Source organism: Halorubrum sp. ASP1 (genome assembly GCF_005435135.1).
GTDB lineage: Archaea > Halobacteriota > Halobacteria > Halobacteriales > Haloferacaceae > Halorubrum > Halorubrum tropicale.
The window spans coordinates 54,731-272,604 of the sequence record NZ_SGUA01000001.1 but is presented as its reverse complement, the minus strand read 5'-3'; the positions used below and the strand labels follow the sequence as shown (position 1 = coordinate 272,604).

Genomic DNA, 217,874 nt, shown 5'->3' with positions numbered 1-217,874 from the left:
CCGTGACGACCGCGGCGTCGCCCGCGGGGTGCGCGCCGAAGTCGTACGTCGCGCCGACCGCGACGCGCGTCGCCACGGCCTCGGCCGGGACCGACCCGTCCGCGACGGCGACGACGCCGTCGGCGCCGGCGGCGAGGTTCGGCGTCCCGCAGCGCTGCCCCGCCGCGACCGTCGCCGCGGAGCCGGCCGCGACGACGAGGTCGGCGCGCTCGAACAGCGCGTCCGTCTCGGGCTTCGCGGCGGGCGCCGGCAGCATCGAGACCGCGCCGGTCGGCGCCCCCGCGTCGGCGAGCGCGCGGCGGACGGTCTCGACGACCACGTCGCACGTCTCGACGGTCGACGGCGAGGGCGCGAAGACGACCGCGTTCCGGGCGGCGAGCGCGTACAGCGAGAGGACCGCGGGGATCACGACCGGGTGGGTCGCGGGGACCGCCGCGCCGACGACGCCGACCGGCCCGGCGACGGTCACGGTCCCGCGCGCGCCGTCGCGGTCGACCACGCCGGCGGTCGGCGCGTCCCGCAGCGTCCGCCGAGCGGCGTCGAGCGCGGTCGCTATCTTCTCGGCCTTCGTCCCCGGGTGGCCGCGCCCGGTCTCGTTGGCCGCCGACCGCGCGAGCCGGCTGACCGTCTCCCTGTCGGCCAAGCGCTCGCCGACCGACCGCACGAGCGCGTCGACGTCGCCGGGGTCCCACGCCGCCAGATCGTCGGCGGCCGCCCGCGACGCCGCGACGGTCCGCGACGCGCGGGTCGGCAGGTCCGCGGCGCCCGTCCCGGACCCGCCTGACGTCGAGCCGCCGTCGCCCGCCGCGTCGGAGTCGGTGTCGGCGTCGTCGTCGGGCGCGTCGGCCCCGTCCGGCGCCGCCCCGGCGGACTCGACCGGCTTGGCGTCGTCCCGGCCGCTCGGTTCCGCCTCGTCGAGCCGGGCCGACGCCTCCGCCTCGTCGCCCCCGCTCCCACGGTCCTCGTTCATGGGAGCGAGTGTGACGGTGACGCCCTTATTCTCACCCAGTGAAACACTGTGCCACCGCGCGCGAGAGTCGTCACCGAAGAAACAGTTATACCGGTGGGTGTGGTGCGGAAGCACGTATGACGGAGGCGTCGGAGCTCGTTGGCGCCGTCGAGCGCCGGCTCGACTTCCTCGAACGGCTCGCCGCGGAGCCGCTGCGTAAACACGAGCTCGTCGACGCGCTCGGCCACTCCCGGTCGACGGTGAACCGGGCGATAGACGAGCTCGAGGCGGCCGGGCTCGTCGCGAGCGAGACCGACGGCTATCGGACGACGCTGTCCGGCCGCCTCCTCGCCACCGAGTACCGCGAGTTCCTGACGGCCGCCGACGACCTCGCGGCCGCGGGCGACGTGCTGGACCCGCTCGGCGCGGACGTCGACGTCGACCCCGCGGTCCTCCGCGAGGCGGAGACGTACCGGGCCGCGGCCCCGGACCCCTACCGGCCGCTGGAGGTGCTCGACGGAGCGCTCGCCGACGCGGACGCGGTCGCGGCCGCGCTGCCCGCGTTCCCCTACCCGCGGGTCGCGGAGCGGCTCCGGCGCACGGCCGCGGGCGGCGGGACCGTCGACCTGGCGCTCGCGGACCGGGCGTACCGACACGCCGCCGAGCGCTTCGCGGACGACCTCGGCGCCGTCGCGCGGCGGGAGGGGTCCCGCGTCGCCGCGGTCGACGCCGTCGACGCGGGGGTGGTCGCGGCCGACGGGACCGCGCTGCTTCTCACCTTCGACGACGGCGGGACGCTCCACGGGGCGGCGGCGTCGACCGAGCCGGAGGCCGTCGAGTGGGCGGAACGGAAGGTGCGGGGACTGATCGACCGCGGGCACGACACGGGCGACGCGCTCGCGGCGATGGACGACGCCGAGACGGGCGAGACCGGGCGCGACGCGCGCGGTAGCGACCGATCCGAGGGGGAGGCCGGCGACTCGTCGGCGGGCGGCGACCCCGACGCGACCGACGGCCGGGAGCGATCCGCCGGGGCGGACGAGAAGACAGGGCACACCGGCGGTCGGCTCTTCGGGGGGACCGGGTCCGACGACACCGGGCGGAGCCCGCTCTCGGCGCAGGGGTTCCACGCGGTCGACGAGGACCGGCTCTCCGGCGAGCCGGACCCGTACGGACCGCTCCGCGCGACGGCGTCGTTCCCGGAGGTCGACGCGGGGTACGTCCTCGACAGGACCGCGGTGCGCGACGGCGAGCGGCGGTCGATCGCCGGGCTGCTCGTCGACGGGCTCACTGAGGGCACCGACCACGCGCTCGTCGGCCCGCCGGGCAGCGGCAAGAGCACGGTGTGCCGGAGCGTCGCGGTCGAGTGGTACCGGTCGGGACGCGGTCCGGTGACGTACCGGCCGAGCGACGGCGGCGACCCGTTCGCCGCGACGGAGCGGCTCCGCGAGCGCGTGACCGCGGGGGACGGCCACCACCTCGTGGTCGTCGAGGACGCGGTCGACCCCGGGGCCGCGGAGGCGGTCGGTCTCGCCCGCGAACTGGCCGACCGCGACGACGTGTCCTTCCTGTTCGACGCCCGCGAGGAGCCGTACGACGACCCCGACGGGCTCCCGCTGTCCCCGGCCGACCTGCGCTACCGCCGGGAGATGGCGACCGTGCGGATGCCCCGGCTCGACGCGCGCGAGGTGGAGCGGTTCGTCGCCCACGTCGCCGACCCGGGGGAGAGCGCGGCCGGCGCCTCGGGAGAACGCGAGACAAGCGACGGGACGGCCGGACGCAGCGGAGACGCCGGCCCCGAGTCCGGACTGGAGGCGGCGGTCGCGGAGGCGGTCCGGGAGGTCCGGAACCGGCCGCCGCCGACGGCGGACGTGGCGGCGCTCGTGAACCTCCTCAACGTCGCCGGCGTGGGCGACGTCGGGACCCTGGCGTACGCGCTCGTCGACGGGCCGGCGGGGAGTTCGGGAGGCGACCCCGAGGGGGGCGACGGCGACCCGTCGCCGACCGTCGACGGGGTGCGGCGCGCGCTCGACCGCCTCGTCGGGACCGCCCTCGTCTGCTCCGGGGACGAGGGGTACCGCGCGGTCCACGACGAGTGGTCGGTGCTGTTCCTGGAGCGGCTCGTCGAGCGGGAGCCGGCGCCGATCGTCGCCAGGCGCGTGGGGCGGGCCGTCTCGCGGGTGCTCGCGCTCGCGGACGACCCGACGCGGCGCGCCCGCGTCCGGCGCGCCGTTGGCGGCGACGCGCCGACGGTCGATCGGATCGAGCGCGACCCGGGCGCGTGGGCGGCGGAGACCGTCCGGGCGGTGTACGGCGTGGGCCGTCGCTACCCCCGGCTCGCGCCGCTGTACGGGCGCGTTCGCTACGCCTGGATCGACCTCCCGGACGCGTGCCCGGACGGCCTGCGCGACCGGCCGCCGGAGTGGGTGGCCCGGATGTACGTCGACGCCGGCGACCTCGACGGGGCGACGGCGGCGCTCGACGCGTGGCGGCCCGCCGACGAGGCGGGCGCCGCCGAGCGCCAGCGCGGGTACGGCGACGTGGCGCGGCGGCGCGGCGAGTACGACGCGGCGCGCGAGCGGTACGAGCGGGCCGAGGAGCTGTTCGGGGCCGCGGGCGACCGCGGCGGGCTCGCGGCGGCCGTCCGCGGTCGCGCCCAGGCGGCTCACTTCGACGGGGACTTCGAGGAGGCCTACGAGGCGGCCTCGCGGGCGTACGCCATCGCCGTCGAGGTCGGCGACCCCATCGCGGAGGCGAAGGCGCTGATGGACGTCGGCAACGCGCTCGACGGGCTCGACGGGACCGACGCCGTCCTCGCCCACTACCGGGTGGCCGGCGACCTGTTCCGCGCCTACGACGACACGCACGGGGCGGCGAACGTGCGCGCGAACCAGGCGGTGGCGCTGCGCCGTCGCGGCGACCTCGACGCGGCCGAGCGGACGGCGCGGCGCTCGCTCGACGGCTACCGGACGGTCGGCGACGAACACCGCGAGGCCATTTCGCTTTTGAACCTCGCGGCGGTCGCCGAGCAGCGCGGCGCCGTCGGCGAGGCGGTAGCCCGCGCGGCGGAGGCGCGGGCCATCGCCGAGCGGGTCGGCTCGGAGCTGTACGAGGCGTTCGCGCTGAGCCACCTCGGCAGCGCGGCCCACGTCGCCGGCGACCTCGACCGGGCGGAGCGGTACCTCACCGACGCGTTGGACCGCCTCGACGCGCTCGGCGCCGACACGCGCTGCGCGATGGTGACCGCCATCTTGGCGGAGGTCGCCATCGACCGCGGCGACCTCGGCGCGGCCGAGCGGCGGGTCGACCGGACCGCGTCGCTGCTCGACGACCACGCGGGGCACAAGCGGCTGGCGGAGTTAGACCGGGTCCGGGGCCGGCTGGCGCTGGCTCGGGGGGACGGCGACGCCGCGGCGGCCGCGCTGGAGTCCGCCGTCGAGTCGGCCCGCGCCGGCGGGTTCACGCAGGTCGAGGCGCAGGCGCTCGCGACGCTGGGCGCCGCGGCGGCCCGGCGCGGGGACGGCGAGGCGGCGGCGTCCCGGCTGACCGCGGCGCTCGACCTCGGCCACCGGATCGAGGCGGTTCGGGCGGTCGTCGCGGCCGCCGACGAGCTGGCCGGTCTCCTCGGCGAGAGTCCCGGCGGCCCGACCGCGACGGACCGCGAGGCGGTGGCCGAGGCGCTGCGGGAGTCGCCGCCCGAGGCGGTCCCGGCCGAGTCGGCCGCCGACCCGGCGGCGTACCGGGCGCTCGCCGACCGCTGGCGCGTCGACGGCGACGGCGCCGCGACGTACCCGCCGCTCGGGTGAGCCGCGGGCGGTGTCGCAACCGCTTTGGGCGCGCGCGGAGAACCGCGGCCATGACCGACGCCGACACGCTCGCGGACCTGCGGACGGCGGCAGACTACCAGTTCGGGGCCGGCGCGGGCGACGCGCTGTTCCCGCCGGGCGACCCGCTCACCGTGCGCCGGTCGAGCGGCGGCCGCCCGCGACAGGTGATCGACGGCGACGTCGACGACACGCCCGGCAGCAGCGAGGGCGACCGGCTCGTCTCGTACGGCACCGACGGCCGGTTCACGCTCGGGCTCGCGGGCGGGAGAAGAATCCACAGGGCGTTCGCACCGCCCCGACACCGGATGGTCGTCGGCGAGGAGAGCGAGCCGTTCGTGCGCGAGGGGCGCAACGCGTTCGCGAAGTTCGTCACCGCGGCCGACGGCGGGATCCGGCCGGGCGACGAGGTGCTCGTCGTCGACGAGTCCGACGCGATATTCGGTGTCGGGCGCGCCGAGCTCTCCGGCGCGGAGGCCGAACAACTCGGCTCGGGCGTCGCCGTGAAGACGCGCGACGGGAACCCCGCAGACGGCGAATAGCGAATTTTTTGCGGTGGCGCGTGCCCGCGAGCGGCCGACGCGAAGCGGAGGCCGCGAGGCGGCACGCGCGAGGGACGCGGTGAGCGCTCGGAGAGCGCGAACCGCGAGGCTGGGGAGGTGTGAGGTGCGGTTGCGGTCGGGCGGGACTCGAAGGGGCAGTCGCGAGGCGACCAGAGGCGACGTAAGCACCGCAGAAGCGAGCAACGCGAGCGACGAGGAGCGCAGCGAGCGTCTGGTCGCCTCGCGGCTGGGGCTTCGGGGGTGTTCGTGTCGGTCGGTGGTCCGTGGACGAACTCATCGTGCGCCGAATCGACTTATAAGAATCCCGCCAGTCCGAGCGCCTCGATCAGCGGGACCCCGGCGACGACCGAGCCGATCAGGTAGCCGCCGATGGCGCCGCCGTTCAGGAGGGGAAGCCCCGCGTGCGGCCGCCCCTGTATCACCCACCGCATGAGGACGAGCAGCCCCGCGAGGGTCCCGACCATCGCCAGCAGCGAGGGGAGGTTGACGCCGAGGAGCGGGACCGCGAGGTCCCTCGCCGGCGAGAACGTCGCCGCGCTCGCGATCAGCACCGTCGGGATGACGGCGTCGCCGAGGCCGATGAAGAACGCGTCGCGGTCACCGGTGTCGGCGGGGTCGGCGGCCACGTCCTCGGCGTCATTCGCGTCCGCGACGGCGTCGTCGGCGTCCGCGTCGGAGCCCGTCGTCTCGCCGCCTTCCGCGTCCGACGCCGACTCGTCGCCGACCCCCGCGGCCTCGTCGCTGGCCGACCCGTCGTCGAGCAGCGAGTACGACAGCGACAGCGGGATCACCAGCACGACGGGGATGTTCAGGTCCATCACGCCCTCCGCGAGCGACAACATGTGTTCGGTGCCGTACACGGAGACCGCGTCGTAAACGGCGAGGACGGCGAGCAGGATCAGCGCGGGCAGGAGGCCGAAGGAGATGCCGAACAGCCCGGCGGCGCCGGCGCCCATCAACACACCGGCGGTGTCGATGACGTACCACTCGGGGTGGACGAGCAGGCCGACCGCGACCGCGACCGCCGGGACGGCGGCCGCGAGCGGCGGGACGAGCGCGGAGAACACGTACCACGAGAGCCACGCCGACACGCCGACGATCAGCAGCCGGATCGCCCCGTCGAAGTCGTACCGGAACGCCGCCAGCATCAGTCCGGTCATCACGACGATGGCCGCGACGTACACCACGCTGTTCACGGGGTTGTCCGGGTTCTCGACCGCCTGGTACCCGCTCTCGGCGAACTCGGGGACGAGCGCCAGCGCGCCCACCTGGACGATCAGGAACAGCCCGACGACGAAGGCGACGCCGCGGTACTCGCGGGGGAACATTCGACCGCCGGTTCGTCGGCCGAGGGTTTCGTCCTTGCGCTTCGGCCGCGCGCGGCGGCGACGGCGGTCACTGTTCGAGGAGCGGAGCGGAGCGCGAACAGAAGCGGGTTCGGGCTCGGTGTGGGAGCGGGTGGACCCGAACCCAAGCCGACGGACGACGGACGGTGGAAGCGAGTGGCCGACCGGCCCGCCCGGAACGGGATGGGGCCTGTCGGATTCGTCCGCGGCGTTTACTTCCTATCCCGAGCGACCTAAGAACCTACCGCCCGAGTTATCAGGAGAGATACTCGGAGTGTGAAAGAGACAAAACCGGACGGAACGAAGACGACGTTGGCCGTCGAGGGAACGAGGAAAAGGGGTGGGAGAGGTGGGAGGCGGGCGAAAGGCGAAGCGGCGGCGAGAGGCGGCGGGCGACGGCCGGACAGCGGACCCCCAGACTGTCGTCGGCGTCGCCGCCCGGGCGGTCGGGACGGGCGCGCGGATCGATTAACGCCGAATTCCAACGAGAAAAGCGTCGGTCTTCGGCAAAAGACGCTATGTCCCTCAGGCGTATAAATGTGTGAGATCCGGAACGGCGCGATCCGGCGAGACGGGATCCGGGCACGTGGGATCCGGCGAGGCGGGGTTTAGGCACGCCGGATCCGACGCCCCACGCGAGGCACGCGCGGGTCGGCTCACCGGCGGTCGCGCAGCGCCGGGAACTCCTCGCGGACCGCCGCGACCCGGTCGGGGTCCACCGTCGCGGTCACGACGCCCGGTTCGTCGCCGACCGACGCGAGCGCGGTCCCCCAGGGGTCGTACACCGCGCTCCGGCCGCAGAGCGCGTCGTCGCCGAACCGACCGCTCCCGTTGACCGCGGCGACGTACGCGAGGTTCTCGATGGCCCGCGCGCGGCCGAGCGTCCGCCAGTGTTCGATCCGCGGGTAGGGCCACGCGCTCGGCACCAGCACGCACTCGACGCCCCGATCGACCATCCCGCGGAACTGCTCCGGGAATCGGAGGTCGTAGCAGGTCGTCACGCCGATCGTGACGCCCCCGAGGTCGACCACGGGCGTCCGCTCGCCGGGGACCATCCGGTCCGTCTCCTCGGAGCCGTACCCGAAGAGGTGGCGCTTCCGGTAGACGAGGCGCCGTTCGCCGTCGGCGTCGAACAGCACCGCGGCGTTTGCGAGCCCGGACTCGGCCGGCACGTCGAGGCCGTCCGCGGCCGACGCGGACAGGTCCTCGACGACCGTGCCGGCCAGCACCGCCACGTCGTGGTCGTCGGCCGCGGCCGCGAACCGGGCGAGCCGGTCGCCGGCGAGGCTCTCAGCGGCCCGGCCGTACGCGTCGAACGCGAAGTAGCCCACGTCGAACAGCTCGGGGAGCACGACGAGGTCAGCTCCCTCGTCGGCGGCCGCCCGCACCCGGTCGAGCGCCCGGTCGACGTTCGCCGCGACCGCGCCGCCCTCGACCGCCAGTTGGACGCCGGCGAGCCTCATGCCGGCGAGGCGAGCGAAGCGCGGAGCGCGTCCTCCAAGTTGTCCAGCTCGGCGTCGAAGTTCCGCTTGAAGAAGGACTCGACGCCGGGGAGCTTCCCGTCGACGACGAACTCGTTGGCGAGCCGGCAGCCGCCGTCGGTCTCGGTGATCTCGTGTTCGCCGGTGACGCGGAAGGCCCGCGACTTCCCGACGAACTTCACTCGGTTCGGGGGGTCGCGGGCGATGTCCTTCGTCTCGACGTCGATCGTCGAGCGGATCATCGGGATGGGGAGCGCGACGTGCCAGGTCGCGCTGCCGTCGTCGTGTACCTCGAAGGAGTCGACCACGCTGATGGCGCCCGCGCGCTGCTCCGCGTCCGAGATGAACGCCCACACGTCGGCCGGCGGCGCGTCGAACTCGAACGTCCGGGAGACTCGAACGGTCATACGTACTCGTTTGGGACTACGGGGGTTAAAAATGCGCGTCGACGGTGTCGGGTGCGGGGGACGCGGTCGCCCGACGACCTCAACCCTCCGGGGTCACGCGCCAGGTGGTCGACTTCGCACGGCCCCACTTCTCGATGTCTACGTCCTCCGACTTCTCGGCGAGCCGCGGGAGCCGGGAGCCCACCTGCTTCGCGGTGAGGCCGATCGCGTCGGCGATCGTCTTCGAGCGAACGTACCGCTCACCACGGGTGACGCTGTCCGTGAGGTACGCGAGGATCCGCTGTTCCTCCTCGGTGTACTCGCTCATTACCAGACCTACGCGTCTGACGTCCTTAACGGTTTCTCGTCTTTCGCGGTCGGCCGACCGGTCCGGGGCGCGGACCGGTCAGTCGAACAGCTGGACCGCGCCGACGGCGAGCGTCGCGAAGAGGAACGCGCCCGCGAACCCCCACGCTTTCCCGAGCTGACCCGGGTACGCTGCCATCACGACGGCGCCGACGACCGCGATGGCGCCGAGCGCGAGCGCGACGCCGACCTCCTTGTCCGACTCGATGGAACCCTCGCTCATACGAGTCGCTTCGCGGGGGACCACTTAGTTCATGCGAACCGCGCGACACGCGTCGGGGAGACGGAAGGGAAGACTGCGGGCCGGACGCCGCGATCAGATGATCTCGACGTGGTCCGACGCCTCGTTGAGCGCGAGGTTCGCCGCGATCTCGGCGTTTCGCATGGCGTACTCCGCGGTGTGCTGGAGGCTGACGAGCACCTCCCGGGTCATGAGCAGCGTCTCGTTGTCCAGGTCGTTCGGGAGCTCGTCGAGAATCTCCTGTTCGCGGTCCTCCAACCGCGAGAACAGGTCGCGGCACTCGACCGTGAGGTCGTAGTCGCGCTCGACGACCGCCCGGACCGCGAGCGCCGTCAGCTCGTCAACCTGGTCGGTGAACTCGCGGATCTGCCGCATCGTCGCGCTGTCGACGTCGAGGGTATGCCCGTCCGCCTCCATCACGATCTCGGCGATGTCCTCCGCGTTGTCGGCGGTGAGTTCGAGGTTCTTCGCCACGGAGCGGTAGCCGATCAGCGGGAACCCCTCTTCGAGGCCCACCGCACGCGCGAGGTTGGGGTTTTGATAGGCGGTGAAGATGAGCCGGAGCAGGAGGACGAATATCTTGTTCGCCTGCCGCTCGCGGTTGAGCGCGCGTTGCGCGAGGTCGGGGTTGCCGTGGGCGAGCGCCTTCACGCCCTCGCCGCGCATCGTCGACCCCGTGTTCTCCAGGCGTTCGAGCAGGTTGTCGAGGGTGAAGTCCTCTGGGTCGACCGAACAGCGGATCGAGATGTCCTCCGGGGTCTCCTCGATGACGCCGAGCCCCATCAGCTGGGTCTCGGCCTTGTACACCGCGTTGATGTGCTCGCTGTCGAGCGCCCCCTCGCTGCGGACGTGGATCACGCGCCGCCCCAACACGTACTGTGCGACGATGGCGCGTTCGAGCGAGCGCGCGTCGAGCCCGTCGGCGTTGATCACCGCCTCCGACTCCTCGGTGCTCACCGACTCGGGAAGCACCGTGAGCGTCCCTTTCCCGCCCATCCGCAGCGACACCTCGTCGCCCTTGTTCACGCCGTGTTCCTGCGCCCACTCGGCCGGGAGAGTCATCGCCAGCGTCGACGGCCCCAGCCGCTGGACCTTCCGCGTTTCCATGCCCGACCGTACCGCCGGATAGACCTTAACCTTGTTCCCATGTTCATTATACGCCGAGCCGAATATACAAGGGATACTTGGCGCACCGCGGTGGGGGGTCGGACGCCGCCGCCGCGACGACGAGGCGGATCGAGGCCGAGATCGGATTCACGACGGATGGTCGGAGCGGGGACCGATCCGCGCGCTTATGTCGGTCAGGGTGAGAGAACGGGTATGACCGAGCGGGTACTCGTCGTCGACGACTCCTCCTTCCAGCGGACCGTCGTTCGGGACGCGCTGGCGGAGCGGTTCGAGGTCGTCGACGAGGCGGAGAACGGCGCAGAGGCGGTCGAACTCTTCGAGGCGTACGAGCCGGACGCGGTGTCGATGGACGTCGTGATGCCGGAGATGACCGGGATCGAGGCCACGGCGGCCATCAAGGACCGCTGGCCCGACGCGGTGATCGTGATGTGTACGAGCGTCGACCAGCAGGAGAAGATGATGGAGGCTGTGAAGGCGGGCGCCGACGGCTACGTGACGAAGCCCGTCGACGCCGAGGAGCTGGTCGGCGAGTTCGAGAGCCACCTCGGGTAGCGGCGCTCGGGGTCCGACGCGGGATCAGGCGGGATCGAACGAGCGGAGGATCGACGCGAGCGCGCTCGCCAGTTCCTCGAACCGGTCCATCTCCATCGAGTCGGTCGTCACCCACACGCCGTGGTCGTTGGCGATGACGCGCGTGAGGTATCCGTTCTCGAACACGCGGACCGTGAACTGGTAGTCGCCGAGCTGGGTGTTGGCGTACATCGACTGCGCGTGGAACCCCTGACGCTCGTTCTCGGCGAAGCCGACCAGGTCGGCGGTCCGGCTCAGGTCGCTGCGGAGGTACAGCTGGTCGACGTCCGCTTCCGTGAAGTACGTCAGGCTCCGCAGCTCGTCTCCCGTCGCGGTGCGGGCGGCGCTGAGCAGTTCCTCTGCGCGTTGGTCCGGTGGGTGGGGCATACACTCACGATCAATGTTCACATACATGAGCGTGTGGGTGGCCGCAGCCCCGGCCGGCGACCGGGAGGGACAGAGTTTACCGACTCCCCCGTGATCGCTCGTCTGATGAGCGACCACGACGACGTCTGCGTCCTGCTGCCGACGATGAACGAGGCCGAGACGGTCGCACGCGTCGTCGAGGACTTCCGGGACGCCGGCTTCGAGAACCTCCTCGTGATCGACGGCGGCTCGACCGACGGGACGCAGTCGATCGCCCGCGAGGCCGGCGCGCGCGTCGTGGAGCAGTCGGGGCGCGGCAAGGGGCAGGCGGTCAGGGAGGCGGTCAGGGACCACGTCCGGGCGCCGTACGTCCTGATGGCGGACGCGGACGCCACCTACGACGCGAGCGACGCGGCGGCGATGCTCGATCCCCTGCGCGACGGCGAGGCCGACCACGTCATCGGGAACCGGTTCGCGGACATGCGCCCGGGCGCGATGACCCGGCTCAACCGGATCGGAAACCGCCTCATCAACCTCGCGTTCCGGGCGATCCACCGCGAGAGCTACCGCGACATCCTCTCCGGGTACCGCGCGTTCACCCGCGAGTCGTTCCTGCGGCTCCACCTCACCGCCGACGGGTTCGGTATCGAGACGGAGATGGCCGTCGAATGCGTGAAGAACCGCGTCCCGGTCGCCGTGGTCCCGATCACGTACCGGGAGCGGCCCGGCGGCTCCGCGACGAACCTCCACCCGGTCCGGGACGGCGGCGTGATCTTCCTGGAGCTGTACCGGAAGGCGAAGACGAACAACCCGCTGTTCTACTTCGGAAGCGCCGGCGCGGCCGCGACCGCGGCGGGGCTGGCGATGGGCGCGTTCGTCCTCTACCGGTACCTCGCGTTCGGGATCAGCCACGAGATCGTCGCCGTCGGCGCGGTCGGCGCGACGATCCTCGGGATCCAGCTGCTCGTGTTCGGCGTCCTCGCCGACATGATTCACTCCCTCCACCGCGAGCAGATCGCGCGGTACGAGCGGGCGGCCGGCGACGGATCGACGGGGAGGTCGTCGGCCGACGGCGGCGACGGCCGAGCGATCGGAACGGAGGAGGTCGCCGCCTCGGGCCGCACGAACGAAGGGCGGGACGCCGGAACCGACAACGTTGCCGGTCAGGACGGTCGCGGCGACTGAAGGGCGTGCGCGAGGCCGGTCTGACCGGGACCGTGCGAAGTGGAACACGGCCTCGCCGGAACTCCCGGAGCCTGCTCCGGGAGGCGTCCGGAGATTATTCCGGAGACGCCGACTCCGCGTCCGAGGTCACTGAGCGGTTAGTTGGGGTAAATTTCGCGACGTAGATTGTGTCAAACTGCCACAGCCGTGTTGAAACGGACCCCGACAGACCGGTTTTCCCGCCCGGATACGCCGATTATCGAAACGGATGTAAGGTGATCGTCCCCGACAACTGTCCCGAAGTCTGAAGTTTTTTATACACACGCTCGTATCGGATTGTATGCCACGGCGAAACATTGAGGATCGTGATGATTCTCGGCATATCAGCCGGCGACAATGGCTCTCCGCGCTCGGTATGGCCGGCGCAGTGACGCTCGCCGGTTGTTCCGGAAACGGCGAAACCAACTCCGACAGCGGCTCCGGTTCGGATGATATCAGTCAGGAAGAAATATACGCGACGGCCGCGGCATCCTCCTTCTCAACACTCAACCCGATATACAACGACGAAAACGGCGCCGGGAATGCGATCGCCCGCGCCCTTGACTTAGGGTACACGTTTGACGAGGAGAACGAGTACGTTCCACTCCTCTATGACATGTCCACCGAGGACGGCGAGGTGTGGACGTTCAAGATTCGTGAGGGACTCGAATTCAGCGATCCGTACGGTGAAGTGACCGCGAGTGACTTTGTCTACCTCATCCAAGAGGTTCATCAGAGCACCTGGGCCAGTTCGGTCGCGTCAGCGAGTTGGGACGGGGTCACAGTCGAAGAGACCGGCGAATACGAGTTCCAGGCCACGCTGAACACGCCACAGCTCCTCTGGCCCGAGAGTTTTGACCCCCAGCTGTACCCGATTCCGCAGGGCCTCCTTGAGCCGTACGTCGAGGAGGAGGACGCAGAAGGGCTTCGACAGGACGAGGAACTGCTAGAACTCCAGTTCTCAGGGAATCTCGGTCCGTACGTCCTTGACGAGTGGCAGCGGGACGGCGGGACCCGCTACAGCCGAAACGACGACTACTACCTCCAAGATGCGGACGATCTCCCGGACGTGTTCAACGAAGCCCCGTACTTCGAGAAGGCCGAAATCCGTGTGATCGGTGAGCAAGCCTCGCGACTCGGTGCGCTGGAGACCGGGGAGGTCGACACGGCGTCGATCCCGCCGAACCAGGTCAAGTCGTATCAGAACAATGACGAAATATACGTCAACCAGATCCCGCAGCCGTACAACGAGAAGATATCGGTCAACATGCGGGACAACGGTTGGACGACCGGGCCGGGGAACATGTTCCGGCACGTGCCGTTCCGACAGGCGATGGCCGCTGCGATCGACAAGCAGGGGCTTATTGAAGGCGTGTTCCGCGACTTCGCGGAGACGCACTTCACCTGGCAGCCGAGGTTCAGTAACTTCTATCCGCCCGAGAGCGACATCCCTCAGTTCGGCGTCGGTGATAGCTACGGGAGCGAAGTGGCCCGCGGGCTGGCAGAGGACGCGTTCGAGCAGTCCGAGTACGACTACCGGTTCGACGGTGAGACGATGGTCGACCCCGACGGGAACCAGGTCCAGCTTAGCCTCTACCACAGCGCCGGACAGAACACCGAGCAACTAATGGCCGACTTCATCGCACAGGAGCTCGGTGAGAACCTCGGCATAAGCGTGAACGTTGAGGCGATCGACGGGACCAGATTCAACAACGAGTACTGGACTCAGACCGACTTCCCCACTCCGGAGACGAACGATGACGGCGAGGTCGTCAGCGTGCCGGAGGAGCTCGTCGACACGGTGAACGGCGAGAGAGTAGAGTGGACTCAACCTGCCTCCACCAACCCCGGCCCGCGCAACATCACGTCGAACGAGTCGTGGGACATGGAAGTCGTGTTCGGCCTGAACACGTACCCGCGGAATCCGCTTGCAAACAGCGTCTTCTTCGAGGGCGCGAATCCGCTCTACAACCCTGTCGGTTACTACCCGGGATTCGACGCGGAGCAGCTGTTCGAGAACGCGCGGCAGGCGACGTCCGAGGAGGAGCTGGCGAACGCGCTCGTGGAACTGTTCGCCAACCTCGCGGAGGAGCAGCCGTACATCATGCTCGCGTTCCCCGACAGCACGGTCGGATACCGTGAGGGGCTCGAAGGTCCCATCGAGAACTTCTCCAACGGCTGGAACCTCCCGGCGTGGAGATACGAGGGGTAGAGCGGCTCACCTTCACCACACGTTTCTCACGATATCAACATGGGATTTGGAAGGTACGTTACCGCTCGTGTCCTCTGGGCAGGAGTCGTATCGCTCATCATCACTACGATCACGTTTCTGCTCCTGTCGGCCGCGCCGAACCCGGACGTACAGCGGGCCGCAACGCAGGCGGCTCTACAGGGAGGCGACCCAGCGGAGGCCGTAGAGCGGGCCAGGGAGCTCCGAGGGCTCGACGAACCGCTCTACGTCAGGTACTTCGACTTCATTCAGGGCGTGTACACCCTCGACTGGGGATGGTCGAGCAGTCGGAGTCAGCCGGTCATCGAGGCGGTCGGGAACGCGCTGTACTACACCGCGCAGTACTCGATTCCGTGGACGATCCTCACGGTCATCCTCGGGCCCCTCGTGGGCGTGTACTCCGCCGCAAACATGTACAGTTGGCGGGACCACGCGGCGACCGGGTTCGCCTTCTTCGGTTACGCCATCCCGAATTTCTTCTTCGGCATCATCCTTCTACTGGTCTTCGGTGTGTGGCTAGAGGTGATTCCGATTGTGTACAACACGGATGTTTCGGTCTTCAGCGTCGAAAACGCGGTTCAACTGGCGATTCCGGTGTTCGTATTGGTGACCGGTTCGATCGGCGCGGTCATGCGCGTCTCTCGGAACGAGTCGGCCGAGTTCCAGAACGCGGACTTCATGAAGACGGCGAAGGCCAAGGGGATGTCACCGCTTCGCGCGTACGCGTACCACGTCATGCGGCCGACGCTCGTCCCCCTCTCGACGACGCTCGTCGGACAGCTCCTCGCGCTGTTCCTCGGGTCGTCGCTGCTCGTCGAGGTCGTGTTCGGAATACCCGGACTCGGCCGGCTCACCTTCGAAGCACTGCTCTCACAGGACACGAACCTTGTGCTGGGAACGACGCTGTTCTTCACGTTCGTCGCCGTCGTGGGGAACCTTATCGAGGACCTCGTGTTTACCGTGCTTGACCCGCGTATCAGCTACGATGATAGGTAACTCAACAGAAAACAATGGCAACTGAAGGCTCGGAACGGTTCGATCAAGTCGACTGGAGCAACCTCTCACGGTCCGGGCGGTTTGACCTGTCGGTCAATTCGATCGGGATGCTGGTGACGACCTTCCCGCTCGTGTTGCTCGCCGTGTACGACTGGCAGTTCATCGGTCAGCGGACACCGACTTTCGGGTTCATCGGGCTCGACCGGACGCTGGAGACAGTCGACTTCTTCTTTATTTTCACGCTGTTCTTGGCGTTCTGGTACCTCGTCTTGCCGCTGTACCAGAACCCGCGGATGACGCGGTACTACTGGAAGGAGTTCAAGCGCAACCGGCCGGCGGTCGTGAGCATGATCTGGCTCGGGATCGTGTTCGTGGGCGGGATCATCGGGCCGCTGGTAATGAGCGCACCGCAACAGGAACTGCTCGTCGCCTACCAGCCACCGGTGTTCACCTCTGTCGTCCAGTCAACGCCGGCGACCTGCGTCGGCGAAGTCATGAACGGGCGTTGTTACGGGACCTGGCAGTACCCGCTCGGAACGACGAACGCGGGCCGGGACGTGTTCACGATGATCGTCTACGGGATGACGATCAGCATGCAGATCGCGTTCATCACGACGACCATCGTCGCGACGATCGGTATCACGTTCGGTACGCTGAGCGCGTACTCTGGCGGGTGGGTCGACGAGATCATGATGCGCTTCGTCGACATCATCCTCTCGTTCCCGACGTTCCTGATGTTCCTGCTCATCTTATACATCTACGGCGGCGGTTTGGGCATGTTCATCGTCGTGTTCTCTCTGTTCGCGTGGGGGGGAACCGCCAGATACGTCCGCAGCAAATCGCTGTCAATCTCCGAAGAGGAGTTCATTAAGGCGAGCCGGATCAGTGGCGCGAGCACGTATCAGGTGATCCGCGGCCACGTGGTGCCGAACGTAGCGAGCAGCATCATCACCCAGCTCACGCTTCTCATCCCCGGCTTCCTGCTGTTCGAGGCGCAGTTGGCGTTCCTCGGCGTCGGCGACTCGACGGTGCCCTCGTGGGGACAGCTCATCTCGGCTGGACGGAGTGACCTCTCGTACGCTCCATGGATCGTGTTGGCGCCCGGTATCGTACTGTTCTTGACAATCCTCGCGTTCAACTTCCTCGGCGACGCGCTGTTGGACGCGCTGAACCCCGAAGCGGAGGCAGAGAACGAATAATGTCCGACGATCAGCCACTACTCGAGGTCGAAGACCTCACGACGACGTTCAGCACCGACGACGGAACGCTCACCGCAGTGGACGGGGTCGACTTCAGCGTCGACACCGGCGAGACGGTATGTATCGTCGGCGAATCTGGATCCGGAAAAACGGTCGCGACGGAGTCGATCACCAAGATCATCAACACCCCACCGGGAGAGATCGAAGGGTCCGTCGGATACAAGGGCCGCGACCTGCAGTCGATGCCCGAGTCTGAAATCCGACAGATCCGGGGCAACGACATCGCGCATATCTTCCAGAACCCGCAGGAGGCGATGAACCACTGTTACACCGTCGGGTGGCAGATCACCGAGGCGCTCCAGATCCACCAAGACGTCTCCGACGAGGAGGCGCGTACAAAGGCGGTCGACCTGATGGACCGCGTCGGGATTGCGAACGCGAGTTCGCGGTTCGACGACTATCCACACGAGTTCTCCGGCGGACAGAAGCAGCGGATAATGATCGCGATGGCCCTCGTCGGCGACCCCGACCTGCTCATCGCGGACGAGCCGACAACGGCGCTTGACGTGACGGTCCAAGCGCAGATCCTGGAACTACTCGACGACCTACAAGACGAGTTCGAGATGGGGATCCTGTTCGTCACGCACGACCTCGGTGTCGTCGCACAGATCGCCGACCGGATCGTGGTGATGTACGCTGGGAAGGTCATGGAACGCGGCAGTGTGCTCGACATCTTCGACAATCCCGCACACCCGTACACTCAGCAGTTGCTGGAGTGCCTGCCGGAGTTCGGCGGCACAGGAGGCGGAATACCGGGGACGCTCCCGGACCCGCACAATCCACCGGACGGCTGTCGGTTCGCGCCGCGCTGTGAGTATGCCGAAGAGGCGTGCCGAACCGGTGAGCAGCCGGAGGAAGTCGAGGTCGAACCCGGCCAGTGGGTCTCCTGCGTCCACTACGATCCGGGCGGCGATCCCTCAGTGATCAGCGGAGGGGAGTTCGGAATCGCCGGCGCGGCGGACGGCGACAGCGAGGTGGGTCCCGCCGATGACTGAGCCGCTACTTTCGGTCCGCGACCTGAAGAAGCACTACCCGATCCGGAAGGGAGTGTTCAACCGGCAGGTCGGTGCCGCGCGCGCCGTCGACGGGATCAGTTTCGACATCGAGGAAGGCGAAACGCTGGGGCTTGTCGGCGAGTCAGGCTGCGGGAAGTCAACCGCGGCCAGTTCGGTCATCCGTCTGGAGGAACCGACGGCTGGCGAAGTCATCTTCAACGGCAACGGACGCGGCAGCGCGAGCCGGAACCCAGATGGGACTCACCCGAACGACGTGACGGAGTTCGGCGACGACGAATTGAAGACATTCCGCCGGGGCGCGCAAATGATCTTTCAAGACCCGTCGTCGAGCTTCGACCCACGGATGTCCGTCGGCAACGGGGTCGGTGAACTCCTGAAGGTCCACGGGATGAGCGACCGCCACCGGCGCCGCGCCATCGTCGAGGACCTGCTCGAACGCGTCGGGCTCTCGGCGAACGACTTCGACCGGTATCCGCACGAGTTCTCCGGCGGGCAGAAACAGCGGATCGCGCTCGCCCGGGCGCTCGTGTTGAACCCGGACCTCATCATCGCCGACGAACCGGTGAGCGCGCTCGACGTCTCCATCCAGGCGGAGATCCTCTCGCTGATCAACGATCTTCAGGACGAATTCGGGCTGTCGCTGCTATTCATCAGCCACGACATGTCCGTTATCCGCCAGATCTGCGACCGCGTCGCCGTGATGTACCTCGGCGAGATCGTCGAGATCGGCCCGGTCGAGGAGATCTTCACCAACCCACAGCATCCCTATACCGAGGCGCTGCTCTCCTCGATCCCGACGCCGGACCCGCGCGCGAGCGTCGGCGGCATCGAGCTGAAGGGCACCGTCCCGAGCCCGACGAACCCGCCGAGCGGCTGTCGGTTCCACACGCGGTGTCACAAGGTGATCCAGCCCGACGGCGTCGACATCGACCAAGAGGACTGGCGGGGTCTATTGAACCTGCGCGACAAGGTCGCAACCGGCGAGATTGACATCGAACAGGTCCGTGAGAATGTTGCTGCTAGCGGGACCCAACCGACCGACTCGGAAGTCCGAGCAGAGATCCGACGTGAGTTCGACATCAGCGAGACGGTCGATGACGCCGATCTGGAGGAGACACTTTCGGAGGCGATGAACCTGCTATTGGGGGACAACGCCGAGATGGCCGACGAGTTGCTCTCGAACAAGATCACGACGCCGTGCGCCGAGACCGCGCCCGAACAGACGGTTCACGGACCCGACCACGAGTCCGCCTGCCTCCTCCACGGGGAGCGGACACCCGCGGAGCCGAACCCCGCGGACGACTGATCCGGGCGCGACCCGAGTTGGCGATATTTACTCGGCCGCCGAACCGACCGACGACGGATCGACCCGTCGCGGTTCCGGAACGTCCGCGTCCGGCGGGGCCACCGCCACGTCGCCGCGCGATTCTCCGTCCGGCTCGCCGTCGCCGGCCGGCGGCGCGAGTACTGCCGTCGCACTGACCGAGAGCGGCGCGACGAGCCCGGCCGCGAGCGCCGGCGGATCGGAGAAGGGGAGACGGAAGACGACGCGCGTCCCCTCGTCGATCGCGCCGGCCTCGACGGCCGCCGCCGCGGTCGAACACAACTCGCGGTGGCTGAACGCCCGGTCCGGCCCGACGACCGCGTCATCGGCGGGGGCGACGTCGCTCGGCGGCGTTCCCGGATTCTCGCTCCACAGTTCCTGTTCCCAGTGCGTGGTCTCGGGGCGCTCCGGCGACCCGCCGAACGCGGCGAGGTTCGTGCCCGGCGCCGGGTCGAAGGCGGCGGCGGTCGCGACCGGCGCGAGCACGACGCGGTCGCCGGCCTCGATCCCCGCCACTGGGTCGAACCGGACCGGTGCGCCGACGGCGCCGGCGCCGAGGAACGCGAGCGTCGTGTGAAAGCCCGGCGTCGGGTCGACGGCGACGGTCGCGCCCGTGCGGACGCCGAGGTACCGGAGCACGTTCGCCGCCTTGTACCCGTTCGTGATCAGGTCGTGGTAGCTCCGCTCCCGGCCGTCAGCCGTGACGAGCGCCGTCTCGCGAGTGCGTCGATCGCGCGCGAGCAGATCCCCGACGAGGTCCATACGCGACGTTCGGGGCGCCCGAGCCTTAACGCTGCGGCGCCGACGAAACGGGTCCGTGGTCAACCGCGCTGCGGGCGGGGGGAGAGGCGGGAGAACGCGCTCTCGCGGCGGCGTCACGGGGCGCCGGAGGTGACCATCGTCAAGCCGGCGTCACGGGGCGCCGGCGATGACCATCTTCGAGCCGTCGGCCGAGAAGGCGAGGTCCCGGGTGGACCCGGGGTCGACGCGGACCGCGTCGCCGGGAGCGAGGTCGACGGCGTCCCCGTCCACCGTGAGCGTCGCCTCGCCGTGGAGCAGCACGTACACCTCCTCGTGATCGCCGTCGGCGTGGTCGTGTTCCATGCCCTCCCAGCCGGCGTCGGCCTCGACGACGGTCACGCCGAGGCGCTCGCAGTCGAGCGCGTCGCGGAGGAAGTACATGCCGGGCGCGCGCGGTTCGACGTCGTCGTAGGCGGTCGTGTCGTAGCCCATGCGCCGACGGACGACTCGGAGGGACGAAAAGCTATGGGCCGCGAAATGAGAGCGGTCCGAGCGCCGGACGAGGGCCCCGCTCCGCTCAGAACGAGCTCTTCAGCTTCTCGAAGAACCCGCCGCCGACGTCGATGTCCTCGCCGCCGGCCTCGGCGAACGCCTCCAGTGCCTCGCGCTGCTCGTCGTTGAGCGACTCGGGGACGACGACGGCGACCTGCACGTAGAGGTCCCCCCGTCCGCGGCGCCGGAGCCGGGGCATCCCCTTCCCCTGGAGGCGGAACGTCTCGCCGCTCTGCGTCCCCGCGGGGACGTCCATCTCGACGCTGCCGTCGACCGTCTCCACCTCGACGGTGTCGCCGAAGACGGCCTGCGGGAAGGAGATGGCCTCGTTGACGCGGAGGTCGTCGCCGTCGCGCTCGAACCGGTCGCCGACGTCGACGTCGACCTCGATGAGGAGGTCCCCCTTCGGGCCGCCGTTCTCGCCGGGCGCGCCCTCGCGCTCCATCCGGAGGCTCTGTCCGGAGCGGATCCCGGCCGGGATCTCGACCGAGAGCGTCGCCTCCTCGCGGACGACGCCGTCGCCGCCGCAGTCCGGGCAGTCCTCGCTGTACAGTTCGCCCTCGCCCTCACAGCGGGGGCACGTCGAGGTCTGCTGGACGCGCCCGAGCGGCGTCTGCTGGACCTGCTGGACCTGCCCGCGGCCGTTACACTGCGGACACGTCTCCACGTCCGCGCCCGGGGGGTGGCCCGCGCCGTCGCAGGTGGCGCAGGTGGTGGGTCGCGTGAGCGTGACCTCCTTGGTCGCGCCCTCGAACGCCTCTTCGAGGTCGATGGTCAGCCCGGTCTTGAGGTCGCGTCCCTGCCGCGGCCGGTCGCCGCCGCCACCGCCGCCGCGGCCGCGACCGCCGCCGCCACCGAAGAACTGGTTGAAGATGTCCTCGAAGCCGCCGGCGCCCCCGGCGCCGCCCGCGCCGCCGAAGGGCCCGCCGGCGCCGCCCGGGCCACCGCCGCCGGTCGCGCCGCGCTTGTCGGCCTCGGTGAACCGGTCGTGGCCCATCTGGTCGTACTGCTGTCGCTTCTGCTCGTCGGTGAGCACCTCCTTGGCCTTCTGGATCTTCTTGAACCGCTCCTCGGCGTTCTCGGCGTCGCTGACGTCGGGATGATGTTCTGCGGCCTGTTTGCGGTACGCCTTCTTTATCTCCTCCTCGCTGGCGTCCCGCGACACGCCGAGGACGTCGTAGAAATCTTCGCTCATGCGTTGCTTTCGTTGGTTGGTGTTGATCGACGGGTCGATTTAAACGGCGGGGTCGCGGCGTCGAGAATCGGGTCGGAGCGGCTTACTCCTCGTCGTCGTCGTCCACGTCCTCGAAGTCGGCGTCGACGTACTCCTCGTCGTCGCCGTCAGGCCCGGCGCCGCCGGGGCCCGCCGCGCCGCCCGGACCGGCGGCGCCGCCCATGCCGCCCATGCCGCCGGGACCGGCGCCGCCCGCGCCGCCCGGACCGGCCTGCGCGGCCTGGCCTTCGTACATCTGCTTGCCGATCTCCTGGAGCTCCTCGGTGAGCGCCTCGGTGGCGGACTCTATCTCGTCGGTGTCGGCGTCCTCGTCTTCGAGCACGTCCTCGACGTCCTCGACGGCGTCTTCGATGTCGCCGACGAGGCCCTCGTCGAGATCCTCCTCGTTCTCTTCGAGCAGGGTCTCGGCGCGCTGAATCGTCGTCTCGGCCTCGTTGCGGGCCTCGATCCGCTCGCGGCGGGCCTCGTCTTCTTCGGCGTGCTTCTCCGCCTCCTCTTGCATCTCCTCGATCTCCTCGTCGGAGAGGCCGACGCCGCCCTCGATGGTGATCGACTCGGCGTTGCCCGAGCCCTGGTCTTCGGCCTCGACGTTGACGATCCCGTTCTCGTCGATGTTGAACGAGACCTCGATCTGGGGGGTGCCCGCGGGCGCCGGCGGGATGCCGGACAGCTGGAACGCGCCGAGCAGCTCGTTCTCCTCGGCGATCTCGCGTTCGCCCTGGAAGACGCGGACGTTGACGGAGGTCTGGTTGTCAGCGGCCGTGGTGAACACCTTCGACTCCTCGGTGGGGATCGTGGTGTTCTTCTCGATGAGCCGCTCGAAGAGGCCGCCCTTCACCTCGATCCCGAGCGAGAGCGGGGTGACGTCCAGCAGGACGATGTCGTCGACGTCGCCGGAGAGCACGCCGCCCTGGACCGCCGCGCCGAGCGCGACCGCCTCGTCGGGGTTGACGTTCTTCTTCGGCTCCTGATCGACGAGCTCCTCGACCTGCTCCTGGACCTGCGGCATCCGCGTGGAGCCGCCGACGAGGATGACCTCGTCGATGTCGGACTTCGAGTAGTCGGCGTCGGCGAGCGCCTGCTCGGTCGGCTCGACGGTGCGCTCGATGAGGTCCGAGGTGAGGTTCTCGAAGGTCGCGCGGGTGACGGACTGTTCGAGGTGGACCGGGCCGCTGTCGGTCGCGGTGATGAACGGGAGGTTGACCGTGGTCTCCTTCTTGTTCGACAGCTCGATCTTCGCCTCCTCGGCGGCGTCTTTCAGCCGCTGGAGCGCCTGCCGGTCGTCGCGGAGGTCGATCCCGTGGTCGTTCTGGAACTCGTCGGCGAGGTGGTCGATGAGCGCCTCGTCCCAGTCGTCGCCGCCGAGGTCGTTGTCGCCGTTCGTGGCGACGACCTCGTAGACGCCGCCGCCGAGGTCGAGGACCGACACGTCGAACGTGCCGCCCCCGAGGTCGTACACGAGGACGGTCTGGTCGGACTCGTCGTCGAGGCCGTACGCCATGGAGGCCGCGGTCGGCTCGTTGACGATGCGTTCGACCTCGAAGCCGGCGATCTCGCCGGCGTCCTTCGTCGCCTGGCGCTGCTTGTCGTTGAAGTAGGCGGGGACGGTGATGACCGCCTTCTCGACGTCGTCGCCGAGGTACTCCTCGGCGTCGCGTTTGATCTTCTGGAGGATCATCGCCGAGACCTGCTCCGGCGTGTAGTCGTCGTCGCCGATCTCGACGGTGTAGTCGTCGTCGCCCATGTGCCGCTTGATCGACTGGATCGTGCGGTCGGGGTTCTGGACGGCCTGGTTCTTCGCCGGCTTGCCGACGAGGCGCTCGCCGTCGTCGGCGAAGGCGACGACCGACGGGGTGGTCCGGTCGCCTTCCGCGTTGGCGATGATCTCGGGCTCGTCGCCCTCCATCACCGCGAACGCGGAGTTGGTGGTACCGAGGTCGATACCGAGAATCTTGTTGCTCGCCATCTTGGTCATAGCTAGCGGCTTGTTTCGGTTAAAGGTTACTAGATGCTGCCATACGGCCGCGGAAACGAACCCGCTGCCGTCGTGCGATTTCTCGATCGTGTGAGTCGCTCACATCGATGTATTTATACAGATCCGCAAACGCAGCGGCTCCGGGACGGAGGGGGAGGGTCGCCCGCCGCGACCGGACCGCTGAGATCGCGGGGTCGAGCCCCGCAGCGGCTCAGATCCCGCTCACGAGGTCTTCGAGCACGGCCTCTGGGTCGTCGGCCTTCGCGACGCCGGAGGCCAGCAGGACGCCGGCCGCGCCGAGGTCGCCGGCGGTCGACACGTCCTCGCCGGTCGAGACGCCGGCGCCGCAGAACACGTCGACCGCGGGGTCGACCGCCTCGGCGGCCGCGACCGCGTCCTCGACGATCCCCGGGTCGGCGGTGGCGACGGAGACGTCGCCGCCGATGAGCGCCGGGGGCTCGACCGCGACCGCGTCGGGGCCGAGCGCGGCCGCAGCGCCGACCTGCGCGGGGTTGTTCGCGCAGACGATCGTCTCCAGGTCGGCCCGCTCGGCCGCCCGCACGGAGCCGTCGACGTCCGCGAGCTTCAGCCGGTTCTCGGAGTGGTTGATCAGCGTCCCCTCGGCGCCGTTGTCGGCGACGGCCTCGGCGAGCGTCGAGCCCGTGTGCGAGCCGTGCCCGGTCGGCGAGACGTGCTGCGCCCACGTCTCGACGCCGGTCTCGGCGACGCGGGCGACGTCCGCGGCCTGCGGCGAGACGGCGATTCGCGCGCCGGACGCCTCGGCGACGTCGCGGGCCGCGGTCGCTACCTCGATCGGATCGCACGGGTACGCCTTGAGGTTCACCAGGATGAACATACCCACGCTGGGGGAGCGCGGCGCAAATAGGTTCGTGCTTCGCGCCGCACCGCGCCCGGCGGCGGCCCGGTTCGCCGGTCCCCCTCGAATCCCGGTTTCCGGGGACAGTCGCGGTCCCGGGAGCAGAAACGTCCTTATACCCCGCTGTTGTGGGTCGGACAAGGGATGTCCCTCATCGAGCTCATCGCGGGCGTGGAGGCGCACGAGGCCACGCTGACCGTGTTCAACGCCGATCCGGCGGTGACCGACGAACTCCGGGAGCACTTCGCCGACCGCAACGTCCGGATCGTCGACGACCAGACCGCCTCGGGCCCGGAGGAGTTCGCCGTCCTGGCGCGGGACGGGGAGTTCGTCACGGCCGTGACCGTCGACGAGTTGCTGTCGCGGCCGGACGAGGGGGAGACGGCGGGCACCGGCGTGGAGGCCGCCGAGTCCGAGACGGGAAGCGGCGGATCGGGGGAACGAGGCGGCACGGGTGACCGCGTCGGGCGGCCGGTGTTGGACCACCTCGACGAGACGATGTTCACCTCCTACTCCCGCGACGACATGGTCGCCGCGTCCAGGGAGATCGAGGACCGCGCCTGGCGGGTGGGCGACGGCGAGCTCCACGCGGGGTTCCAGACGCTCGACGTGCTCACCGGCGAGGCGGACACGTACGCCCTGCTCGGCGAGAAGGAGCGGCTCGACGTCCACGCGTACGCGGCCGACGAGGGCGAGGCACCCGACGTGGAACACTACACCGTCCACGTCGGCGAGGCCGCCGAGATCCGCGAGACGTGGTTCGTCGCCTACGACGGGGGCGGCTACGACGAGGCGAAGTGCGCGCTGCTCGCGGAGGAGCGCGCGCCGGGCGAGTTCTTCGGCTTCTGGAGCTACGACCCCGAGACCGTCGAGTACATCATCGACTACCTCACGGAGCGGTACGGCGGCTCGGAGCAGACGGACGACGGCGGCGCGACGGTGTGACCGCCCGCCCGTCCCCGGCGACCGCGTGGCTGTCGGCCGCGACAGTCGTCGCGGCGGTCGCGACCGTGGGGAGCCTCTGGTTCAGCCTCGGACTCGGGCTCGCGCCTGCGACCTGTGCTGGTACCAGCGGATCCTCATGTACCCGCTCGTCGCGGTCCTCGGGGTCGCGACCGTCGAGCGTCGCCCGGCGGTCTGGCGGACCGCGCTGCCGCTCGTGGCCGTCGGCCTCCCGCTCGCCGCGTACCACTCGTACCTCCAGGCGACGATGACGCAGTGTGCGGTCGGCGGCCCCTGTGCGACCGTTCAGTGGCGGAGCCCGCTGCTCGGCCTCACGGTCCCGAACCTGTCGCTCGTCGCGTTCGGGCTGCTCGCGGTCGCGCTGCTCGGGCTCCGGCGACGCGTCTGAGCGCGCGGTCGACGGGGGACGAAAAGGTCGGTCGGGCCGAGCGGGGCGGTCAGTCCTTCCGCTTGACGACGTCGCCGAGCGTCATCGTGCCCGCGTCGTCGGTCTCCCAGTCGGCGTCGTCGGCCGACTGGCCCTCGACCAGCGAGATGTCGAGCGCGCGTTCGAGCTTCCGCTGGACCTCGTCGGTCGGGAGCGTGTCGCCGCGCTCCAGCTTGCGGATGAGGCTCGCCTTCTCGTTGAGCTGGTCGGCCAGCTCCTCCTGGCTCAGCCCGCGCGACTCCCGCGCCTCGCGGATCCGCTCGTCGTAATCGGTAGCGATCTCGTCCATGTCGTCGAACATGTCGCGGCGGCGGGTCGAGCTCCCCGGGGAGCCACCGGAGCCGGAGGAGCCGGACGACGAGGACGACTTCCCGGTGCTGGAGCTGGTGGAGTACTTGCCGCCGCCGGAGCTCGTCGACTCGTCGCGGACCTCGGTGCCGAAGTCCGTACACGAGCTACAGAGCTCCAGTTCGGCGCCTTCGACCTTCGTCGTCGTCAGCGAGGCCTCCTCGGCGCCGCACATCTCACACTGGGGCATACGCGACGCTAACGCTCCCGGTGGTATAAAGGGTGTGCCGCGGCGTCGCGGCGAGTGTCCGCGGCGGGTCGCCCGCCGCCGACGGCGCGGCCGCAATCGTGCCGCGGCCGGTACCGACTTGTCGCCGGGGGCGGCAGAGTGGGTATGGACGTCCACATCACGCGCTCGACCCTCCGGGGGACCGCCCGCGCGCCGCCGTCGAAGAGCTACACGCACCGCGCGCTCCTCGCCGCGGGGTACAGCGACGGCGCGACCGTCGAGTCGCCGCTGATATCCGCCGACACGCGGGCCACCGCCCGCGCGGTCACCGCGTTCGGCGGGGCGGTCGAGCCCGCGGGGGCCGACGGCGGGGCCGAGGTCGAGCCGGACCTCACCGACGCCGACGCGCTCGCCGTCGAGGGGTTCGGCGGCCGCCCCGCCGTCCCGGACGACGTGATCGACTGCGCGAACTCGGGGACGACGATGCGGCTCGTCACCGCCGCGGCCGCCCTCGCCGAGGGCACGACCGTTCTCACCGGCGACGGGTCGCTGCGCTCGCGGCCCCAGGGACCGCTCCTCGACGCGCTCGGCGACCTCGGCGTCCGCGCGGAGTCGACCCGGTCGAACGGGCAGGCCCCGCTCGTGGTCGCCGGCCCGCTCGCGGGCGGCGAGGTCGCGATCCCCGGCGACGTCTCCTCGCAGTACGTCACCGCGCTGCTGATGGCCGGCGCGGTCACCGACGAGGGGATTGAGGTCGAGCTCACGACCGAGCTCAAGTCGGCGCCGTACGTCGACATCACGCTCGAACTGCTCGGCGACTTCGGCGTCGAGGCGACCCCCGTCGGCGCCGGCGGCGACCCGCTCGACGGCGCCGCGGGCGCGGCCGGCTTCTCGGTCCCCGGCGGCCAGACGTACGCGCCGAGCGGCGGGACGTACGCGGTGCCCGGCGACTTCTCGTCGATCTCGTACCTGCTCGGCGCGGGCGCGGTCGCGGCCGACCCCGGCGGGGCGGTCCGGATCGAGGGCGCGCGACCGAGCGCGCAGGGCGACGCCGCGATCGTCGACGTCGTCGAAGAGATGGGGGCGCCGGTCGACTGGGACCGCGAGGCCGGCGAGATCGCGGTCGAGCGCGCCGACCTCGCCGGCGTCGCCGTCGACGTGGGCGACACGCCCGACCTCCTCCCGACGATCGCCGCGCTCGGCGCGGTCGCGGACGGCGACACCCGGATCGAGAACTGCGAGCACGTCCGCTACAAGGAGACGGACCGCGTCTCGGCGATGGCCGAGGAGCTCGAAAAGATGGGCGCGGAGACGACCGAGGAACCGGACGTGCTCACCGTCCACGGCTCCGAGAGCGACCTCCGGGGCGCGGCGGTCGACGGCCGCGGCGACCACCGGATCGTCATGGCGCTGTCCGTCGCCGCGCTCGCGGCCGAGGGGACGACGACGGTCCGCGGCGCCGAACACGTCGACGTCTCCTTCCCCGGCTTCTTCGACGCGATGGCCGACCTCGGGACGGACGTCGAGCGCGACGGCGCGGTCGAGTAGCCGCAGTCGTCCCGCGCGACGCCGATTCGTCCGTCAGCGCGCTTCGAACGCCCGAACCAGCGTGTAGACGAGGTAAACGAGCACGAGCGGGACGGCGAGGGTTGCGAGTATCAGCACCTCCATCGGCAGGGCTTGGAGGACGAGCATACCGCGTGTCGGTGAAGTCGAGGTAACTGTCTTGCGGGCGCTCCACCGCGGACCCCGAATCGAACGCGAACCGCCTCCGACCGGTGGGGGCGGCGACGGGGACTCGGCGAGGGCGTTTCGGGTGGTTCGGCGGGTCCGACGGAACTATTGTCGGACGATAAGAGGGAGGAGCCGTGAACGTACGCGAACCGGAGAGCGCGGCGGAGGTTCGTGCGGGGAGGGAACTGACGGTCCGGGCGTGGGCGGAGGGCTACGATGACCTCCTCTCGCCGGACGCGCTGTCGACGATAGAGGAGGTGATGCTCGACCAGGGCTTCGAGCGGGAACACGCGGATTTCACGGGATCGGCGGCCGACAACCGCGCGTTCGTCGCGGTGGCCGACGACGGATCCGAGGATTCGACGACCGTCGTCGGCTGGGCGACCCTGGTGTGGGACGACGAGTGGACCAACGAGTTCGTCGGGGACGACGAGGCTGAGCTGCGCGCCTGTTACGTCGACCCCGAGTACCAGGGCACCGGTGTCGGGGGCGCGCTGGTCGAGGCGGTCCTGTCGCGCGTTCCGGCGGGGTACGACCGCCTCGTCTTGGAGGCGTTCGAAGCCCACGACGAGAGCCGCGCGTTCTACGAGGGGCAGGGATTCGAGCCGCGCGCGACGGGCGAGATCGTCGTGGTCGGCGAGGCGAACCCGTCGGTCGTCTACGAGCGGGAGTGCTGAGTGCGGCGTCGTCCGCCGTGGGCCGAGCCGACCGGATCTCTCGCGGCGACCGCGTCGACGTCTCCGCCGGACCGACGGGTACAGGTATCCGCCGGAACGACACGCGTGTATGGACGACATCGACGTCGAACCCGTCGACCGGGTCGACGAGCCCGAAGGCGAGGAGCCCGACGAGGCCGCCGTCGAGCCGGCGGACGCGGACGAGGCGCTGACCGTCGACGACGACCTCGCCGACCTCCCGGCGGGCGTCGACGCGCCCGACTACGTGCTGTACGGCGGGAAAGGCGGCGTGGGGAAGACGACGATGGCGGCCGCGACGGGGCTCGCCTCGGCCGCGGGCGGCGTCCGGACGCTCGTCGTCTCCACCGACCCCGCGCACTCGCTGTCGGACACCTACGAGACGGAGATCCCCGCCGAACCCGCGCGCATCCGCGAGGACCTGCCGCTGTACGCCGCCGAGATCGACCCCGACGCCGCGATGGAGGAGGGGATGTTCGGCGCCGACGCCGACCCGCTCGGCGGGCTCGGCGAGATGGGCGACGCGATGGGCGGGATGGGCCCCGGCGGCGACATGGGCGACGAAGTCGGCGAAGACGAGGGGCTCGGCGGCCTCCTCGGCGGGACGATGCCGGGCGCCGACGAGGCCGCGGCGATGCGCCAGCTGCTGGAGTACCTCGACGACCCGCGCTTCGACCGCGTCGTCGTCGACACCGCCCCGACCGGCCACACGCTCCGGCTGCTCCAGCTGCCCGAGATCATGGACTCGATGCTGGGGCGCGTGATGAAGCTCCGCCAGCGCTTCTCCGGGATGATGGACGGACTCAAAGGAATGTTCGGCGGGAGCGACGACGAGCCCGACCCGTCGGCCGACCTCGACGAGCTCCGCGAGCGCATCGAGCGCCTGCGGGCCGTCCTCCGCGACCCGGCGAAGACCGACTTCCGCGTCGTGATGATCCCCGAGGAGATGAGCGTCGTCGAGTCCGAGCGGCTGGTCGCGCGCCTCGACGAGTTCGAGATTCCGGTGGACACGCTCGTCGTTAACCGGGTGATGGAGGGCGTCGACGACGTGACCGGGGGGAGCGGCGCCGGCGTCGACCCCGACTGGGTGGTCGAGCCGAACCCGGAGACCTGCGAGTTCTGCGCGCGCCGCTGGGAGGTCCAGCAGAACGCGCTCCGCGAGGCCACCGACCTGTTCCGCGGCCGCGAGGTGAAGCGCGTGCCCCTGCTCGCGAACGAGGTGCGCGGCGAGGCCGCGCTGCGGGTCGTTGCCGCCTGCCTGAACTGACCGCCGCGGCCGGCCCGGCGTCGGGTCGGCGTTACTCGGCCGCGCTCCCGAGGACCCGGTCCCGGACTAACTCGGCGACCCCGGTGAGGTGCGCCTGTCCGAACAGGCCCACCAGCACCGCGCCGATGGTGTTGTAGGTGAGGTCTTTGACCGTGTCTTCGAGCCCGTGCTGCGCGAGCGGCATGTCGATGCCCGTCTCCGTCGCGACGATGTCGAGCCCGAACTCGAACAGCTCCCAGAGCACGCCGAACGCGAGCACGACGACGACGATGAAGACGAACGCGAACCGCGGCGGGATGCGGATGCCGTCGCTGTGGAGGTCGACCGCCCGGAGCGTCGTGTACCCGACCGCGGCGACCAGCGAGGCCGACAGCGCGTGGGTCATGTGGTCCCACCACTCGACCCGGGCGTAGAACCCGGCGGACCCGACGGTGTGGAGGAACACCGCCATCGTGATCCACAGGGCGAGCCACGGGTCCAAGGGGAGGTCGTACCGGCGTTCCAGCGCCGCCGGGACCAGCGTGACGAGGAAGGCGATGATCCCGTTGCTTATCGCCTTCTGCTCGCCGGCGAGGAAGCCGTAAGCCACGATGGCGATCAGGAGGACCTGCATCGCGCCGGTGAGGCGCCGCTGCGACCGGATGGAGGGGCGCGGGAGCAGCCTCATCGCCGCACCACCCGCCGGATGGCGCGGCGGAGGCGGCGCCCGCGTCCGCGGAAGTAGCCGTCGAAGAGGAGCCCCGCCGCGAGCCCCGCCAGCGTGACGTACAGCCACTCGATCATCAGCGCGTCGTTCGTCGTGAGGTACGCCGTCCCGCCGCGCTGGTCGAGGTTCCAGCGCAGTACCGTCCACACCGCCGCCGTCGCCAGCGTCGCCATCACGACGAAGACGACCGCGAACCAGTGGGTCACCCGCAGCGACGTGAACATGTGGAGGTCCACGGTGACCACGAGCGCCAGCGCCGCGATGGCGACGTAGGTGGCGAACGTCCCCAACTCGCCGCCGAACACCGCGCGCACGAGGACCGGCAGCAGCGCGAGGCCGACCAGCTCCGCGGGGAGCATCGCCCGCCAGTCCCGCGCCGCGACCGTCGGCGCGAGGACGACCGCCCCGAGGCCGACGACGATGACCGCCGAGAGGAGGTCGTAGTCGAGCGCGCTCTCGACGAGCACCCCCGTCAGGACCGCGATCATCGTCCACGCCGCGAGCGCGTTGAACCGCCCGTCGCGGACCAGCCGCGCCAGCCGGTCCTCGACGGTCTCCGGCTCCCCGGCGTCCCGCTCGGGGCCGTCACCGCCCCGAGGGCGTCGGTCTCCGTCCATACCCAGGAGGGAGACCGGCGAGAGTTATAACCTGTTGCTCCGGACCGGGCGGCGATTCCGGATCGAGGCCCGACGGGCCGGTCGCACGGCGAACGGACGGCCTTTTACCGCACACGACCGTCCGATCGGTATGAACTGCCGGCGGTGCGGGACCCCGTTGGAGAAGCCCGGGGACTACTGTCTGACCTGTAACACCGCCAACGCCGACGCCGTCGTCGCCGAGTTCGAGCCCGACCGGGCGCGCCTGACGCTGCTCGACGAGGACGACGTCGTGGGCGAGACGACCGTCACCACACGGCCGGAGGACCGGGAGCGGCTGAGCGAGGTCCAACTGCGGAACTTCGCGGGCCGCGTCGCCGACGAGATCCGTCGGAAGCGCCCCGAGACCGTCTACGCAGCCGGGGAGCGCGAGCCGCTCCGCGAGACCCGCGCGCAGCTCCACCACGAGTTCTACCGCGTGCCGGACGGCGGCGCGAGCGACGACGCCGGAGCCGCGGGCGACCCCTCGGACGACGACCGCGAGCCGGACGTGAGCCCGGTCGTCCGCTGGGTGCTCGACCGCCGGGGCGACCGGTCGCTGGCGGTGGTCGAGACGCCGCCGCGGGAGAAGATCGGCGGCTCGCACTCGACGCTCATCGGCGGCCGCAAGGGGCGGAAGGCCGTCCAGACCGTCGCGGAGCACCCGCACGTCAAGAAGATCGTTCCCGGCCCCATCGACGCCGGCGGGACGGGGTCGCGGACCGGCCTCCGCGCGAAGGCGACGCGCGCGGGGACGAACGGCAACGTCCGGCTGCTCTTGCGCGACGGCTCCAGCGTCCAGGAGAACCGGATCGTCACCACGGCGATGGACCGCGAGACCGGCGAGCGGGTCCGCGAGGACCTCAACGAGGCGCTCCGCGACGCCGAACTCCAGGACGCGTAGGCGCGGGGTCGCCGCCGGCCGGGGTTTGTCGTCCGCGGTGCGCACCGACGTTCGGATCCGTCCGTCGATGTCCCGATCCCGGGCGTGACGGCCGGTGCCGTCCGCTGCTGTCCGCCCCTTCTTCGCGGGCTTTTTCACGAAATCGGCCGTTTCGAGCGACGTGAGTACCCTCGTCACGCTCGGTGCGGGCGTCGTCTTCGGCCTGGCGCTCGCGGCGCCGCCCGGACCGATGAACGCGGTGATCGCCGAGGAGTCAGTCCTCCGCGGCCGCCTCGCCGGCTTCCGGGCCGGGCTCGGCGCGGCGACCGCCGACGCGATCTTCTTCGTCCTCGCGTACGTCGGCGTCGTCGCGGTCGTCGAGTCGCTCCCGCTGTTACAGGGCCTGATGGTCGCGGTCGGCGGCGTGCTGATGCTGTACTTCGCCGCCGGCGCCGCCCGGGGGGCCCGGGAGTCGTTCCGGCCGACCGCCGGCGAGGAGCCGATGGTCGCGGAGGGGAAGGGGTTCCGCAAGGCGCTGGTGCTCGCCCTGACGAACCCGTACCAGGTGCTGTTCTGGCTGACGATCGGCGTCGGGCTGCTCCGGCCGGGCGAGCTCGACGTGCTCGCGCGGCTCCCCGTGGTCGGGAGCGACCTGGCGGGGACGCTCGTGGTCGCGACCGGCTCGCCGGCGCTCATCGGCGGGTTCTTCCTCGGCGTGCTGACCTGGATCGTCGGCTTCCCGACCGGGCTCGTCGCCGCCGAGCGCCGGATCGAGACGTTCGCGCCGATCGTCGCGGTGCTGTCCGCGGTCGTGCTCGCCGGGTTCGGCGTGTACTTCCTCTACGACGCGGCGACGACGCTGGCCGCCCTCGGCGCGTAGCGGGCGACCGCCCCCGCCCGCTCGCGCCCGCCGCCCGGCCGCGTCCGCGCGGCCCGCGACGCGCATGGACAACGGCTTTGACCCGTCGGCGCGACCGCCCGATATGTTCGAGAAGACGACGTGGATCAAGCTCCCGCGGAACGTCCTCGTGGGACACGACGTCATCGACGACCTCGGCGAGGCGGTCGGCGAGCTCTACCTGACGGGGCGGCCGCTGATCGTGACGAGCCCGACGCCGAACGAGATCGCCGGCGACCGCGTCCGGGCACAGTTCGACGACCCCGCGACCGCCGTCGTCGAGGACGCCTCCTTCGACGCGGTCGAGGAGCTGAAGGCGACCGCCGAGGCGGTCGACCCCGGCTACCTGATCGCACTCGGCGGCGGGAAGCCGATCGACATCGCGAAGATGGCCGCCGACCACCTCGACGTCGGCTTCGTCTCCGTCCCGACCGTCGCCTCCCACGACGGCATCGTCTCCGGACGCTCATCGATCCCCGAGGGCGACACGCGCCACTCGGTCGCCGCCGACCCGCCGCTCGCCGTCGTCGCGGACACGACGCTGCTCGCGGAGGCGCCCTGGCGGCTCACGACCGCGGGCTGTGCCGACATCATCTCCAACTACACCGCCGTGAAGGACTGGCGGCTCGCCCGCCGCCTCCGCAACGTCGAGTACAGCGAGTACGCGGGGGCGCTCTCGGAGATGACCGCGGAGCTGCTCGTCGAGAACGCCGACATGATCCGCCCGGGGTTAGAGGAGTCGGCGTGGGTGGTCGTGAAGGCGCTCGTCTCGTCCGGCGTCGCGATGTCCATCGCGGGCTCCTCGCGGCCCGCCTCCGGCGCGGAGCACCTCATCTCCCACCAACTCGACCGCATCGCGCCCGGCAAGGCGCTCCACGGCCACCAGGTCGGCGTCGCCTCGATCATGACGGAGTACCTCCACAGCGGCGAGAACGGGCGGTGGGCGGCGATCCGCGACGCGCTCGCCGAGCTCGACGCCCCGACGACCGCCGACGAGCTGGGGATCGACGACGCCGAACTGATCGCCGCCCTGACGAGCGCCCACGAGATCCGCGACCGCTACACCATCCTCCAAGGCGGGATCAACGAGGAGGCCGCCGTCGAGGTGGCGACCGCGACGGGCGTCATCGACCGGTGACCCCGGATCGTCGTCGGGACCGCCCCCGGCTGCGGCGCCCGACCTCGAAAGCGAAATAACCGTGCCGCGACAACCGGTCGTATGGCCACCGCCAGCGTCCGCGACCGGGCCAAAGACCGGGCCCGCGCGATCACCGTACTCCTCACGCTCGTCGGTTACGGCGCGGTCGGCGGCGTCTTCCTCGTCCCCGAGTTCCAGGCGCTGTTCCCGACGCTCACGAAGGGCACCGTCGACCTCCTCGCGCACGCCATCGCCGTCGTCAACACGATGGCCGTGATCAGCCTCTCGCTCGGGTGGTACTGGATCCGCAACGACGAGGTGAAGAAACACGCCGCGGCGATGACGACCTCGTTCGTCCTCATCCTCGTGTTCCTCGGCATGTACCTCCCGAAGGTCGCCGGCGGCGGCACCAAGGAGTTCGTCCTGGAGTCGTCGTACGCGTGGGTACCCCTCTGGGACTGGGTGTACCCGGCGTACCTGGTCATGCTCGCGGTCCACATCGTCCTCTCGGTGATCTCCGTACCCGTCGTCCTGTACGCCATCGTGCTCGGGCTCACGCACACGGAGCAGGAGCTCCGCACGGAGACGCCGCACCGCCGGGTCGGCCGCATCGCCGCGAGCGCGTGGATCCTCTCGCTCGTGCTCGGGGTCGTCACATACCTCCTGTTGAATCACCTGTACGGGTCGACGTTCGAGGCCGCGGAGGCCGCGGCGGTGCTCCTCCCGGCGCTCCCCGTCTGAGCCGACGGCGACCCCGTCGAATCCGGTCCCGGCCGCCTCCGCCGCCACCGAAACGCTTGAGCGGCGCCCGCGACACCGCTACCCATGACCGACTGGATCGGCGAGACGTTCACGAGCGACGCGGGCTGGAACCACCTCACCGACCTCGTCGACGTCGGCGACCGGATGGCCGGGTCCCCGGGCGAGCGCGAGGCGCTCGAGCTGACCCGCGACGCGTTCGCCGACGCCGGCGCACGAAACGCCGCGGTCGAGGAGTTCGAGATCCAGGGCTGGGAGCGCGGCGACAGCGCGGTCCGGGACGCCGCGAGCGGCGACCCGGTCGCGGTCGGCCCGAACGCCTGTATCGCGCTGCCCCGGAGTCCGAGCGGCGAGGCGACCGGCGAGTTCGTCGACCTCGGCCACGGCGTCCCCGAGGACTTCGAGGCCGACCTGGAGGGGAAAGTCGTCATGGTGTCGTCGGACACCCCCGACTCCGTCGACCGCTTCATTCACCGCCGCGAGAAGTACTACCGCGCGGTCGACGCGGGCGCCGCCGCCTTCGTCTTCGCCAACCACGTCGAAGGGACGCTCCCGCCGACCGGCAGCGTCGGGACCGCGGACGCGCCGATCGGGGCGGTCCCGGCGGTCGGCGTCTCGAAGGAGACCGGCGCCCGCCTCGCGCGCCGGAACGAGGGCGACGAGCTCACCGTCGCGGTCGACTGCGGGACCCCGACCGCGACGAGCGGGAACGCCGTCGCCGAGCTCGGCCCCGACACCGACGAGCACCTGATCGTCTCCTCGCACGTCGACGCGCACGACCTCGCGGAGGGCGCCATGGACAACGGCGCGGGCACGGCGACGATAGTCGAGGTCGCGCGGGCGCTGGCGGCACGCGAGGACGAACTCGGCGTGCGGGTGCGGTTCGCCGCGTTCGGCGCAGAGGAGGTCGGGCTCGTCGGCTCGTCGGTGGCCGCCGAGGCGGCGGACCGAGAGGCGGTCCGCGCCGTCGTCAACGTCGACAGCAACGTGTTCGGGCGGACGCTCCGCGTCGACCACCACGACTTCGACGCGCTGGCGGCCGCCGCCGAGCGCGTGAGCGACCGCTTCGATCACCCGGTGTCGACGGGCGGAGAGCTGGTCCCCCACAGCGACCACTGGCCGTTCGTGAAACGGGGGATCCCGGGGTACATGATCTCGGGCGAGACCGAGGGCCGCGGCCGCGGCTGGGGCCACACCCACGCGGACACGCTCGACAAGCTGGAGTCGCGGAACCTCCGGGAGCAGGCGATCCTGCTGACCGAACTGGTCGTCGACCTCGCCGAGGCGAGCGCGTCGATCCCGCGTCGGGACACCGACGAGATCGCGGCGGCGCTCGAAGCGGAGGGCAAGGCGACCGGGATGAAGCTCACCGGCGACTGGACGTTTTGACGAAGGAAACGTCGGGACAGGGCGATCGAGCAGGACGCCGGAAACCCGCCGCCTTCTCGGTCCTAACTAACAGCAACTTGGTTTGTCTGGAAGTGTTAATTAAGAACTGACGGAAATGTAGACGATGTGCTCGGAGACCGGGAACAACTACCGAGAGAGACTACGCGGCCGTTAGGCCGGTACAGCAAGAACAGTCGCCGAATAGGCGGTGACCGAATCGTTCGGGTCTTCAGCAGTTACGACAAGCGTGGTCTCACCGCCAGGATCAACGGTTTTTGTTTCGGTTTGTGTCACGACCGCGTTCTCGTCATTGCTGACCTCCCAGATGACCTCGGCATCCGTGTCAGCGGTCCTCTCTGAGTTGTTGCTGACGGTGATCGCCAGTTCGTATCCAGTATCAGTGGCAGAAAGATCGGTTGACGCGGAAACGCTCACCATCGGCCCCTCGACAACCATCTCACCGTCAAGACTGGGACCGGACCCGCCGTCAAGACACCCGGCGGTCGCGAGGATCGTTCCGCTAGTTACCAGCGTGGCGATTGATCTCAGTGCGCCGCGACGCGTACTGGCGTTTTCTTCCACTACCCCAAATATCTGGACGAACGCATATAAATCGCTGTGAGGAGAAGGGAGAGTGGAGAGGGGTAGATGGAGCGTGACGAAAGAATCGGGCGAGGGGGGAGATATGGGGAGCGTCGGAGCGGTGGAAAAGGGGAGCGAGAACGTCACGCGCCGAGCGCAAATTCGCTCAATCCGGAGCGCGCCCGTCAGGCGACGACGAACTGGTTCCAGATCCCCTCGACGAGGAAGAACAGCGCGTAGTACGACGACCAGATCAGCACGACGAGCGAGGCGGCGATCGAGCTCTTCGGCGCCTCGATCTCCATGTCGTTGCGGGCCTCGACGTTCCGGGCCTCCAGCTCGAAGAGGTCGGCGATGAACATCGCGAGCACGAGCACGATCAGGATCGTCCCCCGAACGGGCGCGGTGAGGATGTACAGGAACGTCAGGAGGACGAGCCCGACGTTCGTGAAGACGTGGGGCGTGTACGCCTCCACGCTGTCGGCGTCCTGACCCTGTTCGACGTGCCGCCTGTGCGCGAGGTGCCGGGTCGCGAGGTTCGCGACTGTCATCACGAATATCGCGTACGGCAGCGCCGGCCCGACGGCCGACAGCCAGCCGAGGGGTACGAGGAACTGCAGTGGGTCCATATCCACCATTTCCGTTCACGACGTATTAGAGTGTTTCCGATCGGCGCGCCGCCCGCGGGGCGGGTGTCGCCGCCGCGGACGCGGGACGGGCCGCCGCTCACTCCGCCGTCGGCGCGAGGAGATCGACCCGCGCCGCGACCTCGACAGCCACCGCGCGGTGCGGCTCGACGGTCCCGCGCCGCGTCCCGTCGACGACCAGCGCGACCGGCTCCTCCTCGCGCTCGACCGTGACCCTGACGCCGCCGCTCACGACCCAGGTGTCGGGTCGCGTGGTGAACGGCGAGACCGGGACGACCGCGAGGCCGCCGCCCGGCGACACCACCGGCCCGCCGGCCGCCGCCGCGTACCCGTCGCTGCCGAACGGCGTCGCGACCACGGCGCCGTCCGCGCGCACCGACGCCGACTCCCCGTCGTCGAGCGCGATCTCGAACTCGGAGATCCGGGCCGGCGCTGCCGTGACGAACGCGACGTCCGCGACCGCGACCCGTCGCTCGCCGTCGCCGGCGTCGACCGCCAAGAGCGGGTGCCCGACGCGGGAGAACCCCTCGACCGCGTCCGAAGCGTCGTCGAGCCCGTCGACCGCGGCCGCGACCCGCTCGGTCGCACGGTCGAGGTCGACCGCGTGACGGCCGCCGCCGACCGGGAGGATCGGCGCCGGCCGCGCGTCGCTCGCCGCCGCGCGCATCGCCTCCCGAAGCGCGGCGTCCCCGACCGCGACGACCGCGTCCGCCGCTGGGCGGTCGACGAGGCGGGCGCCCGCGGCGGTCGCCGCCGATCGGATCGCCGCCGCCGGGTCGCCGTCGCCGAGAACCGCGAGGCCGCGCGTCGGCTCACTCATGCGCGAGGCTGGGGCGAGCGGCGGTGAAAAGCTCTCGGTTCGTCGGCGGGCGCCGTCGCGTCGCTCGCGGGGGAGGGAAACGAGGGGAGAAACGGAGACGAGCGGTGTCCGGTTCAGTTCGCGGCCGCGTCGTCCTCGCCGTCGTTGAGGGCGTCGCGGAGCTGGCGGCTGGCGGGAATGAGGACCCAAAACGTCAGCGCGCCGAGGATCATGAGCCAGAACAGCACGTCGCCGGCGAGCAGGCCGATCTCGCCGTACGCCGTGTTCACGCCCTCTGCCGGGTTCACTAGCTGCGAGATCTGGTAGTACGACGGCGTCCGGTACCAGCCGCCGAAGGTGATCCACCCGAGACCGCCGATCGTGAACAGGGCGAAGCCCTTCATGAACTCGTCTGCCATTATCTCACGTTTCGCTGGAGTCGTCTTGAGACTTTCCCATCCCTTGTCCGCGGAACCGGGTCCCGAGCACGTACACGGCGGTCCCGAGGACGATGAAGCCCACGCCGGTGATGGCCATGATCGCGACGAGCACGTCCTCCGGCGGGAGGATCCCGGCGTTGTCGAGCAGGTAGACGATGGTCGTCCGGACGAAGCTGATCTGGAGCGTCGCGGCGTCGATGAGCGTGAACCCGATGAAGTACGTGACGACCGCGGCGAGCGTCGAGAAGACGGTGACGGCCTTGTACAGCCGGAACGGGACGACGACCTCTCGGCCGCTCGGTCCGTCCCGCGGGCCGGTCGGCTCGTTGCGCGGGTCGGCGTCGTCGTCGGCCGCGATCGGGTCGCCGGTCTCGTCGAACGCCTGCGAGGCGTCGCCGTCTGTTGAGGATGACATGTGTGACACGGGAAGGCGGAACGGTGACCGCGACCGCGCGTCGGTCACGGGGTCGCGGCGGGCGGGTCTCGGCCGCTTACTTCGGCGGGCGCAGCATGTAGTACCGGCGGTTGAGGTCGTACATATACCCCTCGCGCATCGTCTTCAGCACCGCGTAGGTGATAACGCCGCCCGCTATCGGCAACATGAACACGAGCGAGAACAGCAGCTCGAGCGGGACCGAGAAGAAGTTCTGGATGGCCAGCACCGCGAGCGTGAACGCCAGGATGACCCCGGTCACGCCGAGCGCGGCCCAACCGGGCTCCTCGACGGGGCGGCGCGCGTTCCCCTTGTTGAGGAAGGGGACGAGCGTGATGACGCCGAAGATGGCGCCGTGGGCCACGAGCCCGTACAGCTCGTTGGACATGATGATGTTCCCGCCCAGCACGGCGAGCTCGGGGTTGATCGGGCTGAGCTTCAGCAGGCCGAACGACCAGTAGAGGTACCAGTCGGGCAGGATGATCGCCGGCGTCGACCCGGGGTTCGCCGGGTCCCCGAAGTGAGAGGGGAGGATCGAGGCCACGAGCAGGATGATCCCGAGGAAGAACGAGGTGATAGCGAGGTTACGGATCGTCTCGTGGGGCCACGTCGGGAAGCCGAGCACGTCGCGCTCGACGTACGTCGACTCCGTGCGCAGGTCCTCGTCCTCGCGCCGGGAGCGCTCGAAGTACTGGTAGGTGAGCTGGGCGAGCCCCTGGCTGCGCTCCTTCCGCTCGGACCAGGTCGGCGTCTCGTCGTCCGGCGGGACCGTCGCCGGCGGCCCGCCGTCGGTCCGCGCCTCGTCGTCGGTGCCTCCGTCCGTCATTGGGGTGGTGTCGTCGGTCATTGGATTAGTGCGGCTCCGCGATGCCCTGCACCCAGACGATGCCGACGTGGATCGCGATGAGCGCGGTGACCACGAACGGCAGCACGAACACGTGCAGGATGTACATTCTCACGAGCGTCGCCTGTCCGAGGGTGAACCCGCCGAACAGCAGCTGGGCCGCCCACTCGCCCACGATGGGGGTCGCGAGCGCCAGTTCGACGCCGATCTGCGCCGCCCAGAAGGACAGCTGCTTCCACGGGAGGACGTACCCGGAGAACCCGAACAGCAGCGTCAGGGCGATGAGCACGACGCCGAGGATCCAGTTGACCTCGCGCGGCTCCTTGTACGCGCCGGTGAAGTAGACGCGCAGCATGTGGAGGAACACCGCCGCCACCATGAACTGCGCCGCCCAGCGGTGGATCGACCGGAGCATGAAGCCGAACTGGACGTCCTGCATGATCATCACCATCGAGTCGTACGCGGCGGTCGGGTCGCCCTGCGCCGCCGCCCCCGCGGTCGACGGCGCATAGTAGAACCCGAGCATGGCGCCGGACACCGCCGCGAGCAGGTACGCGATGATGGAGAGGGACCCGAGCGAGTACAGCGGGTACCAGTACCAGAACTTGTTGTCGAGGTCGTACTGTTCGGTGTGGCTCTTCGGCATCTGGAGGTTCGCGCGGTAGTACATCGTCTCCAGCAGTTCGAGGTAGTCGACGATGCGGAGCCGCTTGTCCAGCCAGATGAGCGTCGTCAGGAACGCCGTCTCGATGGCGGTGAGGTCCTGGCTCTTGAGCCACGCGTTGTGGTCCATGTCGTCTTGTTTTTTCAGACTCATTGTCAGATCACTTCTTGTAGTACGGGTACACCGCGCGTTTCAGCGTCTCCGTCAGCCCGCCGGTGTCGATGCCCTTGCCGTCTTTGTCCTCTTCGCGGACGTACAGGTCCTCCCACTTGCGGCGGCGCTTCTTCACGATCATCACGTCCGGAAGGAACTCTTTCCGGTACAGGAGGAGGATGAACGCGAGATCAATAAAGATGAAGGCCAGGAGCGCGCCGACGTACATGTTCCCCGCCTCCGTCGACGCCCACGCGGACATCAGCCCGTAGGTGAAAAGCGAGACGAAGACGACCTCGATGACCGTGAGGAGGACGATCGCGATCGCGGCGGCGGTGCTCTCGCGGGCCGGCTCGTACCGATGGATGTCCCCGTACGAGGAGTTTCCGGAGCTCATCTCGCACCCCCGTGGCCGGTGTGGGCCGACTCGCCGTACTTGAGCATGTAGAACGTGAACACGAACGTCATTCCGATTCCGAGTATCGCCGAGATGCCGACCCAGTGGGCGTGGAGGGGGACGCCGACCTTGGCGATGTCCTCGGGCCACCCGGTGTTCGCCCCGCCGGTCTCGACGGTGGCGACGTCCTCGCCGACGGCGATGCCGCCGTGCATGCCGACCGCGGTGTGGGGGACGCAGTGGTAGTGGGTGATGCCGGCGTCCTCGCTCGACGTCTCGTACTCGTAGGTGTACCCCTCCTCGCCGACGGGGTCTCCGCTGTCGAGGCTGGCCGGGCCGCCGTCCTCGACGGTCTGGACGTTGTGGTCGCCGCCCGCGCCCGTCCACTCCCAAGTGATCGTCGTCCCCTCGTCGACCCACACGAGGGTCGGGTCGAACGCGAGGCCGTTGCTCCCGGCGCCGACCGAGATGGTCACCGAGTCCTGGCCGCGGGCGTCGGTGTACGACCCGACGTTTCCGCTGGCCGCCCCGCTGGGCCAATCGGGCTGTACCTCCTGTGCAGCCGCCGTTCCGGTCGCCCCGGCGGAGGCCGCGACGGCGGCGGTCGCGCCGCCGGCCGTCCGCACGAAGTCCCGCCTTTTCATACGGTTTCACTCAGGACGGGCGCCGCTTAAACCCTCCGACTGAAACCGCCGACGTGGAGGAGGTTGGAGGGGCTGAGACCGTCGAAATCGGCGTAATTACTCGTCTCGGTCGCGGTCGGTCGCGGCGGCGTCGCCGTCGGTCACGACGCCGTCCTCGACGGGCACGAATTCGGGCCGCTCCTTCGCCTCGCGGAGCGCCCGGAGCCGCTCCCGGTACTCCTCCGAACGGAACCGGTCGGAGAGCCGCGCGTTCGCCACCATCGCGAACAGGAACACGCCCACCAGCAGGAAGACGATCCCCATCACCGGAGCGACGATGGTCCCGAGGTCGGCCACGGCGCTCGCGACGAGGAGCGCGGCGCCGGCGAGCACCTGGATCGCGGCGACGGCCTGTACCACGAGGTTCCCGAACTCGCCGGAGCCCTCGGGGACGCTGTCCGGGTGCGGGAGCGACCAGTCCTCCGGCGGCTCGGGCACCTCGTACGAGTCCATCGCCGCGAGCGCGACGACCGGCTCGATGTCCCGGAGCACCGTCCCCTCGCCGCGGACCTCGCCCGTGGGGCGGATGATCGCGTACCCCTCGTCGGAGTAGACGAGGATGCGTTCCTCGCCGTCCTCGCGGACGCGCTCCAAGACGCCGAACACGTCCCGGGTCGCGATCCGGGACTTCAGCTCGGCGTCGACGCGGTCTAAGAGCCGGTCGCCGGTGATCCACGTGTCGGGGTCGAACGCGGCGTCCCACTCCTCCGCGCTCATCCGGGCCATGTCGGACGGGCCGAAGTCGTCGAAGTCGTACTCCGACTCGACCCGCTCGCGGAGGGCCTCGATGTCGGTCTCGTCGTCCCGAGTCTCCTCGTCGGCCGCCGAGCGCCCTCCGTCCTCCCCCGTCGGCCCGGGGTCGTCCGGGCCGTCGGGGGCCGGATCGACCGGCTCCTCCGGCGGCGACTCCGACTCCGACCGCGTCGAGGTGTCCTCCATCACCCCGACGGTACGTGCTCCTGACGCTAACTGTTTTCGTCCGCGCCCGGCCGCCGGGGCGTCGCGAGTCGGCGACCGCGTCGCCGGACGCGGATCGCGGGGCTTTACGCGCCGGAGCACGTACCCGTCGACATGGTCGACGAGTCGGTCATCGCGGCGCTCGCCGGGGTGTCCGTGACGACGAGCCTCCCGTTCCTCCTGTACGGTGCCTGGATCATGATCGACGCGGAAACGGTGTCGTGGAACGTGCTGATGCGGCACCTCCGGTACATCCTCGTCGGGCTGGTGCTCACGACGGTCCCCATCGTCACCTGGATGATCCCGCGCGTCCTCGACCAGGTGAGCGGAATGGCGATCCTCCACGCGTTCTTCGGCGTTCAGGCGTACGCCCTGCTGGCGTTCGCGCTCACCGGCATCGTGCGGATCTTCCAGGCGAAGCGGAACGCGGACGCCTACGAGGACCCCAGCGTGGACATCGACGAGCTCCACGAGGACATGGGCCACTGGCGGAAACGCCTCAGGGCCGGCGTCGCGGGGTTCATGCTGCTGTGGCTGTGCGCGTGGGTGACCGGTCTCTACCGGCTGGTCACGCTCCACTTCGGGTCGGCGTTCTAGGCCCGGTCTCCCCGACCGACAGGTTCAATCCGGGTTTGGCCCTAACGGTGGTATCGTGGCAGTCACCTTCGACCTCTTCGGGACCCTCGTCGACGTCGAGTACCCGTCAGACCCGGCGGAAGCGGTCGCACGCGAACTGGAGTCCCGCGACGTGACGGTCCCCGACGACTGGCACGTCGCGTACGGCGAACGGCACGTCGAGGCGCCGGCCGGCGCGGAGGTCCCCCTCCCAGCCCACGTCGCCCGCGCGCTCGACTCGCGCGGCGTCGACGCGTCCCAGAACGTCGCCAGGCACGCCGTGATCGCGGCGTTCGACCCCGACGTGACCCGGCGCGACGACGCGCTCGACGCGGTCAGGGGCGCCGCCGAGCGCGGCCCGGTCGGCCTCCTCTCGAACTGCGCGGTCCCCGAGCTCGTCCCGCGGACGCTGATCCGCGCGGGGCTCCGCGGCGAGTTCGACGCGGTCACGACGAGCGTCGGCTGCGGCTGGCGGAAACCGCATCCCTCCGCGTTCGAGGCCGCGGCCGAGGCGCTCGGGACCGCCACCACCGGGCTCGTCCACGTCGGCGACGACGCCGAGACCGACGGCGGCGTCGTCGCCGCGGGCGGCCGCTTCGTCGACGTGACGGAGACGCCGCTGTCCGAGGTCGTCGGCGAACTCGAGGCCGAGCCGTAGGCGGGGCCGACGGCGCCGAGCGGCCCCGTCAGTCGAAGCCGCGGTCCGCCAGCCGCGCGCGCCACGCCCCGTCGACCCGCCCCTCCGCGACCAGCTTCTCGACGTGCGCGGCGACCGTCGCCAGCGCGAGGTCCCGCACGCCGGAGAGGTCCTTCTCGTAGGCGCCGTCGACGACCGCGTCGAGGTCGGCGGCGCCGCGGTCGATGACCGCGATCACGTCGCGCTCGCGCGCCAGCCGGTGGTCGATCAGCCGCTGACAGGTCGCCAGGGGATCGCCGATCGGCGGCCCGTGCCCGGGGAGCAAGCGGCCGTAGCCGGCGTCGCGGACCCGTTCGAGGCTCGCGAGGTACGCGGACAGGTCGCCCTCGGGCGCGACGACCGCGACGCTCCCCTCGGCGACGGCGAGGTCGCCGCAGCACAGCACCGCGCGCCCGGGGGCGTCCGGGTCGCCGGCCGCGAACGCGAGGTGGTCCGGCGCGTGCCCCGGCGTGTCGACGGCGCGGACGGCGGTGTCCGCGACACGCTCGCCCGGCGCGACCGTCTCGTCAGGCTCGGTCCCGGTCGCCGCGGCGAACCGGTCCGCGTGTCCCTCCCGGGCGACGACGGTCGCGCCCGTCGCGGCGGCGTAGTCGGCGACCGCGCCGACGTGGTCCGGGTGGGCGTGTGTGACCGCGATCGCCTCGACGCCGCGATCGCCCGAGCCGCGCGCCGCGACCGCGGCGTCGAGGGCGTCGGTCCGGGCGGCCGGGTCCACGAGGAGCCCGTCGAGGAGGTACGCGTTGGTGGTCCCGCCGGGGGCGCGCGTGTCGACCGGGACCTCGACACGGGTGACCGCGGGGTCGCGGGACCGCTCCGCGTCGCCGGGGTCGTCTGGCGCCATCGCTCAGTCCCCGCGGCCGAGCGACGACCGCGCGGCCGGGCCGGGGCCGGATCCGCGTCGGTCGCGGCCCGGGATCGGCACGTCGGTGTCGCCCGCGACCGCGTAGGCGGCGAGGTCGACGGTCCCCGGGGCGACCGCGTCGACGGCGTCGACGGAGTCGTACGGGCGGCCGACCACGACGTCGCCGGCCGTGCTCCGGTTGATCCCGGGGATCGCCGTCAGCTCGTCCATCGACGCCGCGTTCACGTCGAGCGGGTACGGGACGCCCGTCACGGAGCGGTAGCCGTGGTCGGTGATCGCCACGTCGATGCTGGTGCCTAACTCGCGCTCGCCGGGGACCGCGACCAGCAGCGCGTAGGTGCCGAGCTGGCGCCCGAACGTCTTGCCGTCCTGGTGGTACTCCAGGTGGACGTCCGGGAGGACGGTCCCCGGCGGGACCACGCGGTCGAGCATCGGGTTGTCGATGGTCTCGCGCACCTCCCGCTTGTACGCCTGGAACTGGTCTTTGTGCTCCTGTGCGACCTCGGCGCCCGTCTCGGCCATCTCCGTGCCGGCGAACGCCATCACCTGCCGGATGTTGATCCGGCGGAGCATCAGCCCCTCGTCGTAGACGGTCTGGAGGAAGCGCTTGTTGTGCTCGTAGGTCTCCGGCCGCTCGCCGGTCAGCCCGTGAACGAGGTTGATCCCGGGGAGCAGCTTCGGCAGCCGCGGCGACGCGTCCGGACCGGTGGAGGGACCGGTTACGCGGGAGGCGTCGCCCGGCGTCGTCGCCGGGTCGTCGCCGGGGCGCCAGCCGCCCTCCTCGTTGACGACCCGGACGGCCTCCAGACACTCCTCGGCGGTGACGAGCAGGTTGTTCTCCTCCTGGACGACCGGGTCGGCCGATTCGAGCCCGAACGCGGCCGTGTCGCCGGGCGTGTTGTGCTCGGCGATGACGCGGATCGCCTCGCGGGACGCCTCGGGGTAGTCGGTGATCGTCACCGGGTTCATGTTGTCGAGGTGGAGCGTGCGGAGGTCGGGCGCGACCTCGCGGATCCCGCCGTACAGCTCGCGGAGCGCGTCGGGGTTCGGCGCCTCGCCGTCGCCGCCGAACGCGAGGATGTCGGCCTGCCGCCCGAGCCGGAAGTGCCTGACCCCGCGGTCCGAGAGCGCGTCGACCTCGTCGACGACCGACCGCGCCGCCCGGAACGCCGGGTCGCCATACAGCGGCTCCGTACAGAAGGAACAGCGGTACGCGCAGCCCCGGGAGGTCTCCATCTCGCAGATGAGGTAGTCGGGGTGGTTCGGGTGTTGTTCGACGACGAACGCCCCCCGACGCGCCCAGCGGTCGACCTCCTCGTTCGTCCGCATCCGGTTTCCGTATCCCTCTAACCCCTCGCGGACGAGGTCGTGGGCCGCGGCCTCGACGTCGCCCATCGCGACGAAGTCGTAGTCGAGGTCGTCGCGCCGCGTCTCCTGTGCGCCCGCGTTCTCCTCGCCGACCCCGAACCGCACGGGACCCCCCAGGAGCGTCACGCCGTCCGCTGTCCAGCCGAGTTCGCGGACCTCGTCCGGCTCCGCGGGGGTGCCGCCGACGTACTTGCCGGGCACCGTCATCCCGCCGACGTAGATCATGAGGTCGGCGTCGGCCACGTCGGCGCGCTTCGAGCGGTCGTCGCGGAGTTCGTCGATGGTGTGATACGTGATCTGCGACTCCGGGACGCCCGCGTCGACGAGCGCGCCGGCCGTGTACCGCGGGTACGTCGAGAGGTACGGCGGGACGCCGAAGTGGGCCGGCTCGTCGACGTACCCGTCGACGATGGTGACGGCGAGGTCGTTCGGGTCGGCCGGGAGCGACCCCCGGGCCGACGCGGGCGAATCGGTCATGTTACCCTCCGTAGTCGGCCGAGAGGGGAAAAGCGTGCGGAACGCTGGGGCGGGGCGCGCGGCGCGGGGAATTGTTTATGTCAGATTGGACGGAACGATGCGGTATGCCCTCTGAGACGGTCTCGGCCAGACTGCGCGTCGCGCGATACGTCGCGTTCGGCGGTGTCATCCTCCTCGCCACCGGACAGTTCTACGCTGCCGAGCCGCGTCCGTGGGGCGCCGCGGCCGCGTGGGCGGTCGGAACCGCCCTCGTCTTCGGGCCGGTCGCGTGGCTAGCCCGCGCCCGAGTCCCGGAGGAGCGCCGCGAGACGCTGACGTACGTCGCCGCGGGCGTGGGAATCCTCACCGCGTCCGTCTGTCTGGGCGTGTCGCTCGCGTTCGCTCCGGCGCTTTTCCCGTACGGCCCGGGCGTCTGGGCGGGAGCCACGCTCGGGGTCCTCGTCGCGTTGCTCGCCGAGCGGACCGTCGTTCCGGAGCGCATGCGCGGCGCCGGAGTCTGAGTCCCGCGCCGCACGTCTCGCGTCCACGGGACGCCGCCGCCACGCCGTTTAAGCCCTCGCCGACACAACTGGCGCGTATATGCCATCGACGATGGAGGTCAAGTGCGAGAGCGACGACTGCGAGCTCGACATGTTCGAGAACCACTACACGTACGACGTGCCGGAGGACCACGCCGTCGGGGACCTCTCGTGTCCGTACTGCGGCGGGAACGACCTCGTGGAAATCGAGGTGTAAGCCGTGGGGCGACTCGTCGAAACCGGTCGGTCCGCGCTCAGGAGCGCCCTCGAACGCGTCGGTCGCGGATTGGGGCGCGTCCAGGAGCGGCGCCCGCTCTCCACCGACCTCCTCGAGAGCGACGACGCCTACCTCGTCGTCTTCGACGCCCCCGGCGTCCGCGGCGAGGACGTCGACGTCACCTTCCTCGACCGCACCGTCGAGGTGAACCTCGAACGCTTCCGCGACTTCTACGACGGCTACGACCTCGTGTTCCCGGGCCGCGGCGTCTCGCTGTCCGGGCGCGTCGACCTCCCGCGCGACGCCGACGTGACGCCCGAGGGCGCGAACGCGACGCTCACGCGGAACGGGACGCTCCACGTCGAGATACCCAAACGCGGCGGGTCGAGGGACGTCGACGTCGTCGAAGAGAGCGACTGACTCCGCCTGTTCCGGCCCCGCTCGGCCGGGCTACTCCCCGTCCGTCCGGTTCGACAGCGACATCCCCTCCGTGACCTCGAAGGACTCGTCGCCGTCGAACCGCTCGGGGTCGAACGCGCCGATCCACGGCGAGTCCGGCGCGTCGACCGCGACGCCCGCGAGCGACGCGAGCACGCCCTCGGCGACCGTCTCGCCGATCGCCGGCGCGCGCATGAACCCGTGTCCCTGCCAGCCGGCGGCGACGAACAGGGTCGGGCCGGCCTCCTCGCTCCGGTCGACCGGACCGACGAGCGGGTCGCCGTCGGGCGTCGCGGTACAGAGCCCGGCCCAGGCGCGCGCGTCGTCGAGGTCGCGGCCGGTCCGCGCCGAGCGACCGGGGGCGTCGCCGCGGGCGAGCCGCTCGTCGAGGACGGCCACGACGTCCTCGCGGAACCAGTCGTCCGCCTCGCGGCGGTAGTCGTCCGGGTCGGCCGGGACCGGTTCGGTGCCGTCGCCCGCGAGCAGCCCGTCCGGATGCGGGCGGAAGTACGCGTCCGCGGTGGCGTCGTAGACCATCGGACCGTCGTAGGCGTCCCGGGCCACGAGCGCCTGAACGCGGTAGGGGACGACCGGGACCGAGACGCCGGCGTCGGCGAGCAGCGAGCGCGTGTGCGCCCCGGCCGCGACGACGACCGCGTCGAACGCGCGCCGCCCGGCCGCCGGGCTCCCGCCGCCCGCGTCGTCGCGGACCCGTATCTCGCGTCCCGCGTCGGTCCGGGAACCGACCGCGACCGGGGTATCCGTCTCGATCGCGACGCCCTCGCGAGCGGCCCGCTCGCCGAGCGCGCGGACGTAGCTCGGGGGGTCCGTCCACCCCGCGCCCGCCGCGACCGCCGCGACTGCGAGGTCGTCGGTCCGGAGCGACGGGAATCGCTCGCCGAGCGCGTCGGGGTCGACGAGCGACACCTCGCGGCCGTGCTCGCGCATGCGGTCGACCATCGCCGGGACGGCGTCGGCGTCCGGGTCGCCCTCGCAGACCGCGATGACGTACGGGCACGCGGCGAAGGAGAAGCCGGGCAGCGAGCGGTCGAACGCGCGGAACCGTTCCAGCGCGCGGGCGCCGACCGCGGCGTCGACGTCCTCGGCGTAGGCGTCGTAGACCAGCCCCGCTGCGCGCCCGGAGCTCCCGGCCGCGAGCTCGCCGCGCTCGAACAGCGTCACGTCGGCGCCGCGGGCCGCGAGGTCGTGCGCGGCGGTGACGCCGACCGCGCCGCCGCCGACGACCGCAACCGACGGGGCGGGCTCGTCTGCTTCGGTCATACCCCGTGACACGCGAGCGACGACGAAAAGCCACCGGGACGACGATTGCGTATACACTACTGCGGTGGCGCGTGCCTGCGAGCGGCCGGAGCGAAGCGGAGGCCGCGAGACAGCACGCGCGAGGGATGCCGTGAGTGACGGGCGACAGCAGGGAGCCCGGAACGAACGGCGAGGCTGGGGAGGTATGAGGCTGCTGTGCCGTGCGGCGCGGGGCGGGACTCAAACGGGCAGTCGCGAGGGTGAAGACGGGCGACGCAAGGACCGCAGGAGCGCGCGGTGCGGGCGACGAGGACCGCAGCGAGCCCATCGAGCCCTCGCGACTGGGGCTTCGGCGGTGTTCACCGCCGATCTGTCCTCAACTGCGTACAGCCGAGCGGCCGGAGCTTTGGAGGTGTGGCCTCTCGACCCGTAGCTCCACGGTGACGCGAATCCGGATCGAAGCTCGGCCCCTTGCCGTGCGTTCGACCGGTGACACGCGTGTCCCCGCCCACGTTATACGCGTCGAACCCCACCTTCCGAACATGAATCAGCTCGTGAACGGCGAGTGGCGCACGGACACCTACGAGGCGACCGACGAGGAGGGCGCGTTCCAGCGCGGCGAGACCACTTTCCGGAACTGGATCGCCGGCAGCGACGTTCCGGAACACGTCGACGCGGAGCCGGACGAGCGCTTCCAGCCGGCGGCCGGCCGGTACCACCTGTACGTCTCGTACGCCTGCCCGTGGGCGCACCGGACCCTGCTCGCCCGCTCCCTCCTGGGCCTCGAAGACGCGATCAGCGTCTCCGTCGTCGACCCGTGGCGCGGCGAGGACGGGTGGCAGTTCAGCCCGGAGAAGGACGGCTGTACGCGAGACCACCTCCGCGGCAGCGACTACCTCCGCGAGCTGTACGTCGAGGCCGACCCCGACGCCACCTGTCGGGTGACCGTCCCCGTGCTGTGGGACGAAGAGGAGGAGACCATCGTCAACAACGAATCGCGCGAGATCCTGCGGATGCTCTCGACCGCGTTCGCAGACCTCGGCAACGGCGCCTCGCTGCTGCCCGACGCGGACGACGACGCGACCGTCGCGGACGTCGACGAGGCGATCACGGACATCTACGAGCCGATCAACAACGGCGTCTACCGCGCCGGGTTCGCCACCTCGCAGGAGGCGTACGACGAGGCCATCGACGACCTCTTCGAGGCGCTCGACCGCTACGACGAGCGGCTCGCCGACCAGCGGTACCTCGTGGGCGACTCCCTGACGGAGGCGGACATCTGTCTGTTCACCACCCTGGTCCGCTTCGATCAGGTGTACCACACCCACTTCATGTGCAACCGGAAGTTCGTCCACCAGTACGACAACCTCTGGCCGTACCTGCGCGACCTCTACCAGACGCCGGGCGTCGCCGAGACGGTGGACATGGCCCACATCAAGGAGCACTACTACACCACGCACCCCGACGTGACCCCCTCGGGCATCGTCGCTCGCGGGCCCGACCTCGACTTCGAGGCGTCGCACGACCGCGAGCGGCTCGGCGGCGAGGCGCCGACGCCGGCCGCGGACGACTGAGTCGGCCGCGTCGCCGAAGAAATCGAAGAAATCGAGACGGGACGGTCGGGTCCGCTACCCTTCCATCCCGCCGAACGAGAGGCCGTCCTCGACGGAGCGCTGGGCGGCGAAGTAGACGATCGCCACCGGGAGCGCGAACAGGTTCGCGAACGCCGCGAACCGCGTCCACGGCGTCGAGAACCGGCCCTCGGTCGCGATGTTGTACAGCTCCACCGAGAGCGGGTAGTTCTCGGGGCGCAGGAGCGTCTGCGCGATGATGAACTCGTTCCAGCCGGCCAGCCAGACGAAGATCAGGACGACGGCGAGCCCCGGCTTCGTCAGCGGGAGGATCACTTCCCGGATCGTGTCGAGGAAGCTCGCGCCGTCGACCATCGCCGCCTCCTCGTAGGAGACGGGAATGTTGTCCATGTACGTCTTCAGCAGCCACGTGTTGAACGGGATCGCCGACGCGGCGTAGAAGAGCCCGAGGACGAACAGGTTGTTCGTGAGCCCGTAGGTGCTGAACAGCGAGTACAGCGCCACGAGCGTCGCGATAGACAGGCCGGCGCCGATCTGCGTGAAGAGGACGTAGCCGTAGAGGATGCGCTTGCGGCCGACGAACTTGCGGCGCGAGAACGCGTACGCCGCCGGGACGATCATCCCGAAGCCGGCCGCGAGCGTCACGCTGACGATGTAGAGGCTGTTGAACACGGCCCCGGGACCGGTCTCCGTGCCGGCCCACCGGAAGCTCACGAGCCCGTCCCCGCCGCCGAGGACCAGCTGGGGGTACCCCCAGTCGCCGTCGACGAAGAAGAAGTCGGACTCGAAGATCACCCACCGGTACGCGCCGAGGTTGTACGTCGACGGGTCCGGGAAGATGCCGCTCGTGTTGAACAGCCGCGACCCCTCCGCGAGCGACGCGGTCGTGATCCAGAACAGCGGGAACAGCAGCACGAGCACCATCGCGAGGCCGAACAGCGTCATCAGGACGCTCTTGGCCACGTCCCAGGCGCTGCGTTTCCCCGTGCGGACGTCGTATACCGCCCGCTGGATCACCACGACGAACCGCTTCGGCGCGGTCGCGAGGCCGATCAGCTTCGAGCGGATCAGCCCGACCGCGCCAGCGACTAGCGCGACCGCGGACTCGAGGGGGTTCATTCGTCACCCACCCCCTCGGCGAGGCCGCCGTAGCGCACGGCGACGTACATGAACAGCCCGACGAACCCGATCCCGACGATCAGGATCGCGGCCGACAGGCCGAACTGGTTGAACGTGATCGCCTCGCGGTAGCCGTACACGATGATCAGCTCGTTCTGTCTCGACGGCCCGCCCTGGTTGAACACCCACGGGATCAGGAACTGCTGGAACGACGTCGCGGCCGTGAGGATCGACGCGAACAGGACCGGCCCCTTGATGGCGGGCAGCGTCACGGTCCGGAACCGCTGGAGCGCTCCCGCGCCGTCGACCATCGCGGCCTCGTGGAGCGACTTCGGCACGTCCTGAAGGGCGCTCACGATGATGATCACCATGAACGGGTACGCCAGCCACACCTCGGTGGTGACGTACGCGAAGAACGCCTCCCAGCGACCGCTGAGGAACCCGACGGGCACGTCGAACAGCAGGGCCTGCGGGGCCGACAGCGACGACATCACGTCGTTGTACCGGCCCAGGATGGTGTTGAACACGCCGAAGCGCGCGTCGCTGAACATCCCGCGCCAGACGGTGATCGTGAAGATGCCGGGGAACCCCAGCGGGACGATCACCGCCGCGCGCATGTAGCGCTTGCCCGCGACCCGGACGTGGTTCAAGAGGAGCGCGATCCCGACCGCGAGGATCACCTTGATCACGAGCGAGACGGCGACGAACAGCCACGTCGTCGTCATCGACGTCCAGAACTGCGAGTCGCCGATCAGTTGGACGTAGTTCGCTAGCCCGATCAGCTCGGCGCCGCCGCCGATCACCGACCCGGCGAACGTCGCGTCGGTGAGCGAGATGTAGAAGAGGTAGAAGATGGGGTACAGCATGAAACTCGAGAAGAGCAGCACGCCGGGCGCGACGAGGAGCAGCCCCCAGTCGCGACTGGAGAACGGCAGCGCCGACCGCAGGCGCGCCAGTGCGCTCACGCCGGTTCGGGGTTGCGAAGAGGCCATCGCTCCGAGCGGGGCCTACAGCGCCTCCCGGATCTCGGAGGCTGCTTGGTCGAGCGCGGCGTCGCTGTCCTGTTCGTCGTTGAAGACGCGCTCCAACGCCTCCGTCACGGGCGTCCAGACGCTGTCCATGTCCGGGTGCGTCGGGATCGGGACGCCGTGGTCGACCTGCTTGGCGAACGCCTGGACCTCCGAGGAGAGGTCGCCGTTGCCAACGACGTCGGCCAGGACGGGGATGTACCCCTGTTCCGCGGCGTTGGTCTGGATGATCTCCTCGTTGGTGGTGTACCACTCGGCGAGGCCGGTCGCCGCGTCGACCGTGGACTGGTCGGCGTCGGCCAGCATCGACGAGAAGTAGAACAGCTGGATGCCCGAGTACGTGCGCGGGTGGTTCCCGTCGACGGTCGGCAGCGTCGTGACGCCGAGGTTCTCGATCGACTCCTGGAGGTTCCCGAGCTCCCACGGGCCGTTGATCGCGAACGGCGCGAGGCCGTCCGCGAACGCCACGATCTGCGACTCGTAGCCGGGGTCGGCCGGGACGTACTGCGACACCGTCTCGAGGGCGTCCATCCCGCGCTTACACGCGTCGCTGTCGACGCCGACCTCGAGGTTCTGCTCGTCGAAGATGTTCCCGCCGTACGCCTGGATGAACCCGCTGGCGAAGTACGGGTCCGTCACGGGGTACGAGAGGCCATACTGGCCGTTCTCGGGATCGTGGTGCTCGTCCATGATCGAGACCATCTCCTCTAGGGTCTCCGGCGGCTCGTCGACCATGTCCTTGTTGTAGAACAGCGTAACGGTCTCGGAGGCGAACGGGAGCCCGTAGAGCCCGTCGTTGAACTGCGCCGCCTCGCGCGCCGCCTGCGTGTAGCTGTCGAGCGAGACGTCGACGTCGTCGCTCGCGTCGTAGAGGAACGGCGGGTCCTCGCGGACCGCGAAGCGGCCGACCCAGTCGTGCGCCCAGATCCACGAGTCGGGACCGTCACCGGCCGGGATCGCGGTTTCGAGCTGCTGGTCGAGCTCGCCGCCGGGCGCCTCCTTGTTGATGGTGTTGCCCGTCTCCGACTCGTACTGGTCGATGTAGTCGGTCATCGCCTCGTCCTCGGCGTCGGAGAGGTCCGTCCACAGCCGCGCGGACCCGGTGTTTCCGCCGTCGGATCCGTCCGACCCGTCGGATCCGTCCGACCCGTCCGATCCGTCGGACCCGTCGCCGCCGTCACCGCCGTCGCCGCCGGTGCTGATACAGCCCGCGAGCCCCGCGAGCGCAGTCGTTCCCCCCATCGCCTTGAGCAGCGTTCTACGTTTCTCGTTCATGAGTCCAGAACAAATGATGAATTATATTTTCATACATTTAGTGTTTGGGGTACGTTCCGATCGATCGGGATCGATCCGCGTCGACCGAGTCGTTCGACGATCGACTCGACCGAGTCGGGAGCGCCGTTTCCGCTCGTGAGGGCTGTCTCCGCCCGATTCTGCCGGAACGACCGATCCGGACGAGGAAATGCGGATATTTGAGAAGAGATTGTTCACCATATATCAGGGAAACAGCAAAGAACTCATATGCAAGCGGACCGGTCTTCAGGGAAATGGCACGCGTCACGCTCGACACGCTCCGGAAGGAGTTCGACCGAGGAACCATCGTCGCCGTCGACGACCTGGACCTAGAGATCGACGACGGCGAGTTCGTGACCGTCGTCGGGCCGTCGGGGTGCGGGAAGACGACCACGCTCCGGATGGTCGCGGGGCTCGAAGAGCCGACCTCCGGCACCGTCAGCTTCGACGACGAGGACGTCACCGACATCCACGCGAAGGAGCGCCCGGTCGCGATGGTGTTCCAGAACTACGCGCTGTACCCCCACAAGACGGTCCGCGAGAACATGGCGTTCGGGCTCAAGATGAGCACCGATATGACGACGGAGGAGCGCCACGAGCGCGTCCGCGAGATGGCCGAGATGATGGGCATCGAGGACCTGCTCGACGACAAGCCCGACGAGCTCTCCGGCGGCCAGAAGCAGCGCGTCGCGCTCGGCCGCGCCATCGCCCGCGAGCCGGAGGTGTTCCTCTTCGACGAGCCGCTCTCGAACCTCGACGCGAAGCTCCGCACGGAGATGCGCGCGGAGATCCAGAAGCTCCAGAAGGAGTTCGGCGTCACCGCGATGTACGTCACCCACGACCAGGAGGAGGCGATGACGATGGGCGACCGCCTCGCCATCCTGAACGACGGGAAGCTCCAGCAGGTCGGCGAGCCGACCGAGGTGTACCAGAACCCGGTCAACGAGTTCGTCGCCGGCTTCATCGGCTCGCCGTCGATGAACTTCCTCGACGTCGACGTGGAGACCGACGGGACGACGGCGACGATCCGGGACGAGGCGTCCGGGCTCGCGTTCCCGCTCAGCCGCGACTACGTCGCGGGCCACGACCTCGAGAGCGGCCCGTACACCCTCGGCGTCCGCCCCGAGAACATCGGGGTCGTCGAGCGGCCGACGGGCGAGGAGACCCTCACGGCGACCGTCGAGGTCGTCGAGCCCATCGGCTCCGACAACTACGTCCACCTCGACGTGAGCGAGGACTTCCTCGCGCGGTCGCCCGCGGACGTTCAGCCCGAGGCCGGCGACGAGGTCGGCGTCACCTTCGACGAGGCGGACCTCCACCTGTTCGACCCCGAGACCGGCGAGGACGTGTTCCTGACCGAAGAGGAGATCGCGGCCGCGGTCGCTTAGGGACGGTCGATGTTCGGCGATCGCGGCGGCGTATGAACCGATCGTTCGTACTTTCTCGCCGAATCGGAGACGGACGCTGTTAGCTCCGCTGCTCGGTATGAACCCGCCGTTTCGGCAGAACACCGCCGAACCCCGGCCGCGACGACTCGATGCGCTCGGTGCGCTCCTTGACCGCCTGCCGACCGCTCGGAGGCGCGCGCCACCGCGGGTTTGTATATAGATCGAGCCGCGTCGCGGCGAGTCCTCCGTCTCGCGTCGCCGCCGACAACGGCTTGAAGTGCGCGCTCGTCGGACGGTCCGTACGCATGGAGCCGCCAGACATCGAGCGGTTGGACGAGCGGACCGTCCAGCGGATCGCGGCCGGCGAGGTCGTTGAGCGCCCCGCGAGCGTCGTGAAGGAGCTGGTCGAGAACAGCCTCGACGCGGGCGCGAGCCGCGTGGCGGTGTCGGTCGAGTCCGGCGGGACGGAGGGGATCCGCGTCCGCGACGACGGCGTGGGGATTCCCGAAGACCAGCTGGAGGCGGCCGTCGCGGAGCACGCCACCTCGAAGATCGGCGATATCGAGGACCTCGACCGCGGCGTCGGCACCCTCGGCTTCCGCGGCGAGGCCCTGTACACCGTCGGCGCCGTCTCCCGGCTGACGGTGCGGTCGCGCCCCCCGGACGCCGAGGCCGGCGCGGAGATCACCGTCGAGGGCGGCGACGTGGGCGAGGTCCGGCCGGCCGGCTGCCCCGCGGGCACGACCGTCGAGGTCGACGACCTCTTCTTCAACACGCCCGCCCGCGAGAAGTTCCTCAAGCGGACGGCGACGGAGTTCGACCACGTGAACACGGTCGTGACGAGCTACGCGCTCGCGAACCCCGACGTGGCGGTCTCCTTAGAACACGACGGGCGGGAGACGTTCGCGACCGAGGGGAACGGCGACCTCCGGTCGGCCGTCCTCGCGGTCTACGGCCGCGAGGTCGCCGAGTCGATGATCGACGTGGACTGGACGCCCGAGGCGGGAGAAGCGGGCGGTACGGCCGACGCCGACGGCGCCCCGGTCGAGCGCGTGACGGGACTCGTCTCGCACCCCGAGACGGCGCGCTCGACGCGCGACTACCTCTCGACGTACGTCAACGGGCGGTACGTCACCGCGAGCGCGCTCCGGGAGGCGACCCTCGACGCCTACGGCGGCCAGCTGGCGCCCGACCGCTACCCGTTCGCGGTCCTCTTCGTCGAGGTCCCGGCCGGCGACGTGGACGTGAACGTTCACCCCCGAAAACTGGAGGTCCGGTTCGACGAGGAGCCGGCGGTCCGCTCGGCGGTCGAGACGGCCGTCGAGGACGCCCTCCTCGACCACGGGCTTATCCGCTCGACGGCGCCCCGCGGGCAGTCGGCGCCCGACGAGACCGCGGTCGCCCCGGAGACGCCCGACGTCGAGGCCGTCGGCGGCGCGGACACCGACCACGAGCGCGCCGCGCGCGAGGGGCGCGAGCCCGCGGCCGAGTCCGCCGCGTCGGGCGACCCGGCGGAGGCCGGAGGCGGCTCGGAGGACGCTCGCGACGACGAAGTCCTTGGGGCCGACGAGGACGCCGCCCCGGCCGACGAGGACGCGGCCGAGGGCGGCGACGACTCGTCGGCGCCGACAGAGCTGGACCCCGCGGACGACGCGGCGTGGTCGGTCGACGGGCTGGGCGGCGAGGGCGCGTCGACGGACGGATCGGCCGGCGAACAGGCGGATCCCGGGCGCACCGACGCGGGCGGCGACGCGCGCCCGTCCCCGCGGGACTGGCAGTCGGACCCCGCGGACCGCGGCGACGAGTCGACGACGGAGACCGACGAGGTCGCGGGGGCGACCGGTGACGCCGCGGAGACGCTGACCGACGCGGCCGACCGGGGCCCCGATTCGCCGGACTGCGGGTCGCCGACCGGCGCCCGCTCGGTCGGCGACAGACCCGACCGCGGCGCGGCGGCGGCCGGCGAGGAGGACCGAACCCCCGCGGAAGAGTCGTCGCGGGCGCGCCCCGCGACGCGGCAGCGGACCCTCGGCGGCGAGGGGACCGAGCGCGAGCGCGAGTTCGACTCGCTGCCCTCGCTGCGGGTGCTGGGACAGCTCCACGAGACGTACGTCGTCGCCGAGGCGCCGGACGGGCTCGTGCTGATCGACCAGCACGCGGCCGACGAGCGGGTGAACTACGAGCGGCTGAAGGCGGCGTTCGCGGACGGCGCGGACGCGCAGGCGCTCGCGGAGCCGGTCCGCATCGAGCTGACGGCGCGCGAGGCGGCGCTGTTCGAGGAGTTCGTCGACGACCTCGCGAGGATCGGGTTCCGGGCCGAGCGCGCGGGCGACCGCGAGGTCGCCGTCACGGCCGTCCCGGCCGTCTTCGACGCCGCGCTCGACCCCGACCTCCTGCGGGACGCGCTGTCCGCGCTGGTCGACGACGCGGCCGCGGGCGACGAGCCGGTCGCCGACGCGGTCGACGAGCTGCTCGCCGACCTCGCCTGTTACCCCTCGGTGACGGGGAACACCTCGCTCACCGAGGGGCGCGTCGTCGACCTCCTCGACCGGCTCGACGCCTGCGAGAACCCCTACGCCTGCCCGCACGGGCGCCCGGTCGTGATCCGGCTCGACCGCGAGGAGATCGGGTCGCGCTTCGAGCGCGACTACCCGGGCCACGGCGGGCGACGCGCGGAGTAGCGTCCGCCGAGAGCGCGCCCGGCGACACGGGGACGCGGATTCAGGCCCGCCGCCGATTTCGGATATCACGTATGATAGCAGCGGGCCGCCGTTTAACACGTTGGTTCGCCTGTTAGATCGTATGCCGATCGCAGCGGTGAAAGACAGCTACGGGGCGAAACTGGGGGTCGGGTACGTCGCGACGGGGGCGTTCATCGTCTCAGTCGGCGTGGTCACGAACGACGCGAACGCGACGGTCGTCGCGGCGGTCGCCGGACTGCTGACGCTGGGGTCGATCAACGCGGCCGAGACGATCGCCAGCGTCACGGAGATCGGCGCGCAGACGCGACGCGTCGCGAACGGCGACATCGACCGGGAGGTCCGGTCCACGCGGACCGACGAGTTCGGCGAACTGGCGGGCTCCATCGAGGAGATGCGGGTCTCGCTGAAGGACCGCCTCGCGGAGATGGAGCGGACGCAGGACGAGCTCGAGGGCGCGCGGGCGGAGGCGACGGAGATGGCCGAACGGTATCGCCGGACGGCCGACCGCTACGCCGAGGTGATGGAGGAGGCGGCGACCGGCGACCTCACGCGCCGGGTCGACGTCGACGCGAGCGACGAGAGCCTCGCGACCGTCGGGGAGTCGTTCAACCAGATGATGGACGACCTCCAGGCGACCGTGGAGACGGTCCGGGAGATGGCCGATCGGATCGAGGCCGACGCCGGCGAGATGGCGGAGATGAGCAACGAGGTTGAACAGCGCGTCGCCAGCGCGACCGAGAGCGCGACGACGATCCGGGGACAGGCGAGCGACCAGCGCGCGGAGCTGGAGTCGATCGCCGCCGACGTCGAGAACATCAGCGCCTCGGCCGAGGAGATCGCGGCGACCGTCGACGACCTGTCGGACCGGAGCGAGGCGGTCGCCGCGACGAGCGACGACGCGCGCAGCTCCTCCCAGAGCGCGCTCGACGAGATGGCCGAGGTCGAGTCGGAGGCCGAACGCGCCGTCGACCGGGTCGAGCGGCTCCAGGAGGGGATGGACGAGATCACCGAGATCGTCGACATCATCGGCGAGATCGCCGAGCAGACCGACATGCTCGCGCTGAACGCCTCGATCGAGGCGGCCCGCGCGGACGGCTCGGGCGACGGGTTCAGCGTGGTCGCCGAGGAGGTGAAGGGGCTCGCCGAGGAGACGCAGTCGCGCGCGAACGAGATCGACGAGATGATAGACGAGATCGCGGACCAGACCGAGGAGGTGACGGTGTCGATCCGCTCGACGCAGGAACGCGTCCAGACCGGGACGGACACGGTGGAGTCGACGCTCTCCGACATCGAGTCGATCGCCGACTCAGTCGACGAGATCAGCGGGTCGCTCGGGGAGATCCGCCGGACGACGGCTGACCAGGCGGACACGGTACAGGACACCGCGGAGTCCGTCGACGAGATCACGGAGCTCAGCACGGAGACCGCTGAGACGGCAGAGGAGACGGCGGCGGAGATACAGGAGGGACAGTCGGTCGTCGAGGACGTGTCCGACTCGCTGCGCGAGTTCCAGACCGACGCCGTGACGACGCTCCAGGACCGCGTCGCGGCCTTCACCGTCGAGGGGAGCGACGCCGGGACCGGCGGCCCGGCCGCCGAGGGCGGTGCCGGCCGCTCGCGGGCGACGACCGACGGGGGTGCGCGATGACCGGTCCCGTCACCGCCGCGTACTGGATCGCGGCCGTCGGCTTCCTCGTCGGGCTGGGGATCACCGCGGCGCTGTACGCGAAGCTCAACGGGTCGGAGCACCGCGGCCGACTGGCGGCGCTGGCGGCGATCCCCGGGTTCGCCGGGCTCGCGTACGTCGGGATGGCGCTCGGAATCGGGACCGTGACGGTGAACGGGAACGAGCTGGTCGGGCTCCGATACGTCGACTGGATCGTCACCACGCCGCTGCTCGTCGGGTTCATCGGCTACGTCGCCGGCGCGTCGCGCCGCGCAATCGCGGGCGTGATGGTCGCCGACGCGCTGATGATCGCGTTCGGCGCCGGTGCGGTCGTCGCCGACGGGACGCTCAGGTGGGTGCTGTTCGGCGTCTCGGCGCTGTTCCACGTCACGCTGTTCGCGTATCTGTACCTGATATTCCCGCGGTCGGTCCCCGACGACCCGATGCAGCGGGGGCTGTTCAGCCTGCTGAAGAATCACGTCGGGCTGCTGTGGCTCGCGTACCCGTTCGTCTGGCTGATGGGCCCGTCGGGGATCGGATTCACCGGCGCGGTCGGCGCCGCGCTGACGTACGCCTTCCTCGACGTGCTGGCGAAGGTGCCGTACGTCTACTTCTTCTACGCGCGGCGGCAGGCGTTCACCGACGTGGTGTCCGCGGCGGCCGCGGAGCGCGAGGCGGCCGCCGCGGTCGGCGACGACGCCCCGACCGCCGCCGACTGAGTCGGGCCGGGGGCGATCCCGGCGACCGCAGAGAGGTACGTTTTAGGCGACTGCGACGGACCCGGCGGTATGGAACGCGTAGCGATCGTCGGCGCGTCGATGACCCCGTTCGGGCAGCGCGACGCCTGGGTGCGGGAGCTGCTGGCGGAGGCGGGCGCGGCCGCGCTCGACGACGCCGGCGTCGACGGCGACGACCTCGATCACCTGTACGTCTCGAACATGGCCAGCGGCGAGTTCGAGGGGCAGACCGGCGTCCCGAACGCGCTGGCCCACGATCTGGCGGCCCAGCCGGCCTATACCGCGCGGATCGACCAGACCTCCTCGTCGGGCGGGGCGGGCGTGTACGCCGCGTGGCAGTCGGTCGCGTCCGGCGCGAGCGACCTCACCATGCTGGTCGGCGGCGAGAAGATGACCCACCGGACGACCGCGGAGGCGACCGACGTGATCGCGTCGCTCACCCACCCGGTCGAGTACAAACACGGCGTGACGCTCCCCTCGTTCGCGGGGCTCACCGCGCGGCTCTATCTCGACGAGTACGACGCGCCACGCGAGAGCCTCGGGAAGGTCGCGGTGAAGAATCACAGGAACGGGGTCGACAACCCGCACGCGCAGTTTCGGAAGGAGGTCGACCTCGACACCGTCCTCGACTCGCCGGTCGTCGCCGATCCCCTCCGGCTGTACGACTTCTGCCCGATCACGGACGGCTCGGCGGCACTCGTGTTCTGCCCCGAGTCCGTCGCTGAGGAGTACGCGCCCGACGGGAGCTACGCCGTGATCAGCGGGATCGGCGGCGCGACCGACACCCACGTCGTCCACGAGCGCGCGGACCCGACGACGATGGGCGGGGTCGCGGACTCCTCGGACATCGCCTACGAGATGGCCGGCATCGGTCCGGACGACGTCGACGTGGCGGAGCTCCACGACATGTTCACCATCCTGGAGTTCCTCCAGAGCGAGGACCTCGGCTTCTTCGAGAAGGGCGAGGGGTGGAAGGCGGTCGAGGAGGGCGTCACCGACCGCGACGGCGACCTGCCGATCAACACCTCGGGCGGCCTCAAGTCGAAGGGCCATCCGCTCGGGGCGAGCGGCGTCGCGCAGGTGTACGAGATATTCAAGCAGGTGACGGGCGACGCCGGCCCGCGACAGGTCGAGGCCGACACGGGCCTCGCCTGCAACGTCGGCGGGTTCGGGAACTGCGTGACCACCACTATCCTGGAGGGAAGCCAATGAGCGACAACGAGACGACCGACGGCGAAGACGGGGCAGCGCCCGGCGAGGAACCGACCTTCGAGGCGGCGGAGTACGCGGACGGGACGGTCACCTACCCGCCCCACACCGTGAGCCCGGACGGCGCCGAGCGCGTCGGGACGGTCGACCTCCGCGAGTACGAGGGCCGGGTCGTCACGTGGACGACCTCGACCGCGACGCCGCCGGGGGTCCGCGAGCCGAACACCCTCGCCATCGTCGAGTTCGAGATGGGTGACGACTACGACGGGCCGCCGGTCCGCGCGCTCGGACAGGTGGCCGAGCGGGGCGACTCGGAAGCGGGCGACGACGGAGACGGCGGGCAGTTCGACGTCGCCATCGGCGACCGCGTCGAGCCCGTCCACGCCGGCGAACTGCGCGAGCCGGGCGCCGGCATCCGCGAGCCGGAGAGCCAGGACTGGGACGGGTTCCGGTTCCGCCCCGTCGAGTAGTTCGAGAGCGCCCCGCGGCCGGGGGCCTCAGGCCCGGAACCGCGACGCGGCGGAATCGGTGAGCGCACCGAGCCGGTCCTCGTGAACCCCGTCGAGCGTGTAGACGTCGGGGCGGTACCTGATCTCCTCGGTCACGCCGTGGACCTCCCTGAGCCGACGCCGCACCCGGTCGACGTCCGCCCGGTCGAAGTAGTTCGGCGTGAACACCAGCACCGCGTGGGCCGTCTCGCCGAAGGCCTCGCGGCCGGCGCGGGTCGTGACCTTCGCGTCCCAGAACCGCCCGGCCGCGACGTCCTCGACCACGCCCTCCCAGAGGTCGTCGACCGCCGCCGCGGAGCGCTCGACGAGCCACTTCCCGCTCAGGTACGTCGTCTCCAGCGCGAGGCGGTCGGCGTCGCGGACTGTCTCGGGGGCGACCGGGAGCGCGTCCGCCCGCGATCGGTCGATCTCCGGTAGGTCCGCCTCGGTCGTCGCCGCCGGGCGCGTCACGTCGTGGGTCGGGAAGTAGGCGTCGCGGGCCTGTCGCGGGAACCCGGTCACGTGCTTCACGCGGAGCCAGTGCCACCCGGCCTCGTCGATCGCGGTCGGCGACCGGTCGGTGACCATGGCGCCGGTTCGTCGCCGTGGGTGAAAACGGTCTCGTCCGTCGCGACGCGGACGTTGGCTCGCGGCGCTCAGACCCGTCGGTAGTCGCCGAGCCGCGTCCCGTCGAGCAGGTAGGCGTCGGCGGCGGGCAGCGCCGCGGGGAGGTACGGCGCGAGGAACGACTGGCCCTCGACGTTCACCCACGTCCCGCCCGAGCGTTCGTTGAACGCGGGGAAGACGACGAGTTCGGGTGCGTCGGCCGCGCGGTCACTCTCGTCGCCCGACTCGGTGAACGCCGCGGAATCGAGCTCCCCGCGGAGCCACGCGCGCTCGACGCGCGAGCCGCCGACCGCGTCCTCCAGCCGCACCTGCGGGTGTTCGTGGCCGGTACACACGACGTCGGCGTCGAGGAGCCCCGGGTCCGGCCAGGTGTGGCCGTGACAGACGCCGACGGCTCCCGGGGAGTCGCCGATCAGCCCGCCCTCGGGGCCTATCACGTCGAGGTCGTCCGCGAACGCCTCCGCGACGCCCGCGTCGTGGTTCCCCTCGACGAGCGTCATCGGGACGCGGTCCGTGACGGCGCGGACCAGCGTCTCCAGTTCCTCGCGCTCGTCGCCGTCCGGCGCGCCGATTCGGTGCGCGAGGTCGCCGAGGACCACGAGCCGGTCGGCGTCGGTCTCGGCGATCAGGTCGCAGAGGCGCTCGCGGCGCTCGCCGGTGCGGGAGTCCAGTTCGACGCCGCGCTCGTAGCGCAGGCCGACCTCGATGCCGGCGTGAACGTCGGCGACGAGCACCGCGCGCTCGCCGTCGAGGTCGGCCACGGCGGCCGGCTCGCCGACGACCGGCTCCACCCGCGCCATCAGATCGGCTTGAGCAGCCCGTCGCCGGGCTCGTAACACTGCCCGCTCATCAGCGCGTCCTGGATGGCGTCCTCGACCGCGCCGGGATCGACGCCGTGGTCGTCGGCGACGCGCTCGACGACCGCCTCGCGGGGCGCGCCGTCGCCGTCGTCGAGGTCGCCCATCGCCGCGACCGCGGCGGCTTCGAGGTCGACGTCCTCGGCGGCCTCTGTCGCGTCGGACTCGTCGTCTTCGGTCGGTTCGGCGGCCTCGGTCGCCGGGTCGGCCGGCTCGCTCTCCTCGGTCGCGGCGCCGGACGCCTCGTCCGCGGCCGCCGCGGGGTCGTCGACCGGCTCCTCGGCGAGGTCCTCGGGGTCCGGCACGTCGATGTCGGCCTCGCCCGGGTCATCGACCTCGGTGCCGGTCGAGAAGTCGGTGCCGAACTCGGACTCGATCTCCTCGCGCTCTTCGTCGTCGAGCTGGTACATGTCGTCGGCGTCGGCGTCCGGGTCGATGTCCGCGGTCGCGTCCGCCTCGCTCCCGTCGTCGAACGTCGCGTCCGCGTCGCCGCCGGCGTCGAAGTCACCGAGCCCGCCGTCGTCGGCTGCCGCCTCGGTTGAGTCGCCAGTGTCGCCGAGCGATTCGGGTTCGGCTGTCGAAGCGGACGCCGGTTCGGCCGTGTCGTCCGTCTGTGACCCGGCGTCGTCGGTCGACGCCTCGGTCGAGTCGCCGAGCGACGAGTCGGTCTCGGGGGACGACGAGTCGTCGTCGACGGTTGCCCCGGAGTCGGCGGCCGAGTCCGACTCCGCGGCCGGATCGGCGTCGCTCGCGGCGGGAGACGGTTCCGCCTCGGAGGCGCCGGCCTCGCTCGGGGTTCGGTCGGCCTCGGTCGTCGCCGCCGGCTCGACGACCGTCACATCGGTCTCCGGGAGGGGACCGAGCGCGGTCTCGCCGCCCTCGTCGGGGGCGAGGTCGAGTGCGCGGACCTCGTCGCGGTCGCCCGCGATCATCTCTAGGGCGTCGACCGCGAGGCGGCGGACCGCCTCGGCGTAGGCCGCGGTGGTGCCGTAGTGGTCGAGCGCCTTCGGGATCCCCGCGGCCAGGGGGGCGGGGGCGCCGCCCGCCTCCAGCGCCGCGCGGAGGTCGTCGCCCCGGAGGTCGGAGTCGAGCGCCCGCGCGAACACCGCGAGGCGGTCGAGCGTCGCCTCCGCGGCGGAGACGACCCAGCGGTCGCGGGTGTCGGCGTCGACCTCGTTGAGGCTCTCCGGGCGGACGGAGGTGAACACGCGGTCGGAGTCCTCGGGCTCGAAGGTGCGCGCCTTGCCCGTGAGCGCGACGAACGCCGGCGGGTCGGCGCGCTCTAAGAAGGTCTGCGCCTCCGGCTGGTACTGGCCCGCGTAGGTGACGAAGGCGCCGGAGGGGTCGACGACGCGGCCGCGCCGCGTCTCGTCGTTGACGCGCTCGACCTCGGTGAGCACGCCGGCGGTGAACAGACGGTTCACCCGCGCGCCGGTCGGGGTGACGACGTAGTTCGGGGCGCGCTCCTCGTCGCTCTCGGAGTACGACAGCGAGGCGTCGTCGAACTCGGCGGCGAACACCCGGTAGGCGACCTCGCGCGTGCCGGGCCCGTCGTCGCTCATTCGCCCACCTCCGCGAGCGCGGCGCGGGCGTGCTCGGCAGGGTCGTCGGCGGCGAGCGCGAACTCGGTCGCGTCGAGGGTGGCGCCGTAGTCGTCGACCGAGAGGTTCCCGCGGACGCGGTAGGCGCGCCCCACGAGCGCGTCGGCGATGTCGTCGGCGACGACCTGCTTGTCCATCGCGTCCTTCGCGGCGGCGAGGGCGTCGTCGAGCCCGCCGCCGTACACCTCCGCGGTGAGCTCGTCGTCGAGGACGACGGTGACGGTGTCCGTGCCGTCGTCGAGGATGGCCTTCACGCGCAGGTCGTCCTCGCCGTCCACGTCGCCGTGGCTGCGGCACTGGCCGTTCTGGACGACGCGGCCGCACTCCGGACAGCGTTCGATGAGTCCGGAGCCGTCCCGGACCTCCAAGACGTTCCCGACGACCTCGACGTCGAACATCCCGCCGGAGCCGACCGCGTCGGCGACCGAGAGGCGGGGAGCGTCCTCGGCGACCTCGACCGGGTCGGGGAGCGGGGTGACCGTCGAGAACTCCGTGAGGTTGATCGAGGGGACGCCGCGGAACTCCCGGACGTACACGTCCTCGATGCGGAGGTCCGCGCCGACCGCTATCTCGGAGCGGGGCTGCCAGTCGGTGAAGGGGAGCTTCGCCGTCTCGTCGCCGACGACCCCCTCTAAGATCTCCGTCTCGCCGTCGCGGCCGGAGATTGTCTTCTCGTCGACCTCCAGCACCCGGACCTCGACGTTGCGGCCGCGGTCGCCGGCCGCGATGTCGACGAGGCTCCGGTCGCCGCCGACCTCGCGGTCGACCTCGACGGGCTCGTCGGCGATGGCGACCGTCGTCGAGTCGTTGAGGTTGAGCTCCGGCGCCCCCTCCCACTCGCGGACGCCGGCGTTGCCGATCGTCAGCGAGTCGCCCGGCTCGAAGCCGAAGTCCTGCCACGCGGTGTAGGAGATGACGCCGGTCTCGTCGGCGACCTCCCCCTCCCGGATCGTGAGGTCGTCGCCCTGGTATCGGATGGTGCGCGTCCCCTGCGTCAGCACGCGGACGGTGACCGTCACGCCGTCGTTCTCGGTGGTGATCTCGCCCACGTCGACGGCGTCCGGGGTCGGCGACGACCCGCCGCCGCCCCCGCCGTGCTTCCGGCGGACGCTCTGTTTCGCCTCGTCGATGGGGACGCTGTACTCCAGTAGGTTCTGTAGGTCGGCTTTGACCTCCTCTTTGTCGACGCCGAGGTCGGAGGCGAGCTCCTCGGCATGGCTGTTGACGTCCATCGAAGCGAGGTTCGGCGCGGCCGCACAAAAGGATTCACCACCGTTCGAGCCGGCCGCGGGCGGGAGCGCGGCGCCCGCGACGGCCGGTAGGGCTAAACCGCCCCCGTCCGGAACGTGGGGCATGGACGAGATCGACGTCGACGCGCGGATCACCGACGACCGCACCGTCATCGACGTGACGGGCACGAGGGACGTCGCCGTCGTCGTGCGGTCGGCGAACGGCGAGCGGATCTACCTCCCGCCCGAGGGGTTCGACGACCCGGTCGGCGGGTCGCCGTACACCTCGCCGTATCAGGGCGCCGGCGCCGGCGGCGAGGAGAGCCCGTACGGCGGGACGACCGGCAGCACGCGCGGCGTGATGGAGACCGCGGACGGCTTCCGGGTCACGCACCCGCAGCCGGTGACGGAGTTCGACGTGTATCGGGGCGACGAGAGCTGAGCCCGCCGCGGGCGGCGGACGGGTGGGGACTAGACCGGGGGTTCAGGCGACGTCCTCGTACACGGCGAGCGTGTCCTCGGCCACGTCCAGCCACTCGCGGCGCTCGTACTCCGACGGCTCCTCGCGGTCGAGCGCCTCGATGAGCCCGTGGACGATCGACTCCGAGTCCGTCGCGACCTCGACGAGGCAGCCGTCGGGGAGCACCTCCGCGACGCCGGACGGGGTCGCGACGACCTGCGTCCCGGCCTCCAGCGCCTCCGTGATCGTGATCCCGAACGGCTCCGCGTACGACGGCGAGACGAACGCGTCCGAGGCGGCGTAGTAGTCGCCGAGCTCCGCCTCGGGGACGTAGCCGACGAACTCGACGCGGTCCTCGATACCGAGCAGCTCCGCGAACCGCTTGAGCTGGTCGGTCTGGTGGCCGGATCCGCCGACGACGAGCGTCGCGTCGCGGCCGCGCAGCTTCTTGACCGCGTACAGGAGGTGGGAGATCCCCTTCTGGTCGGTGTGGCGCCCGACGAAGAACAGCATCTCGCCGTCGATGCCGAGGTCCTCGCGCACGTCCTTCCCGGAGAACGTCGGCGTCGAGAAGCCGTTGTACACGACCCGCGAGTCGGCGTCGTACAGCTCCCGGATGTCCGAGCGGACGATCTCGCTGACCGCGATGTTCGTGTCGGCGGCGTTCGCGAGGCGGCGCTCGGTCTCGACCTCGCGGCTCGGCGGGTCGATGTTGCGGTCGCTCGCCAGCGAGTGGAACGAGGAGACCCAGGTGGCGTCGGACGCGCGGGCGGCGGCGCGGCCGGGACCGTACCCGAACCAGTCGTGCGTGTGGACCACGTCGTGGTCGGGCGCGAGCTCGGCGAAGCGGTCGGAGAGCTCCCCGACGCGCGCCGCGACGTCGCCCTCGCCGGTCTCGACGGGTTCGAGTCCCGGCTCGTCGTCGGGGGCGAACTCCGCGGGCAACACCAGGGTGACCTCGACCCCGAGGTCGTCGCGGAGCCCGGTGAACAGTTCCCCCACGTGGACGTCGAGCCCGCCGGTGATGTTCGGCGGGAACCCCCACCCCAGCATGAGTACGCTCGGCGGCATACACCCCCGTTTCTGGAGTCACCACTTAGGTATGCCCCTCGTGGCGTGGGAGAACGGAGAGACAGAGGGCGGGGAAAGGAGTCGGCGGGAGACGCTGTCGGACCGCGTTCAGGCCGCGCGGACCGCGTCGCGCAGCGCGTCGGTGCGCTCGGTGATCGAGCCGGCGGCGTCCGCGAGCACGTCGAGCGGGTCGCCCTCCTCGGCCTTGACCGTGAGGACGGGCTCGGTCTGCCCCCCGGACTGCTCGGGGTTCATGTCGTAGGTCGCGGCCGCGACGTCGTCCGACTCCAGCAGGGCGCCCTTCAGGACGTTCATGAACGTGTGGTCCTCGCCCGCGATCTCGATGTGGAGTTCCGTGTCGGTCTTCTCGATGACCCGCAGTTCCATGTCCGAGAGGTCGGGCGAGCGGCGTTTCAAGCTTTCGTCTCCCGAATATCGGCGGATGCGGACGGATCGCACGCGACCCGAAAGCGTATGCCGCCGGCTCCGGTGGCCGCCGTATGGAGATTCGACGCCTGCCCGCCACGGCGGCCGCCGCGGAGCGGTACGCGGCGGAGCTGTGGCTCCCCTACCACCGCGACCTCGCGGCCGCGGCGGACGGGCACGCGCTCGCCGACCGCCCCGACGAGGAGCTGATCGCCGCCGAGGCCGCGTTCCGGCTCCGCCTGCTCCGCGAGAACGCCGACCGTCGCCTGTGGGTGGTCGCGGTCGATCCGGAAGTCGCTCCGGGCGACGTCGGTTCCGGGGCGCTCGATCCCGAGGCGCTCGACCCCGAGGAGCCCGCTCCGGTCGGCGTTCCCGATCCCGACCGAGACCTCGTGGCGTTCGTCTCGACGAGCGCCGACGAGTGTCCAGAGGTGTTCGACCGGCCGGACCGGCTCGTGGTCGGCGACATCTACGTGGACGAGTCCTACCGCGGGACCGGGTTGGCGGAGCGGTTGATGGAGCGAGCAGGGGTAGACGCGCGCGAGCAGGACTGCGGCGAGCTCCGGCTCGACGTCGACGCCAGCAACGCGCGGGCGGCCGCGTTCTACGAGAAGGTCGGCTTCGAGCCGCACCGCCGACAGCTGACGCGCGAGGTGTCCGGGCCGTGACCGCGACGGTCCGGCGGCTCCGCGCGTCCGACGTCCGCCCGCTCGTGACGGGGCTGTGGCTCCCCTTCGCCCGGGAGATGGCGGCCCTCGCCGACCGGAACGCGCTCGCCGACGACGTGGACCTCGTCGCGGCGGGCGTCGGGCACCGCCGGGACCGGCTCGATGACGAGGCCGTCTGTACGTGGGTCGCCGTGGACGACGAGTCGGGCGCCGAGGACGACGAGTCGGGGGACACCGACGCGGAAGCGGCGGCCGCCGACCGCGCGGTCGCCGACGGCCGTCTCGTCGGGTACGCCGCGGCCGAGGTCGAGTCCTCGGCGCCGGTGTTCGCCGCCGGCGACCGCCTCCACGTGACCGAGCTGTACGTCCGGCCGCCGCGCCGCGGCGAGGGGCTCGGGCGCCGGCTGCTCGACCGCGTCCGGACGGCGGCCGCCGAGCGCGGCTGCGAACACGTCACGCTCGACGTGGACGCCGAGAACCGCGACGCCCGCGAATTCTACGAGGCGGTCGGCTTCGAGCCGGCTCGGCTTCGCATGGCGACCGCCCCCGACGCGGAGTGAGGACCGCTCCGACGCGGGGCGGAACGGTCGCGCACGGTGCGCCGGGCGGCGAGAAGCGGGCGCGCACGAGTCGGGAACCGCCGACGGAACGGGCGGCGCGGCCGCTGGGCGGGCGATAAACGGAGAAGTCGGCGTCGGTCGGCCGAAGGGTTACTCGTCGGCGTCGACCGCCACTTCGTCGGCGTCGACGTCCACGGACGCCTCCTCCTCGGCGGCGACCTCGCTCGGGCGCGCTTCGAGGGTCAGCTTCTGGACCTCGACGCGGCGGAGCGGGTAGATCTCCTTGGCGTCGCCGTAGATGGCCGACGAGAGGTTCCCGTCGACGATGGCGTCGACGAACGCCTCGAAGGTGCGCTCCTCGGCGGCGGCGTGGACCTTGTCGATCATCACGCGGCGGATCGCCTTCTCCTGGGAGCGGTCCGCCTTCTTCGTCGTCAGCGCGACGGGCTGGACGCGGATGCGGTAGTCGTCCGTCGTCAGCACCGTGATCGACGCCTCGACCTTCGAGGCGCCCCGGCGGACGAGCGAGCGCAGGTAGTCGCGCGTCAGCTCGTACTTGATGAACTCGGTGTACGCCGAGTCGCTGCCCACGTCGGTGATCTTGAAGGTCAGCTTCGTGTTGTTCGCGTTGGAGTCGCCCGTTAGCTCGTCGAGCGTCGTCGTGATCGTGCGGCCGACGACCTGCTGGGGCTCCTCGGCGAGGGTCTCGCCGAGCTCCTGCCGGTCGAACTGTTCGGGCGCCAGCACGGTGTACCAGCGCTTCTGTTCTCTGCTCTTGGATACGGATCGTTCGCTCATGTGTCGGGTTGTGTGTCGGTGTCGGTCGTCTGCGGTTCGTCTGCGGAGTCGAGGGAGTCGGCGTGCGCGGCGTCTGCGTCCGCGGCGTCGGGAGTCGCGGCGGCGTGGTCGCGTGCGCGGTCGATCACGCGGTCGGCGACCCGCAGGTTCACGAGGTGGTCGTCCAGCGTCGACTGGAGCCCGCCGGTTGTCGGCCGCTCGACCGCGCAGGCGACGACGTCGCCGTCGACGCGCGTGCGCATCGAGTCGGTCTCGTCCGGGGCGAGCGCGGCCGCGACCGTCACGGCGTCGGCGTGCTCGGTCCGGACCGTCGCGCTCCGTGCCGCGTCGGCGCGCGGCGAGGCGTCGCCCGCCATCTCAGATCGCCTCCCGGAGCGCGGCCAGCGCCGCCGTGGCGTCGGCGTCGACGGCGTCGTTCGCGTCCGTTGCGACCGAGACGCCGCCGCGTTCGGGGGTGCCCCAGCCGTCGCCGCCGACCTCGCCGGCGGCGGTCCGGCAGGCGTCGCCGACGTCGGTCGGCTCGCCGGCCGCGTCGCCCGACGCGTGGCCACCGCCGGTGGCGGCCACGGCCAGGCGGCCCGCGCCCTCGTCGAGCGCGACCGCGACGGGCTCCGGCGACCGGAAGTCCCGAACGAGCCGGGCGACCGTCGGGAGGACCGCCTCCGAGGCGTCGACGCGGGCGACGACGCAGCCGTCGTACCGGCCGACCGTCGCGGCGTCGAGCGCACGGTGGGCCGCCAGGCCGTGGCGGCGCCACGCGTCGAGCGCGCTCTTTCGGAGCGAGTCGTCCGGGTCGCTCGCGAGCGCGAGCGCGACGCCCGTCCCGGGCGCCTCCCGGGCGAGCGCGTCGAGCACGTCGGCGTAGCCGCCGACCGTTTCGAACGGGCCGTCCGTCGCGTACGGGCGGAGCGCGCGCTCGACCGCCGAGGCGGCGCGCTCGCTCGCGTCGTCGCCGTCGACGGCGTCGACCGCGACCAGCGACGCGAGCCGGCGGCGGTCGTCCGCGTCGGGGTCGGCCGGCAGCCCCAGCGGGGCGAGCGCGTCGCGCGCCGCCTCGGGGTCGCCGGAGTACCGCGTCGCCGCGAGCGTCGAGGCCGCGAGGGCCTCTGCCCGCGAGGGTGCGGCGCCCGCCTCTTGGTCGCCCGGCGCGCCGCCCGAGACCGGGAGCGCGACGCCGGGACGCCGCTCGACGCGGCCGGCCCGCTCCGCGGCGTCGAGCGCGTCGCCCGAGCCGTCGGCGCCGGGGATCGACCCGGCCGCGACGACGCCGGCGAGCGCGACCACGGGGTCGGGGTCGCTGCCGAGCGCGCGCGCGACCGCGAAGGCCGCCGTGCTGGCTGGGCGCCCCGTGCCGGGGATCGCGTGCGGCCCGCGGTCGACGCCGACGGTCACCGCGACGCCGTCGTCGGGGTCGGCTGGGACTGGGTCGGCGGCCACCCGCGCCTGGAACGGCGTGCCCGTCGCTCGGAGCGCTCGCGCGAGCAGCCCCGCGGCTGCCAGCGCGTCGCCGTCGTCGGTCGCGACGAGCCGGACGAACGGCGCGTCTGCGAGGACGCCGGCGAGCGCGTCGGGGGCGGGCGTGGCGGACGTCGCTTCGGTCATGGGTGGGTCTCGTGGGGTGTCGTCGCCGCGTCTCGCCGCGTTACTCCGCTAAGAGCTCGACGGCGTTCTCGTAGGTGTACGTGAACTCCTCGTCGAGCTCGTCGCCGCGGTAGTAGTTCGCGAGGCGGCGGATCTTCGACTCCGTGTTCTGGAGCGCGCGCTTGTTCTGGTGGTCCTGCCCGTTCTCCTCCATGTGCTCGCGCAGGCGGATCGCCTGCCGCATGAGGTTACGGAGGTCCTCCGGGAGGTCGGCGTCGGCGTCGTGCTCCTCGAGGATCTCGGTGACCTTCTTCCCGGTCGCCAGCTTCACGTCCGGGATCGGGACGCCCTTGACGCCCTCGTCGCGCAGCTTGAGGCCGATGACGCTGGGGTCGTGGCCCTGCTCCGCCAGTTCGACGACGCGGGACTCGATGTCCTCGGCGTCGACGTCGCTCCACTCCGGGGTCTCGTCCGTCGCCGGCTTGTCCGAACCGGACGAACCGCGACGGCGCGTGTGCATTCGTGCCATTGTCTGTCTGGTTGGAACGGCACAACCGCAACGTGACCGCGACTCCGCGCGGCGCGGCTACGGATCGCTCGCGGACCGAGCGATCCGACCGGACGGCCCGCGCGAGCGGGCCGCCCGACCGCGACGCCGGAGGCGTCGGGGCACTGCTACATTCCCAAGCCGCGGGCGAAAGGGCCCCGGCGAGTCGGATCTGCAGCTGTGCTGTTCCCGTGTGAGGGGTCGCCGTCGGGGTTCTTAAGCGTGTTCTTGTGGGGCGGAGCGTTCTCGCGGAGCGAAGCGGCGAGCGGGGTCGCGCTCCCGGCCGCCCTCGGTCCGCGCCGCTCGGGATTCTGTTCCGCGCGAGTTCTCCGCCGAAAGGAGGATTTAGGTGAGTCGTCGGTGTTCGGGGCGATGTGACCGACAGATGACCGAGACCAGCGACGGGGCTCCGCCGGCGACCGACGGCGGGGACCCGCCCGACGGTAGCGAGTTCGGCGTCGGCGACCAGGACGGCGACGGCCCGCGGATCGAGTTCCGCGGAGGCAAGTGGGCGAGCACGATCCCGCTCGCCTTCTTCATCCTCTGGGCCATCTTCCAGAGCGGTGTTCTCAGAGTCGGCGGCTCGGATGGACTGGTGATCGGTGCGCTGATCGGGACGATCCTCGGGATGTTCTTCGTTCGCGGGAGCTGGAAGACGTACGCGGACACCATATTCGAGGGGATGACCCAGCGCGTCGCCGCCACGGCGATCGTCGCGTGGCTGTGGGCCGGGATGTTCGCCGACACGCTCCAAGCCGGCGGATTCGTCAACGGACTCATCTTCGCCGCCGAGGCGTTGAACGTCAGCGGAGCGACGTTCCCGGCGGCCGCGTTCGTCCTCTGCGGGCTGCTCGCGACCGGGATCGGGACGGGGTACGGCGCGACCATCGCGTTCGTGACCCTGTTCTTCCCGGCCGGCGTGCTCCTCGGCGCGAACCCGGTGCTGCTGTTCGCCGCCATCCTCTCGGGCGCCGTCTTCGGCGACAACCTCGCGCCCGTCAGCGACACGACGATCGTGAGCGCGGTGACGCAGGACGCCGACATCGGCGGTGTCGTCGCCTCGCGGTTCAAGTACGCGATCCTCGCTGCGGTGCCGGCGTTCGTCGCCTACCTGATCATGGGTTCGGTGCTGCCGGGCGCGACCCTCGAGGGCGCGGCCGAACTCGACGCGGCCGCGGCGGGGTTGGTCCACCTGGGCTCGATGGGCGTCGTGATCGTCACGGCGGTCGCGGGCCGCCACATCGTCGAGGCGATCTCGTGGGGGATCGTCGTCGCCGTCGCGTCCAACCTCGTGTTCGGGCTCTCGTCGGTGAGCGACATCCTCGTGTTCACCGTGAGCGAGGCCGGGACGTTCACCTCGCTCCCGTTCGTCGCGGTCGGCGAGACCACGGGCGTTAGCGGAAGCCTCTACACGGGCGCGACTGGCTTCTTCCCGCTCATCGTGTTGACGCTTTTGATCGTGTCGATGGCGCAGATCATGATCCGCGGCGGCGGCTTCGAGGCGATCCTGGAGTTATTGTTGAATTCCGTCGCGACGACGGTCCGCCGCGCGGAGCTGACGATGGTCCTCGGCACCGCGACCATCAACGGGATGATCACGATCAACACCGCGGCCGAGATCGCGATCGCCCCGTATATCGCGCGGATCGGCGAGAAGTTCAACATCAACGGCTACCGCCGCGCGAACATCCTCGACGCCAACACCTCCGCGCTCGGCTACATCTTCCCGTGGGCGGGCGGCGTGCTAGTGGGTTACCAGGTGATGGTCGGCCCCGACGGCCTCGGCGCCGAGTACGGCCCCGAGATGGTCGTCAACCCCATCGAGGTCGTCCCGTACGTCTTCCACGGCTGGTTCCTCGTGGCGATATTCGTCCTCGCCGCGATCACCGGCTTCGGGCGGGAGTACATCCCCGACCGCGTCTCCGAGGAGGTGTCCCGCGCATGAGCGTCTTCGACAAGTTCCTCGCGGGCTGGTCGGCCCGCGGCCCGACGCCGGACTACGCGGCCGGCGACGTTCTCGAAGTGATGGTGACCGGCGAGGGGGGCGGCCCCGGCGAGGACGGCGACCACGTCGCCCGCATCGGCGACTCGACGCTCCGTATCGAGGGCGCGCCGCCGGACGCGGTGAACACCCGCGTGATCGTCGACGTGGAGTCGTGGGACGACGCGACTCACAGCGGCCGGGCGACCTACCGGAAGACGGTGGGCGAGAGCGCGTTCTAATCGGTAGCGAGGACGTATTTTTTCGAGGCCATCGCACCGGCAAGTCGCCCGTACATCGCTGCTTCCGAATCTGCGGCGAACCCTTTTGATCTCTCAGCCGCTCGCCTATAGCTAGTCGACTGCGGAGCGCCGACGAACATCTCCGAAGCCCCAGCCGCGAGGACTCGATGCGCTCGCTGTGGTCCTCGGCGCTCACTCCGTTCGCGCCTGCGGTCCTTACGTCGCGCGTCTTCGCCCTCGCGGCAGCGTGGCGCGTAGCGCCACGGGCAACCGGCGACTTCGTCGCCGGTGACTGCCCCTTCGAGTCCACCTACAGCACCGCAACCGCAGCCTCACACCTCCCCAGCCTCGTCGGCCTCCCTTCGGTCGGCCGACTCCCTCGCGCGTGCTCCTCGCGGCCGCCGGGGGCGGCCGCTCGCAGGCACGCGCCACCGCGGTTGTGTTTTTTTATATAGCAGATCGTTAGAACGGGGTTCAGCCGCCGCGAATCCGCGGGAACCGGGCCCGGACCGGGGCGCTTTTTATGACCACGCTCGAACTATCGGGTGTGCTATCGGTCGAGCTCCACGCGCACTCCGCGCTGTCGTACGACGGGCGCGACCCGGTCGACCTCCTCTTGGAGCAGGCGGCCGCGGTCGGGCTCGACGCGCTCGCCGTCACCGACCACGACGAGATCGACGCCAGCATCGAGGCGGCCAAGAAGGCCCCCGACTACGGGCTCGTCGGCATCGTCGGCATGGAGGTGACCTCGGCGGTCGGCCACGTCCTCGCGTTCGGCATCGAGGAGCGCGTCGAGAGCGGCCTCCCCTTCGACGAGACGCTCGACCGGATCCGCGACCAGGGCGGGATCGCGGTCGTCCCCCACCCCTTCCAGAAGTCCCGCCACGGCGTCGCCGCGCACATCAGCGACGAGCAGCTGGCGAGCGCCGACGCCCTCGAAGTGTACAACTCCCGGCTGTTCACCGGGCGCTCGAACCGCCAGGCCGAGAAGTTCGCCGTCCGCCACGGCCTGCCGATGACCGCCGGGAGCGACGCGCACATCTCCGAGATGGTGGGGCAGGCGGTGACCGAGGTCGGCGCCGACGAGCGCTCCGCCGCGGCGATCCTCGACGGCATCGCCGACGGCCGGACCAGCGTCGTCGGGAAGCGCACCCCGTGGCGCGTCTCGCTCCGCCAGTTCGGCGGGGGCGCGAAGCGCCGCGCGCTCCGCGCGCTCGACGCCCTCCGGTGACCGCGATGCCGGGCTCACCCGCCTCCGACCTCCGCGGCACCGACCCGGACCGCGTCCGGGCCGCGCTCCGCGACGCCGACCCCCTCCCGGGCGGGCGCGGCTTCGCCGGCCTGCTGGCCGACCCGCCGGACCGCGAGGGGCCGGTTCTGGTCCGCGACGCCCTCGGTCGGCAGCCGCTGTTCGCCGAGGCCGCGGCGCTCGATCCTGAGTCCGACCGCCGGCCGACGGAGCCCGGCGCGTGGGCGTTCGACCGGGCCGACCTCGACGACCCCGAGCCGGTTCCGGCCGGGAGCGTCGCCTCGGCGGCCGGGACGGAGCGCGTCTGGCGGCTGCCCGACGCGAGTCCGACCGCGGACCGCGACGCCGCGCTGGCGGCGGTCGACGACGCGGTGAGCGCGGCGCTCGACGACCTCGATGCCGCTCGATCCGCGGACGGCGCCGAGAGCGGCGGCGACCTCGCGGTCGCCTTCTCCGGCGGCGTCGACTCCGGGCTCGTCGCGGCCGCCGTGCCCGAGGCCTCCTGCTACGTGGCCGGCTTCGAGGGGAGCCACGACGTCGCCGCCGCGCGCGACGCCGCGGCGGCCATGGGCCGCGACCTGCGAGTGGTCGAGGTCACGCACGACGACCTCACGCGCGCCGTCCGCGCGGTCGCGGCCGCGACCGGCCGCCGGAACCCGATGGACGTCGCCATCGCGGTCCCGCTGTTCCTGACCGCCGAGGCGGCCGCCGCGGACGGGGTCGACCGGCTCGCGGTCGGGCAGGGCGCCGACGAGCTGTTCGGCGGCTACAGCAAGGTCGTCGACCCCGCCGAGGACCCCCGCGTCGAGGCCGACACCGTCCGCGGGGCGCGGACCGAGACCGTCCGCACGCTCCCCGCACAGCTGGAGCGGGACGTTCTCGCGCTCCGGGCCGCCGGCGTCGAGCCCGCGACGCCGCTGCTCGACGACCGGGTGGTCGCCGCCGCGCTGGCGCTCCCCGACGATCTGCTCGTCGACGGCGAGGAGCGGAAGGTCGCGCTGCGTCGGGTCGCGGCCGAGCGCGTCCCGGCGTCGGTCCACGCCGCGGACAAGAAGGCGGTCCAGTACGGGACGTACGTCTCCCGCGAGCTCGACCGGCTCGCGCGGCAAGCGGGCTTCAAGCGGCGGCTGGACGACCACGTCGGGAAGTACGTCGAGTCGCTGTGCGCCGACGAAAAACCGGCCGGTGAGGGCCGGAACTGACCAAGTCGCCGCGGGGAGTACCAGTCCTGCGGCCGACGCCCGATCGATCGGGCGTCTAGAGACAGATCTACGGGACAAGTATAAAATCCAGACAGTAGCGACAAATATGACACTCCCGAGCGCGGGTAGAAAACGATCGTCCGCGGACGGAGGCGATTACTGCCGAATCGAACCGACGGGGACGCGCTTTGCCGGAGAAAGTTCACGTCCATGCGGCGGTGACCGACGGGGGCGCACGCCCGGCGGGCACTCGTTCCGTCAGCGGACGAGGTACGGGTCGCTGCCGGCGATGAACCGTCCGAGGTCGCTCTCGCGGCGGAAGTCGGTCGACCGGAGCTCCCCGAGCGCGTCGACGAGCCGGTCGGCGTCGCCGTCCGTCCAGTCCGACGGGTCCTTGACCGGGACGACGAGCCACCCGGCGCCGAGCAGCTCCTCGCCGTGGAGCGCGTCCATGTCGACCTCGGTCTTCCAGGCCCGGGCGGTGTAGGTCTCAAGGACGTGTTCGGTCGCGCGCGCGCCGACCGGGAGCAGCACGTGGGCCGCGATGGCGCGGAGCTCCGCGTCGAAGAACCGCTCCATGTCGTCGTAGGCGTCGTCGTCCGGCGGCCCGTCGCTCTCGCACATGTGGAGGTACGAGAGGAACGTCCGGTCGGTCGAGACGGGGTCGACCGCGGTGGGGTCGCCGTCTGTCGCGACGCCGTCGGGGGCGACGCCCTCGGCGAGCCCGGCGATCAGTCCGGCCGACTGGAGCGTCGACAGGAACGCGGGCGACCACGGCTCGCCGGTGAACGGGACCGCGGCGGCGGTCCCGCCGTGGACGCCGGGGCGGTCGCCGACGACGTGGAAGTCGGCGTTGGCGTCGCCGTAGCCGGGGACGAACGAGGGGCAGTCGGGGCGCATCCCGAAGGGGTTCCGGATCCGGTCCGTGACGTTCTGCACGCGACCGGGTAAGCGCGCACGGCGTTAAATTCCGTTCGGTCCGGCGCGGGGCGGCGTGGCTGGTGGGGCGACGCGATCGGCGAGGCGGCGACGGACCCGCGCGAAGGGCGCCGATTCGAGGCGCACGAGCCGGCGTGGATTCGCATAAGTTACGAGAATAACTTCGGTCGGACCGGCTTGGGATACGCGACGATCCGCGCGAAACGGGAGAAATTTCAGAATCGTTAATTTACGACCGAAAAACGCGAGACTGCGTCCGGATCGTCTCGGCGCCGGCCACGGAAGATATTTATACATCCCCCGGTTGGGCTGGGGCAGAAGTCCAATGTTCGACCGCATCCGAACCGCGGCCCTCTTCGGGCTGCACCAAGCGACCGTCGCCGTCGGAATCTCGCTGTTTCCGGTGGCCGTCTTCGCGCGCCGACACCTCGGCGTCAACGTCCCCGTCGGCCGGCTCGTCGAGACCACAACCGAGGCGTGCGAGACCGCCGCCGAGGAGTGATCGGCCGGCCGTAGCCCCCGTTTTGCGACGTCGACCCGACGCCGAGCGACGGCGCCGTCGCGCCCCGCGGGCCCTCGCCGCGTCGCCGTTGTCGCCGAGACGCTCGTTAGGCCGCCGTCGGGCGGTCCCGACGCGGCGACGGATAGGCCCGTCGGAACCGGTCGGCGGCCCCCGAAGGGTTGCCTTTATCAGCGCGCCGGGCCAACGAGCGTGTAATGCGACCACCGACTGGCGACCTCTCCGACGGGCCGGCCGCCGACCTGGGCCGTGACCAGCCCGTCTTCGGACCGGAGCTCGGCGAGTTCGAACACAGCGACCGCCGCGCCGCGAAGGCGGAGGGCGAAGGCGAGATGAAGACCGGGACCACGACCGTCGGCATCAAGGCGGACGACGGCGTCGTGATGGCGACCGACATGCGCGCCTCCCTCGGCGGCATGGTCTCCTCGAAGGACGTCCAGAAGGTCGAAGAGATCCACCCGCGCGGCGCCCTGACCATCGCGGGCTCCGTCTCGGCGGCGCAGAACCTCATCTCGACGCTCCGCGCCGAGACGAGCCTCTACGAGGCCCGTCGCGGCAAGGACATGTCGATGGAGGCGCTGTCGACGCTGACCGGTAACCTCCTCCGCTCCGGGGCGTTCTTCGTCGTCCAGCCGATCCTGGGCGGCGTCGACGACGAGGGCGCGCACATCTACTCCATCGACGCCCTCGGCGGCACGACCGAGGAGGAGTACACCGTCACCGGCTCCGGGTCGCAGTACGCGCTCGGTGTCTTAGAGCAGGAGTACGACGACGAGGTCACGATCGACGAGGCGGAGACCATCGCCGCGAAGGCGATCCAGTCCGCCGTCGAGCGCGACCTCGCCTCCGGCAACGGGATCAACGTCGCGGTCGTCACCGACGACGGCGTCGACATCACCCGGTACAAGGACTTCGACGACCTCCTGTAAGGCCGACCCGGCGGCCCCGGCGACCGCTCCTCACTGCGATTTTCGACCGTCCGCGAGCGCCCGAGCTACCGCTCTATCGCGTCGCCGTCCGTTCGCACGCGAGTCCGACGCCCGACCGTACCGGACTCACCGGCCTACCGGATCACTGACCTACCGGACTCACCGCCGGAGCCCCGGCGGCGCGCGGATCCCGTCGCCCCAGTAGAAGCGCGGGCCGAGCAGGAGGTAGCCGGCCGAGAGGAACAGCAGCGCGAACGCGAACCCCTCGCCGATCCACGTCGGGAGCGCGTCCGTCGCCATGTGACCGGCGGGGGTGAGGATCACGGCGGCCTGGACCACGCCCATCACGAGCGCGTCCTGCGCGTGGAGGTCGGGGTACGTCACCGTCGACCCCATCAGCAGCGCGAACGCCGCCGTCGCCGCGACGAGGAGGAGCGGGGCGGTGTAGCCGGCGATGACGGCGGCCGCGAGCACGGTCGCCGCCAGCGTCGTCGGGACGCCGACCGTCTCGCGGGCGCCGTCCTCGTCGACCGTGTAGAGCCCGAGCCGGGCGACCGCGGCTGCGACGAACAGCGCGCCCGCGCCGACGCCGGCCGCGACGAGGGCGGGGTCCGCGGCGAACGACCGCCCGTCGCGAACGACCGCGGCCACGAGGGCGGCGGGCGCCACGCCGAAGGAGGCGACGTCGGCCAGCGAGTCGAGGTACGGGCCGGCGGGCGTCGACCCGCGGTGACGGGCGACGACCCCGTCGAGCCCGTCGGCGACCGCCGCGAGGAGCACGAGCCGGGCCGCGAGCGCGACGTCGACCGTCGCGGCGACGACGGCGAGGAAGCCGACGGCGGCGTTGGCCACGGTGACCGCGTCCGCGAGCCCCAGCCGCCGAGCGAACCGCAGAGGCATACCGTATCGGTCGACGAGCCGGGTTTTAGGGCTTGTTATCTCGTCGACCGTGGGCACGGTCGGCCCGCGCACAGGGACCGGCGCCCGGGCTCAGGGCACGTACCAGATGCCGCGCCCGAAGTCGAGCCACTCGCCGACCACGACGTGCGGCATCGCGATGACGCAGACGAAGATGGTGTAGAAGGCGACGGCACCGGAGAGGAGCGAGCCGCCGGCCAGCGGGTTCGGGGCGACGGTCCACAGGGCTGTGGCGACGCTCGCCGTGACCAGCGCGCCGACGACGAGGACCCCCCACGCGACGACGAGCGAGACGCCCTCCGTCCGGTCCGGCTGCTCGCGTTCGACGACCATGCTCCGCGCCGACTGCCGCATCGAGTACCACAGCGGGAAGTAGAGCCCGATGGCGACGACCACGGGCACCAGGGCGAAGTACGCGACGAGCAGCAGCGTCTCCGCGGCGTCGAGGAGCCACGAGCGGCTCACGCCGCCGGTCGCGCGCAGGCTGGTCACCAGCCCGCCGCCGAGGTGGGTGACCACGCCGAGCCCGAAGACCGCGCCCAGCGCCGTGGTGACCGTCTCCGGGTTCGAGGCGGCCGGTCCGGCCAACTGGCCGTCGAAGACGCCCAGCATGATGCCGGTGAACCCGTAGAACGTCTCAGTCCAGAAGACGGCGGGAACGATCATCACGGCGCCGCCGCGGATCAGGGCGGCGAGCGCCCGCTGCGGCTTGGTCGGGAGGTGCTCGGTCCCGACCAGCGCGTCCATCACGCGGAGGTCGCCGTGCCCGCCCTTCGCGACGGCCGTCCCGAACGCGAGCGCGAGCGCGGGCAGGGGCGCGAACACGAACAGCGCCACGAAGGAGGCGACGAACCCGAGGTACAGCGCCACGTACCGGGCGCCGAACGGGAGCCCCCGCCGTCGGAGGTTCGAGAAGTGTTCGTACCCGCCGTGCGGGAGGTTCAGCGCGACCATCCCGACGAGGTACGCGATCATCTGCGTCCGGAGCGACACGTCGGTGCCGACCGCGGACAGGGCTCCGAACCCGACCGCGAGCAGGAGCAACGCCGCGCGAGAGGCACCGATAGCCGTCCGTTCCGGTTCACCGATGAGTCGCCGCACCGGACTCGCCGTCGACGTCGACATGGGCGTATGTAGGGGCGTTACGGGGTTAGGGCCTCGTCGCCATTATTGGGTCTTTTATATACCGTCACGCGGCGCAGCGCGGGACGGAGATCCGAAACGGCGCTTCAGTACGTGTGGATCACTTCGCCGCAGCGCGTGCACTCGATCGTGTCCGCGCGGAACAGCCGCTCCTTCTTCTCGGTCGGTCCGTTACACTCGGGGCAGACGCCGAGGTTCCGGCCGTCGGCCACGCGCGCGGACAGGTCGAGGAACTGGTTCTCCAGCTTGTCGATCTGCTCCGACTGCTCTTCGACGACCGACCGGAGCTCCTCGATGGTCTCGTCGCGCTCCTCGACCGCGGTGGACAGCTCGTCGATGCGCTGCTCGTACTCGTCGATCGCCTCGACGTCGATGGTGACGTCGTCGGTCGCCTCCGCCTCGCGCTCCGCGGTGGTTTCCGTGGTCGATTCCGCTTCCGCCTCGGTCTCTTCGTCTGCCATACGACACCAGTGGGGCCCCAGGGTCATTACTTTCGGGCCGACAACGTCTCCATGCGGTCAGGGTTCGGGGACGATGGCGGGGGCAGATCCGCTCCCGCGACGCACCGCCCGCGGCCCGCGATACCTAACTGGGTTGGCATCGGTCTCAATAGAGTATATACTGTATCAAGATGTGGGTATGGACCCGATAGCGCTACAGGCGGGATACGACCTGCTCGGGGACGGTCGCCCCGAGACACTCTGGTTGGGAATCGGCACACTACTAATGCTCATCGGGACCTTCTACTTCATCGCCCGCGGTTGGGGCGTGACGGACAAGGAGGCCCGTGAGTACTACGCGATCACGATCCTCGTGCCGGGGATCGCATCGGCGGCGTACCTGTCGATGTTCTTCGGCATCGGGCTGACGACGGTCGAGGTCGCCGGGATGGCGGAGCCGCTCGAGATCTACTACGCCCGGTACGCGGACTGGCTGTTCACGACGCCGCTGCTGCTGCTCGACCTCGCGCTGCTCGCGAAGGTCGACCGCGTGACCATCGGGACGCTCATCGGCGTCGACGCGCTGATGATCGTCACCGGCCTCATCGGCGCGCTCTCGCACACGCCGCTCGCGCGTTACACTTGGTGGCTGTTCAGCACGATCGCGTTCCTGTTCGTGCTGTACTACCTCCTGACGAGCCTGCGTAGCGCGGCGAAGCAGCGCTCCGAAGAGGTGCAGTCGACGTTCAACACGCTGACCGCCCTCGTCGCCGTCCTCTGGACGGCATACCCGATCCTGTGGATCGTCGGGACCGAGGGCGCCGGCGTCGTCGGTCTCGGCGTCGAGACCCTGGCGTTCATGGTGCTCGACGTGACGGCGAAGGTCGGCTTCGGCTTCGTCCTGCTCCGCAGCCGCGCCATCCTCGGCGACACCGAGGCTCCCGAGCCGTCGGCCGGTGCCGACGCGCAGGCCGCGGACTGATCGGCAGGTCGCTCCGACGCGACCGAACAGCACGGTTCAACCGTTTCCAGCGTTCATTTTTCGACATGACTGACACTCCCACCGAACAGCCGCCAGTGACGAATACCCGATCCGTGGTCGGGCTGGCCGCGTGCGCCGTGATCGCGCTCGTCGGAATCTTCCTGATCCCGACGCTACAGGAGCCGAGCGGCGGACTGAACGTTCGGTTCTGGACGATGGTCGCCCTGGAACTGCTCGCCATGGTCGGGGTCGTCTACTTCGTCCTGAACCTCCACGAGGAGCCGGAGTAAGACGAGGTCCGGGGGCCGGCGAAGGCAGTGCCCGCCGACCCCTCACTCCGCCGGCGAGTCGCGTCCCACTCGCTCGGCGTCCGCGCGCCCGTCGCTCGTCGACGGCGACGTCTCGCGGAGCGCGCGCTCGAAGTGGTCGCGCCCGACGGTCGGGTCGGCCGGCGGCCCGTCGTCGACGATGGCGTCCTCGATGGCGAGCAGCCCGGCCTCGCGGACCAAGGCGGCGAGGTCGCCGCCGCTGTACCCGGCCGTGCGGTCGGCGAGGGAGTCGAGGTCGACGCCCGACGCCACCGGCATCTCTCGCGCGTGTATCCGGAGGATCTCGCGGCGCGCCTCGCGGTCCGGGAGCGGCGTCTCGACCGCCTTCTCGATGCGACCGGGGCGCAACAGCGCCTCGTCGATGTTATCCGGGCGGTTCGTCGCCGCGATCACCACCACGTCGGTGAGCGGCTCCAGCCCGTCGAGCTCGGTCAGCAGCTGCGACACCACGCGCTCGCCGGCGCCGGTGTCGTCGCCGCGGCGCTTCGGCGAGATGGCGTCGACCTCGTCGAAGAAGATCACCGCCGGCGCGTTCTCGCGCGCCGTGGCGAAGAGGTCGCGGACCGCCTGCTCGCTCGCGCCGACGTACTTGTCGAGCAGCTCGGGCCCGTTCACCGGGATGAAGTTCGCGTCGCTGAGGCTCGCCGCGGCCCGGGCGAGCAGCGTCTTCCCGGTGCCGGGCGGCCCGTACAGCAGCACGCCTGAGGGCGGGTCGATCCCCATCTCCGCGAAGCGGTCGGCGTACTCCAGGGGCCAGTACACCGCGCGCACCAGCTCGCGTTTGGCGTCGTCGAGGCCGCCGACCTCGTTCCAGCCGACCGCGGGAAACTCGACGGTGACCTCGCGGAGCCCGGTGGGCTCGACGTCGTCGAGCGCGGCCTCGAAGTCGGCCAGCCGGATCGCGGTCCGACCGTCGCGGCGGACCGCCCGCTCCAAGGCCGCGTCCACGAGGACGGCCAGGTCGGCGAACACGTAGCCGTTGAGCCGCGCGGCGACGCCCTCGAAGTCGACGTCCATCGCGAGGGGCGCGCCCTCGCAGAGCGCTTCGAGCGCGTCGCGCCGGTCGGCGGTCGTCAGGGGCTCGACCCCGATCTCGCGGTCGAACCGCCCGCCGCGGCGCAGCGCCGACGGCACGGCGCTCGGGTCCGTCGTCGCGCCGATCACGGCCGTCCGGTCCCCGTCGCGGAGCTCGTCGACGGTCGACCGGAGGCGGTCGGCGAGCGCGGAGCCCCCGCCGTCGTCGGCCCCGAGCGCCTCCAGATCGTCGAGGAGGACCACGGTCGGCTCCCCCGCGGAGACGGCGTCGACGACGCGGTCGAGCCCGTCCGACTGGTCGCTCGCGCGCTCGCCCCGGAGCCGGGCCGCGGAGGTGCGGACGAGCGACGCGTCGGTCGCGGCCGCGACGGCCTCGACGAGCGTCGTCTTGCCCGACCCGCGCGGTCCGTGGAGGAGCAGTCCGAGGGTCGGATGCCCGGCGGACGCGAACGCCTCGGCCGCGTCGAACCGGGTCGCGACGGCGTCGCGGAGACGCTCGAACGTCGCCGTCGCGACGAACCCGTCGCCGGGGCCGGTCTCCCCGGGGCGTTCGGAGACGACCGCGGCGTCCGCATCGTCGTCCGCGACGGTTATCTCGGTCGCGTCGTCGACGACCGCCGGCGAGGCGGGCGCCACGTCCCGCACGTCGAACCGGAGGGTGAGGGCGCCGCCGAGGCGCGTGACCTCGACCTCGTCGCCGACGGCGACCACGCGCCGGGCGAGCCGCCGGCGGATGGCGTCCTCGCTCCGCTCCACGTCGACCGACTGGCGGAGCCGCAGCGTGACCGACGACGCGACCGGGAGGTCCGAGACCGCCACCGTCGCGGTGTCGCCCGGCTCGACCCCGCCCGTCCGGCGGAGCCGCTCGGGGAGGAACACCGCCCGCGTCCCGTCGTCGACCGCGACGACCGGGGCGGCGACGCGGTGCGCGCCCGCGACGGTCACCGTGTCGCCGCGGCCGACCCCGAGGTCGTCGAGCACGGCCCGGGGGAGCCCGATCCGGTCTCCGGGGACCGACGTTGGCGGTTCTCTGACGGGGACGCGCACGCTCATGCTCCGTAAGTTCGTTCGCGGGACTCTGCGGCGGTGGTCGACACCATACGTCGATCTCACGCCCAGCGACCACAAAGTACCCACGGCCTAACTGGACAGTCGCGGACCGACGGTGACAGGCAGTCGTTAGATCGTATGTAAGGGATACTCGCAAGTAAGCGATCGAATAGATTTATTTCGGACGCAAAACCGCCAATGTACGATCTATTCGGGACACCGACCGCGCAGCCGGCGGCGATTCAGGTCCTCGGAAGACAGGTAAGCATTAACCCGTACGGGTGCGAACTGCTGCTCATGGCGAATGCTCGGGCGCTCCTCGTCCACCCGGAGGAGGGGAGCGATCGAATCGAGACTGCGCTCGGCGCCGCGGGGTTCGACGTGACGCGCACGGACACCGCGGCGTCCGCGGTCGCGAAGGCGACGACGGGCGAGTACGACTGCGTCGTCAGCGAGTACGCGCTGGCCGGCGACGACGGCGTGGCCCTCGCGACCGCGATCGAGGAGTCCGACGCCGGCGTACCCGTCGTGATGTTCACGGCGACCGACGAGGAGGGCGTGCCGGAGGCCGCCTTCGAGAACGGGGTCGACAGGTTCCTCCAGAAGAACGGGTCGGCGTCGATCGACCGGCTCGTCTCCGACGTGTCGACCGTCTGTTCCGGCGTCTCCGCCTCGGAGACCCGCCAGGACGTGTCGGACCACGAACCGACCGCGTCGGAGGTGACGCGGGCCGTCGAGGACGCGCCGATCGGGATCAGCATCAGCGACCCGGACCTCCCGGACTACCCGCTCGTGTACGTCAACGACGCCTGGGAGGAACACACCGGCTACCCGGTCGAGGAGGCGCTCGGTCGCAACCCGCGGTTCCTTCAGGGGCCGGGGACGGACCCGGAGACCGTCGACGAGATCGCGGAGGCGATCGGCAACGAGGAGGAGGTGACCGTCGAGATCCGGAACTACCGACGCGACGGCACCCCGTTCTGGAACGAGCTGACCGTCGCGCCCGTCTACGACGAGGACGGCGACCTCGCCCACTACGTCGGCTTCCAGAACGACATCAGCGACCGGAAGGAGGCGGAGCGGCTCGCCGAGGAGCGCGCCGAGAAGCTGGCGACCGAGCGGCGCTCGCTCGACAGGGTTCTCGGCCGGGTGAACGGCCTCCTCAGCGACATCAGCCGCATCCTCGTCGAGAACCGCGACTCGGGGGTCATCTCCGAGCGCGTCTGCGAGGTCATCGCCGGCGAGCCGGGGTACGCCGGCGGCTGGATCGGCGAGGTCTCGTCGGCGACCGGCCGGCTCGAGATCCGCGCGGCGAGCGGCGTGTCGGTCGAGCCGGGCGCGTCGTACGACGTCGCCGAGACGCCGGCGGAGGTACAGGAGGCGATCGAGACCGAGGAGCTCCACAGCGGGTCGATAGACGACGCCGCCGACGGGCCGCTCGAACCCAAGTCCGCTGGCGGCCGCCGGCTCCTCGTCGTGCCGCTCACGTACGGCGACCGGCAGTACGGCCTGCTGGGGATCTACGGCAACGGGGCGGACGTCCTGGCCCGCCGGGAGCGGCGGGTGTGTGAGTCGGTCGGGAAGATGATCGCGAACGGCCTCCACTCCATCGAGACGACGGAGATCCTCACCACCGACCGGGTGGTGGAGCTCGTGGTCGGGATCCGCGACGAGACCGCGGCGCTCGCGCGGATCGCGGACGCGGTCGGCGGGGAGGTAGTACACCTCGGGACGACGCGGCTCGAAGACGACGAGTGCGAGCTGTACTTCCGCGCCGACGGCGAAGGCCTGGACCTCGACGAGCTCGCGTCGCTCCCGCTCGTCGAGTCGATGCGGACCGTCTCGGAGACGAACGACGGCGTCAGCTTCGCCGTCACCGTCACCGACTCGCCGCCGCTCACCCAGCTGGCCGCTCACGGTGGCGTCGTCACCGAGGCGACGGCCACGGGCGACGAGGCGACCCTCACGATCGAGGCGCCGCCAGAGCACGACGTGCGGTCGATCCTCGACGTGTTCCGCGACGAGTACGAGGGCGTCGAGCTCCGGTCGCGCGTCGAGCGCGAGAGCCGCGACCGCACCGTCGCCGAGTTCGCCGCCGCGGTCGACGAGCGGCTCACCGACCGGCAGCGCGACGCGCTGAAGACCGCCGAGCTGAACGGCTACTTCGAGTGGCCGCGCCCGGTCGACGGCTCCGAGATCGCCGATCGGATGGGGATCACCCGACAGACGTTCCACCAGCACCTCCGCGCGGCCGAGCGGAAGCTGGTCGAGGCGTACGTCGACCCCCGGTCGGACGGATGACCCGAGCGTCGGCGGCCGATCGCGACGGCGCATGACCGACGGGGGCGACGCGGGCGGCGGCCCGTCCGTGGCGAGCGACGACCCGTTCGCCGCGAGCGACGCGGTCACCGTCGCGGCCGACCCGGGGGCGGTGTTCGCGTTCCTCGACGACCCCGAGAACCACGCGGCGATCACGCCCGGGCTCGCGGACGTGCGGGACGTCGAGCCGCTGGAGAACGGCGGGAAGCGGCTGGCGTACACCTATCGGATGGCGGGCCTCGGGATCGACGGCGAGATCGTCCAGACCGTCCACGATCCGCCCGAGCGTCATCGCTTCGAACTCCGCGGGCGCCTCACCGGCACCATCGACCTCCGGCTCGTCCCCGTCGAGGGCGGGACGGAGCTGACGTACGCCGCGACGTACGGCCTGCCGGAGAACGCGCTCACGAGGGTCGGCGCGCCCGTGATCCGCCGGTTCAACGAGCGGCAGCTCCGCGCGGCCCTGCGAAATGTCGCCGCGGAGTTCGAGGCGGACGAGTGAGGGGATCGACGGGGGCGCCGGGAGCGGACCGGGGGACGGCGTTGCGATCGGGGTGCCGGCGGGCGAACTATTAACCGTTCGATGGTCTAAGTGGCGGTATGGATCCGATCACCCTCCAAGCCGGACTCGGTCTCGGGCTCGTCGGCGTCGGTCTGCTGGCGCTGCTGCTCGTCGTCGTCACGCTCTGGCAGTCGTTCGAGATCGTCGACGCGTACGAGAAGAAGACGCTCACCGTCTTCGGCGAGTACCGCAAGCTGCTCGAACCCGGTATCAACCTCATCCCGCCGTTCGTCTCGCGGACGTACCCGTTCGACATGCGCACCCAGACGCTGGACGTGCCGCGGCAGGAAGCGATCACGCGGGACAACTCCCCCGTGACCGCCGACGCGGTCGTCTACATCAAGGTGATGGACGCCAAGAAGGCGTTCCTCGAGGTCGACGACTACAAGAAGGCCGTCTCGAACCTCGCGCAGACCACCCTGCGGGCCGTCCTCGGCGACATGGAGCTCGACGACACGCTGAACAAGCGCCAGGAGATCAACGCGAAGATCCGCAAGGAACTCGACGAGCCCACCGACGAGTGGGGGATCCGCGTCGAGAGCGTCGAGGTCCGCGAGGTCAACCCCTCGAAGGACGTCCAGCAGGCGATGGAGCAGCAGACCTCCGCCGAGCGCCGCCGGCGCGCGATGATCCTCGAAGCGCAGGGGGAACGCCGCTCCGCCGTCGAGCAGGCGGAGGGTGACAAGCAGTCGAACATCATCCGCGCGCAGGGGGAGAAGCAGAGCCAGATCCTGGAGGCGCAGGGGGACGCCATCTCGACCGTCCTCCGCGCCCGCTCGGCCGAGTCGATGGGCGAGCGCGCCATCATCGAGCGCGGCATGGAGACGCTCGAAGAGATCGGGAAAGGCGAGTCCACCACGTTCGTCCTCCCGCAGGAGCTCACCAGCCTCGTCGGCCGCTACGGCAAGGCCCTCTCCGGCTCCGACGTCCAGCAGATGGAGGGGCTCGACGGCAAGGAGTTCGACGCCGACACCCGGAAGATGCTCGGGCTCGACGACATCGACGAGATCCTCGGCCAGATCGAGGAGTCCGCGGAGATGAACGTCGAGGAGTTAGAGAAGGAGGCGGAGGCCGTGAAGGCGGGCGACGCCGGCGCGAACATCCGGTCCGCCGACGAGGTCATCCAGGAGATGGACGACGAGGAGGCGCCCGCCGAGGTCGAGAAAGAGGAGTAGATCGCCGCGAACCGCCGCCGAAGACCGCGTTTTCCGCCGGGGTCCTGTCACGAGCGAAGTGCTTTTGTCGCGGCGTAGGCTACTGGGACTGTGACAGAGGGGTTCGACGGGCAGAAGCGCGAGACGCTCCGACGGTTCGCCGCGGTCGGAGCGGCCGCGCCGTTCGTCGGGACCGCGAGCGCCGACGACGAGGGGGGCGACGGGAACGAGACGCGGGAAGCGATCCGCGGCTACGTGCCGACGACCCCCGGCGCGCACTTCTCGAAGCTCCGCGACGACCTCAGACTCGGCACCGGCGAGGCGCAGTACCACCTCCGGAAGCTGGAGGAGGCTGGCGCGATAGAGTCGGTGAAAGACGACGACTACCGGCGGTTCTTCCCCGCCGGCCGGTTCGACGAGACGGACAAGCGGGCGCTCGGCTACCTCCGCCGCGAGACGCCGCGGGGGATGATTCTCGCGCTGTTGCGCGACCCCGACGCGACGGGCGCCGACCTCGCGAGCGCCCTCGGCGTCTCGCGGCCGGCGATAAGCGCGGCGGCGGCCGACTTGGAGCGCGCCGGCCTCCTCGACCGGACCGACGGCTACGCGCTGACCGAGCCGGAGCGGCTGCTCACGCTCGTCGTCCGGTACGCCGACTCCTTCGACGCCGCCGCGGTCGCCGTCGCCGACGACGCGGCGTCGCTGGTCTCGTACGACCCCTGATCCGCGCGGCCGGCCGTCAGGCCGTCACCATCCACGTCGTCCCCGACGAGTAGCCCCACTTCTCGACGTCGATGTCGGTGGCCGCGTCGGCGACGGCGCTCATGTTCGCGCCGACCTCCTTCGCGGAGAGACCGAGGTCGTCGGCGATCAGCCGCGACTTGAAGTACGTCCGGTCGCCCGCGTTCTCGCGGAGGTACCGCAGGATCCGCGACTGTTTCGCGGAGAGGCCGCTCGATTCGACTGCGACCGCGTCCAACTGGGCAGTGCTCATACCCGACCCACGCCGGCGTCCGACATAAGCCGGTTGGTAGACGGGGTTAACACGCCGCTGTCGTGCGGTTTCGTCCCGGAACGGGAGCGAGAGCGCCGCCCCGCGACCGCGTTTGGGTACGGTGTTCGAACCGCGCCGACCGCCGGCGGCGGCGCCGCGAGCCGCTCAGTACAGGTCCGAGACGAACGGGCCGAGCGCGCCGCTCACGCCGGCGGCGAGCGCCTCGGCCCGGTCGACGCGGCCGGCGGTGAGCGCGCCCGCGGCGCCGCCCCGCTCCGCGACGCCCTCGGTGTCGAGGAGGTCGTCCATCACGGGGCCGAGCTCGGCCCCGTCGGCGAGGCGGGCGGCGACGCTCGCCGGGAGCGCGAGGCTCGGGCCGGCCCCGCGGCCGACGCGGTCGCCGTCGGTCACCGCCGCCCACATGATCAGGTAGCGGTCGTCGGTCCCGTCGAACCCCGCGACGCCGCCCTCGACGCCGACGCCGAGGTCGAACGCCGCGGCCTCGCCGTCGCTCGGCGCCGCTTCGAGGACGGCCGCGGCCCGGTTCTCGGCGCCGGCGATCGTCTCCGCGTGGCCCCGAGGCTGTTCGCTCACGTCGGAGTCGACGGGGACCGACTCGATGGCGACACCCGTCGGGGCGCCGGGGAGATCGGCGTCCGCCGCCGATCCGAGGGCCAGTTCGACCGCGCGCCGCTTCACCGGGTTGCCGCTGCCGACGCCGACTCGCAGGGTCGTCATGGTCGGCCGTCGTCGCCCGGGGTCGAAAACGCGTCGGGATGGAGCAGCCGCGCCAGGCGCTCGACGCCGTCGACGAGGGCGGGGCTCGGCTGGTTGAGCAGGGAGTCGTCGACGACGTGAACGGGGGCGTCGATCCAGTCGCGCGCCGCGACGGCCGCGGGGTCGACGCGGTCGCCGCGCCCGCAGACGTGGACGACAACGTGATCCGGGTCGGCGCGCGAGACGGCGGCGGGGTCGACCTCGCGGGAGCGCTCGCCGGGGTCGACGAACGGGTAGCGCCCGCCCGCGGCGCGGACGGCGTCGGGGACCCAGTTGCCGGCCGCCATCGGCGGGTCGGACCACTCCTCGCAGTACGCGGTCGGGCGGGGGCGGTCGGCGACGGCCTCGGCGATCCGGTCGAGGCGCTCGCGAGCGTCGGCGGCGAGTCGCTCCCCGGCCTCGGGGCGGCCGACGTCGCTCCCCCGGGCGGCGAACCCGTCGAGGGCGTCGTCGAGGGTCGCCGGCTCGCGGTGCGCGACGTCGAGGCCGCGCTCGCGACAGCCGTCGGCGAGGTCGGCCTGGAGCCCGTCGCTCGTGAGGACGACGTCGGGGTCGAGGTCGACGACGCGGTCGAGGTCTGGGTTCAGCCAGCCGCCGACGGCGGTCGGAGCGTCGGCGCCGTGCGCGAACCCGGCGTTCGGGGCCTCGGAGAGGTCGCAGTGGGCGGTGACGCCGACGAGGCGGTCGGCCCCGCCGAGCGCGGCGACCGTCGCGGTCGCGCTCGGCGCGAGCGAGACGACGCGGGGCGCGGACATAGGAATCGCTCCGGGCGCGACCGTGTCAACGGTTTCGGTCCCGGGGGCCGCGGGAGGCGGGGTTCGAGGGCGCGTGACGGCGCGTCGCCGTCGACTGCGAGAGCGGCGAAAACGCGTGATAGATCGTGTCTTTTCGCCGGGATTCGAGCGACACGTTCCGGTCGTTTTAAGTTGTGTTCTGCCGACGGTAAACCAAGATCGCTCTCGGGCAGTTTCAGTTTCCGGGGGCAACCGAGCTATGAGTGAACGACTACACACACGGGGGAGTCGCTCCCGAACGGAGACGAACGAGGAGGAATCGGAGAGCACCGACGAGACGCTGAGCTGCCCGGAGTGCGGCGGCCACGTCATCAACGACGAGGAGCACGGCGAGACGGTCTGTAGCGACTGCGGCCTCGTCGTCGAGGCGGACTCGGTCGACCGCGGCCCGGAGTGGCGCGCGTTCGACTCCCGCGAGAAGGACGAGAAGAGCCGCGTCGGCGCCCCGACCACGAACACGATGCACGACAAGGGGCTCTCGACGAACATCGACTGGCGCGACAAGGACGCGTACGGCCGCTCGCTCGGCGCGCGCCAGCGGCAGAAGATGCAGCGGCTCCGCAAGTGGAACGAGCGCTTCCGCACCCGCGACTCCAAGGAGCGCAACCTCAAGCAGGCGCTCGGCGAGATCGACCGCATGGCCTCGGCGCAGGGCCTCCCGGACAACGTCCGCGAGACCGCGTCGGTCATCTACCGCCGCGCGCTCGACGAGGACCTCCTCCCCGGCCGCTCCATCGAGGGCGTCTCCACCTCCTGCGTGTACGCCGCCGCCCGGATGGCCGGCGTCCCGCGCTCGCTCGACGAGATCGCCGACGTGTCGCGCGTCGAGAAGGCGGAGATCGCCCGGACGTACCGGTACGTCGTCCGCGAGCTCAAGCTCGAAGTGAAGCCGGCCGACCCCGAGCAGTACGTCCCTCGGTTCGCCTCCGACCTAGAGCTCTCCGAGGAGTCCGAGATGCGCGCGAAGAGCCTCCTGCGCAACGCCAAGGAGAAGGGCGTCCACTCGGGCAAGTCGCCGGTCGGCCTCGCCGCGGCCGCCGTCTACGCCGCCGCGCTGCTCACGAACGAGAAGACGACGCAGGCGGCCGTCTCGGAGGTCGCCGACATCTCCGAGGTCACCATCCGGAACCGCTACCACGAGCTGCTGGAGGCCGAGGACGGCCTCGTCGCGTAACTCGCGCGCTCTTCCTCGATTCCCCGCTCCCGCGGGCTCCCGCCAACCCGACCAGCTAAGTCCCCGCCCGCGGAACGCCCGCCTATGTTCGAGGAGTACGTTCTCGCCGCGAGCACGGCGGACCTCTCGGCGGAGCCGGCCGCCCGCGAGCACGCCGACGCCGTCGAGTTCCGGATGGACCTCGCGAGCGACCCGCTCGACCAGCTGACGGGCTACGACGGCGAGCTCCCGCTGCTCGTCACGAACCGGGCGTCGTGGGAGGGCGGCGAGGCCGAGGGGCTCGGCCGCTACGACGCGCTCTCGGACGCGATCGGTCGCGACGCCGTCGCCGCGGTCGACGTCGAGCTCGCCGCGCTGCGCGGGACGCACCCGGACCCGGCCGAGGCGTCGCACGCGACCGCGCTGCGCGAGGCGGCCCGCGAGGCCGGCGTCGCGGTCGTCGCGTCCGTCCACGACTTCGAGTCGACGCCCGAGCCCGCCGCGCTGGTCGACCTCCTCGCCGACGCCGCGAGCGAGGGCGACGTGGGGAAGCTGGCGACGACGGCGACGGCGCCGGGCGACGCGCTCGCGATGATCGAGGCGACCCACGAGGCGACCGCGGCGGGCCACCGCGTCGCGACGATGTGCATGGGCGAGCCGGGCCGGCACACCCGCGCGGTCACCCCGCTGTACGGGTCGAAGATCGGCTACGCGCCCGTCGACGCCGCGGACGCGACCGCGCCCGGACAGTACCCGCTCGCGACGCTCAGGGAACTCGTCGACGGGCTGCGAGCGGTCGACTCGGAGGCGTAGGGAGTCGCCGCTCGGTCGAACGGGACGAATATTTTTCACCGGCGCCGTCGAACCTGATGGGTGAGATGGCCCTCCTCCGATCGAATCAGTCGCCGCGGGTCTCCGCGTTCGGCCTCCTGATCGCCCTCGTCGCGGTCGTCGGAACCCGCTTCCTCGGCTGGGAGTGGGGGTCCGGCCGGCTCGTCCCGACCCTCGTCGGCGTCGCCGTCGCCGGGGTCGCCGTCGCGGTCGTCGCCGCGCGGCTGCTGGACTGAGCGACGCGCCGCCGACCGGTTCGAGCCGCCCGCCAGCCGCCGGCTCGTCGCGCGGTCGGCCGTCCGTCAGGGCCGGCGCGGAGCCAAACCGCTTTACGACCGCCCCCGTAAGTGCGGGCAATGGCGACGTGCGACGAGTGCGGGGAGTACGAGAACCTCCCGTACCAGTGTAAGCGGTGCGGCCAGACGTTCTGCGCCGAGCACCGGCTCCCGGAGAACCACGACTGCCCGGGCCTCGCCGAGTGGGACGACCCCGGCGGCGTCTTCGACAGCGGGTTCGACGAGAGCGTCGAGGGCGGGTCGGGCGGCGGCTCCCGCTCGGGCGGCGCGTCCGCGGGGGTCGTCGATCAGGTCAAACGGCGGATCGACCACGAGACCAGCACCGGCGGGCTGATCAGCTACTTCCGTAACAACGCGACGTACGCGATCCTCGCGGCGATCTGGGTCACCTTCGCCGCACAGCTGATCGTGTTCTGGGGCCTCGGCGCCCGAGGGCTCCACGACACCCTGTTCGTCCTCCAGCCCGACGCGCTCGGAAACGTCTGGACGGTGATCACTTCCGTGCTCTCACACTCGCCGGTGAGCCTCTATCACATCATCGGGAACAGCGTCGTGATCCTGTTTTTCGGCCCGCTCGTCGAGCGGGCGGTGGGGTCGAAGAAGTTCGTCGCGTTCTTCTTCGCGTCCGGGATCGTCGCCGGGCTCGGCCACGTCCTCTTCGCGATCGCGACGAACGCCCCCCTCGCCGGGATCCTCGGGGCCAGCGGCGCCGGGTTCGCGATTCTCGGCGTGCTCACCGTCTGGCGGCCGAACATGCAGGTGCTCCTCTTCTTCGTGGTTCCGATGAAGATCAAGTACCTCACGTGGGGAATCGCGCTGATCTCCGCGGTGCTCGTGGTCCAGAGCCTCCAAGCCGGCGGCGGCGGCGCCGCCGGCGGCATCGCGCACCTCGCGCACCTGATCGGCTTCGCCATCGGCCTCGCGTTCGGCAAGCGCAACGAGGGGCTCGCGCGCTCCGCGGGCGGCATGGGCGGCGTCTCGATGGGCGGCGCCCGCGGCCCGCGCGGCCCCGGCGGTCCGGGCGGTCCCGGCGGGCGCTTCTGATGGACCTCGCGCGGCCCGAGTTACGTCCGGACCCGTCGCTGTCGCGCGGGGAGATGGAGGCCCTCCAGCGCGACATCGCGGCCGCCGCGGTCTTCGCGGACGACGGCGCGCCCGACCCGGTCGCCGTCGCGGTCGACGAAGGCGCCTCGCTCGCGGACGGGCTCCCCCCGGCGCGCAGCGACGTGCAGGAGCGGCTAGGGGCCGGTGCGGGGCCGGCAGACGCCGAATCCCATGAGCGCGGCCGGGACGCCCCCACCGTCGTCGGCGTCGATCAGGCGTTCCTCACCGGCCGGGGCGAGGGTCGCCCGGACGCCGCCGTCTCCGCCGCGGTCGCGCTCCGAGGCGGGACGGTGGTCGAGTACGCGAGCGCGACGACGCCGCTGTCGATCCCGTACGTTCCCGGGCTGCTCGCCTTCCGCGAGGGAGAGCCGATACTGGCCGCGCTCGACGCGCTCGACGCCGACCCCGACCTGCTGGTCTGTGACGGCTCGGGCCGGATCCACTACCGGGAGGCGGGGCTCGCGACGCACGTCGGCGTCCTCCGCGACGTGCCCAGCGTCGGCGTCGCCAAGAGCCTCCTCTGTGGCGAGCCCGACGAGCGGACCGACGAGCGGCCCGAGGGCTGGCGCACGCCGATCAGGGCGGACCACGCGGTGGAGACGGCGGAGCCGGGCACCGTCATCGGCCACGCGTTCCAGTCGCGACAGTACCCGAACAGCAGGCGCGTGAACCCCCTGTACGTGAGCCCGGGGCACCGCGTCTCGTCGGAGACCGCGGTCGCCCTCGTTGCGGCCCTGTGCGCGGGGTACAAGCTCCCGGAGCCGACGCGGCTCGCGGACGCCCACGCGGAGCGGGCGAAGCGGGACGCGGAGTGAGCGCCGGACCGCCTCCCGCGCCGAGATGTATGTCAGCAGTTGCCACGGTAGGCGGTTTTTAGGCGGTCGGCCGCGAACGCGGAGACATGACAGACGACGGGAAGAGTCCGATGTCCGCGGAGGAGTTCCGGTCGCTGACCGACGGGTTGGTGCGACAGAGTTCGGGCGGCGGAACGACCGTCTACAAGAACGCGGCAGGGGTCGGCTGTCCGAACCCCGACTGCGACCGCGGCGTCTTCCAAACGCTGTTCGTCAGCGACCACGGCTGGCAGCAGATCGGCGCGACCCGGGACGGGATCGACCTCTGTTTAGTCAACACGGAGTCGAAGCGGCTCGTCTTCATCCACGACGAGTAGGCGGGCCGCCCTGCGGGGCGGCCGCGCCGCCTCTCAGTCGTCGTCAGCGGCGGGCGCGGCGTCGGGCTCGGCCGCGCAGCGGTTCGGGCCGAGTTCGAGTTCGATCGCCGCGGTCTCGTCCGGCGGCGACTCGACGCCGCGGTTGGCCGCGATCACCGACTCGTAGTTCGGCGGCTTCTCCGGCAGCGTCCGGGTGATCCGGTCGACGAAATCGTCGCGGTCGAGGTCGAGGACTTCGATCCCCCGGCGCGCGTCGCCGACCGTCGTGAACACGGGGTCGCCGGGCTCGGCGCCGCCGGTCGTCCCGTCGTTCGCGACGGCGAAGTGACCGGGGCAGACGGCGACGTCGTCCGGCTCGGCGAGCAGCGTCCCGTGGAGCGAGTCGTACAGCCGACGAGCCGCGCCGGCGGCGCCCTCGTCGCCGTCTCCGCCGGCGGCCGACTCGTCGCCACCGCCCGCCGAGAACTGGAGCTCCGTGCGGCCGACGCCCTCGGTGAACAGCGTGTCGCCCGTGAGGACCGCGGCGCCGCCGATCAGGTAGCTCGCGCCGTCGTCGGTGTGGCCGGGCGTCGCGAGCGCCTTCAGGTCGACGCCGCCGACGTCGAGCGTCTCGTTGCGCCCGATCGGTTCGAAGGCGTGCGCCACGTCGCGGTCGGCGGCCGCGGCCGGGAGGTAGTACGGGACGCCGAGGTCGTCGGCGAGCGCGCGGCCGCCGGAGAGGTGGTCGGCGTGGACGTGCGTGTCGAGGACGGCCGCTATCGAGGCGTCGCGCTCCGCGGCCGCCGCGACCCACTCGTCGCCGTGTCTGGAGACGTCGATAGCGACGGCGACGCGGTCGGCGCCGTCGGCGTCGTCAGCGGGTGCGCCCGCTGGGACGTGGTCGGCCTCGCCCGGCTCGCGTCCGCCGACGGCGAGGTAGCCCAGACACCCCTTCGCGCGGCGCTGGACCTGGACGAGGTCGATCGGCGGGGCGTCGTCGAGCGCGTCGGGGAGCGGGACGTCGGTCCGGTCGTACACCGCGGACCACCCGCGCATCCCGTCGGCGACGACGGTCACGTCCTCGTACCCCGCCGCGGCGAGTTCGGCGGCGAAGTCGTCCGAGGCCTTCCCCTTCGCGCAGAGCGTGACGACGCTGTCGTCGGGCGAGAGGCCGGTCTCGCGCTCGAAGTCGGCGAGGTCGAACTCGTGGAACGGCTTGTAGAAGTAGTGGACGGCGTCCGCCACGCGCCACCCCTCGAAGCTCTCCTCGGGTCGCGTGTCGACCACGGTGAACGACCGGTCGCCGCGCCGGCGCGCGTCGATCCTGTCGCGGAACTCGTCGGCGGAGATCGTCTCGACCATACCGAGGTGGCGTGCCGAGCGAGCAAAAACGCTCGGTGGACGGAAGGCGGAGACGACCGTCGACGGACGGACTGCGGCGGCCGCTCGGCAGGGGGCGCCACCGCGGCCGCGATGGAGAGGATTTATTCGGAGCGCCCGGCGAGCGGGCGTATGGTCGAGGCGTTCGCGGTCGCCAGCGGGAAGGGCGGCACGGGGAAGACGACGAGCACGCTCGCGCTCGGGATGGCGCTCGCGGCCGACCACGACGTGACCGTCGTGGACGCCGACACCGGGATGGCGAACCTCCTCTTCCACGCCGGGCTCGACGACGCGGCGGTCACCCTCCACGACCTGCTCGTCGAGGGGACCGCGACGGACGTGAGCGAGGCGGTGTACGAGCGGTTCGGGCTCTCGGTCGTCCCCTGCGGCACCTCGCTGGCCGGCTTCGAGGCCGCGGAGCCGGCGCGGCTCCGCGACGTGGTGGCGGCGCTGGCGCGCGACACCGACGTGCTCTTACTCGACTCGCCGGCCGCGCTGGGCTCGAAGTCGGCCGTCCTGCCGGTCGTGCTCGCGGACCGCGTCGTGGTCGTCGTCGAGCCGACGATCCCCGCGCTCTCGGACGGGCTGAAGGTCCAGGAGTACGCGCGGTCGTACGGTACCGAGACGGCCGGCGTCCTGTTCAACAAGGTCCGGGACGAGGCCGACGACGTGGCCGCGCAGGCGGAGCGCCACTTCGGCGGTCCCGTCCTCGCGAACGTCCCCGAGAGCGACGCCGTCCGGGCGGCGCGCCGGGCCGGCGAGCCCCTGCTCGCGCACGCCCCTGAGAGCGAGGCCGCGGCGCGCTACCGGCGCGCCGCCGACCGGCTCGACGTGCGCGACGGCGACGGCGACGCGGTCGCCGACCGGTTCCGCAGCGCGGTCGTCCCCGACACGCCATGAGCGGGCGCCGGGACGGCGACGGTTCGGAAGGCGACGGCTCGGAGCCGCCCGCGCTCACCATCCCGCGGGGGACGCTGCTGCGCTCGCGGGTGGTCTCCGACGTGGGAACGACGCTCTCGCGCGCGCTCGACCGCGGGCTCACCGGCTACGCGACGCTCGTGCCCCAAGAGACGCTGCTGCTGTCGGGCGAGGCTCGCGGGGTGATCACCTTCGAGGACGGCGTGCCCGTGCTGGCGTACAACACCGTGACCGACAGCGGCGGCCCGGACGCGCTCGCCGAGCTCGCGGTCCCCGGCCCCTACCGCGTCGAACTGTACGCCGTCGACGCGAGCGGGCTGGCGGCGGCCCACGAGGAGGACGCGCTGCGCGTCGCGCCCGACGCGGCCGCGACCGAGCTGGCCGACGACGCCGCCCTCGCCGAGCGGACCCGCGAGGCGGCACCCGATGAGCGCCTGCGCGACGGCGCCGACGAGGACGACGCCGTCGCCGCCTTCCTCGCCGACGACGAGCGGATCGACGCCATCCGCGAGCAGGCGCGGGCCGAGGCCCGCGACCGCGCCGCCGAGTGGGGGCTCGACGACGCGCTCGACGGATCGGACGACCCGGCGGAAACCGGCGACGAGAGGGGGACCGCCGCCGGCGCCGAGCGGGAGACGCGCCGGACCGACGAGTCCGGCGATCCGGCGGACCGCGCCCCGCCGCCCGACCCGAGTTCAGACGGCCGAGGCGCGTGACACGGAGATCAGACGCGCGTTCAAAACGACCGTCTCGCCGGTAATTTTTTGAACGCAGGTCGTGTGAAGATATAACATGTCATTCGGTGGACGAGTGGACGCGGGAGCACGACCGGCCGGAGGGGTCGAGGGGTCGCCCGAGGCGCGGGACCCGACGGACCGCGCCGGGTCGGCCGGCGTGACGGACGCCGGGAGCGGGAGCGCGGCCGACGCCGAAGGGCGGACGGCGCGGCGAACGGGCGGCGCGGACGACGGCGCCGTGGACGGCGGCGGCGAGCCCGACCGCGATCCCGACGCGCCGGCCGACGGCGATCGCGTCTGCGCGAACGAGCTCCTGGAACTGCTCGGGAACCGCCGGCGACGCCTCCTGTGGCGACACCTCCGCGCGGAGGAGGCGGCGGCGCTGTCGGACGCCTCCCGACGGATCGCGGCGTGGGAGAACGGCGTCGACCCCGCGGACGTCGACTACGACCAGCGGAAGAGCGTGTACACGTCGCTCCGGCAGTTCCACTGCCCGAAGATGGCCGACGCCGGGCTCGTCGAGTTCGACGACCGCGACGGGACCGTGCGGCTGACCTCGGACCTGCCGGACGAGCTCGTGATCGAGATCGAACCGGACACGGCGAACGTCAGGCGGACCGCCCTCGGCGCGCTCGCGCTCGCGACCGGCGTCGTCCTCGGCGCGTGGGCCGCCGGGCTCCCGGTGTTCGGTCCGCTCTCGTTCGCCGGGGTCGCGTTCGCCGTCGCCTTCGCCGCCGTCGCCGCGGGCGTGGTGTACGCCGTGGCCGTTCGCTCCGACCACGGCGTCTCGCTCGGCGACGCGCTGGCCCGCGTCGACGGCTGACCGACCGAGTTATTTCGGCGGGGCCCCTCCGATCAGTATCACCGTCCTTCGACTCCTGCGGCTGACAGCGCCCACCGACTTCGCCGCCTGGTACGCGGCCGGCCGCGCGTACACGACCGCCGTCGCCGAGGGAATGGGCTTCCCCGGCGTCGACGCGCTCGACGGCGACCGGACCGTCCGTCGCCTCCGGGCGGCCCCGGACGAGCTGACCCCGGCCGAGGCGCGCTCTGTCGCGACGACGCTGCTCGCGGACGGCGCGTTCTCGGAGCCGTACTGCGAGTGGCTGCCGACGTGGTACGAGCTCGCCCTGATCGCGCCGGTCCGGTACGCCGACTGGCGGTTGCGGCGGGTCGCCGGGGCGGTCGCCGAGCGCGCGTCCGTGACCGCGACCGCGCCGCGGTTCTCGCGGCCGACCGACGTGCGGATCGACGGCGCGCCGGCGCTGTCGCGGGTCGACGGCTTCCGCGAGCGGTTCCTCCTCGCCGACTCGCTGCTCCACCTCGAGTGGTTCGACCACGTCGCCGCCGCCGACGGGATCGAGGTCCCGAACGACCTCGTCGCGCGGACCCGCGAGGAGTCGCTGTCCTACTACGGCGGCGAGCGCGACCGGCTCTCCCCGGAGGTCCGGCGGTTCCAGCGACACCTGTTCGGCGACGACCGCTGGGTCCGCCGGGTCGACGAGGCGTACGGCCTCGACAGCGCGCTGTTCGGGCTCTGGGAGCGGCTCCTCCGCGACGAGCGTCGGCGGCTCGGCGGCGACTGATCGGAGCGAGCGGCGCCGGTCGGGGTCGGCGACCGATCGACCGAGTCACGCCGGACGCTTGCGGGAACAGCTGTTACATACGCTGTAACAAGTTACAGGATCCGATCGCAAAACCGAAGGTAAGTATAGACAAGTCCGACCGTTACCGAGTGGTACGAACCGCGTGTCGGTTCGCTGTCCCCGACCTTCGGCCCTCGTTTTCGCTCGCGGCCGCGGCGGTCTCGTCGCGGCCCTGCTCTGGACCCCGACAGACATTGTCGTCCCGTCGGACTCCCGTGTAGCGCTCGTCCGTTCACGTGGTCGCCCAACGAGTGCGGGCAGGGGGATAGAAGGACCGGAGGTAACGTGTGAGCAGCGAAGTATCCATGTCCGGATCTGGGAGGCTGTGACCGGGATTGCCGCAGTCACCGCCGAAGGAGTTCCGAACTGAAGCCGCTGCTCAGCGATTCGGGGTGTCCACTCCGACTCGCGGTGATAACTCGGCGGCGAGTAATCTTTTATTCACCGGTGCGGCTGCCGGAAGCTTCATACGTCGGCTCGCGGATCCTCCGGACACACGAATGGCAGTACGCTTGCTGGAGGACGTCGATGCCGACGACGTCGGGACCGTCGGCGGGAAGGCCGCGTCGCTCGGGGAACTCATCGGTGCGGGGCTCCCGGTTCCGCCGGGGTTCGCCGTCACCGCGGGGACGTACCGCACGTTCATCGAGGAGGCCGGGATCGACGACGAGCTGTTCGAGGCGGTCGACGTCGACCCCGAGGACTCCGCGGCGCTCCGCGAGGCGGAGGAGCGCGCGGAGGAGCTGATCCTCGGCACGCCGTTCCCCGAGCCGGTGCGCGAGGAGATCCTCGACCGGTACCGGGCGATGGGCGAGGACGGCGAGGAGGCGTTCGTCGCCGTGCGCTCCTCGGCCACCGCCGAGGACCTGCCCGACTCCTCGTTCGCCGGACAGCAGGAGACGTTCCTCAACGTCCGCGAGGAGGACCTCCTGCGGCGCGTGAAAGAGTGTTGGGCCTCGCTTTTCACGCAGCGCGCTATCTACTACCGACAGCAGCGCGGGTTCCCGCACTCGGAGGTCGACATCGCGGTCGTCGTCCAGCGGATGGTCGACGCCGAGAAGTCCGGCGTGATGTTCACCAGCCACCCCTCGACGGGCGAGCCGCAGGTCACCATCGAGGCGGCGTGGGGGCTCGGGGAGGCGGTCGTCTCCGGCACCGTCTCGCCCGACAACTACGTGTACGACCGCGAGCGCGGCGCGGTCGACAAGGTAACCGTCGCGGACAAGAAGGTCGAGATGGTGAAGGACGCGGAGACCGGCGAGACGGTCCAGCTCGACGTCGAGGAGGAGCGCCGACACGAGCGGGTCCTCTCCGACGCGGAGATCGGTGACCTCGTCGAGCTCGGCGAGCGCGTCGAGTCCCACTACGGCGCTCCCCAGGACGTCGAGTGGGCGATCTACGACGGCGAGATATACATGCTCCAGTCGCGCCCGATCACGACGATCCGCGAGGACGCCGGCGGCGAAGCGGGCGCGGACGAGGCCGGCGCGGCAACCGCGGACGGCGACGGGAGGGTGACGGACGACGGCCCCGACCGCGGGACCGCCTCGAACGGCGACGACGACGCGGACGTGCTCGTCGACGGGCTCGGCGCGAGCCCGGGGGTCGTCTCCGGCGCCGTCCGGATCGTCCACAAGCTCGACCACCTCGATCAGGTCCAGGAGGGCGACGTGATGGTGACGGAGATGACGATGCCGGACATGGTGCCCGCGATGAAACGCGCCGCCGGCATCGTCACCGACGAGGGCGGGATGACGAGCCACGCGGCGATCATCTCCCGCGAGCTCGGCGTCCCCGCGGTCGTCGGTACCGGCAACGGGACGCGGGTCCTCGAGGACGGCCGGCAGGTCACCCTCGACGGCGACAAGGGGACGATCCGGGCCGGCGAGTCCGAGTCGGCCGAGCCCGGCGAGGAGTTCGAGCCGGTGGAGGCCGCGCGTCCCGAGACGCCCGTCAAACCGATGACGGCGACGGAGGTGAAGGTGAACGTCTCGATCCCGGAGGCGGCCGAGCGCGCCGCGGCGACGGGCGCCGACGGCGTCGGCCTGCTCCGGATCGAACACATGGTGCTCTCGCTCGGGAAGACGCCCGAGCGGTACATCGCCGACCGCGGCGCCCGCGCGTACCAGGACGAGCTCATCGAGGGCGTCCGGCGCGTCGCCGACGAGTTCTACCCCCGCCCGGTCCGCGTGCGCACCATCGACGCGCCGACCGACGAGTTCCGCGAACTGGAGGGCGGCGAGGGCGAGCCGGCCGAACACAACCCGATGCTCGGCTGGCGGGGGATCCGGCGGAGCCTCGACAAGTCGGAGCCGTTCCGCCAGGAGCTGGCCGCGTTCGCGCGCCTCTACGACATGGGGTACGACAACCTGGAGGTGATGTTCCCCCTCGTCAACGACGCGGCCGACGTGGAGGGGATAACGGCACACATGCGCGAGGCCGGGATCGACCCCGAGACGCACCGCTGGGGCGTGATGGTCGAGACGCCCGCCAGCGCGCTCCAGATCGAGGAGCTGGCGAACGCCGGCATCGACTTCGCCTCCTTCGGCACCAACGACCTCACGCAGTACACGCTCGCGGTCGACCGCAACAACGAGCACGTCGCCGACCGGTTCGACGAGCTCCACCCGGCCGTGTTGCGGCTCATCGGCGACACCGTCGAGGCGTGCCGGGAGCTCGGCGTCGACACCAGCATCTGCGGGCAGGCCGGCTCGAAGCCCGAGATGGTCGAGTTCCTCGTCGAGAAGGGGGTCTCCTCCATCTCGGCGAACATCGACGCGGTCCGGGACGTCCAACACGAGGTGAAGCGGACCGAACAGCGGCTCCTGCTGGATTCGGTCCGCTGAGGCCGCCAGCGGGGATTCCCTCGAACGCATCCGAGAGCGGAACGGGTAAGAGCCGCCCCCGGCAACGGGGAGGCAGATGCGACAGCCGGAACCAGAGCCGCAGTCGTTCGACCGGGTGCTCTCCTCGATGTGTACCGAGCCGCACCCGGACGCCAGCGCGGCCGCCGAGCGGTTCCTCGCGACGAACCCCGGCGACCCCGCCACCTACGAGTCGGTCGCGGAGCTGGAGGCGCGGGCGGTCGCGGGGCTCGCGACGCTCGCGGGCCACCCGACGCCGGCCGACGCCGCGGGATACGTCACCTCGGGCGGCACCGAGGCGAACATCCAGGCGGTGCGGTCCGCGCGGAACAGGCACCGCGAGGCGACGGGCGACGGGGCGGGCGAGGTCAACGTCGTCGCCCCCGAGAGCGCGCACTTCTCGTTCACGAAGGCGGCGGCGCTGCTCGACGTGGAGCTGCGGACGGTCCCCCTCGACGACGGCTACCGCGCGGACACCGACGCCGTCGCGGCCGCGGTCGACGACACCACCGCGCTCGTCGTCGGCGTCGCCGGCAGCACGGAGTACGGCCGCGTCGATCCGATCCCGGAGCTGGCAGCGATCGCTGACGAGGCGGGGGCGCGGCTTCACGTCGACGCGGCGTGGGGCGGGTTCGTCCTCCCGTTCACCGACCGCGACTGGTCGTTCGCCGACGCGCCGGTCGACACGCTGACGATCGACCCCCACAAGTTCGGGCAGGCGCCGGTCCCGTCGGGGGGGTTGCTGGCCCGCGAGGACGCCGCGCTCGACGCGCTCGCGGTCGACACGCCCTACTTAGAGACGCGGTCGCAGGCGACGCTGACCGGGACGCGGAGCGGCGCGGGCGTCGCCGGCGCCGTCGCCGCGATGGACGCGCTGTGGCCCGACGGCTACCGCGAGGCGGCCGAGCGCGCGGCCGACAACGCCGACTGGCTCGCGGAGGGGCTCGCCGACCGCGGGTACGACGTGGTCGAGCCCGAGCTCCCGCTCGTCGCGGCCGACGTGCCCGAACCGACGTTCGCCGCGCTCCGCGACGCCGGCTGGAAGGTGTCGCGGACCGGGGCGGGCGAGCTCCGCGTGGTGTGTATGCCGCACGTGACGCGGTCGACGCTGCGGGCGTTCCTCGACGACCTCGACCGGATTCGCCGGTAACCGGCCGAGCGACCGGTCGAGCGACCGGTCCGGGGCGATCGCTCGCGCCGCGTTCGGATCAACATATTCACTACGGGCCACCACGAACCGCCTCGTATGAGTTCGGACGACGTCTCTCGGCGCGCGTTCATGCGGACGGCCGCCGGTGCGACGGCCGCCGCCGGCGCGGCGACGGCGACGGCGGGGACGGCGGCGGCACAGGAAGTGGAACCCGACTGGCCGAGCGCCGCCGTCGGGAACGTGGGCTCGTACACCGACGCCCGCGGCCAGGACTCGGTGACCATCTCGGTCGGCGCCGGCGACCAGGGCCTCGCGTTCGACCCGACCCTCGTGTGGGTCGACGAGGGGACGACGATCACCTGGGAGTGGACGGGCGCCGGGGGCTCGCACAACGTCAAGACGGTCGACGGCGGCGGCCCGGCCAGCCTCGACAGCGGCGACCCCGTCGGCGAGGAAGGTGCCACCTACGAGTACGAGACGTCGAGCGAGGACGCCGGCATCACCCACTACCACTGCGTCCCCCACACCGCGGTCGGCATGCACGCCGGCCTCGCCGTCGGCGAGGACGTCGCCACCGTCGAGGTGGGCGGTGACAGCGGCTCGAACGCGGTGTTCGTCCCGGACGCCGCGCGCGCGCTCGGCATCGCGACGTTCATCGCGATGGTGAGCACGCTTGGCCTGGCGTTCGTCTTCATGAAGTACGGCGGCACGATCACCGGCCGCGAGCAGGCGTAGCGGCCGGCGACAGACCCTTTGCGCCGCCCTCGCGGCGACTCACTCCCCGTCGACGACGTCCTCGTACAGCGCCACGTAGCGGTCGACCACGGCGTCGTGGTCGAACGAGGCGAACTCGCGGTCGACGGCGCGGCGGTCGAGGTCCCCGACCGCGACGAACTCGTCGGCCAGCTCGGCCGGGCTCGTCACGAGCCGCCCGCGCTCGCGCCCCTCGACGAGCTCGTGGGCGCTGGAGTCGGCCTGGTACTCGACGAGGGCGACGCAGCCGCAGGCGACCGCCCACAGCAGGTCGGTCGCGAACGTCTCCCACGTCGCGGTCGCGACGGCGACGTGCGTCCCCTTGAATATCGGGACCCGCTCCTCGGTCGGGAGGTCGCCGAGGAACTCGACCCGGTCGTCGATCCGGAGGTCGCTCGCGGTCGCCTCGATCCGGCCGCGCTCGGGCCCGTCGCCGATCACCGCCGCCGTCCAGTCGCGGCCGCGCAGCTCGGCGAGCCCGAGGAGGAACGTCTCGACGTTGGCGTGGCGGTCGAGCCGCCGCGAGTACACCGCGTCGAACCGGTCGTCGACGCCCGCGGACTCGACGGCGTCGAAGTCGATGCTCTCCGGGAGCACTCGCACGTCGTCGCCGTCGGCGCCGTGTTCGCGGACGCGCGTCTTGGTCGTCCGCGAGGGCGTCGTCACCGCGTCGGCGCGCCGGGCGAGCGGCCGGTACCAGCGGCGGGCGTCGGCGGGGTGGTCGCGCCACCAGTCGACGACGACCGGGACCCGCGAGAGCGACCCGGCCACCGTGGCGGCGAGCGCCGGCGTCGGCGGGCTGTTGACCGCGTGGACCACGTCGGGGTCGACGCGGCGGACCGCGCCCGGCAGCCGCGCGGCGAAGGCCCCGGGCGCGGGCTCCGCGGTGACCGACCGGTACTCGATCCCGTCCTCGTCGAAGGCGTCGACGTCGCCGCCCCACCACCGGGCGCAGAGCCAGACGACCTCGTGGCCGCGGGCGGCGAGGCCGCGGGCGGTCCGCAGGGTCCGCGTTCGCGGCGGAGTCTCCCCGTGTCCGGGAGCGAAGAGCGAGGCGAACGCGACGCGCATACGCCGACCGCACGGGGGGCGCCGCTAAAAAGACACGGCATCCGGTCGGGAGACGACGCGCTGACGGCGACCGGACCGGCCTCCCCTCGCCCGGGGTTCCGTCACCCGAAGCGGTTTCACGCCGCGCGCGGTACGGGTCCGCATGCGACAGTACGACATCGAGCGCTACCTCAACGTGCGGAACGCGGGCGGCGCGGACCTCGGCCCCGACGGACGGCTGTCCTTCCTCCTCAACACGACCGGCACGGGGCAGGTGTGGTCGCTCCGCGAGCCGGAGTCGTGGCCCGAACAGCACACCTTCTTCGAGGAGTCCGTCTCCTTCGTCGACTCCTCCCCGGAGCGCTCCGAGGCCGTCTTCGGCATGGACGAGGGCGGCAACGAGCGCGCGCAGCTGTACCGGCTCGACTACGAGTCCGGCGCGATCGAGAACCTCACCGACATGCCGGAGGCGAAGCACCGGTGGGGCGGCTGGGACTCGGCCGGCGACCGGTTCGCGTTCGCGTCGAACCGCCGCGACGAGGCCGTCTTCGACGTGTACGTCCAGGGCCGCGACGAGACGGGCGACGACGCCGAACTGGTGTACGAGGGGGACGGCTGGCTCTCGGTCGCCGGCTGGTCGCCGAGCGACGACCGGCTGATCGTCCACGAGGCCCACTCCTCGTTCGACCACGACGTGTACACCCTCGACCTGGCGACCGGCGACCTGACCCACCACACGCCCCACGAGGGCGACGTGCGGTACAGCAGCCCGGAGTGGGGGCCCGACGGCGAGGGCGTGTACCTCGTCACCGACCGCGAGACCGACACGCTCCGCTTGGAACGGCTCGACTTGGAGACCGACGAGTTCGCCGTCGTCGCGGACGGCGGCGAGTGGAACGTCGACGGCGTCGCGATAGACGAGGACACCCGCCGGCTCGTCTACTCCCGGAACGTCGACGGCTACACCGAGCTCACCGCCGGCGAGCTCGTCGCGCCCGACCGGATCGACGAGTTCCCGACGCCGGAGCTCCCGAGGGGCGTCGCGGGCGGCGTGAGCTTCGGGCCCGACGGCGATCGGTTCGCCGTCACGTCGACGGGCAGCACGCACAACGCGAACGTCTTCGTCGTCGAGGCGACCACCGGCGAGGCGGAGCGGTGGACGCGCGCCTCGACCGCCGGCATCCCCGCGGACACGTTCGTCGAGCGCGAGCTGGTCCACTACCCCACCTTCGACGGGCGGGAGATCCCCGCGTTCTTCTCCGTGCCCGAGACGGAGCCGCCGGAGTCGGGCTACCCGGTCGTCGTCGACATCCACGGCGGGCCGGAGTCGCAGCGGCGGCCCTCCTTCGCCTCGGTCACCCAGTACCTGCTGAACAACGGGTACGCGGTCTTCGAGCCGAACGTCCGCGGCTCCTCGGGGTACGGGAAGGCGTACTCCGGGCTCGACGACGTGGAGAACCGGATGGACTCGGTGAAGGACGTCCGCGAGGGCGTCGGGTGGCTCCACGACCACCCCGAGGTCGACCCGGACCGCGTCGTCGCGATGGGCGGCTCCTACGGCGGCTTCATGGTGCTCGCGTCGCTGACGGAGTACCCGGAGCTGTGGGCCGCGGGCGTCGACATCGTCGGCATCGCGAACTTCGTCACGTTCCTCGAGAACACCGGCGACTGGCGCCGCTCGCTGCGCGAGGCCGAGTACGGCTCGCTCGACGGGGACCGCGAGTTCCTCGAGTCCGTCTCGCCGATCAACAACATCGAGCGGATCGAGGCCCCCCTCTTCGTCCTCCACGGCGAGAACGACCCGCGGGTGCCCGTCGGCGAGGCCGAACAGATCGTCGAGGAGGCCCGCGAGCAGGGCGTGCCGGTCCGGAAGCTGATCTTCGAGGACGAGGGGCACGGGTTCGCGAAGCTCGACAACCGGATCGAGGCGTACCGCGAGATCGTCGACTTCCTCGCCGAACACGTCTGACCGGACCGCGCGGTCGCTCCCCCGCGTCTTCACCGCCGTCGAACGGCCGTGACGGTTATACGGGCTCGCCGACGAACATGGGGAGAATGAGTGCCTCCGAGCCGTACGAGCTACTGCTCGACCAGGCGCAGGACAAGGTCGCCCTGTTGAGCGTCGACGGCGAGTACACGTACGTCAACGCGGCCGCGGAGGAGATCCTCGGGTTCGAGCCGGACGAGCTCGTCGGGACGAACGCCTTCGGGTACATCCACCCCGACGAGCGAGAAGCCGTTCGGCGCACCTTCGAGGGGGCGATCCGGACCGACGAGTTCACGGAAGTCACGGCGGAGTACCGCCACCGGGCCGAGGACGGCTCGTGGGTGTGGCTGGAGAGCCGCATGTCGAACCTCACAGACGGGGAGCTCGACGGGTTCGTCGTCAGCTCGCGGGACATCACCGACCGCGTGGCGGCCGAGCGCGAGCGCGAGGAGGCGACCGCGCACCTCCGGGAGATCGCCGCGGTCTCAAGCGACGTGCTCTGGATGTTCGACGCCGAGTGGTCGGAGCTGCTCTTCGCGAACCCGGCGTACGAGGAGATGTACGGGGCCTCGCTCGACGAGCTCCGCGGCGACCCCGCGACGTTCCTCGACGCGGTCCACCCCGAGGACCGCCCCGCCGTGAGGGAGTCGATGGAACGGCTCTCCGCGGGCGAATCGGTCGACATGGAGTACCGAGTAAACGCCGCGGAGAACTACAAGCGGTGGGTCTGGGTCCAGGGCGAGCCGATCGTCGAGGACGGCGAGGTCGTCCGGATCACGGGGTTCGCGAAGGACGTCACGGACCGGCGGCGGCGCGAGCGCCAGCTCGTCGTGATGGACAACCTCCTGCGCCACAACCTCCGGAACGACCTCAACATCGTCCTCGGGGCGGTCGAGGAGCTCGAAGACGAGGTCCCCGAGTCGGCGGCACACACGGCGGTGATCCGGCGGGTCGGCGAGAGCCTCCTCGACACCGCACGGAAGGAGCGGGAGGTGATCGAGCTCATCACCGACCAGCGGGAGACCGACGCGATCGACCTCCGGAGCGTGGTCGAGGAGGCCGTCGAGACCGTCCGCGAGCGGTATCCGGAGGGGTCGATCGCGGTCGGGGAGCTCGACGCGGTCGTCGTCGACGGGCGCTGCGAGCTCCGCTCGGCGGTGATCGAGCTCTTAGAGAACCCGTTCCAGCACGCGGACGACGGGAGTCCGACGGTGACGGTGCGCCTCCGCCGCACCGAGGGGGGCGCCGAGCTCGTCGTCGAGGACGACCTCCGACCGATCCCGGCCATCGAGGCCGACGTGCTCACCGGCGACCACGACATGAGCCACGTGTACCACAGCAGCGGGCTCGGCTTCTGGCTCGTCTACTGGAGCGTGGAGCTGTCGAACGGGAGCGTGTCGGTCGCGGTCGGCACGGAGGTCGATACGGAGGCCGGCGAACCCGGTGAACGCGGCTCTGCGGGCGACGACCGCGGCAACCGGATCACGGTGTCGCTGCCGCGCGCGGCGGAGTGAGCGGCGGTCCGCGCGAACGCGGGCCGGCGGTTACCAGTCCGGCCCGAAGTCGGGGTTGAGCTGGCGGTCGGTGCGGCCGAGGTCGTCGATCGCCGCGACGTCCTCGTCGTCGAGGTCGAGGTCGACGCTGGCGAGGTTGTCGCGGATGTGGTCGATCCCGGTCGCCTTCGGGATGGCCGTGACGCCGGACTCGCGGAGCCACGCGAGGCTCACCTGCGCAGCGCTGACGCCGTGCTTCTCCGCGATGTCGACGATCGCCGGGTCGTCGAGGACCTCGCCGCGCGCGAGCGGCGAGTAGGCGACCAGCTCGACGCCGTTGGCGTCGGCGTACTCGCGGAGCTCCTCCTGGCGGAGCAGCGGGTGCATCTCGACCTGGTTCGCGAACGGCGCCTCGCCGAGCGCGTCCGCCGCGGCGTCGAGGTGTTCCGGCTCGAAGTTGGAGACGCCGATGCGGTCGATGAGGCCGTCGTCGCGCAGCTCGGCGAACGCCGGCAGCGTCTCTTCGGGCTCGTACTCCCCGGCCGGCCAGTGGACGTACATGAGGTCGACCGAGTCGACCCCGAGCGTGTCGAGGCTCTCGCGGGTCGACGCGGCCACGTCGGCGGGCGCGAGGTTGTCGATCCACACCTTCGACGCGAGGAAGACGTCCTCGCGGTCGACGTCGCTCTCCGCGATCCCCTCGCCGACGGCCGCCTCGTTGCCGTAGATCTGGGCGGTGTCGACGTGGCGGTAGCCGGCGTCGAGCGCGTTCGCGACCGACTCGGTGCACTGGGCTGGCTCGTCGTTCTCCCACGTGCCGAGCCCGAGGACGGGCATGCCGTTCCGGGTCGGGACCGCGGGCTGCTGCTGTTGGTCTGTCATCGCCCGCCTCTACTCGCGTGAGCCGAAAGTCGCTTGCGGTAGGGGCGGGCGCGGCCGGGTCGCGGCGCGAGGCGCCGGGCGTCGTCGGGGGGCGAGCGTCGGGCCGGACCGGTCGCCGTCGGGCGCCGCGATCACTCGACCTCGTCGACGAGCACGAGCATGTACCCGACGACGGCGAGGTCGATCACGAGGTTGACGGCGGGCGCGGCGGCGCCGTCGCCGGCCCGGAGCGCGAACAGGACTTGGCCCGCAGCCAGCATCGCGGCGACGCCGAAAAACAGCGCCGTGAGCCCGACCGCCCGCGGTCGAAGCCGGTAGAGGCCGATCGCAGCCCAGCACTTCACCGCGCCGATGCCGGCGACCGGAACGCCGACCAGGAAGAGCGGGCCGAGGGCCATCAGCAGTCCGCTGCCGAGGTCTGCCAGTCCGCTGAGCAGGCCGACCGTGGCGACGAGGGCGACGCCGAATCGACGATCGTCGGACTCCTCGTTCGTCTCGTCGTGGGAGGGCGTCGAGCGGCCGCTTCCGCGCCGCTCGGCTTCGCCGAGTGGCATGTCGGGGTCCAGCGCGAGCGACGGGATGTGTCTTTGGGTCGGCGTCGCGTGATCGGCGGCGTCCGGACGCGACCGACGCGTCGGTTACTCCTCGGCGAGCAGCGCCCGCGAGGAGTTCGTCACCACGAGCAGGCTCGACGCGCCCATCGCGACGGCGGCGAAGAGGGGGTTCAGCAGGCCGGTCGCCGCCAGCGGGATGGCGACCGCGTTGTAGCAGAACGCCCAGCCGATGTTCCCCTTCACGCGCCGGCCCGCCGCCCGCGCGAGCTCGAAGACGGTCGCCACGGAGCCGAGTTCGTCGTCGACGATCGCCACGTCGGCGGCGTCGGCCGCCATCGCGGTGCCGCCGCCGAGCGCGATCCCGAGGTCGGCCGCCGCGAGCGCCGGCGCGTCGTTCGTGCCGTCGCCGACCATCACGGTGACGCCGCGCTGCTTCAGCCGCCCGACGGCCTCGGCCTTCCCCTCCGGCGGCACGCCGGCGAACACCGACGAGACGGCGTCGTGCTCCGCGAAGACCGTCGCGGCGCGCTCGTCGTCGCCGGTGAGCACGATCACCTCGACGCCCGACTCGTCGAGCGCGGTCACCGTCTCCTCCCAGCCCTCGCGCAGCTCGTCGCCGACCACCACGAACCCCTCCGCGGCGCCGTCGCGGCCGACGGCGACCGGGACGCGCCCCACGTCGCGCGCGGCCGCGACCGCCTCGCGGACCTCGTCGGGGACGGTCCAGCCCCGCTCGTCGAACAGATCCGGGTGGCCGACGACGACCTCGACGCCGTCGACGACGCCGGAGACGCCGCGGGCGTGGCTCTCGAAGGACTCGACCGCGGGAGCGTCGCCCCCGTCTCCGGACTCGCCCACCGCCGCCGCGGCCCCGCCGTCGGCGACCGCCGGCGTCGCGCCCTCGTCGCCCGCCTCGCCGGGACCGGCCTCGGCCGCGTCCGCCGCGGACCGCGCCGCCGCGATGGCCTGCCCGACCGGGTGCGCGGACCGCGATTCGAGGGCGGCCGCGAGCCGGAGCAGGTCGTCGTCGACCTGCCGCTCGATCGGCCGCATCTCGCCGGTCGTCAGCGTGCCGGTCTTGTCGAAGACGACCGTGTCCGCGTCGCGGATCCGCTCGAAGACGGTGTCGTCGAAGACGACGACGTTACGTTCGAGCGCGTCGCGGATCCCGGCGGCGACGGCGAGCGGGGTCGCCAGCCCGAGCGCGCAGGGACACGAGACGATCAGCACCGTCAGTCCGACGAGCATCGCGTCGGTGGGGGCGCCGCCGAGCGCGAGCGACGCCCCGGCGGCGACCGCGGCGATGACGAGGACCGCCGGGACGAACACGGTCGCGAGCCGGTCCGCGAGCTTCTGGACGCCGTGGTTCCCGCTCTGGAGGTCGTAGACGAGCTCGGCGACGCGGTCGAGGCTGGAGGCCGCGTCCGGCCCGACCGCGACCGTGAGCGAGCCGTCCGCGACGACGGAGCCGCCGACGACCGGGTCGCCGGCGACCTTCCGGACCGCCAGCGACTCGCCGGTGACGACGGACTCGTCGACCGCGGCGTCGCCGTCGACCGCCTCGCCGTCCACGGGGACCCGCTCGCCGGCCCGGACGAGGAGCCGGTCGCCCGGTTCGAGCGCGTCGACGGCGACGGACTCCGTCTCGCCGTCGCCGGTCAGCCGCCGCGCGTCGTCGACCTGGACCGCGGTGACCTCGGAGAGGAGCGCCGTCGCCCGGTCCTTCACCGAGTCCTCGTAGTGGTTCCCGACCGTGACGATGACGACGATCGCGACGGTCACGTCGTAGTATATCGAGGGCGACTCGACGAAGATCACCGCGAGCGTGCTGTAGAGGTACGCGCTCACCGCGGCGATGGCGACCAGGAGGTCCATGTTCGGCGAGCGCGTCTTCGCGCTGACGTACGCGCCGCGGAGGATCGGCTTCCCGGTGAAGAAGAGGACGATGGTGGTGAGGACGCCGATGACGATGAAGAAGTACGTGCCCGAGGTCGAGGCCATCGCCTCGTCGAGGTACGTCAGCGTGCGCTCGTCGTAGAACGGGAACGCGAAGTACGTCGGGTAGATGAGGACGATGTACTGCAGCATCACCGCCATCCCGACGAGGACGCCCGCCGCGAGCCGCGCCGTCGCCATGTTGCTCGCCTGCCGCCTGGAGAAGGCGTCGTCGCGGGCGTACGCGCTGTACCCGAGCCCGCTCACCGTCTCGGTGAGGTCGTCGATCGTGACGGCGTCCGGGTCGTGGTCGATCCGCACCGTGTCGGTGACGTAGCTCGCGCTCGCGCCGCTGACGCCGTCGGCGTCGGTCGCGACCGTCTCGATGAACGCCTCGCAGGTCGCGCAGTGCATCCCGTCCACCTCGAGGAACGCCGCCTCGTGGCCGTCGGGCACGTCGCGGTCGCCGTCGGCGTCCGTCTCGTCGCCCGCGGCACCGTCCCGCTCCCGTCGCCGCTCTCGGACCGCATCGGCGTTCACGTCGGCGTCCCCGAGGGCGCCGTACACGTCCCGGCAGCCGGTACAGCAGAAGCGGTTCTCCTCGTCGTCGGTCACGTCGACACCCTCGGTCGGGAGCTCGCAGAGGGTACAGGCGGCGGGGTCGTCGGGCGCGCCCGCGGCGCCCTCGGTCGCGCTCATCTCACATCCCTCCCATCATCCCGGCGTCGAGCGGGTTCCAGAACGGGAGCCGCGGGTGCGGCACGTGGATCCCGACCGACATCAGCCCGTGCGCGAACAGCACGTAGCCGAGCGCGACGAACGCGAGGCCCAACAGCCGGTGGATCCGGCGGCGGTGGGCCGGGTCGACGCTCTCGATCAGCGTCCCGTAGGCGAAGACGGCGGGGATCGTCCCGAGCCCGAGGGCGCCGAGCGCGACCCCGCCCGCGACCGCGGAGCCGCTCGCGAGGGCGTACAGGTACGCGGGATAGAGGATCGGACAGGGGAGCAGCCCGTGGACCGCGCCGAGCGCGACGATCCCCGGCCCGTTCGCGAGGCGGTCGACGTGCCCCGTGAGCCAGCCCGTGACGCGTTCGAGCCCGGGGAGGTGGACGCCGCCGGTCGCGCCGCCGAGGAGGTACCGGACGCCGACGGCGATCACGGCCGCGCCGACGAGGAGCCCGACCCCGCCGCGGACCGCCGTCGCGGCGCCGGTCAGCGTCGCCGTCGTGACGAGGACCGCGCCGCCGAGCGCGCCGAGGAGGGTTCCGATCGCCGCGTAGCTCGCGGCCCGCCCGAGGTTGAACAGCGCGTGCTGGCGCACCTCGTAGGTTGTCAGGTGCCCCTCGCGGCCGGTCTCCGCGCCGGCGACGCCGGCCGCGCTCGGCTCGCCGCCGTCCGTCCGCCCGCCGTCGGCGTCCATCCGGCTCGCGTAGACGGTGACGAGCGGGCCGCACATGCCGATACAGTGGGCTCCGCCGAGCAGTCCGATGGCGGCGAACAGCAGCACGTCGGTCCCGAGGAGCGGCGAGAGGGCCATGCGAGTCAGTCACCTCCCGTTCGGTGCGCGGGCGTGAATGGGTTTCGCTGCCGGGGGTCGGCCGAGCGGGGCGCGGTGCGGCGGTCGGCGGCGGGACGGAGCGACGGTCGGCGGGCGGCGTCGACGCTGATCACGCCGATCACTCCTCCACGACGACGGTGCCGAACATGCCGCCCTCGCGGTGGGGGATACAGACGTACTCGTAGGTCCCGGGGACGGTGAACGTGTGCTCGTACCGGTCGCCGTTCTCCAGTCGCCCGCCGAAGTCGGACTGCCACGCCGACAGCGCGGCGTCGTAGTCGTCGAAGCCGCCCGAGGCGAAGAACTCGGCGTCGTCCGGGATCCCGCCGTCCGTCGCGGTGACGGTGTGGGCCCGCGCGCTCGTGTTCTCCCAGACGACGGTGTCGCCGACCGAGACCGTGACATCTCGCGGCTGGTACGCGGCGGCGAGCATTCCGACGTCGTAGTCCGGCTCGCCGCCGACGCCGGCGCACCCGGCGAGGCCCACGGCGGCCGCGGCGCTCGCGACGCCGCCGGTCCGTCGAAGGAACCGTCTGCGATACATACCTTACCTGAGCGCCTGAGGGGTTTCAATACCGCGGTCGACCCCGCCGCGTGGGAACGGATCCGTCCCCGGGGAGCCCGTCCCCGCGGAGCCGTTCGCGGCGGGGCTCACCCGCCGACGAGGTCGTCGAAGACGCGGCGCTGCGCCGCCGCGAGGTGCTCCGAGAACGTCGCGCGAGCGATGCCGATGGCGTCGGCCACCTCCGTCGCGCTCGCCTCGCGGGGGTGTTCGAAGTAGCCGAGCCGCTGGGCGGTCCGGACCACCTCGCGCTGGCGCTCCGTGAGCCGCCCCAGGTCGACCACGACGGGGTCGGACCGAGTGTCGGCGCCGCCGGAGCTGGTGAGCCGTTCGAGCCGGACCGAGCCGCCGGTCGCCTCCAGCGCGTCGATCACGTCGCCGAGCGGGTCGGCCGCGGGCAGCGACAGCCGGAGGCGGACGCGGTCCGGCGCCGTGCGGACCGTGACCGACGAGACGGGGTAGCCGAGCGACTCGACGGCGTCGGACGGGAACTGGCCCGCCGCGCGGCTGCGGCAGCGGTAGACGAACTCGTCGCCGCCGTCGAAGACGAGCTCCGCGTCGACCGCGCGGTCGGCGCGGAACTGCGAGACGACCGCCCCGTCGACCCGGACGCGGTCGACGTCCTCCGCGACCGCGCCCGGCGGGAGCGCCGCCGCCACCGGCGCGGGGCTCGGGTCGTGAACGACCACCTCGACGCGGACTCCGGCGCCGCCGCGACCGCCGGCCCCGGACCGGTCGGCGGCTCGGGACGCGTCGGACCCGCTCCGCGCGGCCCCAGAGCGCGCGAGACCGTCGGAACCGGGGTGGCCGGCGGTACCGGGGCTGTCGGCGGTATCTGGGCTGTCGGCGGAGCCGCCGTCCGACGACCGCGACCGCCGTTCCATGTATCGATCCTGTGCCCGAAGCCGGAAAAAAAGGAAGCCGAACGAGTACGCGTCGCGGCGGCTCGTCGGAGCGCCGAATAAAGAGCCGTCGAGAGTTGGCAATCACACTCAGGGCGCGAGCCCCTACCGACCCCATGAGCGACGAGCCGCTGCGCGGAGCCTCGGTGGGAGTGGTCGGCGGCGGCGTCGGCGGGCTCTCCGCCGCCGCCTACCTCGCGGCCGGAGGCGCGGAGGTGACGCTGTACGAGCGCGCAGAGCGCGTCGGGGGAGTCGCCGGTCGGTTGGAGCTGGACGGGTTCCGGTTCGACACCGGCCCCTCGTGGTACCTGCTCCCGGACCTGTTCGAGCGGTTCTTCGAGGACTTCGGCCGGTCGCCCGACGAGTTCTACGACCTGCGTCGGCTCGACCCGCACTACCGGGTGTTCTGGGACGACGGCGACCGCGCCGACGTGCCCGCCGACCCGGCCGCCGCCGCAGACCTCTTTGAGTCCTACGAGCAGGGCGCCGGCGAGGCGTTTGAGCGGTACCTCGACGACGCCGAGCGGGCGTACGACGCCGGGATGGAGCGGTTCGTCCTCCCCGGGCGGTCGCGGTTCCGCGACTACCTCTCGCTCGACGTGCTCGCGGGCGGCCGCGAACTCGACCTGCTCTCCAGCCTCGACGAACGGGTGCGGTCGTACGTCGACCATCCGAAGCTCAGGCAGCTGCTGGAGTACACGCTCGTCTTCCTCGGGGGGTCGCCCCACAACACGCCGGCGCTGTACCAGCTGATGAGCCACGTCGACTACGGGCTCGGCGTCTACTACCCGATGGGCGGGATGTACGAGGTGGTCGAGGCCGTCGCGGCGGTCGCCCGCGACGCCGGCGCCGACGTTCACACCGGCGTCGAGGTGACGGGCCTCGAACCGGTCGACGGCGGCGTCGAGGTCGAGCTCGGCGGCGACCGCTACGTCCACGACCGCGTGGTCTGTAACGCGCCGCCCGCCCACGTGGAGCGCGAGCTGCTCCCCGAGGGCACCGTCTCGCGGCTCGGCGACTACTGGGAGCGGCGGACGTACGGCCCCTCGGCGCACCTGCTGTACCTCGGCGTCGAGGGCGAGCTACCGGAGCTGGCGCACCACACGCTCGCGCTCCCGACGGACTGGGACCCGCACTTCGCGGCCATCTTCGACGACCCCGCGTGGCCGACCGGCGAGACGGAGCCGGTCGTGTACGTGAACGTCCCGTCGCGGACGGACCCCTCGGTCGCCCCCGACGGCCACGAGGCGGTCGTGACGCTCGTGCCGCTCGCGCCCGGGCTCGACGACACGCCGGACCGGCGGGCGGCGCTCAGGGAGCGCGTCCTCGACGCGGTGGACTCGCGGGCCGGCGTCGACCTCCGCGACCGGATCGTCGCCGAGGAGTCGGCGTGCGTCTCGGAGTTCGCGGCGCGGTTCGACCAGCCCGGCGGGAGCGCGCTCGGGCTCGCGCACACGATGCGACAGACCGGACCGCTCCGCCCCGGACCGCGCGTCCGCGGGACCGACCGCCTCTACTACGTCGGCGGGAGCAGCAATCCGGGGATCGGCGTGCCGATGTGCCTGCTCGGCGGGGAACACTGCGCGGCCGCGGTCGAGGCAGACGTCGCCGGCGGCCCGCTCGACCGGCTGCCGCTGGTCGGACGTTGAGCACGGAAAGAGTCGAAACGCGCGTCCAAATACGCGTTCTGGAACGGTAATATATCAAAAAATACGGGGAGAGGCGGGAGACTGTCAGAAAAACCTTACCAGTCAGGTTAGTACATTTAATAAACACGCCACGTGTAATAGAACGTCGCATGATAGAAACAGCAGCGGCCGACCTCCTGGCGCAGAGTACCGTTCCGCTCGAAATGACGCAGACCGAGGTATTCCAGTTCATTCAGAGCAACACCCTCCTGGCCTCGTCGCTCTGGATCAACATCGCCCTCGCGGGGCTGTCGATCCTCCTGTTCGTCTACATGGGACGGAACGTGGAGGACCCGCGCGCCCAACTGATCTTCGTCGCCACGCTGATGGTACCGCTGGTGTCCATCTCCAGCTACACGGGGCTCGTCTCCGGACTCACCGTCAGCTTCCTCGAGATGCCGGCCGGCCACGCGCTGGCCGGCGCGGGCGCCGGCCCCGAGGGCGGGGTGTTCACTCCGTGGGGTCGGTACCTCACGTGGGCGTTCTCGACGCCGATGATCCTCGTCGCGCTCGGCCTGCTCGCCGGCTCGAACCTGAGCAAGCTGTTCACCGCCGTGGTGGCCGACGTCGGGATGTGCGTCACCGGGCTGGCCGCCGCGCTGACCACGTCCTCGCTCCTGCTGCGCTGGGTCTGGTACGGCATCAGCTGCGCGTTCTTCGTCGTCGTCCTCTACATCCTGCTCGCGGAGTGGGCGAAGGACGCCGAGGTCGCCGGCACCGCCGACATCTTCAACACGCTGAAGGTGCTCACCGTCGTCCTCTGGCTCGGCTACCCCATCTTCTGGGCCCTCGGCGCCGAGGGGTTCGCCGTGCTCGACGTGGCGATCACCTCGTGGGCGTACAGCGGGATGGACATCATCGCGAAGTACCTCTTCGCGTTCCTCCTGCTGCGCTGGGTCGTCGACAACGAGCGGACCGTCGCCGACATGGCCGCCGGTCTCGGCGCGGCCTCCCGCGGCGGCGCGGCGCCCGCCGACGACTGATCGGTCGCGGTCGGTCCCCCGCTATTTTCACCGTCGACGAGCGCCGCGGCCCGGCGTCGGAGAGAAAAGCGCTAAACCCGCGGCGGCGGTGGTGACGGTATGAAACAGGCCATCGTCGCCCGGACGGACGTCGGCATGGGCGAGGGGAAGCTCGCCGCGCAGGTCGCGCACGCGTCGCTGTCGGCGTACCAGGACGCGAGCGACCGGGCGCGGAAGAAGTGGCAGGGCGAGGGGCAGAAGAAGGTCGTGCTGAAGGGGAGCTCCGAGAGCCAGCTCTTCGAACTGGCCGACAAGGCCGACAAGGAGGGGCTTCCGTACGCCGTCGTCCGGGACGCCGGCCACACCCAGCTCGAACCGGGGACCGTCACCGCGCTCGCGGTCGGCCCCGCCCGCGACGACAGCGTCGACCGCGTGACCGGCGACCTCCCGCTGTTCTGAATGGCCGACGGCGATTCCCTCCGCGAGGCGCACCCGACGGAGCGCGCGGTCGGTATCGAGTACTACGCCAGCCGCGCCGACGGGATCGGCGGGCGGCTGCGCGAGTCGCCCGAGGACTTCCGGGTCCGGGAGCTGGAGGCGTTCGACGCGGAGCCGCTCGACGCCGACCCCGGCAGCTACCCCGACCTCGTCGTCCGGGCGACGCTCCGCGACTGGGACACCAACGACTTCGCGCGCCGGCTCTCGGACGCGCTCGGCGTCAGCCGCGAGCGCGTCTCGTGGGCGGGGACGAAGGACAAGCGCGCCGTCACGACGCAGCTGTTCACCGTCCGCGGCGCCGACGCCGACGACCTCCCGGAGATCCGCGGCGCCGAGATAGAGCCGCTCGGCCGGGCGGGCCGGAGCCTCTCGTTCGGCGACCTCGCGGGCAACGCCTTCGAGATCCGCGTCGCGGACGCGGTCGACGGCGCCCCCGAGCGCGTCGCCGAGGCGGTGCGGGACCTCCGGGCGTTCGCGGGCGACGTCAACGGAGTAGACGCGGACGGGACGGACGCGGACGGGAGCAGCGGCCCCGGCGGGGACGGGTCGATCGAGGCGACCGTCGGCGTCCCGAACTACTTCGGCCAGCAGCGGTTCGGCAGCCGGCGCCCCGTCACTCACGTCGTCGGGCTGGCGATCGCGCGGAACGACCCCCGGGAGGCGGTCCGGCTGTACGCCGGGAACCCCGCCGCGGCGGAGCCCGACGACACCCGGGCCGCGCGCGACCGAGTCGACGCGGCGTTCGGCGTGAGCGGCGACTCCGGACCCGACGGCGGGCCCGCCGCCGACGGCACGGGCGACGGCGACTGGGCCGCCTGCCTCGACGCGATCCCCGGCAAGCTCCGGTTCGAGCGCTCGATGGTCCACCGGCTCGCCGACCGCGGCGTCGGCCCCGACGCGCCGCCGGACGACGAGGACTGGTGGCACGCGCTGGAGGCGGTGCCCTCGAACCTCCAGCGGCTGTTCGTCAACGCCGCACAGTCGTTCCTCTTCAACCGGATCGTGAGCGAGCGGCTGCGCCGCGGGCTCCCGTTCGCCCGCCCCGTCGCCGGCGACGTGGTCTGTTTCGCCGACGGCGACGCGCCCGAGGGGCTGTACGCGCCGGACGCCGACCGCCTCCAGCGCGTCGACGCCGACCGGGTCGACGTGGTCTCGCGGCACTGCGAGCGCGGGCGGGCCTTCGTCACCGCGCCGCTCGTCGGCACCGAGACGGCGCTCGGCGACGGCGAACCGGGCGAGATAGAGCGCGAGGTCCTCGCGGACGCCGGCGTCGAGCCGGGCGACTTCGCGCTCCCCGGCGAGTTCGACTCGAACGGGACGCGGCGCGCGGTCCTCCTACGCACGGACCTCGACGTGACGTTCGAGGGCGGCGACCCGCGGTTCGCCTTCGCGCTCCCGAGCGGGTCGTACGCGACCGCGCTCCTGCGGGAGTTCACGAAGCGCGGCCCGCTCGACCTCTGATTGATCCGTATTCGTGGATCACTTCGGGGTTCGCAGGGTCGAAACCACCACGGGACTGTGTTCCGTTCCGAGCCGTTTTTGTGCGACAGCCGTCAATCGACGCCATGACTCGGATCGTCGTCATCGACCTCCACGGCCAGTTCACCCACCTCGAACGCCGGGCGCTCCGCGACCTCGGCGTCGACACCGAGATAATCTCGGCGGAGACGCCGGCCGACGAGGTCGAGGCGGACGGGGTCGTCCTCTCGGGCGGCCCGGACATGGACCGCGTCGGCAACGCGCCCGACTACCTCGACCGCGACCTCCCCGTTCTCGGGATCTGCCTGGGGATGCAGCTGATCGCCGCGGAGCTCGACGGCGCGGTCGGCGAGGGCGACTACGGCGGCTACGCCGACGTCGACGTCGAGATAACCGACGACGAGGACCCGCTCGTCGGCTCGCTGGCCCCCGAGACGCGCGTCTGGGCCTCCCACGCCGACGAGGTGACCGAGCTGCCGGACGGGTTCTCCCGCACCGCCACCTCCGACGTCTGCGGCATCGAGGCGATGGCCGACGCGGACGCGAACCTGTACGGCGTCCAGTGGCACCCCGAGGTCGCGCACACGGAGCGCGGCGAGGAGGTCTTCGAGAACTTCGTCGCGATCTGCGAGTCGGCGTAGACCGCGAGCGATTCGTCGACGTGCGCCGCGGGCTATTCGCTGACGCGCGCCGTCAACACCGGGAGTTCGCTGTATCGCACGACCCGCTCGGCGACCGACCCCGCCGCGATGAAGCGCCCGATCCCGGTGCGGCCGTGCGTGCCCATCACGATCAGGTCGACGCCGTAGTCCGCCGCCGCGTCGAGGATCTCCTCGTGCGGGCGGCCGCGGCGGAGGCGGCGTTCGCACTCGACGTCGCGCGTCGCGGCCGCCTCGGCGACCGCGTCGAGCACGCGCTCGCCGCGCGCCTCCTCGCGCTCGACGACCACGTCCCACTCGTCGGCGCCGGCGATGCCCTCGTCGACGACGAACAGCGCGTGGACCCGAGCGCCCGTCAGGGCGGCGAGGCCGCAGGCCTGCTCGGTCGCGGCGGCGCTCCCGGCGCTCCCGTCGGTCGGACACAGTATCGCGTCGTACATGTCGGCCCGACCCACGACGTGCGAGACGTTAACAGTATCCGATACGCGGGCGCCGGACGCGGTCGCGCCGCTCGTCGTCTCGGGGGCACATCGGTCGGAAAAGACGGCCGGCGCCTACGCCTCGAACAGCTCGTCGACGGCCTCGCCCGCGGTCTCGACCGCCTCCTGCGCGACCGCGTCCGGGTCCGGCCCGGCGTCCTCCGGGGCGTTGAGGTAGACGTCGACGTCGAGGACGCCCGCCTCGAACGTGACGGTGACGTCGAGGTCGGTGACCGTCGACTGGTCGTAGTGTTTGAACACGATCCCCTCGGCCGCCTCGGCAGCGGTGCGAACGACCTCGTCGTCGCTCGGCTCCGCGGCGGCGTCGGCGTCGTCGGGCACGGCCTTACGCGCCGCCGGCGCCCGGACCGCCCGGTCCCATCGGGCCGCCGCCGCCCGCGCCGCCCTGGAGCATCTGCTGGAGCTCGCTCTGGAGGTCGTCGAACTGCTCCTCGACGCGCTCCTCCTGCTTTTCGAGCTGCTCGACGCGGACTTCGAGCGAGTCGACCTTGTCCTCGAGGTCGTCGTAGGCGGACTCGTAGTCCGTCTCGACGAGGACCTCGCCGATCTCGCGGTACATCCCCGCGTCCTCGTCGACGTCTTCGAGGGCGTCGAGGGCGGTCTTGGACTCGTTGAGCGCGGACTGGGCCTGCTCCTTCTGCTCGGCGACCTGCTGTGCGGTCTCCTGAAGGTCCTGTAGCTCCTCGATCTTCTCCTGTGCCTCGGGCGGCATGTTCCCTTGCATGGGCGGACCGAGGCGGCCCGGACGGAAAAACCCACTACATCTCTCCCGCCCCGACAAGTCGGCAATACGACGGGTCTCGGAAACGCTCGCGTCGGTTTAGGCGTCGAGCCCGCCGACGCGCTCGGCGACCGCGACGACCCGGGACCAGCTGTTGACGCCGGCGCGCAGCGCCACGAGGTCGTCGGCGAGGACGCGGACGCGGACCGCGTCGCCCTCGCGGTCGACGGTCGCGGCCGAGCGGGCGTCGTCGATCTCGCCGACCTCGGGACCGAGCGCGTCGGCCACGACGCGTGCGCGCCGCTCGGAGGGGTAGGTGAACGAGAGGACCGTCTCGTGTGTGCGCGTCACGGTCCGTGGAGGGAGAGACGGCGTTACTCGACGTCGACTTCCTTGATGCCGCCGCCGCGCTCCTTCAGGAGGACGCGGTGGCCGCAGTACGGGCAGCGCACGCCGCCGTACTCGTCGAGGGTGACGTCGCGCTTACAGCGGGAGCACTTGTAGCTCATCGTCCTACTCCTCGTCGGCGAGCGCGGCGCGGATGGAGCGGCGGACGGTGCGACCGCCGGGCGTCTCGGGGCGGTACGCGCCGCCCGTGAACGTCTCGCCGGTCTCCTCGTTGACCCAGATGCCGGTACCCACGCGCTTCACGTCGTCGCCGTCGACGGTCGCGTTGCGCATCTCCTCTTCGATGTCCTGGACCCGCTTGCGGGAGACCCGGCCGTAACGGGCGCCGAATCGGCCCGCGCTGCCGGTGCTTCGAGCCTTGTCCTCAGCCATAGTAGCCACTCCTACCGCCAGCGCAGGTAAAAAGGCTGCGAGTTGCGGCGGTCGGAGCCGCCGACGGCGACGACGAAAGACGGGTGAGCGAGCGCGGCGGCGCGTGCCTGCGAGCGGCCGGAGCGAAGCGGAGGCCGCGAGGCAGCACGCGCGAGGGACGCCGTGAGTGACGGGCGACCGCAGGGAGCCCGGAACGAACGGCGAGGCTGGGGAGGTGTGAGGCTGCTGTGCCGTGCGGCGCGGGGCGGGACTCAAAGGGGCAGCCGGGAGGGCGACGGCGCGCGACGCAAGCACCGCAACGAGGGAGCGGAGCGACCGAGTGCGGAGCGCAGCGAGCGCACCGAGCCCTCCCGGCCGGGGCGTTGGCGGTGTTCGCTACGGATCCCTACGGGCGATTCACGAGTAGACGCCTGAGGATTTGGAGGGGTGCGTTCCCGGAGCGTCAGCGGCGATGTATCAGTCGTCGGCGGGCGCGGGCGCGCCGCCGGTCGACAGCGTGACTTCGGGCGCGTCGACCTCCAGCTCGTCGAGGGCGGCCTGCGCGGCGCGCTTCCCGGAGACGAGCATCGCGCCGAACGTCGGACCCATCCGCGGGAGGCCGTGCGCGGTGGCGACCGCCATCCCGGAGGCGATCAGGCCGTCGTGGACGACGCCGGTGTGCTCGACGACGGCGTCCTCGCTCTCGCCGACCCACATCGAGTCGTGGCCGGGCGAGTCGTGGCCAGGGGCGCCGTACTGGTCGTCGCCCGTCTGGTCCATCCCGGTGTTGTGCTCTTTCGCGTGCTCGATGCCGGGCGCCGAGAGGACGCCGCGCTCGTCGAGCTTGCTGATCGCGACGGCGTCGTGGCCGGTCGCGTCGATGACGAGGTCGGACTCCACCGCGATGGGGTCGACGCAGGTGATCTCCCGGGGGAGCGCGTGGACCGGCGTCCAGTTCATCACGATGCCGCCGACCCGGTGGTCGTCGCGGACGACGAGGTCGGTGAACTCGGTCATGTTCTGGACGCGCGCGCCGGCGTCGCAGGCGGCCTTGATCAGCCCGGAGCAGGCCTCCGGGCCCGCGGCGGTGTAGAGCCCGTCCACGTCCGCGACCGGCTCGTAGTCCACGTCGAGGTCGCCGAGGATCTCCTGGGCGGGGTCCCGGACCGTGACGGTGTTCATCAGGAACCCGCCGAGCCAGAAGCCGCCGCCGAGGTAGTTGTTCTTCTCGACGATCATCACCTTCACGCCGCGCTCGGCCAGCTCCTTCGCGGCCATCAGCCCCGACGGGCCGCCGCCGAGGACGATCACCTCGGAGTCGGTGAAATCGAGGAACCCGTCGGTCCACTCGGTACCGATGGCCTTCGTCACGTCCGTCTCGCTCACGTCGCTGAAGCCGTCGAATCCGTTCATACAACTTGGTAGTATTACTTGGTTTTGAAATGCGTTGCGGTCGACACGGAGTTGTACGTATAAATGCTGTCGGCACCACCGACACGAACATCACCAGAGTCCCAGCCGAGAGGGCTCGGTGCGCTCGCTGCGCTCCGCACTCGGTCGCTCCGCTCCCTCGTTGCGGTGCTTGCCTCGCAGGCACGCGCCGCCGCAGTTCGGACTGCGACTCATCCACGCCGGGCACCGGACTGAACCCGCGGCGCGCCCGTCCGTCACGAACGTTCACTCGGGAGCGACTCAACCGGGTGCCTTTTTCCGGCGCTACGTCGAACCCGGCGGTATGCGAAACGCCAAGATCGTCTGTACGATCGGTCCCGCCTCGGACGACCGGGACACGATCCGCGGCCTCGCCGACGCGGGGATGTCCGTCGTCCGACTCAACGCCAGCCACGGGACCACCGACCACCGGGAGACGGTGATCGAGCGCGCCCGCGCCGTCGACGACGAGATCGACGACCCGCTCGCGGTGATGGTCGACCTGAAGGGCCCGGAGGTCCGCACGGCCGAGATCGACGAGCCGATCGAACTCGCGACCGACTCGGAGGTCACCTTCCTCGAAGCCGACGACGCGACGCCCGAGCGCGTCGGCCTCACCCACTCGATCGGGGCCGCCGGGCCGGGCGACACGATCCTCCTCGACGACGGCCGGATCGAGTGCCGCGTCGAGCGCGTCGACGGCGAGTCCGTGGTCGCCACGGTCGTCTCCGGCGGGAAGCTCGGCTCCCGGAAGGGCGTGAACCTCCCGGGCGTCGCCATCGACGTGGACCTGATCACGCCGGAGGACGAGGCCGAACTCGACCTCGCCGCGCGCACCGACGCCGACTTCGTCGCGGCCTCGTTCGTGCGCGACGCCGACGACGTCTACCGGATCGCCGACGAACTTGAGGCCCGCGGCGGCGGCGACATCCCGATCGTCGCGAAGATCGAGCGCGCCGGCGCCGTCGAGAACTTGGAGGGGATCGTCGACGCCGCCGACGGCGTGATGGTCGCCCGCGGCGACCTCGGGGTCGAGTGCCCGCTGGAGGACGTGCCCGTGATCCAAAAGCGGATCATCCGGACCTGCGTCAACGAGGGCGTCCCCGTCATCACGGCGACGGAGATGCTCGACTCGATGGTCTCCTCGCGGCGCCCGACCCGCGCCGAGGCCTCCGACGTGGCCAACGCCGTCCTCGACGGCACCGACGCGGTCATGCTCTCGGGCGAGACCGCGGTCGGCGACGACCCCGTCAACGTCGTCGAGACGATGGACCGGATCGTCCGGGAGGTCGAGGCCAGCGACGAGTACGCGGAGACGCGCGAGCAGCGCGTCCCGACCGCGGAGGAGGGCTCCCGCACGGAGGCGCTGGCGCGCTCGGCGCGCTACCTCGCGCGCGACATCGGCGCGTCGACGGTCGTCGCCGTCTCCGAGTCCGGCTTCACCGCGCGCAAGACCGCCATGTTCCGGCCGGGCGTCCCGGTCGTCGCCACGACGCCGGACGACCGCGTCCGCCGCCAGCTCGCGCTCTCGTGGGGCGTCCGCCCCGTGCTGACCGGGTACGCCAAGGACATGGAGGCGATTCTCGACAACGCGGTCGACGCCGCGCTCGACCGCGGGGGGGCCGCGTCCGGCGACACCCTCGTGGTCCTCTCCGGCATGCTCACCGAGTTCGAGGGGACGAACACGACGAACACGCTGAAGGTCCACGTCGCCGCCGAGACGCTCGTGACGGGGAAGGCGGTCGTCGCCGGCCGCGTCGCCGCCCCGGTCCACCGGACCGCTGACGGCGACCTCGACGCGCTGCCGGCGGGCTCCGTCGTCGCGCTCGACGCCGGCTTCGACGGGGAGTTCTCCGGCGACCTCGACCGGATCGCCGGCATCATCGACGCCCGCGAGGGGATGACCGGCTACCCCGCCGTCGTCGCCCGCGAACTCGGCGTCCCGATGGTCTCCGGCGCCGGCCTCCCCGACTCGGTCGCGGACGGAACGACCGTGACCCTCGACGGCGAGCGCGGCGTCGTCTACGACGGCGACGTCCTCCGGGCGGCCCGCGAGCGGTAGGCCGCGCCCGATCCCGCCGACGCAGCGTCACCCGACGCGCCGCCATCGCGTGACCGCCCCGGCCCCGCGCCGCTTGCGCCCGCCAGCCATTTATTACGGAGTCGCGTAGGCCCGATCATGAGCGACGAATCCGGCGACGACGCCCGCGACGAGCGCGTGTCCGACGCCGCGGAGTCGACGGAGTTCGGCGACCGCAGCCGGGCCAACGATGCCGGCGATGAGGAGCCGGACGGCGGCGGCGAGTGGCGCTTCTCGGTCGACGACGTGGGGCCGAACGGCGTCACCGAGGACACCGCCACCCCGGCGGACGAGCCGATAGAGCCGGGCGACGTGGACCTCGAACACGCGGTCTTCGTCGTCCTCGGCGTCGCGCTCACCGTCGGGACCCTGCTGGTCGGCTTCTAAACGCGCGCGGTCGACGACCCGGACCGCAGAGGACGCCGCCGACCGACGGCGCCGCGGTCGCGCGTACCACCACTTATCAGGCCGCGGCCGTAGGACCGATTATGAACGCGCTCGCACAGTCCGGGCTCCTCTCCCCGGACACCCTCCCGCTCCTACTCCTGACCGCGGGGCTGCTGCTCTCGATGGCGGAGGCGCTCGCGCCGGGGGCGAACTTCATCGTCGTCGGCATCGCGCTCATCGGCGCGGGGCTCGGCGGCCTGCTCCTGGCGTCGTTCGGCGTCGCCGGCGCGCTCCTCACGCTGCTCATGGCGCTGCTGACGCTCGCGTTCGGCGCCGCCGCCTTCTACGGCTACCACGAGTTCGACCTCTACGGCGGGAAAGGGCAGCAACAGACCAGCGACAGCGACTCGCTGAAGGGGAAGACGGGGACGGTCACGGAGCGAGTGACCCCCACGGGCGGCGAGGTGAAGCTCGCCGGCGGCGGCTTCAACCCCCACTACTCCGCCCGGTCGATGGAGGGAACGATCGACGAGGGCGAGGAGGTGATGGTGGTCGACCCGGGCGGCGGCAACGTCGTCACCGTCGAGTCGATGGGGTACGTCGAGGACGACATCGACCGCGAGCTGGCGGCCGACCGCGCCCGTAAGGCCGCCGCGAACGAGGCGGCGGAGGCGGACGACGCCGACACAGAGGAGGTCGAGCGGGAGACCGAACTCGACCGGGAGTGACGCGGGCGGCCGGGCACGGCCCCGGAGCTGTGAGCGGAAAAGCACTTGTCCGTCGGCGGGGACCACCCGACGATGCCCTCCCCGTTCGCCGCCCTCGCGAGCCTGCCCGGCAGCGTGCTCGACCGCGTCCGCGACGGGTTCGACTCCCCTCACGCCGGGACCGTCGCGGTCGCGATGCTGGTCGTGGCGACGATCGGTACCAGCCTCGGAATCGTCGCGCTCGGCGGCGTCTTCGACGCGACGGTCGACCAGCGGATCACCGTCGACAACCCCGACCGGCCGTCGGAGTCGACCTGCGAGACGTTCGGCGACGAGCCGGGGTCGATGTTCGCCGAGGAGTGCGACGAACCGGAACGGATCGAGGTCGACGCGGGGGAGGAACTGCGCGACGCCGCGACCGGGTTCATCCACTACGGCCTGTTGGGCGTCCCCCTCTGGTGGGTCGTGTTCGCGCTCGCGCTCCACGTCGGGGCGCTCGTCGCGGGCGGCTCCGGCTCCGCCGGCGACTCGTTCGTGATCGCCGGCTGGGCGGTCGGCGCGGAACTGCTCCGGCTCGGGGCCGGGATCGTCGGGATCTGGTACACGCTCTCGAACGCGGACCCCGCAGGGTCGTCGTTCGAGGCGCTCACGACGGACCTCGTCGCGGCGGTCACGGGTCTGACGGGCCCGCTGCTGGTCGCCTCGGCGGTCGCGATCGCTATCCAGTGGGTCATCGTCGTCGCCGGGCTGGAATCTCGGCACGACCTCGGTCGCGGCGCCGCGGCGGGCGTGGCGACGTTCTTCGCCGCGAGCGCGCTGGCGCTGGCAGCGGTCTGAGTCACGCCGGATCGGTCGGTCGGGGACGCCGGTCGGACCGCCCGCGACCGCGGTTTCGGGAGTTTTTAAGCCGCCGGCGCTCCCCCTCCCGGTATGATCCTGTCCGACGCCGACATCCTCGACCGGCTCGCCGAGGGCGACCTCGCGATCGAGCCGCTCGACGACGTCGACCAGCAGGTCCAGCCCGCGAGCGTGGACCTGCGGCTCGGCGAGCGGTTCCTGGAGTTCCAGCGCACCAACATCCCCTGTATCCACCCGACCGACGCGGGCGAGGTGAGCGAGTACGTCACCGAGACGACCGTCGACGAGGGCGACGAGTTCATCCTCCACCCCGGCGACTTCGTCCTCGGGACGACAGCCGAGCGCGTCGCGATCCCGGACGACCTCGTCGCCCACGTCGAGGGCCGCTCGTCGCTCGGCCGGCTCGCGATCGTCGTCCACGCGACCGCGGGGCTGTGCGACCCCGGCTACGAGGGGCAGATCACGCTCGAACTCTCGAACCTCGGCACCGCGCCCGTGGCGCTCTCGCCGGGCATGCGCGTGTCGCAGCTCACCTTCACGGAGCTGAAACGGCCCGCGGAGCGACCGTACGGTGCCGAGCGGGGCTCGAAGTACCAGGGACAGGACGGGCCGCAGGCGTCGCGGATCGGCGACGATCCCGAGTTCGCGGGCGAGACGGGCGACGGACGCGAGGGTAGCGGAGGGGCGACGCCGTCGGGCGGTGATCGCGAATGAGGTTCATCGAGGAGGTCGTCGTCGACGAGTTCCTGCCGACCGTCCGATCGATGCTCGCGGAGGACCTCCGCGACCGCGGGTTCACGCAGTCCGAGGTCGCGTCGGCGCTCGGCATCTCGCAGTCGGCCGTGTCGAAGTACGCCGCCGGCGACGTGGCGAGACACGAGCGGATCGTCGCCGACGAGCGCGTGCGCGACCTCGTCGAGCGGGTCGGCGAGGGGCTCGCGAGCGGCGACCTCACGCCGGTGGCCGCGCTCGTGGAGATAGAGGTGCTGATCCGGCAGTTGGAGGAGGGGGACCTGCTCGCCGACCTCCACGAGACGGCGATGCCCGCGCTCGCCGACGCCGACGTCGAGTTCTCCGTCCACGACCCCGACAGCGGGCTCCGGGAGCGCGAGCGGGTCCTCACCTCGGTCCGCCGCGGGCTCCGCACCCTGACGAACGCCTCGGGCTTCGCCGGGCTCATCCCGAACGTCGGGGCGAACGTGGCGGAGTGTCTCGGCGACGCCCGAGCGATCGACGACGTGGCGGCGGTCCCCGGCCGACTCGTCGACGTGAAGGGGCGGGCGATGGTCCCCGGCGAGCCCGAGTTCGGCGTGAGCGAACACGTCGCGACGGTGTTGCTCGCCGCCCGCGAGGGCGGGGCGACCGCCCGCGGCGCGGTGAACGTCCGGTACGACCCCGACACCGTCGAGGCGCTCGCCGAGTCGCACCCGACCGTCGAGTTCGACGCCGAACGCCCGACGCGCGAGGCGGTCGCGGACGCGGTCGCGGCCGCCGGCTCCCCGACGGACGGGGACGGGGGAACGCTCGTCCTGTACCAGACCGGCGCGGTCGGCATCGAGCCGATCGCGTACGTGCTCGCTCCGACGGCGTCCGAGGCGGCCGCGGTCGTCCGCGACATCCTGTAGGCGGGGCGGTCGCCGTGGCCCGCGACGGTCCGCACGCCGCGCGATACATGAGAGGTATTCATTAACATACAGGGCGTAGGTCCCGTATGACAGACGCGGACGCGGTTCGGATGACGGACGACGAGCGCGACGAGTTCCTCGGGCGGTCGGGGACCGGCGTCCTCTCGCTGTCGACGGACGGCGACGGGCCGCCGCACTCGGTCCCGGTGTCGTACGGGTACGATCCGGTCGAGGGGACGTTCTACTTCCGGCTCGCCGTCGGGGCGGACAGCGGAAAGGCGAACGCCGCCGACCGCGGCGTCACGTTCGTCGCCTACGGGCGGGACGACGAGCGGTGGAAGAGCGTGGTGGCGAGCGGCCGACTGGTGTCGACCAGCGACGACGCCAGCGCGACCGAGTCGCTCGCCGGCCTCGAGCGGACGGCGGAGATCCCCATCGTCGACGCCTTCGGCGAGCCGACGAGCGAGGTGACGTTCGAGTACTACCGGCTCGATCCGGAGCGGCTCACGGGGCGCGCCGAGCAGGCGATGGAGCCCTGAAGACCCCGGCCGAGGGCGCCGCCGACCCCGGGCGACGCTTTTTAGACGGAACCGCCCGAAGCGTGAGGCGTGACACGGCGTCGACGGTTCGGGATGCGGATGCGCTCCTTCTAGCGGCGGGCGGACCCGCCGCGTCGCCGCCGGCCCGTAACGCGGTCGGCGGCGACGCGGCGGCGAATCCCGTCGCCTTCCCGCAGCGCCCGGACCCTCGACTGCCTCGCCGGCGCCGACACCGACGACCGCGCGAGCGCCGGTCTCCCCGCGGTCGCCGGCCTCGAACCAGCGGGCTTTAGACCCGATCGACCGACACACGACACACACGCACCACATGAGCCACGACGATTACCCCACCGACCGGCCCGCGGTGGTGACCTGTGGACTGCCGTACGCGAACGGCGACCTCCACATCGGCCACCTCCGCACCTACGTCGGCGGCGACGTGTACAGCCGCGCGCTCGACCGACTCGGCCAGGAGACCGCGTTCGTCTCCGGCTCGGACATGCACGGCACGCCCGTCGCGGTCAACGCCGAACAGGAGGGCGTCTCGCCCGAGGAGTTCGCGCTCGACTGGCACGAGCGCTACGCCGAGACGTTCCCGAAGTTCAACGTCGAGTTCGACAACTACGGCCACACCCACGACGAGACGAACACGGAGTTGACCCAGGACCTCGTCCGCGACCTCGACGAGGCGGGCCACCTCTACGAGAAGGAGATCATGGTCGCGTACGACCCCGTCGACGACCAGTACCTCCCGGACCGCTACGTCGAGGGGACGTGCCCGTACTGCGGCGCCCACGCCCGCGGCGACGAGTGCGACGAGGGGTGCCAGCGCCACCTCGAACCGGGGGAGGTCGAGGACCCCGAGTCGACGATCACCGGCAACCCCGCGGAGTACCGCGAGCGAACCCACCAGTTCTTCGCGGTCTCGGAGTTCGCCGACTACCTCTCCGGCTTCCTCGACCGCCTCGAAGGCACCTCGAACGCCCGGAACCAGCCCCGCGAGTGGATCGAGCAGGGGCTCCAGGACTGGTGTATCACCCGCGACATGGACTGGGGGATCGACCTGCCCGACGAGAATCCGCAGGACCTCGTCTTGTACGTCTGGGTCGACGCCCCGATCGAGTACATCGCCTCGACGAAGCAGTACTCCGAGCGCGTCGGCGCCGACGCCTTCGACTGGGAGGCCGCCTGGAAGGAGGGCGCGAGCGACGAGCACCCGGAGGGCGGCGAGATCGTCCACGTGATCGGCCGCGACATCATCCAACACCACACGATCTTCTGGCCCGCAATGTTAGAGGCGACCGACCACGCGGAGCCGCGCGCGGTGATGGCGAGCGGGTTCGTCACCCTCGACGGCAAGGGGTTCTCCACGAGCCGCGACCGCGCCGTCTGGGCCGACGAGTACTTAGACGAGGGGTTCCACCCCGACCCGCTGCGCTACTACCTCGCGACCAACGGCGGGTTCCAGCAGGACGTGGACTTCTCGTGGGAGAAGTTCGCCGAGCGCGTCAACACCGAGCTGGTGGGCACGGTCGGCAACTTCCTCTACCGCTCGCTCCTCTTCGCCCACCGCAACTACGAGGACGGCCCCGACGCCGACGCGCCGAGCGACGACGTGGCGGCGCGGATCGACGAGGCCGTCGACGAGTTCGCGGCCGCGGTCAACGACTACTCCGTCCGCGCGCTCGGCGACGCCGTCACCGGCCTCGCGCGGTACGGCAACGAGTACATCCAGCGCAACGAGCCCTGGAAGCTCGTCGACGAGGAGCCTGCCGAGGCCGAGCGCGTCATCTACGACTGCGTCGCGCTCGCGAAGGCGATCGCCGTGCTCTTCGAGCCGCTGGCGCCCGAGAAGAGCGAGCGGCTCTGGGCCCAGCTCGGCGAGCCCGGCTCCGTCCACGAGGCGACCGTCGAGGCCGCCCGCGAGGGCCCCGCCGGCGACCTGAGCGAGCCGACCGAGCTGTTCGAGCAGGTGGAAGACGAGCGCGTCGAGGACCTGAACGAGAAGCTCGAAGCGCGCGTCGCCGAGGCGGAGAGCGACGACGCTGACGACGAGAGCGGCGCTGACGACGAGGGCGACGAGACCGAGACCACCGACGACACCGACATGAGCGACATCGAACCCATCAGCGACGACCGCATCGGCTTCGAACAGTTCCAGGAGCTGGACATCCGCGTCGGCCGCATCGAGGCGGCCGAGGGGATCGAGGGGGCCGACGACCTCGTTGAGCTCACCGTCGACCTCGGCGCGGAGACCCGGACGATCGTCGCGGGGCTCAAACAGCTCCACGAGGTCGACGAGCTGCCGGACACGAAGGTGATCGTGCTCGCGAACATGGAGAAGGCGGAGCTGTTCGGCGTCGAGTCCAACGGCATGGTGCTGGCCGCCGGCGAGGACGCCGACCTCCTCACCACCTACGAGGACGCCGCGCCCGGCACGAAGGTGAAGTGAGGCCGCGGCGCCCCGCGGACGGCGACCGTTCTCGAAGTTTTATTTGACTGACGTGCGACGACGGGGTATGGCCCTCCTGACGCGGTTCGAAGCCATGTCGTTTTCCGCACAGCTGATCGCCGTCGCGGTCGTCTGCGACCCGATCGGGTTCGCCGCCGGCTACCTCCTCGCGCCCGAGTTCGGCGTTGAGCCCATCCTCGGCGGCGTCTACGGGCTCGTGGCCGCGAGCGTCCCGATGTCGCTGCTCGTGCTCCGCGAGTCGATGTCGGGATAGGCAACACACGGCTCGCGCGAGCGAGCCCCGTCAGGCGTCGAGCACCTCGATCAGGTTCCCCTCCGGGTCCCGGACGAACAGGACGGTCGTCCCGCTCTCCGTCGTCCGCGGCGGGCTCAGCGTCTCGACGTCGTCGGCGAGCCCCGCGTGAAACGCCTCGACGTCGTCGACCGCGAGCCCGAGGTGAGTCGCTCCGGGGCGATTCAGGTCGGGGGCGTTCCCCAGACCCGACTCCTCGGCCGGGTCGTATTCGACGAGTTCGACGATCGCGTCCCCGGCGTCGAGGTGCGCGAACGCGGCGGCGGCGCCCTCGACGGCGACCGCCTCGGCGAAGGCGTCGCCGCCGACGGCGAACTCGGCGACGACGTCGAGGTCGAACGTCTCGGCGTAGAACTCGACGGCACGGTCGAGGTCGGCGACGGTGACGCCGACGTGGTGCGCGGTCGGGTCGGACACGGCCGGTCGGACGGTCCCCGCCGGGGAAATCGTATCGGGTCAGAGCCCGAACAGGCGGGCGGCGAGCCCGGCGAGCACGACCAGCGCGCCGAGGATGAACGTGCCCGGGATCGGGAGGAGGAACAGGGCGACGCCGATCAGGACCACGATCGTCGAGGTTCTCATGACGCGCTCCTTCGGTCCGGCGCCGGATACGCTTTGGGTCGGAGCGACCGCCGCGGTCGACGGTCGCGCCGACCTCCCCGACCGAAACGACCATTCCGCGTCCGGTCGACCGTCGCGTATGCACGTGGTCGTCAACGCGGCCCAGAGCGTCGACGGGAAGCTCGCCACTCGCCGCCGGGAGCAGCTCCGCATCTCCGGCCCCGAGGACTTCGACCGGGTCGACCGCGTCAGGGCGGCCGCGGACGCGGTGCTCGTGGGGGTCGGGACCGTCCTCGCGGACGACCCGCACCTCACGCTCGACGAGGAAGACCGCCGCGTCGAGCGCCTGCGGAACGGGCGGCCCGGCGACCCCGCCCGCGTCGTGATCGACTCGACGGGGCGGACGCCGACCGACGCCCGGATCTTAGACGACGCGGCCGCGACGTACCTGCTCGTCTCGGCCGCGACCGACCGGGAACGCCGCGAGGCGCTCGCCGACGCGGGCGCCGAGGTGATCGTGGCCGGCGAGGAGCGCGTCGACGTCGCCGAGGGGGTCGATCGGCTCGCCGAGCGCGGGGTCGACCGCCTGATGGTGGAGGGCGGCGGCGAGGTGATCTTCTCGTGTTTCGAGGCCGGCGTCGTCGACGAGCTCCACGTCTACGTCGGCTCGCTCGTCATCGGCGGCCGCGACGCGCCCACCCTCGCGGACGGCGCGGGCTTCACCGAGGGGTTCCCCGACCTGACGCTGACGGGCACGGAGCGGTTCGACGACGGGGTCGTCCTCTCGTACGCGGTGGGAGGGGACGGCGAGTCGTGTGAACGGTAACCACGGAAATCGGGGGGTACACGCGTCGTGGCACCGGTACGCACGAAAACCACCGAAGTATTTATGTATCGCCCGGGGGTAGTTGCAGGTACCAGAACGCCTCTGGCGCTGGTGGAATCGCACGCTGAAATGAACGGGAGTTCTTGTAGACGGCCCGACGCACCACAGCGAGCGTCCGCTATCGCCGGAGCGGTGATGGAGAGATAACAAATGGTAACGAAAGAAGAAGTCATCGAGCAGTACGACGTGGAAGCGATGGACGAGGCGGACAACGTGGACCTTTCTGAGGACGACCTGGAGAACGGCTCCAAGGGTCAGCTCATCAAACGCGCCGGCCAGCTGCGAGACCGACGCAACGAGCTGAACCAGATGGCGTCCGAGCGCGCCTCCAAGCGCGACGACCTCAACGCGAAGACGCGCGAGAAGGTCGACGAGGCCCAGGAGCACCGCGAGAAGCGCGACGAGCTCAACGAGCAGGTCCAAGAGCACAAGGACAAGCGCAACGAGCTCAACGCCGAGGCCAACGAGCTGTTCGACGAGGTCGAGGAGCTCAAACAGGACCTCGAACTCGGCTCCGGCAAGTCCATCGAGGAGCTCGAAGAGGAGATCGAGGACCTCGAGTTCCGCCAGCAGACGGAGGTGCTCGACGCGGAGGACGAGCGCGAGCTCATCGAGAAGATCGACGACAAACGCGAGAAGCTCGCCGAAAAGAAGGAGAAGGTCGACGACACGAGCGAGCTCGACGAGCTCGTCGAGGAGGCCGAGGAGGTCCGCTCCGAGGCGTCCCAGCACCACCAGAAGGTGACGGAGCTCGCCGACAAGGCCCAAGAGCACCACAACCAGATGATCGAGGCCTACCGCGAGGCCGACGACATCCGCGACGAGGCCGACGAGATGCACGAGCTGTTCGTCGAGGCCCAGGAGGCGGCCGACCGCCACCACGAGGACTTCGTCCGCGTCCAGAAGCGCCTGCGCGAGCTCGACAAGAAGGAGGAGGAAGAGCGGCAGGACGAGCGCGCCGAGAAGCGCGAGGAGGAGAAGGAAGAGGCCGAGGAGATCTATCAGAAGTTCAAGGAGGGCGAGACGCTCGACACCGAGGACCTGATGAAGCTCCAGAAGACCGGCCTCCTGTAAGCCGGCCGAGACGCGGTCCGACGCGGTTTTCTGCGGTTTTCCACGGTCGACAGCGACGCGCCCGGCGGGCGCGGGCGGCCGGTCCCGGCGACCGGCGTCGCCCACGACAGCATATAAACGGGAGCGCCGCCAACCGTCGGTATGGACGACGCGCCGGCGAACGGACGGAAGGGGTTGCTCGCGGCCGCCGCGGTCGGCGCGGCGACGACGATCGCGGGCCGCGCGGTCCTCGCGCGGCTCACGGGCGGGCGATTCGGTGACGCGGACGAGTACAACGTCGCGAAGGTGACGGTCTCGGGGCCGATCCGCCGGAACCAGGGGCGGCCGTCGCCGCTTTCGGGCCCGGGCGGTGCGACCGCGGACGACGTGGTCGAGCAGATCGAGGCGGCCGACGAGGACGACGACGCCGAGGCGCTGCTCGTCGAGCTCAACACGCCCGGCGGCGAGGTCGTGCCGAGCGACGACATCCGGCGGGCGGCCGCCGACTTCGACGGGCCGACGGTGGCGTACGCGACCGACACCTGCGCCTCCGGCGGGTACTGGATCGCGAGCGGCTGCGACGAGCTGTGGGCGCGCGAGGCGAGCCTCGTCGGCTCCATCGGCGTCGTCGGCTCCCGCCCGAACGCGAAGGGGCTCGCCGACAAGCTCGGCATCTCCTACGAGCAGTTCACCGCCGGCGAGTACAAGGACGCCGGCGTCCCGCTGAAGGAGATCGAGGAGGACGAACGGGAGTACCTCCAGGGGATCATCGACGGCTACTACGAGCAGTTCGTCGAGACCGTGAGCGAGGGCCGCGACATGGACCCCGAAGCGATCCGGGAGACCGAGGCGCGGGTGTACCTCGGGGACGACGCCGCCGAGCTCGGGCTGGTCGACGAGCTGGGCACAGAGGACGACGTCGAGGACCGGCTCGCCGACCTGATCGGCGCCGAGCCCGAGGTCCGCGAGTTCACCCCGGAGCGCGGGCTCGCGGAGCGGCTCGGCATCGGCGCCGAGCGCGTCGCGTTCGCGGCCGGGAGCGGGGTCGCGGGCGTGTTCGCCGACGACGGCGGCGACATCGACGTGGAGTTCCGGTAGCGACCGGCAGACTGCCGCCGAGACGGAAGGGCGGTCCGCGACCGACGGGGAGGATTTTTGTCCGGCCGCGGTGTGAGACGACACGTGACGACGCTGGTCATCTGCGTCGACCGCTCGGGGGCGATCGGTCGCGCCACCAACGTCCCGATGCCGGTCGCCGGCTGGGAGGCCGTCCGGTCGCTGGTCACGGACGCCGGGCTGGACGACCCCGAGGACGCCAGCGTGAACTGCCTGCTGGAGTCGCTGCGCGTCGCGCGCGACCTCAGGGACGAACGCGAGGAGTCGGTGGTTGCGGTCGTCTCCGCCGAGAGCGACTCCCCGGTCGGCGCCGACCGCTCCATCGCCGCCCAGCTCGACGACCTCGTGGAGCGGTACGACCCGCGGGCCGCGATCGTCGTCGTCGACTCCGCGGAGGACGAGCGCGTCCTCCCGGTCGTCGAGTCGCGGGTCCCCGTCGACTCCGTCGACCGCGTCGTCGTCCGGCAGGCCAGGGACATCGAGTCCACCTACTACCTGCTCAAGCAGTTCCTCGCGGACGAGCAGCTTCGCTCGACGGTCCTCGTGCCGTTCGGCGTCGCGCTGCTTTTAGTCCCCGCGCTGTTCTACTGGTTCTCCGCCGGCGAGGCGGTCGCCGGCGTCGCCGGGCTGCTCGGCGCCGCGCTGCTGTACAAGGGGCTCGCGGTCGACCGGCTCGTGGCCGGGCTGCCGGAGCGCGTCCGCGAGGCGCTGTACGCCGGCCAGGTGTCCGTCGTGACGTACGTCGTCGCCGGCGGGCTCGCCCTCGTCGGCGGGTTCTTCGGCTTCCTCGCCGCCTCGAACCTCACCCCCGGATCGGCGCGGCTCGTCGAGGTCGTGGAGTTCACCTACGCCGCCGTCCCGTGGTTCGCGGTCGCGGGCGTGACCGCGGCCGTGGGGCGGCTGCTCGACGAGCTGATCCGCGACGAGGGGATCCGGACCCCGTACCTCAACCTCCCGTTCGTCATCGCCGCGGTCGCCCTCGTCGTCCGCGGGTTCGCCGGGTACTTCCTCGCGCAGGAGGCGATCCACGAGCCGCTGTCGGCGTACGGCATGACGATGACCCCAGTTCAACAGCTCGCGGCGTTCATCGTCGGCGGCATCGTGGTGTCGCTCGTCGGCGTCAAGATCGCCAGCGACGTCGGCACCGAGACCCTCGAAGACGTCATCGACGCGGAGCGGGACGCCGACGGCCGGCGGGAGTGAGACGGGGCGAGGGCCGGCGAGAGCGACCCGCCGACCGACCCGTTTTTGTCGGTCGCGGCCGCGTGAGCGGGCATGGACGTGTACGGACTGATCGGGAACCCGGTCGGCCACTCGCTGTCGCCGCCGATGCACGAGGCGGGTTACGAGGCGCTCGGCCTCGACGCGCGCTACGTCGCGTTCGAGCCGGACGCCGACGCCGCGGCCGCGGCGATATCGGGCGCGGCCGACCTCGGCGTCGCGGGGCTCAACGTGACGGTCCCGTTCAAGCGGGACGTTCTCGACGCGGTCGACGTCGCCCCGCTCGCGGAGCGCATCGGCGCGGTCAACACGGTCGACTACGGCCCGGTCCGGGCGGGCGAGGCCGACCGGCCGCGCGGCCACAACACCGACGCCGCGGGGGTGACGCGGGCGCTCGAACACCACGACGTGACCGTCGACGGCCGCGACGCGCTCGTGGTGGGCGCGGGCGGCGCGGGGCGGGCGGCCGCGTTCGCGCTGGCGGACGCCGGCGCGGCGGTCCACGTCGCGAACCGCACCGCGGAGCGCGCGGTCGAGCTCGCGGGGGACGTGCCGGGCGCGACCGGCGGCGGCCTCGACGGCCTCGGCGAGCGCGTCGCGGCCGCCGACCTGCTCGTCAACGCGACGAGCGTGGGGATGGAGGCGCCCGACGAGACCCCGGTGCCCGACGAACACCTCCACGGCGACCTCGCCGTCCTCGACGCGGTGTACGCGCCGATCGAGACCCGGCTCCTGCGGGAGGCCGCGGCCGCGGGCGCGACGACGGTCGACGGCGCGTGGATGCTGCTGTACCAGGGGGTGGAGGCGTTCGAGATCTGGACCGGCGAGGACGCGCCCGTCGACGCGATGAACGCGGCGCTGCGGGCGGAGTTGGAGTGAACGGACGGAGGGCCCGGCGGCCGCTCAGAGGAGCGACGGGCTCGCGAGCAGCCCGGCGGTGACGATCAGGCCGAGGGAGACGGCGGACGCGCCGTAGAGGAACGGCTTGGCCTCGCGGGCGGGCTCGCGGAGCTTGTCGGCGTCGAGCCCGTCGGCCAGCTTCGAGCCGGCGACCTCGACGAGTCCGGTGCCGACGAACCACAGCCCGAGCATCGTCAACACGAGGTGCCCGCGGGGCGTGCCCGTCAGCGCCTCGAAGGTGTACAGCGTCCCGGCCATGTGGCCGCCGGAGAGGACGAACGCGACCGCGCTGATCCGGGTGATCCAGCGCAGGCGACCGACGACCGAGCCGAGCGCGGTCGTCCCGATCTCGCCGCGGAGCGCGGGCGGGAGGACCGCGAGGGTGACGAACAGCACGCTGCCGACCCAGAGGACGGCGAAGCCGACGTGGACCGACCACATGACCGGATTGATCACGTTCATACGACCGCGACGGCCCGGCGTCACTTATAAACAGGCGGGACGGGGCCGGCGGTCGATTGCGGCGGAGAGGGTTTTTAAATATCTCGCACGTGTAGCCGCCGGCAATGGCGCTACTCCAGAAGCTCAAAGAGAAGCTCGGATTCGGGAGCGGTTCGGGCGAGCGCGAGTCCGGCGAGACGGAAGTGACGGTCGAGCACGAACCGGAGCCGGCGGCCGAGCCGCCAGCGGCCGGTGATTCGGTCGAGTCGAGCGACGCGGAGCCGGCGGAGAGCGAGGCGGACGACGGCGACGAGGCGGCGGTCGCCGCGGAGACGGAGGCGGCCGCCTCGACGGAGTCGCTCGTCGACGACGAGGGCGCGGGGGCGGACGAGGCGGCCGAGCAGGCGGAGGCCGCGGCGGGCGAGGCGGACGACGTCGCGGTCGACGACGACGACCGCGGCCCGAGCGTCGAGGAGATCAAGGGAATCGGCCCGGCGTACGCCGAGCGGCTCGCCGAGATCGGGATCGAGACGGTGGCCGACCTCGCGGACGCGGACGCCGCCGAGGTGGCGGAGGGCACGAGCGTCGGCGAGAAGCGCGCCGCGACGTGGATCGACCGCGCGGGCGAGTTCTGACGGGCGGGTCGGGCGACCGCAACTGTTTCGTCGCGCCCGCCGAACGGAGTCCCATGAGGCGAACGGTACACACCGACCGGGAGCGGTTCCGCGCGGTCGCGGCCGCGGCGCCGGACGGCGCGCGGGTCCCGGTCGAGCTCCGGGTCGCCGTCGACGACCCCTTCGACGCCTACCGCCGGGCGCGGGGCGGCCCCGGCGGCGTCTTCTACGAGACGAGCGGCGGCCAGTCCGGGTGGGGGTACTTCGGCGTCGACCCGGTCGAGCGACTGACCGTCGCCGCCGAGGCGGTCGTCGCCGGCGCGGGCGACGCGGACGGATCGGAGCGCGTCGAAGGGGGGGACAGAGCGGGCGACTACCGACGCCCGTCGGCCTCGCTTTCCGCGCTGGAGGGCGTCCTCGACGGCGAGGCGCTGGCGCGCGGCGACTGCGAGGTGCCGTACCCGTGCGGCGCGTTCGGCTGGCTCTCCTACGACGTGGCGCGCGGACTGGAGGCGTTCCCGCCGGCGCCGCCCGCGGGCCCCGGCGCGGTCGACGACCGCGGGCTCCCGCGGCTCCAGGCCGCGCTCTTCGACCGGATCGCGGCCTGGGAGTGTCCGGTGGACGCCGAGGACGGCGACGACGGCGACGGCGACGGGACCGTTACGCTCCGCGTGACCGCCTGTCCCCGCGTGCCGGCGGGCCTCGACGATCCCGAGGGCGACCGCGACGCGCTCGACGCGCTGTTCGACGAGGGTCGGGCGCGGGCCGGGGACCTGGCAGCCCGGATCGAGACCGGGGACGCGGCCTCGGAGGCGCCGCCCGACCCGACCGCGGAGAGCGCGACCTTCGAGAGCGACGTGGGCCGCGAGGGGTACGCCGACGCGGTCCGGCGGGTCAAAGAGCACGTCCGCGAGGGCGACACCTTCCAGGCGAACGTCTCCCAGCGGTTGACCGCGCCGGCCGCGGTCCACCCGGTCGACGCGTACGACGCGCTCCGCGAGGTGAACCCGGCGCCGTACTCCGGCCTGATCGAGTTCGGCGGCTCCGGTGAGACCGGGGCCGACCGGCCGAGCGGCGTCGACCTCGTGAGCGCGAGCCCGGAGCTCCTCCTAGCGCGCGAGCCGACCGACGATCCCGACCGCGGCGCGCGGCTCGTCACGGAGCCGATAGCGGGGACGCGGCCGCGGGGGGACACGGCGAGCGGTGACGCGGCGCTGGAGGCCGAGCTGACCGGCGACGAGAAGGAGCGCGCCGAGCACGCGATGTTGGTCGACCTCGAACGCAACGACCTGGGCAAGGTGTCGCGGTTCGGCACGGTCGAGGTGAGCGAGTACCGCCGGGTGGACCGCTACAGCGAGGTGATGCACCTCGTGAGCCTGATCGAGGGCGAGGCCCGCTCGGACGTGGGGCTCGCGGACGCGGTCGCCGCCTGCTTCCCCGGCGGGACCATCACGGGCGCGCCGAAGCCGCGGACGATGGAGATCATCGACGAGCTGGAGCCGACCCGCCGCGGACCCTACACCGGGTCGATGTTCGCGGCCGGGTTCGACGGGCGCGCGACGCTGAACATCGTCATCCGGACGCTCGTCCGCCACGCCGCCGAGTACCACCTCCGGGTCGGGGCGGGGATCGTCCACGACTCCGACCCGGACGCGGAGTACGAGGAGACGCTCGCGAAGGCGCGCGCGCTGGTGAGCGCGGTCGACGAGGCGCTCGGCGCCGGCGGAATGGCGGTCGAGGCCGAGGACGGGTCCGCGGCGGAGGAGGCGGCCGAGCGATGACGGGCGACGCAGCCGACGCGGCGACCGCGGCGGACGACGCCGACGCAGCGGGCGGGTGGCGCCCCGGCGCGGGCGACGCCGACGCCCGGGTCCTCGTGGTCGACAACTACGACTCGTTCGCGTACAACCTCGTCCAGTACGTCGGCGAGGTCGCCGGCGCGGTGACGGTCCGGCGGAACGACGCGGTCGACCTCGCCGGGATCCGCGCGCTCGACCCGGACGGCGTCGTCGTCTCCCCCGGCCCGGGGACGCCCGCTGAGGCCGGGGTCTCGACAGACGCCTTCGAGCTCGACCGGCCCGTGTTCGGCGTCTGCCTCGGCCACCAGGCGCTGTGCGCGAGCGGTGGGAGCCGCGTCGGTCACGCGCCGGAGGTCGTCCACGGGAAGCCGTCGACGATCACCCACGACGGCGAGGGCGTCTTCGCCGGGCTCCCCGACCGCCTGCGGGTCGGACGGTACCACTCGCTGTGCGTCGAGCGCGAGGACCTCCCCGCCGAGCTGGTCGAGACCGCCCGCACCGACGAGGAGCGCGAGGTCGTGATGGGCGTGCGCCACCGCGAGAAGCCGCACGTCGGCGTCCAGTTCCACCCGGAGAGCATCCTGACGCCCCGCGGGAAGCGCATGGTCCGGAACTTCGTGGAGGTGTGTGAGGATGCGTGAGGGAGACGAGGGTTCGGACCGCCTGTACCACGTCGACGGCGACCTCGTCCCCGCCTCGGAGGCGACCGTCTCGGTGGAGGACCGCGGGTTCGCCTACGGCGACGCCGCCTTCGAGACGATGCGCGCGTACGGCGGCGCCGTCTTCCGGTGGGACGCGCACGCGGACCGGCTCCGGGACGCCTGCGAGACGCTCGGGATCGACCACGGGCTCGCCGACGCGGACCTGAAACGCCGGGTCGACGAGACGCTCGCCGCGAATGACCTCGCGGACGCGTACGTGAAGCTCTCGATCACTCGCGGGGTCCAGCCGGGGACGCTCGACCCGAAGCCGGCGAGCGACCCGACGGTCGTCGTGATCGCGAAGCCGCTCGCGCGCGGCGGCGTCGGGAGCGACCCGGTCCACGACGGCCCGGCCGCGCTCCAGACGACGAAGACGCGCAAGCCCGCCGACCGCGCGATCCCGGCCGCGGCCAAGACCCACAACTACCTCAACGGGATCGTAGCCCGGCTGGAGCTCCGGGTCACGGGCGCCGACGAGGCGCTCATGCTCGACCCGGACGGCAACGTCGCGGAGGGCGCGACCGCGAACCTCTTCTTCGCCGACGGGACGGCCCTCAAGACGCCGTCGCTCGACGGCCCGATCCTCCCCGGGGTCACCAGATCGACCGTGATCGAGCTGGCGGAGTCGGAGGGGATCCCGGTCGAGGAGGGGACGTACGCACCCGACGCGGTGCGCGAGGCCGACGAGGTGTTCCTCACGAACACCACCTGGGAGGTCCGGCCCGTCGCGACCGTCGACGGCATCGCGGTCGACGGCGACGGCGAGGGGGTCGCCGGCCCGCTCACGACCCTCCTCTCGCGGCTGTTCGACCGGCGGATCGAGGAGACTCACTACGACGGCGAGCGGCTCTGAGGTCGGCGGGGGACCACAGCGTTCAAATCGGCCCCATCCCACCGGACGATATGGACGAGACCCGTCGGATCGCCGGCGTTGAGGAGGTCCCGGAGGAGAGCACGCTGCTCGCGACCCTGCGCCCGGTCGACCCCGAGACGGTCGACGAGGGCGAGGGCGACCTCGGCGAGGGCGAGGGCGACGCCCCGGAGGTCGAGGCGATCCTCACGCGGGCCGCCGGGGAGGTGAGCGCGTTCCGGAACTACTGCCAGCACTGGACCGACGTGCGCCTCGACAAGGACGACGGGGCGTTCGTGCGCAACGGCGAGGTGTTCTGTCAGACGCACGGCGCCACGTTCGAGGCCGACGGCGGCAACTGTAACTTCGGGCCCTGCGAGGGCGCCGTCCTCGAATCGGTCGGCGTGACGGTCGCGGACGGCGCGGTGTACCTCGACGACGACGCCTACGAGTTCGTCCGGCTCGGCCCCTCCGCGGGGAAGGGCGACGGCAGCGGCTCGCGGATCGACTTCACCGGGAACTGAGCGCGGCCGGGGGGCCGCGACCGCCCCCTCGCCGGCGGTCAGAACCGCGTGCGACCGCTCCCGCCGCCGGCGTCCTCGCGCCCGAGTGCCTTCTTCAGGAAGTTCATCCAGCGCTTCTGGTCGGCGGCCTCCTGGCGCTTGGCCTCGGTCTCCGGGTCGGGCGCGTCGAGCCCCTCCAACGCCTCCAGCGCGCGGTCGATGCCGATGACCGACGCCGCCAGCCGCTCGCCCTCCTCGTAGCTCACCTCGTTGTCCTCGATCGGCGCCAGGCGGTCGAGCCGCTCGCGGCGGAGGTTCCGCTTGGCGCGCTCGACGCGGTCGCGCTCGCCGGGCGGGACCGAGTCGCGCCGCTTGATCTCGAAGACGAACGACCGGAGGTCGATCGCCTCCCCCTGGATCTCGATCGACTCCGGGATGTCGACGCCGATCGTCGACGACTCCCGTTCGACCCGTTCCAGGAGCTGTTTTCGCTCGAACTCCTTCACGGCCGATCGGTAGGTCGCGGGCGCACTTCGCTCCTTCGCTGGGCGCCGTCAGCCTGACGGCGCCGGCCGCTCCCTCGCCGGGAGGTAGAGCCGGACGACGTTGCCGCGGGGGTCTCGGCGCTCGAACTCGAGTTCTCCTCCGAGCGACTCGATACACCACTTCATCACGAAGAGGCCGACGCCCGTCCCGTGGCGGGTGTTCGTCACCTCGCCGAACGCGTCGAGGGCGTCGACCTCGGCCTCCGGGATGTGCGGGTTGGCGTCGACGACGCGGATCTCCACGCGCCCCGTGTTCGGCGACGGGCGGACGGTCACCTCGACGGTCGGGTCCGGCTCGTCAGCGTGCCGGACCGCGTTCTCGACCGCGTGGCGAAGCGCGTGGTCGAACGCGGCGTCGACGTGGATCCACATGGGTCTGCGCTCGTCGACGACGAACTCGGCGTCGGGGTACGACGGTTCGAGCGCGGCGACGACGTCGCGCGCGGCGGCGGCGGCCCGTCGGTGCGAACGCGGCGGCTCCGACCGACTGACGGCCTGCTGGATCTCCTTGACCGAGGTCGCGACGCCGCCGAGCCCCACCGCGGCCTCGCGCGCATCCGCGGCAGCCTCGCGAACGCCGTCGTCGTCGGTCGTCCGAAGGATCTCGCCGGTGTACCCGATGATCTTGTTCGCCTCGTTCCGGAGGTTATGTCGGAGCACGCGCCAGAACAGTGCCTCGCGCCGGCTCGCAGCGTAGTGCTCGCTGATGTCGCGCACCTCGGCGAGGACCCGTCTCGCGCCCGTCTCGCGCTCTCCGTCGCCGTCTGTTCGTCGGTCGGCGTCGTTCTCCAGCCCCCGGTCGCCGGACCACGGGGAGAGCGAGACGCGGACCCAGACCAACTCCCCGTCACGCCGCTTGATCCGCCACGTGAACTCGGGCGAGCCGCCGGCGGCGGCCTCGCGGAGGCGGTCGGCGAACTCCGACTCGGAGAAGCGGTACGTGTTGGCGGTGTATCGACCGACTGACAGCCCGCGGAGCTCCGCGGTCGAGTACCCGACGAGCGACTCCAAGCGGTCGTTCGCGCTCTCTACGGTACCGTCGGCGACGTCGAACAGCGCGATACCGACCCGGAGGGAGTCGTACGCCGGTGGCAGTCGCGCGTGCGGCTTCGCGGCCATACGTGTTGACTCGTCTCCCGCCCGGTCATGGGGCTTGCTAAGAGGGATATATATCGCTCCGGTTCGCTCGGGACCGTCGGGGTTTTTCGCGCGCGTCACGAAGGGGTAACACATGAAGTCGCTCGAAGCCGAACTCAACGCCGCCCGCGACCTCGCGGTCGCGGACTTGGCGGACGCCATCGAGTCCATCGGGTTCGAGTGTACGCGCTGCGGCGGCTGCTGTGCCGGCTACGCCCCCGACGAGCCGGGGGGCGCGCCCGCGGGAGAGGGGGCAGACGAGGGGGGCTCAGACGGCGACGGCGATACCCCCGACTGCCACGGCGACGGCGCCGCCGACCGCGAGCCGCACACCGCGACCGTCTTCCCGGACGAGGTCCGGCGCGTCGCCGACGCCGCCGAGGACGAGTTCGGCGAGGCGTACGACTGGCGCGACGTGGCGCGGCCGATGCCGTTCGGCCTCGACGCCGACAGGAGCGGCGACCCGACCGGCGAGACGTTCGAGTGGGCGCTCGCGACCGACGGCTGCGGCGACTGTACCTTCTACGAGGAGTCGGGCGGGGAGGGCGCCTGTACCGTCCACGACGCGCGGCCCCTCATCTGCCGGACGTACCCGTTCAGCGTCGCCCTGGAGGGGACGAGCCAGCCGATGGGCGAGGCGGTCGACGAGGCGGGCGTCGTCCGCGCCCACGAGTGCGAGGGGCTCGGTCGCGACATCTCCCGAGAGGACGCCGAGGAGCTCGCGGCCGCGCTGAAGGAGCGCGCGGTGCGCGAGTTAGAGGAGGCGATCGGAGTCCGGGACAGTTACGACCCCGGAGCGCGCGAGCGGGCCGACGGGGACGTCGTCGTCTTCGACTCGGAGGGACCGAAAGAGGCCGACGGGACGCCGATCGGCGGGGAGTAGCGGCCGGCTGCGGGTCCGCGGTCCGGCTTCTCGCGGATCAGACCACGTCCAGCGCCGCGTCCACGTCGTCGCGGATCGCCTCGCGGGCGGTCTCGTCCGGGAGCGTGAGCGGCGGGCGCACCGCCGGGTCGGGGATGAAGCCGCGGTGCGCCGCCGCCACCTTCGTCGCCGGCGCGAAGCCGTGGTCGGCGCAGCGGGCGAAAAGCGGCGCGACCGCGCGGCGGTGGAGCGCCAGTGCCCGCTCGTCGTCGCCGGCGCGGATCGCCTCGCCGAGCGCGTCGAACACCTCCGGGATCGCCTGCGAGAGCGCGTGTATCCCGCCGTCGACGCCGAGGCTCGCGCTCGGGTACAGCTGGGCGTCGACGCCCTGGAAGACGGCGAAGGAGTCGGGCGTCCCGCCGACCTTCGCCTCCAGGCCGGTGAGGTCGCTGGTCGTGTCCTTCATCCCGATCACCGACTCGCGGCTCGCCGCGTCGGCGAGCGCGTCGAGGTCGATGCCCTCGCCGACCGTCGCCGGGATGTCGTACAGGAGGATCGGGAGCGGGGCGTCGTCGGCGACGGCCTCCAGGAACGCGCGCTGCCCGTCCGGGTCCGTCGACGTGTGGTAGTACGGGAGCGTGACGAGCCCCGCGTCGGCCCCGGCCGCCGCGGCGGCCGACAGGTGGTCTCTGACCCGCGAGACGGCGGTGTCGGCCGCGCCGGCGATGACCGGGACTCGCCCGTCGGCCGCGTCGACGACGGTCTCGATCACGGTCCGCCGCTCGCCGTCGTCGAGGCTCGCGAACTCGCCGGTCGTCCCGCAGGGGACCACCCCGTCGATCCCGGCCTCGACGAGCGCGTCGACGTGGCTCGCGAGGGCGTCGGCGTCGACCTCGCCGCCGGGGGCGTCGCCGTCGGGGACGAACGGCGTCACTATCGGCGGCGAGACAGCTGCGTGCGGCAGATCGAAGAGTGGCATGGACGGCCCTTCGACCGGTGCCGACAAAGGCGTTGGTGCCTGCCCCGCTCCCGTCGCCTAACAGTGTCGGCGGTACAACTATACTGACCCGCTCCCAGATTCCGATGGAGTCTACTATGGAAATCTCCGAGAAGCTCCTCTGTCTGTTCAGCGCGGAAGTTCGCGAGGCCGACGACGGCGAGTACGTCGTCGACGTGCCCAACCGAGAGATCGAGACCGGGTCGCTGGAGCCGGGCGAGACGTACCGCGTCGCGCTCGTCGCCCGCGACGGAACCGCGGCGTCGACGGACGACGCCGACGCCGCCCCCTCCCGGAACGACGACGGACCGCAGCCGCCGGTCGAGCCCGGCGAGATGCGGTACGTCGAGATCGAGGACCTCGGCAAGCAGGGCGACGGGATCGCCCGCGTCGAGCGCGGCTACGTGATCATCGTCCCCGACACCGAGGTCGGCGAGCGCGTGAAGATCGAAGTGACCGAAGTGAAGTCGAACTTCGCCGTCGGCGAAGTGGTCGAGGAAGCGGGCTGAAGCGGCGGCGAAGCGAGGCGGCGGCGGTTTCTGACGACGGGACAGGCGACGAGCGGCGGCGCGCCGCTCACTCCTCGTCCGGCACCCTGGCGTCCCAGTAGGACACCGAGGCGACGTAGTCGCCGGGGACCGTGTCGCCCGCGAGCTCGTCGAGCGCCCGGAACGGCCGCGCGACCGCGCCCGGCAGCTCGCGGTAGAAGCCGTACGGCAGCACGAAGTCGTGCTCCTCGTTCGCGAGCGTGAGGCCCGCGTCGCCGAGCATGGCGGCGACCTGTCGCTCCGAGTAGAGCCGGGAGCCCATCGGGAGCAGCCAAGTGTACAGCGTCCGCAGGCTACGGCTGTTGAACGTGTCGAAGAACACCTGATCGCGGCTGACCCGGCGGAGCTCCTTCGCGAACGGGACCGGGTCGTCCATCAGGTGGAAGAAGCGCATCGCGACGACCGTGTCGAAGTGGTCGTCCGGGAACGGGAGCCGCGAGGCGTCGCCGCGGAGGAACTCGACGGCGTCGGCGTGCCCGGCGGCGGCGACCTTCTCGCGGGCCTGTTCGAGCATCTCGCGGGAGACGTCGAGCCCGACGACGTCCGCGCCCTGGTCGGCGAGCATCGTCGTGAACCGCCCGGTGCCGCAGGCGACCTCCAGCACGCGGTGACCTGGATCGATGGGTCCCAACGCGGCGAGGACGGCCTCCTTCTCCCGGCGGTCGATGAGCTGTCCGCCGCCGGAGAAGCGGACGTCGTCGTACTCCTCGGCGACCTCGTCGGCCTGGTACCAGTCCTGTCCCTTCACGTTGTCCGTGGTGGACGCCGGACCGACAAAACCGTACTGGAAGCGGTCCGGCGCGGGCCTCGGTGCGGGCGGTCCGGACCGCTCCGACGGCGGTCGCCGGTCACCCGCTCGTGGCGACGTTCTCGGCGGGGATCTTCACGATCACGCGGGCGCCCTCCTCCTCGTCGTGGTGCGGGTACTCGTCGACGTCGAAGTACCGGCGGGCGAGCGCGTCGATGTGGGCGCGCGCGCCCTCCTCCGTCAGTTCGGCCTCGCCGCGGACGGAGACGTAGCGGTACGGGTCGTCGGGGTCGAGCACGCTGACGCCGACCTTCGGGTTGTCGCGGACGTTCCGCTCCTTGCGTCGCCCGCGGGCGGTGTTCACGAGGACGTACTCGCGGTCCTCGTGGTCGACCCAGACCGGCGTGACGTGGGGGAGGCCGTCGGGCCCGACGGTCGCGAAGTGGGCGTACGACTCGGCTTCGAGGATGTCGACGTGGGACTCGGGGATCACGAGCCGGCGTACGGGCCGGCGCCGGAAAACACGCCTGATCGATCGTGTATGAGAGCGAGCCGAAGAGTGATATTAACACATTATATTATCACAGGCGGATTCCCCTATATGTAGCCAACCTTTACCACTACCCACGGAATTCGTGTGAGACATGAGTACCAGTCCCGCGGAGACCGCTGACCAGGACCGCCTGTCGGAGAGCGAGTATCGCGACCGCCTGCGCGAGCTTCCCCCGAGCGCGAAGCTCGTCGCGAAGGTACTGGAGGGGGACGCGCCCCTCTCGCAGGGCGGCCTCGCCGAGGAGTCGCTGCTGCCCGACCGCACCGTCCGCTACGCGCTCAACCGCCTCGAGGAGGAAGGCCTCGTCGACTCGCGGTACAGCTTCAAGGACGCGCGCAAGCAGGTGTACTACCTGACGATCTGAGCGGTCCTCGGACCGTTATCGCCGGCCGCGGTCGGCGCGGCGTCGGGTCGGGCCGATCGAACGCACACGTTGCCCTTTTTACCTCCTCGCCCCGATAACGGGTCGTATGGACCTCTCGGTCGTCGTCCCGACGCTCAACGGTCGGGACCGGTTGGCCGCCTGCCTCGACGCGCTGGCGGCTAGCGCCCCCGACGCCGAGGTTATCGTGGTCAACGGCCCCTCGGCCGACGGCACGACCGGCATGGTTCGCGACCGCGACGACGTCGACGTGCTGGTCGAGATCTCCGACCGGACGGTGAACGTCGCCCGCAACGCCGGCATCGAGGTGGCGACGGGCGACGCGGTCGCGCTGGTCGACTACGACAACCGCATCGAGCCGGGGTGGCGCGACGCGGTCGCGGACGGCCTCGACGCGGCCCCCGTGGTCTCGGGCCCGGTGGCCCCGATCCCGCCCAGCGAGACGGACGCGGACCGCGCGGTCGACGAGGTCGACGATCCGAGCGAACCGGAGCGCAACCGGATCGCCGGCCGGGACGTCACCTACTTCGAGGGAGGGAACGTCGCGTTCCGGCCCGAGGCCCTCCGCGACCTCGACGGCTTCGACGAGTACCTCCGGGTCGGCGGCGCGCGCGACGCGGCCCACCGACTGGCGCGCATGGACCGCGAAGTGGCGTGGCGGCCGGAGATGGCCGCGCGGAAGGAACTGCCGACTCCGACCGCCGCGGACGGCGGACGCAGCGCCCACGAGTGGGGCTGGAAGTACCGCGGGCTCGCCTATCGCCTCCTGAAGAACTACGGCGTGCGGCCGACCGTCCTCCTCCGGGCGGGATCCCACGCGGCCGGCGACGCCCTCTCCGCGGCGCGGGACGTCGTCCGCGGCGAGTCGACCCCCTCGCGCTGGGCCGCGACGGGTCGCGACGTGATCGTCGGGCTCACCGGCGGCGCCTCCGACGGGATCGTCGCGCGACGGCGGGACCGGAGCCCCGCCAAGAACCCGAACGGGGTCTCGACGCGCGCGGACCGCGCCGTCGCGAAGTACGACCGACGGGACGCGGGGGGCCGCGGCGAGGGGGCGCCGGCCGGCGAGGCGGCCGACGCGACCGGCGCCGAGTGAGCCCCGCGCCTTTTAACCGACGGCGCGGCCTACGCTTCGCCAACGAATGGGACTCACGAAGCGCATCATCCCCTGTATCGACGTCGACCTCGACGACGACGGCGACGCCGCGGTGTACACCGGCGTCAACTTCGAAAACCTGGAGTACACGGGCGACCCCGTCGAACTGGCGAAGAAGTACAACGAGGCGGGCGCCGACGAGTTCGTCTTCCTCGACATCACCGCCAGCGCCGAGGGGCGGGAGACGATGCTGGACGTGGTGAACGCGGTCGCCGACGAGTGTTTCATCCCCCTGACGGTCGGCGGCGGCATCCGCACCAAGGCCGACATCAAGGAGACGCTCCGCGCCGGCGCGGACAAGGTGTCTATCACGACCGGCGCCTTAGAACGCCCCGAGCTCATCGAGGAGGGCGCGGCCGCGTTCGGCAGCCAGTGCATCGTCATCTCCGTCGACGCCCGCCGCCGGTACGACGACGAGGGCGACCACTTCTACGAGGACGAGGACGGCGAGACGGTGTGGTTCGAGTGCACGAAGAAGGGCGGCCGCGAGGGCACCGGCATCGACGCCGTCTCGTGGGCGAAGGAGGCCGAGGAGCGCGGCGCGGGCGAGCTGTTCGTCAACTCCATCGACAAGGACGGGACGAAGGACGGCTACGACGTTCCGCTGATGAAGGCCGTGGGCGAGGCCGTGTCGACGCCGCTCATCGCGTCGTCGGGGTGCGGCAGCCCCGAGGACATGTACGAGGTGTTCACCGAGGCGAACGCCGACGCCGGGCTCGCGGCCTCCATCTTCCACTTCGGCGACTACTCCATCGAGGAGACGAAGGCGTACCTCGACGAACGCGGCGTCCCGGTGCGGCGCTGAGCGCGGCCCGGCGCGGGAGTAACTACGTTCGTAGTTTCTATTTTTGCGCGACTGAAACCAACAGTTATTATCCGACCGAGCGCGAATCGTGACGTATGTCCACGTCCACGTCATCCGCGCGTGTTCGCGACGGGTCGCCCGAACTCGTCTGTAAACGGACGGACGGCGACGACGGCGGCGAGGTGACGTTCTTCGAGCGGGACGTCGACCCGGACGAGCGGACCACGCGGTGGATCACGGTCCGCGAGTCCGACTGCGTGCCCCGCGACGAGTGGCGATAGGAGCGGTTTTGTCGTGGTTTTGGGGTTTATTTGGCTCTGTTGAAATCCTCCGCAGCTGATAGTTTTCACCCCAATCGCTCAGTACAGAGCGTGATTTCAGCGAAGTATCTTAGATAACGGTGGCCGTCAAGAGAGACGGACTAGTCGGTGTCGTAGAATACAACCAATTCGGATGAACAAACTTTAGTCATGTGGAGTATATTTATATTTCATCGTTTGTGACCACGATTTGTGTCCGAACAGCCCTCCAATACTGAGATAGATATCGGACTTATCGCCCAGACGATCTTCGTTCTCGCCGTGGTGATCGGCATCCCCTCGGCGTTTGCGCTCGATGGACAACTCCGCTCTCTCGCCTTCCTAATCCTAGCCGTCCTGCTGCTCGTGGGCTTTCTTGTCGTCGGTTACCGCCATGCACGCCGACAGAAGTCTCTCCATCAGCACGTTGCTTTTTTAATAGTTTGGTTCGGCAGTTTCTCTCTAGCGGGCCGACTCGCTCGCACAGCAAGCGGCCGCCTCCCAGAGCCGATTCCCGACCTCTTGGCAATAGGCGTCACGCTCGGTGCACTGTGGATCGGCTCACGACTTGCCTACGGTGGTGCATTGACCCGGGCGGTGTTTGGGTCAGACTGAGACTTCACGAGGAGACTGAACTGGTCAGTCGAGGTCTGGCCACTCCCAATACAGGCGTTCCATGTCGTATTCGAGGCTCTAATCGGCCGGCTGTTTCAGTCGGTAATGTGTCTGAAGAATAGGATTTCAACAGAGCCGTTTATTTATAACTCGTCGTGAGTGGAGCGGCGAACACCGCCAAAGCCCCAGCCGCGCTCGACTCCCTCAGCTCGCTGCGGTCCTCGGTCGCGACGCTCCCTGCGGTCTCGCCGGCGGCGCTACGCGCCGGCGACCTCGCGCGTGCTCCTCGCGGCCGCCGCTCCGGCCGCTCGCAGGCACGCGCCGCCGCTCAGGATTCATCGAGAAATAGTCGCCGCGTGTCGGTCAGTCGTCGTCCGCGGCGGCGCGGTCGGCGAACTGCGGCAGTTCGTCGTCGAGCAGCGCGACCGTCGCCAGTCGGATCGCGTGCGGCCAGCCGAGCGGGGTCGCGCTGTCGGGCGTCCCGTCGTCGAAGAACTGCTCGGGGAGGTACGTCGTCGGCTCGCACAGGGAGCCGCCGGGCGAGACGTGCGCGAGCAGGTCGCGGGCCCGGGCCGTCATCTCCGCGGCGCGCGGGTCGTCGTGCGCCGCGAGCAGGGCCGCGAGCTCCGCGCAGGCGTTCGCGCCCCACGCGGTCGAGACGGTCCACACCTTCTCCGAGAGCTGGTCCGCCCGGCGCCAGCCGTCGCCCTCGTAGCGGATCAGGCCGACGATGTCGTCGGTCTCGTGGGAGAGGCCGTCGACGACCGTCTCCACGTGCGAGACCAGCCGGTCGAGGCGCTCGTCGTCGACCGCGCCGCTCTCGCCGTCCGCCGCGCCGAGCGCGTCGAACGAGCGGTGCGCGGCCGCCAGCGCCAGCGTCGCGGAGTCGAGCCGGTCGTCGATGCCGCCGTCGAGCGTCTCGCGGACGGCGTAACAGCCGCGCTCGGGCACCCACAGGTCGTCGAGCGCGTCGTACACCTCGCGGGCCCGGTCGCGGGCGTGCGCGGCGAGGTCGTCCGGCAGCGACGCGGCGCCGGGCACGGCGTCGGGGTCGTCGAGCGCGTCCACGCTGAGCCCCTCGCCGTGCCGCGCGAGCTCGCTGTACGCCTCCAGGAACGTCGCGGCGGTGTGCGCGAACCGGCCCGCCGAGTCCTCCCACGCGTTCTGACAGACGACGGGGCGGCCGTCGGGTTCGAGCGTCCGGTCGAGCCCCGCGAGCGCGGCGACGAGGGTCGCGTCGAGGCCGGCAACGTCCACGCCCGTCGCCCGCGCCCGGGCGAGGTACGCGACGACGCTGCCGGTCTGGTCGGCCTGGTAGTCCACGTCGGGGCCGTCCTCGATGCGGGCGTTCGCCCACCCGGGGGCGAGCGCGCCGTTCCGCGGCCACACCCGGTGGGGCCAGGAGCCGTCCGGGCGCTGCGTGTCGACGTACATGCGGGCGGAGCGGGCGTGCCAGTCGTCGAGGTCGAGGTCGACGGCGTCGGCGGCGCCGAGCAGGAACCCGGATATCTCCGCGTCGTCGCGGAACCACGTGTAGCCGTAGCCGCCGGAGTGCTCGTAGTAGGGGTCGAAGTCCGGCCCCGCGATCCGGAGCCCGGACGGCGCGGAGAGCAGCGAGAGGACGCGCAGGTCCGCGACGACCGACTCGCGAGCGGGCGCCGACTCCGGCACCGACGGGAGCGCGTCGGCCGCCGCCTCGGCGAGCGCGTCGACGTCGTCGAGGTCGGCGAAGAGGTCGGCGAGGCGCTCGCGGGCCGCCTCGCGGTCGGTCTCGGCGCGGTCCGTCAGGAGCGTGGCGACGGTCGCGACCCCGTCGTCGAACGGCACGTCGGCGATGACCTCGCCGGAGAGGCGCTCCTCCTCGTAGCGGTCGCCGTCGCGGTCGCGCGGGAGCTCGGTGGGGTCGTCGTCGAGCAGTTCGGGGAACGTCGCCGGGAGCTGGCCCCGGAGGTCGGCGAAGCCGGTCGCGCTCGCGAGGAAGTCGCGCTCGTCGGCGTGGTACACCTCGACGGCGTCGTCGTAGCGGAGCTGTCCCACGCGGTCGTCGCGGCCGTCGGGCGCGAAGCGGGCGTAGACGACGAGCGAGGCGTCCGCCGGGTCGACGTCGCCGTCCGCGAACTCGACCGACGCCCGGGTGAGGTGCGCGTCGCCGAGCGTGAGGTCGTGGCGGGTCACCGTCGCGCGCGGCGTCTCGTGGACCGTCTCGACCAGCGCGGTGTCGCCGACGTACCGCTGGCTCGTCTCGGCCTCGTCGAGCCAGGCCACCTCGTCGCCGACGGCGAGCCCGATCCGGGACCGGACGAGCCCGGTCCGGCCGGTGAGCGGGTAGCCGAAGTCGCGGAGTTCGCCGTCGTCGCCGACGTGGACGAGCCGGCCGTTTCCGCCCGAGAACCGGCCGGAGACGGTGCGCCGCTCGCCGGGGAAGCGCGTCCCGTCGCCGGCGTGGCGCTTGTAATCGTCGAGGGCGTCGCGGAGCTGCATTACGCGAATACACGCCACCGGTCGATATGAATCTTTGGTGTGATTATTGTTCATTCGTTCCGAGAACGGAAACCCTCAAACCGCGGCGCGACGAGAGGCGGAGCGTGCACGAACCCGGCCCCCCGCGAACGACGAGCGTCGGCGAGCCCGTCGAGCTGGCGCCGCGGTGTCCCGACCCCGACGGGACCTACCGCTGGACCGTCCGCGACGCGCCCGCCGACAGCGACCTCTCCCCCGGCGACGGCCCCGACCCGACCGCGACCGGCCCGCCGAGTTCGGCGACGACGGTCGACCCCGACGGCTCGGCGGCAGCGGACGCGGCCGGGTCCGACGGTCCGGCGGCGGTGCTGCGGGCCGGCGAGACGGGTCGCGACGACGACCCGGTGGTCCACCTCGCGCCCGACGCCCCCGGCACCTACGTCCTCGCGGTCGACGCGCCGGACGGGACCCACCGGCAGCGCGTCCGCGCCTTCCCCGACGAGCGCCGCCGGGCGGAGATCCGCGTCCCGGCCGACGACCTGGGCGTCGAGGACGGCGAAGTCGACCGCGTCTCCCTGCTGTGGCCCCACAACGAGAACCGGCTCGCGCTCGACCGCGCCGAGCGCGACGGCGGCGAGTGGGTCGCCTCGGTCCGCGTCCCGCCGGGCGGCCACGGCTTCGGCTTCGTCCCCGACGGCGATCGCTCGGCCGCGTTCCACGGCGTCTGCGAGGTGCCCGGTCCCGGTCGGCCGCGGCTCTCGCTCGACGCGTCGGTCGTCGAGGCCGACGACCCGGCGGCGAGCGACCGGCTCCGCCTGACCGCCGCGGTCGAGCCCGCGCCCGCGGTCGACGACGTCGAGCGCGGCGGTGACCCGGACGCGCTCGACGCGACGTTCCTCGTCGACGACCGCGACGCCGACCCCGAGACGGTCGCGGCGATCGAGTCGCGGGCGGACGGGCGGACGCTCTCGGTCCCCCTCGACGACCTCCCGGACGATGTCCGGATCCACGCGGTCCCGCACGGCGAGCGGTACGGGGCCGCGGAGACGGTCCGGATCGAGCGGGAGGGCGCCGCGGCCGGCGGCGACGGTGCGGTCGCGGTGCGCGACCCGAACCCGACGCCGGGGTGGGCGGAGTCGCCGACGATCTACGAGGTCTTCGTCCGCTCGTTCGCGGGCGACACGCTCCCGACGACGTTCGCGGAGATCGAGCGCCGGGTCGAGTACCTCGACCACCTCGGCGTCGACGCGCTGTGGCTCACCCCCGTCCTCGCGTCGCCGACCGAGCACGGCTACCACGTCACCGACTACTACGACACCGCCGCGGACCTCGGCTCCCGCGAGGCGTTCGAGTCCCTGGTCGAGGCGTGCCACGACGCCGGGATCCGCGTGGTCTTCGACCTCGTGATCAACCACACCTCCCGCGACCACCCCGCGTTCCAGCTTCACTCGGCGGGCGTCGACGCGTACGCCGACCACTACCGGCGGACCGACGCGGCCGCCGACGTGACGGGGATCGACTGGGCCGAAGTCGGCGACGGGGACGCCCCGGACTACTACTTCGAGTGGGGCCGCATCCCGAACCTCAACTACGACAGCCCGGCGGTCCGCGAGTGGCTGCTCGACGTGGTCGACGAGTGGGCCGCCGTCGTCGACGGCTTCCGCGCGGACGTGGCGTGGGGCGTCCCGCACGGCTTCTGGAAGGAGGTCGCCGCGCGCGTCCCCGACGACACCCTCCTGCTCGACGAGACGCTCCCCCACGACCCGTTCTACGGCGAGGGGGAGTTCCACCGCCACTACGACACGTCGCTGTACGAGACGCTCCGCGCCGTCGGCGCGGGCGAGGAACCGGCCGACGCGGTCGAGACCGCCCTCGCCCGCGTCGAGTGGCTCGGCTTCGACGACCCCGCCGCGCAGATGCGCTACGTCGAGAACCACGACGAGGACCGGTACCTCGCGGAGCACGGCCGCGAGGCGCTCCGCGCGGCCGCGGCCGTGACGTTCACGCTGCCCGGCGCGCCGATGATCTACGCGGGCCAGGAGCGGGGCAACGAGACGTACCGCGGCCCGGTCCGGTGGCACGACGGCGACAACGACCTCACCGACTTCCACCGCAAACTGGCCGCGCTGCGCGCCGCCGAACCGCTCCTGCGCCGCGGCGGTGTGGCGTTCGACGGTCGCGCGGCCGACGCCCGCGTCGTCGACGGCGACGCCGAGCGCGTGGTCGCCTACGAACGGACGCCGCCGGCGGGCGCGGGAGCCGGTGACGCCGGAACGAGCGACGACGCCGACCCCCTGCTCGTCGTCGTCAACTTCGCCGCGGAGCCGGCGACCGTCGCCGTCCCCGGACCGGTCGAGGCGGACCTGTTCGGCGACGGGAGCGCGGTCGCAGGTGACGGCGACGGCGAGGTCCGGGTCGCGGTCGACGCCGTCGCCGTGCTCCGATAGCGGTCGACGCCGTCGCCGCGCTCCGGTGACGGACCGGGCGTCGCCGGTCGGCGGCGCGGCGAGGTCGCCCGGGACCGACCCATATAAGTGTCGCTCGGAAGAGGCGTTCGTATGGACGACCGGACGCTGACCGACCTCCTCCGTCGCTTCGGGCTCTCCGACAAGGAGGTCGACACCTATCTCAGTCTGCTGGAACACGGCGAGGCGAAGGCGAGCACCGTCGCCGACGCGGCGGGCGTCTCGAAGCGGTACGTCTACAGCGTGAGCGAGTCGCTGGCGGAGCGCGGCTTCGTCGAGGTGAACGACCACGTCGTGCCGACGACGATCCGCGCGAACCCGCCGGACGAAGTTATCGACCGGCTCCGGTCCGACGTGGACGCGATGCGGCCCGGGCTGGCGGAGCGGTACTCCCGCGTCGAGCGCCAGGCCGAGCAGTTCGAGGTGATCAAGTCGCGGGCCACGGTGATCAAGCGGATCCGGTCGCTGCTGGCCGACGCCGAGAGCGAGGTGGCGCTGTCGATCACCGCAAAGCAGCTCCCGGAGGTGAAGGAGGTGCTCGTCGACGCGGTGGACCGCGGCGTGCTCGTCTTGCTCGTCGTCTCCGACGCGGCCGCCGACCTCGACGCCGACGACCCCGGGCTGGCGGGCGTCGCGAACGTCGTCCGGACCTGGGGCGAGGCGATGCCGACCCTGCTCACCGTCGACTCCGCGGCCGGGGTCGTCTCCCCGCCGGAGCTGCTCCGGCGCTCGACCACCGACCGGCAGGCCATCGCCTTCGCGCAGGAGCAGCTCGCGCCGGTGATCGCCGGCTCCTTCCTCGGGAACTACTGGCCCGCCGCGACCGAGCTGGCCGTCGCCGACCCGGCGCCGCTCCCGGCGGAGTACACCGACTTCCGGCACACCGTCCTCCAGGCGACACTCCGGCTCCGCGCCGGCGACCCGCCGCGGGTGACCGTCGGCGGGCGGTGGACCGACGACGACGAGCCCGCCGAGGTCGTCGGGCGCGTCGTCGAGACGAAACAGGGGATGGTGGAGCCGACGAACAACGAGTTCCCCGTCGAGCACTCGCTCGTCGTCGCGACCGGCGACGGCGAGGTCACCGTCGGGGGACAGGGCGCGTTCGTCGAGGACGTCGAGGCGGACCTGGTGCGGATCGAACCGGGCGGGGAGTAGGGCGGGAGCGTCAGTTCGCCGACGGGACCGACGCGGTCGACGGGCCGCCGTCGAGGGCTGGCGCGTCCGGGTCGACCCGGACCCACCAGTCGGAGCCGGTCGCGTCGCCGGCCGCGCCGAGGAGGGAAATGCCGGCGATCCGGCCGCGCGAGTCCCGACGGCACAGCTCCAGCGCGGCCGGGAGCGTCGCGACCCGCCCGTCGGCGGGCGACAGCGCGTACCCGGAGACCCGGACCGTCGCGTCGTCGGCCGGAACCCCGGGTCGCGCAGCCAACCCCGCCTCGTCGGCGCGCTCGTACCCCTCGACGAGACCGACGGCCGCGAGGCGGTCGAACGCCGCGTCGACCGGGTCGGCGGCGGCCGACTCCGACGGCTCGGGGAGGTGCTCGGCGGCTGCGGCCAGCACCGACGCCTGCGCGTCCGGGTCGAGGTGCCGGTCGAGCGCCGTCGCCATCGCTTCGAGCAGGCAGAGACAGAGGTCGTCGGGGTCGGCGACGCGCTCGGCGAGCGAGAAGTACGCGTTCATCGCGGCCGACTCGGCGCGGTCGTGGCCGCCGGCCGAGAGCGCCTCGAACGTCGCCGCGGCCGCCGCGTGGCAGAACTCGACGCGGTCGCGGGCCCGGCCGCGCCTCCCTGCCTCGCCCGCGCGTCGGCGGTCCGTCGGCGCGTCGTCCCCGCCGGGTGCCCGGCGGGCGGTACCGTCAACGATCCGGTCCGCCAGCTCCGCGGGCGGCGACCCGCCCTCCCCGGGGGCGAACGTCGGGCCGCCGTCGTCCCGCTCCGTCGACCCCGACGGCGGCTCCGCGAACTCCTGTCTGACGACCACGTCGTAGAAGGGGAGTTCGGGGTCGTACCGGCGGAGGGTGTCGCGGTACTGCTCCGTCGCGCGGGCCGCCGCGCGGGCCGTCTCGCGGCTCTCGAAGCGCAGCCCCGCGGCAGGCACGGGCCGGTCGCCGTACCGCGCGCAGACGAGCGAGAACTCGCCGTCGTCGGCCGCGAGCGATTCGATGTGGTCCGCGATGTCGAGTAGGGTGGTTCCGATCACGGTTGAGTGGGTCCGGTCGCGTGCGTTCAGTCCTCGAGGCTCGGGTGCGTCTCCTGGGGGTCGGGGTGCGGCTCGGCGGACCGCTCGCGCGCCGCGTCGAGCGCGGCGGCCTCGCGTGCCCGGCGTTCGTCGGCGTCGATCTCCTCGCAGCCGGGCGGCACGTCGCGGCCGCGGTCGGTGAAGTACCCCTCCGGCGCGACCCAGTCGTGGTAGAAGGGCGCGTCGTCGTCCTCCAAGAGCGTCACCGCGACCTCCGCGCCGTGGCCTGCGCAGACCGCGGCCTGATGGGGCTTCTCGGCGAGCCGCCCCGCCGCGTACAGCCCGTCGACGCCGGTCCGACCGCGCTCGTCGACGTCGACGTACGCCTTCCCGCGGTCGACGATCCCGACGCCGTCGATCCCCTCCAGGTAGCCGACCTCGTTCTTCGTCGCCGCGACGACGTACCGCGTTCGCACCGGGTCGGCGCCGTCCGTCTCGACGACGAACCGCGCGCCGTCCGCGGCGGCGTCGGGTCGCGCGTTCGCCGCGGGGTCGTCCGCCGCGGCGTCGTCGACCGCGCCGACCGTCGCGACCCGGGTGACCCGCCCGTCGAACCGGTCCGCGCCGGCGCCGGCGGCCTGCTCGTCGAGGCGGTCGAGGAGCTGTCGGGGGTTGATCCCGAGCGGGAACCCGGGGAAGTTCTCGAGGTGCGCGTTGCGCCGGAGGATCGACTCGCCGGGGTCGACGACGAGGGTGTCGAGCCCCTGCCGTGCGGTGAAGACGGCCGCCGTGAGCCCGGCGACGCCGCCGCCGACGACCACCACGTCCCTGCTCGCGTCGGTCGACCCGCCGTCGGGGCCGTCCGCGCCGGAGTCAGTCATCGGTCCCCGACCTCCCGGCCCTCAGCGGGGCCGTCCGCCGCCTCATCGGGCAGTCCGATCGCAGCCGGGTCGGTGTCGAACGTCTCGGCGGCGTACTCGCGGACCACGTCGTCATCGAGGGCATCGAGCAGCCGGAGCTGCCCGCGGCGGTCCCGCCGCTCGCGCTCCTCGGCGGTGACGCACCGATCCAGGAACTCAGCCTTGAGATCCTCGCGGGCGGCGTCGACGACGGACCGGTCGACCCCGTCGTCCGCCGGCAGCATCTCCCGTTCGAACCACTCGTCCACGTGGTCGTCCCAGCCGTCGCCGCCGTAGCGCCCGTCGTGGACGACCCAGTCGACGTAGCGCTCGCCGACCGCCGGCCAGTACCGGTCGCTCATGTCGTCGCGGGCGAGCGCCAGGCCGACGCGAGCGCCGTGGCCGACGTTGACGCCGACCTGGTGGACGGTCTCGTCGCTCATCCAGCCGGCGACGTACAGTCCCGGTACTTCGGTGCGTCCCCCGTCTGTGGGGACGAACGGGTCCGGCGGCGACCCGTCGGCGTCGTCGGCCGCCTCCGTGCCTGCGTGTGTGTCCGCGACCGCGTCGGCAAGGGGGTCCAGCACCTCGCCGTCGTACGCGGCGGCGACGACGACGCGGTCCGCGATCAGTTCTCCGGACCCGGTCTCCACGGCGAACGCGTCGGACTCGCTGCCGTCGGGGTCCGCCGGCCGGACCGCGGTGACGCGCTCGTCGACCACCTGACCGCCCTCGGTCTCGACCTGCGTTCGACCCAGTTCGAGGAGTCTGTTGGGATCGATCCCCGCGGGGAACCCGAGGTAGTTCTCGACGTGAGCGCACTGCGTGATCGCCGCCTTGCCGCCGTCGAGGACGGTCGTCTCCAGGCCGTACCTGGCGACGAAGGTCGCCGCGGACAGCCCCGCGGCGCCGCCCCCGACGACGGCCACGTCGGCGTCGGTCCGCGAGTCCGGGTCCGCGGCTGGCGTGGTGTCGGGACGGGTCGTCATCGGCGCACCTCGACCGGTCTGTCGGCTGTGATGAACGGCTCGTCGGCGTCCGCCGCCGCGAACGCGACCGCGCCGTCGGGGCCACGCGCCACGCGCCACTGCGGGAGGGCGGGGACGCCGTACTCCGACGGATCGCCGTACGTCGCCGCGACGGTCCACTCTCGCGCGCGCATCAGAGGTCACCCGCGATGATGTCGTTGACACGGTCGCGATCGAATAGTCGGTTCTCTTCCGGGACCTCGGGAAAGGCCTCGGGATCGAACTCGCCGAACTCCTCGGGGTACAGCTGCTGGGCTTTCATTTCGGTTTGGAGCAGGTTGACGATCGGTCCCTGTTCACCGTACGCGCCCGGATACACGCGGCCCTCGCTGACGGCCGTGAGCTCGCTTCCGACCTCGTCCTCCTCCATCGGCGTCACGTACTGCTCGCGGAACGCGGAGGCGGAGAAGGAGTCGGTGTCGCCCGTCGTGCCGATCCCCCAGTGGACGACGATGATCTCCGGGTCGACCTCCAGCAGTCGCTCGTAGCCGATCGCGCCGCTCTCGGCCAGCTCCTCCGAGAAGGCGCTCTTCACTTCGAGATCGCGGTACGGCTTCATCTCGTACCCCTCGCCGCGGGTGTACAGCGGATATATCTCACCGCTCGCCGGGTTGGACCCGCTGTTTATCAGTCCGACCTCCGGCCGCTCCTCCTCGGGCGGCAGCCGAGAGGCGATCTCGGTCCGGAGCTCCTCGTGGACCGCCGCGAGCGCCTCGTAGCGCTCGCGCTCCTGGAACAGGTCGGCGAGCCGCTCGAACCCCTCGTAGAGCCCGTACAGCTCGTAGTCGTGGAATCCGCGGCGACGACGCATGTTGTTGCCGAAGAACGGGGCGACGTTCTCGCGGATCTCGGCGGTGTCCGCTTCGCTCCACGAGCCGTCCCAGCCGGTCCCGTGGAGGTAGTTCGGGTCGATGAGGAACACGTCGGGGTCGAGCTCGTAGAAGCTCTCCTTGTCCCAGCCGCCGTCGGCCCACATGGACGGTAGCTCGTCCTGCGGGGGCACGTCGAGGTCGAACGGCTCGAAGAAGAACGACGGGATCATGTTCCCCGCTGTGAGGAACCCGTCCTGCTGGCCGAGGGCGAACGCCATGTCCGCCCAGCCCCCGTTGTACACGGCGTACGTCTCGGGGACCGACTCGAAGGTGAGACAGCCGACGGGTTCGATACAGGCCTCGTACGGTGCCGTCCCGTCGCCCGAGGCGCCGCCGTCGGAGCCGTCTCCGTCGCCGTCGGCCGACGATCCGTCGTCGGTCGTCGAGGGCTGTGACCCGTCGCCGTCGGACGACCCGCCGCCCGTACAGCCGGCGAGCAGGCCGCCGAGCGCGACAGCCCCGCCGTACCGGAGGTAATTGCGCCTGTCGACGCGCTCAGAGCGATCGGTCTCGTCGGTCATCTCAGTAGTCCCCGCTGATCGCGTCCGCGACCCGCTGCCGGTCGAACAGCCGCTCCGCCTCGGGGATCTCCGGGTACGGACCCTCCTCGTAGCGGGGCCACTCGCCGAACGCCTCGGGGTACAGCTGCTTCGCGGTCATCTCCAACTGGAAGAGGTTGAGGATCGGCCCCTGGTACCGGGCGCCCTGCGGGTGGACCCGGTCGTTCCTGACCGCCGCGACCTCGGAGCCGACCGGGTCGTCCTCGAAGGCGGCCCGCCGGCCGGCCATGTCGGTCCCGGGCTCGAACCCGCCGAGGTAGAGGATCACGTCGGGATCGGCCTCCAGGATCGTCTCGAAGTCCACGACCGTGCCGGACTCGACGCTCCCCTCGAAGGCGTCGCGCGGCCCGAGCGGGCGCGTGTGCGACGTGAGGAAGCCGGGGTTGCTCAGCGTGTACGCGTACATCTCCTCGACGTCCGCGGCGGCGATCATGATCGCGGTCGGCCGCTCCGACTCCGGCGGGAGCCCCTCGTCGATCGTCGCGAGGAGGTCCTCCCGGACGGCCGCGAGCGCCTCGTAGCGCTCGCGCTCCCGGAACGCGTCGGCGACGATCTCGAACTGCTCCCAGAGGCCGTAGTACTGGTAGCCCTCGGCCCACTCCGCGGGCGGCTCCTGGTGGCGGTCCGAGAGCGAGTTGCCGAACCACGGCGAGACGCGCTCGCCGATCTCGTCGATGTCGTCCCGGCTCCACGCGTCCTGCCGCGTGATCCACGCCGGGTCCGCGAGGTGGACGTCGCTGTTCAGTTCGTACAGCTTCTCCTTGTCCGGCTGCCACGAGGAATAGAGCCCGGACCAGTCGAGCGAGACGCCGGGGAGGCGCTCGACGAACTGGTTCCAGAGGCCGTCGTAGTAGTCCGGGGCGTGGAGGGCGGTGACATCGTTCCCGCGACCGAGCGCGAACGCCATGCCCGCGTGGTGGGTGAGCCGGGTGAACACCGTCTCCGGCGGCGACTCGAACGTCGCCTCGCCCGTCGGCGAGATGGACGCGGTGTAGCTCCCGCCGTCGTCCGCGGAGGGGTCACCCGATCCGTCGGAGCCGCCGTCCCCCGAGCCGGCCTCGTTCCCGCCGCCGTCGGTCGAGTTCGTGTCCTCCGGCGACTCGCTCCCGGCGCAGCCTGCGAGCGCTCCCACGCCGGCGACGCCGCAGTACCTGATCGCGTCGCGGCGGGTCGCCCCGGACCGCTCTGCGTCTGAGTCCATGCGTTTTAGGCCACCCTAAAGAAATAAATCGGTTTCGAATCTTAGGCGAGCCTAAAGAGTTCGGCGAGTCGGGGGAAACCGCGCCCGAACCGGCCGGTCGAGGCGGTGGTCGAGCGCGGTCACGGGGACCGGTCGGGGTCCGTGGTTCGAGCGCTCTCCCCGAAGACGGGGACGGACTCGTGCGGTTCCCCGGTCAGAACGGCGGGCTGTAGTCCTCGTACTCGTCCATCTCGTCCATCTCGTCGGTCTTCGACGGCATCACCGCGGCTCGCGGACCGCCGGACCGCACGACTTCCACGTCTTCGAGGCCGTCGACGCTCTCGGGGAGGCGGCGCTCGATGGCCTTCATCGTCATCGGGGCGATACCGCAGCCCGAACACGCGCCGCCGATGGCGACGGTCGCCGTTCCCGCCTCCTCGTCGACGTCGCGGATCTCGAAGCTGCCGCCGTGTTGCTGGATCTGCGGGACTTCGTTGCTCAGGTAACTCCGCGTCTGCCGTTCGAGTCCTTCTGCGCTCATTGCGTCCCCACATTCAACGCATAGTATCATAAAACTGTGGTATTAGGGTACCCTAAAAACACGCGATAGAGGCTATATATAGGATATATACTGATATTCCGCTGATAAGTAATTACGTTTTGTTATTTTTCGCACCGCCTAAAACGGGACGGCGGTCGGTACCGGTCTGCCGGATTCGACCGGGGTGAGGACGCGTCCGGGCCCGAGTCAAGACCGCTCGCCGTCGGTCGTCGCCGACGCGTCGTCCGCGTCGGCTCCCGGGCCATCGCCCGTCTCGACGGGGAGCGTCTCCGCGAGGCGTTCGGCGACGATCGGACTGACGAGCCCCGCCACCCGCATCGCCTGGCCCTCCGAGTCGTCGAGGTCCAAGACGCTCCGGAAGAACCACGAGACGGTCACGTAGGTCTCGTGTAGCTCCGCGGCTCGCTCGCGTCCCGCGTCCGTCAGCCTCGCGCCCTCGTACGGCCGGTACTCGACGAGGCCGTCGTCGTCGAGCCGCTGAAACGTCTCGGTGACCGTGGCCGGCGACCGGTCGAGCGCCTCGGCCACCGCGCCCGTCCCGATCGGCTCCCCGTTCCGATGCCCGAGGATGTACACCGCCAAGAGGTACTGCGGGGCGCCGGTCATCGCTCACCCCCTCGCGTCTCGCCGTCGGCCCCCGTCGACGACGGTCCGTCGGCGTCGTCGGCGCCGTCCCCTTCCTCACGCCCGTCACCGGGACCGAAAATCGCGAGGTACGTCCAGGCCCACGCCCGAGCGCGCCGACCTCGCGGTCCGCTTCCCACGGTCATACCCTCCGAACGAGGTGTCTCCGCACCGCTCGCTGGCAGTCGTCACACGTCGCGTCGAGCGTCGCGACCGTCGACAGGACGGGGTGATCGACGGGGAAGTCGCGGTAGAGGTATGGGGGGAGCCGCCGGTGAGCGACGGCGGCCTCGGCTCCGTTGCTCGTCGTGCCGTTCAGAAACTCCTGTCGGCGCCGCGCCAGGTCCGCACACCGCGATCGGAGTTCGTCGAGCGCCTCGTGTCGCGCCTCGAGCGCCTCGAAGCCGAGCGCCGTCAGCGGCGTCTCGTCGAGGACCGCGAGGCGATCGACGACGCCGTCGACGGCGTCGGCGGCGTCGGACAGGCGCGCCGCCTCGCGGGCGAGCGCCCCTTCGAGCGCCTTGACTTCGTTGCGACGGGCGGCCGTCTCGGCGACGACCGTTCGCTTCAGCTGCGGACTGAACGAGGCGTCGGTCGCCGGGGAGAGCGCCAGCGCGATCGACTCGGTGAGCTCCGAGCGGACCGTCTCCAGCAGCGACTCGTCGCCGGAGCCCTCGACGTCGTCGAGGCTGTGTGGCCGGACCGTCTCCTCGAACGCCCGACGGACGTCTCGGCAGCGGGCGTCGCCCGCCGGTTTCACGCGCTGTTCCGTTCCGGTGACGGCGGCGCCCGTCGACGCGACCGGCGTCGGATCGGCCGATATCGACCGAACGCGGCGGTCGAACCGCTCGAACGCCGTCCGTTTCGCGTCGAGGGCCTCCCGCTCCGTCCGAACGCGGGTCCGAGCGCGTTCGACGTACGTGTCGACGCTCATCTCAGGGCCCCTCCGTCGACGACGGCGACCGCGATCCGTGTGGCCGCGCTCGTCCGCCCGACAGTGTCGGTCGTTGCCATGGTTCAGGTGTGGTCCGTACTGCCGGCCTCGGTCCGCCGACCGGGCGACGCGCTCGCGCAGGTTCGAACGGCTCTCCGAATCGGTCCGGTGTCGGTGCGGTTCCCTCCGAGCATATGTTTTAGGCCAGCCTAAAAACACAAGAAAGTACCGGTCAGCACGCCCCCGAAACGAGACGCGTCGTCACGGTCCGCTCCACACGGAGTCCGCGCTCGCGACCCGCCCGCGGGCCGGCCCCCGGGCGTGACCGCGGCGCCGAAACGTCCGCCCGCGGTTTAGGCGTCGCCGGTGACGATGGCGCTCACCGCGTCGCGGTCGAACAGTTCGCCGCTGTACGTGTCGGGGTACAGCAGCGTCGCGAACCGCTCCGTCAGGAACAGGTTCTGGATCGGTCCCTGATATATCGGGCCGCCGCGGTACACCGCGCCGTTCTCGACCGCCGTCAGTTCGCTCGCGACGCCGTGTTCCTTCATGAACGCCAGGACGGTGTCCTCGAACTCCGCGCGGCTCTTGGCCTCGTGCCCGCGGACGAACAGCGCGTCGGGGTCGACCTCCAGGATCGTCTCGTAGTCGATCTGGCCGCGGTCGTCCGTCGACAGCCCCTCGACGCCGGTCCCGGAGAGCGCGTCCGAGACGCCCAGGTCGTGGAAGTGCTTCTTGTTGGTCCCCTTGTCGGTGAGGCGGTACGGCGAGAACTTCTCGGGCTCGTCCGACCCGGCGAAACACAGCAGTCCCGCGGGCCGGGCGTCGGCCGCCGGGAGGTCCGCCTGGACCCGCGCGAGGTACTCGTCGTGGAGGGACGCGAAGGCCCGGAAGCGGTCGCCTTCTTGGAATATCTCCGCGACCTTCTCGAAGGCCTCGTACATCGTGTAGTACCGGTAGTCGTGCCAGGAGTCGGTCCGGCGGAAGATCGTGTTCCCGATAAACGGCGCGACGTTCTCCGTCAGCTCCGTCACGTCGCTCTCGTCCAGTCCGAAGAAGGAGTTGTTGAGCAGCCACTGCGGGTCGGTGAGGTGGATGTCGCTGTCGAGCTCGTAGTAGAGCTCCTTGTCGATCCCCTCGTCGTACAGCTGCGTGATCTCCCCCTTGTCGACGGAGACCCCGTCGAGCTCGTCGTAGTACGACGTGTGGTACCGCGACTTGAACCCGACCGCGGCGAGCCCGTCGGCCTTTCCGAGCGCGACGCCCATGTCCGCGTAGCCCGGGAAGTACGACTCCCACGTCTCCGGGACGCCGTCGAACTCCACCTCGCCGACCGGCGCCATCTCGACGCTGTACCCGGTGGCGTCGGTCGACTCGTCGGTGCCGTCCGAGTCCGCCGCCGCGTCGGATTCGTCGGTCCCGTTCGTCGCGCCGGTCGTCTCGTTGTCCGCCGGCGTCGAGCCGTCGTCGGACGCGCCGGTACAGCCGGCGAGCAGCCCCCCGCCGACGACCGCGCCGCCGAACTTCACGTAGTCGCGTCGTGTCGATTCTCCGGTCGTGGTGATGTCGTCGTCGCTCATGTCAGGCGTCTCCGTTGATGATATCCGCAACGCGCTGTCGGTCGAACAGCCGTTCGTCTTCGAACCGGTCCGGGTAGAGGCCGGTGGCGTACCGGTCGATCATGAACAGGTTGTGAAGCGGCCCGGCGTATATCGGCCCGCCGCGGAACACCCGGCCCTCCTGAACGGCCGTCAGTTCGCTGCCGAGGTCGTGGTCCTCGAGGTACGCGACGACCGTCTCCTCGAACTCCGAACGGCTCATCCCCCGCCCGTGGTACCGGAGCAGCAAGGCGTCGGGGTCGATCTCCAGCAGCGTCTCGTAGTCTAGCGATTCGGAGCCGGTGTACCCCTCGACCCCCGTCCCCTCGAAGGCGTCCTCGATGCCGACCGCGTGGAAGTGTTCCTTGTTCGCGCCCTCGCCGCTGATCCGGTAGGGCGTGAACTCCTCGGGCTGTTTGCCCGCGAACATGAGCGCGGCGTCGGGGCGTTCCGCCTGCGGTGGCAGTCGCTCCCGAACCGTCGCGACGAGGTCGTCGTGTATCGATCGGATCGCCTCGAAGCGCTCTCGCTCCTGGACGGCTGCGGCGACCTTCTCGAAGGCCTCGTACAGCGAGTAGTACCGGTAGTCGTGCCAGTCGTCCGTGCGGCGGAAGATGAGGTTCCCGAGGAACGGGGCGACGTTGTCCCGGACCTCGTCGACGTCGGATTGGTCCCAGGCGGCGAGCCAGTCGGTCAGCGAGTGCGGATCGATGAGGTGTAGATCCGCGTCCATCTCGTAGAACAGCTCCTTGGACACGCCGTCGTTCCACAGCTGGGTGAGGCCGTCGAGGTCGACGGAGACGCCGTCGAGCTCGTCGTAGTGGTTCGTCTTGTAGCGACCGCGGTACCAGATGGACCGGACGGCGTCGGCCTTGCCCAGCGCGACCAACATGTCGATGTAGTCGGCGGTGAACGGCGCGATGGTCTCCGGGACGGACTCGAACTCGACGGTCCCCATCGGCTCCATGCTCACCGAGTAGCTCGCGTCCCGGGCGCCGGAGTCCGCACCCGTGTCCGATTCGCCGGAGTCCGCACCGGAATCCGACTCGTCGGAGGGCCCCGCGCAGCCGGCGAGGAGGGTTCCGCCGACGACCGCGCCACCGTACGTCAGGTAGTCGCGCCGGGTCGATTCTCCGGTCGTGGTGATGTCGTCGTCGCTCATGTCAGGCGTCTCCGTTGATGATGTCCGCAACGCGCTGTCGGTCGAACAGCCGCTCGCCGTCGGGGATCTCGGGGTAGGCGTCGCCGTGGTCGTAGCCGGGCCACTCGCCGAACCGCTCCGGGTACAGCTGCTTCGCGGTCATCTCCAGCTGGAACAGGTTCATGATCGGGCCCTGAACCGGATTCCCGGACGAGTAGAACCGGTCGTTCTCGACCGCGGCGAGTTCGCTCGCGACGGGGTGGTCCGCCAGCTCCTCGCGGACCGCGCCCACGTCGTAGTAGGAGGCGATCCCGAACTGGTGGAGGACGACGTCGGGGTCGACCTCCAGCAGCGCCTCGTGGTCGTACGTCGTCTCGTAGGTGACCTCGTCGCCGGCGAAGGCATCGGGAGCGCCGAGCGGTCGGACGTGCGCGTTCGCGAACCCGGGGCCGTCGGTCCGCGAGGGGTAGTAGGTCCCGTCCATGTAGATGAGCGTCGCGACCGTCGGCCGGTCCTCGGCCGGCGGGAGGTCGCTCCGGACCGTCTCGAGCAGGTCCTCGCGGACCGCGTCGAGCGCGGCGAACCGCTCCTCCTCCCGGAAGACGGCGGCGACGCGCTCGCCGACGTCCGGGAGCGCGTAGTACTCGTACCGGTCCCGACACGGCTCCGGCGGCTGCGAGCGCCGCCGGCTGTAGATGTTCCCGAACCACGGCCCGACGTTGTCGCGGATCTCGGCGACGTCGTCCTCGGTCCACCCGTCGAAGGAGACGAACAGGCAGGGGTCCGCGAGGTGGAGGTCGCTGTCGAGCTCGTAGAGCAGCTCGCGGTCGACGGAGATGCCGCCGCCGGAGCCCGTGTTGAGCTGCGCGAGCCCGTCGCGGTCGAAGGAGACGCCGTCGAGGTCGGCGTAGTAGGCGTCCAGCGTGTTCCCGCCGGCGTCGGCGTCGAACCCGAGCGAGTTGACCGCGTCGCCGTGCCCGAGCGCGACGGCCAGGTCGGCGTACAGGAGGCTGTACACCATGACGTCCTCCGGGACCGCGTCGAACGCGACCTCGCCGGCCGGCGCCATGGTCGCCGTGTAGCCGGCGTCGGCCGTCGAGCCGTTCGAGTCTCCCGTCGCGTCGGACCCGTCCGTCGCGTTCGACCCGCCGGTCGTCTCGTCGTCGGTCGCGTTCGACCCGGGGCCCTCGGAGCCGCCCGTACAGCCCGCGAGCAGTCCCGCGCCGACGACCGCGCCGCCGTACGTCAGGTAGTCTCGCCGGGTCGGCGCCCGACGCTGGCTTCGTTCGTCTGCCATACTTTTAGGCTGACCTAAAAATTGAAAAGGATTCTGATCCGTCGATTCCCGACGGAGCGCCGTTCGCCGACGACCCGGGATCGACCGCGCCGGTCGCGAGCCTACTCGTCGCCGCCGTCGGCCCGCGCGACGCGCTCGCTCGGGCGCTCGCGGTCGTCGTCGTGCCGGGCGCGGAGCGGTTCGATCCGAGGCCCTCGCGGCGTCCGGTCGACCGCGGCGTCGATCTCGAACACCTCGGCGAGCAGGTCCTCGGTGACGACCTCCTCCGGCGTGCCGCGGGCGCGGATCGCGCCGTCCTTGAGCGCGACCACGCGGTCGGCGACCCGCGCCGCCTGCTCGATGTCGTGGAGGACGACGACCACGGTGACTTCGCTCTCGTCCCGGAGCGTCTCGATGATCTCCATTACCTCCATCTGGTGGTGGAGGTCGAGGAACGTCGTCGGCTCGTCCAAGAGGAGCACGTCCGTGTCCTGCGCGAGCACCATCGCGATCCACGCGAGCTGTTTCTGCCCCCCGCTGAGGCTGCCGACCTCGCGGTCCCTGAGGTGACCGCAGCCCGCCAGCTCGATGGCGCGGTCGACGGCCGCCTCGTCCTCGTCGGTCGTCGTCTCGAAGAACCCGCGGTGCGGGTAGCGCCCGTGGTACACCAGGTCCTCGACGGTGATGCTGTTCGGCGACGTGCTCTCCTGCGAGAGCAGCCCCATCGTCCGTGCGAGCTCCTTCTTGTCGAACGAGTCGAGCGCCCGCCCGTCGACGAGCACCGAGCCGGCGGCGGGCGCGAGCTGGTCGGCGAGCCCCTTCAGCAGCGTGCTCTTTCCGGACCCGTTCGGGCCGACGAGCGCCGTCACCGCGCCCGCCTCGGCCGTGATCGACTCGCCGTCGACGACCGGCCCGTCGCTCGCGGGGTACGAGAGGACGAGGTCCTCTCCGTCGAGGCGGCCGTCGGCCTCGGCGTCCCGGCCCGCGTCGACCTCGGCGTCCCGACCCGCGTCGGCCTCGGCCTCGGTCGGGCGCTTCGACTCGCCCGCGGTCGGTTCGAGCGCCATCAGATCTCACCCATCTGTTCCTGTCTGCGCATCAGGTAGAGGAAGTACGGTCCGCCGACGAGCCCCGTCACGATGCCCACCGGGATCTGCGCGTCGGAGCCGACGAGCACCGCCATGCCGAGGCGCGCGCCCACGTCGGCGGCGACCAGCAGCGCCGGGCCGGCGAACACGCAGCCGATCACCAGCTTCCGGTAGTCGCTCCCGACGATGTTGCGCACCATGTGCGGGACGATCAGCCCGACGAAGCCGACGATGCCCGCCACGGCGATGCTCGCGGCGGCCGCGAGCACCGCGACGCCCGAGAGGGCGAACCGGACCTTCTCGACGCTCATCCCGAGCGAGCTGGCCGTCCGCTCGCCAAGCAGCAGGACGTTCAGCTGGCGGGAGCTGACTAAGGCGAGCAGCATCGCGACGGCGGTCCACGGCAGGGCCATCCGGACCTGCTCCCAGTCGGTGCCCGTCAGCGAGCCGGTAGTCCAGGCGATGGCCGACTGGACGACGCCGATGTCGTCCGCGAAGAAGAACAGCGCCGTCTGGAGGCTGCTGAACACCGTGCCCACGATGACCCCCGCGAGCACGAGCCGGACCGGAGAGGTCCCGTTCTTCCACGCGATGACGTAGACGACCAGGAACGCGGCGGCCCCGCCGAGGGCGGCCAGAACGGGCAACAGCGACGAGATTCCGAGTTCGACCGTCGTCAGCGACAGCGACAGGTCCGCCGACACCGCGAGGAAGGGTATCGCGAGCGTCGCGCCGGCGAACGCGACGAGGACGAGCAGGATCATCAGCCCCGCCCCGGAGGAGACGCCGAGGATGAACGGGCTGGCGAGTTCGTTCCGCGTGACGGCCTGGAAGATGGCGCCCGAGACGGCGAGGTTCATCCCCACGAGCATCCCGACGAACACCCGCGGGAGCCGGATGTTCCAGACGATGAGGCTCTGCTTGCCCATCTCGGGGAGTTCGGCTCCGAGGAGGAACGCCCGCCACGCCTGCGCATCGAAGATGACCCGCGGGGTGAACACGGCCTGCCACGCGTCGACGATGGTCATCGAGAACGCGCCGAAGCTCACCTGCACGAGCCCGCCGGCGACGACGACGGCGAGGCTCGCCGCGCACAGGGAGAACAGCGCGCCGTCGAACCAGCCGAACCACTGCTCGCGCCAGCCGGCCGTCTCCGAGGAAGTGCCGGTCGCCACGGTCAGGATCCCCCCTGCGTCGGGCCGAGTTCGGCGGCGCGGTCCCGAACGCTGTCGTCGTCGACCGCATCGAGGAGCGTCTCGTCGTCGAGGGCGTCAAGCAGGGCCTCGGCGTCGAGACCGTCGACCAGCGCCTCGGCGTCGGCGGCCTCCGCCACTCGGTCCGCGTCGAGGTGCGACGCGAGCGCGACCTGCCCCGCGGTCGCGCGCTCCTCGATCTCGTCCGGCTCGACGTACGACGAGAGCGAGTCGTCGATGGCCGCCGCGCGGACGCGCCGGTACCGCTCGGAGTCGGTGTCGACGGGCGCGTCCTCGCCGTAGTGGTCGTCGAACCACTCGGTCCACCGGTCGCGGTCGCTCCACTCGGCGTCGAGTTCGGCCTCGCGGCGCACCCAGTCGGTGCCGTCCGCGACCGCCTCCCACCAGCCGGCGTCGATCCGGGCGTCGGCGATGACGCGGTGCGCGACGCGGGCGCCGCGGCCGGCGGCCATGATCGCCTGCGTGTCGGCCTCGTCAGAGGGCGAGGCGACGTAGAGCCCGTCGACGGGCGTCGTCCCGTCATGTGCGGCGTACTCGCGGTCGAACCAGTCGTGCTCCTCGCCGTCGTGCTCGTACGTGTCGAACATCGCCGCGTCGTCGCCGAGTCCGCGCAGGTACGAGCCGTCGTAGCGCGTCGCCGCGATCACGCGGCGGGCGGAAACGTGGTCGCCCTCCTGCGGAGTGACGACGAATCCCTCACCGTCGTCGGCGCGGTCGACCGACTCGACGAGGTCCGGGACGATCGCGGCGCCGGCGGTCTCGGCGTGGGCGTGGATCAGCCCGTACAGCGTCTCGACGTCGATCCCGGCCGGGAAGCCGAGGTAGTTTTCAAGGTGCGCGCAGCGCTTGAGCGACGAGCGCCCGCGGTCGAAGACGACCGTGTCGAGCCCCTCGCGGGCGCAGAACACGGCCGCGGAACAGCCCGCCGGGCCGCCGCCGACGACGGCCACGTCGCGGTCGCAGTCGCGTGTCGGTTCGGGGTCGGTGGTGCTCATTGGTCAGATGTCGCCGTTGACGATGTCGGAAACGCGTTGCCGGTCGAACAGTCGCTCGTCCTCGGGCGGCTCGCCGACGCCGTTGAACTCCCCGAACTCGCCCGGATAGATCTGCTTGGCGGCGATCTCGATCTGGAAGAGGTTGAAGATCGGTCCCTGGAACGCCGTCCCGCCGGGGTAGAACCGGTCGTTCTTCACCGCCGTCAGCTCCTGTGCGACGGGGTCGTCCTCGATGAGGTCGTACACCGCCTGCCGCATCGAGCCCGCGCCGCTGTCGGGGTACCCGATGCCGAAGTTCTGGATGAGGATGTCGGGGTCGATCTCCAGCATCGCCTCGTGGTCGTACGCGGCCTCGTAGTTCGCGTTGTACGTCTTGTCGCTGTCGTCGAACGCGTCGTTGACGCCGAGGTGCTGGTACTGCGCGCGGCCGAAGCCGGGGCTGTTGATCCTGTAGGGGTACCACTTCTCGTCGTCCGCCCAGAAGACGACCAGTCCGACGGTGGGACGCTCCTCCTCGGGCGGGAGGCGGCTCTCGATGTCGGCGACCATCTCGTCGCGGACCTGCTTGTACGCCGCGACCCGGTCCGGAACCTGGTACAGCTGCGCGAACTTCTCGGCGAGCTCCCAGAGCGTGTAGTACCGATAGTCGGTCGCCGACTCCGGCGCGTTGTGCGACCGGCTGAACCGGTTCGCAAAGAGCGGAGAGATGTTCGACCTGACCTCCTCGACGTCCGCGTCGTCGAAGCCGAGGTACTCAATCGCCCGGATGGGGTCGATGTGGTGGACATCGGCGTCCGCCTCGTAGAGGACCTCCTTGTCGATGGCCTCCCCGCCCCAGATCGCCTTCACCTCGTCCCCGTCGAAGGAGACGCCGTCGAGCTGGTCGTAGTACTTCCCGAAGAACTCGCCGTCGCGCGCCTTGGCGACGAGCTTGTCCCCCTGCCCGAGCGAGACGAGATGGTCGATCCACACGTCGTCGAACGTCACGGCCGTCTCCGGCACGGCGTCGAACTCGACCGTCCCGACAGGGGACATCGTCACCGAGTACCCGGTGTCCCCGGTCGACTCCTCGTCGCTCGTCGTCCCGCCGTCGTCCCCATCCGTCGTCTCGTTTTCGGCTGCCGGGTCGTCGTCCGTCGCCCTCGACGAACTGCCGGCGTCGGACGTACAGCCGGCGAGCGGGCCGCCGACACCGACGGCGGCGCCGTACTTGACGTAGTCCCGCCGAGACGGTTCCGGCCGGTCGGGCCGTTCGTTTGCCATATGTTTTAGGCTCGCCTAACTCTTCAAAAGAGTTCCGAATCTTTAGGCCGGCCAAAATTGTCAGCGAGGCGTCCCGCAGCGGGGACACATCGGGGGGCCGCCGTCGGCGAAGTCGAGGCCGCAGTGCGGGCAGACGCCGTCGTCGGGGACCGTCATCGCCGCGACCGCGTCGGCCGTCCCCTCGCGGACCGACTCGACGGTGCCGACGCCGGACACCGGATCTGACGCGGGATCGGCCAGTCGGCGCCGGCAGAACTCCGCGCGGTCGAGAAGGAAGGACGGCGCCGCGTCGGCGTCGACCTCGTCAAGCGCCTCGCCCGCGTCGGCGCGCTCTTTCGGCGGCTTGGTTCCGGCGAGCAGGCCGAGCGCCTCGGCGGCGCGTCCCCGGACGTACGGGCTCTCGTCGCGGAGGCGATCGCCGAGGGCGGCCTCGGCGGCCGTCAGCCGCTCGGGGTGCTCACAGCCTATCGCGACCAGCGCGGTACAGAGGTGGTAGCGCACGAGCTCGTCGCCGGCGTCGAGGTGCTCGGCGAGCGAGTCGACGTGGTGGCGGAGTCGGCTCGGATCGCCGAGCGCGACGTGCGCCAGCGCCTTCGCGAGCTTCTCTTTCACCTCCGGTTCGTCGAACTCCAGTCCGACGCGGAGGTCGGCCAGCGTCGCCGGGTCCGCGACCGCCTCGGGCGACTCGACGGCGACGTATCCGAGCGCCTCGGCGCAGCGGGCCCGGACGTAGTAGAACTCCGCGTCGTCCGCCAGCCGCTCCCCGAGCGAATCGACGGCGGGGGTCACGGCCTCCGGTGCCGTCCGCGCGAGCGCGACGAACAGCTTCGCGGCCGTCAGCCGAACCGCCCGGTCGTCGTCGGTCAGGAACGACGTCAGCGGCCCGACGGCCGCCCCGTCGAGGCGGGTCCCGTCGTCGACCGCGTCTCTGACGGCGCGCAGCGCGCGCTTACGAGTCTCGGCGTCGACCGCCGTGAGGTCCGCGACGGTCGCGACGACCGCCTCAGCGTCTCCCTCGGTAATCCGGGCGGCGAGGCGGTCGGGGTCCGAGTCCTCCATGATCTGTTCGGGAGTCTCGCGAGCGACCGGTTTCAACGCGGTGGTTCCGCGTCGGGCAGCGTACTGCCCGATAAGAATTGTATATCGCGCTATCTGGTTTATCGGTCGTCGAACGCTCGAACGCTGTCGAACGAGCCGTCGGCGATAGCGGCGGCGATGCCGTCGATATCGGCCTCTCGAGGCACTTCGTGGGGATACTTGCGAGCGAAGTACCGCGTGAGGTTCTCGACGTCGCGTTTCAGGAAGTCGCGCGCGTTCTCGTGGTCGACGGGCACGGCCTGCGGCCAGTCGAAGACCGTCACGCCGCTCTCCGCGACGGCGACGTTGTGCTCGGACGCGTCGGCGTGGATCCAGCCCAGGTCGTGTGCGGTCGTCAGCTCCCGGAGGATCAGATCGAGGACCCCGACCGCCTGCTCCGGGTCGAGCTTCGCGCGCGACAGTTCCACGCCCGGGAACTTCTCCATCACGATGGCGTGCCGGTTGTGATCGACCGGCCGCGGGACGCTCACGTCGGGGTACAGTTCCTCCATCGCCTCGTACTCGCGTTCGGCCGCCTTGCGCGCGGTGTAGAGCCACGAGACGTGGTCGCGGTCGGCGGTGTACTCGCGCTCGCGGTTCACCTCGCGGAAGTTGGTGTACCCCTCGCGGTGGTACTTCAGGGCGAGCGGCCGGAACGACTGCGCCTCGTACACGTCGCCCTCCTTGCCGAGCCCCAGGGGCGACCCCACGCCGTCGATGGTCTCGCGCTCGGCGAACGTCCGGAGCGCCAGCGCATCGTACCCCTCGAAGGTGAGCTGGTACCCCTCGTACTGGATCGTCTTCCGCTCGATCAGCTCCCGGTCGAGACACCGGTCGATCCGGTAGTCGACCTCCTCGCGCGTCAGGTCCGCGTAGTCGGGGAGCTTGTCGCGGCGCACCCACTCCGAGAAGCGCATCCCCTGCTCGACGCCCGAGAGGAGGTAGAAGTCCTCGGGGTCGAGCTCCGCCATGTCGCCGGCGACGTTTCGCACCATGCGCGCCCCTACTCCGGCGATTCGTAAAAGGGACGCGCGTTCGGGATCGGTGGCCGATAAATCGCATACTGCGATAACAAATCCGAATCTCGCCGTTCGCGACGTCGAGCGCAACCGCTTTCGGAGCGGCGCCCCACGGGAGCAGTATGACCGCGCCCGCCGTCGACTGGCGGCTGATCCGCGAGGAGACCCGCCCCGGCCCGATGCAGATGGCGTTAGACGAGGTCGCCGCCGAGACCGCCGCGGCGGGCGGGCCCGCCACGCTCCGCACCTACCGCTGGGAGCCGAGCTGTCTCACCCTCGGGCGCCATCAGGAGCCGGAGACGGTCGACTGGGAGTTCTGCGAGCGCGAGGGGATCGACGTGACCCGCCGGCAGACGGGCGGGGGCGGGATCTACCACGACGGTCGCGGGGACGTGGCGTACTCCATCGCGGTCCCCGCGGACGAAGTGCCGAGCGAGCTGCTCGACTGCTATCACCTGCTCTGCGAGCCCGTCCTCGACGCGTTCGACCGGCTCGGGATCGACGCCGACTACGTCGAGGAGCCGCAGCCGGAGCTGTACCACCCGGCGTGTTACCTCCGCGAGCTTCACGCGGCGCACGACGTGGTTGCCGACGACGGCCGAAATGGACCGCGCAAGATCGCCGGCAACGCGCAGTACCGCAAGCGGGAGGCGGTGATTCAGCACGGGTCGCTGACGTTCTCCGTGGAAGCGGACCGCGATCTGGGCGTCTTCGCCGACCCCCCGGTGACACCCGGAGCGTTCCGCGACCGCGTCGTCGGGATGGACGAGCTGGTCGACGTCGACCGGGCGGACGCGGTCGCGGCCGTCGAGGCGGCGCTGGCCGACTGGGCGGGAGCGGCGCCGGACGCGACCGTGGAGACGGACGGTTCGTGGACGGAGGCGGAGCTGGAACGGGCCGAAGAGCTCGTCGCGGAGAAGTACCGCGACGAGGCGTGGGTCCGAACGCGCCCCGGCAGCGGCGGGGCGTAGCGGCCTCGGCGGGCGGGGCGGGGATTCCCGGTTCCGAAGGGGCTTTTTCGACCGCCTCCGTGTACCCGGTATGAGCCTCAAGGTCGGCGCGCACGTCTCCATCGCGGGCGGCGTGGACAACGCCGTGGCGAACCAGGTCGAGGTCGGCGGCAACTGCGGGCAGATATTCACCCACTCGCCGCAGGTGTGGCAGGACCCGGACATCGGCGACGACGAGGCCGAGCGGTTCCGCGAGGGGACCGAGCGCGACCTGGAGGGACCGTGGGTGATCCACACCTCCTACCTCGTGAACCTCTGTACGCCGAAGGAGGGGCTCCGGGAGAAGTCGCTCGACTCGATGCAAAAGGAGGTGGACGCCGCCGACAAGCTGGGTATCCCGTACGTCAACGTCCACCTCGGCGCGCACACGGGCGCCGGGGTCGAGGGCGGGCTCGACAACGCCGCGTCGGTGATCGACGACCTCGACGTGCCCGACGGCGTGACGGTCCTGATCGAGAGCGACGCGGGCGCGGGGACGAAGCTCGGCGGCGAGTTCGAACACCTCGCGGGGATCGTCGACCGCACGGAGACTGACATCGACGTCTGCGTCGACACGGCCCACGCGTTCGCGGCGGGCTACGACCTCTCGACGCCCGAGGCGGTCGACGAGACGGTCGCGGAGTTCGACGACGTGGTCGGGTTAGAACACCTGGAGTACATCCACCTCAACGACTCGAAACACGAGTGCGGCACCAACAAGGACGAGCACGCCCACATCGGCGAGGGGCACATCGGCGAGGCGGGGATGGAGCGGATCCTCAACCACCCCGATCTGGTCGACGTGCCGCTGGCCCTGGAGACGCCGACCGAGGACGGGAAGAGCTTCGCGTGGAACATCGACCGGGTGCGGGAGCTGCGTCACGACTGAGACGAGCTCCGCGGCGCCGAACGCCGTCGGCCCCGAGGACGCCGTCCGTCCGACGCGGTTTTAAGTGACCTCGCGAGCGATCCACGGATATGCCCACCACGAAGGCGCTGCTGCTCGGACGCCGTCGCGAGCGCGCGGTCGTGTTAGTGGTCGGGTTCGCCGGCGCCGTGGCGCTCGCGCTCGTCGCCGCGTTCCTCGCCGAGACGGCGGGCGTGACGACGGCGAGCGCCCTGACCGATCGGATACTGCCGCTGCTGGTGTTCTACGCGCCCGGGCCGCTCGCCGCCGCCGGCGCGTACGCGAGGTGCGGCGGCCCGGCGTGCCTGGCCGTCGGCGTCGTGCCGGCGGCCGTCCTCGGCGGGTTCGTCCTCCTCGGAACGGTGGTCGGCGTCCCCGGAATCAACGGGGGGAACCCGGCGATCGGCGACGTGACGGTGAGCTTCGCCGCGGTCGGGGTGACCAGCGCGTTCGTCGGCTACTGCGCCGGCGTGACCGCCGTCCTCGCCGCCGACCTGCTCGGGGTCGGGTCCGGTAGCAGGGACGGCGAACGCGGCGACGAGTGAGGACGCGGAGCCGCCCGCGACCGATCTCCTGACGTTTATTTCCGCCCGCCGCGAAGCGGGCCCGTGCGACGCTTCTCCGCCGAGTACCTCGAACACACCCGCCGCGGGATGTGGGACGACGGCCGCGACGCGCTCGCGGACCTGGACCTGCCGAGCCGCGAGCGCGTCCTCGACGTCGGCTGCGGCACGGGGGAGCTGACCCGCGTGCTGGCCGCGGAGGCGGACGCTGCTGGCGACGCGGACGCGACCGTGATCGGCGTCGACGCCGACCGCGACCTCCTCGGGGTCGCCCGCGAGGAGAGCGACGGGCGGATCGGCTACCTGGCTGGGGACGCGACCCGGCTGCCGGTCGCCGACGACGCGGTCGACCTGGCGGTCTGTCAGGCGCTCCTGATCAACCTGCCGGCCCCGACCGCGGCGGTGCGTGAGCTCGCCCGGGTCTCCGGGGACCTCGTCGCCGCGGTCGAGCCGGACAACGCCGACGTGCGGGTGGCCTCGACGGTCGACGCCGAGGAGCGCTTAGAGCGCGAGGCGCGCGAGGCGTACGTCGCCGGCGTCGACACCGACGTGGCGCTCGGCGACCGGGTGCGCGAGGCGTTCGGCGCGGCCGGGCTGGTCGACGTGCGGACGCGACGCTACGTCCACGAGAAGCGGACCGAGCCGCCGTACGCGGAGGCCGCGCTGCGGTCGGCGGCCCGGAAGGCCTCCGGCGCGGGCCTAGCCGACCACCGCGAGGAGTTGGTCGCCGCGACCTCCGAGGCGGCCTACGACGACCTCCGCGGGCGCTGGCGCGAGATGGGCCGCGAGGTCGTCGACGCCATCGGCGCCGAGGAGTACGAGCGCGCCGAGTACGTCCCCTTCGACGTGACCGTCGGACGGGTGGCGTCGGGCGGCTGACCCCCGTTGCCCCGGGCGCCGGGTCAGACCATGTCGCCGCGGACGGAGGCGCCCTCTTGCTCGGCGCGCCGTCGTTTGAGCACGTCGGCGGCCGCGTTGGCCGCGTCCTCGTCGGCGCCGAGCATCCCGAGCGCGGCGGGCAGCGTCGGCATCGCGAGCGAGGCCTCGCGGAGGCGGTCGAACGCCTCGTCGTCGCGCTCGCCGTCGACCCACAGGCAGACCCCGCGGGGGTCGAGCACCTCCTCGTAGGCGTCGCGGGCGAGCGCCCCCTTCAGCCGCTGGCGGACGTTGTCCTCGAAGCCCGCGTTACACACTTCGAGGTGGATGGGCTCGTCGTCCTCTACGAGTTCGGCCGCGAGGCACTTCTCGGGCGCCGCGTAGCCGTTGTCGCTCGTCCGGACGCGGTCGGGGTTCGCCTCGGCCCAGTCGGCGTCGACCGTGGTGCCGACGCCCTTCACGCCGTACTCGGCCTCGAAGGCGGCGGCCGCGTCGCCGTCGCCGCCCATGATCACGTCCTTCGTGAGGTAGACGTCGAGCCGGTCGACCGGGTCGAGCCCGAGCGCCACGTCGCCGAACGCCCACACCTCGCGGACGGGCACCGGCATCGGCTCGCGCTCGACGCGGTCGACGAGCGACTCCAGGCGGTCGACGGCCCGTTCGCGTTCCATTACCGACCGGTACGCGGCGGGCGGGCAAACCGGTTACGCTCGGCCGCCGGGCGGGTCAGAGCCCGTCGAGCCGCGCCGCCACGTCGTCCCAGTGGCCCCCCTTCCAGAACCACTGCCCGCACTCGGCACAGCGCCATCCGGGCCGGTCGGTCCCCACGTCGTCCGGAACGTAGTCGGGGCGGTCGGCCGGAGCGGGGTTCGCCTCGTCGACCGCGACGCGCTCGACGGGACCGTTACACGAGCCGCACCGGGAGGGCTCGGCGGCGAGTTCGACGGTGAACCCCGTCGCGTCGAACTCGCGGAGCTGGTCGAGCACGTCGCGCTCGGTGAGGAGGACGGCCTCGGGGGAGCCGTCCGTCGCGTCGGCCCGCGCCGCGAGGTCGCGGTCGCGGGTGACCAGGGTCCGCCCCTCGTCGGCCGCGAGGTCGAGGAGCCGGTCGTCGGCCTCGACGCCGCGGTCGAGCGCGTAGGCGGCGTCGTAGCCGCACAGGCGCAGGTAGGTCGCCAGTTTCCCGCACATGACGTCGAGCAGGACCGGGGGGTTCCCCCCGGTTGTGGGGCCCCGACCGTCGGGCGCGTCGCCGCCGTCGCCGCTCGTCATTCGAGCAGGAACGAGCGGACCCCGTTGAGCGAGCGCGCGTTGAGCACGTCGGCGGCCCGCGCCCACCCCCGCCGCGCGGTGTGAACCCCGTAGCGCGCGTTGTCGAGCTCGCGCGGGGCGTGCGCGTCGGTGTTGACGGCGATCGTCGCGCCCGCCTCGATCGCGGCCCGGACGAACTCCCCGTCGGCGTCGAGCCGAGCGGGGTTCGCGTTCACCTCGATCGCGGTGCCGGCCGCCGACGCGGCCGCCGCGATCGCCTCCACGTCGGGGTCGAGCCCCGGCCGCTCGTTGATGAGGCGGCCGGTCGGGTGGCCCAGCACGTCGACGTGGGGGTGTTCGACCGCCCGGACCAGCCGCTCGGTGGCCGCCTCGCGGTCCTGTCCGAGGGCGGCGTGCGGCGACGCGACCACCAGGTCGAGCGCGGCGAGGGTCTCGTCGTCCGTCGAGAGCCCGCCGTCGGCGTCGATGTTCGCCTCGATCCCGTGGAGGATCGGAATCCCGACCTCCTCGGCGGCCTCGGCGACCGCCGCCGCCTGCTCCTCGATGTCGGACTCGTCGAGGCCGACCCCGCCGACCATCCCCGGCCCGGTCGCGTGGTCGGTGACGACGTGGTAGTCGTACCCGCGCTCGTCGGCCGCCCGCGCCATCTCCGCGATCGAGAAGCCGCCGTCGGACCAGTCGGTGTGGGTGTGGAGGTCGCCGCGGAGCTCGCCCGGCTCGACGAGCGGCGGGAGCCGGTCTTCGGCGGCCGCGTCGACCTCGCCGCGGTCCTCGCGCAGCTCGGGCGGGACCGGCTCCATGTCGAGCGCGCGGTACACCCCGTCCTCGCTCTCGCCGGCGACGCGCTCGCCGGCGCGCGTCGAGTCCGCCTCGGCGGCGTCTCCGCCGTCGCCCGCGTCGGCGGCGGGGTCCTCGTCGAGGTCGCTCACGTCGAAGAGCCCGTACTCGTTCAGCTTGAGCCCGCGGTCGATCGCCCGGTTGCGGACGGCGACGTTGTGCGCCCGCGACCCGGTGAAGTACTGGAGCGCGGCGCCGAACTCGTCGGGGTCGACGATCCGGAGGTCGACGCGGGTGCCGTCGGCGCGCACGCTCGCCTTCCCGGTGCCCGCCTCGATCGTCGCGTCCGCGGCGTCCCAGTCGGTGAACGCCTCGACGATCGGCTCGCGCGCCTCGCTGGCGACGAGCAGGTCGACGTCGCCGATGGTGGACCTCCACCGCCGGATCGACCCGCACACCTCGACCGACTCGACGGCGTCGAGGGCGGCGAGGTACGCGAGCGCGTCGTCCGCGAGCGGCCGGGCGTCGCCGAGGCGGGTACGCTCGCGGGCCTCGCGGGCGAACGGGACGTTCTCGAGGATGTTCTCCTCCGTCTTGGCGCCGAACCCGGACACCTCCCGGATCTCGCCCGCCTCGGCCGCGGCCTCCAGCTCGTCGAGGTCGGTGACTCCGAGCGCGTCGTACAGCGAGCCGACCGTCTTGGGGCCGACGCCCTCGACCGCGGTCAGCCCGGCCATGTCGACCGGCAGCTCCTCGCGGAGATCCGTCAGCTCCTCGATCTCGCCGGTCTCGACGTACTCGACGACCTTCGCGGCGATGGCGTCACCGACCCGGTCGATCTCGGCGACCGCGTCCTCGCCCTCCGCCGCGAGCCCCTCGATCGGCGCGGGGTGGTCGCGGACGTTCTCGGCCGCCCGTCGGTAGGCGGTCGGCTTGTACTCGACGCCCGTCGCCTCGAGGAGGTCGGCGAACTCCTCGAGGCGGGTCGCGACCTCGTCGTTCCGGCTCATGACGCGACCGTTCGACGGCGCGGCACTTATACGGCCGGCCGAACGCTCGACGGCCGCCGGACGGCGACCCGCCGGTCGCTTATGTCGGCGGCGGCCGAACCCCGTTGTATGTCGACCGACGACTCCGACGGGGAGCCCGGCGAACGCAACGTCTTCGGCGGCGAACTGGCCCCCTGCGGCGGCGAGCCGACGACCGGGTACCTCCGCGACGGGTACTGCCGCGACCTCGACGGCGACGTGGGAGAACACACGCTCTGTGCGGTCGTGACGGCCGAGTTCCTGCGGTACAGCCGCGACCGCGGCAACGACCTGATCACGCCGCGCCCAGAGTTCGACTTCCCCGGGCTGGAGCCGGGCGACCGCTGGTGCCTCTGCGTCGGCCGCTGGACGGAGGCGGCCGAGGCGGGGGTCGCGCCGCCGGTCGTCCTCGAGGCCACGAACGAGTCCGTGCTGCGCGCGGTCGACGCCGACCACCTCCGCGAACACGAGTTCGACCCGGAGACGTTCGAGCCCGGGAGCCTCGACTGAGCGCGGGCGCCGCGGGCTCGACGGGCCGCCGACCGGTCACTCCGTCGCCCAGAGCCCGGCGGCGACGACCGCGGCGAGCCCCATCGACCCGGCGAGCAGTCCGAAGGCGGGTCGGAAGCCGACCGCGTCGGCGACGATGCCGACCGCGCTCGGCGCGAGCGCGCCGCCGCCCATGAGCAGCGTCCGGACGACGCCGAGCCCGCCGCCGGCGAGCCGGTCGGGCAGCGCCTCCACGAGGTAGGCGCCGCGGACCGGGCGGAAGCCGTGGGACCCGAGCCCCAGCGCGACGACGAGCGCGCCGAGCGGGACGGCGCCGGCGCCCGCGAGCGCGACGAGGCCGCCGAGCGCGGCCGTCGCGAGCCCGAGGGCGGCGACCATCACCGGGAGGCGTCCGAGGCGGTCCGAGAGGTCGCCGGAGGCGAGTTGGACGAACGTGACCGCGAACAGGGCGGAGTACAGCAGGCTCGCGGTCGTCGCGGGGAGCGCGGCCGCCTCGGAGAGGTACAGCGGGAGGAACGCGACCGTCCCGTTGTACGCGAACGAGAAGGCGACGGTCACCAGCACGAACGCCGCGAACCGCGGGTTCCGGAACAGGCGCAGGTACGCCGCGGCGCCGGGGTCGTCGTCGCCGTCGGTCGCGCCGTCGGCGGCCGCCGACCCCGAGAGCCGGACCGCGGTCGCGGCCGCGAGCCCGACCGCGAGGACGCCGGTGAGCAGGAACGGCGCCCGCCAGTCCGCGCCGGGGAGCCGCGCGAGGACCGCCGCCAACGCGGGCGGCGCCGAGAGGACGGCGACGACGACGGCGGGCGCGGCGACGCCGCCCATCGCGCCGAGCGTGTCGTGCGCGCCGAGCATCCGCCCGGTGCGCGCGGGGTAGACGCGGGCGATCAGCCGCACCGAGACGGTCTTGTGGACGCCGGTGCCCGCCCCGATGACGAGCATCGCGGCGACCAGCGCGGCGAAGGGGGCGTCGACGACGACCGCGAGGGAGCCCGCGCCGGCGACGAGCGCGCCCGCGACGATCACCCGGACCGGTCCGAGCCGGTCGGCGACCGCGCCGCTCGGGAACTGGAGGAGGGCGTACACGATCATGAACCCCGTGAACGCGGTCCCGATGACGGCGTTGCTCACGCCGTAGGCGCCTTGGATCGACTCGAACAGCGGGGGGAAGAGGTAGCGGACGAACTTCCCGAGGAACCAGACGAGCGAGACGAGGATCAGGGCGTCGTACTCGCCGATCCGGTCTCGGTTCATCGAGTCGTCGTTGACCGGTCACCGAATTAAAAGGCCGGAAGGAGGCAGAGGACCGGTCGCGACGCGACCGGTGGCGACGGCCGACCCGATCAGAACGGCCCCTTGCCGCCGCCCATCATGTCGCCGAGGCCGCCGCCCTCGCCGCCCATCTTCTTCATCATGCGCTGCATGTCGCCCTCGCCCATCCCTTGGAACTGGCCGATGGTCTCCTCCATCATCGAGTGCTGTTCCAAGAGCTGTCGGACCGTCTCCTCGTCGGTGCCGGAGCCGCGGGCGATCCGCTCCGTGCGCGACTGGCCGACGACGCGGGGGTTCTCCAGCTCCTCCTCGGTCATCGAGTCCATGATGCGCTCGAAGCGGCGCATCCGGTCTTGGGTGACGTCCATCGCGTCGTCCGGCAGCTCGTCCATCATCCCGCCGCCGAGCCCGGGGATCATGTCCATCACCTGGTCGAGCGGCCCCATCTTGTTCATCGCGTCCATCTGCCGCTTCATGTCTTTCAGGGTGAATTCCCCCTTCAGCATGTCCTCGGGGTCCCAGTCCTCGTCCTCCTCCTGGGTCTCCTGCATCGCGCGCTCGACGCGCTCGGAGAGCTGCTTGAGGTCGCCCATCCCGAGCAGCCGCGAGATGAACCCGGAGGGCTCGAAGCGCTCGATGTCTTGGACCGTCTCCCCGGTGCCGAGGAAGGCGATAGAGGAGTCGGTCTCGTTGACCGCGGTGAGCGCCCCGCCGCCCTTCGCGGTCCCGTCGAGCTTGGTGATCACGACGCCCTCGATGCCGATCGACTCCTCGAACTGCCGGGCCTGCTCCTTCGCGCCCTGGCCGATCGCGGCGTCTAAGACGAGCAGCGAGCGGTCGGGGTCGACGACGCCCTCGATCTCTTCGATCTCCGCGATCAGGTCGTCTTCGAGCGCGTGGCGGCCCGCCGTGTCGACGATGTGAACGTCGGCGTCCGCGGTCTCTTCGAGGCCCGTCCGCGCGATGTCGACCGGGTCGTCGTTGTCGGGGTTCCCGTAGAAGTCGACCTCGGCGCGCTCGCACATCTGCTTCGCCTGGTCGTACGCGCCCGGCCGGAAGGTGTCCGTCTGGATCACCGCGGGGCGGAGGCCCTTCTTCGAGAACCACCAGGCCATCTTCGCCGCGGAGGTGGTCTTCCCCGACCCCTGGAGGCCGGCGAGGAGGATCGTCTGGTTCTCTAAGGGGAGCTCGGTGGAGTCGCCGACCAGCTCGACCATCTCCTCGTAGACGATCTTGAGGACGTGGTCCTTCGCCGTGGTGCCGCCCGGCGGCTCCTCTTCGAGCGCGCGGGACTTGATCGAGTCCGACAGCTCCATCACGAGAGAGACGTCGACGTCGGCGGACAGCAGGGAGCGCTGGATCTCCTTGACGATCTCCTCGACGTCGCTCTCGGAGAGTCGGGACTTCCCCTGGAGCTTGTCGAGGCTGCTCCGCAGGGACGTGCCGAGGTCGTCGAGTACCATTTGCCGGAGATAGGCGGGCGACGCGGTAAAGCTTTGTTCGTCGGCGGTGGCGGGGGACGTCGCCGGTCGCGAGGCGAACGGCTTAGTGGCGCCCCCCGCGACCACGGATCGTTCGCGCCGATGGACCTCGACCGACTCCGCTACTACACTCGGTGGCACGCGTTCGCGAACGAGCGACGGTACCGGGCGCCGGCGGACCCGTGGGTGGTGATACGAGTCGACCCGACGGACCTGCGAGACCACAACCAGCGGCTTCGCCTCGACCGAGGGATCGGCCGCGTCGAGGGCGGTAGCTGGGACATCGACGGGCGAGAGTCGCTCCGCGAGACGGCCGTCTACCGGTCGATTCGACGGCGGTACGAGGACGGGGATCCGTGGGAGGAGACCCCCTTGTACCGCCGCGCGGAGGAGCGGTTCGAGGCCGGCGAGCGCGTCCGCGGATACGAGAGCGCCGACGAGTACCGTCGGGTCCGCCTCGCGTACCTGGACGACCTGATCCGGTCGATCGAAGCGGAGGGGTATCGACCGAACGCCGAGGCCGAGCACGAACCCGCATCGGCCGAGAACGACTTCGAGAATGCGTACGTCCACCGGCTCGAGCCGGTCGTCGCGATCGGGCGGAACGGGGAAGTCCAGCTGTGCGAGGGGTTCCATCGGGCGGCAGTCGCATCCGTGCTCGAAATAGACGAAATGCCGGTGAACGTCCTGTGCCGCCACGAGGAGTGGCAAGAGGTTCGTGATCGGATCGCTTCCGATTCGTCCGCGGCACAGGACCGGGAGCCGCCGATCGATCCCCGCGATCACCCGGACTTACGCGGGCTCTCGCGGGACAGAACCCGATAACCGGTCACGCGGAATATACGGTCAGCGACGAGAAGTACGTCGAGTAGAACCCCTCGTCGAAGCTGACCAGCCCGTCGCAGTCGAGGTCGGCGTGCGCACCGATGAGGAAGTCGGCCGCGACGTGCTGACGCGGCGAGAGCGACTCGCCGCACGCCTCGCAGTCAACCGACCGCTTCTCGCCGCACGCGGGACACTGGATTCCGTCCGGGCGACGGTCCACGTATTCCCGGAACCGCTCGCCCGCGGCGAAGCGCGCCTCGCGCGAGGGCTCGACCACGTCGACGCTGAAGTCCGCGAGGAACCGATCGAGGTCAGCCGGCGACTCGAAGCGACCGTCGGCCGCGAGCTCGGCGTAGACGACGGGCGCGGCAACGACCGCTCCGTCTCGATACGCGCGCCTGAGCGCCGCCTCGCTTGCGTCAGCGTGTTCGTCGTCGTACAGCAGCGCGAGGAACGCGTTCGTGTCGATCGCCGTCGTCACGAGTCGGCGCCCGTCGTCTCGTCGTCGGAACCCTCGTTGGTTTCTGGCAAATCATCGACCTCTCGCGGGTACTCGCCGCGGAGTCGACGCATCCGCTCCGGCATCGTCTCGTCGCTGTCGGCGCTTCCGCGATGCTTCTCGAAGGGGTCGTCGCCGTCTTCTGTGGTCGGCGCCCGCTTCTGGAGCCGATACTCGGATCCGACGCGCTCGAAGTCGACCTCGTCCCCGGGCTCTATTCCGAGCGCGTCGCGGATCTCCTTCGGGATCGTGACCTGTCCCTTCGTGGTGACGCGAGGCATGCTACTGTTATACTTTGTGAGTATTACAGTATAAGTATTACTCAGTGGTTCAGGGGGTACCGGTTCCGAGGCACCCTCAGTCGTCGACGAGCCGCGCGCCCGCGGCGTCGATCCGGCAGGCCTCGGGGTCGTAGCCCGCGTCGGAGAGCCCGGTGCCGAGCGCGAAGGCGGTGCGGCCGAGCATCGCCATCGCGGCCTCGCCGCCGGCCGCGTCGACCGCGTCGATCGCCTCGGCGGCCTCGGGGACGAGGAGGTCCGCCTCGCGGGCGAACCCGCGGGCCGCGTCCATCAGCGTCGGGAGGCGCGGATCGGCGCGGAGCCGGTCGAGCGCGTCCTCCCCGGCCGCCGTGAGCGCGTCGGTGTCGCCGCCGAGGACCGCCTCGGTCGACAGTTCGCCGAACGTGACGTACTCGACGCGCGCGGTCGCCGGCACGCCGTCGAGTTCGCCGACCCCCGGCGCGCCCGGTTCCAACCGGACCGGGAGCCCGCCGCGCGCCTGCGCGACCACGTCGCCGAGCCCGGTCCCGCGACCGACCTCCGCGGCGTGGGCGACTCGGACGAGGTCGTTCTCGGACCGGCCGCGGTCGAGCGCGTCGTTCGCGGCGAGGGCGGCCCCCAGCGCCGCGGCGCCGGAGACGCCGAAGCCCGCGCCGATCGGGAGGTCGGTCTCGACCGCCGCGTCGGCGCCGAGCGCGTCTAATTCCGCGAGCACGTCGTCGACCGCACCGATCGACCCGGCCTCGCCGTCGATGGTGCGCGAACCGGTGTCCGCGTTCGCGTCGCGATCGCTCGCGTCGGCCGTGATACCGTCGTCCGCTTCGCCGTTCTCCGCCGTCGCGTCGACCGCGCCGTCCGGCGCCGACACCCGAACGGTCACGCCGTCGGTGAGCGTCAGGCCCGCGCCGCGCGATCCGGCGACCGACGGGTCGTCGGCCGGGTGCGCGCTGAAGAAGGCGGTGACGTGGCCCGGGACGAACGCGGTCGCCCGCTGGCTGCTCATGTGCCCGCCGACGAGCGGGCCGCGATTAACGGTTGTTATCCCGACCGGAGCGGTCGCGGACCGGGGGACGGCTCGGCCGACGGGGGCGCTCGGGGCGACACCGCAGGCCTAAGTACCGGCCGGTCGAAGCCGGGCCGTATGCGAAACCAGTTGCGCCCCGTCCTCGCGGCCCTGCTCGCGCTGGTCTTCCCGGGGCTCGGCCACCTCGCGTTGCGCCGGTGGGGGCGGGCGCTGCTGTGGCACCTGACGATCGTCGGCGGCGGGGTCGCGCTGTTCGCGCTGTACGACGTAGAGCCCGTCGACCCGCTGGCCGACCCCGCGGCGCTGACGGCGGCGGTCCCGACCGACGTGACGCTGCCCATCGTGCTCCTGTCCGCGCTGTCGGCGCTCGACGCGTACCTCGTCGGCCGCGCCGAGGCGATGCGGCGGCGGGCCGCGAGCGCCGACGGCGACGAGGGCCCGGGAGGCGTCCAGTCCCCGCCGCCGGCGGCCGCGACCGGCGAGGACGGCGAGACGGTGGAGGTGGCCTGTCCCAACTGCGGCAAGGAGGTCGACGCCGACCTCGACTTCTGTCACTGGTGTACCGAACCGCTCCCGTGGGCCGAGTCGGACGCCCGGTGACGCGGACGGCCCCACCGCTACCGAGAGACTGATTGCTCCGCCGCCCCGCGTGCCCGTGAACGGATGACCGGTGAGTCGCGATGACCGCGTCGGCCGCCGGGTTCGTCGGGGTGGCCGGGCTCGTCGGCGGCGCCGCGCTCGCCGCGTTCGCGGTGCTGCTTCCGGTCTGCGTCGGTCCGGACCGCATGCGGGCCGTCCTCTCGGACCGCGACCTGCTCCGCGAGCGCGCCGTCGGGATCGCGCCGTACGTCGCGGGGCTCGCCCTCGTCCTCGCCGTCAACAAGGGGTCGATCCGGCGGATCGAGGCGTTCTCCTTCGAGTACGGCTACCGCGCGACGACCGCCGTCTACGCGATAGAGGGCGACCTCGTGGCCGCGATACAGGACGCGGTCCCGCGGGCCGCGGTGTACTACTTCGGCCCGATGTACGTCGTCGGCTACGTCGTGCTGGTCGCGTTCCCGGTCGCGGCGTACGCGTTCGCCGAACGGCTGCGCCCGCTGAAGCGGCTGGTCGCGGCGTACGCGGTCAACTACGCGGTGGCGATCGCCTGCTACGCCGGGGTCGTCGCGTACGGTCCGCGCAACTACCCGACCGCGCCGGGCGCCGACCCGGGCGCGGCCCCCGTCGAGCCGCTGCTCCTCGACTGGTTCGGGGGAGTCACCCAGCTCACCTCGCAGGTGAACGCCGCCACGAACGTCTTCCCCTCCCTCCACGCCGCGCTGTCTGTGACCGTGTTCCTCGCCGCCGTCTCGACCCACGAGGAGTTCCCGTGGTGGACCTACGTCGCGGGGGCGCTGGCGGGCAGCATCGTCGTCGCGACCGTGTTCCTCGGCATCCACTGGGTCACGGACGTCGTCGCCGGCGGCGTCCTCGCGGCGGGGAGCGTCGCGGCGGCGAACCGGATCGTCGGCTGAGCGGCGGGGCGGCTGACTCGCCGTGAGCGGGGGATCCGAACCGGCTCGCCGTGAGCAGGGCCCGAACCGGCTCGCCGTCGGGCCCGCCGGCGCGGTAGTTTCTCACCGCTGATAACTGAGGGCCAACTATCATATAACCCCGCCGCGACAGTGCCGGTACGGACGCGAACGACGGACGGAACATGAGTCTGAATCCACGACGGTACGACGTACGGGAGCTGCGCCGGATCGCGGACGCACCGCGAGACGGTGCGGACGGAGCGCCTCGGGAGCGGGCGCTCCGGCGGCCGAACCGGAACCGAGCCGAGCAGGCGGCGCGTTCGGCGGTGTTCACGGAGCTGCTCCAGCGTCGGCGTGGTGCGCGGTTGAACGGCGGGGGCGCGGGAGAGAAGCCGTACCTGACGGCGATCCCGGCGTCGCCGGCGGCGGAACGCGAGCTCGGCGAGTGGCTCGGCTACCTCGTCGACGTCGGCGGTCACGTGCGGGCCCGAGACGCGCTGTCCTACTACGGCGAGCTCGACTGGGTCGGCGACGACGCGGTCGCGGCGCTGACGCGCCGCCTCGAGGGGTTCGACGCCCCGACGCGCGACCGGCCGTTCACGCCCGCGGACCACCGGATCAGCCTCGTCTCCATCGTCCGGATCGCTTCGTGTGCGAGTGACCAATGAGCGACGACGAATCCACGGACATCAACGAATCGGACGAATCGGCGGCGGTCGGCGTGAAATTAGGCAGCACCCGAACGGTGCTCGACATCCCCGACGGGCGGGGCGGCCGCGAACGCCACTCGGTGCTGACCTGCCTGGCGACTTACGAGGACGCCATCACCGGCGAGGAGAAGGTGCTGTTCGGGGAGGAGGCGGCGGTCGAGTACCCCGACCGCGTGCGCTTCATGCTGCGCTCGGGGCTCCCCGAGGACGACGACAGCGTCGCCGACGCCGAGCGCTTCTTCGAGGCGGTCGTGGACGCCCACGACGTGCCCGAGGACAGCGCGGTCGTCTACGCCGTGCCGACCATCGACAACGAGGCCGGCGTTGAGAACCTCAAGTCGGTGATCGAAGGCTCCTCCATCGGCGGCGTCGAGACGCGGAGCTACCCCGAGTCGCTGTGCGGGGCGATCCCCGCCTACGGCGACGACCTCGACGCGATCGACGAGGTGTTCGTGTCAGTGAACCTCGGCTCGACGACGATGGAGGCGTGCGCCTACCGGCGCGGCGAGCAGCTCTCGCCGTTCTCGACCGGCTCGGTGACGGGCAACGAGGTCGACCGCCGCATCGTCGCGGCCGTCGAGGAGGAGACGCAGGGGCGCGTCCACATCGACCGGACGACCGCTCGGGAGTACAAGGAGCAGCACGGCGACGTGTACGACTTCGAGCCGTTCACCGACGTGGTCCAGCAGCCGGGCGGCGGGAGCCACGAGTTCACCGTCGACCGCGGCGTCCAGGAGCCGATCGACCGGTACATCGACGAGGCGGTCGACGTCGTCGCCAACGAGTTCCTCCCCGAACTCGCGAACGACCACATGAAACCCTACCAGCTGGCGCTCGGACGCCCGCTCGCCATCACCGGCGGCATGGCGTGTATCCCCGGGCTCACCGAGGAGTTCGAGAAGCGCCTCAGCGAGGAGCTCGACCGCGACGTCGAGGTCGTCTCGCCCGAGGACCCCGCGACCGCGGCCGCGGACGGCGCGGCGCGCATCGCGGCGCGGCTCGTCTGAGCGGCGCGCGAGCGGTCCGGTTTTTTTACCAATTTTAATTCTCACAGCGGCCGATCCGCGCTCCGCCGATCGAGGCCAACGCGGTGGCGCTCGCAGACACGTGCGGGGGACTGCGGCGACCGGAGCGAAGCGGAGGGAACCGCGAGGCTGGGGAGGTGTGAGGCTGTGCGGTACGGCTGGGGCTTTGGAGGTGTTCGCGGTCGATCCACTATCAATTATTCAGCTCTGGTGAGATCTTCAGCAGGTGATATGTTCTTCGAGCCGTGCCGAATACAGTGCGCGTATCGGTCAGTGGTCACTCGTTACTCACGGGAGCCTAGAGCGATAGACAGGGGGGCGGTACCGGTACGAGGCGAACCAGGCGACCCTTCCAGCGGACTCGCCGGCAACGCCGTCCACAAGAGACTTGCCGGGAGAGCAGGCATTGCCGCACATATGGAAAAGCCCTCCTGGACGCGTCGAACCCTGCTCCGTCGCGGGAAGACGGCCGCCACGACGGCAACGCTCGTCGGCCTGGCTGGCTGTTCGGGGGTCGGGTCAGTCATCGACGGGAGCCCCGACATTCCCTACCCCGCCACGTGGCTCCCAGCGCCTGATCGCGTCTTCGCTTCGGACACCGACCCGGCCCAACGCTGGTACCCGTTCCGCGTCCGGCGTTTCGACGAGCTAGCAACGTATCTACAGGACCGGGGAGCGTCCTTCGAGTCGACGGCGCTGTATCAAGACGGCAAAGCGCACCCGGTACTCGACATCGAGCCGAGCCGAGCAGCAATGGAGATTCGTGCCGGCGGACGAGGACTGTCCGTACTGGAGACGGACCTCCTCGCCGAGGAAATCGTCGAAGAGTTCCAGACCCCCGAATCGGGTGAGCCCATTCAGAAGGCGTTCGAACCGCTCGACGAGTACGAAGGGTATCGCCTGTTCGGTGCCCCCGACACCGACTGAGTCGTCGGCATCAAGGCCGGGGTCGTTGTCGAGGCCTTCGCCAGTATGGCACCCGACCCGCTGGGCGATAAGCGTGCGGCCGTCGAGGCGATCATCGATGCCCGTGACGGCGAGGGACGGTACACTGCCACGGACGAAACGCTGGCGGGTGTTGTCCGTCGACTTGGCACCGGGATGACTGTCCGCGCCGAGCCACCTGGCGTCGAGGTCGCCGACGCCGACGGGGAACCGGCGGCGAGCGGCACCGCTCACACGAGTGCCGAGACGGAGAATGCCACACGAGTTCTCGCGTTCGAGACCCGGGAGGACGCGGAGACGTTCGCCGCTGACCCGCAGTCGGAGCAAATGCGCTCGTGGGAGGACATAGCGGTCTCTCGTGACGGCCGGTTCGTGACGATTACCGGCACGAGCCACCCAGCATAATTGTCGCCGTACGCAGCGGACCGAGGGCGGAACAATCGGGAATCGACTAGTTATACGCCAAAGAGGCGCTCGGCGTCGATCGCCTGTCGGCGGTAGATGCCGCGACCCTTCAGCCGCGGGACCTTGTGACGGTGGAGCCGCTCCGCCTCGGTGTCGTATACGAGCGGGAACACGTTCGTCCGTCGCTTCGCGACCGTGAACCCGGACATCGCGTCGAGCAGCGACGCGTCCGGGTCCGGCGTCGCGAGCGTCACGTAGCCGACGGGCGTCGGCGCCTCGCCGCCGTCGGCGCGTCCCGGTCGGGGGTCGACGGTGTCGGCCAGCACGTCGCGGAACGCCGCCGCGGCGTCGAGCAGCGTCTCCGCGTCCGCCCCGTCGGCCTCGACGAGCGTCGCCAGCACGACCACCTCGCCGACCGTGTCGTCCGTCTCGCGCGCCGTCCACAGCCGGTCGAACTCGTCCGTCCGCCCGTCGACCGCCTCGAAGCCGTGTTCGCGCCGGTTCGCCGCGACCTCTGCCCGGTAATCGGAGATGTCCATGGGACACCCACGATCCGCATGGTAAAAAATGACACACACGATCGGCGGGCGGATCCCCGACAACAACGCTATACCCTCACTGGTGCTGTCGGACCGATGACACCGACTCGACGGCGGTACCTCCGGGGTGTGGGCGGAGCGAGCGCGGGCGGACTGATCGCGCTCGCCGGGTGTGCGTCGACGGGCCCGGACGGCGACGGGTCCGACAGCGACGGCCTACCGGGGTCGGACGGGAACGACGGCGACGCCGGCGGGACGCGCCCCGAGGGGACCGGCGGCCCGGGCGTCTTGATCGTCGCCACCGACGGCGACATGGACTTCCCGGTCCAGCCGAGCGTGGAGGTCACGAGCGAGGCCGCGACGACCGACCACCCGCCGCAGCTACGCACGACGCTGACGAACGCGGGCGACGAACGGGTGCGCGTCGGCGAGAGGGCGCGCCGTCCACTTCGAGTACGTCTCCGACGGGAGCAACGCGCTCGTCTGCCTGCCGGCCGACGGCGAGTATCCCGCCGAACCCGACTGCTGGCGGCTGACCGACGCGATCGCCACGACCGAGGAGTCCCGGACGTTCGCGCTCGACCCCGGCGAGTCGAGCGAGCGGCTCGTCGGCCTGTACGCGACGCCCGGCGAGGACGCCTGTCTCCCGGTGGGCGAGTACCGGTTCGAGACGACGATGGCGGTCGTGTCCGACGACGCCGAGCCCCGGTCGTCGGCGGCGTGGGGGTTCTCGGTAGTGCTGGAGTGAGTGCCCGTCGCCGATGCCCGCCCCTCGGCGCCGACGCGCGGAATACATAGCGCTCTATAGCCCTCTTAGGAAGCGTTAATCGGGCGCGCCGGGACGCACGGGTATGAACGACGACGACGTCGTGACGTTCGGGTTCGTCTGCGTCCAGAACGCCGGTCGCAGCCAGATGTCGGCGGCGTTCGCGGAGCGCGAGCGCCGCGAGCGCGGCCTCGACGACCGCGTCGAGGTCGTCACCGGCGGCACGCATCCGGCCGACGAGGTCCATCCCGAGGTCGTGGAAGCGATGGGAGAGCTCGATATCGACCTCTCCGATCGCGTCCCCCGCGAGGTCTCGACCGCGGAGCTGAACGCCTGCGACGTCGTCGCCACCATGGGGTGCTCGACGCTGACGCTCGCCGACGGCGTCGACGCCCGCGACTGGGCGCTCGACGACCCGCACGGGCAGGAAATCGAGCGCGTCCGCGAGATCCGCGACGAGATAGAGGTGCGAGTCGTCGCCCTCTTCGACGAGTTCTTCGACGAGGCGTAGAGGGTGTCGAACGGCGGGGCCCACAAGTCGGCCGGAAATAGTCCCGGGCGGATTCGAACCGCCGTCAATGGCTGACTTCGGGTATCCGACGGGGCGTTCCAGCAGAAACGCCCAACAGCCGCGTTTGAGCAGCGAACGCGGACGGATTCCCTCCAAAGGCCATTATGATTGGCCACTACACCACGGGACTGCGAGTTCGGCTAACCGGCGGGCACTCAAGTACGTTACTCTCCGCGGCGCGTCGGGGGCGTCCCCCGACTACGCGCCCTCCTCGATCCGGTCGAAGCGCTCCTCGAAGTTCTCCCGGCAGGAGCCGCAACAGAAGTGGTACAGCGTCCCGTCGATCCGGGCCGACTCCCCCTCGGCGGTGACGGTGTTCCCGCACTCGACGCACTCGACCGCGAGGTCCGCGTCGCCGACGGCGGGCGACCAGTCGTGGGCGTCGAGCGGCCGCACCGACAACTCGGTCACGGCGTCCAGGCCGACCGCGTCGTCGACGAGGTCGCGGGCGGTCCCCTCCTCGACGCGCGCGACGACCGTCACCTCGCCGTCGGCGGTGAGGAAGGCGTGCTCGACGCGCTCGTGGGCGGCGACCGACTCGTGGACGCGCTCGGCGTCCGCGGGCGCGACGGCGAGCGTCGCGAGGACCCGCAGCCCGTCGGAGAGCGCGTCGCCGTCGATCCGGAGGGTGAACCCCTCGATCACGCCCACCTCGCGGAGGCGGTCGACGCGGTCGGACACCGCGGGCGCCGACAGGTCCACGCGCTCGGCGATGTCGCTGTACGGGCGCCGCGCGTCGGCCAGCAGCAGCCGGATGATCTCTCGGTCCGTCTCGTCGAGGGTGCGCATGGGCGGGCGTTCGACCGGCGCGGTCAAAAGCGGTCCGACGGTCGAGCGACGCGAGAGCGACCCCGGGAACCGGTCGCCTGCGGGGACGACGGAAAGGCAGTTGTGTCCGCGGCGGCTACGCCCGGACATGACGACGGTAAACGTCGACGGCATGTCGTGTACCGGCTGCGAGGACAACGTGACCGACGCGCTCGGTGAGCTGCCGGGCGTCGAGTCCGCGAGCGCCGACCACGAGGCGGGGACCGCGACCGTCGAGGGCGACGTGGACGTCGACGCCGTCGTGGCCGCCATCGAGGACGCCGGCTACGAGGCATCGGCGTAGGCGACGGCGTCGAGCCCGCGGAGCGTCGGCGCCCGCCTCGGCGGCCCGCTCAGACGGAGCCGGACCGGTCGGTCGGCTCGGCGCCCGCCGAGGGGCGCTCGCGGGCGGCCGCGACGCCGACAGCGGTGCCGAACGCCGCCCCGAGACCGATGCCGAGCCCCGTCCAGAAGGCGAGGTCGCCGGTCGTCGCGCCCACCGCGAGTCCGGTGCCGGCGCCGAGCGCGTGGCCGAGTCCGAGCCCGAGCGCGATCGTGCCGTTGCTACTCGTTGCCATGACCTACACACGCACACCGCGAGCATAGCCCTTGCGCCCGGCGGGACCGGTGCGACCGGCGCGACCGAGCGTCCCGGGATCGCCGCACCTATGTCCCGGAGTCGCGCTCGCGGTGACATGGACACCGTACTTGTCACGGGAAGCGCCGGCGGCGTCGGCGCGCGCACGGTCGACGCGCTCGCCGACGCGGGCCGCGAGGTCGTCGCCGTCGACCGGCGGACGCCCCCGAGCGACGAGCGCCGCGACGGCGTCGACTACGCGGCGGCGGACCTCACCGACTACGGGGAGACGCGACAGGTGATCGGGGCGGCCGCGCCCGACGCGGTCGTCCACCTCGCCGCGATCCCGCACCCCGAGGACCACGCCGGCTCGCGGGTGTTCGCGAACAACGTCGAGAGCGCGTACAACGTCTTCGACGCGGCCGGCGCCGCGGGCGCCCGGATCGCGTGGGCGTCGAGCGAGAGCTGCTACGGCACCGTCTTCGCCGACGGCGACTGGCTCCCCGAGCGCCTCCCGATCGACGAGGCGACGCCGACGGAGCCGGAGGACCCGTACGGCCTCTCGAAGGTCGTCGGCGAGGAGGTCGCGGCCGCGGCCGCCCGCCGCCACGGCGTCCCCGTCGTCTCGCTGCGCCTCTCGTGGGTGACCTACCCGGGCGGCGAGCGGCGCCGCGAGGCGCGGGAGACGTTCGACCCCGCGACCGCCGAGCCGAGCGGCAACTGCTGGTCGTACGTCGACGTGCGGGATGCGGTCTCGGCGATCGAGGCCGCGATCGACCCAGAGACCGATATCGAGGGCCACGAGGCGGTGCTGATCGTCGCCGCGGAGAACTTCCTCGGCCGCGACACCGCCGCGACGATCGAGGCGGTCCGCGGCGACCTCCCCGCCGACTGCGACCTCGACGGCGACGAGTCCGTCTTCGACTGTACGAAGGCCGAGCGGCTGCTCGGGTGGGAGCCGGCACACTCCTGGCGCGACGACGAGGCGAACGCGGACGAAAACGGCTGAATCGCGGTCGGTGACGGCGAGTGCGGCCAGGAGGTCAGTCCCGCTCGTCCCGCCCGTCGGACCCCGTCGCGTCGGCGGTGGAACCGTCGAGGTCGGCGGCGTCGAGGTCGGCGTCCGGCGAGTCGCCGTCCTCGGCCGGCGTCGAGGCGGTCGCGGCCGAGTCCGGACTGACCGCGGCCGTCGCTCCCGGGGCGGGGCCGGCGACCGCCTCGCCGTCGGCGGGGCCGTCGCCCGTCGCCGGCGCGGGCGGGCGGTAGGTGTAGACGAACTCGCCGGCGACCGCGTGGAAGGCGCCGGTCTCGGGGTCCTCGACGACGCCGGTGTCGTTGTCGATCGCGAAGTCGACGAGGTCGCGCAGCGACCCGGCCTCGGCGGTCGGACGCTCGTGGACCGACGCGGGGAGCCGGAACGTCGTGATCCACTCCGCGAACTCCGAGCGGTCGTCGCGGTACGAGAGGTACGCGCGCTCCGCCTCGGTGAGCGCGAGGTCGTACTCCCGTCTCGCGTAGGTGACGCCGCCGGCGCCCGCGAGGCCGACGAGCAGGAGGAGGGGGCCGCCGAACGACCGGAGCGCGCCGTACTCCCGGTCGACGGTCTCCGGCTCGGTCCGCTCGGTCGTGTCGGACTGGACGCCGGGCTCGGAGACCGAGTAGGTGTCGCCACCGTGGGTGACCGTCATGTCGAGCGTCTGCGTCGAGGCCGTCGGTACGCCCCCGATCGACCCGTCGACCGCGACCTCGGTCGTGACGAACGTCTCCGTCTCGCCCGGCGAGGCGCCGAGCTGCTCTTCGATCGCGGCCACGCGGCCGTCTATCGCCGTGCTGTTGAGCGTAAAGGAGGCGTTCACGGTCTCGCCGGGCGCGACGCCCGAGGCCGTCTCCGACGCGATCGGCTCCGTTTCGCGCCAGTAGACGGTCCCCTCCTCGCCGACGTTGCGGATCACGAGCGCGGAGTCGACCTGGACGGTCACGTTCTCCGCGGTCGACGTGCGGTAGCTCGTCGCCACGCTCACGTCGAGCTCCGGCGCCACCCGCGTGAAGTACGTGTCGCGCCCGTCGAGCACGCGCCCGGTCTCGAAGACGGCGTTCGGCTCCGTCACCGTCGCGCTGTGGCGGTACTCGCTCTCGACGGTGAGCGACGAGACCGTCCGCTGCTCCGTCTCCGTCTCGGGGTCGACGTGCGTCGTGTACACGAGCCCCGCCCCGACCGCGACGAGGAGGAGACAGACCGCGAGGATCGCGGTGGACTGTGCGTTCAGTACGGCGCGGAGTCGGAGTCGACGTTCGTCGGGCGCTGAAGACATGTGTTACCTGTAGAGCTCGCGGAGGAGTCGCTTGTACAGCGGGGGGCGCTCGCGGGAGCCGCGCGACCGGATCCGGGCGGGCTCGCCGCGCAGCAGCAGCAGTCCGATCCCGACGATGCCGCCGCCGAGCAGGCCGTTGATCGCGACGAGCGGCGCCCAGGGGTGGACGCCGTACAGCTCGTCGACGACGCCCGAGGGCAGCACCGCGAGGTAGCGGTGTTCGACGACGAACAGGCGGTAGTAACCGGTCTCGTCGGGCGCCGAGAGTGTCACCGTCGTCGACGCCTCGCCGCGGCTGCCGACGGCGAGGCGCTGCGGCTCGACGTCGACGCCGGGGCTCGCCGGGGTGACGTACGCGTACACCGGGACGAGCCCGGCGTTGGGGACGACGTACTCGATCTCCTGGCTCGTGCCGCGCTCGATGACGGTCGGGTTCTCGGACTCGAACTCGGCGCTCACGACGCCGTACTCCTGGGTCCCGCCCGGGACGACCATCGCGGCCGTCGCGGTGGCCATCAGCACCAGCGCCAGCACGCCGAGGATCGCGAACACGGAGGTGCCGTCGTCGCGCGACCGGTCGCGCGACTCGCGGTCGCGGGAGCCGGCGTCGAGGTACCAGTCGACCGCGTACGCGACGATGGACAGCCCGAAGACGATGTACGCGAGCCCCTGCGTCCCCTGGAACGACCGAACGCCGAACGTCACCGCGAGCCACGTCTGCACGGACTGTAACGCGGACTGGAAGCCCATGGCGACGGTGCCGAGGTGCGGGATCACGACGACGCCCCCGCCGACCTGGAGCGCCTTCGCGACGACGTCCGCGTCTTGGACCACCGGCTCGCCGCCGTCCTGATCGGTGAAGGGGTTGTTGTCCCCGCGGGTGATGTACCCCCGCTCGGTCTCCTCGACGACGCGGTGGGTCGTCAGCCCGCCGCCCTGGATCTCCTGGGCGTCGAACGTCACCACGTCGCCCGGCCCGATCCCGCCGGCGATCTGCGCCGGGATCGCGACGAACCCGTCGCCGGGCGAGAGCGTCGGCTGCATGCTCCCGGTCTCGACGTAGCTGAGCAGGATCGGCTGTCCGAGGAACTGACCGACGACGAGCGAAACGACGACCAGCACCGCGGCCGCCTGAAGGGCCACGGACAGCGTTCGTTTGATGGACATGGTGTCGGACTCGGCTCGGAGACGGGCCGGGAACGGTCTCGGGGGGGCCGCCGCCGCGCGGCGATTCCTGTCGCCCGATCGTCAGGTAGCCGTCGATCGCTGAACGTCGGCGTGCCCTAATAAGTTCGTGGGTGGAGGCGAATCGGGGCGGTCGACGGCGGCGTCACTCGTCGAAGACGCCGGCGGCCAACAGCGCGAAGGGGGCGATGAAGCCGAGGCAGAACCCGAGGAGGTGGACGTAGAGGTTCACAACGCTGCCGCCGCCGGCGGGGTCAGACGGGAAGCCGACGACGGGGTACCCCACGGCGATCACCGCGCCGACCGCGAGCAGGTCGCCGTAGCCCGGGCGCGCCGCGACCGACTTCGCGTGCGCCCGGAGCGGTCGCGGGAGCCGGACCTCGCTGCTGGCCGCGTACAGCAGCGCGAGGAGCGGGCCCGCGACGCCGACCGACAGCCCCGCGATCCCGACCCCCTCGGTCGAGACCGGCAGCGCGAGGAGCGCGATCCACCCCACGAGCGCGAAGAAGACCGCCGGCAGCGCGGCGACGGAGGCCCCGGGAGCGAACTGCTCGCGGGCGTAACAGTACCACAGGATGGAGAGCAGCCCGGCGAGCGCCATGTTGACGCCGGAGAAGCCGAACCCGATCGCGTTCCGCGGGACGGCGAGGTTCAGCGCCGACAGCGCGAACGGGAGGGCGGCGAGGTAGGTGACGAACGCGGTGAAGAAGAGCCGCCGGCGCCCGCCCAGGACCGCGAGCGCGTAGCCGACCCCGGCGAGCAGCCCGTACCCGGCGAGGTTCCCGAGCAGGTGGTCGGCGCCGAGGTGGACGTAGTGCGCCGTGAACGCCGACAGGAGCGTGGGGTCCGTGTACGCGAACGCCAGCGAGCGCCGGGTCGCCCGCGGGAGCGCAAACACGGCGGCGAGGGCGATCGGCGGGACGCAGAGCGCGAGGAGGTCGACGACGCGGGCGCGGGCGACCAGTTCGTCGGCAAACGCCGCGTAGCCCGAGCGAGCGCCCGCGTCGCGGTCGCGGACGGGGCCGTCGCTGCCGCCGCGGCCGGGGACCGAGCGGTCCGTCTCGGACGAGAGGTCGCTCACGGGTCTCCCTCCGGTGACGGTCGCTTAACCTCTGTGGTCCCGCGATCCAGCGGTGATAACTGTCGCCCGGCGGTCGCGCGAGGAGCGCGGAGCCGGCCGCGAGCGCGCGTCACGACCGCGGCATCCGCCGGACGAGCGCGACGGCCGTGAGGACGATGGCGACGAACACGGCGAGCCCGACGACGTTCGACGGGTCGATCCCGCTCGGCTCCTCCGTCGGCGGGTCGGTCGTCGCCGCCGCGTCGTCGGTCCCGTCTCCCACCGAGGCGGTGTCGTCCCCGTCGCCGTTCGCCGGGTCGCCGACCGCGAGCGTCCCCGCCGAGGCGCCGTCGACCGCGACGTCGTACTCGCCCGGCTCGTCGAAGGTCGGTTCGAACGCGACGACGGTGCGCTCGCCGGGGTCGAGCTCGACCCGCTGCGTCGCGAGCGGCTCGCCGTCCGCCGTGAGCGTCACGTCGCGCGCGCCGTCGGCCCGCCCCCCGTTCGCGACCGTCGCGCGGACGACGACCGATTCGCCCGCACTGACGGCCCCGCGGTCGAGCGAGGCGTCGGCCGCGCGGATGCGGGCCCGGTCGGTCGCCACGGCGAACACCGAGAAGTCGTCTGTCGGGGCCGTGAGGTGGACCCGGTCCTCGGGCAGGTCCAGCAGGCGGCGGACGGCCGGGTCGACGCGCTCCGTCTCCAGCCGCTTCCAGCCGTCGGGCGCCGACGCGGACCGGCGGTACAGCGAGACGTCGTCGGGGTCGGCGCCCGTCTCGTTGAGGTAGTCGCGGTCGACGCTCACCGAGAACCTGACGCGGGACACGTCCTCGTCCGTGGAGGTGTGGTCGAACTCGAAGTAGCCGACCGGCGCCGCCCCCCGAGAGTCGTTCATCGGTCCGGCCGACGCGAACGGCTCCGGTCGCCCGACGGTCTCGAACGCGACGTCGCGGCCGTTCGCGCTCTCGATCCGGACGCGGTCGAGCGTCACGTCGCCGCCGACGATCTCCATCGCGCCTGCGTCGAAGGTGACCCACTCGCCCCGAGGGAAGTCCGAGCCCTGGAACTGTCTCCGGGTCGGGACGGGGCTGCTGACCGTGGTGCTGGCGCCGTCGCCCTCGTTCCCTTCGTCCGCCTCGTCCGTGGGATCGGGCGAGTCGACGGACTCGGGGTCGGCGACCTGTGCGCGGATGTCGAAGTCGTCGCCGCCCAGCTGCGTGCCGGCGACGGCGCCGCGCGCGTCGACCTCGAGGCCGACAGCGACGGTCTCGTCCGGGCCGAGCGTGATATTGTTCGACGCGCCCTCGATCGAGGCGCCGTCCGCGACGAAGGTGACGTTCTCCTCGGGGTGTTCGATCCAGACCCGGGCGTACTCGTCGGCCGTGTAGGTGATCGTGAACACGCCGTCGGCCGACGCGAGCGTCCCCGGATTGACGCCCTCGAAGTCGCTCGGGAGCTTCGGGTTCGACCCCGAGACGTCGACGACGATCTCGTCGTCGTCGTTCAGGTACGCGTAGGCGCCGTTGGGTCCCTCGACGGGCTGGACCGCGAGGCGCTCCTCCGCGAACGTGTCCGCCGGTCCGTCGACCACCGCCGCTCCCGTGGCGAAGGCGAGGCCTCCCGCGGCGGCGACGACGATGGCGAGGAGAAGGGTCCGGCGGACGGTAGACATATAGCTGATCGCCTCTTCCCCTCGAAGGGACTTGGTTATGCTGTGCTTGAAGTCCGGAAGGGGTTGATCAAGCGACCCGAGAGCGGCTCGTGACCCCGGCGTCGCCGCTCCGGGAAGTGGTTCGGGATGTGATAATCCCGGTGTGTTTTACGCGATCGAGTAAGCTGTCCCTCAGTTGAAATGCGCCATAGAACCACTCAAGACGCCCAAAACAAGAGTTTCAGCCGTATTCGCACGGAGTATCGTGAACGCTGATAAACGTTGTAGAGTTATCACAACCCGTAGTTTTATGTTGGCGTGTTCATATTTGTCTGACGTTAATGGCGTCGGCACAGCAGATCGAGACGGGAGGGGCAGAGCCGGCGGCGGAGATCTCCGAGGACGATCTGTTCGACGTACTGGCGAACCAGCGGCGCCGGTTCGCGGTCCACCTGCTGAAAAGCGAGCCGGACGACGCCGTCGAGATCGGCGAGATGGCGGAGCAGATCGCGGCCTGGGAGAACGGGATCGACACCGCCGAGATATCCAGCAGCGAGCGGAAGCGCGTGTACACGGCCCTCCAGCAGTCGCACCTGCCGAAGATGGACGACGCGGGGGTCGTGGAGTTCAACAAGGCGCGCGGGGTCGTCGAGCCGACGCCGGCGCTGACGGACGTGGACGTGTACTTGGACGTCGTGGAGGGCCGAGAGATACCGTGGAGCGAGTACTACCTCGGGCTCTCCGGCGTCGCCGCCGCGCTCGTGTCGGCGGTGTGGATCGGGGTGTGGCCGTTCACCGTCCTCCCCGAGATGGCGTGGACGCTGGCGATCGTCGTCGCGTTCGCGTTCTCGGCGTTAGCGCACAAGTACTACACCGCGGAGATGGAGGTCGGTCGCGGCGAGGAGCCGCCCGAAGTGGACCACGAGTGACTGACCGGCGACCGGGTCGGAGCGCGGACGGACGAGGAGCCGCGGTCGGGGGCGAGAACGAGGTTCAGGCCGATGTCACGGGAGTTCAGGCCGATGTCACAGGCGTTCAAGCGGTCCGATACCCGCTTCCGACGGCTCATAACATTAAGTGCACGACACGTGTTGTCAGTCAGTAAGCGAGTGTCGGACCCACGCACATCATGAAACGACGCAACTTTATCCTCCTGCTCGGCGGCGCAAGTTCCGGGGCAATGAGCGTCGGGACCGGCGCGTTCAGTAGTATGGAGGCGGAGCGGAACGTCGAATTGAACGTGGTCGACGACAGTGAAGCATTCATAGGGTACGAAACCCCGGAAGAGAATGCGGACGGGAAGGTACCTGTATCGTCCGGAGACCGTCTAACCTTGGTGACCGTGCGGAACCGCTTCAGTTCGAACCACGCGATCGGGCTGGTGGGCTTCGAGATCGATGATCAGGGTGCTGACGTGATCGGAGATGTCACGGTCGAGGTCGAGCCCCCCGAGAAAAGTTCGAAGAGCTCGAGTTCGATTGAGGGTCTCGGGACAGAATACGACGTTCAGTCGGCTGAGGAAACGTTCAAGCCACCTGGAAAGGCACACATATCCGCAGAGATCGACGGAATTTCGCCCGGACAAACGCCCGAGATCGAGGTCACAATTATGGTCAAAGGGACGGGCGTCGCCGCTCGGTTGTTCGGCGATACGCGGATGTTTGAACTCATAGGAACTCCCGCGAAAATTGAGGGCCTCACGTTCAACGGAGCTCGAAACGCGAGCACCGACGGCGCGTCTGGGAACTACACGCTCGACCTCTGGTTCGCCGATAATCCAGACTCAGACGGTATCACACAGACGCGCGATTGGAACGGAACCGGAAACATCAACTCCGGGAGCGCGTCAGGGAACAGTGAAGTGAACGACCGTCACCTGCTTGCGATCCGGTTCCGTGAGACAGATCAGACCTTCTATCGCCCGAGCTCCGGGATCAACAAAGGCGATCTTCCGTGGAATGTAGGAATTTTCAAAGAGGCCGGCGAGAACGGGGATTCCGGTAGCAATTCGGACTAAACGAGACACTCCCGATCGATTGCGGTCGAATATCTTGTTTCTACTCGAAAAACAGGGACCGTTCAGTGAGACAGTCTAACGCCCGATTTTTAATATAGTTGTGATATGTCTATTTCACGAGTGGTTGGTTACTGGGTGACAGCAGGTTAGGCCCAATCACACGTGCGAGATACATCTGTACGCGATCGTAGTCGGACAGATCGTTCCGAAGGGACCGCTTGATGGACGGCAGAGTGATCCTGAAACCAGCCAGAACAGCCCCGCTGAATCTTCAGTACTGACCAGAGACTCTTCTGTTGACTCATAACAATCTGGGGTACGCCCCATGGGTGAAGTAGAGCGACCCAGGGTGACACGGGATGTCTCGTGTCCTCGGCGGGTCGTGTGCGGTAACAGAGGTAGACCAACCATGGAACGACGTAAATTCATGATCGGGATCGGATCGCTCGCTGCCGGCTCGGCAGCTGCAACAGGCAGGGTGCGTTCACCGCGATGAGCACAAGTCGGGACTCAAATATTAATGTGACCTCCGACGATAGCGCTCTGATTGCTCTCAGCGACACGGAGGAAAGTGGTGAAATCATCCGACAGAACGGCCAGGGCGAGCTCGTTATTGATTTCACTGCAAACGGTAGTGCGGATGGAGTTAACCCTAATTCCAGGTATCAAATCGGTGAGGTTGAAGCGAATGAGGCCGCCACTGATCCTGTCTATAACGATCTTTTCAGCCAGACTCCGTACGATAAGCCTGCATTCAACGTAAAAAATCAGAGTTCCGAAGAACGAGAGGTGAAATTAGAGTACACCACCGACAGCGTCGACGAAGATACCAATACCAAACTGATGTTTCTTGTACAGGATGAAGACATGGACAACGACGACGGTGAGTACGGAGGTGGCTCAAACGGTCAAACTAACGTGATTAAAGTCGGTAAAGATAGATACGATAGCATTATACAGACTGATAGCACAACTGTAACGCTGAGTGCCGGTGAGAGAGCAGGTGTTTCCATCTACCTCGAAACTGGTGATAAAGCTGACAATCTCTCGGGCACGCTAACGGTTAGTATAAACGAGGAGACCCCGTAGCGTCATCAACACGATGATTAAACGGGGCTGGTACGTCGCGCCAGGCCGATAGACGACGATTATTTGGAAGCGCTCCGCGACGTGTATCTCTCCTCCTTCCAGACCGTGTTGATTTTCGGCCAGCTAGCGATCGGTATCACAGACGTTGATTCTCGTCGTCTTGAGGTCGTTTGTACCCGTTTCAGGCATAGATGATTGCGTCCGCCGTAATATGAATAACAACCGAGCGAGGACCGACTTCCTGGCGTCGAGATCATCAATCCGCAAGCCGAAACAAACGCACGAACGAGTCCCGGCGAAACATATGAATACATCGTACACATAGCAAACATTATGCCTACAATCTCTACGCGAGTCCCCGACGACCTCGAAGCCGAACTCGAGGCGTACCTCGAATCCGAGCGCCTCGACCGGAGCACGGCGGTCAGGAAGCTTCTCTCGGAGGGGCTCGACGAATGGCGCCGGGAACGCGCGCTCGACCGGTTCGCGGACGGCGAGGTCTCGCTCACGAAGGCTGCCGAACTCGCGGATCTATCGGTCTGGGAGTTCGCGCGGCTCGTCGAGGAGTCCGACCGCCCGTGGGTCTCGGGCGACCACCTCGAAGCCGACCTCGACGAGCTGTGACCTGGGTCTTCGACGCGACCCCGCTGATCTACCTCGCGAAAGCGGAGCGGCTGGGCGTCGTCAAGACGGTTTCAAAACCTCGACTCGTCCCCGAACGGGTGTACCGCGAGGTCGTGACCGAAGGGATCGAGGCGGGCTACGACGACGCGCGCCGGATCGAGCGGGCGGTCGAGGACGGGCGCCTCGACGTCGTCGAGGTCGACCGCGACGACTCCGCGGTCGCAGCGGGGCTGGACCGCCACGCGGGGCTGAGCGACGCCGACGTCGCGGTGCTCGCGTGTGCCGACGCGCGCGACGGCGTCGCGGTGATGGACGAGTCGGCGGGGCGCTCGGCGGCCGCGGTCGAGGGCGTCGAGACGCGCGGGACCGCGTACGTCGTCCTCTCGGCGGTGAAGCGAGGGGAGTTGTCCCCGGAAGAGGGACGTGAGGCGATCGGCGCGATGATCGACCGCGGCTGGTACGTCGCGCCGGACCTGTACGCGGCAATTCTCCGGAAATTGAAGTCGTTCGAGTGATCGGAGCGGTCTATTCTCCGCTCGCGTCTGCCTCGTCGCCGCGTTCCGCCTCCAACACCTCGTCGGCGAACTCCCGGATTCGATTCTTCTCCTCGGCGCTCACGTCGACCGCCTGCGCGCTCTCGATCTGGCCGTTCACGACCGCGTTCTGCTGTGGGCCCCACACCTCCGGCGGCTGCGCTTTGATGTACTCGGCCCACCGGATCACCTGCTCGTAGCGGGGCGGTCGCTCGGCGCCGCCGTCGGAATCGGACGAGTCCTCTTCAGGCGTTCGTGAGTCGCTCATAGCGGTCTTCGACGTCGAGTCGTTCGACCCAGGTTTCGAGTTGGCTGCGGGAAAGCGTTGCTCCAAAAAACACTCCGTCCCGGGTCAGAACAGCCCGGGGACGAGGACGTAGCTCAGGAGCATTCCGAACAGCCCGGCGAACAGCGCGAACAGGGCCATCGGGACGATGGCCTTGCGGAGCAGGTCGCCCTCGCGGCCGGTGATGCCGACGACGCCGCAGATCGCGGCGACGTTCAGCACGGAGACCATGTTGCCGAGGCCGCCGCCGACGTTCTGGAGGCTGACGACGACCGTCCGGGAGAGCTCGACCGTCTCGGCGGCGTTGTACTGGAGCACGCTGAAGAGGATGTTCGAGGAGGTGTTGCTCCCGGTCATGAACGAGCCGATGGCGCCGATCCACGGCGATATCAGCGGGAGCAGGCCGCCCGCGCCGATCGCGAGCGCGCGGCTGAGCGCCTCCATCATCCCGAGGAGGTCCGCGGTGTTCGTCTGCGACTGGATCATCACCTGCGTCATCGACACCGCGATGATCAGCGTGAGCGCGGCGGGCGCGACCTGCTCGACCGAGCGCCTCCACGCCGCCCCCATCTCGTCGAGGTCCATCCCGTGGAGGAGCCCCGTGAGGACGGCGATGGGGATGAACGGCATCGTCCCCGGGAGGTAGAGGTACTGGAGCGTGTAGCCGAGCTCCGTGCCGAGGATCGAGTCGATGCTGACGGAGAAGCTCTGGATCCACACGAGCACCTCGGTCCCGGCGACGGTGAGGTCGGGCCACCGCGTGACGAGGAGCGCGAGGGCGACGAGCAGGTACGGCGTCCACGCGAGCAGCACCGACATCTCCTTTTTCGGCTGGTCGCGGGAGATCTCGTCGAGGTCCAGCCCGCCGAGCCAGGTGTCGCTCCACCGCGAGTCGCTCGGGAAGTCCCACTCGCGGTCGGGGACGAGGACGTCGTTGTTCGCGAGCAGGAGCCCGACGCCGAGGACGACGAACCCGGCCGCGATGTCGGGGAGCGCGGGGCCGACGACCCACGCGATGGCCAGCTGCGTCCCGCCCGTGACGGCGCCGAGCAGGAGCGCGAACGGCGCGATGGGGAGCGTGTCGCGGACGGCGCCGCCCACGCTTCGCCCGCCGTCGGCGTCGCCGAACCAGTACGTCAGGAAGAACACGCCGAGCAGGCCCCAGAACACGTAGGTCACCCCCGTGACGACGCCGGACCACGCGGAGACCATCGAGAGGAACTCGCCGACGCTCATCGAGCCCGACAGCGCCGGCTCGATGACGGCACCGGTGCCGCCGATGACCGGGGTCCCGGCCGCGCCGAAGGGCGGGTTCGGCGCGTTGAAGAAGAGGCCGAACACCGCGGCCGCAAGCGGCGGGAAGCCGAGCCCGATGAAAAGCGGCGCGGCGAGCGCGCCGGGGGTGCCGAACCCGGCCGCGCCCTCGATGATCGTCATGAAGCCGAGGCCGATGAGCAGGACCTGGATGCGTCTGTCCTCCTCGATCTGGCCGAAGTACCAGCGGATGGTGGCGATGGCGCCGCTCCCCTCGAGGTAGTTCATCAGGAGGATGGCGCCGAAGACGATGAGGATGATGTCGACCGCCTGGAGCGCGCCGTAGACGGCCGACGCGACCAGCCAGTCGAGCTCCATGCCCCAGTACGTCAGTCCGATCCCGCCCGCGAGCAGCCACCCGACGCCCATCGCGCGGGCGGCCGACCACCGCAGTCCGGCGAGCAGGACGAACGCGACGGCGATCGGAATGACGCCGACGAACGCTAGCGTGAGGACGGTTGTCATAGTTGTGTCAGTTGACCGTATATTGCCGTCCCGCAACGAACCATATGTAAGTTTCTTTTCTGACGATATTACCGAGCTGATCGGGGCACGAGAGCGTCCTCCGTGGCCGAACGGGCGGTACATATCGCGTCGAGAAACCGCGTACGGGGGGCGGCCCGGGACGGCGGGTGCGCCCGGCTCCGGGCGGGTCGACGCCGTCGGCTTCAGGTGGGCTTATGTATCCCCCGACCGGACTCGCGGGCATGGACGACCACTCACACGAGCCCGACCCGGACGCGCGCGTGACCGCTCCGATGCAGGAGTTCGGGACCCGTGAGGTCGGTATCGGCGCGGCCGTCACCGTGATCGGCCTGCTGATCGCGTACGCCGTTCCGTTCCTCGCCACCTTCTGAGCGCCGCCGGCGCTCTTCGGGCACAGTTACCGACACGAGATCGCCGCCGGCGGCGCGCTCAGCGCGGGTACCAGGCGAGCGGGTGGTCCGCGGTGAGCTCTAGGGAGACCGGCTCGTCGAGGTCGAACTCCTCGACGTGGTTGTGGAGGCAGTGGACCGCCTCGCCGGAGTCGAGCTCAACCCGGTAGACGAACGAGGGGCCGACGTACTGCCGCGAGGTGACGACGCCGTCGGCGAGCTCGGGGCTCGCCGGCGTCGCGCGGAGGTCGTCGGGGCGGACCAAGACGTCGACGGGCGCCCCGTCGTAGACGGTGTCGTACCCCTCCAGCGTGACGGCGTCGAAGCGGCCGATACCGGTGTCGACCTTCCCGTCGCGGAGCTCGCCCTCGAGGAACGACGCCCGGCCGAGGAAGGAGGCGACGAACTTCGATTCGGGGCGCTCGAAGACGGACTCGGGGCGGCCGACCTGCTCGATCTGCCCGTCGTTCATCACGGCGACGCGGTCGGAGATGGAGAGCGCCTCCTCCTGGTCGTGGGTGACCGAGACGGCGGTGACGCCCGCCTCCTTCAGGATGCGGCGCACCTCCTCGCGCATCTCCACCCGGAGGCGCACGTCGAGGTTCGAGAACGGCTCGTCTAAGAGGAGCACCTCGGGCTCGGGGGCCAGCGAGCGGGCCAGCGCCACGCGCTGCTTCTGCCCGCCCGAGAGCTGGTCCGGCGTCTTCTCGCCGTGGTCGGTCATTTCGACCAGTTCCAAGAGCTCGTCGACGCGCGCTTCGCTCTCGGCGGCGTCGGCGTCCGACAGCCCGAACGCGATGTTCTCGCGGACGGTGAGGTGGGGGAAGAGCGCGAAGTTCTGGAAGACGATGCCCACGTCGCGCCGCTCCGGCGGGACGAACGACCCGTCGCCGGCGACGACCTCGTCGCCGAGCGTGATGTGGCCCTCCGTGGGCTCTTCGAGCCCCGCGATGGTGCGCAGCGTCGTCGTCTTGCCGCACCCGGACGGGCCGAGGAAGGTCAACAGCTCGCCCGACCGGACGTCGAGCGAGACGTCCTCGACCGCGGTCTCCTGGCCGAACGCCTTCGTCACGTCCGACAGCGACAGGACGTGGTCGGCGTCGTCGCCGGCCGACCGCCGGTCGTCCGAGTCGTCGCGGGGTCGCTCGCTCGTCGCGTCGTCCGACTCGACCGAGCGCGTCGTGCCGACTGGTTCCGTGGATGCCATCGGTGAGGGGCGGGCGCCGGGCCGACCGGCGTCCCGCGGTTGCCGCCACATACTTTAGGAGTGCCTAAAAGCGTATCGCTCGCTCTCGCGGCGTCGAAATCGGGCGGTCGCGGGGACGGACCGCGGACGGTCGAAGCCCCCGCGTGCCGCGTCTCGGCGGTTCAGGCCAGTTCGCGGTCGATCACGTCGCGGCGATCCCGTATCGCGTCGGCGGAGAGCGCGACCGACTCGTCGCCGACCGAAAGCGAGAGCGTCCCGTCCGTCGTCACCTCGCCGAGCCGGAAGACCGGGAGGTCGCCGGCCTCGGCCGCGACGCCCTCGGGGTCGGTGGTCTGGACGAGGAGGCGGCCGGGCGTCTCGTCGAAGGCCGCGACGCGGTCGGGGAGGGTCGCGTCGACGCCGGCGTCGTCGGTCACCAGCTCGGCGAGCGCGACCGCGAGCCCGCCCTCGCTCACGTCGTGGGCCGCGAGCGTCGACTCGTGGCGGGCGGCCGCCGCCAGCGACGCGACGAGGCCGGCGAGGTCGTCGGCGCCGCCGGAGTCGTCGGGCAGCGCCGGGAACCGGTCGCTCCCGCCGGCGTGCGCGAGGTACTCGGACCCGCCGAGCGCGTCGCCGGCGGCGCCGACGAGCAGCAGCTCGGAGTCGGCCGCGCGGTCGGCGTCGAGCGCGGCCGGCGGCGCGTCGTAGCCGCGCGTCGTCCCCAGCACCGCGAGCGTCGGGGTCGGCGGGATCGGGCCCTCGACGCTGTCGTTGTACAGCGAGACGTTCCCGCCGACGACCGGGGCGTCGAGCGCGGCGCAGGCGTCGGCGAGCCCGTCGACGATCCCCTCGAACGCGCCGTACACGTCCGGCTTCTCCGGATTACCGCCGTTGAGGCAGTCGACCGCGGCGAGCGGGACCGCGCCGGTCGCGGCGAGGTTCGTCGCGTTCTCCAGGGCGACGGCGCGGGCGCCCTCGTACGGCGCGGCCGCGGTCCACTTCGGGTTCGCGCCGGAGGCGAGCGCGAGGCCGACGCCGTCGCCGGACTCGTCCGCGCCGCCGTCGGCCCCGTCCTCCGCTTCCGTCTCCCGGATCGCGAGCAGCGCGGCGTCGTCGCCGGGCTTCAGGGCCGTGCGCGTGCCGACCTCGTGGTCGTACTGGCGGTACACCCAGCGCTTGCTCGCGGTCGAGGGGGCCGACAGGACGGCGGCGACCGCCTCGTCGAGCGGCGGCGCGTCGTCCGGGAGGTCGCGCTCGGGCTCGCTCGGCGGCGCGCTCGGCAGGTCGTTCATCGGCGCGCCGTCGGCGAGGAACTCGGCCGGCGCGTCGACGACGACCTCCGGCTCCCCGTCGCCGTCCGCGTCGCCCGCGAACTCGCAGACGTAGTTCCCCTCGGTCACCTCGCCGATGACGGAGCAGCCGAGGTCGAACCGCTCGGCGAGCGCGGCGACGCGGTCGACGTCGTCCGGGTCCACCTCGTAGCACATCCGCTCCTGGCTCTCGGCGAGCAGTATCTCGGTGGCGTTCATGTTCGGCTCGCGCTGGTGGACCCGGTCGAGCTCGATGCGGGCGCCGAGGCCGCCCTTCGCGACGAGCTCGGAGGAGGCGCCGCCGAGCCCGGCCGCCCCGAGGTCGCGGGCCGAGCGGACGAGGTCCTCGTCGAGCAGCGCCTCGTTGCACTCGATCAGCCGCTTCTCGGCGTAGGGGTCGCCGACCTGGACCGCGGGGCGGTCCTCGGTCTCCGCGTCCTCGGCGAGGTCCTCGCTCGCGAAGGAGGCGCCGCCGAGCCCGTCGCGGCCGGTGCCGTTGCCGACGAGGACCAGCTTGTTGCCCGGCTCCTGCGCGGTGGCCGTGACGAGTCGCTCCTCGTTCGTCAGCCCCACGCAGGCGACGTTGACGAGGGGGTTCCCCTCGTAGCCGCCGTGGAAGGCGACGCTGCCGCCGACCGTGGGGACGCCGATACAGTTGCCGTAGTGGGAGATGCCCTCGACGACGCCCTCGAAGAGGTACCGGGAGCGCTCGCGGTCGAAGCCGCCGAAGTACAGCGAGTCGAGGAGGCCGACCGGGTACGCGCCCATGCTCATCGTGTCGCGGACGATGCCGCCGACGCCCGTCGCCGCGCCGTCGAACGGGTCGACGAAGGAGGGGTGGTTGTGGCTCTCGACGCCGAACGTGACGTAAGTGTCGCCGTAGTCGTCGGCGGCGCGCTCGGCCGCGGGGGCGTCGGCCGCGTCGGGCTCGGGCAGCGCGAGGACCGCGGCGTCGTCGCCGGGGCCGACCACGACCTGGTCGCCCTCGCTGTCGAACGCCGACAGCAGGGGCCGCGAGGAGCGGTACGCGCAGTGCTCGCTCCAGAGGTTCTCGAACAACGCGGCCTCGGCCGCCGTCGGCTCCCGACCGAGCTCCGCGGTCACGAGCTCGTGGTCCGCATCGGACAGACTCATTCACTTACGTGGTCACCAAGCCGGGTCTAATGCTTTTCTATACGCACGTTCGTGTTGATACTCTACCGAGATCCCACACAAATTGCGGTGCTGTGCGGCGGCGCGTGCCTGCGAGCGGCCGGAGCGAAGCGGAGGCCGCGAGGCGGCGCGCGCGAGGTCGCCGGCGCGACGCGCCGGCTGCCAGAGAATCTCCGATTCTCGCTGGACGCGGTGAGGGAGGGCGACCGCAGGGAGCCCCGAGCGAACCGCGAGGCCGGGGAGGTGTGAGGCGCGGGGCTGTGCGGTCGGGGGAGACTCAAAGGGGCAGCCGTGCGCCTGGATCTTTGGCGGTGTTCGCCGCCGACCCGCTCGCAATCAGGTATAAACGAACGGTCCGTAACGGTACAATTATTTATAGAAAGACGGTTACCGCGGCGAAGACGACCACCGTTCCGGCCGCGCCGAGCGCCATCGCCTTCGCGTTGAGGCGGACCGCCTTCTTGCGGTCGGCGGCGAGCGCCTCCTCGTTCTGAATCTCGTTCGCCCCGTCGCCCACGTCGAAGACGCCCATCCCCGCGAAGCCGATACAGAAGCGCTCGCGGTACTGTAACGCGCCCATCGCGGCGCCGTACAACGGGACCACGGCGGCGATCAGCGCCCACCGCGGCCACGCGAGCGAGACGACCGCCGCGACGTACGCCGCCGCGGCCAGCAGCGACCCGACGCCGAGGAGCAGCCGCCGTCGCTGTTGGGTCGGTCCGATGTTACACACGCCCGGTTGATACTCCATATCACCGGAACGGGCGGGAGAAGCAAAGCCCCAACGGTCGCGTCCGCGGACGGACGGGAGGGCGGCGAGCGGCGGTCGGTCGCGCCGCGGTAGAAACCGTGAAATGCCCGGCAGCCGACGGAGTCGTGTGAAACGGATCCAGCTCGGCAACACCGTCTTCGAGGGCGAAAACGACGTGTACCTGCTCGACGGCGAGACGACGGCGCTCGTCGACACCGGCGTCGCGCTCCCGGGCGTGCGCGGGGAGTTGGTCGACGGCCTCGCCGAGCACGGCCGCTCGTTCGCCGACGTGGACGCGGTCGTGCTCACCCACTGGCACCCGGACCACGCGGGGCTCGCGGGCGAGGTCCAGGCCGCGGGCGGCGCCGACGTGTACGTCCACGAGGCGGACGCCGGCCTCGTCGACGGGGCCGAGACGCCGCTGTTCGCCGACCGCGACCTCCAGCGCGAGACGTTCGAGCGCTGGGGGATGCCCGCGGCCGACCGCGAGCGCCTGACGGGGTTCTTCGACGCGGTCAGCGCGGACCTCTCCGGCGACCCCGCGGACGTGACGACGTTCGGCGACGGCGACGTGATCGAGGCCGGCGGCGTCGAGCTCGAAGTCCTCCACCTGCCGGGCCACACCGCGGGCCTCTCCGGGTTCGCGTTCGACCCCCGGACCGTCCCCGACCACGAGCCCGTGGCGGGAGACGACGCGACGGAGGAGGTGTTCACCGGGGACGCGCTGCTCCCGAAGTACACACCGAACGTCGGCGGCGCGGACGTGCGCGTCGAGGGGGCGCTCGCCGCCTACGCCGAGAGCCTCGCGCGGCTCGTCGCGCGCGACTTCGACGCCGCCCACCCCGGTCATCGCTGGCGGATCGACGAGCCGGGGCGCCGCGCGGCGACGATCCTCGACCACCACCGCCACCGGACCCGCCGGGTGATCGACGTGCTCGACGAGTCGGGCCCCGCGACCGCGTGGGAGGTGTCGGCGGCGCTGTTCGGCTCGCTGGAGGACATCCACGTGCTCCACGGCCCCGGCGAGGCGTTCTCGCACCTCGATCACCTGGCGGCCGCCGGCGTCGTCGAGCGCGACGGGACCGCGTACCGCCTGGTCGACCCCGAGCCCGACGTGGACGCGCTGTTCCCGACGACGCCGCTCGACGACCTCGTCGACGGGAGCGAGGACGCGTAAGGGAGCGG

At 71.3% G+C, this 217,874-nt stretch carries 228 protein-coding genes, 1 tRNA gene and 2 pseudogenes (1 of these 231 cut by a window edge); 118 read left to right on the top strand and 113 right to left on the bottom strand.

Features of this window, described 5'->3' with window-relative positions; all coding sequences use genetic code 11:
* A protein-coding gene (locus EXE48_RS01400; protein WP_137710615.1) for an aldehyde dehydrogenase family protein crosses the window boundary here: on the bottom strand, window positions 1–970 show its 5' portion. 608 nt of this gene lie to the left of the window's left edge; only the first 970 of its 1,578 coding nucleotides appear in the window; its start codon is at window positions 968–970; its stop codon lies beyond the left edge, outside the window.
* A gap of 116 nt (window positions 971–1,086) precedes the next feature.
* On the opposite strand from EXE48_RS01400, the gene EXE48_RS01395 reads away from it, so the two are divergent.
* Together EXE48_RS01395 and EXE48_RS01390 are read left to right on the top strand one after the other, a co-directional pair.
* Complete coding sequence (locus tag EXE48_RS01395) at window positions 1,087–4,755, top strand: transcriptional regulator FilR1 domain-containing protein (protein WP_137710614.1); 3,669 nt, start codon at window positions 1,087–1,089, stop codon at window positions 4,753–4,755.
* 50 nt (window positions 4,756–4,805) lie between these two features.
* Window positions 4,806–5,315 carry a PUA domain-containing protein gene (locus EXE48_RS01390; protein ID WP_137704806.1) on the top strand — a complete coding sequence of 170 codons (510 nt, stop codon included), beginning with the start codon at window positions 4,806–4,808 and terminating at the stop codon, window positions 5,313–5,315.
* 314 nt (window positions 5,316–5,629) lie between these two features.
* Here EXE48_RS01390 and EXE48_RS01385 read toward each other — a convergent pair whose 3' ends face one another.
* Entirely contained in the window at window positions 5,630–6,664 is a 1,035-nt protein-coding gene (locus EXE48_RS01385) for a presenilin family intramembrane aspartyl protease PSH (RefSeq protein ID WP_053771587.1), read from the bottom strand.
* Between the two features lie 358 nt (window positions 6,665–7,022).
* On the opposite strand from EXE48_RS01385, the gene EXE48_RS19190 reads away from it, so the two are divergent.
* Complete coding sequence (locus EXE48_RS19190; protein WP_274595423.1) at window positions 7,023–7,154, top strand: hypothetical protein; 132 nt, start codon at window positions 7,023–7,025, stop codon at window positions 7,152–7,154.
* Between the two features lie 184 nt (window positions 7,155–7,338).
* Here EXE48_RS19190 and EXE48_RS01380 read toward each other — a convergent pair whose 3' ends face one another.
* The 5 genes from EXE48_RS01380 to EXE48_RS01360 all read right to left on the bottom strand — a co-directional run bounded on the left by EXE48_RS01380 (window position 7,339) and on the right by EXE48_RS01360 (window position 10,263).
* Window positions 7,339–8,145, bottom strand: a complete 807-nt coding sequence (locus EXE48_RS01380; protein WP_137710613.1) for a nitrilase-related carbon-nitrogen hydrolase — start codon at window positions 8,143–8,145, stop codon at window positions 7,339–7,341.
* Entirely contained in the window at window positions 8,142–8,570 is a 429-nt protein-coding gene (locus EXE48_RS01375) for an SRPBCC family protein (protein WP_053771589.1), read from the bottom strand. Before EXE48_RS01375 ends, EXE48_RS01380 begins: the two co-directional genes overlap by 4 nt.
* 79 nt (window positions 8,571–8,649) lie before the next feature.
* Window positions 8,650–8,877 (bottom strand): DUF7123 family protein, encoded by a 228-nt coding sequence (locus tag EXE48_RS01370; RefSeq protein ID WP_053771590.1) that lies wholly within the window; start codon window positions 8,875–8,877, stop codon window positions 8,650–8,652.
* A 78-nt stretch (window positions 8,878–8,955) separates the two neighbouring features.
* Window positions 8,956–9,138: a DUF7525 family protein gene (locus EXE48_RS01365; RefSeq protein ID WP_053771591.1), complete on the bottom strand. Its 183-nt coding sequence runs from the start codon at window positions 9,136–9,138 to the stop codon at window positions 8,956–8,958.
* Between the two features lie 93 nt (window positions 9,139–9,231).
* A complete protein-coding gene (locus EXE48_RS01360) occupies window positions 9,232–10,263 on the bottom strand; it encodes a phosphate signaling complex PhoU family protein (RefSeq protein ID WP_053771592.1) in 1,032 nt (343 codons plus the stop codon).
* A 213-nt stretch (window positions 10,264–10,476) separates the two neighbouring features.
* Here EXE48_RS01360 and EXE48_RS01355 point away from each other — a divergent pair, with 213 nt between their 5' ends.
* Window positions 10,477–10,836 (top strand): response regulator, encoded by a 360-nt coding sequence (locus EXE48_RS01355; RefSeq protein WP_053771593.1) that lies wholly within the window; start codon window positions 10,477–10,479, stop codon window positions 10,834–10,836.
* Window positions 10,837–10,860: 24 nt separating this feature from the next.
* Here EXE48_RS01355 and EXE48_RS01350 read toward each other — a convergent pair whose 3' ends face one another.
* Window positions 10,861–11,241, bottom strand: a complete 381-nt coding sequence (locus EXE48_RS01350; RefSeq protein ID WP_121561847.1) for a DUF7522 family protein — start codon at window positions 11,239–11,241, stop codon at window positions 10,861–10,863.
* Between the two features lie 105 nt (window positions 11,242–11,346).
* Between EXE48_RS01350 and aglJ the strand changes: the two genes are divergently transcribed.
* The 6 genes from aglJ (at window position 11,347) to EXE48_RS01320 (ending at window position 19,230) form a co-directional block, all read left to right on the top strand.
* Entirely contained in the window at window positions 11,347–12,405 is a 1,059-nt protein-coding gene (aglJ, locus tag EXE48_RS01345) for an S-layer glycoprotein N-glycosyltransferase AglJ (protein ID WP_121599154.1), read from the top strand.
* A gap of 319 nt (window positions 12,406–12,724) precedes the next feature.
* Window positions 12,725–14,635, top strand: a complete 1,911-nt coding sequence (locus EXE48_RS01340) for an ABC transporter substrate-binding protein (RefSeq protein WP_053771596.1) — start codon at window positions 12,725–12,727, stop codon at window positions 14,633–14,635.
* Between the two features lie 39 nt (window positions 14,636–14,674).
* A complete protein-coding gene (locus EXE48_RS01335; RefSeq protein WP_053771597.1) occupies window positions 14,675–15,649 on the top strand; it encodes an ABC transporter permease in 975 nt (324 codons plus the stop codon).
* A 14-nt stretch (window positions 15,650–15,663) separates the two neighbouring features.
* Window positions 15,664–16,848: an ABC transporter permease gene (locus EXE48_RS01330; protein ID WP_053771598.1), complete on the top strand. Its 1,185-nt coding sequence runs from the start codon at window positions 15,664–15,666 to the stop codon at window positions 16,846–16,848.
* Entirely contained in the window at window positions 16,848–17,903 is a 1,056-nt protein-coding gene (locus tag EXE48_RS01325; protein ID WP_053771599.1) for an ABC transporter ATP-binding protein, read from the top strand. The genes EXE48_RS01330 and EXE48_RS01325 overlap by 1 nt, the downstream gene beginning before the upstream one ends.
* Window positions 17,896–19,230 (top strand): ABC transporter ATP-binding protein, encoded by a 1,335-nt coding sequence (locus tag EXE48_RS01320; protein ID WP_053771600.1) that lies wholly within the window; start codon window positions 17,896–17,898, stop codon window positions 19,228–19,230. Before EXE48_RS01325 ends, EXE48_RS01320 begins: the two co-directional genes overlap by 8 nt.
* Window positions 19,231–19,257: 27 nt before the next feature.
* Here EXE48_RS01320 and EXE48_RS01315 read toward each other — a convergent pair whose 3' ends face one another.
* The 5 genes from EXE48_RS01315 to tpiA form a co-directional block, all read right to left on the bottom strand.
* Window positions 19,258–20,010 carry a hypothetical protein gene (locus tag EXE48_RS01315; protein WP_137704803.1) on the bottom strand — a complete coding sequence of 251 codons (753 nt, stop codon included), beginning with the start codon at window positions 20,008–20,010 and terminating at the stop codon, window positions 19,258–19,260.
* A 150-nt stretch (window positions 20,011–20,160) separates the two neighbouring features.
* Window positions 20,161–20,481 (bottom strand): cupin domain-containing protein, encoded by a 321-nt coding sequence (locus tag EXE48_RS01310; RefSeq protein ID WP_053771602.1) that lies wholly within the window; start codon window positions 20,479–20,481, stop codon window positions 20,161–20,163.
* Between the two features lie 85 nt (window positions 20,482–20,566).
* On the bottom strand, window positions 20,567–21,736 hold the full coding sequence (gene dnaJ / locus EXE48_RS01305) for a molecular chaperone DnaJ (RefSeq protein WP_137704802.1): 1,170 nt from the start codon (window positions 21,734–21,736) through the stop codon (window positions 20,567–20,569).
* A gap of 82 nt (window positions 21,737–21,818) precedes the next feature.
* A complete protein-coding gene (gene dnaK, locus EXE48_RS01300; RefSeq protein ID WP_137710612.1) occupies window positions 21,819–23,750 on the bottom strand; it encodes a molecular chaperone DnaK in 1,932 nt (643 codons plus the stop codon).
* Between the two features lie 211 nt (window positions 23,751–23,961).
* Complete coding sequence (gene tpiA, locus EXE48_RS01295; RefSeq protein WP_053771605.1) at window positions 23,962–24,606, bottom strand: triose-phosphate isomerase; 645 nt, start codon at window positions 24,604–24,606, stop codon at window positions 23,962–23,964.
* Window positions 24,607–24,771: 165 nt separating this feature from the next.
* Here tpiA and EXE48_RS01290 point away from each other — a divergent pair, with 165 nt between their 5' ends.
* Window positions 24,772–25,572: a DICT sensory domain-containing protein gene (locus tag EXE48_RS01290; protein WP_053771606.1), complete on the top strand. Its 801-nt coding sequence runs from the start codon at window positions 24,772–24,774 to the stop codon at window positions 25,570–25,572.
* Window positions 25,569–25,978 (top strand): annotated as a pseudogene (locus EXE48_RS01285) (disulfide bond formation protein B). The gene EXE48_RS01290 and the pseudogene EXE48_RS01285 overlap by 4 nt, the downstream one beginning before the upstream one ends.
* Window positions 25,979–26,027: 49 nt before the next feature.
* Here EXE48_RS01285 and EXE48_RS01280 read toward each other — a convergent pair.
* Window positions 26,028–26,555 (bottom strand): multiprotein bridging factor aMBF1, encoded by a 528-nt coding sequence (locus tag EXE48_RS01280; RefSeq protein ID WP_053771608.1) that lies wholly within the window; start codon window positions 26,553–26,555, stop codon window positions 26,028–26,030.
* Window positions 26,556–26,699: 144 nt separating this feature from the next.
* On the opposite strand from EXE48_RS01280, the gene aroA reads away from it, so the two are divergent.
* From aroA to EXE48_RS01265, 3 genes are all read left to right on the top strand, one after another.
* Window positions 26,700–28,082: a 3-phosphoshikimate 1-carboxyvinyltransferase gene (gene aroA, locus EXE48_RS01275; protein WP_137710611.1), complete on the top strand. Its 1,383-nt coding sequence runs from the start codon at window positions 26,700–26,702 to the stop codon at window positions 28,080–28,082.
* Between the two features lie 320 nt (window positions 28,083–28,402).
* Entirely contained in the window at window positions 28,403–28,945 is a 543-nt protein-coding gene (locus tag EXE48_RS01270; protein WP_137710610.1) for a GNAT family N-acetyltransferase, read from the top strand.
* 109 nt (window positions 28,946–29,054) lie between these two features.
* Window positions 29,055–30,230: an ArsA family ATPase gene (locus EXE48_RS01265; RefSeq protein WP_137704800.1), complete on the top strand. Its 1,176-nt coding sequence runs from the start codon at window positions 29,055–29,057 to the stop codon at window positions 30,228–30,230.
* 31 nt (window positions 30,231–30,261) lie between these two features.
* Here the strand turns inward: EXE48_RS01265 and EXE48_RS01260 are convergent, their stop codons facing one another.
* The gene (locus tag EXE48_RS01260) at window positions 30,262–30,897 is read right to left on the bottom strand and encodes a DUF2238 domain-containing protein (protein ID WP_121599167.1); all 636 of its coding nucleotides are present in this window, start codon (window positions 30,895–30,897) and stop codon (window positions 30,262–30,264) included.
* Window positions 30,894–31,553 carry a hypothetical protein gene (locus tag EXE48_RS01255; protein ID WP_053771613.1) on the bottom strand — a complete coding sequence of 220 codons (660 nt, stop codon included), beginning with the start codon at window positions 31,551–31,553 and terminating at the stop codon, window positions 30,894–30,896. Before EXE48_RS01255 ends, EXE48_RS01260 begins: the two co-directional genes overlap by 4 nt.
* Before the next feature lie 130 nt (window positions 31,554–31,683).
* Here EXE48_RS01255 and EXE48_RS01250 point away from each other — a divergent pair, with 130 nt between their 5' ends.
* From EXE48_RS01250 to EXE48_RS01230, 5 genes are all read left to right on the top strand, one after another.
* The gene (locus tag EXE48_RS01250; RefSeq protein WP_137704799.1) at window positions 31,684–32,475 is read left to right on the top strand and encodes a DUF2103 domain-containing protein; all 792 of its coding nucleotides are present in this window, start codon (window positions 31,684–31,686) and stop codon (window positions 32,473–32,475) included.
* 160 nt (window positions 32,476–32,635) lie between these two features.
* Window positions 32,636–33,334, top strand: coding sequence for a LysE family translocator (locus tag EXE48_RS01245; RefSeq protein ID WP_053771615.1), 699 nt, complete (start codon window positions 32,636–32,638; stop codon window positions 33,332–33,334).
* A gap of 103 nt (window positions 33,335–33,437) precedes the next feature.
* The gene (locus EXE48_RS01240; RefSeq protein WP_121599170.1) at window positions 33,438–34,490 is read left to right on the top strand and encodes an NAD(P)-dependent glycerol-1-phosphate dehydrogenase; all 1,053 of its coding nucleotides are present in this window, start codon (window positions 33,438–33,440) and stop codon (window positions 34,488–34,490) included.
* A gap of 81 nt (window positions 34,491–34,571) precedes the next feature.
* The gene (locus EXE48_RS01235) at window positions 34,572–35,231 is read left to right on the top strand and encodes a DUF420 domain-containing protein (protein WP_137704798.1); all 660 of its coding nucleotides are present in this window, start codon (window positions 34,572–34,574) and stop codon (window positions 35,229–35,231) included.
* An 84-nt stretch (window positions 35,232–35,315) separates the two neighbouring features.
* The gene (locus EXE48_RS01230; RefSeq protein WP_137710609.1) at window positions 35,316–36,638 is read left to right on the top strand and encodes a M28 family peptidase; all 1,323 of its coding nucleotides are present in this window, start codon (window positions 35,316–35,318) and stop codon (window positions 36,636–36,638) included.
* Window positions 36,639–36,809: 171 nt separating this feature from the next.
* Here the strand turns inward: EXE48_RS01230 and EXE48_RS01225 are convergent, their stop codons facing one another.
* The 10 genes from EXE48_RS01225 to EXE48_RS01180 form a co-directional block, all read right to left on the bottom strand.
* Entirely contained in the window at window positions 36,810–37,220 is a 411-nt protein-coding gene (locus tag EXE48_RS01225; RefSeq protein WP_053771619.1) for a hypothetical protein, read from the bottom strand.
* Between the two features lie 185 nt (window positions 37,221–37,405).
* On the bottom strand, window positions 37,406–37,849 hold the full coding sequence (locus EXE48_RS01220) for a DUF7313 family protein (protein WP_053771620.1): 444 nt from the start codon (window positions 37,847–37,849) through the stop codon (window positions 37,406–37,408).
* Between the two features lie 97 nt (window positions 37,850–37,946).
* Window positions 37,947–38,687 (bottom strand): NAD(+)/NADH kinase, encoded by a 741-nt coding sequence (locus tag EXE48_RS01215; protein WP_053771621.1) that lies wholly within the window; start codon window positions 38,685–38,687, stop codon window positions 37,947–37,949.
* Window positions 38,688–38,800: 113 nt separating this feature from the next.
* Window positions 38,801–39,085, bottom strand: a complete 285-nt coding sequence (locus EXE48_RS01210) for a DUF7314 family protein (protein WP_053771622.1) — start codon at window positions 39,083–39,085, stop codon at window positions 38,801–38,803.
* A gap of 4 nt (window positions 39,086–39,089) precedes the next feature.
* Window positions 39,090–39,521: a DUF7315 family membrane protein gene (locus EXE48_RS01205; protein WP_053771623.1), complete on the bottom strand. Its 432-nt coding sequence runs from the start codon at window positions 39,519–39,521 to the stop codon at window positions 39,090–39,092.
* 76 nt (window positions 39,522–39,597) lie between these two features.
* Window positions 39,598–40,386, bottom strand: a complete 789-nt coding sequence (locus EXE48_RS01200; protein WP_053771624.1) for a cytochrome b family protein — start codon at window positions 40,384–40,386, stop codon at window positions 39,598–39,600.
* A gap of 4 nt (window positions 40,387–40,390) precedes the next feature.
* Window positions 40,391–41,200, bottom strand: coding sequence for a cytochrome b (locus EXE48_RS01195; protein ID WP_053771625.1), 810 nt, complete (start codon window positions 41,198–41,200; stop codon window positions 40,391–40,393).
* Between the two features lie 7 nt (window positions 41,201–41,207).
* A complete protein-coding gene (locus EXE48_RS01190) occupies window positions 41,208–41,597 on the bottom strand; it encodes a DUF7318 family protein (protein ID WP_053771626.1) in 390 nt (129 codons plus the stop codon).
* The gene (locus EXE48_RS01185; RefSeq protein WP_053771627.1) at window positions 41,594–42,241 is read right to left on the bottom strand and encodes a halocyanin domain-containing protein; all 648 of its coding nucleotides are present in this window, start codon (window positions 42,239–42,241) and stop codon (window positions 41,594–41,596) included. The genes EXE48_RS01190 and EXE48_RS01185 overlap by 4 nt, the downstream gene beginning before the upstream one ends.
* A gap of 96 nt (window positions 42,242–42,337) precedes the next feature.
* A complete protein-coding gene (locus EXE48_RS01180) occupies window positions 42,338–43,219 on the bottom strand; it encodes a DUF7319 domain-containing protein (protein WP_053771628.1) in 882 nt (293 codons plus the stop codon).
* A 132-nt stretch (window positions 43,220–43,351) separates the two neighbouring features.
* Here EXE48_RS01180 and EXE48_RS01175 point away from each other — a divergent pair, with 132 nt between their 5' ends.
* Entirely contained in the window at window positions 43,352–43,834 is a 483-nt protein-coding gene (locus EXE48_RS01175) for a DUF7321 family protein (protein WP_053771629.1), read from the top strand.
* 55 nt (window positions 43,835–43,889) lie between these two features.
* On the top strand, window positions 43,890–44,510 hold the full coding sequence (locus EXE48_RS01170) for an HAD family hydrolase (protein ID WP_137710608.1): 621 nt from the start codon (window positions 43,890–43,892) through the stop codon (window positions 44,508–44,510).
* A gap of 28 nt (window positions 44,511–44,538) precedes the next feature.
* Here the strand turns inward: EXE48_RS01170 and EXE48_RS01165 are convergent, their stop codons facing one another.
* Both EXE48_RS01165 and EXE48_RS01160 read right to left on the bottom strand, forming a co-directional pair.
* Window positions 44,539–45,390: an MBL fold metallo-hydrolase gene (locus tag EXE48_RS01165; RefSeq protein ID WP_137710607.1), complete on the bottom strand. Its 852-nt coding sequence runs from the start codon at window positions 45,388–45,390 to the stop codon at window positions 44,539–44,541.
* A 3-nt stretch (window positions 45,391–45,393) separates the two neighbouring features.
* Window positions 45,394–47,256 carry a radical SAM protein gene (locus EXE48_RS01160; protein WP_137710606.1) on the bottom strand — a complete coding sequence of 621 codons (1,863 nt, stop codon included), beginning with the start codon at window positions 47,254–47,256 and terminating at the stop codon, window positions 45,394–45,396.
* 104 nt (window positions 47,257–47,360) lie between these two features.
* Between EXE48_RS01160 and EXE48_RS01155 the strand changes: the two genes are divergently transcribed.
* The 3 genes from EXE48_RS01155 (at window position 47,361) to EXE48_RS01150 (ending at window position 48,411) form a co-directional block, all read left to right on the top strand.
* Window positions 47,361–47,756, top strand: coding sequence for a hypothetical protein (locus EXE48_RS01155; protein WP_053771633.1), 396 nt, complete (start codon window positions 47,361–47,363; stop codon window positions 47,754–47,756).
* A gap of 79 nt (window positions 47,757–47,835) precedes the next feature.
* Window positions 47,836–47,991: a DUF7559 family protein gene (locus tag EXE48_RS18625; RefSeq protein WP_199236331.1), complete on the top strand. Its 156-nt coding sequence runs from the start codon at window positions 47,836–47,838 to the stop codon at window positions 47,989–47,991.
* A 3-nt stretch (window positions 47,992–47,994) separates the two neighbouring features.
* Window positions 47,995–48,411, top strand: coding sequence for an Hsp20/alpha crystallin family protein (locus tag EXE48_RS01150; RefSeq protein ID WP_053771634.1), 417 nt, complete (start codon window positions 47,995–47,997; stop codon window positions 48,409–48,411).
* 30 nt (window positions 48,412–48,441) lie between these two features.
* On the opposite strand, the gene EXE48_RS01145 is transcribed toward EXE48_RS01150, so the two are convergent.
* Window positions 48,442–49,710, bottom strand: coding sequence for an NAD(P)/FAD-dependent oxidoreductase (locus tag EXE48_RS01145; protein ID WP_137710605.1), 1,269 nt, complete (start codon window positions 49,708–49,710; stop codon window positions 48,442–48,444).
* A gap of 521 nt (window positions 49,711–50,231) precedes the next feature.
* On the opposite strand from EXE48_RS01145, the gene EXE48_RS01140 reads away from it, so the two are divergent.
* Complete coding sequence (locus tag EXE48_RS01140) at window positions 50,232–51,263, top strand: glutathione S-transferase family protein (protein WP_137710604.1); 1,032 nt, start codon at window positions 50,232–50,234, stop codon at window positions 51,261–51,263.
* 54 nt (window positions 51,264–51,317) lie between these two features.
* Here the strand turns inward: EXE48_RS01140 and EXE48_RS01135 are convergent, their stop codons facing one another.
* Genes EXE48_RS01135 through EXE48_RS01125 form a run of 3 tightly spaced genes read right to left on the bottom strand, consistent with a single transcriptional unit; the run spans window position 51,318 to window position 54,703 of the window.
* Window positions 51,318–52,400, bottom strand: coding sequence for a sugar ABC transporter permease (locus EXE48_RS01135; RefSeq protein ID WP_137710603.1), 1,083 nt, complete (start codon window positions 52,398–52,400; stop codon window positions 51,318–51,320).
* Window positions 52,397–53,392: a carbohydrate ABC transporter permease gene (locus EXE48_RS01130; protein WP_137710602.1), complete on the bottom strand. Its 996-nt coding sequence runs from the start codon at window positions 53,390–53,392 to the stop codon at window positions 52,397–52,399. Before EXE48_RS01130 ends, EXE48_RS01135 begins: the two co-directional genes overlap by 4 nt.
* A gap of 15 nt (window positions 53,393–53,407) precedes the next feature.
* Entirely contained in the window at window positions 53,408–54,703 is a 1,296-nt protein-coding gene (locus EXE48_RS01125) for an extracellular solute-binding protein (RefSeq protein WP_240471139.1), read from the bottom strand.
* Window positions 54,704–54,975: 272 nt separating this feature from the next.
* Here EXE48_RS01125 and EXE48_RS01120 point away from each other — a divergent pair, with 272 nt between their 5' ends.
* From EXE48_RS01120 to EXE48_RS01095, 6 genes are all read left to right on the top strand, one after another.
* The gene (locus EXE48_RS01120; protein WP_121599180.1) at window positions 54,976–56,109 is read left to right on the top strand and encodes an ABC transporter ATP-binding protein; all 1,134 of its coding nucleotides are present in this window, start codon (window positions 54,976–54,978) and stop codon (window positions 56,107–56,109) included.
* 305 nt (window positions 56,110–56,414) lie between these two features.
* The gene (mutL, locus tag EXE48_RS01115; RefSeq protein ID WP_137710601.1) at window positions 56,415–58,790 is read left to right on the top strand and encodes a DNA mismatch repair endonuclease MutL; all 2,376 of its coding nucleotides are present in this window, start codon (window positions 56,415–56,417) and stop codon (window positions 58,788–58,790) included.
* Between the two features lie 121 nt (window positions 58,791–58,911).
* Window positions 58,912–60,459, top strand: coding sequence for a methyl-accepting chemotaxis protein (locus EXE48_RS01110; RefSeq protein ID WP_241982644.1), 1,548 nt, complete (start codon window positions 58,912–58,914; stop codon window positions 60,457–60,459).
* Window positions 60,456–61,196: a bacteriorhodopsin gene (locus EXE48_RS01105; RefSeq protein ID WP_137704786.1), complete on the top strand. Its 741-nt coding sequence runs from the start codon at window positions 60,456–60,458 to the stop codon at window positions 61,194–61,196. The genes EXE48_RS01110 and EXE48_RS01105 overlap by 4 nt, the downstream gene beginning before the upstream one ends.
* A 69-nt stretch (window positions 61,197–61,265) precedes the next feature.
* Window positions 61,266–62,426 carry a thiolase family protein gene (locus tag EXE48_RS01100; protein ID WP_053771643.1) on the top strand — a complete coding sequence of 387 codons (1,161 nt, stop codon included), beginning with the start codon at window positions 61,266–61,268 and terminating at the stop codon, window positions 62,424–62,426.
* A complete protein-coding gene (locus tag EXE48_RS01095) occupies window positions 62,423–62,893 on the top strand; it encodes a PhlB family protein (RefSeq protein ID WP_121599184.1) in 471 nt (156 codons plus the stop codon). Before EXE48_RS01100 ends, EXE48_RS01095 begins: the two co-directional genes overlap by 4 nt.
* Before the next feature lie 27 nt (window positions 62,894–62,920).
* Here EXE48_RS01095 and EXE48_RS01090 read toward each other — a convergent pair whose 3' ends face one another.
* The 4 genes from EXE48_RS01090 to EXE48_RS01075 all read right to left on the bottom strand — a co-directional run bounded on the left by EXE48_RS01090 (window position 62,921) and on the right by EXE48_RS01075 (window position 67,228).
* The gene (locus EXE48_RS01090; RefSeq protein WP_137704785.1) at window positions 62,921–63,499 is read right to left on the bottom strand and encodes a putative phosphothreonine lyase domain-containing protein; all 579 of its coding nucleotides are present in this window, start codon (window positions 63,497–63,499) and stop codon (window positions 62,921–62,923) included.
* A gap of 68 nt (window positions 63,500–63,567) precedes the next feature.
* Complete coding sequence (locus tag EXE48_RS01085; RefSeq protein ID WP_137704784.1) at window positions 63,568–64,338, bottom strand: metallophosphoesterase; 771 nt, start codon at window positions 64,336–64,338, stop codon at window positions 63,568–63,570.
* Window positions 64,338–65,957 carry a hypothetical protein gene (locus EXE48_RS01080; protein WP_137710600.1) on the bottom strand — a complete coding sequence of 540 codons (1,620 nt, stop codon included), beginning with the start codon at window positions 65,955–65,957 and terminating at the stop codon, window positions 64,338–64,340. The genes EXE48_RS01085 and EXE48_RS01080 overlap by 1 nt, the downstream gene beginning before the upstream one ends.
* Complete coding sequence (locus EXE48_RS01075; RefSeq protein WP_053771648.1) at window positions 65,954–67,228, bottom strand: Single-stranded DNA binding protein; 1,275 nt, start codon at window positions 67,226–67,228, stop codon at window positions 65,954–65,956. Before EXE48_RS01075 ends, EXE48_RS01080 begins: the two co-directional genes overlap by 4 nt.
* Before the next feature lie 121 nt (window positions 67,229–67,349).
* On the opposite strand from EXE48_RS01075, the gene EXE48_RS01070 reads away from it, so the two are divergent.
* Window positions 67,350–67,667, top strand: a complete 318-nt coding sequence (locus EXE48_RS01070; RefSeq protein ID WP_053771649.1) for a DUF7510 family protein — start codon at window positions 67,350–67,352, stop codon at window positions 67,665–67,667.
* A gap of 42 nt (window positions 67,668–67,709) precedes the next feature.
* On the opposite strand, the gene EXE48_RS01065 is transcribed toward EXE48_RS01070, so the two are convergent.
* Entirely contained in the window at window positions 67,710–68,738 is a 1,029-nt protein-coding gene (locus EXE48_RS01065) for a glycosyltransferase family 4 protein (RefSeq protein ID WP_137710698.1), read from the bottom strand.
* Window positions 68,739–68,864: 126 nt separating this feature from the next.
* Window positions 68,865–69,143 carry a DNA-directed RNA polymerase subunit L gene (locus EXE48_RS01060; protein WP_004596453.1) on the bottom strand — a complete coding sequence of 93 codons (279 nt, stop codon included), beginning with the start codon at window positions 69,141–69,143 and terminating at the stop codon, window positions 68,865–68,867.
* 113 nt (window positions 69,144–69,256) lie between these two features.
* Between EXE48_RS01060 and EXE48_RS01055 the strand changes: the two genes are divergently transcribed.
* Window positions 69,257–69,850, top strand: coding sequence for a GNAT family N-acetyltransferase (locus tag EXE48_RS01055; protein WP_137710599.1), 594 nt, complete (start codon window positions 69,257–69,259; stop codon window positions 69,848–69,850).
* On the top strand, window positions 69,847–70,410 hold the full coding sequence (locus EXE48_RS01050) for a GNAT family N-acetyltransferase (RefSeq protein WP_121599190.1): 564 nt from the start codon (window positions 69,847–69,849) through the stop codon (window positions 70,408–70,410). The genes EXE48_RS01055 and EXE48_RS01050 overlap by 4 nt, the downstream gene beginning before the upstream one ends.
* Before the next feature lie 150 nt (window positions 70,411–70,560).
* On the opposite strand, the gene EXE48_RS01045 is transcribed toward EXE48_RS01050, so the two are convergent.
* From EXE48_RS01045 to EXE48_RS01030, 4 genes are read right to left on the bottom strand one after another with little or no spacing between them, the layout of a single operon-like run.
* The gene (locus tag EXE48_RS01045) at window positions 70,561–71,208 is read right to left on the bottom strand and encodes a 30S ribosomal protein S3ae (protein WP_121561797.1); all 648 of its coding nucleotides are present in this window, start codon (window positions 71,206–71,208) and stop codon (window positions 70,561–70,563) included.
* Window positions 71,205–71,564, bottom strand: coding sequence for a KEOPS complex subunit Pcc1 (locus EXE48_RS01040; RefSeq protein ID WP_137710598.1), 360 nt, complete (start codon window positions 71,562–71,564; stop codon window positions 71,205–71,207). Before EXE48_RS01040 ends, EXE48_RS01045 begins: the two co-directional genes overlap by 4 nt.
* A gap of 1 nt (window position 71,565) precedes the next feature.
* Window positions 71,566–72,810, bottom strand: coding sequence for an exonuclease RecJ (locus tag EXE48_RS01035; RefSeq protein WP_137710597.1), 1,245 nt, complete (start codon window positions 72,808–72,810; stop codon window positions 71,566–71,568).
* 40 nt (window positions 72,811–72,850) lie between these two features.
* Window positions 72,851–73,318 carry a 30S ribosomal protein S15 gene (locus tag EXE48_RS01030; RefSeq protein WP_053771655.1) on the bottom strand — a complete coding sequence of 156 codons (468 nt, stop codon included), beginning with the start codon at window positions 73,316–73,318 and terminating at the stop codon, window positions 72,851–72,853.
* Window positions 73,319–73,721: 403 nt separating this feature from the next.
* Here EXE48_RS01030 and EXE48_RS01025 point away from each other — a divergent pair, with 403 nt between their 5' ends.
* The 4 genes from EXE48_RS01025 to EXE48_RS01010 all read left to right on the top strand — a co-directional run bounded on the left by EXE48_RS01025 (window position 73,722) and on the right by EXE48_RS01010 (window position 78,010).
* On the top strand, window positions 73,722–75,281 hold the full coding sequence (locus EXE48_RS01025; protein WP_053771656.1) for a Na+/H+ antiporter NhaC family protein: 1,560 nt from the start codon (window positions 73,722–73,724) through the stop codon (window positions 75,279–75,281).
* Window positions 75,278–75,559 carry a DUF7513 family protein gene (locus tag EXE48_RS01020; RefSeq protein ID WP_121599193.1) on the top strand — a complete coding sequence of 94 codons (282 nt, stop codon included), beginning with the start codon at window positions 75,278–75,280 and terminating at the stop codon, window positions 75,557–75,559. Before EXE48_RS01025 ends, EXE48_RS01020 begins: the two co-directional genes overlap by 4 nt.
* A gap of 547 nt (window positions 75,560–76,106) precedes the next feature.
* Entirely contained in the window at window positions 76,107–76,790 is a 684-nt protein-coding gene (locus tag EXE48_RS01015) for a PHP domain-containing protein (RefSeq protein ID WP_121599194.1), read from the top strand.
* A 5-nt stretch (window positions 76,791–76,795) separates the two neighbouring features.
* Complete coding sequence (locus tag EXE48_RS01010) at window positions 76,796–78,010, top strand: asparagine synthase C-terminal domain-containing protein (RefSeq protein ID WP_137704779.1); 1,215 nt, start codon at window positions 76,796–76,798, stop codon at window positions 78,008–78,010.
* Between the two features lie 258 nt (window positions 78,011–78,268).
* Here EXE48_RS01010 and EXE48_RS01005 read toward each other — a convergent pair whose 3' ends face one another.
* Window positions 78,269–78,949 carry a uracil-DNA glycosylase family protein gene (locus EXE48_RS01005; RefSeq protein ID WP_137710596.1) on the bottom strand — a complete coding sequence of 227 codons (681 nt, stop codon included), beginning with the start codon at window positions 78,947–78,949 and terminating at the stop codon, window positions 78,269–78,271.
* A gap of 325 nt (window positions 78,950–79,274) precedes the next feature.
* Between EXE48_RS01005 and EXE48_RS18620 the strand changes: the two genes are divergently transcribed.
* The gene (locus tag EXE48_RS18620; RefSeq protein ID WP_167551900.1) at window positions 79,275–79,451 is read left to right on the top strand and encodes a hypothetical protein; all 177 of its coding nucleotides are present in this window, start codon (window positions 79,275–79,277) and stop codon (window positions 79,449–79,451) included.
* A 215-nt stretch (window positions 79,452–79,666) separates the two neighbouring features.
* A complete protein-coding gene (psmB, locus tag EXE48_RS01000) occupies window positions 79,667–80,398 on the top strand; it encodes an archaeal proteasome endopeptidase complex subunit beta (RefSeq protein WP_137704777.1) in 732 nt (243 codons plus the stop codon).
* A gap of 159 nt (window positions 80,399–80,557) precedes the next feature.
* Here the strand turns inward: psmB and EXE48_RS00995 are convergent, their stop codons facing one another.
* The 3 genes from EXE48_RS00995 to EXE48_RS00985 all read right to left on the bottom strand — a co-directional run bounded on the left by EXE48_RS00995 (window position 80,558) and on the right by EXE48_RS00985 (window position 82,920).
* Window positions 80,558–81,298 (bottom strand): protein sorting system archaetidylserine synthase, encoded by a 741-nt coding sequence (locus EXE48_RS00995; RefSeq protein WP_121599197.1) that lies wholly within the window; start codon window positions 81,296–81,298, stop codon window positions 80,558–80,560.
* Between the two features lie 90 nt (window positions 81,299–81,388).
* Window positions 81,389–82,441 carry a Brp/Blh family beta-carotene 15,15'-dioxygenase gene (locus EXE48_RS00990; RefSeq protein ID WP_121599198.1) on the bottom strand — a complete coding sequence of 351 codons (1,053 nt, stop codon included), beginning with the start codon at window positions 82,439–82,441 and terminating at the stop codon, window positions 81,389–81,391.
* 104 nt (window positions 82,442–82,545) lie between these two features.
* Window positions 82,546–82,920, bottom strand: coding sequence for a SlyX family protein (locus EXE48_RS00985; protein ID WP_053771663.1), 375 nt, complete (start codon window positions 82,918–82,920; stop codon window positions 82,546–82,548).
* Between the two features lie 178 nt (window positions 82,921–83,098).
* On the opposite strand from EXE48_RS00985, the gene EXE48_RS00980 reads away from it, so the two are divergent.
* Window positions 83,099–83,881 carry a bacteriorhodopsin gene (locus EXE48_RS00980; protein ID WP_077152273.1) on the top strand — a complete coding sequence of 261 codons (783 nt, stop codon included), beginning with the start codon at window positions 83,099–83,101 and terminating at the stop codon, window positions 83,879–83,881.
* A 65-nt stretch (window positions 83,882–83,946) separates the two neighbouring features.
* Window positions 83,947–84,171 carry a hypothetical protein gene (locus EXE48_RS00975; RefSeq protein WP_053771665.1) on the top strand — a complete coding sequence of 75 codons (225 nt, stop codon included), beginning with the start codon at window positions 83,947–83,949 and terminating at the stop codon, window positions 84,169–84,171.
* Window positions 84,172–84,213: 42 nt separating this feature from the next.
* Here EXE48_RS00975 and EXE48_RS00970 read toward each other — a convergent pair whose 3' ends face one another.
* Window positions 84,214–86,298 (bottom strand): AAA family ATPase, encoded by a 2,085-nt coding sequence (locus EXE48_RS00970; protein WP_137710595.1) that lies wholly within the window; start codon window positions 86,296–86,298, stop codon window positions 84,214–84,216.
* A gap of 294 nt (window positions 86,299–86,592) precedes the next feature.
* On the opposite strand from EXE48_RS00970, the gene EXE48_RS00965 reads away from it, so the two are divergent.
* The 4 genes from EXE48_RS00965 (at window position 86,593) to EXE48_RS00950 (ending at window position 91,053) form a co-directional block, all read left to right on the top strand.
* Complete coding sequence (locus EXE48_RS00965) at window positions 86,593–88,596, top strand: bacterio-opsin activator domain-containing protein (RefSeq protein ID WP_121599199.1); 2,004 nt, start codon at window positions 86,593–86,595, stop codon at window positions 88,594–88,596.
* A gap of 31 nt (window positions 88,597–88,627) precedes the next feature.
* Window positions 88,628–89,116 (top strand): SRPBCC family protein, encoded by a 489-nt coding sequence (locus EXE48_RS00960; RefSeq protein ID WP_121599200.1) that lies wholly within the window; start codon window positions 88,628–88,630, stop codon window positions 89,114–89,116.
* Between the two features lie 98 nt (window positions 89,117–89,214).
* Window positions 89,215–90,351, top strand: coding sequence for an SPFH domain-containing protein (locus tag EXE48_RS00955; RefSeq protein WP_053771669.1), 1,137 nt, complete (start codon window positions 89,215–89,217; stop codon window positions 90,349–90,351).
* Window positions 90,352–90,441: 90 nt separating this feature from the next.
* Entirely contained in the window at window positions 90,442–91,053 is a 612-nt protein-coding gene (locus EXE48_RS00950; protein WP_121599201.1) for a winged helix-turn-helix transcriptional regulator, read from the top strand.
* Between the two features lie 16 nt (window positions 91,054–91,069).
* Here EXE48_RS00950 and EXE48_RS00945 read toward each other — a convergent pair whose 3' ends face one another.
* From EXE48_RS00945 to EXE48_RS00935, 3 genes are all read right to left on the bottom strand, one after another.
* A complete protein-coding gene (locus EXE48_RS00945; protein ID WP_053771671.1) occupies window positions 91,070–91,324 on the bottom strand; it encodes a DUF7123 family protein in 255 nt (84 codons plus the stop codon).
* Window positions 91,325–91,489: 165 nt separating this feature from the next.
* Window positions 91,490–92,062, bottom strand: a complete 573-nt coding sequence (locus EXE48_RS00940) for a DUF84 family protein (RefSeq protein ID WP_121599202.1) — start codon at window positions 92,060–92,062, stop codon at window positions 91,490–91,492.
* On the bottom strand, window positions 92,059–92,856 hold the full coding sequence (locus EXE48_RS00935) for a cobalamin-binding protein (RefSeq protein WP_053771673.1): 798 nt from the start codon (window positions 92,854–92,856) through the stop codon (window positions 92,059–92,061). The genes EXE48_RS00940 and EXE48_RS00935 overlap by 4 nt, the downstream gene beginning before the upstream one ends.
* A 238-nt stretch (window positions 92,857–93,094) precedes the next feature.
* Between EXE48_RS00935 and EXE48_RS00930 the strand changes: the two genes are divergently transcribed.
* The 6 genes from EXE48_RS00930 to EXE48_RS00905 all read left to right on the top strand — a co-directional run bounded on the left by EXE48_RS00930 (window position 93,095) and on the right by EXE48_RS00905 (window position 97,450).
* A complete protein-coding gene (locus EXE48_RS00930; protein WP_004596489.1) occupies window positions 93,095–94,069 on the top strand; it encodes a transcription initiation factor IIB in 975 nt (324 codons plus the stop codon).
* An 84-nt stretch (window positions 94,070–94,153) separates the two neighbouring features.
* Window positions 94,154–94,861, top strand: a complete 708-nt coding sequence (locus EXE48_RS00925) for a type I 3-dehydroquinate dehydratase (protein ID WP_053771674.1) — start codon at window positions 94,154–94,156, stop codon at window positions 94,859–94,861.
* Window positions 94,862–94,926: 65 nt separating this feature from the next.
* Window positions 94,927–95,115 carry a multidrug transporter gene (locus EXE48_RS00920; RefSeq protein ID WP_137710594.1) on the top strand — a complete coding sequence of 63 codons (189 nt, stop codon included), beginning with the start codon at window positions 94,927–94,929 and terminating at the stop codon, window positions 95,113–95,115.
* A gap of 120 nt (window positions 95,116–95,235) precedes the next feature.
* Window positions 95,236–96,219 (top strand): rhomboid family intramembrane serine protease, encoded by a 984-nt coding sequence (locus EXE48_RS00915; protein WP_053771676.1) that lies wholly within the window; start codon window positions 95,236–95,238, stop codon window positions 96,217–96,219.
* Window positions 96,219–97,094, top strand: a complete 876-nt coding sequence (locus EXE48_RS00910) for an endonuclease V (RefSeq protein ID WP_137710593.1) — start codon at window positions 96,219–96,221, stop codon at window positions 97,092–97,094. Before EXE48_RS00915 ends, EXE48_RS00910 begins: the two co-directional genes overlap by 1 nt.
* Before the next feature lie 86 nt (window positions 97,095–97,180).
* Window positions 97,181–97,450, top strand: coding sequence for a DUF7385 family protein (locus EXE48_RS00905; protein ID WP_053771678.1), 270 nt, complete (start codon window positions 97,181–97,183; stop codon window positions 97,448–97,450).
* A gap of 33 nt (window positions 97,451–97,483) precedes the next feature.
* Here EXE48_RS00905 and EXE48_RS00900 read toward each other — a convergent pair whose 3' ends face one another.
* The gene (locus EXE48_RS00900; RefSeq protein WP_137710592.1) at window positions 97,484–98,791 is read right to left on the bottom strand and encodes an MBL fold metallo-hydrolase; all 1,308 of its coding nucleotides are present in this window, start codon (window positions 98,789–98,791) and stop codon (window positions 97,484–97,486) included.
* Between the two features lie 150 nt (window positions 98,792–98,941).
* On the opposite strand from EXE48_RS00900, the gene EXE48_RS00895 reads away from it, so the two are divergent.
* The 7 genes from EXE48_RS00895 (at window position 98,942) to EXE48_RS00865 (ending at window position 106,859) form a co-directional block, all read left to right on the top strand.
* Window positions 98,942–99,709: a nucleotide-binding protein gene (locus EXE48_RS00895; RefSeq protein WP_137710591.1), complete on the top strand. Its 768-nt coding sequence runs from the start codon at window positions 98,942–98,944 to the stop codon at window positions 99,707–99,709.
* Complete coding sequence (locus EXE48_RS00890; RefSeq protein WP_233561597.1) at window positions 99,706–100,443, top strand: DUF8054 family protein; 738 nt, start codon at window positions 99,706–99,708, stop codon at window positions 100,441–100,443. Before EXE48_RS00895 ends, EXE48_RS00890 begins: the two co-directional genes overlap by 4 nt.
* Window positions 100,444–100,519: 76 nt before the next feature.
* Window positions 100,520–101,287, top strand: a complete 768-nt coding sequence (locus tag EXE48_RS00885; RefSeq protein ID WP_121599210.1) for a DUF7344 domain-containing protein — start codon at window positions 100,520–100,522, stop codon at window positions 101,285–101,287.
* A gap of 37 nt (window positions 101,288–101,324) precedes the next feature.
* Entirely contained in the window at window positions 101,325–102,050 is a 726-nt protein-coding gene (locus EXE48_RS00880) for a DUF8116 family protein (protein ID WP_514111744.1), read from the top strand.
* A gap of 560 nt (window positions 102,051–102,610) precedes the next feature.
* The gene (ppsA, locus tag EXE48_RS00875) at window positions 102,611–104,956 is read left to right on the top strand and encodes a phosphoenolpyruvate synthase (RefSeq protein WP_137704771.1); all 2,346 of its coding nucleotides are present in this window, start codon (window positions 102,611–102,613) and stop codon (window positions 104,954–104,956) included.
* A gap of 76 nt (window positions 104,957–105,032) precedes the next feature.
* The gene (mfnA, locus tag EXE48_RS00870) at window positions 105,033–106,124 is read left to right on the top strand and encodes a tyrosine decarboxylase MfnA (protein ID WP_137710589.1); all 1,092 of its coding nucleotides are present in this window, start codon (window positions 105,033–105,035) and stop codon (window positions 106,122–106,124) included.
* Window positions 106,125–106,220: 96 nt separating this feature from the next.
* Window positions 106,221–106,859, top strand: a complete 639-nt coding sequence (locus tag EXE48_RS00865) for a halocyanin domain-containing protein (protein ID WP_053771685.1) — start codon at window positions 106,221–106,223, stop codon at window positions 106,857–106,859.
* Window positions 106,860–106,898: 39 nt separating this feature from the next.
* On the opposite strand, the gene EXE48_RS00860 is transcribed toward EXE48_RS00865, so the two are convergent.
* A complete protein-coding gene (locus tag EXE48_RS00860; protein ID WP_053771686.1) occupies window positions 106,899–107,948 on the bottom strand; it encodes a glycosyltransferase in 1,050 nt (349 codons plus the stop codon).
* Window positions 107,949–108,090: 142 nt separating this feature from the next.
* On the opposite strand from EXE48_RS00860, the gene EXE48_RS00855 reads away from it, so the two are divergent.
* Both EXE48_RS00855 and EXE48_RS00850 read left to right on the top strand, forming a co-directional pair.
* A complete protein-coding gene (locus tag EXE48_RS00855; RefSeq protein ID WP_137710588.1) occupies window positions 108,091–109,896 on the top strand; it encodes a S9 family peptidase in 1,806 nt (601 codons plus the stop codon).
* Between the two features lie 86 nt (window positions 109,897–109,982).
* On the top strand, window positions 109,983–111,428 hold the full coding sequence (locus EXE48_RS00850) for a PAS domain-containing sensor histidine kinase (RefSeq protein ID WP_137710587.1): 1,446 nt from the start codon (window positions 109,983–109,985) through the stop codon (window positions 111,426–111,428).
* A 30-nt stretch (window positions 111,429–111,458) separates the two neighbouring features.
* On the opposite strand, the gene EXE48_RS00845 is transcribed toward EXE48_RS00850, so the two are convergent.
* From EXE48_RS00845 to EXE48_RS00820, 6 genes are all read right to left on the bottom strand, one after another.
* Complete coding sequence (locus EXE48_RS00845) at window positions 111,459–112,244, bottom strand: aldo/keto reductase (protein WP_053771963.1); 786 nt, start codon at window positions 112,242–112,244, stop codon at window positions 111,459–111,461.
* A 176-nt stretch (window positions 112,245–112,420) separates the two neighbouring features.
* Window positions 112,421–112,843, bottom strand: a complete 423-nt coding sequence (locus EXE48_RS00840; RefSeq protein WP_137710586.1) for a hypothetical protein — start codon at window positions 112,841–112,843, stop codon at window positions 112,421–112,423.
* A gap of 84 nt (window positions 112,844–112,927) precedes the next feature.
* A complete protein-coding gene (locus EXE48_RS00835) occupies window positions 112,928–115,477 on the bottom strand; it encodes a heavy metal translocating P-type ATPase (RefSeq protein WP_137710585.1) in 2,550 nt (849 codons plus the stop codon).
* 1 nt (window position 115,478) lies between these two features.
* The gene (locus EXE48_RS00830; protein ID WP_137710584.1) at window positions 115,479–116,315 is read right to left on the bottom strand and encodes a sulfite exporter TauE/SafE family protein; all 837 of its coding nucleotides are present in this window, start codon (window positions 116,313–116,315) and stop codon (window positions 115,479–115,481) included.
* A 139-nt stretch (window positions 116,316–116,454) separates the two neighbouring features.
* Entirely contained in the window at window positions 116,455–116,880 is a 426-nt protein-coding gene (locus tag EXE48_RS00825; RefSeq protein ID WP_137710583.1) for a plastocyanin/azurin family copper-binding protein, read from the bottom strand.
* A gap of 107 nt (window positions 116,881–116,987) precedes the next feature.
* Window positions 116,988–117,782: a helix-turn-helix domain-containing protein gene (locus EXE48_RS00820; protein ID WP_053771692.1), complete on the bottom strand. Its 795-nt coding sequence runs from the start codon at window positions 117,780–117,782 to the stop codon at window positions 116,988–116,990.
* 134 nt (window positions 117,783–117,916) lie between these two features.
* Here EXE48_RS00820 and EXE48_RS00815 point away from each other — a divergent pair, with 134 nt between their 5' ends.
* The 5 genes from EXE48_RS00815 to EXE48_RS00795 all read left to right on the top strand — a co-directional run bounded on the left by EXE48_RS00815 (window position 117,917) and on the right by EXE48_RS00795 (window position 123,068).
* Window positions 117,917–119,449 carry a phytoene desaturase family protein gene (locus EXE48_RS00815; RefSeq protein WP_137704767.1) on the top strand — a complete coding sequence of 511 codons (1,533 nt, stop codon included), beginning with the start codon at window positions 117,917–117,919 and terminating at the stop codon, window positions 119,447–119,449.
* 203 nt (window positions 119,450–119,652) lie between these two features.
* Window positions 119,653–120,471: a bacteriorhodopsin gene (locus tag EXE48_RS00810; protein ID WP_053771964.1), complete on the top strand. Its 819-nt coding sequence runs from the start codon at window positions 119,653–119,655 to the stop codon at window positions 120,469–120,471.
* A 99-nt stretch (window positions 120,472–120,570) separates the two neighbouring features.
* Complete coding sequence (gene pth2 / locus EXE48_RS00805; RefSeq protein WP_053771694.1) at window positions 120,571–120,909, top strand: peptidyl-tRNA hydrolase Pth2; 339 nt, start codon at window positions 120,571–120,573, stop codon at window positions 120,907–120,909.
* Complete coding sequence (gene truD / locus EXE48_RS00800) at window positions 120,910–122,409, top strand: tRNA pseudouridine(13) synthase TruD (protein ID WP_053771695.1); 1,500 nt, start codon at window positions 120,910–120,912, stop codon at window positions 122,407–122,409. It begins immediately after the preceding gene.
* Window positions 122,410–122,513: 104 nt separating this feature from the next.
* Window positions 122,514–123,068: a GMP synthase subunit A gene (locus EXE48_RS00795; RefSeq protein ID WP_053771696.1), complete on the top strand. Its 555-nt coding sequence runs from the start codon at window positions 122,514–122,516 to the stop codon at window positions 123,066–123,068.
* A gap of 32 nt (window positions 123,069–123,100) precedes the next feature.
* On the opposite strand, the gene EXE48_RS00790 is transcribed toward EXE48_RS00795, so the two are convergent.
* The 7 genes from EXE48_RS00790 to EXE48_RS00760 form a co-directional block, all read right to left on the bottom strand.
* On the bottom strand, window positions 123,101–123,526 hold the full coding sequence (locus tag EXE48_RS00790; RefSeq protein WP_053771697.1) for a universal stress protein: 426 nt from the start codon (window positions 123,524–123,526) through the stop codon (window positions 123,101–123,103).
* Window positions 123,527–123,640: 114 nt separating this feature from the next.
* Window positions 123,641–123,907: a DUF3194 domain-containing protein gene (locus EXE48_RS00785; protein WP_053771698.1), complete on the bottom strand. Its 267-nt coding sequence runs from the start codon at window positions 123,905–123,907 to the stop codon at window positions 123,641–123,643.
* 4 nt (window positions 123,908–123,911) lie between these two features.
* Entirely contained in the window at window positions 123,912–124,298 is a 387-nt protein-coding gene (locus EXE48_RS00780; protein ID WP_053771965.1) for a prefoldin subunit beta, read from the bottom strand.
* A 108-nt stretch (window positions 124,299–124,406) separates the two neighbouring features.
* Window positions 124,407–124,658 (bottom strand): KEOPS complex subunit Pcc1, encoded by a 252-nt coding sequence (locus EXE48_RS00775; RefSeq protein WP_053771699.1) that lies wholly within the window; start codon window positions 124,656–124,658, stop codon window positions 124,407–124,409.
* 23 nt (window positions 124,659–124,681) lie between these two features.
* A complete protein-coding gene (locus EXE48_RS00770) occupies window positions 124,682–124,816 on the bottom strand; it encodes a DNA-directed RNA polymerase subunit P (protein WP_006114270.1) in 135 nt (44 codons plus the stop codon).
* A 4-nt stretch (window positions 124,817–124,820) separates the two neighbouring features.
* Window positions 124,821–125,087, bottom strand: a complete 267-nt coding sequence (locus tag EXE48_RS00765; protein WP_006114269.1) for a 50S ribosomal protein L37ae — start codon at window positions 125,085–125,087, stop codon at window positions 124,821–124,823.
* A 456-nt stretch (window positions 125,088–125,543) separates the two neighbouring features.
* Window positions 125,544–126,479, bottom strand: coding sequence for a sulfide-dependent adenosine diphosphate thiazole synthase (locus EXE48_RS00760; RefSeq protein ID WP_053771701.1), 936 nt, complete (start codon window positions 126,477–126,479; stop codon window positions 125,544–125,546).
* 322 nt (window positions 126,480–126,801) lie between these two features.
* Between EXE48_RS00760 and pyk the strand changes: the two genes are divergently transcribed.
* The 9 genes from pyk to EXE48_RS00715 all read left to right on the top strand — a co-directional run bounded on the left by pyk (window position 126,802) and on the right by EXE48_RS00715 (window position 135,419).
* Window positions 126,802–128,559 (top strand): pyruvate kinase, encoded by a 1,758-nt coding sequence (gene pyk, locus EXE48_RS00755; RefSeq protein WP_053771702.1) that lies wholly within the window; start codon window positions 126,802–126,804, stop codon window positions 128,557–128,559.
* Between the two features lie 117 nt (window positions 128,560–128,676).
* The gene (locus EXE48_RS00750; protein WP_053771703.1) at window positions 128,677–128,964 is read left to right on the top strand and encodes a DUF7312 domain-containing protein; all 288 of its coding nucleotides are present in this window, start codon (window positions 128,677–128,679) and stop codon (window positions 128,962–128,964) included.
* 101 nt (window positions 128,965–129,065) lie between these two features.
* Window positions 129,066–129,692 carry an NfeD family protein gene (locus EXE48_RS00745; RefSeq protein WP_053771704.1) on the top strand — a complete coding sequence of 209 codons (627 nt, stop codon included), beginning with the start codon at window positions 129,066–129,068 and terminating at the stop codon, window positions 129,690–129,692.
* Between the two features lie 72 nt (window positions 129,693–129,764).
* Window positions 129,765–130,508 (top strand): YIP1 family protein, encoded by a 744-nt coding sequence (locus tag EXE48_RS00740; protein WP_053771705.1) that lies wholly within the window; start codon window positions 129,765–129,767, stop codon window positions 130,506–130,508.
* A gap of 93 nt (window positions 130,509–130,601) precedes the next feature.
* A complete protein-coding gene (gene dcd / locus EXE48_RS00735) occupies window positions 130,602–131,243 on the top strand; it encodes a dCTP deaminase (protein WP_137710582.1) in 642 nt (213 codons plus the stop codon).
* The gene (locus EXE48_RS00730; protein ID WP_121599230.1) at window positions 131,240–132,154 is read left to right on the top strand and encodes a thiamine-phosphate synthase family protein; all 915 of its coding nucleotides are present in this window, start codon (window positions 131,240–131,242) and stop codon (window positions 132,152–132,154) included. Before dcd ends, EXE48_RS00730 begins: the two co-directional genes overlap by 4 nt.
* Before the next feature lie 86 nt (window positions 132,155–132,240).
* A complete protein-coding gene (locus EXE48_RS00725; RefSeq protein ID WP_121599231.1) occupies window positions 132,241–132,693 on the top strand; it encodes a pyridoxamine 5'-phosphate oxidase family protein in 453 nt (150 codons plus the stop codon).
* A 328-nt stretch (window positions 132,694–133,021) separates the two neighbouring features.
* Window positions 133,022–135,145, top strand: coding sequence for a methionine--tRNA ligase (metG, locus tag EXE48_RS00720; protein ID WP_053771709.1), 2,124 nt, complete (start codon window positions 133,022–133,024; stop codon window positions 135,143–135,145).
* Between the two features lie 67 nt (window positions 135,146–135,212).
* Window positions 135,213–135,419, top strand: coding sequence for a DUF8141 family membrane protein (locus EXE48_RS00715; RefSeq protein WP_137710581.1), 207 nt, complete (start codon window positions 135,213–135,215; stop codon window positions 135,417–135,419).
* A 30-nt stretch (window positions 135,420–135,449) separates the two neighbouring features.
* Here the strand turns inward: EXE48_RS00715 and EXE48_RS00710 are convergent, their stop codons facing one another.
* On the bottom strand, window positions 135,450–135,875 hold the full coding sequence (locus EXE48_RS00710) for a VOC family protein (RefSeq protein WP_053771711.1): 426 nt from the start codon (window positions 135,873–135,875) through the stop codon (window positions 135,450–135,452).
* A gap of 39 nt (window positions 135,876–135,914) precedes the next feature.
* A complete protein-coding gene (locus EXE48_RS18615) occupies window positions 135,915–136,040 on the bottom strand; it encodes a transporter (protein ID WP_197702923.1) in 126 nt (41 codons plus the stop codon).
* Window positions 136,041–136,158: 118 nt separating this feature from the next.
* Here EXE48_RS18615 and EXE48_RS00705 point away from each other — a divergent pair, with 118 nt between their 5' ends.
* The 5 genes from EXE48_RS00705 (at window position 136,159) to EXE48_RS00685 (ending at window position 141,174) form a co-directional block, all read left to right on the top strand.
* Window positions 136,159–136,845 (top strand): 2,5-diamino-6-(ribosylamino)-4(3H)-pyrimidinone 5'-phosphate reductase, encoded by a 687-nt coding sequence (locus EXE48_RS00705; protein WP_053771966.1) that lies wholly within the window; start codon window positions 136,159–136,161, stop codon window positions 136,843–136,845.
* Between the two features lie 210 nt (window positions 136,846–137,055).
* Window positions 137,056–137,979, top strand: a complete 924-nt coding sequence (locus tag EXE48_RS00700) for a coiled-coil protein (RefSeq protein WP_053771712.1) — start codon at window positions 137,056–137,058, stop codon at window positions 137,977–137,979.
* Between the two features lie 141 nt (window positions 137,980–138,120).
* The gene (gene sppA / locus EXE48_RS00695) at window positions 138,121–139,056 is read left to right on the top strand and encodes a signal peptide peptidase SppA (RefSeq protein ID WP_053771713.1); all 936 of its coding nucleotides are present in this window, start codon (window positions 138,121–138,123) and stop codon (window positions 139,054–139,056) included.
* Between the two features lie 84 nt (window positions 139,057–139,140).
* Window positions 139,141–140,277: a DUF373 family protein gene (locus tag EXE48_RS00690; RefSeq protein ID WP_053771714.1), complete on the top strand. Its 1,137-nt coding sequence runs from the start codon at window positions 139,141–139,143 to the stop codon at window positions 140,275–140,277.
* 72 nt (window positions 140,278–140,349) lie between these two features.
* Entirely contained in the window at window positions 140,350–141,174 is an 825-nt protein-coding gene (locus EXE48_RS00685; RefSeq protein ID WP_053771715.1) for a shikimate dehydrogenase, read from the top strand.
* Window positions 141,175–141,198: 24 nt separating this feature from the next.
* Here EXE48_RS00685 and EXE48_RS00680 read toward each other — a convergent pair whose 3' ends face one another.
* The gene (locus EXE48_RS00680; RefSeq protein ID WP_053771716.1) at window positions 141,199–141,657 is read right to left on the bottom strand and encodes a hypothetical protein; all 459 of its coding nucleotides are present in this window, start codon (window positions 141,655–141,657) and stop codon (window positions 141,199–141,201) included.
* Between the two features lie 104 nt (window positions 141,658–141,761).
* On the opposite strand from EXE48_RS00680, the gene EXE48_RS00675 reads away from it, so the two are divergent.
* The 5 genes from EXE48_RS00675 to EXE48_RS00655 are packed head-to-tail and all read left to right on the top strand — an operon-like array spanning window position 141,762 to window position 146,124.
* Window positions 141,762–142,271: a helix-hairpin-helix domain-containing protein gene (locus EXE48_RS00675; protein WP_053771717.1), complete on the top strand. Its 510-nt coding sequence runs from the start codon at window positions 141,762–141,764 to the stop codon at window positions 142,269–142,271.
* Window positions 142,272–142,324: 53 nt separating this feature from the next.
* The gene (locus EXE48_RS00670; protein WP_137710580.1) at window positions 142,325–144,031 is read left to right on the top strand and encodes an anthranilate synthase component I family protein; all 1,707 of its coding nucleotides are present in this window, start codon (window positions 142,325–142,327) and stop codon (window positions 144,029–144,031) included.
* Window positions 144,028–144,690, top strand: coding sequence for an anthranilate synthase component II (locus EXE48_RS00665; RefSeq protein ID WP_137704757.1), 663 nt, complete (start codon window positions 144,028–144,030; stop codon window positions 144,688–144,690). Before EXE48_RS00670 ends, EXE48_RS00665 begins: the two co-directional genes overlap by 4 nt.
* Complete coding sequence (locus tag EXE48_RS00660; protein WP_137710579.1) at window positions 144,683–145,603, top strand: aminotransferase class IV; 921 nt, start codon at window positions 144,683–144,685, stop codon at window positions 145,601–145,603. The genes EXE48_RS00665 and EXE48_RS00660 overlap by 8 nt, the downstream gene beginning before the upstream one ends.
* 50 nt (window positions 145,604–145,653) lie before the next feature.
* A complete protein-coding gene (locus tag EXE48_RS00655; protein ID WP_053771721.1) occupies window positions 145,654–146,124 on the top strand; it encodes a Rieske (2Fe-2S) protein in 471 nt (156 codons plus the stop codon).
* A 38-nt stretch (window positions 146,125–146,162) separates the two neighbouring features.
* On the opposite strand, the gene EXE48_RS00650 is transcribed toward EXE48_RS00655, so the two are convergent.
* The gene (locus tag EXE48_RS00650; RefSeq protein WP_053771722.1) at window positions 146,163–146,609 is read right to left on the bottom strand and encodes a DUF5788 family protein; all 447 of its coding nucleotides are present in this window, start codon (window positions 146,607–146,609) and stop codon (window positions 146,163–146,165) included.
* Between the two features lie 48 nt (window positions 146,610–146,657).
* Window positions 146,658–147,767 carry an ATP-binding protein gene (locus EXE48_RS00645; protein WP_053771723.1) on the bottom strand — a complete coding sequence of 370 codons (1,110 nt, stop codon included), beginning with the start codon at window positions 147,765–147,767 and terminating at the stop codon, window positions 146,658–146,660.
* 112 nt (window positions 147,768–147,879) lie between these two features.
* Here EXE48_RS00645 and EXE48_RS00640 point away from each other — a divergent pair, with 112 nt between their 5' ends.
* Window positions 147,880–148,668 carry a YkgJ family cysteine cluster protein gene (locus EXE48_RS00640; protein ID WP_137710578.1) on the top strand — a complete coding sequence of 263 codons (789 nt, stop codon included), beginning with the start codon at window positions 147,880–147,882 and terminating at the stop codon, window positions 148,666–148,668.
* A gap of 37 nt (window positions 148,669–148,705) precedes the next feature.
* On the opposite strand, the gene EXE48_RS00635 is transcribed toward EXE48_RS00640, so the two are convergent.
* Window positions 148,706–149,626 (bottom strand): dihydrodipicolinate synthase family protein, encoded by a 921-nt coding sequence (locus EXE48_RS00635; RefSeq protein WP_137710577.1) that lies wholly within the window; start codon window positions 149,624–149,626, stop codon window positions 148,706–148,708.
* Between the two features lie 116 nt (window positions 149,627–149,742).
* On the opposite strand from EXE48_RS00635, the gene EXE48_RS00630 reads away from it, so the two are divergent.
* Entirely contained in the window at window positions 149,743–150,153 is a 411-nt protein-coding gene (locus tag EXE48_RS00630) for a TRAM domain-containing protein (RefSeq protein ID WP_053771726.1), read from the top strand.
* Between the two features lie 67 nt (window positions 150,154–150,220).
* Here the strand turns inward: EXE48_RS00630 and EXE48_RS00625 are convergent, their stop codons facing one another.
* Together EXE48_RS00625 and EXE48_RS00620 are read right to left on the bottom strand one after the other, a co-directional pair.
* Window positions 150,221–150,940: a class I SAM-dependent methyltransferase gene (locus EXE48_RS00625; RefSeq protein WP_053771727.1), complete on the bottom strand. Its 720-nt coding sequence runs from the start codon at window positions 150,938–150,940 to the stop codon at window positions 150,221–150,223.
* A gap of 100 nt (window positions 150,941–151,040) precedes the next feature.
* Complete coding sequence (locus EXE48_RS00620) at window positions 151,041–151,433, bottom strand: PPOX class F420-dependent oxidoreductase (protein WP_121599246.1); 393 nt, start codon at window positions 151,431–151,433, stop codon at window positions 151,041–151,043.
* 151 nt (window positions 151,434–151,584) lie between these two features.
* On the opposite strand from EXE48_RS00620, the gene EXE48_RS00615 reads away from it, so the two are divergent.
* From EXE48_RS00615 to EXE48_RS00595, 5 genes are all read left to right on the top strand, one after another.
* A complete protein-coding gene (locus EXE48_RS00615; RefSeq protein WP_053771729.1) occupies window positions 151,585–151,857 on the top strand; it encodes a MarR family transcriptional regulator in 273 nt (90 codons plus the stop codon).
* 106 nt (window positions 151,858–151,963) lie between these two features.
* Window positions 151,964–152,971, top strand: a complete 1,008-nt coding sequence (locus tag EXE48_RS00610; RefSeq protein WP_121599248.1) for a glycosyltransferase family 2 protein — start codon at window positions 151,964–151,966, stop codon at window positions 152,969–152,971.
* A 46-nt stretch (window positions 152,972–153,017) separates the two neighbouring features.
* On the top strand, window positions 153,018–153,836 hold the full coding sequence (gene hisF, locus EXE48_RS00605) for an imidazole glycerol phosphate synthase subunit HisF (RefSeq protein WP_121599249.1): 819 nt from the start codon (window positions 153,018–153,020) through the stop codon (window positions 153,834–153,836).
* 95 nt (window positions 153,837–153,931) lie between these two features.
* A complete protein-coding gene (locus EXE48_RS00600; RefSeq protein WP_137710576.1) occupies window positions 153,932–154,117 on the top strand; it encodes a DUF7511 domain-containing protein in 186 nt (61 codons plus the stop codon).
* 231 nt (window positions 154,118–154,348) lie between these two features.
* The gene (locus tag EXE48_RS00595; protein WP_053771733.1) at window positions 154,349–154,750 is read left to right on the top strand and encodes a hypothetical protein; all 402 of its coding nucleotides are present in this window, start codon (window positions 154,349–154,351) and stop codon (window positions 154,748–154,750) included.
* Window positions 154,751–155,113: 363 nt separating this feature from the next.
* Here EXE48_RS00595 and EXE48_RS00590 read toward each other — a convergent pair whose 3' ends face one another.
* Entirely contained in the window at window positions 155,114–157,231 is a 2,118-nt protein-coding gene (locus EXE48_RS00590) for a DUF7997 domain-containing protein (protein ID WP_137710575.1), read from the bottom strand.
* A 104-nt stretch (window positions 157,232–157,335) separates the two neighbouring features.
* Here EXE48_RS00590 and EXE48_RS00585 point away from each other — a divergent pair, with 104 nt between their 5' ends.
* Together EXE48_RS00585 and EXE48_RS00580 are read left to right on the top strand one after the other, a co-directional pair.
* Window positions 157,336–159,657: an alpha-amylase family glycosyl hydrolase gene (locus EXE48_RS00585; RefSeq protein ID WP_137710574.1), complete on the top strand. Its 2,322-nt coding sequence runs from the start codon at window positions 157,336–157,338 to the stop codon at window positions 159,655–159,657.
* A 111-nt stretch (window positions 159,658–159,768) separates the two neighbouring features.
* On the top strand, window positions 159,769–160,830 hold the full coding sequence (locus tag EXE48_RS00580; RefSeq protein ID WP_121599252.1) for a TrmB family transcriptional regulator: 1,062 nt from the start codon (window positions 159,769–159,771) through the stop codon (window positions 160,828–160,830).
* Window positions 160,831–160,840: 10 nt separating this feature from the next.
* Here the strand turns inward: EXE48_RS00580 and EXE48_RS00575 are convergent, their stop codons facing one another.
* The 18 genes from EXE48_RS00575 to EXE48_RS00495 all read right to left on the bottom strand — a co-directional run bounded on the left by EXE48_RS00575 (window position 160,841) and on the right by EXE48_RS00495 (window position 179,160).
* Complete coding sequence (locus EXE48_RS00575; protein WP_137710573.1) at window positions 160,841–161,875, bottom strand: DUF7551 domain-containing protein; 1,035 nt, start codon at window positions 161,873–161,875, stop codon at window positions 160,841–160,843.
* A 26-nt stretch (window positions 161,876–161,901) separates the two neighbouring features.
* Window positions 161,902–162,735 carry an FAD-dependent oxidoreductase gene (locus tag EXE48_RS00570; RefSeq protein WP_053771738.1) on the bottom strand — a complete coding sequence of 278 codons (834 nt, stop codon included), beginning with the start codon at window positions 162,733–162,735 and terminating at the stop codon, window positions 161,902–161,904.
* Complete coding sequence (locus EXE48_RS00565) at window positions 162,732–163,742, bottom strand: FAD-dependent oxidoreductase (RefSeq protein WP_137710572.1); 1,011 nt, start codon at window positions 163,740–163,742, stop codon at window positions 162,732–162,734. The genes EXE48_RS00570 and EXE48_RS00565 overlap by 4 nt, the downstream gene beginning before the upstream one ends.
* Window positions 163,739–163,915, bottom strand: coding sequence for a hypothetical protein (locus EXE48_RS18610; RefSeq protein WP_167551901.1), 177 nt, complete (start codon window positions 163,913–163,915; stop codon window positions 163,739–163,741). The genes EXE48_RS00565 and EXE48_RS18610 overlap by 4 nt, the downstream gene beginning before the upstream one ends.
* Complete coding sequence (locus tag EXE48_RS00560; RefSeq protein ID WP_137710571.1) at window positions 163,915–165,174, bottom strand: ABC transporter substrate-binding protein; 1,260 nt, start codon at window positions 165,172–165,174, stop codon at window positions 163,915–163,917. Before EXE48_RS00560 ends, EXE48_RS18610 begins: the two co-directional genes overlap by 1 nt.
* Window position 165,175: 1 nt before the next feature.
* Window positions 165,176–166,414 (bottom strand): ABC transporter substrate-binding protein, encoded by a 1,239-nt coding sequence (locus EXE48_RS00555; protein ID WP_137710570.1) that lies wholly within the window; start codon window positions 166,412–166,414, stop codon window positions 165,176–165,178.
* 193 nt (window positions 166,415–166,607) lie between these two features.
* On the bottom strand, window positions 166,608–166,934 hold the full coding sequence (locus EXE48_RS00550) for a NifU family protein (RefSeq protein ID WP_053771741.1): 327 nt from the start codon (window positions 166,932–166,934) through the stop codon (window positions 166,608–166,610).
* A gap of 207 nt (window positions 166,935–167,141) precedes the next feature.
* Entirely contained in the window at window positions 167,142–167,561 is a 420-nt protein-coding gene (locus EXE48_RS00545; protein WP_137710569.1) for a metal-dependent transcriptional regulator, read from the bottom strand.
* A 160-nt stretch (window positions 167,562–167,721) separates the two neighbouring features.
* Entirely contained in the window at window positions 167,722–168,513 is a 792-nt protein-coding gene (locus tag EXE48_RS00540; protein WP_137710568.1) for a DUF7260 family protein, read from the bottom strand.
* Between the two features lie 353 nt (window positions 168,514–168,866).
* Entirely contained in the window at window positions 168,867–170,093 is a 1,227-nt protein-coding gene (locus tag EXE48_RS00535; protein ID WP_137710567.1) for an ABC transporter substrate-binding protein, read from the bottom strand.
* Between the two features lies 1 nt (window position 170,094).
* The gene (locus EXE48_RS00530; RefSeq protein WP_137710566.1) at window positions 170,095–171,273 is read right to left on the bottom strand and encodes an ABC transporter substrate-binding protein; all 1,179 of its coding nucleotides are present in this window, start codon (window positions 171,271–171,273) and stop codon (window positions 170,095–170,097) included.
* Between the two features lies 1 nt (window position 171,274).
* Window positions 171,275–172,549 carry an ABC transporter substrate-binding protein gene (locus EXE48_RS00525; RefSeq protein WP_137710565.1) on the bottom strand — a complete coding sequence of 425 codons (1,275 nt, stop codon included), beginning with the start codon at window positions 172,547–172,549 and terminating at the stop codon, window positions 171,275–171,277.
* A gap of 101 nt (window positions 172,550–172,650) precedes the next feature.
* Window positions 172,651–173,595, bottom strand: a complete 945-nt coding sequence (locus EXE48_RS00520; protein ID WP_137710564.1) for an ABC transporter ATP-binding protein — start codon at window positions 173,593–173,595, stop codon at window positions 172,651–172,653.
* Window positions 173,595–174,791 (bottom strand): FecCD family ABC transporter permease, encoded by a 1,197-nt coding sequence (locus EXE48_RS00515; RefSeq protein WP_137710563.1) that lies wholly within the window; start codon window positions 174,789–174,791, stop codon window positions 173,595–173,597. The genes EXE48_RS00520 and EXE48_RS00515 overlap by 1 nt, the downstream gene beginning before the upstream one ends.
* A gap of 2 nt (window positions 174,792–174,793) precedes the next feature.
* Complete coding sequence (locus tag EXE48_RS00510; protein ID WP_053771749.1) at window positions 174,794–175,825, bottom strand: NAD(P)/FAD-dependent oxidoreductase; 1,032 nt, start codon at window positions 175,823–175,825, stop codon at window positions 174,794–174,796.
* 3 nt (window positions 175,826–175,828) lie between these two features.
* Window positions 175,829–177,088, bottom strand: a complete 1,260-nt coding sequence (locus EXE48_RS00505) for an ABC transporter substrate-binding protein (protein ID WP_053771750.1) — start codon at window positions 177,086–177,088, stop codon at window positions 175,829–175,831.
* 60 nt (window positions 177,089–177,148) lie between these two features.
* A complete protein-coding gene (locus EXE48_RS00500; RefSeq protein ID WP_137710562.1) occupies window positions 177,149–178,147 on the bottom strand; it encodes a HEAT repeat domain-containing protein in 999 nt (332 codons plus the stop codon).
* A gap of 98 nt (window positions 178,148–178,245) precedes the next feature.
* Window positions 178,246–179,160, bottom strand: coding sequence for a serine/threonine-protein kinase RIO2 (locus EXE48_RS00495; RefSeq protein ID WP_053771752.1), 915 nt, complete (start codon window positions 179,158–179,160; stop codon window positions 178,246–178,248).
* 146 nt (window positions 179,161–179,306) lie between these two features.
* On the opposite strand from EXE48_RS00495, the gene EXE48_RS00490 reads away from it, so the two are divergent.
* The 4 genes from EXE48_RS00490 to EXE48_RS00475 all read left to right on the top strand — a co-directional run bounded on the left by EXE48_RS00490 (window position 179,307) and on the right by EXE48_RS00475 (window position 182,522).
* Window positions 179,307–180,155, top strand: coding sequence for a lipoate--protein ligase family protein (locus tag EXE48_RS00490; protein ID WP_137710561.1), 849 nt, complete (start codon window positions 179,307–179,309; stop codon window positions 180,153–180,155).
* A gap of 70 nt (window positions 180,156–180,225) precedes the next feature.
* Window positions 180,226–181,062, top strand: coding sequence for a deoxyribonuclease IV (locus EXE48_RS00485; RefSeq protein ID WP_121599268.1), 837 nt, complete (start codon window positions 180,226–180,228; stop codon window positions 181,060–181,062).
* Between the two features lie 89 nt (window positions 181,063–181,151).
* On the top strand, window positions 181,152–181,625 hold the full coding sequence (locus tag EXE48_RS00480) for a hypothetical protein (protein ID WP_137710560.1): 474 nt from the start codon (window positions 181,152–181,154) through the stop codon (window positions 181,623–181,625).
* Between the two features lie 63 nt (window positions 181,626–181,688).
* Window positions 181,689–182,522 (top strand): class I SAM-dependent methyltransferase, encoded by an 834-nt coding sequence (locus EXE48_RS00475; RefSeq protein ID WP_137710559.1) that lies wholly within the window; start codon window positions 181,689–181,691, stop codon window positions 182,520–182,522.
* Window positions 182,523–182,545: 23 nt separating this feature from the next.
* Here the strand turns inward: EXE48_RS00475 and EXE48_RS00470 are convergent, their stop codons facing one another.
* From EXE48_RS00470 to EXE48_RS00460, 3 genes are read right to left on the bottom strand one after another with little or no spacing between them, the layout of a single operon-like run.
* Window positions 182,546–183,190 carry a DUF7095 family protein gene (locus tag EXE48_RS00470; protein WP_053771757.1) on the bottom strand — a complete coding sequence of 215 codons (645 nt, stop codon included), beginning with the start codon at window positions 183,188–183,190 and terminating at the stop codon, window positions 182,546–182,548.
* Between the two features lie 55 nt (window positions 183,191–183,245).
* Window positions 183,246–183,791: a DUF5615 family PIN-like protein gene (locus EXE48_RS00465; protein WP_053771758.1), complete on the bottom strand. Its 546-nt coding sequence runs from the start codon at window positions 183,789–183,791 to the stop codon at window positions 183,246–183,248.
* Window positions 183,788–185,578 (bottom strand): DNA polymerase/3'-5' exonuclease PolX, encoded by a 1,791-nt coding sequence (locus tag EXE48_RS00460; protein WP_137710558.1) that lies wholly within the window; start codon window positions 185,576–185,578, stop codon window positions 183,788–183,790. Before EXE48_RS00460 ends, EXE48_RS00465 begins: the two co-directional genes overlap by 4 nt.
* A gap of 108 nt (window positions 185,579–185,686) precedes the next feature.
* Here EXE48_RS00460 and EXE48_RS00455 point away from each other — a divergent pair, with 108 nt between their 5' ends.
* Window positions 185,687–186,106, top strand: coding sequence for a DUF2237 family protein (locus EXE48_RS00455; protein ID WP_053771760.1), 420 nt, complete (start codon window positions 185,687–185,689; stop codon window positions 186,104–186,106).
* Between the two features lie 36 nt (window positions 186,107–186,142).
* Here EXE48_RS00455 and EXE48_RS00450 read toward each other — a convergent pair whose 3' ends face one another.
* The gene (locus tag EXE48_RS00450; RefSeq protein ID WP_137710557.1) at window positions 186,143–187,360 is read right to left on the bottom strand and encodes an MFS transporter; all 1,218 of its coding nucleotides are present in this window, start codon (window positions 187,358–187,360) and stop codon (window positions 186,143–186,145) included.
* Window positions 187,361–187,449: 89 nt separating this feature from the next.
* The gene (locus EXE48_RS00445; protein WP_053771762.1) at window positions 187,450–188,841 is read right to left on the bottom strand and encodes a signal recognition particle protein Srp54; all 1,392 of its coding nucleotides are present in this window, start codon (window positions 188,839–188,841) and stop codon (window positions 187,450–187,452) included.
* Window positions 188,842–188,961: 120 nt separating this feature from the next.
* Here EXE48_RS00445 and EXE48_RS00440 point away from each other — a divergent pair, with 120 nt between their 5' ends.
* On the top strand, window positions 188,962–189,684 hold the full coding sequence (locus EXE48_RS00440) for a hypothetical protein (RefSeq protein ID WP_137710556.1): 723 nt from the start codon (window positions 188,962–188,964) through the stop codon (window positions 189,682–189,684).
* A gap of 4 nt (window positions 189,685–189,688) precedes the next feature.
* Here EXE48_RS00440 and EXE48_RS00435 read toward each other — a convergent pair whose 3' ends face one another.
* The 3 genes from EXE48_RS00435 to EXE48_RS00425 form a co-directional block, all read right to left on the bottom strand.
* Window positions 189,689–190,165, bottom strand: a complete 477-nt coding sequence (locus tag EXE48_RS00435; RefSeq protein ID WP_199236330.1) for a PIN domain-containing protein — start codon at window positions 190,163–190,165, stop codon at window positions 189,689–189,691.
* A complete protein-coding gene (locus EXE48_RS00430; protein WP_137704738.1) occupies window positions 190,162–190,464 on the bottom strand; it encodes an AbrB/MazE/SpoVT family DNA-binding domain-containing protein in 303 nt (100 codons plus the stop codon). Before EXE48_RS00430 ends, EXE48_RS00435 begins: the two co-directional genes overlap by 4 nt.
* A gap of 76 nt (window positions 190,465–190,540) precedes the next feature.
* Window positions 190,541–191,464, bottom strand: coding sequence for a pantoate kinase (locus tag EXE48_RS00425; RefSeq protein ID WP_137704737.1), 924 nt, complete (start codon window positions 191,462–191,464; stop codon window positions 190,541–190,543).
* A 138-nt stretch (window positions 191,465–191,602) separates the two neighbouring features.
* Between EXE48_RS00425 and EXE48_RS00420 the strand changes: the two genes are divergently transcribed.
* From EXE48_RS00420 to EXE48_RS00395, 6 genes are all read left to right on the top strand, one after another.
* On the top strand, window positions 191,603–192,085 hold the full coding sequence (locus EXE48_RS00420; protein WP_137710555.1) for a zinc ribbon domain-containing protein: 483 nt from the start codon (window positions 191,603–191,605) through the stop codon (window positions 192,083–192,085).
* A gap of 80 nt (window positions 192,086–192,165) precedes the next feature.
* Window positions 192,166–192,999 (top strand): phosphatase PAP2 family protein, encoded by an 834-nt coding sequence (locus EXE48_RS00415; protein WP_053771765.1) that lies wholly within the window; start codon window positions 192,166–192,168, stop codon window positions 192,997–192,999.
* A 182-nt stretch (window positions 193,000–193,181) separates the two neighbouring features.
* Window positions 193,182–193,667, top strand: a complete 486-nt coding sequence (locus EXE48_RS00410; RefSeq protein ID WP_053771766.1) for a FlaD/FlaE family flagellar protein — start codon at window positions 193,182–193,184, stop codon at window positions 193,665–193,667.
* Window positions 193,664–194,716, top strand: coding sequence for an actin-like salactin (locus EXE48_RS00405; protein ID WP_121561684.1), 1,053 nt, complete (start codon window positions 193,664–193,666; stop codon window positions 194,714–194,716). The genes EXE48_RS00410 and EXE48_RS00405 overlap by 4 nt, the downstream gene beginning before the upstream one ends.
* Before the next feature lie 435 nt (window positions 194,717–195,151).
* A complete protein-coding gene (locus EXE48_RS00400; RefSeq protein ID WP_137710554.1) occupies window positions 195,152–195,661 on the top strand; it encodes a hypothetical protein in 510 nt (169 codons plus the stop codon).
* Between the two features lie 45 nt (window positions 195,662–195,706).
* Complete coding sequence (locus EXE48_RS00395; RefSeq protein WP_121599281.1) at window positions 195,707–196,084, top strand: hypothetical protein; 378 nt, start codon at window positions 195,707–195,709, stop codon at window positions 196,082–196,084.
* A 50-nt stretch (window positions 196,085–196,134) separates the two neighbouring features.
* Here EXE48_RS00395 and EXE48_RS00390 read toward each other — a convergent pair whose 3' ends face one another.
* Entirely contained in the window at window positions 196,135–196,623 is a 489-nt protein-coding gene (locus EXE48_RS00390; protein ID WP_121599282.1) for a hypothetical protein, read from the bottom strand.
* 96 nt (window positions 196,624–196,719) lie between these two features.
* Here EXE48_RS00390 and EXE48_RS00385 point away from each other — a divergent pair.
* A pseudogene (locus EXE48_RS00385) lies at window positions 196,720–197,371 on the top strand (hypothetical protein).
* A 103-nt stretch (window positions 197,372–197,474) separates the two neighbouring features.
* Window positions 197,475–197,900 carry a low molecular weight phosphatase family protein gene (locus EXE48_RS00380; RefSeq protein WP_137710553.1) on the top strand — a complete coding sequence of 142 codons (426 nt, stop codon included), beginning with the start codon at window positions 197,475–197,477 and terminating at the stop codon, window positions 197,898–197,900.
* Window positions 197,901–197,938: 38 nt separating this feature from the next.
* Here EXE48_RS00380 and EXE48_RS00375 read toward each other — a convergent pair.
* Together EXE48_RS00375 and EXE48_RS00370 are read right to left on the bottom strand one after the other, a co-directional pair.
* Window positions 197,939–198,090, bottom strand: a tRNA-Gln gene (locus EXE48_RS00375).
* Between the two features lie 68 nt (window positions 198,091–198,158).
* Window positions 198,159–198,749, bottom strand: a complete 591-nt coding sequence (locus EXE48_RS00370) for an AsnC family transcriptional regulator (RefSeq protein WP_053771771.1) — start codon at window positions 198,747–198,749, stop codon at window positions 198,159–198,161.
* A gap of 127 nt (window positions 198,750–198,876) precedes the next feature.
* Here EXE48_RS00370 and EXE48_RS00365 point away from each other — a divergent pair, with 127 nt between their 5' ends.
* Window positions 198,877–199,071, top strand: coding sequence for a heavy-metal-associated domain-containing protein (locus EXE48_RS00365; protein WP_053771772.1), 195 nt, complete (start codon window positions 198,877–198,879; stop codon window positions 199,069–199,071).
* 49 nt (window positions 199,072–199,120) lie between these two features.
* Here the strand turns inward: EXE48_RS00365 and EXE48_RS00360 are convergent, their stop codons facing one another.
* On the bottom strand, window positions 199,121–199,345 hold the full coding sequence (locus tag EXE48_RS00360) for a hypothetical protein (RefSeq protein ID WP_053771773.1): 225 nt from the start codon (window positions 199,343–199,345) through the stop codon (window positions 199,121–199,123).
* Between the two features lie 117 nt (window positions 199,346–199,462).
* On the opposite strand from EXE48_RS00360, the gene EXE48_RS00355 reads away from it, so the two are divergent.
* Window positions 199,463–200,353 (top strand): NAD-dependent epimerase/dehydratase family protein, encoded by an 891-nt coding sequence (locus tag EXE48_RS00355; protein WP_137710552.1) that lies wholly within the window; start codon window positions 199,463–199,465, stop codon window positions 200,351–200,353.
* A 34-nt stretch (window positions 200,354–200,387) separates the two neighbouring features.
* Here the strand turns inward: EXE48_RS00355 and EXE48_RS00350 are convergent, their stop codons facing one another.
* The 4 genes from EXE48_RS00350 to EXE48_RS00335 all read right to left on the bottom strand — a co-directional run bounded on the left by EXE48_RS00350 (window position 200,388) and on the right by EXE48_RS00335 (window position 205,573).
* A complete protein-coding gene (locus EXE48_RS00350; protein WP_137710551.1) occupies window positions 200,388–201,656 on the bottom strand; it encodes a DUF5305 domain-containing protein in 1,269 nt (422 codons plus the stop codon).
* Between the two features lie 3 nt (window positions 201,657–201,659).
* Window positions 201,660–202,823: a signal peptidase I gene (locus tag EXE48_RS00345; RefSeq protein WP_137710550.1), complete on the bottom strand. Its 1,164-nt coding sequence runs from the start codon at window positions 202,821–202,823 to the stop codon at window positions 201,660–201,662.
* A gap of 163 nt (window positions 202,824–202,986) precedes the next feature.
* Window positions 202,987–203,922: a hypothetical protein gene (locus tag EXE48_RS00340; RefSeq protein WP_053771777.1), complete on the bottom strand. Its 936-nt coding sequence runs from the start codon at window positions 203,920–203,922 to the stop codon at window positions 202,987–202,989.
* A 109-nt stretch (window positions 203,923–204,031) separates the two neighbouring features.
* On the bottom strand, window positions 204,032–205,573 hold the full coding sequence (locus EXE48_RS00335) for a CARDB domain-containing protein (protein ID WP_137710549.1): 1,542 nt from the start codon (window positions 205,571–205,573) through the stop codon (window positions 204,032–204,034).
* A 320-nt stretch (window positions 205,574–205,893) separates the two neighbouring features.
* On the opposite strand from EXE48_RS00335, the gene EXE48_RS00330 reads away from it, so the two are divergent.
* The 5 genes from EXE48_RS00330 (at window position 205,894) to EXE48_RS00310 (ending at window position 209,797) form a co-directional block, all read left to right on the top strand.
* A complete protein-coding gene (locus EXE48_RS00330; RefSeq protein ID WP_137710548.1) occupies window positions 205,894–206,481 on the top strand; it encodes a DUF7344 domain-containing protein in 588 nt (195 codons plus the stop codon).
* Window positions 206,482–206,681: 200 nt separating this feature from the next.
* On the top strand, window positions 206,682–207,569 hold the full coding sequence (locus EXE48_RS00325; protein WP_137710547.1) for a hypothetical protein: 888 nt from the start codon (window positions 206,682–206,684) through the stop codon (window positions 207,567–207,569).
* A gap of 522 nt (window positions 207,570–208,091) precedes the next feature.
* Window positions 208,092–208,658, top strand: coding sequence for a hypothetical protein (locus EXE48_RS00320; protein WP_137710546.1), 567 nt, complete (start codon window positions 208,092–208,094; stop codon window positions 208,656–208,658).
* Window positions 208,659–208,991: 333 nt separating this feature from the next.
* Window positions 208,992–209,282 (top strand): UPF0175 family protein, encoded by a 291-nt coding sequence (locus tag EXE48_RS00315; RefSeq protein ID WP_137710545.1) that lies wholly within the window; start codon window positions 208,992–208,994, stop codon window positions 209,280–209,282.
* Window positions 209,279–209,797, top strand: coding sequence for a PIN domain-containing protein (locus EXE48_RS00310; protein ID WP_137710544.1), 519 nt, complete (start codon window positions 209,279–209,281; stop codon window positions 209,795–209,797). Before EXE48_RS00315 ends, EXE48_RS00310 begins: the two co-directional genes overlap by 4 nt.
* A gap of 10 nt (window positions 209,798–209,807) precedes the next feature.
* Here EXE48_RS00310 and EXE48_RS00305 read toward each other — a convergent pair whose 3' ends face one another.
* Window positions 209,808–210,083, bottom strand: coding sequence for a DUF8150 family protein (locus tag EXE48_RS00305; protein WP_137710543.1), 276 nt, complete (start codon window positions 210,081–210,083; stop codon window positions 209,808–209,810).
* An 84-nt stretch (window positions 210,084–210,167) separates the two neighbouring features.
* Window positions 210,168–211,880 (bottom strand): L-lactate permease, encoded by a 1,713-nt coding sequence (locus EXE48_RS00300; protein ID WP_137710542.1) that lies wholly within the window; start codon window positions 211,878–211,880, stop codon window positions 210,168–210,170.
* A gap of 242 nt (window positions 211,881–212,122) precedes the next feature.
* Between EXE48_RS00300 and EXE48_RS18605 the strand changes: the two genes are divergently transcribed.
* Window positions 212,123–212,272, top strand: a complete 150-nt coding sequence (locus EXE48_RS18605) for a DUF7550 family protein (protein WP_167551902.1) — start codon at window positions 212,123–212,125, stop codon at window positions 212,270–212,272.
* A gap of 58 nt (window positions 212,273–212,330) precedes the next feature.
* On the opposite strand, the gene EXE48_RS00295 is transcribed toward EXE48_RS18605, so the two are convergent.
* The 3 genes from EXE48_RS00295 to EXE48_RS00285 all read right to left on the bottom strand — a co-directional run bounded on the left by EXE48_RS00295 (window position 212,331) and on the right by EXE48_RS00285 (window position 216,689).
* The gene (locus tag EXE48_RS00295) at window positions 212,331–213,497 is read right to left on the bottom strand and encodes an ABC transporter ATP-binding protein (protein WP_137710541.1); all 1,167 of its coding nucleotides are present in this window, start codon (window positions 213,495–213,497) and stop codon (window positions 212,331–212,333) included.
* A gap of 161 nt (window positions 213,498–213,658) precedes the next feature.
* Window positions 213,659–215,920 (bottom strand): phosphoribosylformylglycinamidine synthase subunit PurL, encoded by a 2,262-nt coding sequence (gene purL / locus EXE48_RS00290; protein WP_137710540.1) that lies wholly within the window; start codon window positions 215,918–215,920, stop codon window positions 213,659–213,661.
* A gap of 391 nt (window positions 215,921–216,311) precedes the next feature.
* Entirely contained in the window at window positions 216,312–216,689 is a 378-nt protein-coding gene (locus EXE48_RS00285; protein ID WP_053771785.1) for a hypothetical protein, read from the bottom strand.
* A 127-nt stretch (window positions 216,690–216,816) separates the two neighbouring features.
* Here EXE48_RS00285 and EXE48_RS00280 point away from each other — a divergent pair, with 127 nt between their 5' ends.
* On the top strand, window positions 216,817–217,866 hold the full coding sequence (locus EXE48_RS00280; protein WP_053771786.1) for an MBL fold metallo-hydrolase: 1,050 nt from the start codon (window positions 216,817–216,819) through the stop codon (window positions 217,864–217,866).
* Window positions 217,867–217,874 lie beyond the last annotated feature (8 nt).

Excerpts from the sequence above, each read along its gene's own strand:
- EXE48_RS00285 (WP_053771785.1), bottom strand. The coding sequence starts at position 216,689 with ATGGAGTATCAACCGGGCGTGTGTAACATCGGACCGACCCAACAGCGA.
- EXE48_RS01025 (WP_053771656.1), top strand. The coding sequence starts at position 73,722 with ATGACCGAGACCAGCGACGGGGCTCCGCCGGCGACCGACGGCGGGGAC.
- EXE48_RS01105 (WP_137704786.1), top strand. The coding sequence starts at position 60,456 with ATGACCGGTCCCGTCACCGCCGCGTACTGGATCGCGGCCGTCGGCTTC.
- EXE48_RS00905 (WP_053771678.1), top strand. The coding sequence starts at position 97,181 with ATGACAGACGACGGGAAGAGTCCGATGTCCGCGGAGGAGTTCCGGTCG.
- aroA (WP_137710611.1), top strand. The coding sequence starts at position 26,700 with ATGGACGTCCACATCACGCGCTCGACCCTCCGGGGGACCGCCCGCGCG.
- EXE48_RS00380 (WP_137710553.1), top strand. The coding sequence starts at position 197,475 with ATGAACGACGACGACGTCGTGACGTTCGGGTTCGTCTGCGTCCAGAAC.
- EXE48_RS00420 (WP_137710555.1), top strand. The coding sequence starts at position 191,603 with ATGCGAAACCAGTTGCGCCCCGTCCTCGCGGCCCTGCTCGCGCTGGTC.
- EXE48_RS00570 (WP_053771738.1), bottom strand. The coding sequence starts at position 162,735 with ATGACTGACTCCGGCGCGGACGGCCCCGACGGCGGGTCGACCGACGCG.
- EXE48_RS18615 (WP_197702923.1), bottom strand. The coding sequence starts at position 136,040 with ATGAGAACCTCGACGATCGTGGTCCTGATCGGCGTCGCCCTGTTCCTC.
- EXE48_RS00615 (WP_053771729.1), top strand. The coding sequence starts at position 151,585 with ATGAGTACCAGTCCCGCGGAGACCGCTGACCAGGACCGCCTGTCGGAG.
- EXE48_RS01040 (WP_137710598.1), bottom strand. The coding sequence starts at position 71,564 with ATGGCGGGCGACGCCTCGCCGCGCGCCGACGCGGCACGGAGCGCGACG.
- EXE48_RS01190 (WP_053771626.1), bottom strand. The coding sequence starts at position 41,597 with ATGAGCTCCGGAAACTCCTCGTACGGGGACATCCATCGGTACGAGCCG.
- EXE48_RS00825 (WP_137710583.1), bottom strand. The coding sequence starts at position 116,880 with ATGTATCGCAGACGGTTCCTTCGACGGACCGGCGGCGTCGCGAGCGCC.
- EXE48_RS00365 (WP_053771772.1), top strand. The coding sequence starts at position 198,877 with ATGACGACGGTAAACGTCGACGGCATGTCGTGTACCGGCTGCGAGGAC.
- EXE48_RS01035 (WP_137710597.1), bottom strand. The coding sequence starts at position 72,810 with ATGACCGAAGCGACGTCCGCCACGCCCGCCCCCGACGCGCTCGCCGGC.
- EXE48_RS00745 (WP_053771704.1), top strand. The coding sequence starts at position 129,066 with ATGAACGCGCTCGCACAGTCCGGGCTCCTCTCCCCGGACACCCTCCCG.
- truD (WP_053771695.1), top strand. The coding sequence starts at position 120,910 with ATGGCCGACGGCGATTCCCTCCGCGAGGCGCACCCGACGGAGCGCGCG.
- EXE48_RS00715 (WP_137710581.1), top strand. The coding sequence starts at position 135,213 with ATGGCCCTCCTGACGCGGTTCGAAGCCATGTCGTTTTCCGCACAGCTG.
- EXE48_RS01135 (WP_137710603.1), bottom strand. The coding sequence starts at position 52,400 with ATGAACCCCCTCGAGTCCGCGGTCGCGCTAGTCGCTGGCGCGGTCGGG.
- EXE48_RS00705 (WP_053771966.1), top strand. The coding sequence starts at position 136,159 with ATGCACGTGGTCGTCAACGCGGCCCAGAGCGTCGACGGGAAGCTCGCC.
- EXE48_RS00305 (WP_137710543.1), bottom strand. The coding sequence starts at position 210,083 with ATGAGCGACTCACGAACGCCTGAAGAGGACTCGTCCGATTCCGACGGC.
- EXE48_RS00415 (WP_053771765.1), top strand. The coding sequence starts at position 192,166 with ATGACCGCGTCGGCCGCCGGGTTCGTCGGGGTGGCCGGGCTCGTCGGC.
- EXE48_RS00535 (WP_137710567.1), bottom strand. The coding sequence starts at position 170,093 with ATGAGCGACGACGACATCACCACGACCGGAGAATCGACACGACGCGAC.
- EXE48_RS01325 (WP_053771599.1), top strand. The coding sequence starts at position 16,848 with ATGTCCGACGATCAGCCACTACTCGAGGTCGAAGACCTCACGACGACG.
- EXE48_RS01350 (WP_121561847.1), bottom strand. The coding sequence starts at position 11,241 with ATGCCCCACCCACCGGACCAACGCGCAGAGGAACTGCTCAGCGCCGCC.
- EXE48_RS00970 (WP_137710595.1), bottom strand. The coding sequence starts at position 86,298 with ATGAGCGTGCGCGTCCCCGTCAGAGAACCGCCAACGTCGGTCCCCGGA.
- EXE48_RS00520 (WP_137710564.1), bottom strand. The coding sequence starts at position 173,595 with ATGGCGCTCGAACCGACCGCGGGCGAGTCGAAGCGCCCGACCGAGGCC.
- ppsA (WP_137704771.1), top strand. The coding sequence starts at position 102,611 with ATGGCAGTACGCTTGCTGGAGGACGTCGATGCCGACGACGTCGGGACC.
- EXE48_RS00425 (WP_137704737.1), bottom strand. The coding sequence starts at position 191,464 with ATGAGCAGCCAGCGGGCGACCGCGTTCGTCCCGGGCCACGTCACCGCC.
- EXE48_RS01095 (WP_121599184.1), top strand. The coding sequence starts at position 62,423 with ATGAGCGACAACGAGACGACCGACGGCGAAGACGGGGCAGCGCCCGGC.
- EXE48_RS00390 (WP_121599282.1), bottom strand. The coding sequence starts at position 196,623 with ATGGACATCTCCGATTACCGGGCAGAGGTCGCGGCGAACCGGCGCGAA.
- EXE48_RS00765 (WP_006114269.1), bottom strand. The coding sequence starts at position 125,087 with ATGGCTGAGGACAAGGCTCGAAGCACCGGCAGCGCGGGCCGATTCGGC.
- EXE48_RS00430 (WP_137704738.1), bottom strand. The coding sequence starts at position 190,464 with ATGCCTCGCGTCACCACGAAGGGACAGGTCACGATCCCGAAGGAGATC.
- EXE48_RS00495 (WP_053771752.1), bottom strand. The coding sequence starts at position 179,160 with ATGGTGCGAAACGTCGCCGGCGACATGGCGGAGCTCGACCCCGAGGAC.
- EXE48_RS00405 (WP_121561684.1), top strand. The coding sequence starts at position 193,664 with ATGAGCGACGACGAATCCACGGACATCAACGAATCGGACGAATCGGCG.
- EXE48_RS00630 (WP_053771726.1), top strand. The coding sequence starts at position 149,743 with ATGGAAATCTCCGAGAAGCTCCTCTGTCTGTTCAGCGCGGAAGTTCGC.
- EXE48_RS00500 (WP_137710562.1), bottom strand. The coding sequence starts at position 178,147 with ATGGAGGACTCGGACCCCGACCGCCTCGCCGCCCGGATTACCGAGGGA.
- EXE48_RS01145 (WP_137710605.1), bottom strand. The coding sequence starts at position 49,710 with ATGACCGAAGCAGACGAGCCCGCCCCGTCGGTTGCGGTCGTCGGCGGC.
- EXE48_RS01240 (WP_121599170.1), top strand. The coding sequence starts at position 33,438 with ATGTTCGAGAAGACGACGTGGATCAAGCTCCCGCGGAACGTCCTCGTG.
- EXE48_RS01280 (WP_053771608.1), bottom strand. The coding sequence starts at position 26,555 with ATGCCCCAGTGTGAGATGTGCGGCGCCGAGGAGGCCTCGCTGACGACG.
- EXE48_RS01210 (WP_053771622.1), bottom strand. The coding sequence starts at position 39,085 with ATGGCAGACGAGTTCATGAAGGGCTTCGCCCTGTTCACGATCGGCGGT.
- EXE48_RS00740 (WP_053771705.1), top strand. The coding sequence starts at position 129,765 with ATGCCCTCCCCGTTCGCCGCCCTCGCGAGCCTGCCCGGCAGCGTGCTC.
- EXE48_RS00360 (WP_053771773.1), bottom strand. The coding sequence starts at position 199,345 with ATGGCAACGAGTAGCAACGGCACGATCGCGCTCGGGCTCGGACTCGGC.
- EXE48_RS00790 (WP_053771697.1), bottom strand. The coding sequence starts at position 123,526 with ATGTACGACGCGATACTGTGTCCGACCGACGGGAGCGCCGGGAGCGCC.
- EXE48_RS00680 (WP_053771716.1), bottom strand. The coding sequence starts at position 141,657 with ATGAACGTGATCAATCCGGTCATGTGGTCGGTCCACGTCGGCTTCGCC.
- aglJ (WP_121599154.1), top strand. The coding sequence starts at position 11,347 with ATGAGCGACCACGACGACGTCTGCGTCCTGCTGCCGACGATGAACGAG.
- EXE48_RS00545 (WP_137710569.1), bottom strand. The coding sequence starts at position 167,561 with ATGACCGGCGCCCCGCAGTACCTCTTGGCGGTGTACATCCTCGGGCAT.
- EXE48_RS00530 (WP_137710566.1), bottom strand. The coding sequence starts at position 171,273 with ATGAGCGACGACGACATCACCACGACCGGAGAATCGACCCGGCGCGAC.
- EXE48_RS01110 (WP_241982644.1), top strand. The coding sequence starts at position 58,912 with ATGCCGATCGCAGCGGTGAAAGACAGCTACGGGGCGAAACTGGGGGTC.
- mfnA (WP_137710589.1), top strand. The coding sequence starts at position 105,033 with ATGCGACAGCCGGAACCAGAGCCGCAGTCGTTCGACCGGGTGCTCTCC.
- EXE48_RS00935 (WP_053771673.1), bottom strand. The coding sequence starts at position 92,856 with ATGTCCGCGCCCCGCGTCGTCTCGCTCGCGCCGAGCGCGACCGCGACG.
- EXE48_RS00890 (WP_233561597.1), top strand. The coding sequence starts at position 99,706 with ATGAGCGGGCGCCGGGACGGCGACGGTTCGGAAGGCGACGGCTCGGAG.
- EXE48_RS00580 (WP_121599252.1), top strand. The coding sequence starts at position 159,769 with ATGGACGACCGGACGCTGACCGACCTCCTCCGTCGCTTCGGGCTCTCC.
- EXE48_RS01085 (WP_137704784.1), bottom strand. The coding sequence starts at position 64,338 with ATGGCGCGGGTGGAGCCGGTCGTCGGCGAGCCGGCCGCCGTGGCCGAC.
- EXE48_RS00640 (WP_137710578.1), top strand. The coding sequence starts at position 147,880 with ATGAAGTCGCTCGAAGCCGAACTCAACGCCGCCCGCGACCTCGCGGTC.
- EXE48_RS00975 (WP_053771665.1), top strand. The coding sequence starts at position 83,947 with ATGACTGACACTCCCACCGAACAGCCGCCAGTGACGAATACCCGATCC.
- EXE48_RS00450 (WP_137710557.1), bottom strand. The coding sequence starts at position 187,360 with ATGAACCGAGACCGGATCGGCGAGTACGACGCCCTGATCCTCGTCTCG.
- EXE48_RS01220 (WP_053771620.1), bottom strand. The coding sequence starts at position 37,849 with ATGGACCCACTGCAGTTCCTCGTACCCCTCGGCTGGCTGTCGGCCGTC.
- EXE48_RS01395 (WP_137710614.1), top strand. The coding sequence starts at position 1,087 with ATGACGGAGGCGTCGGAGCTCGTTGGCGCCGTCGAGCGCCGGCTCGAC.
- EXE48_RS00930 (WP_004596489.1), top strand. The coding sequence starts at position 93,095 with ATGAGTGAACGACTACACACACGGGGGAGTCGCTCCCGAACGGAGACG.
- EXE48_RS01185 (WP_053771627.1), bottom strand. The coding sequence starts at position 42,241 with ATGAAAAGGCGGGACTTCGTGCGGACGGCCGGCGGCGCGACCGCCGCC.
- tpiA (WP_053771605.1), bottom strand. The coding sequence starts at position 24,606 with ATGTTCATCCTGGTGAACCTCAAGGCGTACCCGTGCGATCCGATCGAG.
- EXE48_RS00300 (WP_137710542.1), bottom strand. The coding sequence starts at position 211,880 with ATGACAACCGTCCTCACGCTAGCGTTCGTCGGCGTCATTCCGATCGCC.
- EXE48_RS00550 (WP_053771741.1), bottom strand. The coding sequence starts at position 166,934 with ATGAGCGCAGAAGGACTCGAACGGCAGACGCGGAGTTACCTGAGCAAC.
- EXE48_RS01230 (WP_137710609.1), top strand. The coding sequence starts at position 35,316 with ATGACCGACTGGATCGGCGAGACGTTCACGAGCGACGCGGGCTGGAAC.
- mutL (WP_137710601.1), top strand. The coding sequence starts at position 56,415 with ATGGAGCCGCCAGACATCGAGCGGTTGGACGAGCGGACCGTCCAGCGG.
- EXE48_RS18605 (WP_167551902.1), top strand. The coding sequence starts at position 212,123 with ATGGACGACCACTCACACGAGCCCGACCCGGACGCGCGCGTGACCGCT.
- EXE48_RS00645 (WP_053771723.1), bottom strand. The coding sequence starts at position 147,767 with ATGGCCGCGAAGCCGCACGCGCGACTGCCACCGGCGTACGACTCCCTC.
- pth2 (WP_053771694.1), top strand. The coding sequence starts at position 120,571 with ATGAAACAGGCCATCGTCGCCCGGACGGACGTCGGCATGGGCGAGGGG.
- EXE48_RS00810 (WP_053771964.1), top strand. The coding sequence starts at position 119,653 with ATGACGCAGACCGAGGTATTCCAGTTCATTCAGAGCAACACCCTCCTG.
- dnaK (WP_137710612.1), bottom strand. The coding sequence starts at position 23,750 with ATGACCAAGATGGCGAGCAACAAGATTCTCGGTATCGACCTCGGTACC.
- EXE48_RS00400 (WP_137710554.1), top strand. The coding sequence starts at position 195,152 with ATGGAAAAGCCCTCCTGGACGCGTCGAACCCTGCTCCGTCGCGGGAAG.
- EXE48_RS18620 (WP_167551900.1), top strand. The coding sequence starts at position 79,275 with ATGTTCGACCGCATCCGAACCGCGGCCCTCTTCGGGCTGCACCAAGCG.
- EXE48_RS00555 (WP_137710570.1), bottom strand. The coding sequence starts at position 166,414 with ATGGACTCAGACGCAGAGCGGTCCGGGGCGACCCGCCGCGACGCGATC.
- EXE48_RS00840 (WP_137710586.1), bottom strand. The coding sequence starts at position 112,843 with ATGCCACTCGGCGAAGCCGAGCGGCGCGGAAGCGGCCGCTCGACGCCC.
- EXE48_RS00675 (WP_053771717.1), top strand. The coding sequence starts at position 141,762 with ATGGCGCTACTCCAGAAGCTCAAAGAGAAGCTCGGATTCGGGAGCGGT.
- EXE48_RS00355 (WP_137710552.1), top strand. The coding sequence starts at position 199,463 with ATGGACACCGTACTTGTCACGGGAAGCGCCGGCGGCGTCGGCGCGCGC.
- EXE48_RS01010 (WP_137704779.1), top strand. The coding sequence starts at position 76,796 with ATGCCGGGCTCACCCGCCTCCGACCTCCGCGGCACCGACCCGGACCGC.
- EXE48_RS00770 (WP_006114270.1), bottom strand. The coding sequence starts at position 124,816 with ATGAGCTACAAGTGCTCCCGCTGTAAGCGCGACGTCACCCTCGACGAG.
- EXE48_RS00600 (WP_137710576.1), top strand. The coding sequence starts at position 153,932 with ATGTCCACGTCCACGTCATCCGCGCGTGTTCGCGACGGGTCGCCCGAA.
- EXE48_RS00750 (WP_053771703.1), top strand. The coding sequence starts at position 128,677 with ATGAGCGACGAATCCGGCGACGACGCCCGCGACGAGCGCGTGTCCGAC.
- EXE48_RS00460 (WP_137710558.1), bottom strand. The coding sequence starts at position 185,578 with ATGAGCCGGAACGACGAGGTCGCGACCCGCCTCGAGGAGTTCGCCGAC.
- EXE48_RS00665 (WP_137704757.1), top strand. The coding sequence starts at position 144,028 with ATGACGGGCGACGCAGCCGACGCGGCGACCGCGGCGGACGACGCCGAC.
- EXE48_RS01020 (WP_121599193.1), top strand. The coding sequence starts at position 75,278 with ATGAGCGTCTTCGACAAGTTCCTCGCGGGCTGGTCGGCCCGCGGCCCG.
- purL (WP_137710540.1), bottom strand. The coding sequence starts at position 215,920 with ATGAGTCTGTCCGATGCGGACCACGAGCTCGTGACCGCGGAGCTCGGT.
- EXE48_RS01340 (WP_053771596.1), top strand. The coding sequence starts at position 12,725 with ATGCCACGGCGAAACATTGAGGATCGTGATGATTCTCGGCATATCAGC.
- EXE48_RS01090 (WP_137704785.1), bottom strand. The coding sequence starts at position 63,499 with ATGGTCACCGACCGGTCGCCGACCGCGATCGACGAGGCCGGGTGGCAC.
- EXE48_RS01080 (WP_137710600.1), bottom strand. The coding sequence starts at position 65,957 with ATGAGCGACGACGGGCCCGGCACGCGCGAGGTCGCCTACCGGGTGTTC.
- EXE48_RS00330 (WP_137710548.1), top strand. The coding sequence starts at position 205,894 with ATGGCGTCGGCACAGCAGATCGAGACGGGAGGGGCAGAGCCGGCGGCG.
- EXE48_RS01380 (WP_137710613.1), bottom strand. The coding sequence starts at position 8,145 with ATGAGGCTCGCCGGCGTCCAACTGGCGGTCGAGGGCGGCGCGGTCGCG.
- EXE48_RS00730 (WP_121599230.1), top strand. The coding sequence starts at position 131,240 with ATGAGGTTCATCGAGGAGGTCGTCGTCGACGAGTTCCTGCCGACCGTC.
- EXE48_RS01060 (WP_004596453.1), bottom strand. The coding sequence starts at position 69,143 with ATGGAACTGCGGGTCATCGAGAAGACCGACACGGAACTCCACATCGAG.
- EXE48_RS01320 (WP_053771600.1), top strand. The coding sequence starts at position 17,896 with ATGACTGAGCCGCTACTTTCGGTCCGCGACCTGAAGAAGCACTACCCG.
- EXE48_RS01045 (WP_121561797.1), bottom strand. The coding sequence starts at position 71,208 with ATGAGCGAACGATCCGTATCCAAGAGCAGAGAACAGAAGCGCTGGTAC.
- EXE48_RS00985 (WP_053771663.1), bottom strand. The coding sequence starts at position 82,920 with ATGGCAGACGAAGAGACCGAGGCGGAAGCGGAATCGACCACGGAAACC.
- psmB (WP_137704777.1), top strand. The coding sequence starts at position 79,667 with ATGCGACCACCGACTGGCGACCTCTCCGACGGGCCGGCCGCCGACCTG.
- EXE48_RS00445 (WP_053771762.1), bottom strand. The coding sequence starts at position 188,841 with ATGGTACTCGACGACCTCGGCACGTCCCTGCGGAGCAGCCTCGACAAG.
- EXE48_RS00370 (WP_053771771.1), bottom strand. The coding sequence starts at position 198,749 with ATGCGCACCCTCGACGAGACGGACCGAGAGATCATCCGGCTGCTGCTG.
- EXE48_RS01290 (WP_053771606.1), top strand. The coding sequence starts at position 24,772 with ATGTCCCTCATCGAGCTCATCGCGGGCGTGGAGGCGCACGAGGCCACG.
- EXE48_RS01155 (WP_053771633.1), top strand. The coding sequence starts at position 47,361 with ATGCCCTCTGAGACGGTCTCGGCCAGACTGCGCGTCGCGCGATACGTC.
- EXE48_RS01100 (WP_053771643.1), top strand. The coding sequence starts at position 61,266 with ATGGAACGCGTAGCGATCGTCGGCGCGTCGATGACCCCGTTCGGGCAG.
- EXE48_RS01130 (WP_137710602.1), bottom strand. The coding sequence starts at position 53,392 with ATGGCCTCTTCGCAACCCCGAACCGGCGTGAGCGCACTGGCGCGCCTG.
- EXE48_RS00490 (WP_137710561.1), top strand. The coding sequence starts at position 179,307 with ATGACCGCGCCCGCCGTCGACTGGCGGCTGATCCGCGAGGAGACCCGC.
- EXE48_RS00350 (WP_137710551.1), bottom strand. The coding sequence starts at position 201,656 with ATGTCTTCAGCGCCCGACGAACGTCGACTCCGACTCCGCGCCGTACTG.
- EXE48_RS01200 (WP_053771624.1), bottom strand. The coding sequence starts at position 40,386 with ATGACCGACGACACCACCCCAATGACGGACGGAGGCACCGACGACGAG.
- EXE48_RS00480 (WP_137710560.1), top strand. The coding sequence starts at position 181,152 with ATGCCCACCACGAAGGCGCTGCTGCTCGGACGCCGTCGCGAGCGCGCG.
- EXE48_RS00850 (WP_137710587.1), top strand. The coding sequence starts at position 109,983 with ATGAGTGCCTCCGAGCCGTACGAGCTACTGCTCGACCAGGCGCAGGAC.
- EXE48_RS01360 (WP_053771592.1), bottom strand. The coding sequence starts at position 10,263 with ATGGAAACGCGGAAGGTCCAGCGGCTGGGGCCGTCGACGCTGGCGATG.
- EXE48_RS01330 (WP_053771598.1), top strand. The coding sequence starts at position 15,664 with ATGGCAACTGAAGGCTCGGAACGGTTCGATCAAGTCGACTGGAGCAAC.
- EXE48_RS01055 (WP_137710599.1), top strand. The coding sequence starts at position 69,257 with ATGGAGATTCGACGCCTGCCCGCCACGGCGGCCGCCGCGGAGCGGTAC.
- EXE48_RS00885 (WP_121599210.1), top strand. The coding sequence starts at position 100,520 with ATGTCATTCGGTGGACGAGTGGACGCGGGAGCACGACCGGCCGGAGGG.
- EXE48_RS00565 (WP_137710572.1), bottom strand. The coding sequence starts at position 163,742 with ATGACGACCCGTCCCGACACCACGCCAGCCGCGGACCCGGACTCGCGG.
- EXE48_RS00335 (WP_137710549.1), bottom strand. The coding sequence starts at position 205,573 with ATGTCTACCGTCCGCCGGACCCTTCTCCTCGCCATCGTCGTCGCCGCC.
- EXE48_RS00635 (WP_137710577.1), bottom strand. The coding sequence starts at position 149,626 with ATGCCACTCTTCGATCTGCCGCACGCAGCTGTCTCGCCGCCGATAGTG.
- EXE48_RS01235 (WP_137704798.1), top strand. The coding sequence starts at position 34,572 with ATGGCCACCGCCAGCGTCCGCGACCGGGCCAAAGACCGGGCCCGCGCG.
- EXE48_RS01070 (WP_053771649.1), top strand. The coding sequence starts at position 67,350 with ATGGACGAGATCGACGTCGACGCGCGGATCACCGACGACCGCACCGTC.
- EXE48_RS00465 (WP_053771758.1), bottom strand. The coding sequence starts at position 183,791 with ATGACGAGCGGCGACGGCGGCGACGCGCCCGACGGTCGGGGCCCCACA.
- EXE48_RS00945 (WP_053771671.1), bottom strand. The coding sequence starts at position 91,324 with ATGAGCACTGCCCAGTTGGACGCGGTCGCAGTCGAATCGAGCGGCCTC.
- EXE48_RS00760 (WP_053771701.1), bottom strand. The coding sequence starts at position 126,479 with ATGAACGGATTCGACGGCTTCAGCGACGTGAGCGAGACGGACGTGACG.
- EXE48_RS01175 (WP_053771629.1), top strand. The coding sequence starts at position 43,352 with ATGGTCGACGAGTCGGTCATCGCGGCGCTCGCCGGGGTGTCCGTGACG.
- hisF (WP_121599249.1), top strand. The coding sequence starts at position 153,018 with ATGGGACTCACGAAGCGCATCATCCCCTGTATCGACGTCGACCTCGAC.
- EXE48_RS00325 (WP_137710547.1), top strand. The coding sequence starts at position 206,682 with ATGAAACGACGCAACTTTATCCTCCTGCTCGGCGGCGCAAGTTCCGGG.
- EXE48_RS01125 (WP_240471139.1), bottom strand. The coding sequence starts at position 54,703 with ATGAACGAGAAACGTAGAACGCTGCTCAAGGCGATGGGGGGAACGACT.
- EXE48_RS00560 (WP_137710571.1), bottom strand. The coding sequence starts at position 165,174 with ATGACCGACGAGACCGATCGCTCTGAGCGCGTCGACAGGCGCAATTAC.
- EXE48_RS01385 (WP_053771587.1), bottom strand. The coding sequence starts at position 6,664 with ATGTTCCCCCGCGAGTACCGCGGCGTCGCCTTCGTCGTCGGGCTGTTC.
- EXE48_RS00845 (WP_053771963.1), bottom strand. The coding sequence starts at position 112,244 with ATGCCCGTCCTCGGGCTCGGCACGTGGGAGAACGACGAGCCAGCCCAG.
- EXE48_RS01310 (WP_053771602.1), bottom strand. The coding sequence starts at position 20,481 with ATGGGCTACGACACGACCGCCTACGACGACGTCGAACCGCGCGCGCCC.
- EXE48_RS01315 (WP_137704803.1), bottom strand. The coding sequence starts at position 20,010 with ATGGACCTCGTCGGGGATCTGCTCGCGCGCGATCGACGCACTCGCGAG.
- EXE48_RS01065 (WP_137710698.1), bottom strand. The coding sequence starts at position 68,738 with ATGCTGGGGTGGGGGTTCCCGCCGAACATCACCGGCGGGCTCGACGTC.
- EXE48_RS00815 (WP_137704767.1), top strand. The coding sequence starts at position 117,917 with ATGAGCGACGAGCCGCTGCGCGGAGCCTCGGTGGGAGTGGTCGGCGGC.
- EXE48_RS01195 (WP_053771625.1), bottom strand. The coding sequence starts at position 41,200 with ATGAGTCTGAAAAAACAAGACGACATGGACCACAACGCGTGGCTCAAG.
- EXE48_RS00505 (WP_053771750.1), bottom strand. The coding sequence starts at position 177,088 with ATGGCAAACGAACGGCCCGACCGGCCGGAACCGTCTCGGCGGGACTAC.
- EXE48_RS00395 (WP_121599281.1), top strand. The coding sequence starts at position 195,707 with ATGGCACCCGACCCGCTGGGCGATAAGCGTGCGGCCGTCGAGGCGATC.
- dcd (WP_137710582.1), top strand. The coding sequence starts at position 130,602 with ATGATCCTGTCCGACGCCGACATCCTCGACCGGCTCGCCGAGGGCGAC.
- EXE48_RS00940 (WP_121599202.1), bottom strand. The coding sequence starts at position 92,062 with ATGACGACCCTGCGAGTCGGCGTCGGCAGCGGCAACCCGGTGAAGCGG.
- EXE48_RS00660 (WP_137710579.1), top strand. The coding sequence starts at position 144,683 with ATGCGTGAGGGAGACGAGGGTTCGGACCGCCTGTACCACGTCGACGGC.
- EXE48_RS00820 (WP_053771692.1), bottom strand. The coding sequence starts at position 117,782 with ATGGAACGGCGGTCGCGGTCGTCGGACGGCGGCTCCGCCGACAGCCCA.
- EXE48_RS00315 (WP_137710545.1), top strand. The coding sequence starts at position 208,992 with ATGCCTACAATCTCTACGCGAGTCCCCGACGACCTCGAAGCCGAACTC.
- EXE48_RS00455 (WP_053771760.1), top strand. The coding sequence starts at position 185,687 with ATGTCGACCGACGACTCCGACGGGGAGCCCGGCGAACGCAACGTCTTC.
- EXE48_RS00990 (WP_121599198.1), bottom strand. The coding sequence starts at position 82,441 with ATGTCGACGTCGACGGCGAGTCCGGTGCGGCGACTCATCGGTGAACCG.
- EXE48_RS00900 (WP_137710592.1), bottom strand. The coding sequence starts at position 98,791 with ATGGTCGAGACGATCTCCGCCGACGAGTTCCGCGACAGGATCGACGCG.
- EXE48_RS00965 (WP_121599199.1), top strand. The coding sequence starts at position 86,593 with ATGGCGAATGCTCGGGCGCTCCTCGTCCACCCGGAGGAGGGGAGCGAT.
- EXE48_RS00295 (WP_137710541.1), bottom strand. The coding sequence starts at position 213,497 with ATGGCATCCACGGAACCAGTCGGCACGACGCGCTCGGTCGAGTCGGAC.
- EXE48_RS01030 (WP_053771655.1), bottom strand. The coding sequence starts at position 73,318 with ATGGCACGAATGCACACGCGCCGTCGCGGTTCGTCCGGTTCGGACAAG.
- EXE48_RS01370 (WP_053771590.1), bottom strand. The coding sequence starts at position 8,877 with ATGAGCGAGTACACCGAGGAGGAACAGCGGATCCTCGCGTACCTCACG.
- EXE48_RS01355 (WP_053771593.1), top strand. The coding sequence starts at position 10,477 with ATGACCGAGCGGGTACTCGTCGTCGACGACTCCTCCTTCCAGCGGACC.
- sppA (WP_053771713.1), top strand. The coding sequence starts at position 138,121 with ATGGACGACGCGCCGGCGAACGGACGGAAGGGGTTGCTCGCGGCCGCC.
- EXE48_RS01120 (WP_121599180.1), top strand. The coding sequence starts at position 54,976 with ATGGCACGCGTCACGCTCGACACGCTCCGGAAGGAGTTCGACCGAGGA.
- EXE48_RS00610 (WP_121599248.1), top strand. The coding sequence starts at position 151,964 with ATGGACCTCTCGGTCGTCGTCCCGACGCTCAACGGTCGGGACCGGTTG.
- EXE48_RS00865 (WP_053771685.1), top strand. The coding sequence starts at position 106,221 with ATGAGTTCGGACGACGTCTCTCGGCGCGCGTTCATGCGGACGGCCGCC.
- EXE48_RS01260 (WP_121599167.1), bottom strand. The coding sequence starts at position 30,897 with ATGAGGCTGCTCCCGCGCCCCTCCATCCGGTCGCAGCGGCGCCTCACC.
- EXE48_RS00510 (WP_053771749.1), bottom strand. The coding sequence starts at position 175,825 with ATGAGCACCACCGACCCCGAACCGACACGCGACTGCGACCGCGACGTG.
- EXE48_RS00895 (WP_137710591.1), top strand. The coding sequence starts at position 98,942 with ATGGTCGAGGCGTTCGCGGTCGCCAGCGGGAAGGGCGGCACGGGGAAG.
- EXE48_RS00955 (WP_053771669.1), top strand. The coding sequence starts at position 89,215 with ATGGATCCGATCACCCTCCAAGCCGGACTCGGTCTCGGGCTCGTCGGC.
- EXE48_RS01250 (WP_137704799.1), top strand. The coding sequence starts at position 31,684 with ATGAACTGCCGGCGGTGCGGGACCCCGTTGGAGAAGCCCGGGGACTAC.
- EXE48_RS01265 (WP_137704800.1), top strand. The coding sequence starts at position 29,055 with ATGGACGACATCGACGTCGAACCCGTCGACCGGGTCGACGAGCCCGAA.
- EXE48_RS01205 (WP_053771623.1), bottom strand. The coding sequence starts at position 39,521 with ATGTCATCCTCAACAGACGGCGACGCCTCGCAGGCGTTCGACGAGACC.
- metG (WP_053771709.1), top strand. The coding sequence starts at position 133,022 with ATGAGCCACGACGATTACCCCACCGACCGGCCCGCGGTGGTGACCTGT.
- EXE48_RS00910 (WP_137710593.1), top strand. The coding sequence starts at position 96,219 with ATGGACCTCGCGCGGCCCGAGTTACGTCCGGACCCGTCGCTGTCGCGC.
- EXE48_RS00860 (WP_053771686.1), bottom strand. The coding sequence starts at position 107,948 with ATGCGCGTCGCGTTCGCCTCGCTCTTCGCTCCCGGACACGGGGAGACT.
- EXE48_RS01335 (WP_053771597.1), top strand. The coding sequence starts at position 14,675 with ATGGGATTTGGAAGGTACGTTACCGCTCGTGTCCTCTGGGCAGGAGTC.
- EXE48_RS00470 (WP_053771757.1), bottom strand. The coding sequence starts at position 183,190 with ATGGAACGCGAACGGGCCGTCGACCGCCTGGAGTCGCTCGTCGACCGC.
- EXE48_RS01215 (WP_053771621.1), bottom strand. The coding sequence starts at position 38,687 with ATGAGTGAGCCGACGCGCGGCCTCGCGGTTCTCGGCGACGGCGACCCG.
- EXE48_RS01180 (WP_053771628.1), bottom strand. The coding sequence starts at position 43,219 with ATGGAGGACACCTCGACGCGGTCGGAGTCGGAGTCGCCGCCGGAGGAG.
- EXE48_RS01390 (WP_137704806.1), top strand. The coding sequence starts at position 4,806 with ATGACCGACGCCGACACGCTCGCGGACCTGCGGACGGCGGCAGACTAC.
- EXE48_RS00655 (WP_053771721.1), top strand. The coding sequence starts at position 145,654 with ATGGACGAGACCCGTCGGATCGCCGGCGTTGAGGAGGTCCCGGAGGAG.
- EXE48_RS01375 (WP_053771589.1), bottom strand. The coding sequence starts at position 8,570 with ATGACCGTTCGAGTCTCCCGGACGTTCGAGTTCGACGCGCCGCCGGCC.
- EXE48_RS00995 (WP_121599197.1), bottom strand. The coding sequence starts at position 81,298 with ATGCCTCTGCGGTTCGCTCGGCGGCTGGGGCTCGCGGACGCGGTCACC.
- EXE48_RS01255 (WP_053771613.1), bottom strand. The coding sequence starts at position 31,553 with ATGGACGGAGACCGACGCCCTCGGGGCGGTGACGGCCCCGAGCGGGAC.
- EXE48_RS00525 (WP_137710565.1), bottom strand. The coding sequence starts at position 172,549 with ATGGCAGACGAACGAAGCCAGCGTCGGGCGCCGACCCGGCGAGACTAC.
- EXE48_RS01075 (WP_053771648.1), bottom strand. The coding sequence starts at position 67,228 with ATGGACGTCAACAGCCATGCCGAGGAGCTCGCCTCCGACCTCGGCGTC.
- EXE48_RS00670 (WP_137710580.1), top strand. The coding sequence starts at position 142,325 with ATGAGGCGAACGGTACACACCGACCGGGAGCGGTTCCGCGCGGTCGCG.
- EXE48_RS00780 (WP_053771965.1), bottom strand. The coding sequence starts at position 124,298 with ATGCCGCCCGAGGCACAGGAGAAGATCGAGGAGCTACAGGACCTTCAG.
- EXE48_RS00925 (WP_053771674.1), top strand. The coding sequence starts at position 94,154 with ATGTTCGAGGAGTACGTTCTCGCCGCGAGCACGGCGGACCTCTCGGCG.
- EXE48_RS01165 (WP_137710607.1), bottom strand. The coding sequence starts at position 45,390 with ATGGCGCCAGACGACCCCGGCGACGCGGAGCGGTCCCGCGACCCCGCG.
- EXE48_RS00440 (WP_137710556.1), top strand. The coding sequence starts at position 188,962 with ATGGACCTCGACCGACTCCGCTACTACACTCGGTGGCACGCGTTCGCG.
- EXE48_RS00590 (WP_137710575.1), bottom strand. The coding sequence starts at position 157,231 with ATGCAGCTCCGCGACGCCCTCGACGATTACAAGCGCCACGCCGGCGAC.
- EXE48_RS00485 (WP_121599268.1), top strand. The coding sequence starts at position 180,226 with ATGAGCCTCAAGGTCGGCGCGCACGTCTCCATCGCGGGCGGCGTGGAC.
- dnaJ (WP_137704802.1), bottom strand. The coding sequence starts at position 21,736 with ATGAGCGAAGATTTCTACGACGTCCTCGGCGTGTCGCGGGACGCCAGC.
- EXE48_RS18625 (WP_199236331.1), top strand. The coding sequence starts at position 47,836 with ATGCCATCGACGATGGAGGTCAAGTGCGAGAGCGACGACTGCGAGCTC.
- EXE48_RS00685 (WP_053771715.1), top strand. The coding sequence starts at position 140,350 with ATGGACGTGTACGGACTGATCGGGAACCCGGTCGGCCACTCGCTGTCG.
- EXE48_RS00835 (WP_137710585.1), bottom strand. The coding sequence starts at position 115,477 with ATGAGCGCGACCGAGGGCGCCGCGGGCGCGCCCGACGACCCCGCCGCC.
- EXE48_RS00855 (WP_137710588.1), top strand. The coding sequence starts at position 108,091 with ATGCGACAGTACGACATCGAGCGCTACCTCAACGTGCGGAACGCGGGC.
- EXE48_RS00700 (WP_053771712.1), top strand. The coding sequence starts at position 137,056 with ATGGTAACGAAAGAAGAAGTCATCGAGCAGTACGACGTGGAAGCGATG.
- EXE48_RS00410 (WP_053771766.1), top strand. The coding sequence starts at position 193,182 with ATGAGTCTGAATCCACGACGGTACGACGTACGGGAGCTGCGCCGGATC.
- EXE48_RS00540 (WP_137710568.1), bottom strand. The coding sequence starts at position 168,513 with ATGAGCGTCGACACGTACGTCGAACGCGCTCGGACCCGCGTTCGGACG.
- EXE48_RS01140 (WP_137710604.1), top strand. The coding sequence starts at position 50,232 with ATGAATCAGCTCGTGAACGGCGAGTGGCGCACGGACACCTACGAGGCG.
- EXE48_RS00830 (WP_137710584.1), bottom strand. The coding sequence starts at position 116,315 with ATGGCCCTCTCGCCGCTCCTCGGGACCGACGTGCTGCTGTTCGCCGCC.
- EXE48_RS00725 (WP_121599231.1), top strand. The coding sequence starts at position 132,241 with ATGACAGACGCGGACGCGGTTCGGATGACGGACGACGAGCGCGACGAG.
- EXE48_RS01365 (WP_053771591.1), bottom strand. The coding sequence starts at position 9,138 with ATGAGCGAGGGTTCCATCGAGTCGGACAAGGAGGTCGGCGTCGCGCTC.
- EXE48_RS00920 (WP_137710594.1), top strand. The coding sequence starts at position 94,927 with ATGGCCCTCCTCCGATCGAATCAGTCGCCGCGGGTCTCCGCGTTCGGC.
- EXE48_RS18610 (WP_167551901.1), bottom strand. The coding sequence starts at position 163,915 with ATGCGCGCGCGAGAGTGGACCGTCGCGGCGACGTACGGCGATCCGTCG.
- EXE48_RS00960 (WP_121599200.1), top strand. The coding sequence starts at position 88,628 with ATGACCGACGGGGGCGACGCGGGCGGCGGCCCGTCCGTGGCGAGCGAC.
- pyk (WP_053771702.1), top strand. The coding sequence starts at position 126,802 with ATGCGAAACGCCAAGATCGTCTGTACGATCGGTCCCGCCTCGGACGAC.
- EXE48_RS00980 (WP_077152273.1), top strand. The coding sequence starts at position 83,099 with ATGGACCCGATAGCGCTACAGGCGGGATACGACCTGCTCGGGGACGGT.
- EXE48_RS00915 (WP_053771676.1), top strand. The coding sequence starts at position 95,236 with ATGGCGACGTGCGACGAGTGCGGGGAGTACGAGAACCTCCCGTACCAG.
- EXE48_RS01160 (WP_137710606.1), bottom strand. The coding sequence starts at position 47,256 with ATGACCGATTCGCCCGCGTCGGCCCGGGGGTCGCTCCCGGCCGACCCG.
- EXE48_RS00795 (WP_053771696.1), top strand. The coding sequence starts at position 122,514 with ATGACTCGGATCGTCGTCATCGACCTCCACGGCCAGTTCACCCACCTC.
- EXE48_RS00345 (WP_137710550.1), bottom strand. The coding sequence starts at position 202,823 with ATGTCCATCAAACGAACGCTGTCCGTGGCCCTTCAGGCGGCCGCGGTG.